This is a genomic window from Algibacter ulvanivorans (assembly GCF_048381495.1).
Taxonomy (GTDB): domain Bacteria; phylum Bacteroidota; class Bacteroidia; order Flavobacteriales; family Flavobacteriaceae; genus Algibacter_B; species Algibacter_B ulvanivorans.
On sequence record NZ_JBLWGD010000002.1, the window covers coordinates 57672 to 288357 of the forward strand.

Annotated in this window: 213 protein-coding genes, 4 tRNA genes and 1 other RNA gene (2 of these 218 only partly in view); 119 read left to right on the forward strand and 99 right to left on the reverse strand. The window is 31.6% G+C overall.

What is annotated here, in order from left to right; genetic code table 11:
- The 22 genes from ACNG5D_RS05750 to ACNG5D_RS05855 form a co-directional block, all read left to right on the forward strand.
- Positions 1-535, forward strand: the 3' portion of a protein-coding gene (locus ACNG5D_RS05750) for a glycosyltransferase family 2 protein (protein ID WP_418182545.1). 311 nt of this gene lie to the left of the window's left edge; 535 of the gene's 846 nt are visible here — the last part of the coding sequence; the start codon falls outside the window, past its left edge; the stop codon is at positions 533-535.
- Positions 528-1376 carry a glycosyltransferase family 2 protein gene (locus ACNG5D_RS05755; protein ID WP_418182546.1) on the forward strand — a complete coding sequence of 283 codons (849 nt, stop codon included), beginning with the start codon at positions 528-530 and terminating at the stop codon, positions 1374-1376. The genes ACNG5D_RS05750 and ACNG5D_RS05755 overlap by 8 nt, the downstream gene beginning before the upstream one ends.
- 11 nt (positions 1377-1387) lie before the next feature.
- The gene (locus ACNG5D_RS05760; RefSeq protein ID WP_418182547.1) at positions 1388-2167 is read left to right on the forward strand and encodes a glycosyltransferase family 2 protein; all 780 of its coding nucleotides are present in this window, start codon (positions 1388-1390) and stop codon (positions 2165-2167) included.
- A gap of 20 nt (positions 2168-2187) precedes the next feature.
- Positions 2188-3276 (forward strand): acyltransferase family protein, encoded by a 1089-nt coding sequence (locus ACNG5D_RS05765; RefSeq protein WP_418182548.1) that lies wholly within the window; start codon positions 2188-2190, stop codon positions 3274-3276.
- 15 nt (positions 3277-3291) lie between these two features.
- The gene (locus ACNG5D_RS05770) at positions 3292-4014 is read left to right on the forward strand and encodes a hypothetical protein (RefSeq protein ID WP_418182549.1); all 723 of its coding nucleotides are present in this window, start codon (positions 3292-3294) and stop codon (positions 4012-4014) included.
- Positions 4015-4016: 2 nt separating this feature from the next.
- On the forward strand, positions 4017-4970 hold the full coding sequence (locus ACNG5D_RS05775) for a glycosyltransferase family 2 protein (protein ID WP_418182550.1): 954 nt from the start codon (positions 4017-4019) through the stop codon (positions 4968-4970).
- Between the two features lie 15 nt (positions 4971-4985).
- Complete coding sequence (locus ACNG5D_RS05780) at positions 4986-6179, forward strand: glycosyltransferase family 4 protein (RefSeq protein ID WP_418182551.1); 1194 nt, start codon at positions 4986-4988, stop codon at positions 6177-6179.
- Positions 6180-6185: 6 nt separating this feature from the next.
- Positions 6186-7253, forward strand: coding sequence for a glycosyltransferase family 2 protein (locus ACNG5D_RS05785; protein WP_418182552.1), 1068 nt, complete (start codon positions 6186-6188; stop codon positions 7251-7253).
- Between the two features lie 8 nt (positions 7254-7261).
- Positions 7262-8407 (forward strand): glycosyltransferase family 4 protein, encoded by a 1146-nt coding sequence (locus ACNG5D_RS05790; protein ID WP_418182553.1) that lies wholly within the window; start codon positions 7262-7264, stop codon positions 8405-8407.
- A 61-nt stretch (positions 8408-8468) separates the two neighbouring features.
- Positions 8469-9623 (forward strand): cytidylyltransferase domain-containing protein, encoded by a 1155-nt coding sequence (locus ACNG5D_RS05795; RefSeq protein WP_418182554.1) that lies wholly within the window; start codon positions 8469-8471, stop codon positions 9621-9623.
- Between the two features lie 14 nt (positions 9624-9637).
- Complete coding sequence (locus tag ACNG5D_RS05800; RefSeq protein WP_418183059.1) at positions 9638-10513, forward strand: N-acetylneuraminate synthase family protein; 876 nt, start codon at positions 9638-9640, stop codon at positions 10511-10513.
- 1 nt (position 10514) lies between these two features.
- Positions 10515-11342 carry a polysaccharide pyruvyl transferase family protein gene (locus ACNG5D_RS05805; RefSeq protein WP_418182555.1) on the forward strand — a complete coding sequence of 276 codons (828 nt, stop codon included), beginning with the start codon at positions 10515-10517 and terminating at the stop codon, positions 11340-11342.
- A 1-nt stretch (position 11343) separates the two neighbouring features.
- The gene (locus ACNG5D_RS05810; protein ID WP_418182556.1) at positions 11344-12738 is read left to right on the forward strand and encodes a CDP-glycerol glycerophosphotransferase family protein; all 1395 of its coding nucleotides are present in this window, start codon (positions 11344-11346) and stop codon (positions 12736-12738) included.
- Positions 12735-13883: a glycosyltransferase family 4 protein gene (locus tag ACNG5D_RS05815; protein ID WP_418182557.1), complete on the forward strand. Its 1149-nt coding sequence runs from the start codon at positions 12735-12737 to the stop codon at positions 13881-13883. Before ACNG5D_RS05810 ends, ACNG5D_RS05815 begins: the two co-directional genes overlap by 4 nt.
- Positions 13880-15409 carry a glycosyltransferase family 2 protein gene (locus ACNG5D_RS05820; RefSeq protein ID WP_418182558.1) on the forward strand — a complete coding sequence of 510 codons (1530 nt, stop codon included), beginning with the start codon at positions 13880-13882 and terminating at the stop codon, positions 15407-15409. Before ACNG5D_RS05815 ends, ACNG5D_RS05820 begins: the two co-directional genes overlap by 4 nt.
- Positions 15409-16389 (forward strand): glycosyltransferase family 2 protein, encoded by a 981-nt coding sequence (locus tag ACNG5D_RS05825; RefSeq protein ID WP_418182559.1) that lies wholly within the window; start codon positions 15409-15411, stop codon positions 16387-16389. The genes ACNG5D_RS05820 and ACNG5D_RS05825 overlap by 1 nt, the downstream gene beginning before the upstream one ends.
- 6 nt (positions 16390-16395) lie before the next feature.
- Positions 16396-17328: a methyltransferase domain-containing protein gene (locus ACNG5D_RS05830; RefSeq protein WP_418182560.1), complete on the forward strand. Its 933-nt coding sequence runs from the start codon at positions 16396-16398 to the stop codon at positions 17326-17328.
- Entirely contained in the window at positions 17325-18443 is a 1119-nt protein-coding gene (locus ACNG5D_RS05835; protein ID WP_418182561.1) for a glycosyltransferase family 4 protein, read from the forward strand. The genes ACNG5D_RS05830 and ACNG5D_RS05835 overlap by 4 nt, the downstream gene beginning before the upstream one ends.
- On the forward strand, positions 18444-19520 hold the full coding sequence (locus ACNG5D_RS05840) for a glycosyltransferase (RefSeq protein WP_418182562.1): 1077 nt from the start codon (positions 18444-18446) through the stop codon (positions 19518-19520).
- Position 19521: 1 nt separating this feature from the next.
- Positions 19522-20892, forward strand: a complete 1371-nt coding sequence (locus ACNG5D_RS05845) for an O-antigen ligase family protein (RefSeq protein ID WP_418182563.1) — start codon at positions 19522-19524, stop codon at positions 20890-20892.
- A gap of 5 nt (positions 20893-20897) precedes the next feature.
- Positions 20898-21911 (forward strand): glycosyltransferase family 4 protein, encoded by a 1014-nt coding sequence (locus ACNG5D_RS05850; RefSeq protein ID WP_418182564.1) that lies wholly within the window; start codon positions 20898-20900, stop codon positions 21909-21911.
- A gap of 59 nt (positions 21912-21970) precedes the next feature.
- Complete coding sequence (locus ACNG5D_RS05855; RefSeq protein WP_418182565.1) at positions 21971-23362, forward strand: sugar transferase; 1392 nt, start codon at positions 21971-21973, stop codon at positions 23360-23362.
- Between the two features lie 22 nt (positions 23363-23384).
- Here the strand turns inward: ACNG5D_RS05855 and ACNG5D_RS05860 are convergent, their stop codons facing one another.
- A complete protein-coding gene (locus ACNG5D_RS05860; protein WP_418182566.1) occupies positions 23385-24545 on the reverse strand; it encodes a lipoprotein N-acyltransferase Lnb domain-containing protein in 1161 nt (386 codons plus the stop codon).
- A gap of 11 nt (positions 24546-24556) precedes the next feature.
- Positions 24557-25627, reverse strand: a complete 1071-nt coding sequence (locus tag ACNG5D_RS05865) for a putative type IX sorting system protein PorV2 (protein ID WP_472249517.1) — start codon at positions 25625-25627, stop codon at positions 24557-24559.
- Positions 25628-25743: 116 nt separating this feature from the next.
- On the opposite strand from ACNG5D_RS05865, the gene ACNG5D_RS05870 reads away from it, so the two are divergent.
- Both ACNG5D_RS05870 and ACNG5D_RS05875 read left to right on the forward strand, forming a co-directional pair.
- Positions 25744-26487, forward strand: a complete 744-nt coding sequence (locus ACNG5D_RS05870) for a CDP-alcohol phosphatidyltransferase family protein (RefSeq protein WP_418182567.1) — start codon at positions 25744-25746, stop codon at positions 26485-26487.
- A 10-nt stretch (positions 26488-26497) separates the two neighbouring features.
- The gene (locus tag ACNG5D_RS05875; RefSeq protein WP_418182568.1) at positions 26498-27310 is read left to right on the forward strand and encodes a TerC family protein; all 813 of its coding nucleotides are present in this window, start codon (positions 26498-26500) and stop codon (positions 27308-27310) included.
- Positions 27311-27378: 68 nt separating this feature from the next.
- Here the strand turns inward: ACNG5D_RS05875 and lptB are convergent, their stop codons facing one another.
- The 3 genes from lptB to ACNG5D_RS05890 are packed head-to-tail and all read right to left on the reverse strand — an operon-like array spanning position 27379 to position 29914.
- Complete coding sequence (gene lptB, locus ACNG5D_RS05880; protein ID WP_418182569.1) at positions 27379-28119, reverse strand: LPS export ABC transporter ATP-binding protein; 741 nt, start codon at positions 28117-28119, stop codon at positions 27379-27381.
- Between the two features lie 53 nt (positions 28120-28172).
- Entirely contained in the window at positions 28173-28997 is an 825-nt protein-coding gene (gene tatC, locus ACNG5D_RS05885) for a twin-arginine translocase subunit TatC (protein ID WP_418182570.1), read from the reverse strand.
- Positions 28997-29914, reverse strand: coding sequence for a KpsF/GutQ family sugar-phosphate isomerase (locus tag ACNG5D_RS05890; protein WP_418183061.1), 918 nt, complete (start codon positions 29912-29914; stop codon positions 28997-28999). The genes tatC and ACNG5D_RS05890 overlap by 1 nt, the downstream gene beginning before the upstream one ends.
- A 247-nt stretch (positions 29915-30161) precedes the next feature.
- Between ACNG5D_RS05890 and ACNG5D_RS05895 the strand changes: the two genes are divergently transcribed.
- Positions 30162-32366 (forward strand): RecQ family ATP-dependent DNA helicase, encoded by a 2205-nt coding sequence (locus tag ACNG5D_RS05895; RefSeq protein ID WP_418182571.1) that lies wholly within the window; start codon positions 30162-30164, stop codon positions 32364-32366.
- Positions 32367-32440: 74 nt separating this feature from the next.
- On the opposite strand, the gene arsB is transcribed toward ACNG5D_RS05895, so the two are convergent.
- Positions 32441-33478 carry an ACR3 family arsenite efflux transporter gene (gene arsB, locus ACNG5D_RS05900; RefSeq protein WP_418183062.1) on the reverse strand — a complete coding sequence of 346 codons (1038 nt, stop codon included), beginning with the start codon at positions 33476-33478 and terminating at the stop codon, positions 32441-32443.
- A 26-nt stretch (positions 33479-33504) separates the two neighbouring features.
- The gene (locus tag ACNG5D_RS05905; RefSeq protein WP_418182572.1) at positions 33505-33837 is read right to left on the reverse strand and encodes an ArsR/SmtB family transcription factor; all 333 of its coding nucleotides are present in this window, start codon (positions 33835-33837) and stop codon (positions 33505-33507) included.
- Positions 33838-33982: 145 nt separating this feature from the next.
- On the opposite strand from ACNG5D_RS05905, the gene ACNG5D_RS05910 reads away from it, so the two are divergent.
- The 4 genes from ACNG5D_RS05910 (at position 33983) to ACNG5D_RS05925 (ending at position 36565) form a co-directional block, all read left to right on the forward strand.
- Positions 33983-34915 (forward strand): peptidylprolyl isomerase, encoded by a 933-nt coding sequence (locus tag ACNG5D_RS05910; protein ID WP_418182573.1) that lies wholly within the window; start codon positions 33983-33985, stop codon positions 34913-34915.
- Between the two features lie 148 nt (positions 34916-35063).
- On the forward strand, positions 35064-35507 hold the full coding sequence (locus ACNG5D_RS05915) for a hypothetical protein (RefSeq protein ID WP_418182574.1): 444 nt from the start codon (positions 35064-35066) through the stop codon (positions 35505-35507).
- Positions 35508-35533: 26 nt separating this feature from the next.
- Positions 35534-36079: a YfiT family bacillithiol transferase gene (locus ACNG5D_RS05920; protein ID WP_418182575.1), complete on the forward strand. Its 546-nt coding sequence runs from the start codon at positions 35534-35536 to the stop codon at positions 36077-36079.
- Entirely contained in the window at positions 36080-36565 is a 486-nt protein-coding gene (locus ACNG5D_RS05925) for a GNAT family N-acetyltransferase (RefSeq protein ID WP_418182576.1), read from the forward strand.
- Here the strand turns inward: ACNG5D_RS05925 and ACNG5D_RS05930 are convergent.
- Positions 36562-37119 carry a thioredoxin family protein gene (locus ACNG5D_RS05930; protein WP_418182577.1) on the reverse strand — a complete coding sequence of 186 codons (558 nt, stop codon included), beginning with the start codon at positions 37117-37119 and terminating at the stop codon, positions 36562-36564. The genes ACNG5D_RS05925 and ACNG5D_RS05930 overlap by 4 nt on opposite strands.
- Positions 37120-37165: 46 nt before the next feature.
- Between ACNG5D_RS05930 and ACNG5D_RS05935 the strand changes: the two genes are divergently transcribed.
- Genes ACNG5D_RS05935 through ACNG5D_RS05945 form a run of 3 tightly spaced genes read left to right on the forward strand, consistent with a single transcriptional unit; the run spans position 37166 to position 39435 of the window.
- Positions 37166-37501 (forward strand): tRNA-binding protein, encoded by a 336-nt coding sequence (locus tag ACNG5D_RS05935; RefSeq protein WP_418182578.1) that lies wholly within the window; start codon positions 37166-37168, stop codon positions 37499-37501.
- A gap of 3 nt (positions 37502-37504) precedes the next feature.
- Positions 37505-38407, forward strand: a complete 903-nt coding sequence (locus ACNG5D_RS05940) for a bile acid:sodium symporter family protein (protein WP_418182579.1) — start codon at positions 37505-37507, stop codon at positions 38405-38407.
- Positions 38404-39435, forward strand: a complete 1032-nt coding sequence (locus ACNG5D_RS05945; protein ID WP_418182580.1) for a lysophospholipid acyltransferase family protein — start codon at positions 38404-38406, stop codon at positions 39433-39435. The genes ACNG5D_RS05940 and ACNG5D_RS05945 overlap by 4 nt, the downstream gene beginning before the upstream one ends.
- A 58-nt stretch (positions 39436-39493) precedes the next feature.
- Here ACNG5D_RS05945 and ACNG5D_RS05950 read toward each other — a convergent pair whose 3' ends face one another.
- A complete protein-coding gene (locus tag ACNG5D_RS05950) occupies positions 39494-39883 on the reverse strand; it encodes a PUR family DNA/RNA-binding protein (protein ID WP_418183063.1) in 390 nt (129 codons plus the stop codon).
- Positions 39884-40006: 123 nt separating this feature from the next.
- Complete coding sequence (locus ACNG5D_RS05955) at positions 40007-41770, reverse strand: ABC transporter ATP-binding protein (protein WP_418182581.1); 1764 nt, start codon at positions 41768-41770, stop codon at positions 40007-40009.
- A 206-nt stretch (positions 41771-41976) separates the two neighbouring features.
- Here ACNG5D_RS05955 and nusB point away from each other — a divergent pair, with 206 nt between their 5' ends.
- From nusB to yajC, 3 genes are all read left to right on the forward strand, one after another.
- Complete coding sequence (gene nusB, locus ACNG5D_RS05960; RefSeq protein ID WP_418182582.1) at positions 41977-42924, forward strand: transcription antitermination factor NusB; 948 nt, start codon at positions 41977-41979, stop codon at positions 42922-42924.
- 103 nt (positions 42925-43027) lie between these two features.
- The gene (locus ACNG5D_RS05965; protein WP_418182583.1) at positions 43028-43513 is read left to right on the forward strand and encodes a DUF1573 domain-containing protein; all 486 of its coding nucleotides are present in this window, start codon (positions 43028-43030) and stop codon (positions 43511-43513) included.
- A 12-nt stretch (positions 43514-43525) separates the two neighbouring features.
- Complete coding sequence (yajC, locus tag ACNG5D_RS05970; RefSeq protein WP_418182584.1) at positions 43526-43819, forward strand: preprotein translocase subunit YajC; 294 nt, start codon at positions 43526-43528, stop codon at positions 43817-43819.
- A 74-nt stretch (positions 43820-43893) separates the two neighbouring features.
- Here the strand turns inward: yajC and ACNG5D_RS05975 are convergent, their stop codons facing one another.
- The 8 genes from ACNG5D_RS05975 to ACNG5D_RS06010 all read right to left on the reverse strand — a co-directional run bounded on the left by ACNG5D_RS05975 (position 43894) and on the right by ACNG5D_RS06010 (position 49741).
- On the reverse strand, positions 43894-44493 hold the full coding sequence (locus ACNG5D_RS05975; protein ID WP_418182585.1) for a YdeI/OmpD-associated family protein: 600 nt from the start codon (positions 44491-44493) through the stop codon (positions 43894-43896).
- 4 nt (positions 44494-44497) lie between these two features.
- A complete protein-coding gene (locus tag ACNG5D_RS05980) occupies positions 44498-45070 on the reverse strand; it encodes a pentapeptide repeat-containing protein (RefSeq protein ID WP_418182586.1) in 573 nt (190 codons plus the stop codon).
- A gap of 208 nt (positions 45071-45278) precedes the next feature.
- Entirely contained in the window at positions 45279-46577 is a 1299-nt protein-coding gene (locus tag ACNG5D_RS05985) for a cryptochrome/photolyase family protein (protein WP_418182587.1), read from the reverse strand.
- A 5-nt stretch (positions 46578-46582) separates the two neighbouring features.
- Positions 46583-47041 (reverse strand): TspO/MBR family protein, encoded by a 459-nt coding sequence (locus tag ACNG5D_RS05990; RefSeq protein WP_418182588.1) that lies wholly within the window; start codon positions 47039-47041, stop codon positions 46583-46585.
- Between the two features lie 2 nt (positions 47042-47043).
- Positions 47044-48462 carry an SDR family oxidoreductase gene (locus ACNG5D_RS05995; RefSeq protein ID WP_418182589.1) on the reverse strand — a complete coding sequence of 473 codons (1419 nt, stop codon included), beginning with the start codon at positions 48460-48462 and terminating at the stop codon, positions 47044-47046.
- 21 nt (positions 48463-48483) lie between these two features.
- Positions 48484-48936: an SRPBCC family protein gene (locus ACNG5D_RS06000; protein WP_418182590.1), complete on the reverse strand. Its 453-nt coding sequence runs from the start codon at positions 48934-48936 to the stop codon at positions 48484-48486.
- Positions 48937-49152: 216 nt separating this feature from the next.
- Positions 49153-49368 carry a hypothetical protein gene (locus ACNG5D_RS06005; RefSeq protein WP_418182591.1) on the reverse strand — a complete coding sequence of 72 codons (216 nt, stop codon included), beginning with the start codon at positions 49366-49368 and terminating at the stop codon, positions 49153-49155.
- 148 nt (positions 49369-49516) lie between these two features.
- Positions 49517-49741, reverse strand: coding sequence for a hypothetical protein (locus ACNG5D_RS06010; RefSeq protein WP_418182592.1), 225 nt, complete (start codon positions 49739-49741; stop codon positions 49517-49519).
- Positions 49742-50086: 345 nt separating this feature from the next.
- Between ACNG5D_RS06010 and ACNG5D_RS06015 the strand changes: the two genes are divergently transcribed.
- Positions 50087-50938, forward strand: coding sequence for a DUF2911 domain-containing protein (locus tag ACNG5D_RS06015; RefSeq protein WP_418182593.1), 852 nt, complete (start codon positions 50087-50089; stop codon positions 50936-50938).
- Positions 50939-51014: 76 nt separating this feature from the next.
- Here ACNG5D_RS06015 and ACNG5D_RS06020 read toward each other — a convergent pair whose 3' ends face one another.
- From ACNG5D_RS06020 to ACNG5D_RS06065, 10 genes are all read right to left on the reverse strand, one after another.
- On the reverse strand, positions 51015-51986 hold the full coding sequence (locus tag ACNG5D_RS06020) for a Gfo/Idh/MocA family protein (RefSeq protein ID WP_418182594.1): 972 nt from the start codon (positions 51984-51986) through the stop codon (positions 51015-51017).
- Complete coding sequence (locus ACNG5D_RS06025; protein WP_418182595.1) at positions 51979-53691, reverse strand: sodium:solute symporter family protein; 1713 nt, start codon at positions 53689-53691, stop codon at positions 51979-51981. Before ACNG5D_RS06025 ends, ACNG5D_RS06020 begins: the two co-directional genes overlap by 8 nt.
- A 109-nt stretch (positions 53692-53800) precedes the next feature.
- On the reverse strand, positions 53801-56326 hold the full coding sequence (locus ACNG5D_RS06030) for a PIG-L family deacetylase (RefSeq protein WP_418182596.1): 2526 nt from the start codon (positions 56324-56326) through the stop codon (positions 53801-53803).
- A 140-nt stretch (positions 56327-56466) separates the two neighbouring features.
- Positions 56467-57543, reverse strand: a complete 1077-nt coding sequence (gene corA / locus ACNG5D_RS06035) for a magnesium/cobalt transporter CorA (protein WP_418182597.1) — start codon at positions 57541-57543, stop codon at positions 56467-56469.
- 20 nt (positions 57544-57563) lie between these two features.
- A complete protein-coding gene (locus tag ACNG5D_RS06040) occupies positions 57564-58121 on the reverse strand; it encodes a mechanosensitive ion channel domain-containing protein (protein ID WP_418182598.1) in 558 nt (185 codons plus the stop codon).
- Between the two features lie 52 nt (positions 58122-58173).
- On the reverse strand, positions 58174-59118 hold the full coding sequence (locus tag ACNG5D_RS06045; RefSeq protein WP_418182599.1) for a septum formation inhibitor Maf: 945 nt from the start codon (positions 59116-59118) through the stop codon (positions 58174-58176).
- A gap of 33 nt (positions 59119-59151) precedes the next feature.
- Complete coding sequence (locus tag ACNG5D_RS06050) at positions 59152-59745, reverse strand: Maf-like protein (RefSeq protein WP_418182600.1); 594 nt, start codon at positions 59743-59745, stop codon at positions 59152-59154.
- Entirely contained in the window at positions 59745-60662 is a 918-nt protein-coding gene (locus ACNG5D_RS06055) for a geranylgeranylglycerol-phosphate geranylgeranyltransferase (RefSeq protein WP_418182601.1), read from the reverse strand. Before ACNG5D_RS06055 ends, ACNG5D_RS06050 begins: the two co-directional genes overlap by 1 nt.
- Before the next feature lie 63 nt (positions 60663-60725).
- Positions 60726-61256 carry a KdsC family phosphatase gene (locus tag ACNG5D_RS06060; protein ID WP_418182602.1) on the reverse strand — a complete coding sequence of 177 codons (531 nt, stop codon included), beginning with the start codon at positions 61254-61256 and terminating at the stop codon, positions 60726-60728.
- Positions 61237-62004 carry a Rossmann-like and DUF2520 domain-containing protein gene (locus ACNG5D_RS06065; RefSeq protein ID WP_418182603.1) on the reverse strand — a complete coding sequence of 256 codons (768 nt, stop codon included), beginning with the start codon at positions 62002-62004 and terminating at the stop codon, positions 61237-61239. Before ACNG5D_RS06065 ends, ACNG5D_RS06060 begins: the two co-directional genes overlap by 20 nt.
- A 58-nt stretch (positions 62005-62062) precedes the next feature.
- Here ACNG5D_RS06065 and ACNG5D_RS06070 point away from each other — a divergent pair, with 58 nt between their 5' ends.
- From ACNG5D_RS06070 to ACNG5D_RS06080, 3 genes are all read left to right on the forward strand, one after another.
- The gene (locus tag ACNG5D_RS06070) at positions 62063-62464 is read left to right on the forward strand and encodes a group III truncated hemoglobin (RefSeq protein ID WP_418182604.1); all 402 of its coding nucleotides are present in this window, start codon (positions 62063-62065) and stop codon (positions 62462-62464) included.
- A 134-nt stretch (positions 62465-62598) separates the two neighbouring features.
- On the forward strand, positions 62599-65784 hold the full coding sequence (locus ACNG5D_RS06075) for a cytochrome c biogenesis protein CcsA (RefSeq protein WP_418182605.1): 3186 nt from the start codon (positions 62599-62601) through the stop codon (positions 65782-65784).
- A gap of 13 nt (positions 65785-65797) precedes the next feature.
- On the forward strand, positions 65798-66670 hold the full coding sequence (locus ACNG5D_RS06080; protein WP_418182606.1) for an FkbM family methyltransferase: 873 nt from the start codon (positions 65798-65800) through the stop codon (positions 66668-66670).
- Positions 66671-66790: 120 nt separating this feature from the next.
- Here ACNG5D_RS06080 and ACNG5D_RS06085 read toward each other — a convergent pair whose 3' ends face one another.
- Together ACNG5D_RS06085 and ACNG5D_RS06090 are read right to left on the reverse strand one after the other, a co-directional pair.
- A complete protein-coding gene (locus ACNG5D_RS06085) occupies positions 66791-67513 on the reverse strand; it encodes a DUF3307 domain-containing protein (protein ID WP_418182607.1) in 723 nt (240 codons plus the stop codon).
- Positions 67507-68109, reverse strand: a complete 603-nt coding sequence (locus ACNG5D_RS06090; protein ID WP_418182608.1) for a SatD family protein — start codon at positions 68107-68109, stop codon at positions 67507-67509. The genes ACNG5D_RS06085 and ACNG5D_RS06090 overlap by 7 nt, the downstream gene beginning before the upstream one ends.
- 226 nt (positions 68110-68335) lie before the next feature.
- On the opposite strand from ACNG5D_RS06090, the gene mscL reads away from it, so the two are divergent.
- Both mscL and ACNG5D_RS06100 read left to right on the forward strand, forming a co-directional pair.
- Positions 68336-68779, forward strand: coding sequence for a large conductance mechanosensitive channel protein MscL (mscL, locus tag ACNG5D_RS06095; RefSeq protein ID WP_418182609.1), 444 nt, complete (start codon positions 68336-68338; stop codon positions 68777-68779).
- 2 nt (positions 68780-68781) lie between these two features.
- Complete coding sequence (locus ACNG5D_RS06100) at positions 68782-68940, forward strand: hypothetical protein (RefSeq protein ID WP_418182610.1); 159 nt, start codon at positions 68782-68784, stop codon at positions 68938-68940.
- Here ACNG5D_RS06100 and ACNG5D_RS06105 read toward each other — a convergent pair.
- On the reverse strand, positions 68937-69593 hold the full coding sequence (locus ACNG5D_RS06105) for an HAD family hydrolase (protein ID WP_418182611.1): 657 nt from the start codon (positions 69591-69593) through the stop codon (positions 68937-68939). The two genes, ACNG5D_RS06100 and ACNG5D_RS06105, sit on opposite strands and share 4 nt — an antisense overlap.
- Positions 69594-69789: 196 nt before the next feature.
- Here ACNG5D_RS06105 and ACNG5D_RS06110 point away from each other — a divergent pair, with 196 nt between their 5' ends.
- Both ACNG5D_RS06110 and rlmF read left to right on the forward strand, forming a co-directional pair.
- Positions 69790-71178: an MATE family efflux transporter gene (locus tag ACNG5D_RS06110; protein ID WP_418182612.1), complete on the forward strand. Its 1389-nt coding sequence runs from the start codon at positions 69790-69792 to the stop codon at positions 71176-71178.
- A 37-nt stretch (positions 71179-71215) separates the two neighbouring features.
- On the forward strand, positions 71216-72094 hold the full coding sequence (rlmF, locus tag ACNG5D_RS06115) for a 23S rRNA (adenine(1618)-N(6))-methyltransferase RlmF (RefSeq protein WP_418183064.1): 879 nt from the start codon (positions 71216-71218) through the stop codon (positions 72092-72094).
- 65 nt (positions 72095-72159) lie between these two features.
- On the opposite strand, the gene ACNG5D_RS06120 is transcribed toward rlmF, so the two are convergent.
- From ACNG5D_RS06120 to ACNG5D_RS06130, 3 genes are all read right to left on the reverse strand, one after another.
- Complete coding sequence (locus ACNG5D_RS06120) at positions 72160-72822, reverse strand: DUF2490 domain-containing protein (protein ID WP_418182613.1); 663 nt, start codon at positions 72820-72822, stop codon at positions 72160-72162.
- A 123-nt stretch (positions 72823-72945) separates the two neighbouring features.
- Complete coding sequence (gene pckA, locus ACNG5D_RS06125; protein ID WP_418182614.1) at positions 72946-74571, reverse strand: phosphoenolpyruvate carboxykinase (ATP); 1626 nt, start codon at positions 74569-74571, stop codon at positions 72946-72948.
- A gap of 37 nt (positions 74572-74608) precedes the next feature.
- On the reverse strand, positions 74609-76450 hold the full coding sequence (locus tag ACNG5D_RS06130; protein WP_418182615.1) for an SLC13 family permease: 1842 nt from the start codon (positions 76448-76450) through the stop codon (positions 74609-74611).
- A gap of 270 nt (positions 76451-76720) precedes the next feature.
- On the opposite strand from ACNG5D_RS06130, the gene bshB1 reads away from it, so the two are divergent.
- Together bshB1 and ACNG5D_RS06140 are read left to right on the forward strand one after the other, a co-directional pair.
- A complete protein-coding gene (bshB1, locus tag ACNG5D_RS06135) occupies positions 76721-77437 on the forward strand; it encodes a bacillithiol biosynthesis deacetylase BshB1 (RefSeq protein WP_418182616.1) in 717 nt (238 codons plus the stop codon).
- 184 nt (positions 77438-77621) lie between these two features.
- Positions 77622-77695: transfer RNA gene (locus ACNG5D_RS06140), tRNA-His, on the forward strand.
- Positions 77696-77743: 48 nt separating this feature from the next.
- Here the strand turns inward: ACNG5D_RS06140 and ACNG5D_RS06145 are convergent.
- The 4 genes from ACNG5D_RS06145 to ACNG5D_RS06160 all read right to left on the reverse strand — a co-directional run bounded on the left by ACNG5D_RS06145 (position 77744) and on the right by ACNG5D_RS06160 (position 81126).
- Complete coding sequence (locus ACNG5D_RS06145; protein ID WP_418182617.1) at positions 77744-78766, reverse strand: M28 family metallopeptidase; 1023 nt, start codon at positions 78764-78766, stop codon at positions 77744-77746.
- Between the two features lie 66 nt (positions 78767-78832).
- Entirely contained in the window at positions 78833-79885 is a 1053-nt protein-coding gene (locus ACNG5D_RS06150) for a M28 family peptidase (protein WP_418182618.1), read from the reverse strand.
- 115 nt (positions 79886-80000) lie between these two features.
- Positions 80001-80366, reverse strand: a complete 366-nt coding sequence (locus tag ACNG5D_RS06155) for an FUSC family protein (RefSeq protein ID WP_418182619.1) — start codon at positions 80364-80366, stop codon at positions 80001-80003.
- A gap of 4 nt (positions 80367-80370) precedes the next feature.
- Entirely contained in the window at positions 80371-81126 is a 756-nt protein-coding gene (locus tag ACNG5D_RS06160) for a DUF3108 domain-containing protein (RefSeq protein ID WP_418182620.1), read from the reverse strand.
- Between the two features lie 174 nt (positions 81127-81300).
- Between ACNG5D_RS06160 and ACNG5D_RS06165 the strand changes: the two genes are divergently transcribed.
- Both ACNG5D_RS06165 and ACNG5D_RS06170 read left to right on the forward strand, forming a co-directional pair.
- Entirely contained in the window at positions 81301-82140 is an 840-nt protein-coding gene (locus ACNG5D_RS06165) for a universal stress protein (RefSeq protein WP_418182621.1), read from the forward strand.
- Between the two features lie 96 nt (positions 82141-82236).
- On the forward strand, positions 82237-82575 hold the full coding sequence (locus tag ACNG5D_RS06170) for a DUF4870 domain-containing protein (RefSeq protein WP_418182622.1): 339 nt from the start codon (positions 82237-82239) through the stop codon (positions 82573-82575).
- A gap of 337 nt (positions 82576-82912) precedes the next feature.
- On the opposite strand, the gene dnaN is transcribed toward ACNG5D_RS06170, so the two are convergent.
- The 6 genes from dnaN to ACNG5D_RS06200 all read right to left on the reverse strand — a co-directional run bounded on the left by dnaN (position 82913) and on the right by ACNG5D_RS06200 (position 88221).
- Positions 82913-84031: a DNA polymerase III subunit beta gene (gene dnaN, locus ACNG5D_RS06175; protein ID WP_418182623.1), complete on the reverse strand. Its 1119-nt coding sequence runs from the start codon at positions 84029-84031 to the stop codon at positions 82913-82915.
- Between the two features lie 86 nt (positions 84032-84117).
- A complete protein-coding gene (gene gldG, locus ACNG5D_RS06180) occupies positions 84118-85785 on the reverse strand; it encodes a gliding motility-associated ABC transporter substrate-binding protein GldG (RefSeq protein ID WP_418182624.1) in 1668 nt (555 codons plus the stop codon).
- Positions 85778-86263 carry a hypothetical protein gene (locus ACNG5D_RS06185; RefSeq protein ID WP_418182625.1) on the reverse strand — a complete coding sequence of 162 codons (486 nt, stop codon included), beginning with the start codon at positions 86261-86263 and terminating at the stop codon, positions 85778-85780. Before ACNG5D_RS06185 ends, gldG begins: the two co-directional genes overlap by 8 nt.
- Positions 86260-86976, reverse strand: coding sequence for a gliding motility-associated ABC transporter permease subunit GldF (gene gldF / locus ACNG5D_RS06190; protein WP_418182626.1), 717 nt, complete (start codon positions 86974-86976; stop codon positions 86260-86262). Before gldF ends, ACNG5D_RS06185 begins: the two co-directional genes overlap by 4 nt.
- Positions 86977-87019: 43 nt before the next feature.
- Positions 87020-87316: a putative quinol monooxygenase gene (locus ACNG5D_RS06195; protein ID WP_418182627.1), complete on the reverse strand. Its 297-nt coding sequence runs from the start codon at positions 87314-87316 to the stop codon at positions 87020-87022.
- 14 nt (positions 87317-87330) lie between these two features.
- On the reverse strand, positions 87331-88221 hold the full coding sequence (locus ACNG5D_RS06200; protein ID WP_418182628.1) for an SAM hydrolase/SAM-dependent halogenase family protein: 891 nt from the start codon (positions 88219-88221) through the stop codon (positions 87331-87333).
- Positions 88222-88399: 178 nt separating this feature from the next.
- On the opposite strand from ACNG5D_RS06200, the gene ACNG5D_RS06205 reads away from it, so the two are divergent.
- Both ACNG5D_RS06205 and ACNG5D_RS06210 read left to right on the forward strand, forming a co-directional pair.
- Complete coding sequence (locus ACNG5D_RS06205; protein ID WP_418182629.1) at positions 88400-89353, forward strand: PhoH family protein; 954 nt, start codon at positions 88400-88402, stop codon at positions 89351-89353.
- A gap of 151 nt (positions 89354-89504) precedes the next feature.
- The gene (locus ACNG5D_RS06210; RefSeq protein WP_418182630.1) at positions 89505-90452 is read left to right on the forward strand and encodes a phosphoribosylaminoimidazolesuccinocarboxamide synthase; all 948 of its coding nucleotides are present in this window, start codon (positions 89505-89507) and stop codon (positions 90450-90452) included.
- Positions 90453-90500: 48 nt separating this feature from the next.
- Here ACNG5D_RS06210 and ACNG5D_RS06215 read toward each other — a convergent pair whose 3' ends face one another.
- The 3 genes from ACNG5D_RS06215 to ACNG5D_RS06225 form a co-directional block, all read right to left on the reverse strand.
- Complete coding sequence (locus tag ACNG5D_RS06215; protein WP_418182631.1) at positions 90501-91526, reverse strand: serine hydrolase domain-containing protein; 1026 nt, start codon at positions 91524-91526, stop codon at positions 90501-90503.
- Positions 91527-91631: 105 nt separating this feature from the next.
- Complete coding sequence (locus ACNG5D_RS06220) at positions 91632-94001, reverse strand: TonB-dependent receptor (RefSeq protein ID WP_418182632.1); 2370 nt, start codon at positions 93999-94001, stop codon at positions 91632-91634.
- Between the two features lie 136 nt (positions 94002-94137).
- Complete coding sequence (locus ACNG5D_RS06225) at positions 94138-95247, reverse strand: heparan-alpha-glucosaminide N-acetyltransferase domain-containing protein (RefSeq protein ID WP_418182633.1); 1110 nt, start codon at positions 95245-95247, stop codon at positions 94138-94140.
- A gap of 82 nt (positions 95248-95329) precedes the next feature.
- On the opposite strand from ACNG5D_RS06225, the gene ACNG5D_RS06230 reads away from it, so the two are divergent.
- From ACNG5D_RS06230 to acs, 4 genes are all read left to right on the forward strand, one after another.
- Positions 95330-96688 carry an alanine/glycine:cation symporter family protein gene (locus ACNG5D_RS06230; protein WP_418182634.1) on the forward strand — a complete coding sequence of 453 codons (1359 nt, stop codon included), beginning with the start codon at positions 95330-95332 and terminating at the stop codon, positions 96686-96688.
- Positions 96689-96760: 72 nt separating this feature from the next.
- Entirely contained in the window at positions 96761-97018 is a 258-nt protein-coding gene (locus tag ACNG5D_RS06235) for a DUF4212 domain-containing protein (RefSeq protein WP_418182635.1), read from the forward strand.
- A complete protein-coding gene (locus ACNG5D_RS06240; protein WP_418182636.1) occupies positions 97008-98726 on the forward strand; it encodes a sodium:solute symporter family protein in 1719 nt (572 codons plus the stop codon). Before ACNG5D_RS06235 ends, ACNG5D_RS06240 begins: the two co-directional genes overlap by 11 nt.
- 296 nt (positions 98727-99022) lie before the next feature.
- Positions 99023-100930 (forward strand): acetate--CoA ligase, encoded by a 1908-nt coding sequence (gene acs / locus ACNG5D_RS06245; protein WP_418182637.1) that lies wholly within the window; start codon positions 99023-99025, stop codon positions 100928-100930.
- Positions 100931-101058: 128 nt separating this feature from the next.
- Here the strand turns inward: acs and ACNG5D_RS06250 are convergent, their stop codons facing one another.
- Positions 101059-101673 (reverse strand): fumarylacetoacetate hydrolase family protein, encoded by a 615-nt coding sequence (locus ACNG5D_RS06250; RefSeq protein WP_418182638.1) that lies wholly within the window; start codon positions 101671-101673, stop codon positions 101059-101061.
- Positions 101674-101818: 145 nt separating this feature from the next.
- Between ACNG5D_RS06250 and ACNG5D_RS06255 the strand changes: the two genes are divergently transcribed.
- Together ACNG5D_RS06255 and ACNG5D_RS06260 are read left to right on the forward strand one after the other, a co-directional pair.
- Entirely contained in the window at positions 101819-103591 is a 1773-nt protein-coding gene (locus tag ACNG5D_RS06255) for an ABC transporter ATP-binding protein (protein ID WP_418182639.1), read from the forward strand.
- 5 nt (positions 103592-103596) lie between these two features.
- Positions 103597-104115 carry a DinB family protein gene (locus ACNG5D_RS06260; protein WP_418182640.1) on the forward strand — a complete coding sequence of 173 codons (519 nt, stop codon included), beginning with the start codon at positions 103597-103599 and terminating at the stop codon, positions 104113-104115.
- Positions 104116-104138: 23 nt separating this feature from the next.
- Here ACNG5D_RS06260 and ACNG5D_RS06265 read toward each other — a convergent pair whose 3' ends face one another.
- Both ACNG5D_RS06265 and ACNG5D_RS06270 read right to left on the reverse strand, forming a co-directional pair.
- Positions 104139-104759, reverse strand: coding sequence for a hypothetical protein (locus tag ACNG5D_RS06265; RefSeq protein WP_418182641.1), 621 nt, complete (start codon positions 104757-104759; stop codon positions 104139-104141).
- A gap of 47 nt (positions 104760-104806) precedes the next feature.
- Positions 104807-106012 carry a multidrug effflux MFS transporter gene (locus ACNG5D_RS06270; protein ID WP_418182642.1) on the reverse strand — a complete coding sequence of 402 codons (1206 nt, stop codon included), beginning with the start codon at positions 106010-106012 and terminating at the stop codon, positions 104807-104809.
- Positions 106013-106167: 155 nt separating this feature from the next.
- On the opposite strand from ACNG5D_RS06270, the gene ACNG5D_RS06275 reads away from it, so the two are divergent.
- The 3 genes from ACNG5D_RS06275 to ACNG5D_RS06285 all read left to right on the forward strand — a co-directional run bounded on the left by ACNG5D_RS06275 (position 106168) and on the right by ACNG5D_RS06285 (position 109120).
- Positions 106168-106782, forward strand: coding sequence for a DEAD/DEAH box helicase (locus ACNG5D_RS06275; RefSeq protein ID WP_418182643.1), 615 nt, complete (start codon positions 106168-106170; stop codon positions 106780-106782).
- A gap of 5 nt (positions 106783-106787) precedes the next feature.
- Positions 106788-107429, forward strand: a complete 642-nt coding sequence (locus ACNG5D_RS06280; RefSeq protein WP_418182644.1) for an acyloxyacyl hydrolase — start codon at positions 106788-106790, stop codon at positions 107427-107429.
- A gap of 92 nt (positions 107430-107521) precedes the next feature.
- Positions 107522-109120, forward strand: a complete 1599-nt coding sequence (locus ACNG5D_RS06285; RefSeq protein WP_418182645.1) for a helix-turn-helix transcriptional regulator — start codon at positions 107522-107524, stop codon at positions 109118-109120.
- 308 nt (positions 109121-109428) lie between these two features.
- Here ACNG5D_RS06285 and ACNG5D_RS06290 read toward each other — a convergent pair whose 3' ends face one another.
- From ACNG5D_RS06290 to ACNG5D_RS06320, 7 genes are all read right to left on the reverse strand, one after another.
- Entirely contained in the window at positions 109429-110979 is a 1551-nt protein-coding gene (locus ACNG5D_RS06290) for an acyl-CoA carboxylase subunit beta (protein WP_418182646.1), read from the reverse strand.
- A gap of 2 nt (positions 110980-110981) precedes the next feature.
- A complete protein-coding gene (gene accC / locus ACNG5D_RS06295) occupies positions 110982-112424 on the reverse strand; it encodes an acetyl-CoA carboxylase biotin carboxylase subunit (protein WP_418182647.1) in 1443 nt (480 codons plus the stop codon).
- A gap of 1 nt (position 112425) precedes the next feature.
- A complete protein-coding gene (locus tag ACNG5D_RS06300; protein WP_418182648.1) occupies positions 112426-112911 on the reverse strand; it encodes an acyl-CoA carboxylase biotin carboxyl carrier protein subunit in 486 nt (161 codons plus the stop codon).
- A 114-nt stretch (positions 112912-113025) separates the two neighbouring features.
- Positions 113026-113703 carry a PrsW family intramembrane metalloprotease gene (locus ACNG5D_RS06305; protein WP_418182649.1) on the reverse strand — a complete coding sequence of 226 codons (678 nt, stop codon included), beginning with the start codon at positions 113701-113703 and terminating at the stop codon, positions 113026-113028.
- Positions 113704-114255, reverse strand: coding sequence for an NUDIX hydrolase (locus ACNG5D_RS06310; RefSeq protein WP_418182650.1), 552 nt, complete (start codon positions 114253-114255; stop codon positions 113704-113706).
- 44 nt (positions 114256-114299) lie between these two features.
- Positions 114300-115388 carry a M42 family metallopeptidase gene (locus tag ACNG5D_RS06315; RefSeq protein WP_418182651.1) on the reverse strand — a complete coding sequence of 363 codons (1089 nt, stop codon included), beginning with the start codon at positions 115386-115388 and terminating at the stop codon, positions 114300-114302.
- Positions 115389-115529: 141 nt separating this feature from the next.
- Positions 115530-115898: a nuclear transport factor 2 family protein gene (locus ACNG5D_RS06320; protein ID WP_418182652.1), complete on the reverse strand. Its 369-nt coding sequence runs from the start codon at positions 115896-115898 to the stop codon at positions 115530-115532.
- Between the two features lie 118 nt (positions 115899-116016).
- Here ACNG5D_RS06320 and ACNG5D_RS06325 point away from each other — a divergent pair, with 118 nt between their 5' ends.
- From ACNG5D_RS06325 to ACNG5D_RS06335, 3 genes are read left to right on the forward strand one after another with little or no spacing between them, the layout of a single operon-like run.
- Positions 116017-116694 carry a DUF4294 domain-containing protein gene (locus ACNG5D_RS06325; RefSeq protein WP_418182653.1) on the forward strand — a complete coding sequence of 226 codons (678 nt, stop codon included), beginning with the start codon at positions 116017-116019 and terminating at the stop codon, positions 116692-116694.
- A complete protein-coding gene (trhA, locus tag ACNG5D_RS06330) occupies positions 116695-117321 on the forward strand; it encodes a PAQR family membrane homeostasis protein TrhA (protein ID WP_418182654.1) in 627 nt (208 codons plus the stop codon).
- 9 nt (positions 117322-117330) lie between these two features.
- Positions 117331-117822: a GNAT family N-acetyltransferase gene (locus ACNG5D_RS06335; RefSeq protein WP_418182655.1), complete on the forward strand. Its 492-nt coding sequence runs from the start codon at positions 117331-117333 to the stop codon at positions 117820-117822.
- 1 nt (position 117823) lies between these two features.
- Here the strand turns inward: ACNG5D_RS06335 and ACNG5D_RS06340 are convergent, their stop codons facing one another.
- From ACNG5D_RS06340 to ACNG5D_RS06350, 3 genes are all read right to left on the reverse strand, one after another.
- Entirely contained in the window at positions 117824-118252 is a 429-nt protein-coding gene (locus tag ACNG5D_RS06340) for a DUF4268 domain-containing protein (protein ID WP_418182656.1), read from the reverse strand.
- Positions 118253-118300: 48 nt separating this feature from the next.
- Positions 118301-118975: a ZIP family metal transporter gene (locus ACNG5D_RS06345; RefSeq protein ID WP_418182657.1), complete on the reverse strand. Its 675-nt coding sequence runs from the start codon at positions 118973-118975 to the stop codon at positions 118301-118303.
- A 106-nt stretch (positions 118976-119081) separates the two neighbouring features.
- Complete coding sequence (locus tag ACNG5D_RS06350; RefSeq protein WP_418182658.1) at positions 119082-119813, reverse strand: class I SAM-dependent methyltransferase; 732 nt, start codon at positions 119811-119813, stop codon at positions 119082-119084.
- Between the two features lie 184 nt (positions 119814-119997).
- Between ACNG5D_RS06350 and ACNG5D_RS06355 the strand changes: the two genes are divergently transcribed.
- Both ACNG5D_RS06355 and ACNG5D_RS06360 read left to right on the forward strand, forming a co-directional pair.
- Positions 119998-121155, forward strand: coding sequence for a THUMP domain-containing class I SAM-dependent RNA methyltransferase (locus ACNG5D_RS06355; RefSeq protein ID WP_418182659.1), 1158 nt, complete (start codon positions 119998-120000; stop codon positions 121153-121155).
- Positions 121156-121284: 129 nt separating this feature from the next.
- Positions 121285-121758, forward strand: coding sequence for an OsmC family protein (locus tag ACNG5D_RS06360; RefSeq protein WP_418182660.1), 474 nt, complete (start codon positions 121285-121287; stop codon positions 121756-121758).
- Positions 121759-121764: 6 nt separating this feature from the next.
- Here ACNG5D_RS06360 and ACNG5D_RS06365 read toward each other — a convergent pair whose 3' ends face one another.
- The 3 genes from ACNG5D_RS06365 to rlmD are packed head-to-tail and all read right to left on the reverse strand — an operon-like array spanning position 121765 to position 124505.
- Positions 121765-122562: a DUF6048 family protein gene (locus tag ACNG5D_RS06365; RefSeq protein ID WP_418182661.1), complete on the reverse strand. Its 798-nt coding sequence runs from the start codon at positions 122560-122562 to the stop codon at positions 121765-121767.
- Entirely contained in the window at positions 122528-123064 is a 537-nt protein-coding gene (locus ACNG5D_RS06370) for a DUF6452 family protein (protein WP_418182662.1), read from the reverse strand. The genes ACNG5D_RS06365 and ACNG5D_RS06370 overlap by 35 nt, the downstream gene beginning before the upstream one ends.
- A gap of 25 nt (positions 123065-123089) precedes the next feature.
- Positions 123090-124505: a 23S rRNA (uracil(1939)-C(5))-methyltransferase RlmD gene (gene rlmD / locus ACNG5D_RS06375; protein WP_418182663.1), complete on the reverse strand. Its 1416-nt coding sequence runs from the start codon at positions 124503-124505 to the stop codon at positions 123090-123092.
- Positions 124506-124627: 122 nt separating this feature from the next.
- Between rlmD and ACNG5D_RS06380 the strand changes: the two genes are divergently transcribed.
- The 5 genes from ACNG5D_RS06380 to rocD all read left to right on the forward strand — a co-directional run bounded on the left by ACNG5D_RS06380 (position 124628) and on the right by rocD (position 127443).
- Positions 124628-124855, forward strand: coding sequence for a hypothetical protein (locus ACNG5D_RS06380; protein ID WP_418182664.1), 228 nt, complete (start codon positions 124628-124630; stop codon positions 124853-124855).
- Positions 124856-124938: 83 nt separating this feature from the next.
- A complete protein-coding gene (locus tag ACNG5D_RS06385) occupies positions 124939-125112 on the forward strand; it encodes a hypothetical protein (RefSeq protein ID WP_418182665.1) in 174 nt (57 codons plus the stop codon).
- Position 125113: 1 nt separating this feature from the next.
- Positions 125114-125662 carry an RNA polymerase sigma factor gene (locus ACNG5D_RS06390; RefSeq protein WP_418182666.1) on the forward strand — a complete coding sequence of 183 codons (549 nt, stop codon included), beginning with the start codon at positions 125114-125116 and terminating at the stop codon, positions 125660-125662.
- Positions 125652-126038, forward strand: coding sequence for a DUF6768 family protein (locus ACNG5D_RS06395; protein WP_418182667.1), 387 nt, complete (start codon positions 125652-125654; stop codon positions 126036-126038). The genes ACNG5D_RS06390 and ACNG5D_RS06395 overlap by 11 nt, the downstream gene beginning before the upstream one ends.
- 160 nt (positions 126039-126198) lie before the next feature.
- Positions 126199-127443 carry an ornithine--oxo-acid transaminase gene (rocD, locus tag ACNG5D_RS06400; RefSeq protein ID WP_418182668.1) on the forward strand — a complete coding sequence of 415 codons (1245 nt, stop codon included), beginning with the start codon at positions 126199-126201 and terminating at the stop codon, positions 127441-127443.
- Between the two features lie 60 nt (positions 127444-127503).
- On the opposite strand, the gene ACNG5D_RS06405 is transcribed toward rocD, so the two are convergent.
- The 3 genes from ACNG5D_RS06405 to ACNG5D_RS06415 form a co-directional block, all read right to left on the reverse strand.
- Entirely contained in the window at positions 127504-127830 is a 327-nt protein-coding gene (locus tag ACNG5D_RS06405; protein ID WP_418182669.1) for a CCC motif membrane protein, read from the reverse strand.
- 9 nt (positions 127831-127839) lie between these two features.
- Positions 127840-128115, reverse strand: a complete 276-nt coding sequence (locus ACNG5D_RS06410) for a DUF2752 domain-containing protein (protein WP_418182670.1) — start codon at positions 128113-128115, stop codon at positions 127840-127842.
- Positions 128116-128180: 65 nt separating this feature from the next.
- On the reverse strand, positions 128181-130073 hold the full coding sequence (locus ACNG5D_RS06415) for a T9SS type A sorting domain-containing protein (RefSeq protein ID WP_418182671.1): 1893 nt from the start codon (positions 130071-130073) through the stop codon (positions 128181-128183).
- Between the two features lie 194 nt (positions 130074-130267).
- Between ACNG5D_RS06415 and ACNG5D_RS06420 the strand changes: the two genes are divergently transcribed.
- Together ACNG5D_RS06420 and ACNG5D_RS06425 are read left to right on the forward strand one after the other, a co-directional pair.
- Positions 130268-130459, forward strand: a complete 192-nt coding sequence (locus tag ACNG5D_RS06420; protein WP_418182672.1) for a hypothetical protein — start codon at positions 130268-130270, stop codon at positions 130457-130459.
- 2 nt (positions 130460-130461) lie between these two features.
- Positions 130462-131025, forward strand: a complete 564-nt coding sequence (locus ACNG5D_RS06425; RefSeq protein WP_418182673.1) for a Smr/MutS family protein — start codon at positions 130462-130464, stop codon at positions 131023-131025.
- Here ACNG5D_RS06425 and ACNG5D_RS06430 read toward each other — a convergent pair.
- Complete coding sequence (locus ACNG5D_RS06430) at positions 131022-131957, reverse strand: hypothetical protein (RefSeq protein WP_418182674.1); 936 nt, start codon at positions 131955-131957, stop codon at positions 131022-131024. The two genes, ACNG5D_RS06425 and ACNG5D_RS06430, sit on opposite strands and share 4 nt — an antisense overlap.
- Positions 131958-132092: 135 nt before the next feature.
- Here ACNG5D_RS06430 and ACNG5D_RS06435 point away from each other — a divergent pair, with 135 nt between their 5' ends.
- On the forward strand, positions 132093-133232 hold the full coding sequence (locus tag ACNG5D_RS06435; RefSeq protein ID WP_418182675.1) for a cysteine desulfurase family protein: 1140 nt from the start codon (positions 132093-132095) through the stop codon (positions 133230-133232).
- A gap of 108 nt (positions 133233-133340) precedes the next feature.
- Positions 133341-134783: a cell wall anchor protein gene (locus ACNG5D_RS06440; protein WP_418182676.1), complete on the forward strand. Its 1443-nt coding sequence runs from the start codon at positions 133341-133343 to the stop codon at positions 134781-134783.
- 11 nt (positions 134784-134794) lie between these two features.
- On the opposite strand, the gene ACNG5D_RS06445 is transcribed toward ACNG5D_RS06440, so the two are convergent.
- Together ACNG5D_RS06445 and ACNG5D_RS06450 are read right to left on the reverse strand one after the other, a co-directional pair.
- On the reverse strand, positions 134795-137254 hold the full coding sequence (locus tag ACNG5D_RS06445) for a TonB-dependent receptor (protein ID WP_418182677.1): 2460 nt from the start codon (positions 137252-137254) through the stop codon (positions 134795-134797).
- A 12-nt stretch (positions 137255-137266) separates the two neighbouring features.
- The gene (locus tag ACNG5D_RS06450; protein ID WP_418182678.1) at positions 137267-138952 is read right to left on the reverse strand and encodes a M23 family metallopeptidase; all 1686 of its coding nucleotides are present in this window, start codon (positions 138950-138952) and stop codon (positions 137267-137269) included.
- 173 nt (positions 138953-139125) lie between these two features.
- Here ACNG5D_RS06450 and ACNG5D_RS06455 point away from each other — a divergent pair, with 173 nt between their 5' ends.
- From ACNG5D_RS06455 to rny, 4 genes are all read left to right on the forward strand, one after another.
- Positions 139126-139416, forward strand: coding sequence for a hypothetical protein (locus tag ACNG5D_RS06455; protein WP_418182679.1), 291 nt, complete (start codon positions 139126-139128; stop codon positions 139414-139416).
- 16 nt (positions 139417-139432) lie between these two features.
- Complete coding sequence (locus ACNG5D_RS06460) at positions 139433-139726, forward strand: cell division protein ZapA (protein ID WP_418182680.1); 294 nt, start codon at positions 139433-139435, stop codon at positions 139724-139726.
- Positions 139727-139782: 56 nt separating this feature from the next.
- A non-coding RNA gene (gene ssrS / locus ACNG5D_RS06465) (6S RNA) lies at positions 139783-139913 on the forward strand.
- A gap of 58 nt (positions 139914-139971) precedes the next feature.
- The gene (gene rny, locus ACNG5D_RS06470; RefSeq protein WP_418182681.1) at positions 139972-141546 is read left to right on the forward strand and encodes a ribonuclease Y; all 1575 of its coding nucleotides are present in this window, start codon (positions 139972-139974) and stop codon (positions 141544-141546) included.
- 31 nt (positions 141547-141577) lie between these two features.
- Here the strand turns inward: rny and ACNG5D_RS06475 are convergent, their stop codons facing one another.
- Together ACNG5D_RS06475 and xerD are read right to left on the reverse strand one after the other, a co-directional pair.
- On the reverse strand, positions 141578-142738 hold the full coding sequence (locus tag ACNG5D_RS06475; protein WP_418182682.1) for a PAS domain-containing sensor histidine kinase: 1161 nt from the start codon (positions 142736-142738) through the stop codon (positions 141578-141580).
- A 70-nt stretch (positions 142739-142808) separates the two neighbouring features.
- The gene (xerD, locus tag ACNG5D_RS06480; protein WP_418182683.1) at positions 142809-143705 is read right to left on the reverse strand and encodes a site-specific tyrosine recombinase XerD; all 897 of its coding nucleotides are present in this window, start codon (positions 143703-143705) and stop codon (positions 142809-142811) included.
- A gap of 222 nt (positions 143706-143927) precedes the next feature.
- On the opposite strand from xerD, the gene ACNG5D_RS06485 reads away from it, so the two are divergent.
- The 3 genes from ACNG5D_RS06485 to aroQ all read left to right on the forward strand — a co-directional run bounded on the left by ACNG5D_RS06485 (position 143928) and on the right by aroQ (position 145567).
- A complete protein-coding gene (locus ACNG5D_RS06485) occupies positions 143928-144434 on the forward strand; it encodes a porin family protein (protein WP_418182684.1) in 507 nt (168 codons plus the stop codon).
- A 78-nt stretch (positions 144435-144512) separates the two neighbouring features.
- Complete coding sequence (locus ACNG5D_RS06490; protein WP_418182685.1) at positions 144513-145073, forward strand: porin family protein; 561 nt, start codon at positions 144513-144515, stop codon at positions 145071-145073.
- 80 nt (positions 145074-145153) lie between these two features.
- Positions 145154-145567, forward strand: coding sequence for a type II 3-dehydroquinate dehydratase (gene aroQ, locus ACNG5D_RS06495; RefSeq protein ID WP_418182686.1), 414 nt, complete (start codon positions 145154-145156; stop codon positions 145565-145567).
- A gap of 110 nt (positions 145568-145677) precedes the next feature.
- Here aroQ and lpdA read toward each other — a convergent pair whose 3' ends face one another.
- Positions 145678-147054, reverse strand: coding sequence for a dihydrolipoyl dehydrogenase (gene lpdA / locus ACNG5D_RS06500; RefSeq protein WP_418182687.1), 1377 nt, complete (start codon positions 147052-147054; stop codon positions 145678-145680).
- 173 nt (positions 147055-147227) lie between these two features.
- Between lpdA and ACNG5D_RS06505 the strand changes: the two genes are divergently transcribed.
- Positions 147228-148511 (forward strand): NAD(P)/FAD-dependent oxidoreductase, encoded by a 1284-nt coding sequence (locus ACNG5D_RS06505; protein ID WP_418182688.1) that lies wholly within the window; start codon positions 147228-147230, stop codon positions 148509-148511.
- Between the two features lie 143 nt (positions 148512-148654).
- Here ACNG5D_RS06505 and ACNG5D_RS06510 read toward each other — a convergent pair whose 3' ends face one another.
- Both ACNG5D_RS06510 and msrB read right to left on the reverse strand, forming a co-directional pair.
- Entirely contained in the window at positions 148655-149206 is a 552-nt protein-coding gene (locus ACNG5D_RS06510; protein ID WP_418182689.1) for a DUF1572 family protein, read from the reverse strand.
- Between the two features lie 15 nt (positions 149207-149221).
- Complete coding sequence (gene msrB, locus ACNG5D_RS06515; RefSeq protein ID WP_418182690.1) at positions 149222-149695, reverse strand: peptide-methionine (R)-S-oxide reductase MsrB; 474 nt, start codon at positions 149693-149695, stop codon at positions 149222-149224.
- A 171-nt stretch (positions 149696-149866) separates the two neighbouring features.
- On the opposite strand from msrB, the gene ACNG5D_RS06520 reads away from it, so the two are divergent.
- Both ACNG5D_RS06520 and ACNG5D_RS06525 read left to right on the forward strand, forming a co-directional pair.
- The gene (locus ACNG5D_RS06520) at positions 149867-150685 is read left to right on the forward strand and encodes a M48 family metallopeptidase (protein WP_418182691.1); all 819 of its coding nucleotides are present in this window, start codon (positions 149867-149869) and stop codon (positions 150683-150685) included.
- A gap of 71 nt (positions 150686-150756) precedes the next feature.
- Positions 150757-152154 carry an MFS transporter gene (locus ACNG5D_RS06525; RefSeq protein WP_418182692.1) on the forward strand — a complete coding sequence of 466 codons (1398 nt, stop codon included), beginning with the start codon at positions 150757-150759 and terminating at the stop codon, positions 152152-152154.
- 70 nt (positions 152155-152224) lie between these two features.
- Here the strand turns inward: ACNG5D_RS06525 and ACNG5D_RS06530 are convergent, their stop codons facing one another.
- The 5 genes from ACNG5D_RS06530 to ACNG5D_RS06550 all read right to left on the reverse strand — a co-directional run bounded on the left by ACNG5D_RS06530 (position 152225) and on the right by ACNG5D_RS06550 (position 157693).
- Positions 152225-153307: a hypothetical protein gene (locus ACNG5D_RS06530; RefSeq protein ID WP_418182693.1), complete on the reverse strand. Its 1083-nt coding sequence runs from the start codon at positions 153305-153307 to the stop codon at positions 152225-152227.
- Between the two features lie 98 nt (positions 153308-153405).
- Positions 153406-153975, reverse strand: a complete 570-nt coding sequence (locus tag ACNG5D_RS06535; RefSeq protein WP_418182694.1) for a hypothetical protein — start codon at positions 153973-153975, stop codon at positions 153406-153408.
- A 10-nt stretch (positions 153976-153985) separates the two neighbouring features.
- Positions 153986-154558: an RNA polymerase sigma factor gene (locus ACNG5D_RS06540; protein ID WP_418182695.1), complete on the reverse strand. Its 573-nt coding sequence runs from the start codon at positions 154556-154558 to the stop codon at positions 153986-153988.
- A gap of 114 nt (positions 154559-154672) precedes the next feature.
- The gene (locus ACNG5D_RS06545; RefSeq protein WP_418182696.1) at positions 154673-155062 is read right to left on the reverse strand and encodes a hypothetical protein; all 390 of its coding nucleotides are present in this window, start codon (positions 155060-155062) and stop codon (positions 154673-154675) included.
- Positions 155063-155146: 84 nt separating this feature from the next.
- On the reverse strand, positions 155147-157693 hold the full coding sequence (locus ACNG5D_RS06550) for an ATP-dependent Clp protease ATP-binding subunit (RefSeq protein ID WP_418182697.1): 2547 nt from the start codon (positions 157691-157693) through the stop codon (positions 155147-155149).
- Between the two features lie 260 nt (positions 157694-157953).
- Here ACNG5D_RS06550 and gyrA point away from each other — a divergent pair, with 260 nt between their 5' ends.
- On the forward strand, positions 157954-160518 hold the full coding sequence (gene gyrA / locus ACNG5D_RS06555; protein WP_418182698.1) for a DNA gyrase subunit A: 2565 nt from the start codon (positions 157954-157956) through the stop codon (positions 160516-160518).
- Positions 160519-160536: 18 nt separating this feature from the next.
- The gene (locus ACNG5D_RS06560; protein ID WP_418182699.1) at positions 160537-161787 is read left to right on the forward strand and encodes a tetratricopeptide repeat protein; all 1251 of its coding nucleotides are present in this window, start codon (positions 160537-160539) and stop codon (positions 161785-161787) included.
- A 54-nt stretch (positions 161788-161841) separates the two neighbouring features.
- Here ACNG5D_RS06560 and ACNG5D_RS06565 read toward each other — a convergent pair whose 3' ends face one another.
- Positions 161842-162591, reverse strand: coding sequence for a C40 family peptidase (locus ACNG5D_RS06565; protein ID WP_418182700.1), 750 nt, complete (start codon positions 162589-162591; stop codon positions 161842-161844).
- A gap of 28 nt (positions 162592-162619) precedes the next feature.
- Positions 162620-163795, reverse strand: coding sequence for an acetyl-CoA C-acyltransferase (locus ACNG5D_RS06570; RefSeq protein WP_418182701.1), 1176 nt, complete (start codon positions 163793-163795; stop codon positions 162620-162622).
- Between the two features lie 214 nt (positions 163796-164009).
- Between ACNG5D_RS06570 and ACNG5D_RS06575 the strand changes: the two genes are divergently transcribed.
- From ACNG5D_RS06575 to ACNG5D_RS06595, 5 genes are all read left to right on the forward strand, one after another.
- Positions 164010-164477, forward strand: a complete 468-nt coding sequence (locus ACNG5D_RS06575) for an OsmC family protein (protein WP_418182702.1) — start codon at positions 164010-164012, stop codon at positions 164475-164477.
- A gap of 125 nt (positions 164478-164602) precedes the next feature.
- Positions 164603-166657, forward strand: a complete 2055-nt coding sequence (locus ACNG5D_RS06580; protein ID WP_418182703.1) for an HD family phosphohydrolase — start codon at positions 164603-164605, stop codon at positions 166655-166657.
- Positions 166658-166754: 97 nt separating this feature from the next.
- Positions 166755-166843, forward strand: a tRNA-Ser gene (locus tag ACNG5D_RS06585).
- Between the two features lie 30 nt (positions 166844-166873).
- A tRNA-Pro gene (locus ACNG5D_RS06590) sits at positions 166874-166948 on the forward strand.
- A 229-nt stretch (positions 166949-167177) separates the two neighbouring features.
- Entirely contained in the window at positions 167178-167729 is a 552-nt protein-coding gene (locus tag ACNG5D_RS06595; RefSeq protein ID WP_418182704.1) for an Arm DNA-binding domain-containing protein, read from the forward strand.
- A gap of 74 nt (positions 167730-167803) precedes the next feature.
- Here the strand turns inward: ACNG5D_RS06595 and ACNG5D_RS06600 are convergent, their stop codons facing one another.
- Complete coding sequence (locus ACNG5D_RS06600; protein ID WP_418182705.1) at positions 167804-168334, reverse strand: BfmA/BtgA family mobilization protein; 531 nt, start codon at positions 168332-168334, stop codon at positions 167804-167806.
- 400 nt (positions 168335-168734) lie between these two features.
- Between ACNG5D_RS06600 and ACNG5D_RS06605 the strand changes: the two genes are divergently transcribed.
- The 14 genes from ACNG5D_RS06605 (at position 168735) to ACNG5D_RS06670 (ending at position 195868) form a co-directional block, all read left to right on the forward strand.
- The gene (locus ACNG5D_RS06605) at positions 168735-171170 is read left to right on the forward strand and encodes a SusC/RagA family TonB-linked outer membrane protein (protein WP_418182706.1); all 2436 of its coding nucleotides are present in this window, start codon (positions 168735-168737) and stop codon (positions 171168-171170) included.
- An 18-nt stretch (positions 171171-171188) separates the two neighbouring features.
- Positions 171189-172847: a RagB/SusD family nutrient uptake outer membrane protein gene (locus ACNG5D_RS06610; RefSeq protein WP_418182707.1), complete on the forward strand. Its 1659-nt coding sequence runs from the start codon at positions 171189-171191 to the stop codon at positions 172845-172847.
- A 72-nt stretch (positions 172848-172919) separates the two neighbouring features.
- Complete coding sequence (locus tag ACNG5D_RS06615; RefSeq protein WP_418182708.1) at positions 172920-173492, forward strand: discoidin domain-containing protein; 573 nt, start codon at positions 172920-172922, stop codon at positions 173490-173492.
- Positions 173493-173611: 119 nt separating this feature from the next.
- Positions 173612-176923 (forward strand): VCBS repeat-containing protein, encoded by a 3312-nt coding sequence (locus ACNG5D_RS06620; RefSeq protein WP_418182709.1) that lies wholly within the window; start codon positions 173612-173614, stop codon positions 176921-176923.
- A gap of 33 nt (positions 176924-176956) precedes the next feature.
- On the forward strand, positions 176957-178789 hold the full coding sequence (locus tag ACNG5D_RS06625; RefSeq protein WP_418182710.1) for a DUF3472 domain-containing protein: 1833 nt from the start codon (positions 176957-176959) through the stop codon (positions 178787-178789).
- Positions 178790-179070: 281 nt separating this feature from the next.
- Complete coding sequence (locus ACNG5D_RS06630; RefSeq protein ID WP_418182711.1) at positions 179071-182385, forward strand: glycoside hydrolase family 2 TIM barrel-domain containing protein; 3315 nt, start codon at positions 179071-179073, stop codon at positions 182383-182385.
- Positions 182386-182669: 284 nt separating this feature from the next.
- Positions 182670-185183, forward strand: coding sequence for a nitrite reductase large subunit NirB (gene nirB, locus ACNG5D_RS06635; protein ID WP_418182712.1), 2514 nt, complete (start codon positions 182670-182672; stop codon positions 185181-185183).
- A gap of 87 nt (positions 185184-185270) precedes the next feature.
- On the forward strand, positions 185271-185648 hold the full coding sequence (gene nirD / locus ACNG5D_RS06640) for a nitrite reductase small subunit NirD (protein WP_418182713.1): 378 nt from the start codon (positions 185271-185273) through the stop codon (positions 185646-185648).
- A gap of 21 nt (positions 185649-185669) precedes the next feature.
- Positions 185670-186254 (forward strand): DUF4202 domain-containing protein, encoded by a 585-nt coding sequence (locus ACNG5D_RS06645; protein WP_418182714.1) that lies wholly within the window; start codon positions 185670-185672, stop codon positions 186252-186254.
- Positions 186255-186263: 9 nt separating this feature from the next.
- Complete coding sequence (locus ACNG5D_RS06650; protein ID WP_418182715.1) at positions 186264-188081, forward strand: sensor histidine kinase; 1818 nt, start codon at positions 186264-186266, stop codon at positions 188079-188081.
- Between the two features lie 147 nt (positions 188082-188228).
- Positions 188229-188894, forward strand: a complete 666-nt coding sequence (locus ACNG5D_RS06655; RefSeq protein ID WP_418182716.1) for a response regulator — start codon at positions 188229-188231, stop codon at positions 188892-188894.
- Positions 188895-189367: 473 nt separating this feature from the next.
- Complete coding sequence (locus ACNG5D_RS06660; RefSeq protein ID WP_418182717.1) at positions 189368-190786, forward strand: MFS transporter; 1419 nt, start codon at positions 189368-189370, stop codon at positions 190784-190786.
- A gap of 133 nt (positions 190787-190919) precedes the next feature.
- Complete coding sequence (locus ACNG5D_RS06665) at positions 190920-194441, forward strand: molybdopterin-dependent oxidoreductase (RefSeq protein WP_418182718.1); 3522 nt, start codon at positions 190920-190922, stop codon at positions 194439-194441.
- Entirely contained in the window at positions 194441-195868 is a 1428-nt protein-coding gene (locus ACNG5D_RS06670; protein WP_418182719.1) for a rubredoxin, read from the forward strand. The genes ACNG5D_RS06665 and ACNG5D_RS06670 overlap by 1 nt, the downstream gene beginning before the upstream one ends.
- Positions 195869-195894: 26 nt before the next feature.
- On the opposite strand, the gene ACNG5D_RS06675 is transcribed toward ACNG5D_RS06670, so the two are convergent.
- Positions 195895-196962 (reverse strand): substrate-binding domain-containing protein, encoded by a 1068-nt coding sequence (locus ACNG5D_RS06675; protein WP_418182720.1) that lies wholly within the window; start codon positions 196960-196962, stop codon positions 195895-195897.
- Between the two features lie 229 nt (positions 196963-197191).
- Between ACNG5D_RS06675 and kduI the strand changes: the two genes are divergently transcribed.
- From kduI to ACNG5D_RS06690, 3 genes are all read left to right on the forward strand, one after another.
- Positions 197192-198031, forward strand: a complete 840-nt coding sequence (kduI, locus tag ACNG5D_RS06680) for a 5-dehydro-4-deoxy-D-glucuronate isomerase (protein ID WP_418182721.1) — start codon at positions 197192-197194, stop codon at positions 198029-198031.
- A 3-nt stretch (positions 198032-198034) separates the two neighbouring features.
- Positions 198035-198829, forward strand: coding sequence for a gluconate 5-dehydrogenase (locus tag ACNG5D_RS06685; RefSeq protein WP_418182722.1), 795 nt, complete (start codon positions 198035-198037; stop codon positions 198827-198829).
- Positions 198830-199039: 210 nt separating this feature from the next.
- Positions 199040-200134 carry an adenylate/guanylate cyclase domain-containing protein gene (locus ACNG5D_RS06690; protein WP_418182723.1) on the forward strand — a complete coding sequence of 365 codons (1095 nt, stop codon included), beginning with the start codon at positions 199040-199042 and terminating at the stop codon, positions 200132-200134.
- 213 nt (positions 200135-200347) lie between these two features.
- Here ACNG5D_RS06690 and ACNG5D_RS06695 read toward each other — a convergent pair.
- A tRNA-Ser gene (locus ACNG5D_RS06695) sits at positions 200348-200432 on the reverse strand.
- 188 nt (positions 200433-200620) lie between these two features.
- Between ACNG5D_RS06695 and ACNG5D_RS06700 the strand changes: the two genes are divergently transcribed.
- Positions 200621-201250 (forward strand): NAD(P)H-dependent oxidoreductase, encoded by a 630-nt coding sequence (locus ACNG5D_RS06700; RefSeq protein ID WP_418182724.1) that lies wholly within the window; start codon positions 200621-200623, stop codon positions 201248-201250.
- A 129-nt stretch (positions 201251-201379) separates the two neighbouring features.
- Positions 201380-202573: a DegT/DnrJ/EryC1/StrS family aminotransferase gene (locus ACNG5D_RS06705; protein ID WP_418182725.1), complete on the forward strand. Its 1194-nt coding sequence runs from the start codon at positions 201380-201382 to the stop codon at positions 202571-202573.
- A 130-nt stretch (positions 202574-202703) separates the two neighbouring features.
- Here the strand turns inward: ACNG5D_RS06705 and ribB are convergent, their stop codons facing one another.
- The 6 genes from ribB to tpx all read right to left on the reverse strand — a co-directional run bounded on the left by ribB (position 202704) and on the right by tpx (position 209975).
- Positions 202704-203864 carry a 3,4-dihydroxy-2-butanone-4-phosphate synthase gene (gene ribB / locus ACNG5D_RS06710; protein WP_418182726.1) on the reverse strand — a complete coding sequence of 387 codons (1161 nt, stop codon included), beginning with the start codon at positions 203862-203864 and terminating at the stop codon, positions 202704-202706.
- Positions 203865-203880: 16 nt separating this feature from the next.
- Positions 203881-205842, reverse strand: coding sequence for an LptF/LptG family permease (locus ACNG5D_RS06715; protein ID WP_418182727.1), 1962 nt, complete (start codon positions 205840-205842; stop codon positions 203881-203883).
- A 124-nt stretch (positions 205843-205966) separates the two neighbouring features.
- Positions 205967-206608, reverse strand: a complete 642-nt coding sequence (gene lolA1, locus ACNG5D_RS06720; protein WP_418182728.1) for an outer membrane lipoprotein periplasmic chaperone LolA1 — start codon at positions 206606-206608, stop codon at positions 205967-205969.
- 22 nt (positions 206609-206630) lie between these two features.
- Positions 206631-209021 carry an FtsK/SpoIIIE family DNA translocase gene (locus tag ACNG5D_RS06725; RefSeq protein WP_418182729.1) on the reverse strand — a complete coding sequence of 797 codons (2391 nt, stop codon included), beginning with the start codon at positions 209019-209021 and terminating at the stop codon, positions 206631-206633.
- 86 nt (positions 209022-209107) lie between these two features.
- The gene (locus tag ACNG5D_RS06730; RefSeq protein WP_418182730.1) at positions 209108-209476 is read right to left on the reverse strand and encodes a diacylglycerol kinase; all 369 of its coding nucleotides are present in this window, start codon (positions 209474-209476) and stop codon (positions 209108-209110) included.
- Positions 209469-209975: a thiol peroxidase gene (tpx, locus tag ACNG5D_RS06735; RefSeq protein ID WP_418182731.1), complete on the reverse strand. Its 507-nt coding sequence runs from the start codon at positions 209973-209975 to the stop codon at positions 209469-209471. The genes ACNG5D_RS06730 and tpx overlap by 8 nt, the downstream gene beginning before the upstream one ends.
- A gap of 269 nt (positions 209976-210244) precedes the next feature.
- Here tpx and katG point away from each other — a divergent pair, with 269 nt between their 5' ends.
- Positions 210245-212455 carry a catalase/peroxidase HPI gene (katG, locus tag ACNG5D_RS06740; protein ID WP_418182732.1) on the forward strand — a complete coding sequence of 737 codons (2211 nt, stop codon included), beginning with the start codon at positions 210245-210247 and terminating at the stop codon, positions 212453-212455.
- Positions 212456-212521: 66 nt separating this feature from the next.
- Positions 212522-212992: an ankyrin repeat domain-containing protein gene (locus tag ACNG5D_RS06745; protein WP_418182733.1), complete on the forward strand. Its 471-nt coding sequence runs from the start codon at positions 212522-212524 to the stop codon at positions 212990-212992.
- Between the two features lie 91 nt (positions 212993-213083).
- Here the strand turns inward: ACNG5D_RS06745 and ACNG5D_RS06750 are convergent, their stop codons facing one another.
- From ACNG5D_RS06750 to nhaC, 4 genes are all read right to left on the reverse strand, one after another.
- Positions 213084-213341 carry a DUF6952 family protein gene (locus ACNG5D_RS06750; RefSeq protein ID WP_418182734.1) on the reverse strand — a complete coding sequence of 86 codons (258 nt, stop codon included), beginning with the start codon at positions 213339-213341 and terminating at the stop codon, positions 213084-213086.
- A 38-nt stretch (positions 213342-213379) separates the two neighbouring features.
- Entirely contained in the window at positions 213380-213688 is a 309-nt protein-coding gene (locus ACNG5D_RS06755; RefSeq protein ID WP_418182735.1) for a thioredoxin family protein, read from the reverse strand.
- A gap of 81 nt (positions 213689-213769) precedes the next feature.
- The gene (locus tag ACNG5D_RS06760; RefSeq protein ID WP_418182736.1) at positions 213770-214414 is read right to left on the reverse strand and encodes a peroxiredoxin; all 645 of its coding nucleotides are present in this window, start codon (positions 214412-214414) and stop codon (positions 213770-213772) included.
- A gap of 171 nt (positions 214415-214585) precedes the next feature.
- Positions 214586-216052, reverse strand: coding sequence for a Na+/H+ antiporter NhaC (gene nhaC / locus ACNG5D_RS06765; protein ID WP_418182737.1), 1467 nt, complete (start codon positions 216050-216052; stop codon positions 214586-214588).
- Between the two features lie 322 nt (positions 216053-216374).
- Here nhaC and ACNG5D_RS06770 point away from each other — a divergent pair, with 322 nt between their 5' ends.
- Positions 216375-217397, forward strand: a complete 1023-nt coding sequence (locus ACNG5D_RS06770; protein WP_418182738.1) for a metal-dependent hydrolase — start codon at positions 216375-216377, stop codon at positions 217395-217397.
- 174 nt (positions 217398-217571) lie between these two features.
- Here the strand turns inward: ACNG5D_RS06770 and ACNG5D_RS06775 are convergent, their stop codons facing one another.
- Positions 217572-218771, reverse strand: a complete 1200-nt coding sequence (locus tag ACNG5D_RS06775; RefSeq protein WP_418182739.1) for an aminotransferase class I/II-fold pyridoxal phosphate-dependent enzyme — start codon at positions 218769-218771, stop codon at positions 217572-217574.
- A gap of 158 nt (positions 218772-218929) precedes the next feature.
- Here ACNG5D_RS06775 and ACNG5D_RS06780 point away from each other — a divergent pair, with 158 nt between their 5' ends.
- The 5 genes from ACNG5D_RS06780 to ACNG5D_RS06800 all read left to right on the forward strand — a co-directional run bounded on the left by ACNG5D_RS06780 (position 218930) and on the right by ACNG5D_RS06800 (position 222110).
- Positions 218930-219388 (forward strand): Lrp/AsnC family transcriptional regulator, encoded by a 459-nt coding sequence (locus ACNG5D_RS06780; RefSeq protein ID WP_418182740.1) that lies wholly within the window; start codon positions 218930-218932, stop codon positions 219386-219388.
- Position 219389: 1 nt separating this feature from the next.
- Positions 219390-220016 (forward strand): CPBP family glutamic-type intramembrane protease, encoded by a 627-nt coding sequence (locus tag ACNG5D_RS06785; protein ID WP_418182741.1) that lies wholly within the window; start codon positions 219390-219392, stop codon positions 220014-220016.
- A 92-nt stretch (positions 220017-220108) separates the two neighbouring features.
- Positions 220109-220627, forward strand: coding sequence for a hypothetical protein (locus ACNG5D_RS06790; RefSeq protein WP_418182742.1), 519 nt, complete (start codon positions 220109-220111; stop codon positions 220625-220627).
- Positions 220628-220632: 5 nt separating this feature from the next.
- Entirely contained in the window at positions 220633-221334 is a 702-nt protein-coding gene (locus ACNG5D_RS06795) for a hypothetical protein (RefSeq protein WP_418182743.1), read from the forward strand.
- The gene (locus ACNG5D_RS06800; RefSeq protein WP_418182744.1) at positions 221310-222110 is read left to right on the forward strand and encodes a sensor histidine kinase; all 801 of its coding nucleotides are present in this window, start codon (positions 221310-221312) and stop codon (positions 222108-222110) included. Before ACNG5D_RS06795 ends, ACNG5D_RS06800 begins: the two co-directional genes overlap by 25 nt.
- A 38-nt stretch (positions 222111-222148) precedes the next feature.
- On the opposite strand, the gene ACNG5D_RS06805 is transcribed toward ACNG5D_RS06800, so the two are convergent.
- The 3 genes from ACNG5D_RS06805 to panB form a co-directional block, all read right to left on the reverse strand.
- The gene (locus ACNG5D_RS06805) at positions 222149-223528 is read right to left on the reverse strand and encodes an aldehyde dehydrogenase (RefSeq protein WP_418182745.1); all 1380 of its coding nucleotides are present in this window, start codon (positions 223526-223528) and stop codon (positions 222149-222151) included.
- Positions 223529-223554: 26 nt separating this feature from the next.
- Positions 223555-224250 carry an RluA family pseudouridine synthase gene (locus tag ACNG5D_RS06810; RefSeq protein WP_418182746.1) on the reverse strand — a complete coding sequence of 232 codons (696 nt, stop codon included), beginning with the start codon at positions 224248-224250 and terminating at the stop codon, positions 223555-223557.
- A gap of 107 nt (positions 224251-224357) precedes the next feature.
- Entirely contained in the window at positions 224358-225176 is an 819-nt protein-coding gene (gene panB, locus ACNG5D_RS06815; protein WP_418182747.1) for a 3-methyl-2-oxobutanoate hydroxymethyltransferase, read from the reverse strand.
- 118 nt (positions 225177-225294) lie between these two features.
- On the opposite strand from panB, the gene ACNG5D_RS06820 reads away from it, so the two are divergent.
- A complete protein-coding gene (locus tag ACNG5D_RS06820) occupies positions 225295-225759 on the forward strand; it encodes a nuclear transport factor 2 family protein (RefSeq protein WP_418182748.1) in 465 nt (154 codons plus the stop codon).
- On the opposite strand, the gene ACNG5D_RS06825 is transcribed toward ACNG5D_RS06820, so the two are convergent.
- Positions 225756-227177: an L-serine ammonia-lyase gene (locus ACNG5D_RS06825; RefSeq protein WP_418182749.1), complete on the reverse strand. Its 1422-nt coding sequence runs from the start codon at positions 227175-227177 to the stop codon at positions 225756-225758. The genes ACNG5D_RS06820 and ACNG5D_RS06825 overlap by 4 nt on opposite strands.
- A gap of 382 nt (positions 227178-227559) precedes the next feature.
- On the opposite strand from ACNG5D_RS06825, the gene dnaK reads away from it, so the two are divergent.
- Positions 227560-229467, forward strand: coding sequence for a molecular chaperone DnaK (gene dnaK / locus ACNG5D_RS06830; RefSeq protein ID WP_418182750.1), 1908 nt, complete (start codon positions 227560-227562; stop codon positions 229465-229467).
- Positions 229468-229648: 181 nt separating this feature from the next.
- Positions 229649-230686 carry the 5' portion of a class I SAM-dependent rRNA methyltransferase gene (locus ACNG5D_RS06835; protein WP_418182751.1) on the forward strand. The gene runs 192 nt beyond the window's last position, so 1038 of the gene's 1230 nt are visible here — the first part of the coding sequence; it begins with the start codon at positions 229649-229651; its stop codon lies beyond the right edge, outside the window.

The following is a 230686-nucleotide window of genomic DNA, read 5'->3' on the forward strand; positions in this document are numbered from 1 at the left end:
AGAAGTTTTAAAGAAAAACAAACAAGTTGGAGTAGTAAGCTCATACTGTAGAAGTTTTAAAGGAAAAAATACAGAAGTAGAGATAATAAAACCTTTAGGCGGAAATATTAAAGACTTTATTGTTAAAAATAATGGTAGAGCAAATTCAATATTTAGGAAACAATGTTGGATTGATGTAGGCGGATATGATGAGAAAATGCTAAAAGGTTATGAAGATTGGGAGTTTTGGATAGCTATTTTAAAACAAGGCTATTCAATGCATATCGTTAAAGAGGTATTAACTCATTACAGAATAAAAGAAACATCAAGAGATCAAACCGCTTTATCAAAACATGATTTTGAATTAAGAAAATATATGTTTAATAAACATAATGATGTGTTTAAAGATTTTTTTGACTTTTACGCCTTAGAATTGTTAAGAATAAATAGTGTTTTAAAAAACAACGTAATAAAAGTAAATAAATCGATAGATTACAAGTTAGGAGCATTAATTTTAAAACCAATAAGGTATATAAAACAAAAGTTAAATGGATAATAAAGCCAATATACTTGTTTCCATAATAGTACCTTGTTACAAGCAAGCTCATTTTTTAAATGAGTCATTACAATCTGTTTTAAATCAAATTTATACAAATTGGGAATGTATTATTGTAAACGATGGTAGCCCAGATAATACTGAAGAAATAACAAAAACTTGGCTAAATAAAGATAATAGATTTAAATATCTATACAAAGAAAACGGAGGCCTATCAAGTGCCAGAAATGCTGGAGTAAAAATTAGCAAAGGCACTTATATTTTGCCCTTAGACGCAGATGATATTTTACATGAAAGTTATTTGTTAAAATTAGTTCCAGTATTAGAAGAAGAGTCTTCTTTAGCCATAGTATCTACCTATAGTAAATTTTTTAAAAAGCATATTTCTAAAACTTTTTACGAGTTAAAACCCAATGGAAGTACACATAAAAATTTGTTGTATGCTAATCAACTATCAGCAACATCTCTTTACCGAAAAGTATGCTGGGAGCAGGTAGGAGGCTATGATGAAAGCATGAGAAAAGGCTTTGAAGATTGGGAGTTTTGGTTAGCTATTACAAAAAGAGGATGGTCATACAAAATAATTGAAGAGTTTTTGTTTTATTACAGAAAATCAAAACAATCCATGCTTGTAGATACTATAAAACATCATTCTGAAACTAACAGAGCATATATTTTTAAAAAACATAAAGAACTTTACATAGAAGATTTCGAGAATTGTATGTCGGTCATGTTTTTTGAGTTAAATAGAGCTAGAACTAAAGAAATTAAACTTAAAAACTCTTTGGAGTATAAATTAGCTAAACTTATAGCTAAACCATTTAAGGCGTTTAAAAAATAAGCAATACTTATATGATATCTGTAGTTATAAGAAATAAAAATGAAGATGAAGCTTTAGCTTTTTTACTTAAAAATTTAACAGAAAGGTATAAAGATGATATTGATGAAATAATAGTGATTGATAATTTGTCTACAGATACAAGTGAAGCTGTAACAAAAAAGTATGGAGCTAGGTTTGTAACCATTAAAAACTTTAGTTTTGGAGGTAGTGCCAATTTATGCGCAAAAGAAGCAAAACACCCAATTATAGTTATATTTAGCGCACATTCCTATCCTGTAAGTCATGATTTTTTTAAGCTAATAAAAGAAAAATTTAAAGCAAATAATAAATTAGCAGGTTTAAGATGCTTACATAATTCTAACGACTATAAAAATTACATAAACAATATTCCAGCCACTAAAGACCCTAACAAATCTGGTTTAATTTTCGCAGGATCTGCTTTTAGTAGAAATGTTTGGGAAAAGATTCCGTTTAAAGAAGATGTAGCAACTTTTGAAGATAAAGAATGGACAACAAGGGTTTTAAAAGCAGGTTATCATATCGATTTTGTAGCATCAATATTTAATTATGATATAAAAAGAACCAAAAAACAACTCTTCTTTAGGTTTAAAAACGATGTAAAAGGTAATTACCAATTATGGCATGAAGATGTTACATTTTTAAAGGCTTCAAAAGGTTTTTTAGGCTCAATAATTCAAACAGTAAAGTGTTTTTTTATCGATTTAGGATATGCTATTTCGAGATATATTTTTTTAATTAAGTTTTTGTTTAATAAACCAGATAAATTTTAGTTGTCAAAAAAGTATAGTTCATGGAGATGAATAAAAACAACAATTTTGATTTTTTAAGATTTCTCTTTGCAATTTTTGTAGTAATATCTCATGCCTATCCTTTATCTGGTGGCACAGAAAAAACACAATGGATTTATGAAATTACAAATGGGCAAGTAGTTATTGCAAGCATTGGTTTAAACGGTTTTTTTGTAATAAGTGGTTTTTTTATTTTTCAAAGTTTACAACGTAGCAAAAGTGTTATTAGCTATTTTAAGAAACGTTTTTTAAGACTTTTTCCCGGTTTATTCATGGTATTGTTATTAACTATTTTGCTTGTTCCATTTGTGTATCAAGGAAATACTTCGCTTTATAAAAACCTAGATTTTTATACATATTTACCTAATAACATGTCGCTGTATAATTTTCAATCAAGCATAAAAGGCGTGTTCTCTACACATAACTATCATTCAATTAATGGCTCTTTATGGACATTGCGTTACGAGTTTTCATTATACATAGCTTTAGTTTTTTTATGGTTTTTTAGAAAACAATTACGCACAATTAAAACCATTCTTATTTTAGCTTTTACAATTTTAATAGTAACTCATACATTTTTTTTACACCGATTCTCAGAATCTTCTATTTTAGGTATGCGAGGTTATGATATAATTAATTTTGGAGCTTTTTTTGTATTTGGTAGCCTATTAGCTAGTTTTAAATTTGATAATATTAAAGATAGGAGTCTTCGGTTTTTCATTCCAACCATGGTTTTACTTTTATTAATAATTATGGCATCAATTCATTTTAATGTTTATTTATATACTAAACATATTGCTTTTTCATTACTTATATTGGTTTTAGGTTATTTGCCATTGTCTTTTTTTAGTACATTTGGTAAAATAGGAGACATGTCTTACGGCATATATATTTATAGTTTTCCTATACAACAAACACTAAAACATTATTTTAATTTAGACCTATATTCATTTCTATTTTGGTCTATTTTTATCTCTATTGTTTTTGGTTATTTATCTTGGCATTTAATAGAAAAACAAGCTTTAATGTATAAAAACATTTCTATTTTAAGTTCTAAATATTTTATCACGAAAAATTTAGACAAGTCTTAACAACAGAATCAAAATATGATTAAACGAATAAGAAAAATTATAGAAGACAATAATAAGGCACAAAAGTTAAACTATAATCAGTTAAAAGAATTGGAATGGGCGCATATCTATCATGATAGTATTCGTGGTAAAAAATGGCTTGAAGAATTGCCTTTAAATATAGGGCGTTGGGCTGGGAATTATGCTTTTTTTTATGTTTTAAATAGAATTTTAAATGAATATAAACCAAAATCAATTGTTGAGTTTGGTTTAGGAGAATCATCAAAATTTATATCTAGCTATATCGATAATCATATTTCAGAAAGTAATCATTTAATTATAGAGCAAAGCGAAGAATGGCGTAATGTTTTTAACAATAACTATACATTGTCTGCCAATTCAAATATTAAAATTTGTAATATGGTAACTAAAAATGTAAAAGGTTTTGAAACTAATGGTTACGAGAATATTGAAAATGTATTAAATAAAAAGTTCGATTTTTATATTGTTGATGGTCCCTTTGGAAGTAAAAATTACTCAAGATACGATATTGTTGCTTGTATTAAAAATCATCAGGCTAACGATGATTTTATCATTATTATAGACGATTTTCAGCGAAAAGGAGAACAGCAAACTTTTAAGGATTTAGAAAATAAAATAAAAGAAAAAAAAATAGATATTCATACAAAACTCTATTCTGGTAATAAAGATTTTATGGTTTTAGCAACCCATAAATATAAATACGTAACAACTTTTTAACAATGAGTGCTCTGGTCTCAATAATAATACCTGTATTTAACAGATCTGGAATAATTGAAAACACTTTAAATAGTGTAATAAATCAAAATTATACTAATTGGGAATGTATTATTATTGATGACGGCTCTACAGATAATAGCATAGAAATATTAAACAACTACAAAAGTAAAGACAATCGTTTTAAAGTTGGAAAAAGACCAGAACATACCATAAAAGGCGCACCAACATGTAGAAATATAGGGCTGAGAAAAGCTGTTGGCGACTATATAATTTTTTTAGATTCTGATGATACTTTAGAACCTCATTGTTTAGAAAATAGAGTAACTAAATTTAAAGCCAATCCAGAAAATGATTTTTTGGTTTTTCCAATGGGTGTAATGCGAGATGGTTTAGTAACCAAAAAAGAAATTATTCATAAAACATCTTATTTAGAAGAGTTTTTAAATTATAGACTGCCTTGGTCCATAATGTGTCCTATCTGGAAAAGAGATTATTTAAATAAATTAAAAGGCTTTAAAGAAGGATACCCAAGACTTAATGATCCAGAATTAATGATTCGTGCTTTATTAATTAAAAACGTGAAATTTAAAGTTTTTAATAACGAAAATTATGATGCTATTTATTATCCAAGTATTTCTAACTGGACTTTAATTACAGACAAATATTATGATAGTTTAATGCTTTTTATTCCAGATATATGTAACGCTCTAGAAGCTTCAAATAAAACAAAATTAAAGAAAAATTTAAGTAACTATTTAAAGGTATGGTTTAGAGATTTTATGTTTCCTAGTAATAAAAACTTATTACAACAAAATAAAAAATTAATTGCTATGTTTTGTAAACAAGGAATTAATTCTTGGATAAAAACATGGTTTTTAAAAGCATTATTATATGCTTATTTAATAACACATTTTATAAAGCGTAAACTTGTTAAGAAAATAATTAATTTAACATAGTATTAGCATTAACCCATGATAAAAAGGATTGTAAAAAAGAGCTTGTTAACAACTAAAGCACTTTATAATTTTTATAAGTTCTCTAAGAATGATATACTAAAAATTAAAAATGCAGATATTGTTTTTGTACTTCCTTGCTTTCAAACAGGAGGTGCAGAGCGAGTACATCTAGATATTGTAAAGAGTGTTAAAGATAAATTAATCTGTATTTTATTTACACAAAATTCAGCAACAGATAATTTTAAAAAAGACTTTTTAAAATATGCAGATATTGTAGAAGTAAATACCATTTTAAATAAAAAGAATAATTTTATAAATAAAAAGCTAAAAAGTAAAATTATAAATGCAATAAACTCGAGCTTATCCATTAAAAGTATATTTAGTAGCAATACCAATTATTTTTACGAAATACTTCCTCAAATAAAAAAAAAGAGTATTGCTAAAATAGATTTAATACATGCCATTTCTGGCGAAAATCCAACTTTAGTAAATCATTATATTAAAAGTAGTGAGTTAGTAAACCATAGATTGGTAATAAATAAAAAAGCATATAACGATATTGTGTCGATATATAACAACGCACAATTAAATCCAGAATTGCAAAATAAAATAGCTGTTGTAGAAAACGCTATAACCTTTAATAAAAAAGAAAAGCTAACAAAAAGAAACAATATAAAAATAGGGTTTGTTGGTCGATGGTCTGAAGAAAAGAGGCCAAATATTTTTTTAAATATAGCATCTAAATTAAAGCAAGAAAAAATATTTGTAGAGTTTGTAATGGCTGGAATTGGTATGAAAAGTAATTTACATTTAATTAATAAAAATGGTATTAAATTTTTAGGCGAAATTACAGAAGATTCTGCTTTAAAAAACTTATATAAATCGCTTACCTTTATATTAATAACATCGAGTAGAGAAGGCTTTCCTATGGTAATTAAAGAGGCAATGGCTCATGGTGTAATTCCTATTTGTACAAATGTTGGAGGAATAAGTGAGCATATAAAAAACAATCAGAATGGTGTTTTAATAAATAATAAAGGAAATGAAAATGAAATTGCAAATCAATTTGTTATTGAAATTAAAAAACTATTGGAAAACAAACAGTTAGTTTCAGAATTGTCTTTAAATGCTTTTCAATATTCAAGAAAACATTTTAATATAAAAACGTTTAATACTAAGTATAGACAGTATTTGCTTAACGAAGCATAGTTGTAAATGATTACTATTACTTTAACATACCGCGATAGAGATTTAGGCATTGTAAAAAAATGTTTAGACTCGCTTTTGGCACAAACTTTAACAGATTTTAAAGTTATATTAGTTGATTATGGGAGTAAAACAAGTTTTGCAAAACCTTTAAAAGCCCTAGTTTCAAATTATTCATTTGTAAAACTAATTTCTTGTTCTGTAAAAGGGCAGTTATGGAATAAAAGCAGAGCCATAAATATTGCACTTAAAAAATGTTTAACACCTTATATTTTTATAGGTGATATTGATATGATATATCATCAAGACTTTATAAACGAACTTAACCATATTAAAAACGAAAAAATAGCGACATATTTTAAAGTAGGTTTTTTAAATAAAGCCGAAAGCGCAGTTTGTAAAAAATTCGAAGCTTATAATATCGCTTTTAAAAGTAATAAAGAAGCCACAGGGATGACACTTTATAGTACACATAATTTAAAGTCTATTAATGGTTTTGATGAGTTTTATAATGGTTGGGGGAGTGAAGATACAGATGTACATATACGGTTACAAAATTTAGGATTAAAAATAAATTATTATGATGAAAAAATATTAATTCTACATCAATGGCATCATAAAAATTACCGAAACAAGAACAGTAAAGCACCGTTTCATACTGGTTTAGAGCAAATAAATAATGCATATTTAGAGCTCACAAAAAAAACAGGAAAAATAAAAGCAAACCAAAACTATAACTGGGGGCAATACAATAAAATGGATTATGAGACTTTAAATAAAGTTAATCAAAGCTATCTGTTAACCAATAAAGAAGATGAAGTAAAGGCCTTTATTTACAATGTGCTAGCTACCATAACAGGAGCTGTTATAGAAGTTAAAATAACTAAACATATTGATTATAAATCTATAAAACAAAAAGCTAAATTGGTGTTTGGAAAAAAAACTATTAAGTTTTTAGAAATGGAAGTTGTAAATAATTTGTTATTAGAGTATATAATAAATAATTTAAGAAATTGTGCATATCGGTTTGAATATAATCGTAAAAACAAAACAATTAATTTAAGAATAAAACTATAATGGTTTAAATGAGAATATTATTAGTTTCCATGCCTTCAATTCATTTTTTTCGATGGACAGAACAATTAGAACATTCTGGGCACGAGGTGTATTGGTTTGATATTCTTGATGGAAACCCAGCAAAAAGACTCCCTTGGGTTAATAAAATTAATGGTTGGAGACTTAAATACCCAAATTTGAAAGGCCGATATTTTATTAAACAAAAACTTCCTTTTTTATACAAAAGCATAAAGCCTTTAATAGAAAATAGTGTCGAAAAAGCATTCGAAAAAACACTTTTAGAATTAAAACCAGATGTAGTGCATAGTTTTGTATTATATATTTCTTGCACACCAATTTTGCAAGTTATGTTAAAACATAAAAATATACCGTGGATATATTCATCGTGGGGGAGCGATTTGTTTTATTTTCAAAATAAGCCTAAATATTTAAAAGCTATTAAAAGGGTGTTACCAAGAGTTAATTATCTGTTTACAGATTGTTATAGAGACACAAGCATTGCAAAACAATATGGTTTTAAAGGCGATGTGTTAGGAGTGTTTCCTGGTGGAGGAGGTTTTCGGTTAAAAGAAATAGAAAAATTTATTAAACCAATTTCCAAAAGAGATACTATTTTAATTAAAGGATATCAAGGACGATCTGGCAGAGCACTTCAAGTCATTAAAGCATTAGAATTAATTTATAAAGATTTAAAAAAATATAAAATAGTAGTTTTTGGTGCTCATACAGACATTGCGAAATATATAAATAAACAAAGTTTAAAAACTAAATTAGCTATTAAGGTTTTACCCGCAGAAGATTTCTTGTCTCATAATGAAATTTTAAAACTTATGGGGAAATCTTTAATTTATATAGGAAATAGTAATTCTGATGGTATGCCAAATACACTTTTAGAAGCCCTTATACAAGGAGCATTTCCTATACAATCAAACCCAGGCGGCGCAACAGCCGAAGTTGTAAAACATGGCGAAAATGGTATGTTAATCGAAAATTATGAAGATTTTAATACTATTGCTTATTTAATTAAAACGGTAATAGAAAACCCCAATTTAATTAAAGAAGCTTTTAAAATTAATCAAGAAAATATTAAACCAAAATTTGATAGAGAGGTTATTAAAGCTAAGGTTATTTCAAAATATAATTCAATTTGTTAAATTAAGAGTTAACATCTTTAAAAAACAAACTGTATTTTAGCAATTATAGAAGTGTAAATAAATGAAACAAATAGGCTTTATTCCATTACGAAAAGGATCAAAAGGTATTCCTAATAAAAACAAACGAAAAATGGTTGGCAGACCATTATTTACTTGGGTTTTAGGCGAAGCCATTTTTTCTAATCTTGATGAGGTTATCGTGTATACAGATGATGAAAGTATCATTGATTTTATAGCGAAAGAATACCATTGGACAAATAAAGTTAAAGCTGTTTTAAGAAGTGCAGAAAGTGCTACCGATACAGCTTCTACAGAGTTTGCTATGTTAGAATATTGCGAGTCTATAAATTATAATTTTGATGTGTTTTGTTTACTTCAAGCAACATCACCATTTACCCGAAAAGAAGATATAAACACTTGTTTAGAAAAGCTTAATAACGAATACGACTCGGCTTTAACCGTTGTAAATACACACCGTTTTTTATGGGATAAAAATGGGAAAGCATTAAATTATAACCCAAAAGAAAGACCAAGAAGACAAGATTTTGATGGCTTATTAATAGAAAATGGAGCCGTTTATACAACAACAAAGGACAGTTTAAAAAATACTAAAAACAGGTTAGGAAGTAATGTTGCTATTGTGCAAATGGCAGAAGATTCTTTACAAGAAATAGATTCTGAAACCGACTGGACAGTTGTTGAGCAATTACTTATTGAAAGACAAAAACAAGCTAAACAATCTAAAAAAATAACGCACTTTGTTTTAGATGTCGATGGCGTTTTTACAGACGGAACAATTACTTATACAAAAGACGGAGAACATACTAAAAATTTCGATATGCGCGATGGTATGGGACTTGAAATATTAAGGCAATTTAATGTTAAAGTCATGGTAATGACTTCTGAAAACTCTGAACTTGTAGCAAAACGCATGCAAAAACTTCAAATTAAAAATGTGTTTTTAGGTGTAAAAGATAAATACACACTTTTAAATAATATTATTAAAGAAGAAGGGATTTCGCTTAGCAACGTTGCTTATATTGGAGATGATGTAAACGATTTAACTAACATTTGTAGTGTTGGTTGGTCCTTAACACCAAACAATGCCACAGATGTAGTAAAAAACAACGCAGATGTTGTACTTTCTAAAAACTCAGGCGCAGGTGCTATTAGAGAAGCTTGTCAATTTATAATGAATTATAACAAAAGGTTTTAATGCCTCAAAATTTAATGAATAATTACAAAAAACCATATATAATTGCCGAAATTGGTTGTAACCATAAAGGCGAAATAGAAATAGCAAAAGAGCTTATTAAAGTAGCTAAAATATTCTGTAATGTTGATGCTGTAAAATTTCAAAAAAGGCATAATAAAGAGTTATTAACAGAAGAGCAATACAATCAACCGCACCCTAACCCAATAAATTCTTATGGAGATACTTATGGCGCACATAGAGAGTTTTTAGAGTTTGATGTAGACCAGCATAAAGAATTAAAAGCATATTGCGAAGAAATTGGTATAACCTATTCAACCTCGGTCTGGGATTTAACTTCTGCAAAAGAAATAACAGCGTTAAATCCAGAATTTATTAAAATACCTTCGGCTTGTAATAATAATACCGAAATGCTCGAGTGGTTATGCGATAATTATAAAGGGGAGTTGCATATTTCTACAGGAATGACAACTAAATCTGAAATAGAAGATTTGGTTAATCTTTTCAAAAACAAAAACAGAAATAAAGATTTAGTGCTTTATAACTGTACTTCGGGTTACCCCGTTCCGTTTGATGATGTTTGCCTTTTAGATATCAATTTACTTAACGAAGCTTATGGTAAAGATGTAAAACATATAGGCTTTTCTGGGCATCATTTAGGTATAGCTGTAGATGTTGCTGCCTATACATTAGGAGCAAATATTATAGAAAGGCATTACACCATAGATAGAACCTGGAAAGGAACCGATCATGCAGCATCTTTAGAGCCAATGGGTTTGCGTAAGTTAGCTAGAGATGTAAATGCGGTTTATAAAGCATTACAATTTAAAAATCAAGATATTTTACCAATAGAGCAAGTACAGCGCAATAAATTAAAAAATAAAAAAGGGTAGTATGTTTTCATCAAATAAAATTAGGTTGTTTTGGTGGAACGAAATTAAACTACAGCGAAAGCCTAAAGAAAATTATGGCGACCTTCTTGGTAAATATTTAGTCGAGAAAATATCTAATAAAAAAGTAGTTTGGTGTAAGCCAGCAAACTTTCATATTCAAGATTTATTTAGTCCAATTTATGTAACTATTGGTAGTGTTTTAACGCACGTTAATAAAAAATGTATTGTTTGGGGTAGCGGTATTGTTTCTAAAGCATTTGAAATTAAAAAAGCAGAGTTTTTAGCAGTTAGAGGTCCGCAAACCAGAAAACATTTACTAGAACAAGGCTTTGAAGTTCCAGAAATTTACGGAGATCCAGCGCTTTTACTACCAAAATATTATAAACCTAAAATTAAAAAAGAGTTTAAGGTAGGCGTTATTCCGCATTATCAAGATTTTGAAAAAGTAAGTGCGTTTTATAAAAACCAAGAGTCGGTTTTATTAATAAATTTAATGACTAATAATGTTGAAGAAGTTACAGATTTGTTTTTAAAATGCGATAAAGTAGTATCCTCATCCTTACATGGAATTATTGTGGCACACGCTTATAGAATTCCGGCAATTTGGCATCAGTTTTCTAATGATGTTTTTGGCGATGGTATTAAATACCAAGATTATTTTGAATCTGTACGTATAACACCTTATGTTCCCGAAATTAAAAATGAAAAAATGAATGTAAACGAATTAGAATTGCTGTTTAATGGTAAGGAATCGTTACCAGAACAAACTGTGGTTGATGATTTATGTTCAAAATTAATGGCCGTTTGCCCTTTTAAACCAGAAGCATAACATGAAAAAAAAGATATTTGTTTTTTTTCCAGACGGTGTTGGTTTAAGAAACTTTGCCTTTACAGATTTTAAAAGTATTGGCGAAAACATGGGTTTTGATATTACGTATTGGAACAATACTATTTTTTCTTTAAAAGACAATTTGGGGTTTAATGAAGTCAAAATAGAAGACCATACGGCGCATCCATTATTGCCAATATATTCTAGAGCTAGAAAACGCGCAGAATTAAACGTTTCTAAAGATAAGTTTCAAGATAGTGTGTATCCAACTTATAAATTTCCATTCAATTACAAAGGCATAAAAAACACATTTAAAAGTCTTTATGTAAAATGGTTAATTGGGTTATATTCTTCAGAAAAAGGAATTGTAAAATTAAGAGCAAAAATTAATAAGTTAGAGCGTTCTACCTCGAAATATAAATACTGTAAAGCACAGTTAGAGCAGCATAAACCCGACATGGTGTTTTGTACAACACAACGCGCAACGCAGTCTATTAGTGCTTTGTTAGCAGCTCAAGATTTAGGAATACCAACGGTTGCATTTGTATATTCTTGGGATAACGTACCTAAAGCCATGCAAGTTGTAGAAACCGATTATTATTTTGTTTGGAGCGAGTTAATGAAACAAGAAGTATTAAAATACTATCCGTTTGTTAAAGAAAATCAAGTATTTGTAACAGGAACGCCTCAGTTTGAGCCCCATTATAATGCGTCCCTAAAACAAACCAGAGAAGCGTTTTGTAAAGAACATAATTTAGATGTATCAAAAAAATACATTTGTTATTCTGGCGACGATGAAACTACTTCTCCTTTAGATCAATATTATTTAGAGGATTTGGCAAATGCTGTAAGAAGACTGAACAGTAAAGGCGAAAATTTAGGCATTATTTACAGAAAATGCCCAGTCGATTTTACACCAAGATATAATGCTGTAATTGAAGCCAATAATGATATAATTGAAGTTCTAGACCCTATATGGAAACAAGTTGGTAGCCAATGGAATCAGGTTTTACCAACACCAGAAGATTTTAAAATGCTTTATAATGTTTGCGAACATAGCGAGTTTGTAACCAATGTATGCTCATCAACAATATTCGATTTTGTAGCACATAATAAGCCATGTATCTATTACAATTATGAGCAACCACAATTAAAAAAAGGTATTCGCGATATTGGTCAGAATTATAAATATGTTCACTTTAGAAGTATGCCTAGCGATAAAGCAGCCATTTTTTGTACAAATAAAAATAATTTAGAAGCTCAAGTAAAACAAATTCTAGATGGCAAGCTTTCAAATGTTGAAGAGTGTAAAATATGGTACAAAACAATAGTAGGTAAAGCGCCTACTGAAGCTTCAAAAACTATTTGGAATACCATTGATTCAATTTTAAAATGAAAGTAGGTTTTATAACATCAGAATATCCGCATCCTAAAGTTAATCATGCTGCAGGAATAGCAACAAGTATTAAAAACCTTGCTATAGCTTTAATTAAAAAAGGAGTTGAGGTTACTGTGTTTGTATATCATCAAAATGAATCAGAGGTTTTCTATGATCAAGGCGTAGAAATTCATAATATAAAATCGAAAAGATTTAAGTTTTCAACCTGGTATTTTTATAGAAAGCACATTCAAAACTATGTGAATAATGTAGTAAAGAATAAAGGAATTGATATTTTAGAAGCTGCAGATTGGACTGGAATTACTGCTTTTATGAGTTTTAAAACACCTTTAGTTATTAGAATGCATGGTAGCGATGCGTATTTTTGTAAACTAGATGGCCGTAAGCAAAAATTTAAAAACTTTATGTTTGAAAAATTGGCCTTAAAAGGAGCAGCAGCTTATGTTGCACCAACAACTTATGCTGGTTTTGAAACTCAAAAGATATTCGGATTAAATAAAAGTAAAATTAAAACCATTCATTATGGTTTAAAATTAGAAAATTTCGAGAATGAAAGTCCTGCAGTTTATAATAGAAACACCATTCTTTATGTAGGTACAATTATCAGAAAGAAAGGGGTTTTAGAACTTGCTGAAATTTTCAATAAAATAATTGATAATAACCCAGATGCTAAATTAATATTAATTGGAGGAGATGCTTCAGATATTAAAACTGGAGCAACTTCAACTTATGGTTTAATGACAGAAATATTTTCTGAAGAAGCAAAGAAACAAGTTAATTATTTAGGACAAATTCCATACGAAGACGTTAAAAAACACATTAAAAACGCTCATGTTTGTACATTCCCTTCATTTGCAGAAACTTTGGGTATGGTAACTATCGAATCTATGGCAATGCAAAAACCCGTTGTAAATACTAGTATTGGATGGGCGCAAGAGTTAATAGACCATGGCTTAAATGGCTTTTTAGTACATCCATCAGAAATTGAACTCTATTCAAACCAAATAACTCATTTGTTAAATGACGAAGCTTTATGTAGTAAAATAGGAAAAGAAGCTCGAGTAAAAGTTGAAACACTTTTTGATATCGATAAAAATGCAGATATTAATATAGAATATTATAAATCTATATTAAAAAAATGATTCTGCTAATTCATAAAAATAAAGTTGTTATTGAGGTTTTGGACTTAAAGACCAAAGCACAACTTGATTTTACTTTAAATAAGCCAATTGAGGTTTTATTTGAATTGGCAAATAGGTTTCCTAATCAAATATTAGTTTGGTGTGAAGCTACTTTCAAAAAAGCTTTAAATATTGATGGAATAAAGACTTCATTTTTACTTGAAAATACAATGATATCGTATAGTAAAACTAATTTTTTGCGAGATCAAATTGGTTATATAGAAGATTCACCTTTTTTAAAAGTTAATAAACATGTTAAATACCCTACATGGTTAATGAGTAGTTGTGTAGGAGCAATATATTCATCTCAATTATTAAAGTTTGAAAATAAAATTAATTATAATACCAGTTTTGATTTTGCATTAAACTCAATAGCTAAATTAGGAATGCCAAAGGGGTTGTTTTGTTATTCAGAACCCCAAATTTTAAAAGAAAAAATATCAAAAAATACAAATCAATCATCAGTAAGCGAATTGTTTAGGTTTGTAAAATTGCATTATAAAAGTGTTTGGAGTTTCCTGTTATTACTTAATTTTATTATTCATGAACGTAAGTTTCCTCTAATTTCATTTTTTAAAACACTATTCATAAAAAAGAATAATCTTAATTTAAGTTTTGATTTAAAAACTATAAATAATAATGTAATAGATAAAGATGTTTCAATAGATGTTATAATTCCAACATTAGGTAGAAAAGCTTATGTACACGATGTATTGATAGATTTATCACAACAAACAAAACTGCCTAATCAAGTTGTTATTGTTGAACAAAGCGAGCTTAAAGAAACTGAACTTGATTTTATTAAAAATAAGCCATGGCCGTTTAAAATAATTCATGAGTTTATAAATCAAACAGGGGCGTGTAATGCTAGGAATTTGGCATTACAAAAAGTAACTTCTAAGTATGTTTATTTAGCCGATGATGATAATAAATTTGGAAATTCTTTATTAGAAAATATCATTTCTAAAATGGAAGAATTCAATTTTAAAGCTATTAGTATAAGTTATTTGCAAGCTAATGAAATTGAAGAAAATAAGTATGCATTTCAATACAGTACTTTTGGAGGAGGAAGTAGTGTTATTTTATCTAAATATTTAAAGCATATTGCTTTTGATATGGCTTTGGAATTTGGATACGGAGAAGATGTAGATTTTGGTATGCAATTACGAAATTTAGGAGCAGATGTTATCTATGTTCCAGATATAAAAATATTACATTTAAAGGCTCCAATTGGCGGTTTTAGAACTAAATTTGTACATCCTTGGGAAATGGACAAAATAAAGCCTAAACCTTCGCCTACTGTGCTTTTTAATAGAATAAAAAACACAACCAATAAGCAATTATTAGGTTATAAAACAACCTTGTTTTTAAAGTTTTATAAAAACCAGAATATTAAAAATCCATTAAAATATTTGAGCAATTTTAAAAAGCAATGGAATTTAAGTGTATCATGGGCAAATCAATTAAAACATAAATCGCAGTTATAATGTTATCGGTAATTATTTGTACATATATGCGCGATCAATCTTTATTGAAATTATTACTTTCAATAAAAGGGCAAACATTTTATCCCGGTGAAATTATAATAGTTGATGGTTCGTTAAATAATAAAACAAAGCAACTTTTTGAAACCAATGCATTTCAAAATTTACGATATTTTAAAGTTGATGAGCAAGATAGAGGCTTAACCAAACAACGTAATTATGGTATTAATTTGGTTTCTAAGCGATCTGATGTTGTTTGTTTTTTAGATGACGATACGGTGTTGTTTCCAGATTGTTTAGAGCAAATAATGAAAACTTATAAAACTTACCCAAATGCACTTGGTGTTGGTGGTTATATTGCTGATGATGTTGGTTTTAAAGAAGTGGGAGTAAATTATAAACCAACAGAAAACGAGTTTTACTTTGATGGTTGGATGCGTAAAGACAGTAAACGATTTGTAATAAGAAAAAAGTTTGGGTTAGATTGTGATACGCCTCCAGGAATTTTGCCGCAATTTTCGCATGCAAGAAGCATTAGTTTTTTACCACCAAGTAATAAAGTTTACGAAGTTGAATTATTAATGGGTTGTATTGCATCGTTTAAAACTTCGGTTTTTAAAACGCACCAGTTCTCTACTTTTTTTGAAGGTTATGGCTTGTATGAAGATGCCGATTTTACAATTCGTGTAGCGCAAACAGGCAAAGTGTATGTAAACACAGCAGCTAAGTTATATCATTATCACGAAGCTTCAGGCAGACCAAATCAATACAAATATGGTAAAATGGTGGTTAGAAATGGCTACCATATTTGGCGAACTAAAAACCCTAAACCAACATTTAAAAATAAAGTGAAATGGCATGCAATTACGCTTTTATTAACTTTGGTAAGATTTAGTAATACGTTTACAAGCTCAAAAAAACGAGAAGCATTTAGCGAAACTGTTGGAAGAATGGTAGGTTGGTTTAAAGTTTTAATATCTTAACAAAATATGTTTAATACTATTATTCATCCAGATACACACTCAAAATTAATTGAGATTACGGATAGTTATTATCTTTTCGAAGACCAATCGAAACTACCCGTTTTTAATGGTACGCCTATTTTATTTGGAAAAGCATCTATTTTTGATGAAGCTGATATTACAAGCGCTAAAGCTACAACTCAAGATAAAGCGCATTTAGATAAATCAAGTCTTAAAAATTATATTAGAAGACAACTATTGCCAGCTTTAAACAAAGATTTTAATATTAATAAACGCTATCAAGATATTGCTAAAACGTTACCGGCTAAAAGTAAAATGTTAGTTGTTGGTGTAGGCGAAAAAAGTGATTATTATAAAGCGATGTTTCCAAATTGCGAAGTTGTAACATCTGATGTTCATAATCAATTTAAACCAGATTATGTGTTCGATGGGCATTTTGTGCCGTTTGCAAACAATACTTTCGATATGGTTTTGGCAGCGCAAGTTATAGAACATACTATAAATCCATGGAAATTTTGTTCAGAATTGCAACGCGTTTCAAAAGTTGGAGGAATTATTCAAATAGAAGCGCCTCATAATTTTCCTTATCATGCACAGCCTTACGATTTTTTTAGATTTACATATACAGGTATGCGTAGTTTATTTCCAAAATGTGAAGTTATAAATAGTGAAATTACCGAAGGTAGTGCTGCAATGGTGGCTGTTGCTATTTCTAATTATTTTGTAAACCTAAGCTCAATTGGAATTGTAAGAAGTAGTTTATTATTTATTACACGAATTTTATTTGGATGGCTTAAATATTTAGATAAAATAGGTGGTTTAAAACCAAATAGAAGATCGGTGTCTATGCCAGTTGGTTATGCGTTTACATTTAAAAAAGATAACGCAAAAAGGAGCTCAAAAGATTTATTAAACGTTTTCTATTCGTTAAAAAAATGAATTTTGTAATTATTACTCATGTTAAGCATATTAAGCAAAATGAAAATTTTTTTGCTTATGCACCTTATGTTCGTGAAATGAATATTTGGCTAAAACATGTTAGTAAAGTTACTATTGTGGCGCCATTAGTTAATTATGAGAAAAGTGAAATAGATATATCTTATCAGCATAATAATATCAATTTTAATAATATTCCAGAGATTGCATTTACTTCTTTTTTAGGCATTATAACATCTATATTTAAGCTTCCTAAAATTTGGTTTACAATTTTTAAAGCTTGCAGAAAAGCAGATCACATTCATTTAAGATGTCCAGGTAATATTGGTTTATTAGGTTGTTTGGTACAAGTGTTTTTTCCTAAGAAAATAAAAACAGCAAAATATGCTGGGAATTGGGATCCTAAATCTGTTCAACCTAAAAGTTATAGGTTGCAAAAATGGTTGTTGTCCAATACATTTTTAACAAAAAATATGACAGCAATTGTTTATGGAAATTGGAAAAATCAATCTAAAAATATAAAAGCATTTTTTACAGCGTCCTTTACAAATGCAGAACGAGTAATTCTTAAAAAGCGTGAGTATACTGGAGAATTAAAATTTGTTTTTTTAGGAAGTTTGGTAGAAGGAAAACGCCCATTGTTAGCACTAAAAATAGTAGAGGCTTTAATTAAACAAGGTATAAACATTTCGTTTAATCTTTATGGCGAAGGTATTTTAAAGTCAGATTTAAAGAAATATATTGTTGATAATAGTTTAGAAGCTCACATTAACTTATTAGGTAACAAGAATAAAGCTGAGGTTGTAGAAGTTTTAAAAGAAAGTCATTTTTTAATTTTACCTTCAAAATCTGAAGGATGGCCAAAAGCTGTTGCAGAAGCTATGTTTTTTGGAAGTATTCCAATTGTAACATCAATTTCATGTGTGCCTTTTATGCTAGATTTTGGAAAACGAGGCGTACTAATTGAACCTGATTTAGAAAAAGCAACGCAAAGTATAAAAGAATGTTTAGAAAATGAAGAACGTTTAAAAACCATGTCTAGTAAAGCTAGTAAATGGTCGCAACAATATACTTTAGATGTTTTTGAATCTGAAATTATTAAACTATTAAAACCATAAATGCGCGTATTACAATTAATAGATTCTTTAGATGCTGGTGGCGCAGAACGTGTTGCGGTTAATATTGCTAATGCTTTAGTTGATTATACAGATGGTTCATTTTTGTGTGCTACTAGAAAAGAAGGACTTTTAAAAGAAAGTATTTCTGATAGCGTAGAATATTTATTTTTAAATAAAACTAAAACTATTGATATCTCTGCAATTAAAAGACTAAATGGATTTGTAAAAAAGAATAAGGTCAACATAATTCATGCACACTCTAGTTCGTTTTTTTTAGCAACAATTGTAAAGTTTTTAAATAGAAATATTACAATTGTTTGGCACGACCATTATGGGAATAGTGAGTTTTTAGTATCTAGAAAATATGGCGTTTTAAAACGATGCTCAAAATATTTCTCGCATATTTTTAGTGTTAATAATCCGCTTAAAGCATGGTCAATAAACGTTTTAAAGTTCAAAAGCGTTACGTATTTACCAAATTTTGCAACTGTAAATAAATCGCTTGCTGTATCAAATTTAAAAGGTACAGAAGGAAAACGCATAGTTTGTTTAGCTAATTTAAGGCCACAGAAAGATCATCTTACTTTATTATTGGCTTTTAAAGTTGTTTTAGATGCAAATCCAGATTGGACGTTGCATTGTGTTGGTAAAAAATTTCAAGACGAATATTCTAAAAAAGTCGAAGCCAAAATAGATGAGTTAGGATTAAGAGAATCTGTATTTTTGTATGGAAGCAAACCAGATGTGTATAATCTTTTAAAACAATCTGATATTGGAGTGCTTTCATCTAAATCTGAAGGATTACCTTTAGCCTTGTTAGAATATGGGTTTGCTAATTTGCCAGTTGTAGCAACAAAAGTAGGCGAGTGCAAAACGGTTATATCTAATAATGAAAACGGATTGCTAGTAAAAGCTAATGCCCCTAAAAATTTAGGAAATGCTATAAATAATTTAATTGGTAATAAAGATTTAAGGCGAACCCTATCAAAAAATTACAATAAACATATTGAAGATAACTATTCTGAAAAAGCACAGATAGAAACTATTTTAAAAGTGTATAGCGCTAACATTAAGTAAATTGAAAAACTTTAATTACATAAAATCCATTCTTTTGCACATTCTTATTGGGCTTGGAGTTTATAGTTTTAAGTTACTTTCTAAAGTATATTTACTTGCAATTTTAATTTATTTTACAAATAAAATTTTTAAGGCAAAACCATCTCAAAAAGCAGTTAAAGTTTTAATGGCTTGTAGCTACGTTGTTGGCGCAGAGGTGTTTTTAAGAATGACTGGCGGAAGTCTGCTTTACGAAGCTTCTAAGTATTTGGTTATATTTTTTACGTTAATGGGGCTTTTTTCGTCAAGATTAACCAGCCAACCCATACCTTACATTCTATATGTTTTTTTATTAATACCTGGTATTTTGGTGGCAGGTTTTACAGCTACAGAGCAAACAACTTTACGAACAGCTATAGCATTTAATTTAAGCGGTCCAATATGTTTAGGTATCGTTGCTATATATTGTTATAAATTAAAAATTAGCTATCAAAAAATTCACGATGTTTTGTTGTATATGGCCTTACCTCTTGTAGCTACAACAACATATTTATTTCTTTATACACCAGATGTTAGAGAAACCATTACAGGTACAGGATCTAATTTTGCTGCATCAGGCGGTTTTGGTCCCAACCAAGTTTCAACAGTATTAGGGTTAGGAATGTTTATATTTTCGGCACGTTTTTTTATGCTTTCGCCTACATTATTTCTTAAATTAATAAATGGCTTTTTACTAGCCGTTATAGGCTTTAGGGGAGTAGTAACTTTTAGTCGAGGAGGTGTAATAACCGCTTTAATAATGATAGCGGCATTTATTTTCTTTTATTTTAGAAAAGTAAATGCCAAGGCTAAATTTAGAATAAGCAGATTGGTAATTATTTTTGCCAGTTTAGGCTTAGTAATATGGTTAGTGTCTTCCATACAAACTAGTGGATTAATTGAGAATAGATATGCAAATAAAGATGCATTAGGGCGCGAGAAAGCAGATATTTCTACTGGAAGAACAGATTTGATTTCTTTTGAATTGGAAGAGTTTTTTAAAAATCCAATTTTAGGAGTTGGAGTTGGTAAAATTAAAGAATTAAGGCAAATAGCCGAAGGTATTGAAGCTGCATCACATAATGAAATGAGTCGTATTTTATCCGAACATGGTTTGTTTGGCTTATTAGCGTTTTCAATTTTATTAATAGCCCCTTTACTATTTAGGCTTAAAACAAAATCGAATATCTTTTTTTACTCCTGTTATATTTTTTGGTTTCTAACAATAAATCATTCATCTATGCGAATTGCGGCACCAGCTTTTGTTTATGGTTTATGTTTGCTAGATATAAAGTATGTAACAAATAGAATAAAAAAAGTTAAACAGCTTAAAGCAAAAAGTAAACCATCATAAAAACTTTGAAAACCTTAATATACATAGGTAATAAATATGGTGTTAGTAAGCATGCTAATTTGTCTACTATAGATTTGTTGGCGCCTTTGTTAAAAAAAACGGGGTTTAAAGTTTACACAGCATCTAATAAAAGTAACATAGTTGTTAGGCTTGTAGATATGTTATGGCTTTGTTTTAAATACAGAAAACAAGCAAGCTATGTATTAATAGATACTTATAGTACGCTAAATTTCTATTACGCCTATTTTGTTAGTGGTTTGTGTAAAATACTTAACTTAAAATATATACCTATACTTCATGGCGGTAATCTTCCAGAAAGGCTTCAGTCTTCACCTAAGCTATCTAAATCTATTTTTAACAATGCATTTGTAAATATAGCACCATCATTATATATAAAATCACGATTTGAAATTGAAGGGTTTCATAATATCATTCATATTCCTAATTCTATACAATTAGAAAATTATTACTTTAAAACGCGACCTATTAAAACTATTAATATGCTTTGGGTACGTTCCTTTTCAAAAATATATAACCCTTTATTAGCTATTAAAGTTTTAAAGACTTTTAAGAATAAAAATATAGAAGCTAATCTTTGTATGGTTGGGCCAGATGCCGATGGGAGTTTAGTAGAAGCTAAAAAATATGCTAATAAATTAGGGGTAAAAGTGCATTTTACAGGAAAGTTAACAAAGCAACAATGGCTAAAACTTTCTGAAGATTATAATGTTTTTATAAATACCACAAATTTCGATAATATGCCAGTTAGCGTTATTGAAGCTATGGCATTAGGCTTGCCAGTAGTATCTACAAATGTTGGCGGAATACCGTATTTAATAGCGCATAATAAAAATGGAATAATGGTAAAACCTAATGCAGTTAACGAATTTGTTGAGGCCATACAAACATTAAGTAATTTTACAGATAAAACTAAAAAAATGGTTAATCAAGCACGATTACATATTGAAAAACTCGATTGGAAAGTTGTTGAAAACCTATGGATTAATGTTTTAGAATAATTTATCTCTATAAGAATTAACTTATTATATTTACGGTCTCTCATTTTACTCCTTAATTAATGTCTAAAAATAGTATCCATTTTAATATATCAGAACGTAAAATACTGCTGCGTATTTTCGATATTTTATCAATATTATTAGTCTTGTATTTTGTAAGTAATACTTTTTATTTTGATTACTTTACACTTACAAAAGAAAATTGGGCTTGGGTGTTTGTACTAGCTTTGTACGTTTCTGTTTTTGGTACAGTTTTCGAAATGTATGATTTACAAAAGTCGAGTAAAATTGAAAAAATATCTGTAAGTATTGTTTTTACAGGTTCAATAACAGTATTGTTTTATCTTTTAACGCCGTTTTTTACACCAGTTTTACCCGATAATAGATTGCAAATACTATTTTTTTATTTTGCTATACTCACCGCATTATTTTTATGGCGCGTGGCATATATAACTTTTATAGTATCGCCAAGGTTTTATAAAAAAGTTTTAATTATTGGCGAAACATCTAATATCGAAACTATTGTAGATGCCTTTAGAAGCTCAGACCCAAATTATAAAATAGTAGGTTTTGTTAATTGTGAAGAAAACAAAAGAACCACAGTAAAATTTAATGCTATTAAAGAGTATAAACCAAATGAAATAAGAGGTGTAATTGCTAGAGAGAATATATCGGAAATAGTTGTGGCGAGCTATAATTCTGAAAACATCACCTCAGAAATATACTATACATTAATAAAATTATTAGAAGAGGGGTTTCCTATTAACGAGTATACGCAAGTATACGAAGATATGGCACAACGTGTTCCAGTTCAATTTGTTGGAAAAGATTTTTATAAATATTTTCCTTTTAGTAGAAACAACCAAAATAAGCTGTATCAGTTTTTTAACCGTGTTTTTAATGTTGTAGTGTCTTTAATAGGTGTATTAGTAGGTATTGCTTTAGTGCCATTTATTTTAATAGGAAATCTTTTAGGTAACCGAGGGCCTCTATTTTATTCGCAAGAAAGAATTGGTAAAAACGGAAAGATTTTTAAAATTATTAAATTTCGAACAATGGTTACTAATGCCGAACAATCTGGAGCAGTTTGGGCAAAAAAAGGAGATACTAGAGTGACGCCTTTTGGTAAATTTTTAAGACATTCTAGAATAGACGAAATACCTCAATTTATTAATATTTTAAAAAGCGAAATGAGTTTAATTGGTCCTAGGCCAGAACGACCATTTTTTGTAAAAGAACTATCTAAAATGCTTCCTTTTTATGAAACAAGACATATTATAAAGCCTGGGCTTACAGGTTGGGCGCAAGTAAAAACAAGGTATGCAGGATCTATTGATGATAGTTTACTAAAATTACAATACGATTTATATTATATAAAGCACAGAGGTTTTTTTCTAGATATGAATATATTGATTAAAACAATGAGCACCGTTATTTTCTTTAGAGGTCAATAAAAGACAATGTTACTGTTTTAGCTTAAACAGTATTTAAATGTTTTATCAAGAAAACATATCTTATAAATAAAGCAATAAGTAGAGGTGTTAAACCAATAGCAAAAACTTGCACACCAACAACCCAATGGAGTGTTAGTAGGCAAAGTAAAATAATTAAAAGTTTAATGTATTTAATAAACCAAGTATTTACTTTTTGTTTAAAGAGTTGGCCAATAACTAAAATATTAAGTGCAAATGCCCAAAGTAAATTGTAGTTTTGGTGTGTTCCTGTATGGTTTGTAGCAAACCAAAGCAATAAAATAAGTATACCAATTAAACCGGTTAAGGTAAAAAGTGTAATATCAAGCCATTTGGAGTGTTTTTCTTTTTTGTAATCAATATAAGTTATATATATTATTAATATAGCTAGAATACCAAATATAAAAAGAGGGCTTGTAAAAAATGTATTAGTGCTTACGTTTTCTTTTTTTAAAAATAATGTTTTACTTGCCTTTACTAATGGTATTTCTTTATTTTTAATTGTAGCGGCTTTAAAGAATTTGTATATATTTTCGGGTAAAAACATATGATTTTCTGGGCTTGCTTTTTTGTCTATAACAGAGCCAAGGGCTAAATCTATGCCTAAACTACCCCAAGAGTTTCGGTTTAAATTGTTTTGTATTAAAGTTCTAAAGGTGGCATCTTTAAAGTCTTTTGGGGTGCTGTATATAACAGAATTATTTGTAGCTATGTTAACAACATCTTTAATTTTGGTAGCACAGTTGTCATAAAAAAACTCGTATAAATAACCTCGGTTTTCAGGCTTGTAATTGTTTACTAAGTAGTTGTAAAGCTTTTGCTTTTCGGGTGGTGTTAAATTTAAAACTTGTTCTTTTATAGTACGATTATAATAATTGTAAACTTTATAAAATCTAGAAAAAGTAGTTTTACTTATTAAATAATTAAGTTGCCCTTGTGCAAATTTTAAATAGAAATTTGGTGCATCAAAATCGTACTCGCCATAACCATAAACCAAATCAATATTGTTTTTTAGGTCTTTTATTCTAAAAGCGCTGTGTCCAAAGGCATCGTTTAAAGAAGTGCCAGGGCCTACAGTAAGTACACTAATTTCGGCATTAGAGGATAATTGATTGTGCTGCGAGAAACATATTTCAACACACAAAAAAAGAGTTAAAAAAAGCAAGAGTTTTTGCATTATCTAAAGATACTAAAATCTAGTTTTAAGGAAAAAACATTAGAGTATAAAGCTACACTTTGGTCGCCTATATCTGTAAAGGCATAATCTATTTGAATGCCATTATATTTAAAACCTAAGCCAAAGCTTGGTTGAAAGCTTAATTGCTCACTATTGTCAAGTTGTAATTCATTTTGAAAGTTCCCCATTCCGGCCCTTAAGTATACCATATCAATATACCCAAACTCGAAGCCTAAAGCAGGATTTATACTAGCAAACGAAGATGAAATAATATCGTTATTCTCTTCAAATCTAACATTTAGGTTAACCGAGGTTAATAAGGTGTAATCGTAATTAAAATCGACTAATTTTGAAACCCCTATTTGTAGTTTCGGAATTGTAATTTCTGTGCTTTCTGGTAATTCTTGATTTTGCCCTTCTATGGCATCACTAATGGTGGCAAACTCTTCTTCATCAATAGCCCAAGCATTAAATGTAGTGGTAATATCTCTTGCCATAACTCCAAATTTCCAATTGTTTTTGGTTTCAAACTGAATTCCAACATCCAAACCAAACCCCCAAGAAGATGCAAAATCGCCAATAATTCTTCTAATAACTTTAGCATTTACACCATAATTTAAACCTTGTACCGGAAGTTGTCTAGCATAAGAGAAAGTTAAGCCATAATCGGCGGTAGAAAATAAACTAATTCTGTCGTAGTTTATATTGCCTTCGGCATCAATAAGTTGTGTAGTGTTTAAAATGTCATCAACAGCAAAGCGAATAAGCGAAATACCTATAGCACTATTATTATCTAAAGGCATTCCAAAAGCGGCATAATCATAATTAGCAATATTAGCAAAATAACTAGAATGCATTAATGCTAATTGATTGTCTTCAAGTTTTAATAATCCAGCAGGATTCCAATATCCAGAGTTTACATCGGCAGTATGCGATGTTACGGCACTACTCATACCCAATGCAGCAGCATCGACTCCAATATTCATAAACTCGTTAGAGTATTTTCTAGCGGTTTGGCTAAATACTGTAGCAGATAAAACACAAAGTAATGTGGTTATGTAAGGTTTCAATTGCAATTTTTTACAAAGATGCACATAATTTACATTCTTTAAAACTTCAAATTGTAATAGATATTGTTTTAGAGTGAAATTGTTTGTTATTTTTACAAAAAAATAAATATATACAAATGAAAAAACAGATACCCAATGCACTTACACTTTTAAACTTACTGTGCGGAAGTGTTGCTGTAATTCTTGCGGTAAATAACAATTTTACGGCAGCTACTTTTTTTGTTTTTCTTGGTATATTTTTCGATTTTTTTGATGGTTTTGCAGCTAGGAAGCTTAATGTGCAAAGCGAGTTAGGTTTACAGTTAGACTCTTTAGCAGATATGGTAACAAGTGGCTTGGTTCCTGGAATAATTATGTATAAACTTTTAAGTTTAACTATTTATACCCCAGAAATAACAAGCGATTGGAATTCTGTTGTTAATTTTAAAGGGGTTAAAGTAGCAATTTTACCTTTATTAGGTTTGTTTATTACTTTAGCTTCTGCATATCGTTTAGCCAAATTTAATTTAGATCAAGACCAGCAAACTTATTTTAAGGGTTTGCCAACACCTGCAAATGCTTTACTAATTATAGCTTTACCTTTAATTGTCGAGTTTCAAAATAACGATGCCATAAATGCTATTATTTTAAATAAATGGTTTTTAATTGGTTTTACTTTTTTAAGTTGTTATTTACTTAATTCGGGTATTAAACTATTTGCATTAAAATTTAAAAATTATAGCTTTAAAGATAATATTACACGCTACATTTTTATATTATTGTGTATTGTTTTACTTATTGTTTTAAAATTTGCAGCAATACCAGTAATTATATTAGTTTATATACTTATGTCTGTTTTAGATAATTTAACTACCAAATAACTTATAACACATGTTAGAAAACATTTTTACACTATTAATGTTGGTGCTTTTACAAGCCGTTTTAGGATTTGATAATCTCTTATATATATCATTAGAAAGTAAAAAAGCACCAGTTTCTGAGCAAAAAAGAGTTAGAAAAGTAGGTATTTTAATAGCTATTGCGTTACGAATTGTGTTGCTTTTTGTTTTGGTGTCGATTATTGATTTTTTTCAAGAACCATTTTCTTTTTTAACAGGAGGTATAGAAGATGTGCTAAAATTTGCCTTTAATGGGCACAGTTTAATTGTGCTAGCTGGTGGTGGCTTTATAATTTATACAGCTATAAAAGAAATTTGGCATATGATTTCTACAAAAGATTTAAACCATGATGTTGAAGAAGGAAGTGTGAAAAAAACTAAATCTGCAAATGCAGCAATAACGAGTATTGTTATTATGAATTTAGTGTTTTCGTTTGATTCTATTTTAGCAGCAATTGGGCTTACAAGTGCTATTGAAAATGCTACAACTGCATTTATTATTATGGCTATAGCCATTGTGTGTAGTGGTTTGTTAATGTTGATATTGGCCGATAGAATTTCTGTGTTCTTAGCTAAAAACAGAATGTATGAAGTTTTAGGTTTATTTATTTTATTTATTGTTGGTATTATGTTGGTTACAGAAGGTGGGCATTTAGCGCATTTAAAAATATTTGGAAATGAAATTGTACCAATGAGTAAAACAACATTTTACTTTGTTATTGTTGTTTTAGTTATTGTTGATGTGGTTCAAGGGCGTTACCAGAAAAAACTAATACAAGAACAAGAACTTAATAGTGATAAATAAGTATTGTATTTAACCAGTTTTAAATTATGTAATAACTGTATGTTAGTTAGTTTGAATTTTTTAAGTAATTACTCTCTAACTTTCTTTTTACGCAACTCGAAGTTTTGCCCTAAATAGACTTTACGTACCATGTCGTCGTTGGCAAGATCTTCAGGAATGCCATGTTTTAAAATACCGCCTTCAAACATTAAATATGTTCTGTCTGTAATGGCTAAGGTTTCTTGTACATTGTGGTCGGTAATAAGAATACCAATATTTTTTTTGGTAAGTTGTGCTACAATACGTTGTATATCTTCAACAGCAACAGGATCTACGCCAGCAAAAGGCTCGTCTAAAAGTATAAAATTAGGATCGGTTGCTAGGGCACGAGCAATTTCGGTTCTACGTCGTTCACCACCAGATAATAAATCGCCCCTACTTTTTCTAATATGACCTAAGCTAAATTCTTCAATTAACGATTCCATTTTCATGTGTTGTTCTTTTTTACTAAGCTTAGTAAGTTGGAGTACACTTAAAATATTATCTTCAATACTTAATTTTCTAAAAACAGAGGCTTCTTGAGCTAAATACCCAATACCGTTTTGTGCACGTTTGTACATGGGATAATTAGTAATTTCTGTATTATCTAAAAAAATATGACCTCCGTTAGGCTTTATTAAACCAACAATCATGTAGAACGATGTTGTTTTTCCGGCACCATTAGGCCCAAGAAGTCCAACAATTTCACCTTGATTTACTTCAAGAGAAACATCTTTTACAACTTTTCGTCCGCTATAGGACTTCATTAAATTTTCGGCTTTTAAAATCATATTTTTATATACTAAACGCTAAAAATAGTAAAATCTATATACATTATTATTAGTTAAGCTTGTTGCTTTTCTTTTTTATTTTGGTTTCTAACTACAATTTTAGAAATAAATATACTTACTTGGTATAAAATTAAAATAGGAATTGCAACTATTACTTGGCTTGCTATATCTGGAGGTGTAATTATAGCAGAAAGTATAAGTACAACCACCAAGGCATATTTTCTGTATTTTCTTAAAATTTGTGGTGTTACCAACCCAATTTTTGTTAAAAAGTAAATGATAATTGGTAATTCAAAAATTAAACCAGATGCTAGGGCAGAAGACCTCACTAAGGCAATATAAGAGCTTATATCTATTTGGTTGTCTACTCGAGTAGAAATACTATAATTAGCTAAAAAGTTAAGCGATAGCGGTGTAACAATAAAATACCCAAACAGTACACCTATAAAAAATAACAAAGAAGAAATAATTATAAAACCACGCGAGTGTTTACGTTCATTACTATGTAAACCTGGGCTAATAAATTTCCAGAGTTGGTAAATAACATATGGGAATGAAATTATAAAACCACCTAAAATGGCTGTCCAGATATCGGCTGAAAATTGTCCAGCCATGGTTCGGTTTTGTAATATCATAGGCATTTCTTTTGCACAAAATGTAGTTTCCATACCTATAAAATTGGCTGTTTCGCATAGCATGCTATATGTAGGAAACCCCATATCTAACGGAGCAAAAATTATTTGATCAAAAACAAATCGGCTAAAAATAAAAACCAATGTAGCTACAATAATAACAGCTAAGCAAATTCTAATTAAATGCCAACGTAGGTCTTCAAGATGATCTAAAAAAGACATCTCATTAATATTTTTTTTTGCCATTATATAATACCTTCTTTTATTAAATCATGTAAATGTACAATGCCAGCATAATTACCATTTTCTTCAACTAATAATTGTGATATGCCATTGGTTTCCATAACTTCTAAAGCATCTATTGCCATAGCTTCTGATGCAATACGTTTTGGATTTTCGCTCATTATATCTTTTGCTGTTAAACCCGAAAAATCATCAACTTTAGTTAACATTCTTCGTAAATCACCATCGGTAATAATACCAATAATTTTATTGTTTTCGGTAACAGCAGTTACACCAAGCATTTTTTCAGTTATTTCAACTATTACATTTTTTATATTTGTTGATGGACTTACTTCTGGTTTTAAGTTTACAGACGAAATATCTTGAACACGTAAATATAATTTTTTTCCTAAAGCACCACCAGGATGGTATTTAGCAAAGTCGTTACTAGAAAAGCCTCGTAATTCTAATAAGCAAACAGCAAGAGCATCGCCCATTACAAGTTGTGCTGTTGTACTTGTTGTAGGAGCTAAATTATTAGGGCAAGCTTCTTTTTCAACAAATGTGTTTAAAACATAATCGGCGTGTTGCCCTAAAAAAGAATCTGTATTGCCAGTTAAGGCAATCATTTTATTTTTAGCACTTTTAATTAGTGGAATAAGCACTTTTATTTCTGGTGTATTTCCACTTTTAGAAATGCATACTACAATATCGTCTTTAAGAATTAAACCTAAGTCGCCATGAATAGCATCGGCAGCATGCATAAAAACAGCAGGAGTTCCTGTAGAATTTAATGTTGCAACTATTTTGTTTGCTATAATAGCACTTTTGCCAATTCCGGTAATAATTACACGACCTTTAGAGTTGAAAATAAGCTGTGTAGCTTGGGCAAAATCATCTGTTATTAAGCTCGACATATGCAAAATGGCTTTACTTTCCATTTCAATAGTTTGCTTAGCAATGTTAATTATAGCATTTTTGTCTTTCAAAATTTATTATTTTTTGAGTTGATATTTAAAGATTTTATTATCTTTAGTCATAATCAAATATATAACTTAGTTATAATTTGAAAATTTGTTGCAAAACTAACGAAAAAAATATGAGGGTTCTCTAAATGTATAATGAAATTAATTAACTATAATTTCAATATTTTAAAGATATAAATAATACAATAATTATAAATAATTCATGTCAATATTAAAAAGTGACTTGCATGCTGCTCTAAAAAAATATTTTGGGTTTAATAAATTCAAAGGACTTCAAGAAGACGTTATAGAAAGTTTATTATCGGGTAATCATACATTTGTTATCATGCCAACAGGTGGTGGTAAATCTTTATGCTACCAATTGCCAGCCTTAATGCAAGAAGGTACAGCTATTGTAGTATCACCTTTAATAGCTTTAATGAAAAATCAAGTCGATGCCATTAGAGGTGTTTCTAAAGAAGATGGTGTTGCACACGTACTAAACTCATCATTAAATAAAACCGAGGTAAAACAAGTTAAAGAAGATATTGTTAACGGTATTACAAAATTACTTTATGTTGCACCAGAATCGCTTACTAAAGATGAAAATGTAGAGTTTTTAAAAACTGTAAAAATATCGTTTTTAGCTATAGACGAGGCGCATTGTATAAGCGAATGGGGGCACGATTTTAGGCCAGAATACAGAAACCTTCGTCATATTATAAAACGTATTGGCGATAATATTCCTATTATAGGTTTAACAGCAACAGCAACTCCAAAAGTACAGGAAGACATTATAAAAAACTTAGGAATAGGTAACGCAAAAACCTTTAAAGCTTCGTTTAATAGACCTAATTTGTATTATGAAGTACGACCAAAAACTAAAAATGTAGATGTAGATATTATTAGATTTATAAAGCAAAACGAAGGTAAATCAGGTATTGTTTATTGCTTAAGCAGAAAACGTGTTGAAGAACTAGCACAAGTACTACAAGTAAATGGTATTAACGCAGTACCTTATCATGCAGGCTTAGATGCAAAAACCCGATCTAGCCACCAGGATAAATTCCTAATGGAAGATGTCGATGTGGTTGTGGCAACCATAGCATTTGGTATGGGAATAGATAAACCCGATGTACGTTTTGTAATACATCATGATATTCCAAAAAGTATAGAAAGTTACTACCAAGAAACAGGTAGAGCTGGGCGCGATGGAGGTGAAGGCCATTGTTTAGCCTATTATGCATATAAAGATATTGAAAAATTAGAAAAATTTATGTCAGGCAAACCTGTTGCCGAGCAAGAAATAGGACAAGCTTTACTGCAAGAAGTTGTCGCTTTTGCAGAAACATCAATATCTAGAAGAAAATTTATACTACACTATTTTGGAGAAGAATTTGATACCAAAACAGGTGAAGGCGGCGATATGGATGATAATGTAAGACATCCAAAAAAGAAAGTGGAAGCTAAAGAAGACGTGAAACTTCTATTAGAAACCATAAGTAATACCAATGAAAAATATAAATCTAAAGATTTAGTAAACGTTTTAATAGGTAAAGAAAATGCATTAATTAACTCACATAAAACCAATACACAGCCCTTTTTTGGTAGTGGTAAACATAAAGCCAATAAATATTGGATGGCCTTATTAAGGCAAGCACTAGTAGCCGCTTACCTTAAAAAAGACATAGAAACTTATGGTGTAATAAAGTTAACTAAATCTGGTGAAGATTTTATAAAAAAACCGGTGTCTTTTATGATGACCGAAGACCATATTTACGAAGGCGAACAAGAAGACGGCACCATAATTACAGCAGCTAAAGGTTCTGGAGCAGTAGCAGACGATGCTTTAATGGGTATGCTTAAAGATTTAAGAAAAAAAAATGCAAAAAAACTAGGTGTACCACCATTTGTAATTTTTCAAGATCCTTCGTTAGAAGATATGGCACTTAAATACCCAATAAATTTAACAGAGCTAGCTAATGTACACGGTGTGGGCGATGGAAAAGCAAAAAAATATGGTAAAGATTTTGTAGCACTTATTGAAAAGTATGTTGAAGAAAATGATATTGTACGTCCTGATGATTTAGTTGTAAAATCTACAGGAACAAACTCTGCCAATAAGCTTTATATTATACAAAATATAGACAGAAAATTACCTCTAGACGATATTTCTTCCTCAAAAGGAATGTCTATGCCAGACTTTATAAAAGAAATGGAAGCTATTGTATACTCTGGTACTAAACTAAATATTGATTATTGGATTAATGATATTTTAGATGAAGACCAACAGGAAGAAATTCATGAATATTTTATGGAATCTGAAACAGACAATATTGATGCGGCTATTGATGAGTTTGATGGTGATTATGATGATGAAGAGTTACGATTATACCGTATAAAATTTATTAGTGAAGTAGCAAACTAAAAATAAGTAACAAAAAAACTGAATATGAAGGTTAATTGTATAGCCTCATATTCAGTTTTTTATTTAAGCTTTAGTTAATTTTTGTAATATTTTTTGCGTAACCAAAAGGAAACTTTAACTAGTAATATTAAAGCAGGAACCTCTACTAAAGGGCCAATTACACCCGTAAATGCTTGTCCAGAATTTAGCCCAAAAACAGCAATGGCAACAGCAATAGCCAATTCAAAATTATTACCCGCAGCAGTAAAGGCAACAGCCGTTGTTTTGTCGTAATTGGCGCCAGTTGCTTTAGTAAAGAAAAAGCCTATAATAAACATTAATGTAAAGTAAATAAGTAAAGGCACGGCTATAATTAATACATCCATTGGTATTTGTACAATTAACTCGCCTTTTAACGAAAACATAATAATTATTGTAAATAGTAAAGCAATTAAAGTTAATGGAGAAATAGAAGGGATAAATGTATTAGTATACCAGCGTTCGCCCATTAGTTTTACTAATATTAAACGACTAAAAATGCCCATAGCAAACGGTATACCTAAATATATAGCCACGCTTTCTGCAATGGTAGCTATAGATATGTCTATAATTGCACCTTCAAAACCAAAATAGGGAGGCAGTACAGTAATAAAAATCCAAGCATAAAAACTATATGCGAAAACTTGAAATATACTGTTTAAAGCAACAAGTCCAGCACCATATTCGCTACTTCCTTCAGCTAAATCATTCCAAACCAAAACCATAGCAATGCAACGAGCTAAACCTATTAAAATAAGCCCAACCATATATTCAGGATAATCTTTTAAAAAAATAATAGCTAAAACAAACATTAAAACAGGGCCTATTACCCAGTTTAATAGTAAAGATATAGACAGTATTTTTGTGTTTTTAAATACTTTAGGTAATAAGGAATAATTAACTTTTGCTAAAGGCGGATACATCATTAAAATTAATCCAATAGCGATAGGAATATTTGTTGTTCCGCTATTAAATGAGTTTATAATGTTTGGAAAACTAGGAGCAAAGTAACCAATGCCAATACCAATTAGCATGGCAGTAAAAATCCAAAGGGTTAAATTTCTATCAAGAAAACTTAGTTTTTTCATGGTAATTACAGGTAAATAAAGGTTTAAATTATTTAGCAACAGCTGTTGTTAGTAGTAATATCTTGATCTAGAAACTTTATCATTACAGCTTTCATTTTTATCCAGTTTTCTGTGTTAATACAATAGCAAACACTAGTTCCCTCTACATTGCCTTTAATTAATCCGAGGTGTTTAAGCTCTTTTAAGTGCTGAGAAATAGTTGGTTGTGCAAGGCCAATTTCGTTAACTAAATCGCCACAATAACAAGTGTTAATTTTAAACAACTGTTCTAGAATGGCTACCCTAGCAGGATGACCAAATACTTTTGCAAAAAGCGCAATTTCATTTTGTGTATCTGTAAACATTTCTGTTTTTGCTAATCCCATAATTATAATATATTAGTTTATTGCAATATTACGATAAATGAATATACAAACCAAGTATTTTAATTTAAGTTTTAAAACTAATGGGGCTTAGTTATTAACTTTTAACTTACTTTCCTATCTTTGCACTTTCTTAAAAAATAGAACAATGCAAGACGGATTATACGCAAAATTTAACACAACAAAAGGAGAAATTCTTGTCGCTTTAGAGTACCAAAAAACGCCAGGAACAGTTGGGCACTTTGTAGCTTTAGCAGAAGGTAATTTAGAAAATAAAGTAAAACCCCAAGGAACTCCTTATTATGATGGATTAAAATTTCATAGAGTTATTCCAGATTTTATGATTCAAGGTGGTTGTCCACAAGGTTCAGGAGCAGGAAACCCAGGATATCAATTTGACGATGAGTTTCATCCAGACTTAAAGCATGATGGTCCAGGTGTATTATCTATGGCGAATGCAGGCCCTGGTACAAATGGAAGTCAGTTTTTTATAACACATGTAGAAACAGCTTGGTTAGATGGGAAACATACTGTTTTTGGAAAAGTTTCTACAGGTCAAGATGTTGTTAATGCTATTGCACAAGGCGATAAAATAGATAGTATAGAAATTATAAGAGAAGGAGCCGAAGCCGAAGCTTTTAATCCAGTTGAAGCTTTTAGAGTTTTTGAAGGATCTAGAGCAAAACGCGAAGCCGAAGCAAAAGCTGCTGCCGAAGCCGAACTAGATAAAATAGCTGCTGGTTTTGAGAAAACAGAAAGCGGTTTACGTTACCAAATTATACAAAAAGGTAATGGCAAAAAGGCAGAAAAAGGGCAAACAGTTTCTGTACATTATAAAGGTCAATTATCAGACGGTACTGTTTTCGATTCTTCTTATAAACGTAACCAGCCAATAGATTTTCCTTTAGGTGTAGGACAAGTAATTCCTGGTTGGGATGAGGGTATTGGCTTACTAAAAGTAGGCGATAAAGCAAGATTAGTAATACCAAGCCATTTAGGATACGGAAGCGCTGGCGCTGGAGGAGTAATACCACCAAATGCTACTTTAGTTTTCGATGTAGAATTGATGGATGTAAAATAGCCTTTTAGGTTTATTACATAATAATAACATTTATAAAACACCCATATATTTTTGGGTGTTTTTTTGTTTATGCGGTGTAATGGCGTTTTAATTAATTTATTTGTCGATTATTTTTTTCAATACGGTACTATCTATTTATTTTTAAAGTATGATAAGTGTAAAAGATGCCAATTTAAATTCAAAAATATTAAAAGAACTTAATTATTCTTTTGCAGACGTTTTTATTTTTGATGGCTTTGTAATTTCAGAAATTAAACGAGGTGTTAATTTTAACTGGAATGATCATGCAAGTAAAATTGTAGAAGATGTTGCATGTTTTTTAGGTAAGGATGGTAAAGATGTAATTTATATTTCTAACCGTATAAACTCTTATGCAGTAGTAGCAGTAGATTGGTTTAAGTTTTTTAAAAACAATTATTTTTTAAAAAACTATTTTGTGGTTTCAAATAAGTCTGGAAGTAAACTTAATTTAATGATAGAAAGTTTGTTTTTTAAAGACAAAATAAAAAGTTTTAACTCGCTTTATACCGCCGTAAATTGGGTTAAAAAAGGAGATTTGAAGTTGCCAAATAGTAAAATATCTTTATTTTAGAGGTTTACTTCTAAATTATAAAATACGTGAATTCGTTAGAATTAGACAAATTAAAATACCCAATAGGGCAATTTGAATGTCCAAAAATTATTACTAAACAACATGTTGAGGGTTGGATAACAATTTTAGAGCAATTTCCTATTCGCTTAGAAGCTCTTGTAAAGCATCTTTCTAAAAAACAATTAGATACACAGTATAGGCCAGGCGGTTGGACAATAAGGCAGTTGGTACATCATATATCAGATAGCCACCATCATAGTTATACACGTTTTAAATGGGCATTAACAGAAGATAAACCTGTAATTAAAGCCTATAATGAAAAACTTTGGGCAGAATTAAATGATAGCAAATTGGCTCCCATTCAAATGTCAATAGAACACTTGAAGGCTATTCATTACAAATTAGTAAATTTATTAAAATCGTTATCTACTGAAGATTTAAATAAGTGTTTTATACACCCTGAAACTAATAGTGAAGTTTTACTTAGTTATAATATTGGTAATTATGCTTGGCATAGTAATCATCATTATGCGCATATAGAAAACGTAATGAAACGTAAAGGTTGGCTGTAAATGATTAGGCGTTTACAAATACAAGATGCAGAGGCTTTATTAAAAATTTATAACTATTATGTTTTAAATACTACTGCTACTTTTGATATTGATCCTTTAACTATTCATATGTTTTTAGAAAAAATAAAGCGTATTTCGGCTAAATACCCATTTATAGTTTATCTTGAAAATGATGAAATATTAGGGTATGCTTATGGCAGTAGCTTTAGGCCTAAACCTGCCTATAATTACGTAGCAGAAACTACTGTTTATGTAAAACATACAGCGCACGGAAAACAAATAGGAACAAAATTATATACAGAGTTAATACGACAGTTAAAAGAAACCAATTTACATTCGGTATTAGGCGTTTTAACCATTCCTAATAATGCAAGTGTAAAATTGCATGAAAAATTAGGGTTTAAACAAGTAGCAAGTTTAAACGAAGTTGGATTTAAATTTGGTAAATGGCAAAATATTGGTATTTGGCAGTTAAAATTGGTTTAATTTTTCCATTTTATACTACAGCCTATGCTTGGTTTTTGTAATTGCGTATTTTCTTTATTTTTAATTAAACAGTCTAATGCATATCTTAAATCTTTTCCTGTTACGGGCAAATTGTTTCCTGGTCTAGAATCGTCTAACTGACCTCTGTAAGTTAGTTTTAAATGGGCATTAAAAACATAAAAATCTGGAGTACATGCGGCATTGTATGCTTTAGCTATGTCTTGAGTTTCATCATATAAATATGGAAATGGATAATTTTCATGTTTAGCATGAATTTTCATTTTCTCGGGCGAATCTTGAGGGTATTTAATAATATCGTTACTAGAAATAGCAATAAAACCAATATCTTTTTCCGCGTAAGCGTTTGCTATAGCTACAATTTCTTTGTTAATATGAATTACAAAAGGACAATGGTTGCAAATAAAAAAGATTACCGTACCTTTTTCGCCTTTTAAAGTGTTAAGGTTTAAAGTGGAATTAGAAACTGTATCTAGTAGAGAAAAGTCTGGGGCTTTAGTTCCTAACGGAAGCATATTTGAAGGCGTATCTGCCATAATTTAAGTTTTTACCAAAGTTCGTAAATATTTGTATTTTTAAAAAATGGATAACACAATTACTTTTGATGACTTTACTAAAGTCGATTTGCGCATAGGAACTATTATAGAAGTTAACGATTTTCCTGAAGCAAGAAACCCTGCTTACCAACTTACAATAGACTTTGGCGATTTGGGAATTAAAAAATCTTCAGCTCAAATAACAACATTATATAAAAAAAGCGATTTGTTAAACCATCAAATTGTTGCTGTTGTTAATTTTCCTAGAAAACAGATAGCTAAATTTATGAGCGATTGTTTGGTGTTAGGCGCAGTAAACGGAAAAGATGTTGTGCTTTTAAACCCCGAAATGAAAGTAAAAAATGGATCGTCTGTAAACTAACTTATGCAAGATTTAGATAAGGTTCAAATACATTTTGATAGTCAAGGATTGTGGGTTTTAAACATAGCACTTGCTGTTGTTATGTTTGGTGTAGCGCTTCATATTACACTTCATGATTTTAAAGCATTAATAAAGCAACCTAAATTGGTTTTAGTGGGTATTTTGGCTCAGTTTATTCTGTTGCCTTTAGTAACTTATATATTGGTAAGTATAATAAAACCACAGCCTAGTATTGCATTGGGTATGTTTGTTGTTGCTGCTTGTCCTGGTGGTAATATTTCAAATTTTATGACGCACTTGGCAAAAGGAAATACAGCGCTATCGGTTAGTCTTACTGCATTTGCAACTTTTTTAGCAATGTTTATGACACCTTTTAACTTTAAGTTTTATAGTACTTTGTACGAGCCCACGGCTCAAATTTTAAAAACAGTCCAACTAGATTCTTATCAATTAATAAAGCTGGTTATTTTAATTCTTGGTGCGCCTTTGTTATTAGGAATGTTGTTAAGGTATAAAACACCTAATTTAGCCTTAAAACTTTCTAAAATATTAAAACCTTTATCTATAGCTGTTTTTGCTGCCATTGTAATTATTGCTTTTTCTAACAATATAGATGTGTTTAATAATTATATTCAACATGTTTTAATGATAGGAATTATGCATAATATATTGGCCTTATTATTAGGTTTTATAGTTGCAAAATTATTTTGTTTGTCATTTAAAAATCAAAAAACATTAGCGATAGAAACTGGTATACAAAATTCTGGATTGGGGTTGTTATTAATTTTTTCCTTTTTTAATGGGTTAGGAGGTATGGCTATTTTGGCTGCTTTTTGGGGAATTTGGCATATTATATCTGGGTTGTTATTAGCCTTTTTTTGGTCTAGAAAACAAGAAAACGTTTGAAATATATTTGGTTAACATTTGTAAGAGGGTATTTAAAAGTTGGCATGTATTTTTATTTTAAAAATATAAAAATACATGGTATAAAAAATGTACCTAAAAATAAGCCAGTTTTATTATTAAGCAATCATCAAAACGCACTTTTAGATGCTTTGTTGATTGCTACAAAATGCGGACGATTTTCGTATTTTCTAACAAGAGCTTCTGTGTTTAATAAGCCTATTATAGCTAGAGTTTTAAAAAGTTTGCAAATGCTTCCTGTGTATAGAGTTAGAGATGGTTGGGGTAATTTAGCAAATAATAATGCTGTTTTTAAATCTTGTTCTAAACTTCTAGATAATAGCGCGTGTATTGTTATTTTTCCTGAAGGCAACCATAATTTAAACAGAACGGTTAGGCCTTTAAGTAAAGGATTTACAAGGATTGTATTTAACACTTTAGAGAACAACCCTAGTTTAGATTTGCAATTACTTCCTGTTGGATTAAATTATTTGCATGCTGCTAAATTTCCCGATAGCACATCTATATATTTTGGGAATCCAATAGAAGCTAAAACCTATATTTCGGATAATATAAATGAATCTGTTTTAAAATTAAAAACAAAAATACAGTCTGAAATAGGGTTGTTAACAACGCATATTCCAAAGGATAATTATAAAGTTACTTTAAAAAAATTAGAAGATTTAAATGTTAATTTTTTAGATGCTAAAATGGTAAATGCTTGTATAGATTCGGGGGTTAAGAGCAGTAAATTTAAAAGCCCCAAAAAAAATACTTTTTTAAAGGCAATAATGAGAACTTTATTAATAATAGCATTTATATTACCTTATTTAGTTTGGGTATATATAGCAAAACCAAAAATTAAGGAGGCAGAGTTTATATCTACATTTAGGTTTGTTGTAGTTATTACATTAGCTCCAATTTGGCTAATTAGCTTATTTGTATTAATTGGTTTTATACTTGGTTGGAAACTAGCTATTTCCTATATACTTGCTAGTGTATTTATTGCTTTAGCTGCTGTTAAATTATAAAAAAAACCGCAATAATTAATTGCGGTTTAAATGTTATGAATTTGTGGGTTTTTGATAATTAAATATCATCAAAATCAATATCTGTAAATGTTTCTGTTGATTGAGTTTTTAAATCTGCTTCGGTAACTCTAGAGCCATCATCATATTCTTTTTTAAAATCTTTTTGGTGGCGCTCACTTATTACTTCATCGCCCTTTTCTTTAATAATATAATCGGTCATTTCTGCTAGAATATCTTTAAACTCAGCAAAATCTTCTTTGTAAATGTAAATTTTATGTTTTTTGTAATGAAACGATCCGTCGTCATTAGTGAATTTTTTACTCTCAGTAATTGTTAAGTAATAATCTTCTGCTTTGGTTGCTCTTACATCAAAAAAATAAGTTCGTCTTCCTGCTCTTAATACTTTTGAAAAAATTTCCTCTTTCTCCATCATACCGTTATTCATAATTTAATTGTCTAATTAATAGTTTCAAAAATCTAAAAAAAAACTATACTAACCAATAAAATTTAATTTTTCTTTTTTAAATCTAGATTTTTAATGCATTTAATTTAAGAAAAGCAAAGCTTTATGTTATAATTTATTAGTTGGAGTTTCGCTTAATTGTTTTAAATATAGGTGCTTATAGTAACCATCTATATTTATAAGGTTTTCGTGTGTGCCTTCTTGAACAATTTCTCCGCTGTCTAAAACAATTATTTTATTAGCGTTTTTAGCCGATGATACTCTATGACTTACTATTATTGCTGTTTTTCCTTTTGAAATTTTGTTTAAATTTTTTAAAATTTTCTCTTCAGTTTCTGTATCTACAGCAGATAAACAATCGTCTAGAAGTAATATTTTTGGCGATTTAATAATGGCTCTTGCTATAGATACGCGTTGTTTTTGTCCTCCAGAAAGTGTAATGCCACGTTCGCCTAAAACAGTATTGTAGCCTTTAGTAAATTTGGTAATGTTTTTGTGTACTTGTGCGTTTTTAGCAGCTTGTATAACATCATTATCGGTAGCATCTTGTTTACCAAATTTAATATTGGTTTTTATAGTATCGGAAAACAAAAAGGCATCTTGAGGCACATAACCAATGTTATCGCGTAAATCATTTAGATTTAAGTTGGTAATTTCTGTGTTATTAATGGTTATGTGGCCTTGGTTAATATCGTAAAGACGTCCTATTAAATCTAGTATAGTAGATTTACCAGATCCTGTTTTACCTAAAATGGCTAAAGTTTCTCCTTCTTTAATTTTAAAACTAACGTTTTTAAGGGCTTGTATGTTGGTATCATTATAAGTGAATGATACGTTTTTAAACTCAATATCGCCAGTAATTTTAGAGGGTGTACAAACCAAGTTTTTAATTTCTGGTTCAAATTTTAAAAACTCATTAATTCTTTTTTGAGAAGCTTCAGCTTGTTGAACAATAGAGGTTACCCAACCTACAGTTGCAACAGGCCAAGTAAGCATGTTTACATATATAATAAACTCTGCAATAGTACCAATACTTTCAATTTCACCATTAATGTATTGCATGCCACCAATGTATATAACTAGTAGGTTACTTGCCCCAATTAGAAGTATCATCATAGGAAAAAACCAAGCCTGTACTTTTGCTAAGTTTATTTGTTTTTCTTTACTTTCTGTAGCAAGTGTTTTAAAATTAACCGATGTTTGCGGCTCTATATTATAGGCTTTAATTACAGAAATACCACTAAACGACTCTTGAGTAAATGTAGAGAGTTTAGATAGGTATTCTTGAACAATTGTGCTTCGTCTATGAATTTCTTTACTTAGTTTATAAATTATAACAGATAAAATAGGAAGCGGCACAACAGTATACAAAGTAAGCTTTGGCGATGCGTTAACCATATAAATAATAACAATAACAAAAAGGGCAAGTGTATTAATACTGTACATTAAAGCTGGACCGGCATACATACGAACACGAGAAACATCTTCGGTAATACGATTCATTAAATCGCCAGTACGGTTATTTTTATAAAAATTTAACGATAACTTTTGGTAATGCGCATAAATCTCATTTTTTAAATCGAACTCTATATACCTAGAAACATTTATTATGGTTTGTCTCATAAAAAAAGTAAGAATAGCAGCAATAAGAGCGGCTCCAATTATATATAGAATAGCTTCTAGTAAATTGGCTCTAAAAGCAGTTTCGTTAATAGAGTGGTCATAATAATTTTCAATGGCTATAAATATTTTTTTTACGTAACGCGGTGTATAAAGTAAAAACAAACGGGCTACAATAGTTATAATAGAGCCAATTATAAGGTGCGTTCTGTATTTAAAAAAGTATTTATTTAAGTGTTTTAATGCTTTCATTTACCTAGTTAGGAATAGGATAGCAAATATAACGTATAAAAGCTAGAATAGTTAATTTAAAAGATAAGCTATTTGTTAAATATAGCTTAAAATATAAGCTCTCAATTTTTAAAAATAAGTACTGTTTATTTTAAATTTAGTATTATTTTTGCAGCTCTAAAAAAACAATGAATAAAGTTTCATATTTTTAATTAAAGTTCTTTGTAATGATGCTAAATAGAAGACATATACGTGTAAAAGTTATGCAAACCATGTATGCCTTTAAAGGTAGTGAAAGTGATGATTTTAGTAAAGATCAAAAATTTTTACTTTACAGTATAGATAATATGTACAATTTGTATTTACTATTAATTTCTCTACTAATAGAAGTTCAAAAAAGAGCTGAGAACGATTTACAAAAAAAGCAAAACAAGCATCTTGCCACCAAAGAAGACAAAGACCCTAACAGAAAGTTTGTTAATAACCAAGTATTAAGGTTTTTAAAAGAAAACCTTCCTTTACAAGACCAATTTAAGTCTCATAACATTAATAATTGGGAGTTAGATGGAGAGTATGTCGATATAATTTTTAAAGATATTATTGCTAGTGATTTGTATAAAGAATATATGAAAACTAGAGTATCTGATTTTAAGGAAGATAAAGTATTTATTGTCGATGTTTTTAAAGATATTGTAGCACCAAACGAAAAGCTTTACGAATATATGGAAGATAAAAACTTAACTTGGTTAGACGATCTTCCAACGGTAAATACAACCATTTTAAAGTTATTAAGAAAGGTTAAAGAAGCATCGCCCGAGAACTATTTTACCCCAAAACTTTATAAAGATATTGAAGACAAGCAGTTTGCTATAAATTTGTTTAAAAAAACATTATTAAATGCATCTACTATAAATACCGAGATTGATAAAAAAACCAAAAATTGGGATACAGAACGTATAGCAACCGTTGATTATGTATTGCTGCAAATGGCCATTTGCGAGTTAAATAATTTTCCTTCAATACCAGTAAAAGTAACAATAAATGAGTACTTAGAAATATCTAAAGAGTATTCTACACCAAAAAGTAGCATTTTTATAAACGGTATTTTAGATAAACTTGTAAAAGAGTATGAAGCTTCTGGCGAGCTTAAAAAAGTAGGCCGTGGTTTAATGTAAGTAAAATAAGGCTATTGTTAATTATTGTTAAGAAGAATACAAAAATTTTTAATCGACTAAATAATTACTATTTTTGTTCATCTAAAAATAAAATAAATCTATCATGAAAAAAGTAATATTAGGACTTAGCGCAATGTGTTTAATCGCATTTACTTCTTGTAAAGAGAATGCTGCCGAAAAAATTAACGAAACTAATATAGCAGCAGCAGCCGAAAGAGATGCTGTAGCCACTAAGTTTCCAGTAATAGAGTTCGATAAAAAAGAACACGATTTTGGCGAAATTGAAGCTAAAACTGCTGTAGAAACTACTTTTAAGTACACAAATAAAGGCGAAGCTCCTCTAGTAATTACAGATATAAAAAGCTCTTGTGGTTGTACAGTACCACAAAACTGGAGTAGAGAGCCTTTATTACCTGGAGATTCTGGAGAGTTTTCTGTGAAATTTAACGGAAGCGGCTCTAATAAAGTAACAAAAACAATAACAGTAACAGCAAATACCGAAGCAGGAGCAGAAACTGTAAAAATTACAGCATTTGTAAAACCAGATCCTACTAAAGTTAACAAGCAAGCAGTACAAGCAAAAAGCTAAATAAATTAAATAATGGGAGAAGGTATAGGTAGTTTATTACCATTTGTATTAATGTTTGTTGTAGTGTATTTTTTTATGATTGCACCGCAAATGAAACGAGCAAAAAAAGAAAAGCAATTTGCAGCCAATTTAAAACGTGGCGATAAAGTAATTACTAAAAGTGGGTTACACGGAAAAGTTGTAGATTTAAACGACAAAGATAATAGCTGTGTAATAGAAACTATGGCAGGAAAACTAAAGTTCGATAAGTCTGCAATTTCTATGGAAATGAGCTCTAAGCTTAATACAACTGCAACGGCTAAATAATTTAATTTGCCAATATAGCAACATAAAAAAAGCTTCCGTAAAGGAAGCTTTTTTTATATTTAAAATAAAAGTAACTAGCAGTTTTTATACTTATCATGCAATCCAACACCTTTAAGAATCATAGGAATAATTTTATCCAGTCTAGATTTTTTAGTAGCCTCTCGTTTGGCTGTAGCTATATGCTCGCAGTATTCATGTTGTTTGTATGGCGACAGAGTTTTAAAAGCTAATTTTAACTCCTTGTTGGTATTTAAAATAGTTTTTAACTCAACAGGAATAATAACCTCCTTTTTTGACCTATTAGGTTTAATTTCTTTTCCTAACTTTTGGTTTTCAATAGCCTCAATAATATAAGCTAAAACTACTTTTTTATCAATATCATTAATTGTTGTAAAGCGCATTTGCCTTAGGGCTTTAGTCTTGTTTTCTTGAGCATTAATCAATACATTATGTTCATCTTTCAAAAAAACACCGTTAAAAAACCAAATGCAAAAATGGTTTTTAAAAGCGCCAAACCCTAAAACATTTTTACCATTAAAGGTGTACACAGGCGCATTCCATTTAACCGTTTCAATAACTTCGGTAGTAAGAATAATAGCTCTTAGAAGTATTAAAGCATCACTAAAATGGTTGTGTTCTTCAATGTATTCTTCTACCGAATAAATTTTTTTCATAACACTAATCTATTAATATTTTGTATTTACTTAACAACCCTACAACCGAAGGTAAAGAAAATCGAGCACCTTGCATACGGTTGTTTTCGGGGTCTATACTAAAGTTTTTGGCAGTTCTAAAATCTGTTTTTTCTAAATTAGAATTAAAAAAAATAGCGTTTAACAAATCGCAATAATCAAAAACAGCAGCATTTAAATTACAATTTGTAAAATCGGTGCCTTCCATTTTACAATTTTTAAAAACAGTTTTAGATAAATTGGTATTATAAAACGAGGCATGATTTAATTGGCAATTATCAACTTTAATATTAAAAGCAAAATCGCTACATTTTTCAAAATCTAACCCCAAAAGTTTACAATCTTTAAAAATAATATCTTGAAATCCTGTTTGAAAAACATTAGCAGAACTTAAATTACAATCGTAAAATTCACATTCTATAAACCTTACGCTAGATAGGTCGGCATCTAAAAAACTACAATTAATAAACGTACATAATTCATAATCGCCCTTTTTAAATTCGTATTTAGCAAAGGTTAAATTTTCAAAAGTTTGTTCGTCTATAAAGTGTTGTTCCATCAAGTAATTATTAATAAACATGATTAACTGTAAATATAATTAATATACATTAAAACTATATTTAAATAGTAAGTATTTGGGCGTTACCACAAGGGTCGCGCTTTACATTACTAGTTTTGGCTCGATGCTCGCCTCGCCAAAAGCTAACCATTACAATCGCTAACGCAAAGTAATAATCTTAGTAATCAATGTTTAAAAAAAATTAAGTTTAATTTAAAGCCGCTTTATAAGTTTTTAAACAGCGTTCTCTAGCAAATTTATGGTCTACAATAGGTTGCGGGTATGTAAGTTCTTTAAAATCGGGCACCCATTTTTTTATATAACTTAAGTTTTTATCGAATTTTTGTATTTGAGTTGTAGGATTAAAAATTCTAAAATACGGTGCCGCATCTACACCACAACCAGCAACCCATTGCCAGTTACCAACATTACTAGCCATATCATAATCGTGTAGTTTTTCGGCAAAATAGGCTTCGCCCCAGCGCCAATCAATTAGTAAATGCTTGCATAAAAAACTACCAACCAACATGCGTACACGATTGTGCATAAAGCCTGTTTTGTTTAATTGTCGCATGCCAGCATCAACTAAAGGGTAACCAGTTTTTCCTTCGCACCATGCTTTAAATTCTATTTCGTTATTTCGCCATTCAATACGATCGTATTTAGGTTTAAAACTAGAGTTTTTGGTATGCGGAAAATGCCAAAGAATTTGCATAAAAAACTCGCGCCAAATAAGTTCTTGTAAAAATATTTCGTTGTTTTGGGCAATAGCCTTTATTGCCATTTTACGTATGCTTACAGTTCCAAACCGTAAATGCGGGCCAAGTTTAGAAGTACTATCTTTAGCAGGGAAATTTCTGGTTTCTTCGTAGTGCTTAATTAATGTTGGAGTAACCGTATAAGGCTCTATTTTTTGGTTAGATTTAATAAATTCTAAATCTGATAGGCTTAAATCTGGTAAGTTTGTATTTGATACTAAATTTTGTAATAAACTTTCTGATGGATACGAAACCAAATTAGAAGTTTTAAATAATGCTTTCCAACGTTTCATATACGGTGTATATACCATATAAGGCTTGCCATCACTTTTTGTTATATCGTCTTTTTCAAAAATAACTTGATCTTTGTAAGTTTTAAACTCTATATTGTTTTTACTTAAAAAAATATTTATTTGAGTATCGCGTGTATTGGCATAAGGCTCGTAATCATGATTTGTATAAACAGCATTAATAGTATAAAGTTTAATTAACTCTTTAAAAACCTCAATAGGTTTGCCATAATATAAAGCTATACTTGAGTTAAAATTAGCGCTTAATTTTTTGTTTATAGTTTTAATTTTTTCATGAATAAATGTAACTCTAGCATCATCTTTTGGGAGTTTTTTTAATATTTCAGAATCAAATATAAAAATAGGTAATACAGGTGGTTTGCTTTGTAGAGCTTTGTATAGAGCAGTATTATCATGAAGTCTTAAGTCGCGTCGAAACCAAAATATTGAAATTTTCATAGAAATTAATTATAAAATAAAATATATAGATTTAATGATGAAGCTATAACCAACCAAACTAAATAAGGTACTAAAAATAAAGTTTTAAGCTTAAGAATTGCTCGATAATTAAAAAACAAAAACGCAATTAATAACGTTAGTAGCCAAATACAAATCATGCCAAAAGTTATAGATTGGAAGTAGAAGAATATAGGATTCCAAGCTATATTTAATATCAATTGAATTAAAAAAATAAAGATGACAGATTGTTTATTAACTCTCGATTCTAATAGATAAGCCATATAAATAGCGAAGCAAATCATTATAAAAGTCCAAGCACTTCCAAACACCCATCCTGGTGGTGTCCATGGGGCTTTGTTTAGCGTTTGGTACCAAGACGATGCAACTCCATTTTTAGTAAAAAGACTACCAATGTACAGAGCTGAAAAATTAGCTGCTAGAAATAAAATTGTTTTTTTTAGCACAGTTAATTGCAGGTTATTTTTTTTAGCATTCCATTAAAAATATAGCCATGAAATGGAAGTACAGCATACCAATATAATCTGCCCATTAAGCCTAATGGCCTAAAGGTAGCAGTTTGTATTAGGGTGTTAGATTCTATTTTAAATTCAAGCCAAGCTTCGCCAGGTAATTTCATTTCGGCGAGTAAAAGTAAGCGTCCTTCGTTTTTGTTTGCATAAAGTACTCTCCAAAAATCTAGCGCATCTCCAACTTGCAACCGGTTTGGGTTTGTGCGCCCGCGTCTTAGCCCAACACCGCCCATTAATTTATCTATAAAACCTCTTAACTTCCATAAAAAATTTCCGAAATACCATCCGTTTTTACCGCCAATTTTCCATATTTTATCAATGCAGTCGGTTCTATTTTTAAATGTTAAATTTCTTTTATCAATATAACACCCAAAGGTTGGTACTTGGATGAAATCTGAAATATTACTGTTAATGCCGCTACTTGCATAAGCATCTTTCCAACTCGATGTAATTTGGTTGTTTTCTATTTTAGTAAAAGCATTGGTTAACGCATTATGATAGTTTATAGGGCTAATATTTAGTATTTTATTTAGTTTATTAGGTCTGCAAATAACTTCAACCTTCATACTGTTTACCAAGGCCACAGCAAGTTTGTATGATGTTGATGTTACAAAGTATAGCCAATAAGACGAGAGTCTAGGCGTCATAACAGGAACCGTATAAATTTTGCGTTTTAAATTTCTAACCTTGGCAAATTTTAAAAGCATTTCTTTATAAGTTAGTATGTCTGGCCCTCCAATATCAAAAGCTTGATTGTAGGTAGCTTGGTTTAATACCACTTTGGATAAATATTTTATAACATCAGATATACCTATAGGCTGGCATTTTGTATTTAGCCATTTTGGTGTTATCATAATTGGTAGTTTTTCAACCAAATCTCTAATAATTTCGAAAGATGCACTTCCAGAGCCAATAATAATTCCTGCTCTTAATGTTGTTAATTTGTAATTTCCTGTTCCTAGTTCTTGCTCTACAATTTTTCTAGAAGTAAGGTGTTCAGATAATTCACTATCGTTAGTTATACCACTTAAATAAACAACATGTTTTGCGTTAGTTGCATTTAAGGCATTTTTAAAATTTATTGCCGATTGCTGTTCTAGTGTTTTGTAATTTGAAGAAACAGACATTGAGTGTACTAAATAAAAGGCTGCATCAATTTTAGTTGGAATTTTTGTTAATGAGGCTTTATTTAATAAATCTATTTGTATGGTGCTAATTTTAGATTTTAAATAGGCTGGTGGTGTAAATCGATTTATATCGCGTACACAACAAATTACTTCATGCCCATTTTCTACTAATACAGGAAGTAGTCTTTTTCCAATATAGCCTGTTGCACCTGTTAGTAGAATTTTCATGTATAATGCTTAAAATTTAATTTAAAAAATTTCTGCTAATGCTTTAAATCTGTAATCGAATATATCTTTTAGTTTTTTCTTAATTATAGGGTTGGTTAAGCTACCAATTATACCAAAAGGCGGTTTGTAGCTAACAATATCGGTCATTATTGTGCCTTTTTTAGATGCTTGAAGTATATGCTCGTGATGCCATATTTTATAAGGACCAACACGTTGTTCGTCAACAAAATACTTACCCTCTTTTACATGTGTAATTTCCGTAACCCAATTCATTTTAATTCCTAATAGAGGCGAAACTTTGTAGCAAATTATCATACCAGCATACATATTTGAGGGTAGATAACTTGAAGTTATATTAAAACCCATATAGTCTGGCGTTATTAATTTTAAATTGCATGGGTTAGATATAAAATGCCATACATCTTGTATGGGTTTATTAATTTCTTGTGTTTTTTTAAACTGATATATTCCCATAACTTTATATTAAATGTTATTTCTGTAAAAATTTGTTTAATTATTTTTTCGTAAAGTTAAACAAAAATATTGGTGCAGTAAAATTTAGCAATAAATATTAGTTATAGTGTAATAAACTAAAAAGTAAGCACAAAAAAAGAGCTACATAATTATAGCTCTTTTTTTGTGCTTACTATATTGTAAAAAATTGTAGTTAAACCACTACAAATGTATTTATTAAGGCCTTCCTTTAAGCCTTTTTTCAATTTTTTGTTTAATAACAGTTAGCCGTTTCATTAAGTCCATTATTTCAGGATCTTTTTTTGCTTTATAAATGTCATTTAAACTTAATATTAAATTTTTAACCTCTCTAGACGATTCGATACGTTCGCTTGTAGTTTTAAAAGTGTGTTTACGTTGTTCGAATTCTAAAGCTTTATCAATAATCTCCATAATACTTATTTAATCTTTAATCCAATATCTTAAATTGATAATATACCAATTTTGACAATATAATAAAATATACCAGATTAACTATTTTAATGTATAATTATTAGGAAAAATTTAGTATTAATGCTAAATTATTATTTGTTTAATTGTTTTAGCTAGTTAAAGGAGCACCTTTTAAGCGTTTTTCTATTTTTTGTTTTATAGCGGTTAAGCGTTTCATGATGTCCATGATTTTTTCGTCTTTTTCAACCTTATATACTTGATTTAAGTCTAAAATTAATGCTTTAGCTTCTCTTGAAAGCTTTACACGATCACTAGTTGATAAAGATCTCATTTTTCTTTGTTCAAATTCTAACGCTTTGTCTATTAACTCCATAAATGTAATATTTGTTGCAAAGATAAAATACCATATAATAATAATTATATAAAATTAAGCAGAATAATTAATAATACTATAACAATAATTTATTGTTGCATATACATTTACTTGGGTATAACCTTAATTTATTAAAAAGATAACTATATAAACTAAGCTGCTTTTTAGTTGTTTAACACGATAATTTTGCTTTTTTAGCATAAAAAAACTGATAAGGTATCTTTTAAATTAAAATGTGTTATTATAATTCTGTTAGAGCTTTTTTTAAGCTTTTGTTAACAATAACCGATTATATAATGGTTAATTTTATAATGTTTTAAACCTTAATTATTAATAACTACTAACATGAAAAAATTACTATTATTATTTACAATGTGTACGACTTTATATGCAGTACAAGCACAAGTAAAAACACCGCAACCAAGTCCACTAGCTAAGTTAGAGCAAAAAGTAGGACTTACTGATGTAACTATTGAATATTCTAGACCAGGCGTTAAAGGAAGAACTATTTTTGGTGGTTTAGAGCCTTATGGAAGTATTTGGCGAACAGGAGCAAACAAAAATACAGTTATTACTTTTAGCGACGATGTAACTATAGCAGGACAAGAAGTAAAAGCTGGAGCTTATGCTATTTTTACACGATTAAACTCTGCTAAATCTTGGGATGTTATGTTTTATAACGATACAAATAATTGGGGAACACCTCAAAAATGGGACGATAGCAAGGTTGTTGCTACGGCTAAAGTAGAGGTTATGGAAGTGCCTTTTAACGTAGAAACTTTAGCAATTGATATTAATAGTATAAAAAATGATAGTGCACTTTTAGAGATAATTTGGGAAAAATCTTATGTGGCTGTGCCTTTTACAGTACCAACAGACGCTAAGGTTACTAAAAACATAAAGGATGTAATGAATGGACCTGCGGCTGCCGATTATTATGCGTCTGCTGTTTATCATTTAGAAGCTGGGCATGACATAAATCAGGCGGTTACGTGGATTGATAAAGCTGTTGAAATGAGTAAGAATGAGCCTAAGTTTTGGTGGATTCATCAACAAGCTTTAATTCATGCTAAAGCAGGAAATAAAAAGGCTGCTATTGCTGCGGCTAAGTCATCTTTGGCGTTAGCTAAAGAAGCTAAATATGATGCTTATATTAGAAAAAATGAAGCAGTATTAAAAGAATGGGGTGCTATGTAATATGCATTTTATGATAGAAAAAAGCGCAACTTTAAAAAAGGTTGCGCTTTTTTTATTATTTCATATTTGCTATAAATTAATAGTTTAAGTTTATTAGCTTTCTTACTGCATCTAAAGTATTAATAAGTTGCTTACTAAATGCAAAAGACATTATGTTACTTTCTGTTTTTCCTTGTCTAAGTAATTCGTTAAAATGAATTATCTCGTAGTTGTATCCAATAGTCTTGTAATTAAAATCTATAGTTTTTTTATTGCCATTATTAGGTATTAAAGTTACAGTAGATGGCGCATGAAACTGTGTATTAATTTTAATGGTACCAGTTTCGCAATAAAAAATGGCTTGAGTTAGTGTGTCTTCAATAAGTGTGCTTTTTAAAATAGCATTTGCGTTTTCGTAATTAAAATTCATAGTACAAGACGAGTCGGCTCCATTATCAAAATAAGTAGCTTGTGCTTTAATATGTTTAGGAATCCCTAAAGTAGAAAGTGCTGCAAAAATAGGGTATATACCAATGTCTAATAAACTTCCACCTCCAAGAGATTTATTAAAAAGCCTTGATGAATCATCAAACGTTCTGTAGAAACCAAAATCGGCTTCAAGTGTAATAATATTTCCGTATAATTTGTTTTCTAAAGCTTTTAATACGTAATTGTAATGTGGTAAAAAATAAGCCCAAAGCGCTTCCATAAGTAGCACATTTTTTTCTTTAGCTTTAGCAATCATTTTATCAACCTCAAGACTATTCATAGCAAAAGGTTTTTCGCATAACACCGCTATGTTGTTTTCTAAACATAATAAAGTGTTTTCTTTATGTAATGCATGTGGTGTTGCTATGTATATGGCATTTATATTAGGATCTTTAACTAAGGCTTCATAATTATCGTACGCTTTTGTAGCATTGTATTTTAATGCAAAAGTATTGGCTTTGTCTTGATTTCTTGAAGCTACAGCATAAAGTTTTGCGCCTTTAACTGTTTGTAAATCTGTAGCAAATTTATGGGCTATATTGCCTAAGCCTATAATGCCCCAATTAATTGTTTTAAGCATGTGTTGTTTTGGTTTTAGGTGAAATAAATTGAAGTATACAAGCTATGATAATAACTATTATACAACCAACAAAATTTAACCATAAAAATGGAAGGTTTATAAATTCGTATAAATCTAAAAGGTATAAAGCAATTACTAAAACTTGAGTAATTAAAGCAGCAACAAAAACAGCATTGCTTTTTACAAATTTAAAGAAAAAGGCAAGTAGAAAAATACCCAAAACATTACCATAAAATATAGAACCTATAATGTTTACAAGCTGAATTAAATTTTCTGCTAGGTTAGCCACACAGGCTACACCAATGGCTATAATGCCCCAAGCAAAAGTAAACCAACGCGATGCTTTTACTTTTTCTTCTTCTGTTTTATTGCTAGAGTTTCTTATATATAAATCTATAGTTGTTGTAGACCCTAAAGCATTAAGCTCGCTAGCGGTGCTTGACATGGCAGCACTTAAAATTACGGCTAATAATAAACCAATTAATCCGCGAGGTAAATTGTTTAGTATAAAATGAATAAAAACATAATCTTTATCGTTACTTTCAACTTTAATATCTTGACTTACTGAAGCTTTATCTATTAATAGTCTTGCTTCCTCTCTTAATTCATCATGTGCAAGGTTAGCTGCTGCGATATAATTCGCAATTTTCGGGTCTTGAGATGTTGTATAAGCTTCAATAATTTTTTGCTTGTCGCTAAAAATTTGTTGTTGTTCTTTTTGAAGTGCTTTATATGCCTCGGCATATTCAGAATTTAAAACCACTTCGGTAGCTGTTGGATTAAAATTTACAGGCGCTTGATTAAATTGGTAAAATACAAATACCATAACACCAACTAATAAAATGAAAAATTGCATGGGGATTTTTAAAAGCCCATTAAATATTAAGCCTAATTGCATTTCTTTTACCGATTTTCCAGATAAGTAGCGTTGTACTTGACTTTGGTCTGTACCAAAATAAGATAGCATTAAAAATGTACCACCAATTATTCCGCTCCAAAATGTGTAGCGGTTATTTAAGTTAAAAGAAAAATCTAATACTTCCATTTTGCCACTAGCTCCAGCAATATCTAGCGCTTTACTAAAGGTAATGTCTTGAGGTAATTTATCTACAATTAGAAAAAATGCCACTAGCATACCAATAAAAATAACAACCATTTGGTGTTTTTGGGTTACGTTTACAGCTCGAGTACCACCAGAAACGGTGTATATAATTACTAAGCAACCAATTATTATGTTAAGTGTAAGTAAGTCCCAACCTAAAACTACAGATAAAATTATGGCTGGGGCAAATATGGTAATTCCTGCAGCCAAACCACGCTGAATTAAAAACAGAATAGCAGCTAAGGTTCTGGTTTTTAAATCGAAACGGTTTTCTAAAAATTCGTAAGCGGTATATACTTTTAATCGATGGTATAGCGGAATAAAAACCATACAAATAACAACCATGGCTATGGGTAAACCAAAATAAAATTGTACAAAGCCCATGCCGTCGTTAAATGCTTGTCCTGGAGTTGATAAAAACGTAATGGCGCTGGCTTGTGTTGCCATAACTGATAAACCAATAGTCCACCATTTTGATGTGTTGCCTCCTCTTAAATAATCTTTTACATTTTTGCTACCTCGTGTTTGTAGTGTGCCATAAGTTACTATAGCAATAAGTGTTACACAAAGTACTGTCCAGTCTATCCAGCTTAAAGTTTGCATATTTAAAAGGATTTAGTAATAATATAAAACAGAATAAAGTAAAAGGCATTGGCAATTAATACAGCAGAATATAATTTTAGCCATTTAGGTTTTGGTTGCTTTTCCATAGTTAATCGTTTAGTTTTTGGTTCTGATTAATATTATCTTTTCCTATAGATAGCATATTAGCAAATAATTTGTATGCACCAGAAACACCGGCAGGAAACTCTCTAAAAAAGCTTAATCCTGTATAAATGTAATGTCCTTTACCGTGTTTGGCAACAAGTAAGCTTCCGTGTTTGGCTGTTTCTCCTTTGTCGTGCATAGATAGAATAGGAGTAAACTCTTTACCCCAACTGTTAGGGAAGTATAATCCACGCTCTTGAGTCCAGCCATTAAAGTCGGTTTTGGTAATTTTATTTGGGAAGTTTAATACCTCGTGGTCTGGATTTAAAAAATGAACTTCGGCATTTTCATTGGTTACCCGATCTCTTGATAGACTTAGGTTATACGGTGCTAATTTTTCTACTTTTAAGCGGTGGCTGGTGTTGTATTGCACAATCATATTTCCGCCTTGAGCTACAAAATTGAATAATTGTTGTTGTTTAAAATTTAATTCTTCAATGGTGTTGTAAGCTCTTATACCAACCACTACAGCATCAAAATTATTAAGGGTTTCTGCTGTTATTTCATCAGGTTTAATAATACGCACATGATAACCAATTTGCTCTAAACTTTCTGGAACCACATCACCAGCACCTTGAATATATGCAATATTCTTGCCTCGTTTTTTAATATCTAAACGTACAATTTTACTTTCGCTTGGTAATAATACGGTTTGAAAAGGAATATGTTCATAATCAATACTAACAAGTTCTTTGGAATAACTGTTATCTCCAACATGAACAATTGGACTAATTAAACCTTCGCTTTGCTCTTTGGGAGGAATTACTGTAAAGACTAGTGTTTGTTCTTCGCCTTTATGAGTTATAGATACTTTTTGTGTTTTAGGGAATATGTTCCAGTTTTTAGGATGGCAAATTTCTACATGGCCCTCAAGGTTGTCTTTACCCGCTTTTACAACAACTGTTATATCTCGTTGTTTATTGGTGTTTAAAATGATAACTTTTTCGGTAATTTTTGCTGAAACTTCTGGAATGATTTCAAACGGGCGATACAGTTCGCCTTTATCGGGTTTAGAAAACCGTTGAATAATGGGTTTTGTAAATGTAAATGGGGTGTGGTTAATTAAAACATTAAAATCGATATTGAATATTCTTGGCGTTTCTGGTTTGCCAATAAGATTTGCATCATTAACTTGATACATACCTAACGATCCTTTTTCATTTAACCAATATGGTGTTGTGGGTTGTGTATTGCTAGCAACCTTAATAACTTCTTTAAAATTGTACTTAACATTGTTTTTTAGCGTTATGTTTTTTGCAATGTTTAAATTGCTAGTATTGTTTATGCTTTGTAAAATAATTGGTACATGACTTCTGTTAAGAGCTTCGATATTTAAGTTGATGGTTTCGTTTTGTGTAGCCCAATTTGTTTCGGCAGAAGCTTCTAAATATAGGCCAGCACACATTTCTATGATGGCTTTAAGCTCTTTGGTTTTTATGGTTTTCCAATGTTGATCTTCAATTTTTTGTAATAATTGATATGCTTTTACCAATTGCGCAACATGAGTTGAAGGATTTTTAAAATTAAAGTTATTTTCAATAGTATTCAAAATATCGCCAACAGCTTTTCCGCCTTTAACACGATTCCATGAGGTGTCGATACCTGCAAAAATATTATCACTTCCATTTAGTGGGGCGCCTTTTAAAAATTCTATAAACTCTTCCTGTGTGCCTCGTTGAGCTAAACGCCCAAAACCTTGGCACAAATGTTGGCTGCTAGCTAAAGCTGCTAGTTCGTTATTGCTCATGCCTTTTAAAGGGTAGTAAGTGCCAATATCAAAACTAAGCATGTTTGTTTTGTCTATTTTATCAAAAGCTTCTTTACTGCCATAGCGCCACCAGCTAGTATTGTAAAAAAGGCGTTTAGGTTGCCATAAGCTAGTTTGTTTTAATTGTTCTGGGTAGGCTGTAGCATTATTAGTTAAATTAAACGCTTCCATGCTTAATAGGGCAGATGTGGTGTGGTGCCCATGGGTTTGTCCTGCTCTTCGATGATCAAACCTATTAATAATTACGTCGGGTTTAAATTGTCTAATGGCAAGAACTACATCGCTTAAAACTTGGTCTTTGTTCCATATTTCTAAAGTTTCGTCGGGGTGTTTAGAGTAGCCAAAATCGTTAGCGCGAGTAAACAATTGTTCGCCACCATCTACACGTCTTGCAGCTAATAACTCTTGAGTTCTAATAACTCCTAATAGCTCTCTTATTTCTGGGCCAATAAGGTTTTGTCCGCCATCGCCTCGTGTTAACGATAAATATGCTGTTCTGGCTTTTACTTGATTAGCCATGTATGCAATTAAGCGAGTGTTTTCGTCGTCGGGGTGTGCCGCTACATACAAAACAGAACCTAATACATTTAGTTTTTGAATAGATTCGTATATGTAAGATGATGAAGGTGTTTTGGGCTTTTGGGCTTGTGTAATTGATAAGTAAAAAACACTAAGTAATAAAGTAAGTAAATGTTTCTGCATGATTTTTATTTAGCTAAAATCAAATATAAAAAAGAAACCAGCGCTAGGGCTGGTTTTAATGTTTCTTTAACGGTTTGTTATGATTAAGTAATAGTTTGTTTTTTTATAATCTAACAATTAAATATATTTTTAAATTGTTTTTATAACCACTTTTTACGTTTAAAATAAATAAGCATACCTATAAACATAACAATCATGACACCCCAAAGAATAAAATAAGAGTATTTGTATTTTAGTTCTGGTATGTACTCGAAATTCATACCGTAAATGCCAGCTATAAAGGTAAGAGGTATAAAAATGGACGCCATTATGGTAAGTACTTTCATAACTTCGTTCATTTTATTGCTTATCGTGGTCATGTACATATCCATTAAACTCCAAATCATTTCGCGGTAAATGTCTATGTTTTCAGATACTTGTATAAGGTGGTCGTAAACGTCTCTAAAATAGGTTAATGTTTTTTGTTGAATTAGCGTACTTTCATTTTTTTCTATACGGTTTGTAATTTCGCGAAGTGGAAAAATGGCACGACGTACTCTTAGAATTTCACGTTTTAGGTTTTGTATGTCTTGGCTAATATCATCAGATACGTTTCCTGTAAATATTTGCGACTCAAAATCTTCTATTTTATTGCCTAAAATTTCAATAACACTAAAGTAATGATCTACTACAGCATCAATAAGTGCGTAAAGTAAATAATCGGCAGGCATGTTTCTTACACGACCTTTAGCTTGTTTTATACGTTCGCGAACCTCGTCGAAAACATCGCCTTCGGCTTCTTGAAAAGACAGCACGTAATCTTCGCCAAGAATAAAGCTTACTTGTTCTGATACTATTTTCTCGTTAGCATCATAATAAAGCATTTTTAATACTATAAAAATATAATTTTCGTATTCGTCTATCTTGGGGCGTTGCGATATGTTTACAATATCTTCAAGTACTAATGGGTGTAGCTCGTAATGTTCGCCAATTTTTTCTATGGCATTAACGTGGTTTAAACCGTTAATGTTTATCCAAGTAATGGTGCCTTCTTCGTATGTAAAACATTCTTCAACATCAAGCAGTTCTTTTACATCGCATTTGGTTTTATTATAATCAAAAGCTTCAATAAATAATTTCTGATTGGATTTTTCGCCAGTATAAATTACGCTTCCTGGAACTTGTCCAACTTTTTTCTTAGAAAATTGGGTTCTTAATTTTTTAGCTACTTTTTTCATAATCTTATAAAGATAATTATTTAAACAGCATCAGAGCCATCATCATCGTTTGTAAAATCTTCAATAGCATCTTTTTCAACAAGGGTTACAGCTTTTTGTAATATAAGGTTGTTTGGGTAGGTTACAAGGTCTCCATTTTCTACACGTAAATGTAATTGAAAGGCACGAATGTCTTCAATAATTGCGGTAATAGGGAAGTCTTTATCGTGTATTGATATTTTATCGCCTACTTTATAAGGAAAGTTAAAAAACATTATAATTCCTGATGTTATGTTGCTTAAAATAGACCAAATAGCAAATAGCGCAATGCCAATTACGGCAAAAATAGAAGAGAATATAACAGCTATTTCTTTAAATTCTGTACCAAATACAAAAGATTCTATTAATAATGCAATAACTAATATGGTAACGGTAATATAGCGTCTAATAAGCCTAATTCTGGCATCGTTAATTTCGTTTTTTCGAGCTACTTTGGTTATAGTAAAATGAATAATATACCTAATAATAAATAATGAAATAAGTATTATGGTAGATATTATTAATTCATCACGATAGTCTTTAAAGAAATTTATAAGCATAATTTTAAATTGAAACTTTATATAAAATAAACACGCGTAATTAAGTACAAATTTAGTTTAATTTTAATGTATCTCTTAAAGATTCGTCTTCTAGATTTTTCTTTTCCCAATAGGCCAATTTTATGGTTTTTAGTTTGGTGGCTTTTGTGGTTAAAACTTTGGCATTGGTACCAAAGCCACTTTTATATGTGTCTTCCCAACTTAAAATATCAAAAGGGAATTTAGGATTGAATGTTATTGATAATGTTCGGTTTAATTCGGGGTAGTTTATGCTATAAGTATTAGCGTTTAGTGTAGCATGCGCATTATAAGCTTTTATATTTAAGTGCTGAAGTCTTGAATGCTCTAACGAAGGAATAATTTGTAATTGACCCGTTGGTAATGATTGTGGATTTATGCGAAGTTTTGTCCATAATTCGTTTTCTAAAATGGTTTTATTTATTTTAAAAGCCGCATCGGCTTCGCCTTCAAAGTAAGAGTGCGAATTTATTTCGAATTGTTCACGGTTGTTAAGCTGAACATATACATGCCCGCACCATTCTTGAACTGAAGCAGATACTTTTAAAGCATGTTTAGTATTTACAACAGGGTAAAACGTACTTTGCATGATAGAGTAAGGATAAATTCCGGTTACAAAGTTTTTAGTAGCATTTAATTTTAATATAGGAATGTTGGTTGGGTTTTGGTTATCTGCTTTTACTTGGGGTTTTGGTAAAAAATCTTCGGTAACAAAAACAAGTACTGCATGACCTTCGCGAATTTTGCCATAACGAGCTTGCTCAAGTTTATAGGATGAAATTTCGGCCTTTCCGGTATACCAATAGTTTTTAAATTCTGGCGAATTGTTTTTTTTACTAAAGTCTTTATGAACTATAAATTTTGTGTCGAAATTTGTAGCTGTACTTTTAATTACGCTTTCCTTTTTACAAGAAAAAAACAAGCAAAAAGATGTTGCAATAAAAAAAACAGATAATTGTTTTATTATGTGTGGTTTCATAATTACTTTTATTTAACCTGTGAAATTACAACGCTAAGTAGTTTCAACAATGGTATTTAACGTTTTGTAAACAAGGTGTACAGGTAAGCCCATAACATTAAAATACGAACCATCTATTTTAGTAACACCAATTTGCCCAATCCATTCTTGTATACCATAAGCACCAGCTTTATCAAATGGTTTGTATGTGTCTATATAGTATAAAATTTCTTCATCTGTTAAAGCTTTAAAAGAAACTTTTGTGATGTTATGTAATGTTTTTTCGAAAGTTTTAGTAGTGAAGCATACCGATGTAATGACTTCGTGTGTTTGGTTGCTTAAGGATTTTAACATGCTAAAGGCTTCGTTTTTATCGCGAGGTTTACCCAAAGCAGTATTATTGTGCCAGACTATAGTGTCGCTAGTAATTAAAATATCGTTTTCTTGTAATTCTGTTTTAAAAGGAAGCGCTTTTAATTGAGCAAGGTAATTTGAAATTTCAAAATGCGTTAATCTTGGCGGATATTCTTCTTTAACAGGTTTTAATTGTATTTTAAAATCTAGACCTAAATTTTTAAAAAAATCTTGTCTTCTAGGAGATCCAGAAGCTAGAATTACATTGTAGTTTTTAAGTTTATTGTTTAGCATTAATTAAGTATAACATACTTGTATAAAAGTAAGGAAAGCATACCAGAAAGCATAATAAATTTATACATATTACTTATATGGTGCATGTCTTTTTTTGTTGATGCATTAAATGTTTTAATTGTTGTGTAAATAAGTGGTCCTAATATAAAAAGTAAAAAATAACTAACAGCAATGGGCTGCTTGTATAAACTAGAAATAATATAATGTATAATTCCAGCTATAGGAAAAAAGTTTAAAATTGTAAGTGTATTTTTAGCACGTACTCTTCCTATGGCAATAGGTAAAGTGTTCATGCCAACTTTGTAATCGCCATTAATATCTTCAATATCTTTAGCTATTTCTCTTAATAAATTAATAGAAAAAGCAAATGTAGAGTAATCTAAAATTATTTTAAAAAACACAATTTGAGTGCTTTGGTTTGTTGGTGTTATGGCAGGAATTAACTCGAAAACACCAACAATAATTAAGCTTAAAGCAACAAGTATAGAAATAATAATATTGCCAATTAATAGAGTGCGTTTTAAATACGTAGCATACACATAAAGTAGTACAGATATTATTACAAATATTGAAAAAAATGGGGCTTTACCAACTAAGTGTGATAAATAAAAACCAATGCCAACACCAATAAAATTAAAAGCTATAAATAAATTGTATGCTGCTTTTTCAGGTATAAATTTGTTGATGTAAACTTTGTTGGGTTTGTTTATTAAATCGGTTTCAATATCGTAAATGTCGTTAATAATGTTTCCGGCTGCAGCAATAAAAATGGTAGCTAAAACTAAAAGGAAAATACCAAACCCGTTTAAAGTAGTTTGCACCCCAAAAGGCTCTAAAAGGGCGTATTTTATTAATAGTTGCACTAAGGCAATCATTAACATGTTTTTCCAACGAATTAGGTTTAAAAAGCTACGCATTTAGGTATAAGTTAAGGTATGTTTAATTAAACATTTTTGTAAACTGTTGCTAACTTAAAAATGCTAGTCGTATTTAGCACCAAAGTTATCATTCCATTTGCCTTGTACTTTTAAGACTTGTTCAATCACATCACGAACAGCTCCTTTACCGCCTTTTTTATGTGAAATATATTTAGAAATTCCTTTAATTTCTGGAACAGCATCTTGAGGGCAACATGGTAAACCTATAATTTTCATTACAGGGAAATCTGGAATGTCGTCGCCCATATATAATACGTTTTCAGGCTTTATGTTCTTTTTTCCAAAGTAGTCGTTTAGCTGTTCAATTTTGTTATGTGCACCTAAATATATATCTGTAATACCTAATCCAGATAATCTAACGCGAACACCTTCGTTAGAGCCTCCAGAAATTATGCAAACATTAAAGCCTTTGTCTACAGCAGTTTTTAAAGCATAGCCATCTTTTATATTCATAGTTCGTAGCATTTCGCCAGTAGTTGTAACTGTTACCAAGCCATCGGTTAGTACGCCATCAACATCAAAAATAAATGTTGTTATGTGTTCTAAATATTCTTTATAACTTTTTTCTTCCATGTGTGCGTTTAATAGAGTCGGTAAGCAATTCGTAAACCGCTTTATGATGCTCGTTTTCTAAGGTTTTTAAATGTTTTTTTATGGTTTTTTTATCGTTTCGTTTTGCAGGGCCAGTTTGTGCTTTAAAAGGTGATATATCCTGAATTTTATTTGCAGTTTCTAAAATTAATGGCTTTAATAAATCGAATTCTGCACCTTCGCTTTCTGTTATTTCGTGCCCAATTCTATATAGCTGATTGGTAAAGTTATTTACAAAAACAGCTGCTAAATGTAAAACACGTCTTTGTTCGCTATTAATACGTTTTGTTGGGCTGCCTAAACTTACAGCAAGTTTTTTTAGTAAAGGATAACTTTTTTTATCAATCGTTTCAATGCAAATTGGTACGTTGGCAAAATTTAAGTTAGCCGTTTTACTAAAGCTTTGCAAAGGGTATAAAACACCACGTTTTAGTTTTTTGTCTAGATCGTAAACACTAGCGCTACCAGATGTATGTACAACTAACCTGTCTTTAAAAGGAAGTTTACTAGAAAGCTCAGAAATAACATCGTCGCTAACCGCAATTATATAAATATCTGCTTCTTTTAGATTGTTTAAATTATCTGTGACATTAACTAAATGACTATAAGGTTTTATAGCTGATATACTTCTATTATACCATTGTACAACAGAAACCTCGTTGGTATTTTCAAAACCTTTAAATAAATGTGTGGCAACATTACCTGCGCCTAAAATAACTACTGAAATCATGTTACAAAAGTAGGTAATAAAAGGGTATTTAAAAACCTAATGTTTTATCTTTGTAGGTATGAAGAAAAAAGATATTGAAACCAGAGAAGATGTATATCTATTAGTGTCTTCATTTTATAAAAAAGTTAGAGCACATGAGATTTTGGGCCCATTTTTTAATACCACTATAAAAGATTGGGATGCACATTTACATAGGTTAACAACCTTTTGGGAAAGTAGCTTGTTTATGACACGAAAACTCGAGCATAAATATTTAGGTAATCCTTTAGAAGCACATGTAAAAGTAGATAGAGAAAACCATAATAGTATAACAGAAATGCATTTTGGTTTATGGTTAAATCTTTGGTTTGAAACTATAGAAACTCTTTTTGAAGGTGAGGTTGCAGAAAATGCAAAACGTCGTGCCAGAAAAATGGGAACGTTCTTATATCTTAAAATATTTGAAGCTAGAAATATATGATTTTAAATAAAAAAAGAGCCTCCTTTATTTATGTTTTAATTTACGTATTTTAATGTTTAACTTTTGCAAGACTTTAACACTTTCAAATAAACATTAATCCTTAAATTTGCAGAACCTTAAAAAAGGGTCGTATTATGCAAAAAAAGCTCGCCAATATTTTCTTTTCAACAAAACTTACTGCTGTTTTATTTATTGTTTTTGCTGTAGCTATGGCAACAGGAACTATTTTAGATGCAGGACAAGACATGTCGCCAACACCTTACACCAGGAATTTAATTTATAATGCTTGGTGGTTTGAAGCTATTATGGTGTTTTTTATTATAAATTTTATAGGAAATGTATTTAGATATAGGTTATATAAAAAAGAAAAGTGGGCAACATTTATTTTGCATTTAGCCTTTATTTTTATCTTGTTTGGTGCTTTTATAACGCGTTATGCTAGTTTTGAAGGTATGATGGCTATTAGAGAGGGCGCTACAGAAAACTCTTTTCTATCGCAAAAAACATATATAACAACCTATATTGATGGCGATTATAAAATAAATGGTGTACCGCAACGCTTGCCAATAGAAAGCGAAGTAGATTTTTCGGGTCGATTAGAAAACGATTTTAATATTAATACGAAGTATGGCGAACAACCAGTAAGTATTCAATTAGAAAAATTTATAGTAGGCGCCGAAGAAGATGTTATTCCTAATGAAAATGGCGAAGCGTATTTAAAAATTGTAGAATCTGGCGGAAATGGCCCTCACAATCACTTTTTAAAAGTAGGCGAGCAAGCTAGTATACACAATGTTATTTTTACATTAAACAATCCGGCAAAAGGCGCTATAAATATTGCATACCATAATGGCAATTTAACTATAGATTCGCCTTTTGAGGGTACATACATGACTATGGCTACAAAAGCCCAAGGTGTATTAGTGCAAGATAGCATACAACCATTAGTTTTACGGTCGCTATATAAAATAGGAAATATGCAAATGGTGTTTCCAAAACCAATTATAAAAGGCGTTTTTGATGTGGTTAAGAAATCTCAATTGCTTAAAAATGATGAAGATGGTGTTGTGTTAAATGTAACCACTAACGGAGAAACTAAACGCATAGGCTTAATAGGTGGTAAAGGCACGAATAGTAATTTTAAACAAATAAAAGTAGGCGGTTTAGACTTTGCTTTTAAATATGGCTCTAAAGTTTTAGAATTGCCTTTTTCGGTAAAATTAAACGATTTTGAAGCCGAACGTTATCCAGGAACAGAACGTGGTTATTCTGCTTACTCTAGCCAAATAACCGTTTTAGATGAAAGAACCGAAAATTTTGATTATAAAATTTACATGAATAATATTCTAGATCATGATGGTTATCGCTTTTTTCAATCGGGGTTTGATCCAGATGAAAAGGGTACAATTCTATCAGTAAATCATGATTATTGGGGAACTTTAATAACTTACATTGGCTATTTTATGCTGTATTTAGGCTTAATGGCTATTCTGTTTTCTAAACATTCTAGATTTGGCGATTTAAAACGCTACTTAGATAAAATTAAAGCTAAAAAAGCAAAAACACTTACTATTTTAGTATTCTGTTTTGGTTTTAATGCCATAGCACAAGAACATTTTGAAGGCGATGGGCATAACCACACACAACCAACTAAGGCGCAAATAGATTCTATACTTAAAGCCAATGTAGCACCCAAAGCACATGCCAATAAGTTTGGGCATTTGGTTATTCAAGATTTAAGTGGCCGAATGATGCCTGTTAATACTTATGCATCAGAAATGCTTCGAAAATTAAGTAAACACGATACTTATGAAGATATGGATGCAAACCAAGTGTTTTTATCTATTCAAGAAAGCCCAATGCTTTGGTATAATGTTCCTGTAATATACTTAAAACCTAGAAAAGCCGATTCTATTAGAAAACTTATTGGAGCCCAAAAAGAAACAGAATATGTACCACTAGCCGATTTTTTTACAAATAAAGGCGAGTACAAATTGGCACCGTATCTAGATGAAGCTTATAAGGCGCAAATACCAAACGGTTTTCAAAAAGAGTTTAAAGAAACCGATCAGCGTGTAAATTTATTATATAACACCATTGAAGGTATGTCGTTAAAGGTTTTTCCTATACCTAATGACGAGAATAATAAATGGATATCTAATTTTGATTATAGAAAAGATAGAACAGTAATTAAAGACTCGTTGTATGCCAATTTTGTTAGTAACGGGCTTAGAGCATATTTGTTTACATTAAACCAAGCTAAGCAAACAGGTAATTTTACAGAAGCTAATAAGTTACTTGAAGCTTTTAAGAAAACCCAACACCGTTATGGTGGAGAGGTTATGCTAAGCGACGATAAAATAAATACCGAAATTCTTTATAATAAATACGATATTTTTAAGAAGCTATTTAGTTGGTATATGTATGCGGGTAGCCTACTATTTGTGTTATTAATTGTACAAATATTTAATGGTAACCGTAAGTTTGTAAATGTTTCAGTTACTGTTTTAAAGGTTGTTATACTTGCTTTGTTTGTATTGCATACTGCAGGTTTAATTGCACGTTGGTATATTTCTGGGCATGCGCCTTGGAGTGATGCTTACGAGTCTATGATTTATGTGGCTTGGGCAACTATGTTTTTTGGTTTAGCCTTTGGAAGAAAAAGCGACTTAACCATTGCATCGACTGCTTTTGTAACTTCAATGATTTTAATGATAGCACATTGGAACTGGATGGATCCTGCCATAGCCAATTTACAACCTGTTTTAAATAGTTATTGGCTTATGATTCATGTAGCTGTAATTGTAGCAAGCTACGGACCTTTTGCTTTGGGAATGATTTTAGGAGTTGTATCATTATTTCTTATGATTTTTACCACAAAAGATAATAAAGCTAAAATGGATTTAAACATTAAAGAGCTTACAACCATTAACGAAATGGCTTTAACAGTTGGTCTAGTTATGCTTACTATAGGTAACTTTTTAGGAGGTATGTGGGCTAACGAAAGTTGGGGACGCTATTGGGGCTGGGACCCTAAAGAAACATGGGCGCTTATTAGTATTATGGTTTATGCTTTTGTAATACACATGCGTTTGGTGCCTGGTTTAAGAGGTCGTTTTATATTTAATTTATTATCAATTGTAGGTTTTGCTAGTATTATGATGACTTATTTTGGAGTAAACTTCTATCTTGCTGGTTTGCATAGTTATGCTAGTGGCGATCAAATTGTAAGTGTTAAATTTATTGGTATTGCTTGTGCTTTAGTGGCTATTTTAGGTGTCTTTGCTTATAGAGGGTATGCAAGATATTACAAGAAGTAATATTTAAATTATAATGAATAATTTCCTAATTAAAGTTTTAAAAAAAGTAAATGCTTTTAAATTTTTCAATTTTAGCATTTCTAGAAAATTTGGTGGTAAAAAGTTTGTTATTCCTGTTAGTGATAATATTGGCTATTCTAATTTATCTACTTCTGAGCCTTGGATGCTTGATGTTTTAAAAGTTGTTTTACCAATTAAAAATGGCCATTTTATAGATGTTGGTGTTAATACAGGTCAAACTTTACTTAAACTTAAAAGCGTTGCTCCTAAAGTAAATTATATAGGTTTTGAGCCTAATCCTTTTTGTGTTAATTATGTTGGTAATTTAATAGCGCTTAATGGTTTTAAAAATACGATTATTGTACCTGTTGGCATTTCTGATAAAACTGAAATAGGAGAACTTAACTTTATTGATGATTCTAAGGCAGATAGTTCGGCATCAATGATAGCCGAGTTTAGAAAAAACAGTATAATTAAAAGGCATGAATATATTCCGCTTTTTAAAGTTGAAGATTTAAATGCTAGCATTAATCTTGATAATATTTCTGTTTTAAAAATAGATGTTGAAGGCGCAGAGTTAGAGGTTCTTACTAGTTTCAAAAAGCATATTTTAAATTGTAAACCTATTATTCTTCTTGAAATTTTACCTGTGTATCCTGATAATTATAGTTTTATGTTTGATAGGCAAAGTAACGTTTTAAAATTACTTTCAGAATTGGATTACTCTATGTTTAGGGTTGTTAAGAAAAAGGACATGTTTGCTGGTTTTGAAGCTATATTTGAAATTGAAAACCATACCGATTTGAGTAAGTGTGATTATGTTATGGTACATAAAAGTAAGGTTGCTGATTTTAAAGCCTTATCTACACAGGTTTTTAATGTTTAGTTGTTTTATAAATTGATTGTCTAGAGTTCGCGTTAGGGATTGCAAAGGAAAGCCCACAGCCCGACGTAGGAGGTGCGAGGACTTGTATTGTAAAGCCCGACCCTTGTGGTAACGCCCAAATTATTTTTTTAATAGTGTTAAAATGTACTCGTAGCTTATACCAAAAGCAATAGCCAAACCAAAGCTTAATAGCGTGCCTATTAGTATGTATTCTGTGAGTTTGCGGTCTTGGGCTCTTGATAAATCGCTAAAACGAAATACCGATTTGGCTGCTATAAGAAAACCAACACCCTCCCAATGGTTTGTTATTATAAACATAAATACAAATAAACGCTCTAAAATACCTATGTAGGCACCTGCGTTTTTTAGTGTAGATTCTTTATTGTATTCTGATAAGTCCCATTTTGAAATTATAGTTTTCATGATGATTGATGAAACTTTAGTTATACACAATAAACAGGCTATAAATAATAGTATTTGTGGGGTAAAAAAGGTGTTTATATCGATATTGTATGGGTGGTAAATTTTAACTACCAAAGCTATTATTAGTAAGTGTGCTATTTGGTCTAGGCCAAATAGTAAACGGTTATTAATTTTGGGGTTAAGGTGTAATTTTATTACATCTATGATATAATGCGAAACACTTATTATAACGATACCTAACCAGTATTTTAACTGAAATTGTAATAGGATTGTTAATGTGCTAAAGTGTACTAAAATGTGCCAATATAAGTATTTCGATTTATGTTTGTGTGTTTCTTTGTGCTTTACCCATTTATAAGGTTGTAGTAAAAAATCGCCAATTAAATGTGCAAGTATAAGTTTTATGGCTAGTATTAGCATAGGTCTTGTATTTGGGTTTTATAGTAGTGTAGTAGCTTAGAAATTTCGTCGTAACCAGCTCTTTTAAGGCCTTGGCTAATATTACCTTGGGTTTTGTTTAAAACTTTGGCTAATTGGCTTTGGTTTAAATTGGGTTTTTTTAATGTTGTTTTTACTAAGTTAGCCGAGGTGCTAGACCAGTTGTTTATGGTTAATTGTGCTAGGTTTAGCATTATGTTTATTGCTGTATCAAACTGTTTATAAGGCGATTTTATTGCTAATGTTGTTTTTTTAAGATTTTCAAAACACTCGCCCGAGTTTATAAAAGCACTTCCGTTAGATTCGGTTATGTTTTTAGATATATAAGTTTTTTTTCCTATACCAATGGCTAGCCTTACATCTATATTTTCAAATTGCTTTATTGTGGCTTTAATTAAAATACAGGCTTCTAGTGCGTGTTCTGGTAAAACTTCTAATTGAAAACTGTCGCCTCGATATATCTCCCAAATTTTAGGCGATTTACCATAGCTATTTAAAATGGTTTTTAGTGCTTCTAGCCAATTTTCTGGTGCACTTTTTTTAGAGTTTATTATATCGCCCGTAATTATACTTGTCATGTAAAATGATTAATAATGTAAATCAAAAATATAGATTTTTATTCAAGAAAACAAAATATTAGTTTTTTAACTAATAATATTAATTATTAGCTTATTTGCTAATATTTTAAAATATTAGCTTTAAGGTAAATAAATGCGGTTCGTGTAAATAATGATATTTAGGTAATTACTTTAAAAGAAAATACAATCTGAATATCTTTGCATTTGAAAAAGTAAAATACATGTAATGAAGTTATTTAAAGAGTTTAAGGAGTTTGCTGTTAAAGGAAATATGATGGATATGGCAATAGGAATTATAATTGGCGCATCGTTTAATAAAGTTATTGATGTGTTGGTTAAACAAGTGTTTTTGCCACCATTATCTTTATTGACTGATGGAGTAAATATGGAAGATAAACGAATTATTTTAAGAGAAGCTGTGGTTAACACAAAAGGCAAAACCATTACAGATGAAACGGCCATTGGTTATGGTGCTTTAGCTGAAGCTTTTTTAGATTTTTTAATTATAGGCTTTACAGTTTTTATTGTTGTAAAGTTTATGAATAGGCTACGAAATAAAGCGCAAGACACTAAAGATAAAACGGTAGCTACACCAAAAGATATAGAATTGTTATCGCACCTTACAGCGCTTATGGAAGAGCAAAATGCATTATTAAAAGCAAAGCAATAGTTATGGCAAAAACAGGCAGAGAAAAAAACACTAAAAATAAGGCCAAACATGCTAAGTTAATGGCAAGGAAAAAAAATAAAAAAAAATCTGAAACTTTATTGCGCAAAGAACGCTTAAAAGCCATTATATCTAGAGCAAAAGCTAAAAAAAATAATGATTAAAAACGGTTGGATATTTTACTAAAAGCAATGTCTTTAAAATTTTTAATAACCATATTGGCTGTAGAGTAATCTTGGTTTTTAGAATGAAAACTATCAAAACCAATACAAAAAATACCAGCAGCATTAGCGGCTTTTATTCCATTGGTAGAATCTTCAATAACCATACATTCTTCTTTTGAAAAACCTGTAGCTTTTGCAGCTTTAATAAAAATTTCTGGATGAGGTTTAGATTGTTTTAAATCGCCACCACTAAACTTAGCAACAAAATACTGGTTTAAATCAAAACGATCAAAAATTTGATTAATACTGGTCATAGCTGCCGATGATGCAAGCACTAATGTAAGTCCGTTTTTATGGTAATCTTTAATTAAATCTAGAACACCATCAATAAGGCTCAAGCTAGAGTTACTATAAAAAAAGTGTTTGTAATATTTACGTTTAAGCGCAACTAGTGTTTCTGGGGTTTCTTTTAAGTTAAAATAATCTACAAGACGTTTGCAAATGTTAATTGTAGATTGCCCAGTAAAGGATTCGTAAAGTTCTGGCGAAACCTCAATACCAACTTCTTTAAACATATCGTGGTAGGCTTTATTATGCATGGGTTCGCTATCAATAATAACCCCATCCATATCGAAAATAACTGCTTTTAACATCTGTAATTTTTTTGCGAATATATAAGAAATGATGGCAATGCCCTAAAAATCTATTTTGATGTTATAAATATTTTTTCAATATTTGTTACTTATGATTGTTTAATTTGACTTCCGAATAGTGTCGAGATTCTCTCGAGCAAAACAAAAGCTAAGTGTTATATACATTTAGCCATGTTATATATTTAATTATTTCAAGATGCAATCAAATAAAATTTCTTTAAAACAATTTATTCAATATTTTAAAATTGCTGTAACAGGCAAAGCGCAAGATTTTACTTCGGGTAGTATTCGTAAAGCAGTTTTTATGCTTTCTATTCCTATGATTTTAGAAATGCTCATGGAATCTATATTTGCTTTGGTAGATATCATGTATGTCTCGCAAGTTAGTGTAAACGCAGTAGCAACTATAGGTTTAACAGAGTCTGTAATTACTTTAGTATATGCTGTGGCTATAGGTTTAAGCATGGCAGCTACTGCAATTGTAGCAAGGCGAGTGGGCGAAAAAGATATAAAAGGCGCATCAAATACAGCGGTTCAAGTTATTTTTCTGGGTGTGTTTGTTGCTATAATAATAAGTGTAATTGGCATTTTATACCCTAAAGAAATATTAAGTTTAATGGGAGGCGAACCCGATTTAATAGCAGAGGGATATGGTTACACACAAGTACTTTTAGGTGGCAACGTAACAATTATGTTGTTATTTTTAATTAATGCTATTTTTAGAGGCGCTGGAGATGCATCGGTTGCCATGTGGGCTTTGGTACTATCAAATGGTTTAAATATTATTTTAGACCCGATGTTTATTTTTGGTTTTGGGCCTATTCCTGCTTATGGTGTTAAAGGGGCTGCTATAGCAACAACTATAGGTAGAGGCACAGCGGTATTGTTTCAGTTAAGCATATTGTTTTTTGGCTTTAGTAAAATTAAAATAGCAGTTAAAGATTTGGTGCTTCAAGTTGGTGTTATGTTTAATTTAATAAAAGTTTCCTTAGGTGGTATTGGACAGTTTTTAATAGGAACATCGTCTTGGGTATTTTTAATGCGAATAATGAGTGAGTTTGGTAGCGAAGTTCTTGCTGGTTATACTATAGCTATTCGTGTTATGATGTTTACTTTAATGCCCGCTTGGGGTATGAGTAATGCTGCAGCAACTTTAGTTGGACAGAATTTGGGTGCTAAAAAATCTAATAGGGCAGAGCAATCTGTTTGGAAAACCGGAAAGTATTGTGCCATATTTATGGGACTTGTTTCTATAATATATTTAGTGTTTGCTCCGCAAATTATTATATTGTTTAATAGCACTCCAGATGTTGTAAAATATGGTAGTTTGTGTTTGCGTATTATGGCGGCTGGTTACATTTTTTATGGTTATGGTATGGTTGTTATTAATGCGTTTAATGGTTCTGGCGACACTAAAACACCAACATATATTAATTTTGTGTGTTTTTGGTTATTGCAATTGCCATTTGCTTATTTAATGGCTATTACACTAGATTTTGGACCAATTGGTGTCTTTTGGGCTATAACCTTGGCAGAAGTTTTAATTGCTATAATTGGCATTATTTGGTTTAAAAAAGGACATTGAAAAAAAATAGAAGTTTAATATTTATAAACTAAAAATTATCAAAACTAACCCAAATTTTCATTTAAAAAATAAGCATAAATCTGGATATAATTTAGAAGCATTATGTAAAGTGTATCCAGATTTGTTGCCTTTTGTATTTGAAAATAAATACCAAAATAAAACTATAAATTTTGCAAACCCTAAAGCTGTTAAAGCATTAAATACAGCTTTATTATTTAAGCATTATAATATAAAGTTTTGGCAGTTTCCAGATACTAATTTATGCCCGCCAATTCCTGGGCGAGTAGATTATATACACCATGTTGCCGATTTATTAAAATTATCTGAAATATCTGAAATAGTAAATGTTTTAGATGTAGGAACAGGAGCAAGTTGTATTTATCCACTTTTAGGATATGCCGAGTATAAATGGAATTTTGTTGCCACCGATATTGATAAAAACTCGTTAAAAGCGGCACAACATATTATTAATAAAAATAAGTTTAATGATGCGATAGAGTTAAGACTGCAGAACGATAAAACTCAAATTTTTAAAGGGGTTTTAAAAGAAGAAGATAAGTTTGCAGTATCTATTTGCAACCCTCCATTTTATAAATCTGAAGCTGATGCCTTAGAAGCTTCATCAAGAAAATTAAAAGGATTAAGTATTGAAAACAATAAGGTTATAAGAAATTTTTCAGGAACGCAAAATGAACTCTGGTATGCGGGTGGCGAAAAAGCATTTATTCATAACTACTTATATGAAAGTTCTTTGTTTAAAAATTACTGCGCTTGGTTTACAACTTTAGTTTCTAAAAAAGATTTGGTAAAAGGTATGTATAGCTCATTAAGAAAATTAGGAGCTACAGATATTAAAACTATAAATATGGGGCAAGGCAATAAAATTTCAAGAATTGTAGCTTGGACTTTTAATTAATAAGTATAAAAAATACGTTTAATATGTAATTTTTTTGTTTAGTATTAGTAACTAATATTACGATTTTAATTTTTACCTGTTTTTAAATATATTCCAGCTTGTAAACGGTGTAAGTTTAAACCATTTATTTTTCGGTTTAAATAACCAAATTGTAAATTACAAGATTTTGAAATGTTTATACCTAAGGCTATATATAACCTATTTTCTGTTATAATATGATATTTTAAAGTACTAAGAAATTCATTATTTAACTTAATAAATAAGCTTTTGTTTAGCATGAATTTTGTACCAAACCTATAACGTAAGCGGTGGGATGTAGATTTAAAATCGTGTTTATGGAAAAACCGTTGCTCTACTCTAATGCGGTGATCTATTGGAAGATTAAAAGTTTTGTGTTTAAAACTTAATTGCTCGAAAATTCGGTTTTCGTAAGTGTGAGGTTTATTTGTGTAAAATCCGCCATCAATATCACCATAACCATAACCAAATGTTGTAGTAAGTTTAGGTGAAATATTATAATTTATACTACCATAAAGTAGTATAAAGTTAAAATTCTCGGCCAATTCAAAAAACCAAATTTGAGAAAGAGCGCTTACACTAAACTTATTAGATATTTTATGAGTTCCTGCATAAGTAAACCAAGTGCCAGTTTTTTCTTCTTGATTTGATTGTGAGTAACCGTTTGATATATATAAAACGATTAGTAATATGGTAGTTAAGTGCTTCATACATATACTATGTAAATATAGATTTAGACTAAGTTTTAATGCTGTTATAAGAGTAAATGTGCACGTTTTAAATATAAAAGGAGCTCAATAATAGAGCTCCTTTTAAGTAAAAATAAGAACCTATTAAAAGTGTTCGTGTAAGTGATGGTGCTCATCAATTAATGGGCCGCCTTCAATAATTTGGTCTGATGCTTGTTGAGCAAATTTCTCAAAGTTTAAGTGAAAAGCGTGTGCTAATTGAATAGCTTTACCAACATACGCGCCTTTTTGCAACCATGTATTCATAGGGTCTAAAATTTCAGACGGTACACCAGGACAGTATTTAGGCATAAATAACCCAAAAATGAAGTTTTGTTCGTAGTCTACATTATCTAACTCTCCGTTAAGAATTGCAGTAATCATAGCTCTTGTGTATTTTAATTTTATACGAGAACCTACACCGTATGGGCCTGCACTCCAACCCGTATTAATTAGCCATACATTTACACCAGCTTCAGTCATTTTTTTGCTTAGCATTTCGCCATATACAGTAGGGTGTAAAGGCATAAATGGCTCGCCAAAACAAGCGGAGAATGATGGTACGGGTTCTGTAATACCTGCTTCTGTTCCAGCTACTTTAGCAGTATAACCAGAAATAAAGTGGTAAGCAGCTTGCCCAGGTGTTAATTTTGATACAGGCGGTAATACGCCAAAAGCATCACAGGTTAAAAAGAAAATGTTTTTTGGGTTATTGGCATAAAGTGTTTCTTGAATATTATCGATATGATGAATTGGATAACTTACACGTGTGTTTTGTGTTATACTGCTATCCATATAGTCTGGCTCGCTATTGGCTTTAAAAACTATATTTTCAAGTATTGCACCTGGTTTTACTGCTCTAAAAATATCTGGTTCTTTTTCTTCGGTTAAATCGATTACTTTGGCATAACAACCGCCTTCAAAGTTAAAAATGTTATTGTCTGCGGTCCAACCATGTTCATCATCTCCAATAAGCTTACGTTCTGGGTCTGCAGATAGTGTTGTTTTTCCAGTTCCAGATAGCCCGAAAAATATAGCTGTATCGCCAAACTTACCTACATTAGCAGAGCAATGCATTGGTAAAACATTTTTTTCGATTGGTAAAATCATATTTAAAGCAGAGAAAATACCTTTTTTCATTTCTCCTGTGTAGGCAGACCCTCCAACTAAAGCTATTTTTTGAGTGAAATTAAGTATGGAAAAGTTACCTTGACGTATACCATAAGATTTTGGGTCTGGACATTCGTAACCAGGCGCGCAAAGTATTAACCAATCTTCTTTAAAGTGTTCTAATTCTTTTTCGCTAGGTCTTAAAAACATATTGTAAACAAACATGTTTGACCAAGGAAGCTCGGTAACTGTTCTAATATTAGTTCTAAATTCGGGGTCGGCGCAAACGTATCCGTCTCTAGCATAAATTTCCTTTCCAGAAAGATATTTAGTAATTTCATTTTTTAATTTATCAAAATTTTCTGGAGAAACAGGTTTGTTTGTTTTTCCCCACCATACTTTATCGGTAGTATAATCATCTTTTACAAGAAATCTATCTTGTGGAGAGCGTCCAGTAAATTTACCTGTATTTATAGCAAGGGTACCGTTAGCGGTTTCTTTACCCATACCTTTTTCAACTGTAATTTTTTGTAATGCTTTAGGTGATAAATTCCAGTTAACTGTCACATTTTTTAATCCATATTGCTCTAAATCTGGATGTTTTGTTATTGTTGCTTTCATTTTAATTGAATTTAAAGGTTCCTATTAATATTTTATTTTAAAATGGCCATATTAGTGGCACTAGTATTAATGTTGTAATGAAAAACAGAAGTAGGAGTGGAGCACCTACTTTTAAATAGTTTATAAATTTATAGCCGCCAGCAGTCATTACCATTGCATTTGTAGTTGTTCCTATTGGGGTTAAAAATGCTGTTGATGCGCTAATAGCAACCACAATCATAAAAGGTTCTGGCGATAAGTTTAAAGTACTTGCTGCAAGTATGGCTATTGGCGCCATTAAGACAGCTGTAGCCGAATTATTAATAACTTGACTAAAAGTTGTGGTTAATAAAAACACGCCGCCTAGTAGTAATAATGGATGTATAGCACCTAAATAATTTACAAGCGTATTAGCAATTAATTGAGCTGTTCCTGTTTTTTGAAGCGCTATACCCATGGGTATCATTGCAGCTATCATAACAACACTTGTCCAGCTAATGCCTTTATATGCTTTTGATATGGGTACGCAACCTGTAAGCAATACAATACCAGCAGAAATTAGTGCAGCTATAGCACCTGGAACAATTTTAAAAACCATAAACACAATCATTAGCAATAAAGCACCTAAAGCAATAAATGATTTAAAACTTAGGCTTTCTACATTTTTAGCCATGCCTTCTGGACTGCCAATAATTACTAGGTTTTCGTGCTGTTTTTTTAAATCTTCAATATGTTCCCATGTGCCTCTAATTAAAAAAGCATCTCCAGGTTTTATAGTTATTTCAGAATCTAAAACGGGTTGCCTGTTTCTAGATATGGCTAGTAGTTGTAAGTTAAAACGTTTTAAATAGTTAGCTAGGTTATATTTTCTACCTACAAGCATAGAGTTTGGGTTTACAATAACCTCTGTCATTCCAACCTCTTGGTTTATTAGGTTGTTTTTAAGCTCATCTGTTATAGGTTCTAGAGGAAGAAGCCCTAACCTGAAAGTAATCATTAGTTTATTTATAGCCTCGGTTTCTCCTTTTACAGTAATAATATCATGGTACATAAATACCGTGTTTGGGTTTGGAAACTCAATAAACTGAGGTATTTTTTTTAATACATTAGGATGCCTTCTTTTTAATCGTATTATGGAAACATTATAATTTTTTTCAAATTGCCAAGTTTCTATTTTTGTATTTAATAAAGGCGATATAGATCTTACACGTAAGCGGTAATAACCAGTATCTACTTTATAAGACTCTATCCAATTGTGTAGGGTAGACTCTATGTTTACAGGCTTATTGTTTGTCTTGTTTTTTGGTAAAAGTTTATAGCCTACATATCTAAAATAAATTAAAGCTATTATAAGTAAAGGCAGGCCAATAAGAGCAAACTCAAAGAAAGAGAAGCTTTCAAAACCAGCTTCTATTAAAGCATTACTTGTAATAATATTAGGAGGTGTGCCCGTTAAAGTTAATAAACCACCAGTATTAGACCCAAAGGCTACAGGCATTAACATTTTTGAAGGTAAAGTACCAATGCTCCAAGCCGACGATATGGTTAAAGGCATTAAGGTTGCTACGGTACCAGTATTACTAACAAAACCAGATAAAGCGCCAGCTCCAAGAGTTATGATAACCAATAGTTTAGGAACACTTTTTCCTGCCCATTCAACAAATTTTTTACCCGCTAGAGCTGTCCATCCGGTTTGGGCAATACCTTCGCCAATTATAAATAAAGCGGCAATCATTATAACTGTTGGGTTGCTAAAACCGCTTAATGTTTCTGTAGCGTTTAAGATGCCAGTTAAGAATAAACTTAACATTGATATTAATGCAACAATATCTGGTGTAAACTTTCCCCAAACAAAGAGACCAATAGTGATAATTAAAATGGTAAGCATTAAATAGATCATATTCTGTAATTGTTTATTAGCTTTGGCTACAATTAGATTCTTATTAATTATAGTGTAAAATTACAGTAGATACCTTGGTATAATTATGACTAATGTCATGCTTTAAACACAAGCATAACTTTTTAATTATTATTATCTTTATAGATTAAAAATTGAAAAAAATGGTTGCGAATACGTTTTCGTAGTAAGGACTTTTACGATATTTTGTGTTTATGATGAATAATTAGATAAATAGCGTTATAAAATCATCAAAAAAAATAAAAATTAGAAATGAAGTTAGATATTTTGGCATTTGGTGCGCATCCAGATGATGTTGAATTAGGTTGTGGCGGAACCATAGCAAAAGAAGTAGCCAATGGTAAAAAAGTTGGTATTGTAGATTTAACAAGAGGCGAGCTAGGAACTAGAGGTACGGCCGAAACTAGAGACGAAGAAGCTTTTAATGCCGCCAAGATTTTAGGCGTAAGTATGCGTAATAACTTAGGGTTTTCTGATGGCTTTTTTGTAAATGATAAAGCGCATCAATTAGAAATTATTAAAATGGTACGGAAATATAGGCCAGAAATAATACTTTGTAATGCTATAGATGACAGGCATATTGATCATGGAAAAGGAAGTAAGTTGGTTAGCGATGCTTGTTTTTTAAGTGGACTTATAAAAATTGAAACTTTTGATGAAGGACAATTGCAAAAACCTTGGAGACCCAAACAAGTATACCATTACATACAATGGAAAAATATAGAACCAGATTTAGCGGTTGATGTTTCTGGGTTTATTGATAAAAAAATGGAATCTGTTTTAGCTTATAAAACTCAGTTTTTTGATGCTAATAGTAAAGAACCAGAAACGCCCATTTCAAGTAAGAACTTTACAGATAGTATTATTTATAGATCTAGAGATTTAGGACGTTTAATAGGTGTAGAGCATGCCGAAGGCTTTACTGTAGAGCGTTATGTGGCTGTTGATAGTTTGTTCGATTTAAGGTAGTTAGGCGTTTTATTAATTTTATTTTTATTTTTAATAAAAAATTTTAAAAAAAGTCTTTGTTATAAAGACTTAAATCAATTACATTTGCACACGCATTACAAAAATGCCATTTAAAGGTTGTTTTTTATTTTATGTTAAAAGCATTCCTTTTTAAAGCACTAGGTGTTTTAAATTAAATAACATGGTGGTTGTAGCTCAGTTGGTTAGAGCATTGGTTTGTGGTACCAAGGGTCGTGGGTTCGAATCCCATCATCCACCCAAAAAGAAAAAGCCTTTCAAATTATTGAAAGGCTTTTTTTGTGAACATTATTTTGTTTTATTTAGTTTTATACGTTCTTCTCTATTAGCTAATTCCCAAGCAGTATGAAAAATAAGTTTGGTACGTGTTTCTAAAAAGGCATAATTAATTTTATCAGGCGTATCAGAAGGTCTGTGGTAATCTGCATGCGTTCCGTTAAAATAGAAAATTACAGGAATGTTATTTTTTGCAAAGTTATAGTGGTCCGAACGGTAGTAGAAACGGTTTGGGTCATTATCAGCATTATAAGTGTAATCAAAATCTAATTTAAAATACTGTTTATTTATATCTTCAGAAATATTGTGTAATTCTTTGCTTAATTTATCAGATCCTATAAGATATAAGTAGTTTTTTCCACTTTCTTCATGTTTAGAATCAACACGTCCTATCATGTCAATATTTAAATTTGCTACGGTATTAGCTAACGGAAAAATAGGGTCTTCATCGGTATAATATCTAGAACCATAAAGCCCAATTTCTTCGCCAGTAACATGTAAAAATGCAATTGTTCTTTTAGGGCCTTTACCTGCATTTTGAGCAGCTTTAAAAGCTTCAGCAATTTCAAGTATGGCTACAGTTCCAGATCCATCATCATCAGCACCATTATTAATATCACCATTTTTGGATATGCCTATATGGTCTAGATGTGCAGAAATAATAATTACTTCGTCTGGTTTTTCGCTACCTTTAATGTATGCTATAACATTTTCAGAATCCTTTATACCATCTCCAAAATAACTTGCAGGTATGTCTTGAAAATAATCATTTTCGGCAATTGGCGACGGTATATTATTGGCTTGGTAATTACTTTTTATAAATTCGATGGCTTTTTTTTGGCCAGGTTCTCCTGTTTTTCTTCCTTCAAAATCGTCTGAAGCGTAAGTGTAAAGCATATCCTTTAATTCGCTAGCAGTTATAGTTGCTGCAAAAGTTTCAGGGTTTACTGTTTTTTCGGTTTTTGTTTTGTTTTGTGATGAACTACACGAGCTTAAAAGTACACTAGCACAAAGTAGTATTGCAAAATTTTTCATAAATCTATACATTTTTATAATATGCTATATTACAAAAATGTAATAATAGATTTAGATGTTTTGAGGCTAATTTAACAATTCATTATGTTTATCTATAACAATTCGGTGTTCTTGATTTGCAATTTGCCAAGCCGTTGCAAAAATTAGTTTGGTACGTTTTTCTAATAAAGGGTAATCAATTTTATCTGGTGTGTCTGTTGGCCTGTGATAATCTTTATGTTCGCCATTAAAGTAAAAAATAACTGGAATATTATGCAAGGCAAAGTTATAATGATCGGATCTTGAGTAATAATCGTTTGCTTCTCCAATAATGTTAAACCTATAATCTATATTGATGTTAAAAAAAGCATTATTTATTTTTTCTGATGTGTAATGTAGCTCTTTACTAAGTCTGTCAGAGCCTATTAAGTATATATAGTCTTTATTGTTTTTATGTGCATCATCAACACGGCCAATCATGTCTATATTTAAATTGGTTACTGTATTTTCTAATTTAAATATTGGATGTTTGGTATAAAATTCGGATCCTCTTTTACCTATTTCTTCGGCTGTTAAATGTAAAAATAATATACTGCGTTTAGGCCCATAGCCGTCTTGTTTTGCTATTTTAAAGGCTTGTGCCATTTCCATTATGGCTACAGTACCAGAACCATCATCATCGGCACCGTTGTTTATTTGTCCATCTGGAGACACACCAAGGTGGTCAAGATGGGCAGATATTATAATAACTTCTTCTGGTTTATCAGAGCCTTCAATGTAAGCTAGTACATTTTCTGAACTTTTAAACTTATTAAAAAAAAACTTTGATGGTATGGTTTGGTAATAAATATCTTTACCTAGTGGCGATTTTATACCTTCTCTTACATAATAGTTTTTTAAAAAGTTAGCAGCTTGCTTTTGGCCTGGACTTCCAACTCGCCTACCTAAAAACTCATTTGCAGAAAACTGGTATAAATGTGTTTTTAACTCTTTTGATGTAATAGAGCTAGCATACTTCATTATTAAAGTACTATCTGCTAATTTTATGTTGTTTTTTAGGTTTTGTATTTTTGTTTCATACTTTGGTTTTGCACAAGTGCCAACCAGAATGACTATTGAGAGAATACAAAAAAATTTCATGTATATTAAGCAATTATTAATTACATGTAACTTACAATTAAATTGTTTAGTTAAATGAGGGAATTTATTTTAATTTTTAACTACTGCAAATATACAAAACCTCACAGGAAATTACTTACTCATCAAACGAAATATCTTCAATTTCAGAGTCATCTATTTCTATATCAAGTTCTTCTAATTCTTCAATAGACGCTTCATTAAGTTTAACCTCTGTAGCTTCTATAGTTTCTGTATTAGCAACTTCGGTAGTAGAAAATAAGTATTTATAAGTTGTAACTGCTAGTGCTACGCCTGTTAAAATAAAAGTGAATTGTATAATTTTTTTTACTTCTCCTGTTTTTTTTGACAAATAAAAGGCAATTAAACCGAAAATTAAAGCTGCTAAAGCAGGAAAAATAGCTAAATTCGAGATAGGTAAAACAGAAAATAAAATAGCAAAAATAGCTGCTATTAGTGCTAAAATTGTAAATAGTTTTTTCATTTTTTTAATTTTTTAAGCCAGAAGCCGATTTTATTCTTAATTCTCCAGAACCCACAGGAATTTTAAATTTACCATAAACAGGAATTTTATTTTCATCGGCAGTAAACCATAACGTTCCATTAACGGTGTTTGATGTTACCGAGCCCAATGCTATTTTATAGCAAAGCTTACTGCCTAATGCTGTAGAAATAGTTTCTTTGCCTAAATAAGTAACTTTAGCCTTTACCTCTTCACGATCAAATAAAATAGTAAAGGTTTTATTGGTGCCTGGGCTTAAGTTCGTTAAATCGAATGTGCGTATGCTGTATAAAGTAGAAATTATATCCTTTGTGCCTGCGCCAATACTTACTGTTTTATTTTGTACCCAATTATTTTTCTTTTTTAATACACTTTTAACCGTTTTGGTTTTATGGCTAAAAGTATATTTCATGTTTTTATAGTAACCGCCTTCATTAATATCTCTATTGTGTAAGTATGGTGTTAATGTTTTAGGGTTTACATAAGTTTCGTATAAATCTCTAATTTTAAAAAAATTATCCCATTTGCTATAAGTAAATGCGGTACATTTTAAGCGTAAAAGTGTTGCCTTAGATGTTTTAACAGCATCGGTCTCCATGGTAACTTGAGCCAAATCGGTTAAAATGCCAGACATGTTGTAAGAGGCTGTGTATGTGAGTTTTTCATTAAGGCCAATAGCGTTATTTTGAGCATTAATGGTTACCGAAAGTAAAAATATTATTATATAAGTAATACGAATCATAAATATTGTTTTGGTTATAACGTACTAATAATCATTTATTGTGCCGAAAATACAATCCTTAAAATTATTATGCTAATTATTAATAAAAATTACTAATTGTAGTTTAGCTGATTTATGTCATAGTATTTAATTGAAGCTAAGTGTAAGTTTACTAGGTTATTAATTTATTTTATTATGAAAAATATTCTATTACCTACAGACTTTTCAAAAAACTCAATTAATGCCATTTATTATGCTATCGAGTTTTTAAAAGATGTAAAATGTCAGTTTTATATTTTAAACGTACAAAAAGCATCGGCTTTTATTACAGACGATATGTTGGTTGTAAACTCTTCTACAACTATTTATAAAACACTAATAAACGCAGCTAAAAAATCAATAAACAATATTATAACAACTGTTACAGATGAGTTTTACAACAAAAACCATACTTTTCATGCTATAGTAGATTACGATAATTTTATTGACTCTATAAACCAAGTTACCGCCAAGCATCAAATAGATTTAATTATAATGGGTACCAAAGGCGCTTCTGGTATAGCAAAAGTACTTTTTGGTAGTAATACTGTACGAGTTATGCAACGTTGTAATATACCAGTATTAGCTATACCTAATGGATGTAAATTTAAAGCTCTAAAACAAATGGCTTTTGCAACAACTAACTCTAAATGTTTTAAAATAGAACATTTAGCTATGTTTAGTAGTATTAAAAAACGTTTTAATGCTATAGTACAAATACTTCATTTAGCAGACGAAAACCATTTGGCTTATAGCGCATGCGATAATATAGATTTTTTTAATACACATTTTAAAAACTCTACCCAAAAATTTATAAGTGCACCAAGTCAAGATATTTATAATGTAGTCCATACCTTTTTACAAAAAAATAATATTAGTATGCTTGCTATAATGAATAAAAAGCACTCTTTTTTACAACGCTTATTTAATACACACGCTGTAGAAAGGTTTGCTTTTAAAATAGATATTCCGCTGTTGGTAATGCAGTACCAGTAATATTATATTTTTAGCAATTGTTTTTTTATGGTATACTGTAACAATTTTTATAATTGTACGTCAAATAAGTATCAATCAAAAAAATCAATTATAATCATGAAACAAGACAGGCAACTTATAGTCATTACACATTTAAGCCAGTTAATAACTTTAGTAACAGGTTTTGGCAGTTTATTGTTGCCATTAGTATTGTGGCTAACACAAAAAGAAAAAGTGTATCAAATGGATGCGCACGGTAAAAATATTATAAATTTTCAATTAAGCTTAATAGTATATTGTATAGTTTGTATACCATTAATATTATTATTTGGTTTGGGGCTTTTAGGTTTTGCAATTTTAGGAGTAATATCCATATTATTTCCAATAATAAATGCTATAAAAGCTAGCCGAGGCGAAACAGCAACATACCCATTGTCTCTTAATTTTATTAGTTAGTGAATTTCTGTTTTAAACAGGAATCTTTTGAGGTGTTACCTTATTAGATTTACGAGATAATGTAAAGCGCTCACTTAGTTAGTGGGCGTTTTTTTATGCTTTTTATTTGGGCGTTACCACAAGGGTCAGGCTTTTGGCAGTCGCTTTTTTGTGTTGCATAGGTGCAACAACACAAAAAGAGCTCCAACAATGCCGCAATCCTTAACGCGGGTGCAATTTTAACTAAAATTTGTAATAACATTAATAGCTTGCAGATACAAGAGCAAAAAAAAGCAGCAATTTTTTAAAATTGCTGCTTAAATATTTAGAAATTTCTGTGTGTTTAGGAATTTGTTTATTAGCTGTTTAGCATTACAGGCATAACAAGCATGGTAATATGCTCGCCATCATCAAGCCCATCAACAGGTGTTAAAATACCAGCTCTATTAGGCATACTCATTTCAAGTTGCACATTATCTGCATTCAAGTTGTTTAACATTTCTGTTAAAAAACGAGAGTTAAAACCAATTTGCATATCGTCACCTTGATAATCGCAAGTTAATCGCTCTTCGGCTTTGTTGCTATAATCAATATCTTCGGCCGAGATATTAAGCTCTGCACCAGCAATTTTTAAACGTATTTGGTGTGTGGTTTTGTTAGAGAAAATACTAACACGACGTACCGAGTTTAAAAACTGGTTTCTATCAATAACTAATTTATTTGGGTTTTCTTTAGGTATTACCGCTTCGTAATTAGGGTACTTCCCATCAATTAAACGGCAAATTAATTCAGAATTTTCAAAAGTAAACTTGGCGTTACTTTCGTTATATTCAATAATAACATCATCTTCACTAGCAGCCAAAATACCTTTTAAAAGGTTTAAAGGTTTTTTAGGCATAATAAATTCTGCCACTTGGTTAGCTTTAATATCTTCTCTAGTATATTTTACTAGTTTGTGCGCATCGGTAGCCACAAAGGTTAAACCTTCTGTAGAGAATTGGAAAAATACACCACTCATAACAGGACGTAAATCGTCGTTTCCTGCAGCAAAAATAGTTTTACTAATTGCAGTTGCTAAAACATCGCCAGTTATAACGGTTTTACTAGGGTCTTCTAGTGCAACAGCTTTAGGAAATTCGTTTCCATCGGCATAAGCTAATGCATATTTACCGTGGTTAGAGCTAATTTCTACGGTGTTATTGTCTTCAACAACAAACGTTAAGGGTTGCTCTGGGAAAGTTTTTAAAGTATCTAATAACAAGCGTGCCGGAATAGCAACACTACCTTCGCTATCGCTTTCAACATCTAAGGTTGATGCCATAGTGGTTTCTAAATCGCTTGCAGAAACGGTTAATTTATTATTATCTAATTCAAATAAAAAATTATCTAAAATTGGTAAAGTGTTCGAGCTATTAATTACGCCGCCTAAAACCTGTAATTGTTTTAATAAATATGTACTTGATACTATAAATTTCATGTAAATAACTGAGTTTAGTTTTTCCAAAATCGCTACTTACAAATATATTCCAAACCTAGTATATTTGGAAACAAACTTATTAACATTTAAGAAGCGTATTTTTTCTTTCTAAGGTAGTTAAAAGTAAAACCAAATATAGCTAGTAAAACTAGTGGTAGTAAGATGTTTATAAGTTGCCACTTGGTTTTTTGTGCTGCAATTTTTTGTTGATTTAAGAAGGCTACAGCAATTTCTTTGGTACGAATGTTTATAAGTCCGTTGTCGTCTAGTAAGTAATTTACAGCATTAAGCAAAAATTCTTTGTTGCCATAGGTTTGTCCTGTCCATCTATCAAAACCTAATTCTTGAGGTTTGTTTCTAACAACATCATTTTTAATAACATCGCCATCGGCAATTACAATCATTTTTGTTTCTACGCTTTTGTTTTTTACTTCGGTAAGGTTAAATGGTTTAATGCGATTACTGTAAACCGAATTAAATTTACCTTCCAATAAAACCGCAAGTGTTTGTTTGCCTTTGTTAAAGCTTTGCGGATTTTGCTCTTTAGTTACGAGTTCTAAACTTACTGCTCTTGGTGTGCCTTCAAGCTTTGTAAGCGGTGCCGTTTCTAATAGTATGGTTTTTTTAAGGCTATTTTTTAACGTATCTATTTGGTTTGCAAAATTAAACCGTACCAAGTTTAAATTGTTTACAATTGGGTGTTTACTGCTAGATCCTGCTAATGGCGAATAGGGCCATTTTAAATGCTGAAATTGCGATTGGCTACCTTCGCCCATAGCTAAAGTAATAGGAGCAGAGTATAGCGTGCTTACCATGTATGGGTTAATACGAACACCGTATTTAAAGAAGAAATCGGTTAAATTTAAATCTCTAGTAATCGCGTAATTGGTGCCAGAGGCATTGTATAAGCTATCTTTTTCCATAGCTACGGCATCAATTAACCATAGACTTTTTCCGCCATTCATGGTATATTGGTCGAGTACTAGTTTTTCTGCTTCGCTAAATGCTTCGGTTGGTTTTGCAGATATTATTAAATCGAAATTGTTAATAGCTTTTAGTGTTTTTTGGGGGCTTGTAGTAACACTATCTAAAGTAAAAGGCGCTATATAATAATATGTGCCAAGTTTTTGTACAAAATTAGCAATGTATTTGTCTTCTAGTTGCTTGTTGCCTTTTAAAATAGCAATTTTACGGCGTTTTGGTTGGGTTAGTTTACTAAATCCATCTGCAAAAGCATACTCTAAATGTTGTACCGAGTTGCTTACTAGTTCTTGTTGCGAAGCTCCAATTTTGTTTTTTACTAAAGGAATAGTAACTGTTTGCGAGTTGTAACTAGCCAAAGCCCAAGGAAAAATTACAGCTTGTGTAGATTTTCCGCTTTCTTGTACGCTTAACTGCATAGGTGTTAGCCCTCGTTGTGTAAGTTGTTGTATATTACGTTCTCGTGTTAATTCGTCTTCTAAAGGGTTTATAAAGTTAAAAACAATGTTGTTATTTATGGCTGCAAACTCTTCTAATAATTGTTTAGTTTCATTTTTAAGACGTCTAAATTCCGAAGGAAAATCATCACCTTCTAAAAACACATCAATAATAATTGGCGATTCAATATCTTCAATAATTTGTATGGCAGATTGGCTTAATGTATAGCGTTTATCTGTAGTTAAATCAAAACGTTTATATACTTTACTACTTATAAAATTAATAGCTAATATGGCTATAATTAAAATGGCTATGTGTTTTATGGTTTTATTCAAAAGTTTTTTCTAGTTGATATGGGTTAACCGATTTTACTTTATTGTTTTCAAACTCTAATTCTATACACTCTTGCATGGTATTAAATGCACCAGGAACAAATCCCATATTGTAATTCCATTTTTCTTGAGAATTTGCTTTTATGGCATCATCCCAGCCAAACCATTCGGGCTTTCCTAAAAGGGTTTTAACATCATTTTTATTTTTGCCTATTAATAAGCTGTCTGTTATTAGTTGGTTAGCCATTTCGTAACGTAAAGCAGGTTTTTCTTCCCAGGCTTGAGCGTTAAAATACTTTTTATGATGGTAGCTACTAAAAATATTTAGCATGGGATAAAATAAATAAAAGTACACAATAGGTGTTAATGCTATACTTATTAATAGTGTGAGCCATTTACGTTTATCTATGGTATTTACAAACAGCCAAACTAGTATAAATACAAGAATAATAAAAACAACAAATAAGGGTGTTATAATCATTTATTTCGGTTAATATTTAGTTTGGTTAGAAAAAGAAAGAAAAGTGTTATGCTTAAAAAATAAATAATATCTCGAGTATCTAAAACACCGCGACTTATACTTTTATAATGAAAACTCATGCCTATTTGTTCTATTAATTGGCTGGATATAAAATCGGCTACACCTTCAAAACCAATATAGAAAATAAAACAGATAAATACGGCTGTAATAAAGGCTACAATTTGATTGTCTGATAAAGTTGATGAAAAAACGCCAATAGCTGTATAAGAAGCTACTAAAAATAATAACCCAAAGTACGAACCTAAAGTGCTACCTAAATCTAAATTACCAATTGGGTTGCCTAATTGGTAAACGGTATAAACGTATAATAATGTTGGTAATAAAGCAATTAATATTAAAATAAGCGCGCCAAAATACTTACCTAATACAATATTAAAATGCGATATGGGTTTTGTTAAAAGAAGTTCTAGTGTGCCTTGTTTTTTCTCGTCAGAGAAGCTACGCATAGTTACCGCAGGAATTAAGAAAATTAAAATCCATGGTGCTAATAAAAAAAAGGACGATAGGTCTGCAAAGCCATAGTTTAAAATATTAAACTCGCCTTTAAAAAGCCAAAGAAATAGCCCATTTAAAACTAAAAAAATGGCAATAACCAAATACCCAATTGGCGAGGCAAAAAACGAGTTTATTTCTTTTTTTAAAATGGCTAACATTTGTTTTCGTTACTGGTTAAATATTGTTGGTTTTTATTATTAACTATTTAAGCGTTTCTACTTTATTTACACTCCAAGCTTCTGGTCTAATACTAAAAAGTGGTTTTACTTTGCTCCAAACGCCTTCAAATAATTCCGATTTTCTATAGTTTTCTAGCGCTTCTTCGCTTTCCCAGTAGCTATAAGTAAAAAAAATGCTAGAATCACTTTTATCTCTATACAATTCTAAAAAATGACAACCATTAAAAGCTCTAATTTTAGCTTTAGAATTATTGAAATTTTCAAGAAAAACTTCAATATTCTGTTTGTAAAATCCCATTTTTACAATTCTAACTAGCATATGTAATTTTTAAATTAATAATCTGCGGCTTTTATGTTTTGTGGTATTTCTGTTCCTTTAGGAATTACAGGGTTTGGTATAAATTTTATACTAACTGCATCCATTACACCTAAGCCTAAGAGTGTAGACGCGCTACCAACAGTATTGCTATTACTTTTGTAAACTGCAATTTCTAAAAAATTACCAGAATTAAAAACCACAAGTTTTCTGCCTTCGTCGTTTCGTTTATTTTCGGCAATATCAAAATTTACAATATCGCTATATTTTGTGTATATTTTTTTAAAGGTATAATGCCTAGCCGAAATTTCAAAATTACGTCCCTTTTGTATCGTTTCAAAAAAGTTACGTTTAATATTTGTAACCACATTGCCATAATTATCAATATAAATAACACTACCAATAATTTGGGTTTTGTCGTCATTTACATAAGGTACAATATTTTTAATAGGTTTAATAGTATTTATAGGTTTGCCAATAACCTCTAAAGTACCTCCACGAGCAATATGGCAAGCTACTTGTACAAAAACATCTAAAACCGGAAAACTACTTTGTATTTTATCATGAATGTTAATTTCTACAATTTTTTCTGGAGCAATTTCAGAGCAAATCATACTCATAATACCATTATTAGCACAAATAAAATAATGGTCGTCTAGTTTAATTGCAATATGTTTGTTTTCTGGATTTATTTCAGAATCAATACCTATAATATGTATCGTGCCTTTAGGAAAACTATTGTAAGCATTTTGAATAATATATGCAGCTTCAGGAATATTAAAAGGCGAAATGCTATGCGAGATATCAACAATTTTAACATCGGGCAACTCGCTATAAATAGCGCCTTTAGTAGCGCCAGCAAAGTAATCCTTTTCACCAAAATCGGTTGTTAATGTTATAATTGCCATGGGCAAAATTGTTAATATGTTTTTAATGTTAACTTACTCAAAATTATGTATTTTTGAGTTTCACTTGTATGTGATACAAACCTACATAATTTTTTGTTTTTGTTTTTATAATTTAAATGAAAATCTAAGTAAGTTTTTAACTATAACACATGTAAATCTTTAAACTAATAACACGCTTTTGAACGAAATTATTATCGAACTCGAAGAAATAACTCCAAAAGAATTTTTTGGAGCTCAAAATGCTAATATTGAACTTCTTAAAAAATATTTCCCAAAATTAAAAATTGTAGCCCGCGGAAACAAAATAAAAGCCTTTGGCGATGAGGAATTACTTGAAGAGTTTGATAGGCGCATAACCATGCTATTAAAACACTTTGCAAAATATAATAAGCTAGACGAAAATGCTATTGAGCGTGTGTTAACAAGCCAAACTAGCGACGATTATACAACCTCAAAACAAAGTGGCGAAGTAATCGTGCATGGTGTAGGCGGTAAATTAATAAAAGCCCAAACCGCTAACCAACGCAAAATGGTTGAGCTAATGCGCAAAAACGATATGGTATTTGCCATAGGGCCAGCCGGAACAGGAAAAACATATACTGGAGTAGCATTAGCAGTACAAGCACTAAAAAATAAAGAAGTAAAGCGTATTATTTTAACACGCCCAGCAGTAGAAGCAGGAGAAAATTTAGGTTTTTTACCAGGCGATTTAAAAGAAAAATTAGATCCATATATGCAACCATTATACGATGCATTACGCGATATGATTGCGCCAGAAAAACTAGCAAGCTATATAGAAAAAGGCACCATACAAATAGCACCATTAGCCTTTATGCGGGGTAGAACACTAGACAATGCCTTTGTAATACTAGACGAAGGGCAAAACACAACACATGCCCAAATGAAAATGTTTTTAACACGAATGGGTAAAAACGCCAAGTTTTTATTAACAGGCGATCCCGGACAAATAGATTTACCACGTCGAACCATTTCTGGATTAAAAGAAGCCTTACTTATATTAAAAAATGTAGAAGGTGTTGGCATGATATTTTTAGACGATAAAGACGTAATTCGCCATAAACTTGTTAAAAAAGTAATAGAAGCCTATAAAAGTATAGAAAATAACGCATAATTTTTTTTAGAAGCTATTTCCCGCTTTACACTATATCTTTTTGCTTTTAATGGCAAAAAGGATGCCGTTTCAATCGGGGCTAGGGCATAGAAACTAAACATCAAAATAACTATTCAAAAGCAAAAGGCTAACAGCTAAAAGCACAATACAAATGAGTAATACAATAACAGATACCAATTTTAATTTTCCTGGACAAAAAAGTCTTTACAAAGGTAAAGTAAGAGCCGTATACAATATAAACGATGAAGAACTAGTCATGGTAGCTACCGATAGGCTATCTGCATTCGATGTTGTAATGCCAAAAGGAATTCCATACAAAGGGCAAATACTAAACCAAATAGCCACAAAAATGATGGCTGCTACAGAAGATTTAGTACCAAATTGGTTAACAGCAACACCAGATCCAAATGTAGCCGTAGGCCATTTATGCGAGCCTTTTAAAGTAGAAATGGTAATTCGAGGATACATGTCGGGGCATGCAGCACGCGAGTATAAAGCAGGAAAACGTATGCTTTGCGGAGTACCAATGCCAGAAGGAATGAAGGAAAATGATGCTTTTCCAGAACCTATAATAACACCAGCAACTAAGGCCGAAATGGGCGACCATGATGAAGATATTTCGCGAGACGATATTTTGGCAAAAGGCATAGTATCTGAAGCTGATTATGTTATACTTGAAGATTATACCCGAAAACTATTTAAACGTGGCTCTGAAATTGCAGCATCTAGAGGTTTAATTTTAGTAGATACCAAATATGAATTTGGAAAAACCAAAGACGGAAAAATTGTTTTAATTGACGAAATACATACACCAGATTCTTCTCGTTATTTCTATGCAGAAGGTTATCAAGAACGACAAGATAAAGGCGAAGCCCAAAAGCAACTAAGTAAAGAGTTTGTACGCCAATGGTTAATAGCTAATAATTTTCAAGGTTTAGAAGGACAAACCGTACCGTTTATGAGCGACGAATATATAGAGTCGGTTTCCGAACGTTATATCGAGCTTTACAAAAATATTACAGGAGAAACCTTTATTAAGGCCGATGTGTCTAATATCGAGCAGCGCATAGAAACTAATGTACTAGCTTATTTAAAGTAAAAAATATTTCTATTTGTTAAAAAAAGACCTTGATACCAAGGTTTTTTTTTATCGATTATCCTTTATTATTTTTACAATTCTATTAATACTAATTTCAGATAAATTCCACTCGTAACCATCAAAATTGGTAGTGTTTAAAAACTGAACAACTACAGTATCAATATCTTCATGATATTCGGCAAGACTTTGGTAGCCAGGAACCAAACCGCCATGATTATATACATATATTGAAGAATAAATATCTTGTTCTCCTTCATTAAATACAGAGCCATCGTTTAAGGCTCTTAAAAATGTACCAACATCTTTTGCTGTAGCTAACATACCGTATTCGTTGGTTTTAAAATCGTCTTCTAATCCAACATAATAGCCACTCATAACATCGTTAATATTTACTTCATTAAGCGAAAAAAATGTATGGTTTAGCTTTAGAGGAAGCAAAATGTTTTCTTTTATATAATCATTATGGTTATACCCCAAAACTTTATCAATAATTTTGCGTAGTAATAAGTAGTTTGTGTTAGAATATTCGTAACCTTTATCTGGTTGAAAACTAGCAGGTAAATCAAGTGCAAACTCAAGGGCTTTTTTACCGTTTTCTTGTTCGTTTTCCCAAAAACTAGGGTTGTCTGTAAAATTTGGAATACCACTTCGGTGTTGTACCATTAATTTTAAAGTAATTTTTTCTGCATTTTCAATTCGTCCAACCAGCTCTGGAAAGTAGTAAGATAGCGTGTGGTTTAATTCTAAACGGTTTTCTTTTACTAATTTAGTAATGGCTACAGCGGTATATAGTTTGCTAATACTTGCAATTTTAAATAAGGCCTCTGGATTGGCCGGTACTTTGGCATTTTTGTCTTTCCATCCTCCTGTATAAAAAGCGGGTTCCTTTCCAGCTTTATCAACATAAACTATCATGCCATCAAACCCATGACTAAGAGTTTCATCAACTTGTTCTTGTACGGTGTTTGGAAGTGGTAATATCCATGCCCAAACTAAAATCCAAGGGACATAAAATAAAGAGATTATAGTGCCAGTAAGTAATATTATCCTGAATATGTTTTTATAGTTTTTCATGCCTTATTAATTTACAATTCAAATTTCGTGTAATACATTTAATTATAGAATTTTATGGTGTTGAATTGTTTGTTTTAAAGGATGAATTGTTAGGTAAATTACTGGCTAACGTCTTTGTCCAGAAAACTGCATAGCTTCGCCTTTACCAAATGCATAGCTAATACCAAAGGTTACAAACCTACCTCGTTGTCTGCTGTTAAACAAGTAAAAATGGGGTTGTTGTGTTGTTGTTTTATTAATTCTAGAAGCAAATACATCGCGAATACTTAAGTTTAATATAACTTTACCTTTTAGTATTTTTTTTCTTAAACCAAGATCTGCAAAAAGGATATCTTCTATTTCGCTTTGTACGGTTTTGTATTTAGATCTATAATCACCAGATATTTCTAAATCGAATTGAGCAGGAAGTTTAAATTTTGTTGTTAAACTTGTAGCCCATCTGTGGCCTTTAAAATTGAAGTTTGTACTTTCAAAAGAGCCTTTTCTGCTAAAAAAGTTAATGTTAAAATCGCCATTAAAAGAAAACCAATTTGTTGGTGCATATTTTCCGTTAGCTTCAATACCTGTGGTGGTATTGGTTCCTATATTTTCTGGGGTAGAGATGCTTATGTTATCGTTAAAGGTGGTAATACGCTCTACAACATCAATAGTATACCTATTATACAAACTAAAATTTAGTGAGGCTTTCCCTAGCTTATGAATACTTGTAATCTCGTAAGAGTCTGTAAATTCTGGCTGTAAATCTGGGTTTCCGGTAGAAATACTAAAATTATTTCGAATGTTTGAAAACGGATTTAATGATCTTAATCTAGGTCTGTTAATACGTTTAGAATAACCAGCTTGTATAGAAAAAACATCGTTTACTTTATAAGATGTGTGTATACTTGGAAATATGTTTGTGTAGCTATTTGTGTTACTTACATTGGTTGTTCTAAGTAAAGTGTTTAGGTTTGTGTTTTCAAGTCTAGCACCTATTTTAACACCCCATATATCACCTTCGTATGCTGCAGTTGTATAAATACCTAAAACTTTTTGGTCAAAATCAAAAACATTAGTTAAATCGGGATTGTTTACCCAAACTCCATTTTCTAAGTCGCTTACCGCAAAATCGTTAGATACGCTATTTATAACATATTGCGAACCTGTTTCTAGCATATATTTTTCTAAAAATGGATGGGTATAATCTAACTTAAAGGTGTAATCTTCTAGCGAATAATCGGTACGTGTTTTTTGTTGGTAATCGTCATTGTTTCCTATTATAATAGTATTTTTAAAATCTGAAAACTGATCTTTTCTAAAAGAATTTCCTAAGGCGCTAAAAAGTAAACTTTGGTCTTCATGGCGTTTAAAATTCTTTTTGTATTGTAACTCATATCTTAGTTTAGGGTTATCGGCTTCTGTAAACTCATTTCGTAACCAACTATCGGTGGTTGTGTCCGAAGCATTGGTTTGATTGAAGTTTGTTATAAAATTTTGATCTTCAATTTCATAAGCATAAGATCCAGAAAGCGTGATAATGTTAAGGCTGTTTATATGATAATCTGCACCAATAAGAATATTGCCAAACTTCTCATTAAATTCTCCATCGCCAATACTATTAATAGTCGTATTATTTATTAAATCTTGATTTATAGATTTGCGTTCGTCAGGATACGTTCTAATGCCAAAACCTAATTGGCTAAAAAGGTTAAATTTTTCGGTACGTTTGTTAACGCTTAGCCCAAAACTATTACTATTAGGAACACCAAAATTTAAAGTAGCCGACCCGTTTACACCTCGTTTTTCAGATTTTTTAATAATTATATTTATAATGCCTGAAGTACCTTCGGCATCGTATTTAGCAGAAGGATTAGTAATTACTTCAACTTTTTCAATCATATCGGCTGTTATGCTTCCTAGGGCGTTACCATCGGCACTAGCTAGAACTGAGGGTTTACCATTTATAAGTATTTGTACACCTTGACTGCCCCTTAGGCTAATTTCGCCTTCAATATTAACATTTACAGATGGTATGTTGTTTAGTACTTCCAAAGAGCTTGCTCCTGTAGAACTTAAATCTAACCCTACATTAAATACACGTTTGTCTAGTTTAAATTCGGTTTGAGATTTTTCAGCTCGAACAACAATTTCATCTAAAGCTTGGTTGTCTTCTGTTAAGATTATAGTTTGTAAATTAATTGTGTTATTAATAATATTTAAATCTGTAATTTTTTTTGTTTTAAAGCCCATAAAACTAACCTCAATGAAGAAATTTGTTTCATTAGTTTTTAAGTTAAAAGTGCCATCTGGCAATGTAATAGTACCTGTAATTGGTTTTTTTAATGTGTTGTCTAGTAGCGATATTGTAGCATATTCTATAGGAAGTTGGCTATGGCTTTCTAATACTTTACCTGTTATAATAACTTGCGCGTTTTGCGAATAGACTAAATGGATGTTTAGGTATATTAGTGCAAAAATGATGAATTGTTTAAGCATGATTTAATAAATAATTAATCAAATTTAAAAGGGAGCTTAAACTTAAGGGTTATTAATATTAAAGATGTAATTTAAAAAATTAAAATTTAGTTAAAATTTACGATTTTTCCTGCTTAATAAATTTGTTTTTAATTTTTTATTGTAAACCGTTATATAGAGTTTTTATTTTATTGGTTGTTTTTCTAATTAAATTATAAACAAAAGCATTCGTTTTTGCATAATGAAACGATATAAAACATACCACAACCATAAATAAAATAGCTCCAAAAATAGCTGTTGATGGCTCTAAAGATTTGTTTAAAAAACGTTTTAAGCCATAACCCGTAAAACTTCCGTAAAGTAAAATAAAATGAATAACATAAATAGATAATGTTTTTTCTCCTATTCTAGCTATAATTGATTGTTTTAAAAATTGCTCTAGGGTATAGAATATACCAAATAAAATAAGCACATTGCCAAGCCTTGTAAAAAGATAATTGTAGTCTGCACTCATTTTAAATAGCTCGATATGTGTTACGTAGCTTAATTTAGTAAGTAAGTAAGACGAGAAGTAAATTAAAAGTAAACCAACAGTAAAAAAAGTAATTATAGTAATAAGTTTAAATTTATTACGATGTATATGCCTGAAAAATATTGTAGAAATAAAAGCACCAAATGCCGAATAACCAAACCAAGGCAAAATGGTAAAAATAGAACCGTTTGATTTAGTTATATAATTAGCAATAAACTTTGGTATATGCTCTAAAGTAATAGTTCTGTATAGAGGTTCGGTTACAAAACAAATGCAACCTATTGTAAATAAAATAATAGAAAATATATAGCTGTGTTTTTTAAAAAGACTATGTAGCCCGACTAAAAATATTAAAGAAAGGCCTATACACTGCAAAACATCAATTACAAAAAAGTAAGAACTAAAATATCCAGATAACCAATTAAACACATTAATACGTAAACTATAGCCAATAACTAATAATAGCAAACCTCTAAAAAGCCCTTTTTTTATTCTTGGTTTATCATCGCCTTTTGCAAAAGCACGAAGTAATAAATAAGCAAAAACTAAGCCCGATATAGTGAAAAAAGTAGGTGCAGTAATACCTCGAAAATACGACCAAATATTATAAACAGCATTACTGGTATCTCTATAAATAGGACTTAACAAGGTGTCTATAAAATGGCCTTGAAGCATCATTAATATAGCAAATGCCCTTACGGCATCTATAAAATATAAGCGATTAGATTGCAACATAAGTTGGTTAACTTCTATAAATATACTTTTAAATAATTTAATATAAAGTTTGTAAAGTATATATTTATAAAATCTTTTAGGTATGGAACAGCTTATAAAATCATTTTCAGATTATGCTTGGGGGCTACCCTTGGTGTTATTACTTATAGGAGGTGGGCTGTATTTATTGGTTTTATCTAAGTTTTTACCATTTCGGTTTTTTGGTCATGCCATTCAAGTATTAAGAGGTAAATATGATGATGAAAATGATTATGGACAGATTTCGCATTTTAAGGCTTTAACAACAGCACTATCATCAACCATAGGTATGGGAAATATAGCAGGAGTAGCAGTAGCAATTTCGGTTGGCGGACCAGGGGCTATGTTTTGGATGTGGGTAAGTGCCATTGTAGGAATGTCTACAAAGTTTTTTACATCGACGTTGGCTATTATGTATCGTGGTAAAGATAGTACAGGCCAACTACAAGGAGGTCCTATGTATTTTATTGTTGAAGGTTTAGGAAAACCTTGGAAGCCTTTAGCTATAATGTTTAGCCTTTTTGCAATGATTGGGGCTTTACCTGTTGTAAACGTAAACCAATTAACTCAAGCTATTAACGATATTGTTTTAACTCCCAATGGCGTAGAAGTTGGTTTAAAATCTAATCTTATACTAGCGCTTGTATTAGTAGCTATAACGTCTGTAATTATTCTTGGTGGCTTAAAACGTATAAGTAATGCCGCCTCTAAAATGGTACCTTCTATGGTGCTTTTATATTTTGTATTAATACTATTTATACTAATTTCTAACTATAACGTAGTTCCTAAATATTTTGTAATGATTTTTACTGATGCGTTTTCAGCAAATTTTTATCAAGGCAATACATTTATGGGCGGTGTTTTAGGAGGTTTAATACTGTTAGGAATACGTCGTGGTGCTTTTTCAAATGAAGCAGGGATTGGAACGGCGCCCATGGCTCACGGAGCAGCAAAAACAAATGAGCCTGTGCGCGAAGGTTTAGTTGCTATGCTTGGTCCAGCAATAGATACATTAGTAGTTTGTACATTAACAGCATTGGCTATATTAGTAACAGGTGTATGGGAAACTACTTCGAATAATGGTGTAAGTTTAACAGCTTCTGCATTTAGTACTACTATGCCTGTTTATGGTAAATATTTGCTTATGGTTTGTGTGGTTATTTTTAGTATTTCATCATTATTTTCGTATGCTTATTATGGTACAAAATGTTTGTCGTTTTTAATAGGCGCAGATAAAAAACATTATTATAATTACATTTATATTCTTAGTATTATACTAGCGGCTACAACACCATTTAGCGTTATGTTAAATTTAATAGATGGTGTTTTTGCTCTTATGGCAATACCAACCATGCTAGCAACTATATTGTTAGCCCCTAAAGTAATTAATGAAGCTAAAAAATATTTTAAAAGCATTAAATAAGAATTAAACCAAAGATACTAGTAAGCAAGCTTTTTTACTTAACTAGTATACAATAATAAACGAACTAAGGTTATGGCAAATAAAGACAAGGCAAAAGCCTATTGGAAAGAAAATATTAGGTATGTACTTATATTAATGTTCATATGGTTTATAGTGTCCTTCGGTGCAGGGATTCTTTTTAAAGATGCTCTTAATACTATTAAAATTGGTGGGTTTAAGCTAGGTTTTTGGTTTGCTCAACAAGGCTCAATGTATGTTTTTGTAGTGCTTATTTTTGTGTATGTACGTTTAATGAATAAATTAGATAAAAAATACGGTTATGATGCATAGTTTGTTTGTTGAAGGCTTAGGAGTTCAAAACTGGACATATATTCTAGTAGGGCTTACATTTACCTTGTACATTGGTATAGCAATATGGTCTAGAGCTGGTTCTACAAAAGAGTTTTATGTAGCAGGAGGTGGAGTGTCGCCGCTGGCTAATGGTATGGCAACAGCAGCCGATTGGATGAGTGCTGCCTCATTTATATCTATGGCAGGAATTATTTCTTTTGCTGGGTACGATGGCGCTGTTTATTTAATGGGATGGACAGGCGGTTATGTGTTATTAGCCTTACTACTAGCTCCTTATTTAAGAAAATTCGGAAAATTTACTGTACCCGATTTTATTGGCGACCGTTACTATTCCAATACCGCACGATTAGTAGGCGTAATTTGTGCACTTTTAGTATCGTTTACCTATGTTGCCGGACAAATGCGAGGTGTAGGTTTAGTGTTTTCTCGTTTTTTAGAAGTAGACATTAATACAGGCGTAATTATAGGTATGATAATTGTTCTGTTTTATGCCGTTTTAGGCGGTATGAAAGGTATTACATATACACAAGTGGCACAGTATTGTGTACTTATTTTTGCCTTTATGGTACCGGCGATTTTTATATCAATTCAAATGACAGGTAATCCCATTCCTCAATTAGGTTTTGGAAGCACACTATCCGATGGTTCAGGAACTTACTTATTAGATAAATTAGATGGTTTAAGCACAGATTTAGGCTTTGCTCAATATACCGAAGGCTCAAAATCGATAATCGATATATTCGCTATAACTCTAGCCTTAATGGTTGGTACAGCAGGTTTACCACATGTAATAGTACGCTTTTTTACAGTAAAACGTGTAAAAGATGCTCGTAAATCGGCAGGAATAGCATTATTACTTATAGTAATTTTATATACAACAGCCCCAGCTGTATCTGTATTTGCAAGAACAAACATGATCGAAACCGTTTCTAACAAACCGTATGCAAACGTTCCAGAATGGTTTAAAAAATGGGAAACAACAGGCTTAATAACATTTACAGACAAAAATAAAGATGGCTTAATTAATTATGTTGCAAATAAAAATCAAAACGAATTAGTTGTAGATAATGATATTATGGTATTAGCAAATCCAGAGATAGCTCAATTACCAAATTGGGTTATAGCCTTAGTGGCAGCTGGAGCGTTAGCGGCCGCATTATCAACAGCAGCAGGGTTGTTATTAGTTATTTCGGCATCGGTTTCTCACGACTTAATTAAGAAAATGATAAACCCTAAAATCTCAGAAAAAGGCGAATTAATAGCAGCTCGTTTATCAGCAGTTGTAGCAGTATGTGTTGCAGGGTATTTTGGTATTAACCCACCAGGTTTTGTAGCAGCAACCGTAGCCTTGGCTTTTGGTTTAGCAGCAGCATCTTTTTTTCCAGCTATAATATTAGGTATATTTTATAAAAAAATGAATAAAGAAGGTGCTATAGCTGGTATGGTTGTAGGTATATTAACCATGCTTTTTTATATGACTAAATTCAAGTTTGGTTGGTTTGGTGGCGGCGAAAAAACCGATTGGTGGTTTGGTATATCACCAGAAGGTTTTGGCACAGTAGCCATGGCTTTAAACTTTATTGTTTCTATTGTAATAATGAAATTTACTCCACAACCACCACAAAACGTTCAAGAAATAGTCGAAAATATTAGAATTCCAAGCGGCGCAGGAACAGCAACCCATTAATTTAAGAATAATTTGGGCGTTACCCCGCCAAAAAGCGGGGTCAGGCTATCCGTTACAAGTCCTCGCTTCGTACCTCAGCTGTGGGCTTTTCACTACTATCCTTAACGCAGTAATCAACACTCAATTTTTGTTATTAAAGAATAAATACTTTTTTAACATAAAATTAAAATCATCTATCGATAATTAAATGCTATTCGCAGAAAAAAGGGGTAATTAATCTAATATTTTGTTATTTTAGAAGCTTAATTATTTTTCACCACAACTATTAACAAAAAAATAAATTTTAAGACTAAACTATGAGTAATTATCACATAAAACATCTAGAAGAATACTATCAAGTCTATAGGAAATCGGTACGAGAGCCTGAAAATTTTTGGGAAGAAATAGCCGAAGAACATTTTATGTGGCAAAAAAAATGGGATAATGTATTAAGTTGGGATTTTTCAAAGCCCGAAGTAAAATGGTTTGAAGGCGCACAATTAAATATTACCCAAAATTGTATAGATAGGCATTTAGCAACACGAGGTAATAAAACAGCCATTTTATTCGAGCCTAACAATCCATCAGAGCCAGCAGAGCATATAACTTATAATCAATTACACGAACGCGTAAATAAATTTGCCAACGTTTTAAAAAGCCAAGGAATACAAAAAGGCGACCGTGTTTGTATTTACCTACCAATGATACCAGAACTAGCCATTTCTGTATTGGCATGTGCCAGAATAGGAGCTATACATTCTGTAGTATTTGCAGGGTTTTCATCAACAGCATTATCAACTAGAATAAATGATTCAGATTGTAAAATACTATTAACAAGCGATGGGTCATACCGTGGTTCAAAAACCATCGATTTAAAAGGTATTGTTGATGAAGCCTTAGAAAATTGCCCAGGTATAAAAACAGTATTAGTAGCAAAGCGTATCCATACAGATATTAATATGAAAGCTGGTCGAGACCAATGGTTGCAACCACTTTTAGATGCCGCATCAAACCAATGTGAAGCAGAAATTATGAATGCCGAAGATCCCTTATTTATTCTATACACATCGGGCTCTACAGGAAAACCAAAAGGTATGGTACACACAACCGCGGGTTATATGGTTTATACCGCTTATACGTTTAAAAACGTGTTTCAATATCGAGAAAACGACATATATTGGTGTACCGCAGATATTGGTTGGATAACAGGGCATAGCTATATAGTTTATGGCCCATTAGCCAATGGAGCAACTACCGTTATGTTTGAAGGAGTACCAAGCTATCCTGATTTTGGGCGTTTTTGGGAAATTATCCAAAAACATAAAATTAATCAGTTTTATACAGCACCAACAGCAATTCGAGCATTAGCAAAACAAGGCACAGAACTTGTAGAAAAGTATGATTTATCATCTATAAAAGTTTTAGGATCTGTAGGAGAACCAATAAACGAAGAAGCATGGCATTGGTATAACGATAACGTAGGGAAAAAGCAAAGCCCAATAGTAGATACTTGGTGGCAAACCGAAACAGGAGGCATCATGATAAGTCCAATACCATTTGTAACACCAACAAAACCAACTTACGCCACTTTGCCATTTATAGGCATACAGCCTGCATTAATGGATGAAGATGGTGTAGAGCTTAAAGGCAACCAAGTAGATGGTCGTTTGTGTGTAAAATTCCCATGGCCAAGTATGGCAAGAACCATTTGGGGAAACCACCAACGTTATAAAGACACCTATTTTTCGGCCTACGAAAACAAATATTTTACAGGAGATGGAGCTCTTAGAGACGAAGTAGGCTATTATAGAATTACAGGTCGTGTAGACGATGTAATTATTGTTTCAGGGCATAATTTAGGAACCGCTCCAATAGAAGATGCTGTTAACGAACACCCCGCAGTAGCCGAATCTGCTATTGTAGGATTTCCTCACGATGTAAAAGGAAATGCACTTTACGGCTATGTTATTTTAAAAGACACAGGCGAGAGTAGAAACCACGATAATTTAAGAAAAGAAATTAATCAAATAATAACCGAGCATATTGGGCCAATAGCAAAATTAGATAAAATACAATTTACAATAGGCTTACCAAAAACACGTTCAGGAAAAATTATGCGTCGTATTTTACGTAAAATAGCCTGTAAAGACACCAGTAATTTAGGCGATACCAGTACATTGCTAAACCCAGAAGTGGTTCAAGAAATTATAGATAACGTGCTGTAAATTTTAAAGGGCATTACCGCAAGGGTCGGGCTATCGCGAGTCGCTCTCTTCGAGGAGCTCCAACAAACGCTCTATCCCTAATGCAAAATTAAAAGGCAACCTTTTTTTAGGTTGCCTTTTAATTTTAATTATAAAAGTTTAAAATCTAGTAACAATTCCCCCTCAATAAAAGCCTGTAAATGGTCGCCCTTAATGTTTTCACCAGCACCAGATGCAGGTGTACCAGTAAATATAATATCGCCAGGCTCTAAAGTCATAAAAGAAGATACATAAGCAATAATTTCGGCAAAATTATAAATCATAAAATTGGTATTACCTACTTGTTTTTGTTCTCCATTAATAACTAAATTAAAATTAATATTATTTATATCGTTAAAGCTAGAAATAGGTTTAAAGTTAGAAACAGGAGAAGCACCATCAAAACCTTTAGCTAATGCCCAAGGCCCTTTACTATCTCGACTTTTTGTTAAAACGTCTTTAGCAGTAAAATCTATACCTATAGCTATTTCAGAAATATACGATATCGCATTATCAACAGAAATATCTTTGCCTTTTTTACCAATTTTAACCACAATCTCAACCTCATAAAGAAGTTGGTTTGTAATTTTAGGAAAAACAATGTTTTTATTATCTGTAACAAGTGTAGATTCAGCTTTTAAAAAAATAGTTTGAAACCCTGTTTTAATAGCATTAATGTCCGATTTATCATTTACGTAATTTTTTCCGATGCCAATTATTTTCATCTAAATATCAGTTTTTAATATGTTAATTTTTAAAAAATTAAAAGTAATAAATAAAGCAAATAATGTTTTCCTTTATATAATAATAATGGCCATTTTAAAATAATATTTAAATAATACCTTACCTTTAAAAATTGAAAAAATAACCATGCAACACTTAAATAAAACTCAAAAAAATAAAGATAGATTAAAGTCAAAAGTAACCATAGCACAAGCCTTTAAAACCATTATTTGGCCAAGAAGAGGTTTGGTGTTTGTTGGGTTAATATTAATTGTTATACGTAGTCTTGCAGGTTTAATTTTACCGTGGCAAAGTAAAGTTTTACTTGATGAGGTTGTACCAAGTAAAAACATTTCGCAAATTTATACATTAGTTAGTATTGTTTTGGCGGCTATTTTGGTTCAAGCAGCAACATCGTTTGCTTTAACCAGAATATTAAGTGTACAAGCTCAATATTTAATAAGCGAATTGCGAGCTCAAGTTCAGAAAAAAGTATTATCGTTACCCATTAGTTTTTTCGATAATACAAAATCTGGCGCTCTAGTATCTCGTATTATGAGCGATGTAGAAGGTGTTCGTAACCTTATAGGAACAGGTTTAGTACAATTAGTAGGCGGTTCGTTTACAGCAATAATATCATTAATAATTTTAATAAAACTAAACCCGTGGATGACTCTTTTTGTATTCATTCCGCTTTCTATTTTTGGTTACATTGCCTTAAGAGCCTTTAAATATATTCGTCCCATTTTTAGAAAACGTGGTAAAATTAATGCCGAAGTAAAAGGAAGGCTTACCGAAACTATAGCGGGTGTTAGAGTTATAAAAGCTTTTAATGCCGAAGAACAAGAAAATATAGTATTCGAAAAAGGTGTAGATAAACTATACCAAAATGTGAAAAAGAGCTTAACGGCAACGGCTTTAATGACAAGCTCTTCAACCTTTTTAATAGGCGTAGCCACTACAGGAATTATGGCTATTGGTGGCTATTACATGATTGAAAGTGAAATGACTACCGGAGAGTTTTTGTTTTTCACCCTAATTTTAGGATTCATGATTGCTCCAATTGTGCAAATGAGTAATATTGGTAGCCAATTAACAGAAGCTTTGGCGGGTTTAGATAGAACCGAAGAGCTTATGAATATGACCGCCGAAGCCGATAATGTAAATAGAAACATTCAGTTAGAAACCATACATGGAGATATCGAATTTAATAATGTTTCATTTTCTTATGAAGCAGATAAAGAAGTATTGCATAATATAAGTTTTAAAGCCCCAGCAGGATCTGTTACAGCATTGGTAGGGAGTTCTGGATCAGGAAAATCCACTATAGCCGGGTTATCGGCTACATTTTTAAACCCCAAGTCTGGTATAGTTAGTATAGATAATCAAGACCTATCAAAAGTCAAATTAAGTAGTTATCGACAATATTTGGGCGTTGTTTTACAAGATGAGTTTCTATTTGAAGGCACCATAAAAGAAAATATCTTGTTTCCAAGGCCAAACGCTACGGCAAAAGAATTACAAAACGCTGTAAAGGCGGCTTATGTAAACGAGTTTACAGATAGGTTTGATGATGGTTTAGATACCTTAATAGGAGAACGAGGGGTGAAGCTTTCTGGTGGCCAGCGCCAACGATTAGCCATAGCGAGAGCTATTTTAGCAAACCCTAAAATTATTATTTTAGATGAAGCTACTTCAAATTTAGATACCGAAAGCGAAGCCTTAATTCAAAAAAGTTTAAACGAATTGGTAAAAGATAGAACAACCATTGTTATAGCACACCGGTTAAGTACCATTAGAAAAGCAGACCAAATTTTAGTTATAGAAGATGGACATATTGTTGAACGTGGTACACACGACGAATTAATTGCTTTAAATGGCAGATATTTTGATTTATACACCTATCAAGCTAAAATATAATTATTATGAATGTTACAGACTTAAATGATTTAGAGTACAACCCATATTATAAAACCTATATAGGTAAAGTTGCTACACACAATACTTTAATTAAAGGGTTTATAGATGGCGAAATAGACGTTGTGAAATTTTTTAAATCTATACCAAAAGAAAAACTAGAATACCGTTATGCTCCAGATAAATGGACTATAAAAGAGGTATTGCAGCATATTATAGATACCGAGCGTGTTTTTATGTATCGTTGCTTCAGAATAGCAAGACATGATGTAACACCTCTTGTAGGTTTTGAACAGGATGATTATATACAACCCTCGCACGCAAATAAAAAATCTTTAAATGATTTGCTCGAAGCTTATCAAGTTACAAGGCGTAGTTTTATTGTGCTTTTAAAAAATTTAAGTGATAACGATTTAAATGTAGTAGGTAATGCCAATGGAAGTGCATTGTCTGCTAGAGCTGCTGCTTTTATTATATTAGGTCATGAAATACATCATATAGAAGTTATAAAAAATCGCTATTTATAACTCTAGTTTGCTATTTAAATACGCTAATAAGTAGGAGTATTTAAGATTTCTGTAATATAGCCTCGTTTATTAATACGTTGTTGTTTAGTACATAAACCTTTATAATCTGTTTCTAAGCATTTAATTATAATTTCATCTATTAGTAGGTCGTCTTTATTTTTAATCGTAATTTTTGAAAGATTTCCTTTGGCATTATAATAATAAAAATGTGTGTAAAATGTTGTAAAATTATCTTCTATTTTACTAATACTACCGTTTGTATTATAGTGGTAAATAGCTTCGTTTTGTTTATGTCTTTTTTGGCTGTAACAACTAATACGCTCTCTATAATTGGGTTTCCATCGTGTTTTACAATAGTGTGCTTCTCTGTCAGGAAACCATTCTTTTGTAAACCATAGTTTCTTTTCTTTTTTTAAAATTAACTTGCCTTCTTTGTTATAAGTTTCTGCTAATTTTATACGTCCGTTTTTTGTGAAGGTGTAGATTGTTTTTTCTTTTAGAGTTTTTTCACCTAGGCTAATACTATAAGTTTTAGTGGTTAATTCTTTTATTTTACTAATATTAAAATTATGCTTTTTAACAAAAGGGACAGATGCGCAAGATTGCAAAATAATAAGGCTAATAAAGTAAAAATACCATTTCATAGTAGTAATAAAAAGATGTTAACCTAAAGATACTACATTTTAAAAAATTATGCTTTTACAAGTGAAGCGTTTTTTTTAATGAATAAAAACACCAGTACCGATAAGACACCAAAAATAGAAAACCCAATAAATAAAGGTAGTACAGAGTGGGTTACATAGGTGCCAATATAATTAGCAATAGGAACAGCCATTACTGTAGATATAAAACCATTAATAGCAGCGCCTATACCAGCAATATGGCCTAAAGGTTGCATGGCAATGGCTCTTAAATTTCCAAATAAAAACCCAACAGCAAAAAATTGTAAAGCAAAAAAGCTTAATAAAATATAAATACTCGGGTTGTTTCCAGACCAAAATAAAATAACGTATAAAACCGATACTAAAACGTAAGCTATACTAGCAATATAGGCAATTTTTATCATACCATACTTAACTACAAATCTGCTGTTTAAATAAGTAGCTAAGCCTATAGAAATAGCTAAACTAGCAAAAATGTAAGGAAACATTTCTGCTAAATTATACTGTTCTTGAAAAATTTGTTGCGATGTACTTAAATATACCATAAACGAACCCGTAATAAACCCAGACACAAGTGTAAATGCTACAGCTTGTTTGTGTTTAAAAAACTCTTTTGTACCATCAATAAATAAAGTTGGAGTAAACTTTATACGTTTTTCTTTGGCTAAAGTTTCTGGTTGTCTTTTCCAAAACCAAAACATAATTATAATACCAAAAAGTAAATTGAAATAAAAAATTGATTTCCAATCGAAAAAACTAATTAATACCTGCCCTAGAGTTGGTGCTATTACAGGAACTAAAATAAAAAACATAACCACTATCGAAATTATTTTAGCCATATAATCGCCATGATAAGAATCTCTTATCATGGATAAAGCTAAACTTCTAGGAGAAGATAAACCAATGCCTTGAAATATTCTACCAATAATCATGATTTCAAAATTTTTGGTAGTTACACATACAATACTAGCAATAATAAACACTAGAAAACCAATAAAAACTATAGGTTTTCTGCCAAAACTATCAGATAGTGGTCCAAATATCAATTGGCCAAAACCAAGGCCAAGAAAAATCATGGTAATTAATAATTGATTGTCGTTAGCGTTTGTTGCATTAAGTGTTAAGCCAATATCTGGCAATGCAGGAAGCAAAGCATCAATAGATAATGCTACTATAGACATTAAAGAGGCCATTAAAGCTACAAATTCTAACTTAAGTTCTTGGGGTTTTTTCATAAGGTAAAAGTAGTAGAATTATAATTCTTATCTTATTAATAAGTATCTATTAATACAATATTAACATTGGTAAACTTGATATAAGCTCAGAATTTTAACAAGGGTTTTGGGTAGCGGTATTAAACACTATATTTGCAAACGGTTAACCTTATTTTATGTCGTTTAAAAAACTTATTCTGCCTTTAAAAGAATCTTTAAAAGAAAAAGGGTTTGTCGAGCCATTGGCTTTTCAAAAACTAGTTTTATCAAAAATAAAAGGAGGCGCTAGTATGTTTTGTATTGCGCCAAAACTAGCAGGAAAAACAACTAGTATTGTAATTAGTGTAATTCAAAAATTAAATGGTAAGGCTTTTGAAGATGCACCTAGAGCTTTAATTTTTGTAAAAGATAAAGCTGCTGCTTTGCAATTAGAATTAGAGTTTAATGCATTTTTAAAGGGTACAGATTTACGAGTGTATTGCGCTTATGATGAAAAAAATATAGAAGACCAACGCAACGAAATTTATGATGGTGTAGATGTTGTAATAGCAACACCAAAACGCTTAAATAAGTTATATTATCTTAATGGAATAAACTTAAATAAGTTACAAATGTTTATTGTAGAAGATGCCGAGTTTTTGTTTAAAAATAATAATCTTTCAGAAATAACAAGAACCCCAGAAAGTATAAGTAAATGCCAATATTTAGTGTTCTCAACCGTATTCGATAAAAGATTTGAACGCTGGCAAGATACCTTTATGTTTAATGCACAAATTATAAATTCTAAGTAGTTTTAATGAATAAAAGATTAGCAATTTCGGTTTTTATAATTTTACTATGTTTAAGTAATACTTTTAAAGGAGAAGCTCAAATAAAAAAAGAAAATTTAAAATTAGGGTTTTCTTATGGCACAGGCTCTCAAAATAAATTTCCTTTTAATTTAGATGATTATACGCATGAAGTAACATTTTATAAGGCTCAGATAAATTACTTAATTAAAGAAAAAAGAAAATGGGATTTTGAGCTTAATTTAGAGCCAAGTTATAACGAAGCTAAGCATCAACTTTTAAATAGATACTATGTTAAACCAACCGATGCAGAAAACTACCAAGAGTTAACTGAATTATACATGCAAAAACGTACCATAAAAGAATATGTTTTAAATATAGGTTTTATTGCCAGATACAAAATATATAATGGTATTAGCACTTATGCTATTGGTAGTTTAGGGCCTATGATTTCTGATAAAGCAACCGAAAGGTTAGCAAAAGGTTTTGCGTTTTCAGATATTTTTGGTTTGGGACTATCTTATGGTTTTAATAAACTACAATTAGACTTTAGGTATTCGGTTAGGCATACATCAAATCTAGAATTGAAAAAGCCTAACGGAGGGCATAATACTACAAATGCAGAATTATCTGTGTTATTTAAGTTGTAGTGTAAATAACTTTATGTTGTAATCCTTTACGTATTTTGTCGTAATTTTGATTATATTTACTTTGCTTTTAATTAATTAGTACGAAAGTAAATATGCCCAAATTTAATTTTCATCAAATTGCCATAAACTTATGCTTAAGTGTATTTGTATTTTGTCTACCTCTTTTTGGCCAGAGTACCGAAGAATATTATAAACTTTTAGATTCTGCCGATTTTTACATTGATACCAACACAGAAAAGGCTCAGGCTTTCCTTAATGCTATACCAAAGCCTATAGAACAAAGTATTTCAGGCAGATTAGCAACGTATTACGGTTTACAAACAATTATCTATGATGAGTTTAATGCATACGCTAAATACCACCAAAGCGCTATTTTAGCAATAAAATATGCCGAAAAGGAAAATAATTTTTGTGTGGCTGGCGATGCCTGTATAGGTTTGTTTTCAAATTTATACTTCATAGAAAAAGATACAACAGCTGTAAGTTATCTTGAAAAAGCTAGAAATTACTACAAAAAATGCGATTATGAGCATGGCTTGTTAGATGTAGAACAAGTAGAAGCTTATGCTAAATTTTTAGATAGAGATTATGAAGCTTGTAATAACTTTTTATTACAAAGGCTTAAAACTTACGAAACGATTAAAGACGACCCTTATTATTATATGTTTGCATTATATATGCTAACATTAAACTACATTAATTTAAATGATTTTAATAATGGGCATAAGTATTTTAATAAGTTTAAAACTATAAAAGAAAACCCTAATACTATTAAATTTAACTATCTTTCTTTTGAAAGCGCTATTAATAGTAGTTTTGCCGATGCTTTTTTTAATAAAAAACAAATAGATTCTACACGTTATTATTTACAAAAAAGCTCGAAAGGAACTAAATATATGGCAGTAGGAGCCTTAAAAGACTATTATAGATTATATGCCGATATGTATAAGCAAGAAGGAAACATTAATGCATCAAAGAAATATATAGATTCTTTGATGTTGTTACAAAACCAATTGTTTGATAATACTGTTGAAGCCAGCTTAGAAGTTAATGACTCTTTGGCTAAAGCAGAAAATGAATTATTGACAGAGAACAGACAAAAGAGGTTTAATAGTGTTTTAGCAGGTTTTCTTGTTATTATACTTTTACTGCTTAGTTTGTTTGTCTTTATTTATTATAAGAAGCAAAAAGAAGAGTTAGCGTTTCAGGCAAAAAATAATTTAAAATATTTAAAATCTAATAACGAGCAACTGGCAATAAAAGTTTATGGTTTAGAAGAATATATAAAAAATTTAAAAATAGAGGTAAAGCATATATCCAGAACCGATTCTATCGAGCAACAAAAAGAGAAAATTAAAGATTTATATAAAAATTTACACATAAACTCCTCTACGTTATTGGATAAAAGTGAAAATCATTCAGATTTAGTAAACGAGTTAAACCTTCAGTTTTTTAAAAAAATTAAAGAAGATTATCCGCAATTAAACAAGTCTGAAATAATAATATGCTATTATTTATTTATGGGTTTTACAAATAAAGAAATAGCAGTATTTTTAAATGTAACTATTAGGTCTGTTGAAAGTAGACGCTATAGAATATCTAAAAAAATAAATCTTGATAAAGAGAATACAACACTTCTTGAATATTTACAAAGTAATTATTACAACACTTTAGATAATAATTTACTTTAATAACAATTTTTTTAAGCTGTTTTTAATGTTGCGTAATAAATGCGTAGTAGTTTTTTGTGCTATTTTGTTGAATATTGTGATATTTGAAGTGCTATTATCAATGCCTTTAATTTAAAATAATTACATGCTTATTTTAAGGGTTAATTTAAAATATTGTTTGATTTGCGTAGGTTGGTTGTATAATCAAATTAGTTTTAGTTTTTTAATTAAGTTTAAGTAATTATTGAGAGCTTTTTTAAGTTCAAAAAAATTGAAGAGAAAAAAGTAGGAGTCTAGAAATAGACTCCTTTTTTTATGAAAATATTTTTTTATAGAGGAATATTACCATGTTTACGTTTAGGCATTTCTACTTTTTTGTGTTCAAGCATATCGAAGGCCTTCAATAGTTTTCGTCTGGTGTTTTTTGGTAGTATAATTTCATCAATAAAACCTCTACTGGCGGCTTTGTATGGGTTTGCAAATTTTTCGGCGTATTCGGTTTCTTTTTCAGCAAGTTTTTTTTCAGGATTATTGGAAGCAGAAATTTCTTTTCTAAAAATAATTTCGCTAGCTCCTTTTGCACCCATAACAGCAATTTCTGCACCTGGCCAAGCAAAGTTAAAATCGGCACCAATGTGTTTAGAGTTCATAACATCATAGGCGCCTCCATAAGCTTTTCTGGTAATAACTGTAACTCTAGGAACCGTTGCTTCACTTAGGGCATATAAAAGCTTTGCGCCATGAACTATAATGCCGTTCCATTCTTGATCGGTTCCTGGTAAAAAGCCTGGTACATCAACCAAAACTAATAACGGAATATTAAAACAATCGCAAGTTCGTGTAAAACGAGCAGCTTTTCTAGAGCTATTTACCCCTAACACTCCTGCAAAAGCCATGGGTTGGTTAGCAATTATACCAATGCTTCTGCCTCCTAATCTTGCAAATCCTACTATAATACTTTCAGCATAGTCTTTGTGTATTTCATAAAACGAATCTTCATCAATAATTCCAGAGATTACTTGATGCATATCATAAGGTTTGTTTGAGTTGTCTGGAACAATATCAGATAAAACATCTCTTACTTCATCATTAATTTTAAAATTAAGTTTTTTGGTGGTTTCTGTGTTGTTTTGAGGGAGATAGCTTAATAACTTTTTTACGTCTTCCAAGCAGGCTATATCGTTTTCTGAAGTTTTATGCGCTACGCCAGATTTTGTTGCATGGGTTACCGCACCTCCAAGTTCTTCGCTTGTAACTTCTTCATTAGTAACTGTTTTTACTACATTTGGTCCAGTTACAAACATATAGCTTGTGTTTTCTACCATAATGGTAAAATCTGTCATAGCAGGAGAGTAAACGGCACCGCCAGCACAAGGTCCCATAATTGCCGATATTTGTGGAATAACGCCTGAAGCTTGAACGTTTCTATAAAATATATCGGCATATCCGCCTAATGATCTGACACCTTCTTGTATTCTTGCTCCTCCAGAATCGTTAAGACCTATAATTGGTGCTCCCACTTTAACGGCCATATCCATAATTTTACATATTTTTTCGGCATGAGTTTCGGAAAGAGATCCTCCAAAAACAGTAAAATCTTGTGCATAAGTATAAATTAATCTGCCATTAATGGTACCATAACCAGTTACTACACCATCTCCGTAAAATATTTGGTCTTGCATACCAAAATCTGTAGTTCTGTGTGTAACTAAGGCTCCAATTTCTTCAAAAGAGCCTTCGTCAAGTAAGTATTCAATACGTTCTCTAGCGGTTAGTTTTTTGTTTGCATGTTGTTTATCAATGCGTTTTTGTCCGCCTCCTAATTTAGAAAGCGCAATATTTTTATTGAGTTTTTCTATTTTATTTTGTTTAGAATCCATAATTAATAGTTAGGTAAGCGAAGTTGTTTTTGGTCCTCTGTATATTGTTTTAAAGCTATTAAAGCTGCTACTTTAGCTTCGTTTTCGGTTTCAATCTTTAATGTTTCAGGTGTGAAATATTTTTTTACAAAATGAGTATCAAAATTACCAGAACGAAAAGCTTCATGTTCGCATACATATTTGCCAAAGGGTAGTGTTGTTTCTATACCTTTTATCTGGTAGTTTTCTATAGCTTTTATCATGAGCTGTATGGCTTCTTCTCGCGTTTTAGCGTATGTTATTAGTTTTGATAGCATAGGGTCGTAATAAATAGGTACTTCCATACCTTCTTCAAAACCATTATCTACACGAATGCCTTTACCTTTGGGTAATTTATAGATATCTAGAAGCCCTACACTTGGTAAAAAATCGTTAAGAGGATCTTCGGCATAAACACGTAATTCTAGGGCATGCCCATTAATTTTTAAATGGTTTTGTTTTATTTCTAGTTTTTCGCCACGAGCTATTTTAATTTGCATTTCTACTAAATCGATACCAGATATTAACTCGGTTACAGGGTGTTCTACTTGTAAACGGGTATTCATTTCAAGGAAATAGAAATTATGGTTTTCGTCTAATAAAAACTCGACAGTTCCTGCACCTAAATAGTCGCATGCTTTAGCCACTTTTATGGCCGCTTCTCCCATTTTATTTCGCAATTCGGTAGTTAATATACACGAAGGTGCTTCTTCTACTACTTTTTGGTGGCGTCGTTGTATACTACATTCGCGTTCAAAAAGATGTATAATGTTTCCGTGGCTATCTGCCATTACTTGAATTTCGATATGTCTTGGCGATGCTACATATTTTTCTATAAAAACCGAGCCATCTCCAAAAGCCGATGTAGCTTCGCTAATAGCACGATTCATCTGCGACTCTAAGTCGCTTTCTTTTTCAACAACACGCATACCTTTTCCGCCGCCTCCAGCCGATGCTTTTATTAATATAGGAAAGCCAATTTGAGTTGCAATTTCTTTAGCTTTATTTACATCTGTTATGGCTTTGTCTATTCCAGGAACCATAGGGATATTGTACGCTTTAACAGCTTCTTTGGCGGCAAGTTTGCTTCCCATTATTTTTATGGCTTTTGATTTGGGACCAATAAAAATGATGTTATTAGCTTCGCACAATTCTGCAAAAGCTGCATTTTCACTTAAAAAACCATATCCAGGGTGTATGGCATCTACATTTAATTGTTTAGCAACCTCAATAATTTTATCTGCTTTTAAGTACGATTGGTTTGATGGAGGTTCGCCTATACAAACAGCTTCATTAGCAAATTTAACATGTGGCGCATTACGATCTGCGGTTGAAAAAATAGCTACCGTTTTTAGGCCCATTTTTTTTGCAGTTTTCATTACTCTTATGGCTATTTCACCACGGTTTGCAACTAGTATTTTTTTCATATTATTCAAACTCTATTAAAAGTTGATTTTTTTCTACAGCTTCGCCATTTTTAGCTGAAATAGATTTTATAACACCTGCTCTAGGAGACATGATGCTGTTTTCCATTTTCATGGCTTCAAGTATAAACAACGTGTCGTTTTCGTTAACTTCTTGTCCAACCTTAACATGCATTTCTAGTATTAAGCCAGGCATTGGCGCTTTTATAGAATTAATTTGTTTTGTTGTACTTGTAGAAAGCCCCATGGCTTTTATTAACATGTCTAAATGGTTTGAAATATTAACATGATAAATAGAGTTGTTTACTTTTACTTGATATGTTTTTTTATTGAAATTGGCTTCAATAATCTCGGCTTTAAAGGATTTATTGTTTTGAAGGATATGATATTTGTCTTTAGAAGTTTGTAGTGCATCGAGTGCCAAAATTTCTTCTTGATTGATATCTAAATCGATAGTGTTATTTACCTTAACTTTAAAATTTTTACTCATAGTTTAAAAATTACTAGAAGTAAATATAAGAATTTTATTAAGGTAATTTAATAGCTTTTAAAAACCATGTATACAAATAGCGTAGAGCTCGTTTTTTTAATTAACAAAGGGCTTTTATTTTACTTTAAATCTAGAGATTTTTTGATGTTTTTTTATTGCTGTTCTAGATAGTATTATACCTATAATTAACGATACAAATGCGCCTACCCAAATGCCAGGAATAAAATCTATAAACAGAAAAAAATCATAAGCTCCGTGAAATAAAATGGCTAGAAATAGCCCAAATAGGTTTAAACCCACACGATTATTTGAAAATTTAGCTTTACCCATATAATATCCCATTAAAATGCCAAACGTAGCATGTGCGGGTACGGCTGTAAATGCTCTTGCTAATGCAGTTGCATAGCCGCCTTCTATAACATAAAATATGTTTTCGGTAGCTGCAAAGCCCATAGAAACCATAACTGCGTAAACAATACCATCAAAACGTTCATTAAAAGCTTTGTTGGGTTGCGCGAAATATCTAATAATTACGTATTTGCTAAATTCTTCAATTAGGCCTACAACAAAGAAGGCCTTTATAAATTGCTCGAGTATGCTGGTTTTGATTGTTAGTGGCAACACAATATCAAAAACATAGTATAGTATTGATGTTATAATTATACTTACAATAGCTCCTAGCAGAAAATTGTAAAGTAGCAAGCGTCTAGGTTCTTTTTCATATTTATCTTTAAAATAAATATATAGAATAATAACGCAAACTGGAGCAAGGGCTAAAAAAAATAAATTCATTTATATATGCTTCTTTATAGATTCTGCAACAAGTTTATAGTAAGGCTTGTTAGATGCAACAAAATGGTTGCCATTGTTACCTATTGTATTAAAAAGTTGTTTTAATTTATCTAGAGTTACTAATTTAATGGCTTCAACTTCTTCTTTTTGTATTTTTAGTTTTGAAATAGGTGTTTTTAATTCTGCTATAAAAGTATGGTGGAATTCATTATCAAAAATGGTGTTATTGTATGATTTAAAGCATTCGAACACTCCAATTTTCTTTAACTCTTTTTCGGTAATTGTTAATCCTATTTCTTCTTTAGTTTCTCTAATGGCAGCTTTTTCGATAGTTTCACCGGCATCAATATGGCCGGCAACCGATACATCCCACATTAAAGGGCATATTGATTTACTTGCCGAACGTTGAGATAGTAAAACCTCGCCATTAGTAGTAAAAAGCCAAATGTGAGCGGTATTGTGATAATAACCTTTTTGGTGAATAACAGATTTTAATTCAGATTTTCCTGTTGGCTTGCCATATTTATCAACAATATCAATATATTCGTCCATAGTAATTTAAAAAGAAATTCCCGCTTTTTGCGGGAATTGTTTTTTTATTTAAAATAGCTAAACGTTTCGCCGTCTTCTATTTTAAGTAAGGTTTCATAAATTAATTTAATTACGTTTTCTACATCTTCTTTATGGACCATTTCAACTGTTGTATGCATATATCGAAGTGGTAAAGATATTAAAGCAGAAGCTACACCACCATTGCTATAGGCAAAGGCATCGGTATCGGTTCCTGTAGCACGAGATAATGCCGAGCGTTGAAAAGGTATTTTTTTAGCTTCGGCAGTATCTGTAATTAAATCACGTAACTTTTGCTGTACTGCTGGCGCATAAGCTACAACAGGACCTTTACCTATTTCTAATAACCCTGCTTTTTTAGGCTCAATCATTGGGGTTGTAGTATCGTGAGTTACATCGGTAACTATGGCAACGTTAGGTTTAATGGTTTGCGTTATCATTTCGGCACCACGTAAACCAATTTCTTCTTGTACCGCATTGGTTACGTATAGACCAAATGGTAATTCTTTTTTGTTTTCTTTAAGTAATCTTGCTACTTCGGCAATCATAAAACCGCCCATGCGGTTATCTATGGCTCTACAAACAAATTTATCATCATTTAAAATATGAAACTCGTCTGGATACGTAATAACACAGCCAACATGAACACCTAGTTTTTCAACCTCGTCTTTTGTTGCGCAACCACAATCTATAAAAATGTTATCTGGTTTTGGAGGTTCTTCTTTAGCTCTATTACGCGTATGTATTGCAGGCCAACCAAAAACACCTTTAACAATACCTTTTTTAGTGTGTATATTAACAACTTTACTAGGGGCAATTTGGTGATCGCTTCCTCCATTTCTAATAACATAGATTAGTCCATTATCAGAAATATAATTAACATACCACGAAATCTCGTCGGCATGCCCTTCAATCACTACTTTATATTTTGCTTTTGGGTTTATAACACCTACAGCGGTACCATAAGTGTCTGTAATAAATTCATCAACATAAGGTTTTAAATAATCCATCCATAGTTTTTGGCCATCCCATTCGTAGCCGGTTGGTGCTGCATTATTTAAATATTTTTCTAAAAAGTCCATAGACTTTTTGTTTAGTATGCTCTTCTTTGCCATTTATAAAAGTTTTGCACTAAAATAATAATATATTAGCTATTAAGGTTTCTTAATTTAAAGTTTTAATGGTTAATTAAACTAGAGAGAGGGTTTAAATTTTTAATTGATGTTTTGTTTAAATATACAGGCGTTAAAATTATTTTAATGCTCTAATAATTTTCGAGCATTAACGGTATCGTAAATAATTTTTAGCTTGCTTATTTTATTGTGTGCATCAAATTCAATAATATCAACAACATCAAACGCTACTTTTTTATTCGTTTTTAAGGTCCATTTGTATGTAAAGTACAAGGCTATATTGTTAGTATCGTTATCTTCAAAAATGCCTAAAAGCTTAAGTTTAGAGTTTGTAGTATCGTTACTTAATTCATAATAAAAATCTTTAGCTTTTTTAGTGCCGTAAAGTGGCGAATAAACCATACCATTAGTATTAAATAAATTAATTATACTATCAATAGCACCATTTTCAAGGTAGTCTATGTATTTTTTAGCAACTTCTTTTTTTGTCATGAGTTTTATTTTGTAAGGCTAATTTAGTTATAAGTGTTTTTATAAATCTAATTTTTAGATAATTAGTTTTTATAATTTCTGTATTTTTGGCATAATAAATGTCCCAATGGTTTATTAAATGAACTACTTAAAATATATACTTATAATTTTTCCGTTTTTGCTTTTTGGTCAAATAGAGGAAGTTAAGCAAGATTCTATCGCCGAAAAGTATTTAATAATTGAAGGCGATTCTGTACCAAGAACATCTATAGATTTAGATGAAGTGATGCTGCTTCATAAACTAAAATTTGATAGCAAAAAGGATAGAATTCGTTATTTAATTTTAAGACGAAAAACGATAAAAGTATATCCTTATGCTAAATTAGCTGCCGAGCGTTTAGACTCTATGAATGCTCGTATGATGACACTTACCAAAAACAGAGATAAAAAACGTTATACTAAACGAGTACAAAAATATATAGAAGGCGAATTTTCTGAAGAACTAAAAAAACTAACCAGAACCGAAGGACAAATTTTAGTAAAACTAATACACAGACAAACAGGTAGTACTGCCTTTAATTTAATAAAAGAATTGCGTAGTGGTTGGCGTGCCTTTTGGTATAATACAACAGCGAGTATGTTCGATATTTCTCTAAAGCGTGAATTTGACCCAAAAAACGAAAAAGAAGATTATTTAATTGAAGATATTTTACAGCGTAACTTTCAAAGTGGCCGATTAGATCGCCAAAAACCTGCTATAGATTTTGATTTTTACGATTTAACCAATAAATGGGTGCACCAAAAAACCGCAGAGTAAATGCGTACTCAAACACCACTTGAAGAAAAATTAAATACCCTAACACATGCATTAGGTGCTTTACTTGGGGTCGTTGCTTTGGTATTGTTAATTACTAATAATACTAACAAAACACCATGGAGTTTATTTAGTGTTATAGTTTACGGTATTACAATTATTATACTGTTTAGCGCATCTACATTTTACCATGCCGCAAAAAATAAAAAACGTAAACATTATTTTAGAATTTTAGATCATATAAGTATATACTTTTTAATAGCAGGTACATATACGCCAGTTTGTTTAATTTCTTTAGAGCCAACTTTAGGTAGTACACTTTTTTTTGTAGTTTGGGGTATAGCTGCTTTTGGTATTGTTTTAAAATTATTTTTTACTGGTAAATTCGAGACGTTTTCAACTTTACTTTATTTGGTAATGGGGTGGTTAATTGTGTTCGATTTTTCTAACTTATCAAACGTAGTAGGCCATAAAGCTGTATTGCTATTATTTGCAGGTGGTTTGTTTTACACCGTTGGTATTGTATTTTATGCCATTCAAAAAATACCATACAATCATGTTATTTGGCATTTATTTGTGTTATCTGGTGCTATTTGTCACTTTTTTATGATATTTGATTATGTTATTTAATAATTTACTATGATTGATATTATAGCAGCAAACAGTACGCCACAATATTTACAAATAGAAAATTTAGCCAATATTATTTGGAGAGCGCATTATATACCAATAGTAGGAAAGCCACAAATAGATTATATGCTAGATAAATTTCAATCGGCAAAAGCTATTAAGCAGCAAGTAAAACATGGTTTCGAGTATTTTATATTAAATTATAATGGCGTAGCGGTTGGCTATATAGCTATAAAGCAAGAACAAAATGCATTGTTTTTAAGTAAAATATATGTGTTAAGCGATTATAGAGGAAAAAAAATAGGAAAAAATGCTATGCAATTTGTAGAGGAAAAAGCAAAATCTTATAAGTTAAAGCAAATTAGATTAACGGTTAATATTTATAATGCAAACTCTATAAAAGCTTACGAGACATTAGGGTTTAAAAATATGGGGTCTTTAGTTACAGATATAGGAAACGGGTTTGTTATGGACGATTTCGAGATGGTTAAGTTCGTATAAATTAACCTTCAATAACATCTTTATACTCTTCAAAAAAAGCTTCAAACAAGCTCATTTTTTCATTAAAAAACACCATAACATCGCGCCAAGAGTTTTTGTTATGGATAGAAACTTTTTGTTCTAAAGGCACATAAATTCTAGAAATTTCTTTAGAGTTGTCAAGAAAATATGCTTCATTAAATATAGCATCAGGAAGATAATCGTCTAAAAGAATAGATTTTAAAGCTTCTAATTTTTCCCAGTATTTAATACGGTACTCTAAATCGTCTTCTAAATCTAAAGCAATTAAGGCTGTTTTGTTATCAAAATGAAATTTAAAACTTAAACCTTTTAGTTTAGTATCGTACAAAATCCATTTTCTAGGAAACGATTTCCCAAAACTAGTCCAAAATTCTTGTCTTAAGCGTCTAGATTCTTCTTTGCTAAACATTAGTTTTTTGTTTTTTTTCTTTTATAAAATAACGATGTTTTTTTACAATTAAATTAAGTAAGCTATACCAACGCCTAGTATAATAGAAATAAATTTAGATAAATTAAACTTATGCCCATCGCCGCTTTCAAACAATATAGTAGTAGAAATATGAAAAAAGATACCAATAACAAAAGCGTTAATCATGTGTACATAATCTGCTATAAAGGTCGAATTATGAGAAATCCACGTGCCCAAGGGAGTCATAAAAGCAAAAGCTAATAAAAAACAACCAATTTGTATTTTCGAGTAGTTAGATTGTAGTAAAAACATTGTAATTAAAGTTGCTATTGGAATTTTATGTACCAAAACACCATAAACCATATCGTTATGATGATGGATAGAAAAACCCTCTAAAAAACTATGAATACACAAACTAATAAATAATAACCAAGGAAAAGAGGTTTCGTTTTTATGTATATGCACATGCCCATGTTCTGCGCCTTTAGAAAAAAGCTCTAAAACAATTTGTAGCATAATACCGCACATAATAAATAAACCAGTAAGCTTAGTTTCTAAATGGTTATACACTTCCGGAAGCAGCTCAAAAAGTGTTAAAGCTAATAAAAAAGCACCACTAAAGGAGAGTAGGAGTTTGGTGTTCCAAGATTTTTGTTTTTTAGTTACAAAAGCTAAAACAAAACCTAAAACAACAGCTAATAAGGGTAAAATATAATTATTCATTAAAAAATAATAAGTTCAAATTTTTAAATTATTTAATTTTTTTTAGAGTTGTAAAGTAAAATATTGTAATAATGAGGGGTATAGTAACTCAATAACAATTTATTATTTATTTAAAAATCATAATCAAACGCTCAGACAACTTGGTACTAAATTTTCGTAATTTATAATCTCCAAAAACATCTAATAAGTGTACACCAGCCTGCTCGAAAAGTAATTCAAAATCTGCTAAGGTAAAGGCACGAACACGCTCCTGGAAATTATATAATTTTTCATCAACCGTAAAAGTAATATCTTTAATAATATACCCATTTTCCACAAAACGTTTTAAATGAAAATCTATACCATTAACCGTTTTTACCTCTTCGGGCACTAAATTATTAATAACAAATTCGCTATTCATAAAATCAATAACACCAAAACCAAACTCGTTTAATTCGGCCTTAATAGCTTTAATGGTTTTTAAATTATCGGTATCATCATCAAAATAGCCAAAACTGGTAAACAAATTAAAAACAGCATCAAACTGTTTATGGTAAGGTTTACACATGTTATGAACCTCAAATTTTAACCTATGGTTTTCAAACTGTTTGGCGTATTTAATGCTGTTTTCGCTTAAATCTACACCAGTAACATCGTACCCAATTTTATTAAGGTAAAGCGAGTGCCTACCTTTTCCGCAAGCCAAATCTAAAATGGTACCGTGTTCCGGAATATTTAAATAATCGGTAAGTGTATCCATAAAAGCATGAGCTTCGGTATCATTACGGTCTTTATATAAAATATGATAAAATGGCGTATCAAACCACGAAGTAAACCATTTTTTTGTGTTCTTAGTCATAGTATTATTTGGGGGTTACCGCGCCCAAAAGCGCGGTCAGGCTTTCCGTTACAAGTCCTCGCACCAAAAAAGGTGCTGTGGGCTATCCACTTCAATCCTTAACCCGGATTTATCAATAAACTTTACGTTTGCCGCAAAATTACGTTATTTTTGCAATCTATTATTAGTAGAGTAGACGAAAAAGATGGCAGAAAATTTCAATATGGTAGCCAAAACCTTATTTGGCTTTGAAGATTTATTAGAAAAAGAGCTTACACAACTAGGCGCAATGTATATAAAAAAAGGTGTGCGTAACGTAGCTTTTTCTGGAGATAAAGGCTTTATGTACAAGTGTAACTTGGCATTACGTACAGCAATTAAAATTTTAAAACCCATCCATGCATTTAATGTAAAAAACGAGCAAGATTTATACAAAAAAATCTATGCTATGGATTGGTCTAAGTATTTAAAACCAACAGGAACATTAGCTGTAGATGCTACAATACATTCCGATTTGTTTTCACACTCCCTTTATATAGCCCAAAAAACAAAAGATGCCATAGTCGATAAATTTAGAGATACCGATGGGCAACGACCAAATGTCGATTTAAAATTTCCAGACCTAAAAATAAATGTGCATATAGACAGAAACCGGTGTACCATTTCTTTAGATTCCTCTGGCGATTCCTTACATAAGCGTGGTTATAAAACGGCAACAAACATAGCGCCAATAAACGAAGTTTTAGCCGCTGGTTTAATTATGCTTTCTGGTTGGGACGGCCAGTCCGACTTCATGGATCCCATGTGTGGTTCTGGTACCATGCTTATAGAAGCCGCAATGATAGCCTGTAATATACCGCCAAATCTAATGAGAAAAGAATTTGCCTTTGAGCGTTGGCCAGATTGGGATGTCGATTTGTTCGAAAAAATAGAAGAATCACTTCTTGGTAAAACTCGCGATTTTCATCATAAAATAACCGGTTACGACAAAGCACCAAGTGCCGTATCTAAAGCCATAGAAAACGTAAAAAATGCTCAATTAGAAGATTTTATAGAAGTTAAGCACGAAGATTTCTTTAAAACCCAAAAAGGGGGCGATAACAAGTTGCATATGGTTTTTAATCCGCCGTATGGAGAGCGTTTAAATATCGATATGGAGCAGTTTTATGCCAATATTGGCGATACCTTGAAACAAAACTATCCAGGTACAGACGCTTGGTTTATTACCAGTAATTTAGACGCTTTAAAGCATGTTGGCCTACGTCCATCAAGAAAAATACAACTTTACAATGCCAAATTAGAGTCGCGTTTGGTTAAATATGTTATGTACGAAGGCAGTAAGAAAGGCAAGTACATGAAGTAAATTTAGGAGAAGTGTTATTTAGGGCAATCGTTTTTTAATTATTAATAATAACATGAGTAATCTATTAACGGATAACATTATTATTTTATGTAAGTGTTTAATTATTACTCTATTGTAAAAAAACTATAAATGGCATTTAATCATACTTTTAAAGCTACAGTAAACTGGCAAATAGGAGTTAACGAAACAACACAACACCTAAAAGGCTTTAGCAGAAACCATAAAGTAACTATTGCTAATAAAAAAGCACCTTTAGAAGTGTCGGCCGCAAAGCCATTTAGAGGTGACGATACATGTTATAATCCAGAAGATTTGTTGTTATCTGCCATAGCCTCATGCCATATGATGTCGTATTTATATGTTTGTACTCAAAACAATATTGAAGTTTTAAGCTATACAGATACTGCACAGGCTATTTTAAATGTAGAAGCATCGGGTAGCGGGCGTTTTACAAAAGTAATTTTAAAGCCTTTAGTTATTGTAAAAGATGCATTGCAAATAGAATTGGCTATAGCATTACATGCAAAGGCAAATAGTTTATGTTTTATTGCTAATTCTTGTAATTTTACTGTAGAGCATTACCCAGAGGTAAAAACAAAATAAATATTTTTAAGACCTGTTTCTTGGTATAGATCCAGACGGTCTGTCTGGTTTAGTAAACTCTACTGGTTTAGATGTTTTAGCCTTTTTAAAAAGCGGGATTCTATAGGCTAAAAAGTAACTATAACCAACACCAATACTACTGCTGTCGTAAGTTTTTCCAAAGCCAGGAATATAAACGTTATCAAAATTATTAGGAATTGTTTGCCTAACAGACATTTTTAATTGTACGTTTAAGCCTAGGTATAAGTTGTTTACTAATTCGGCTTTCATACCTAAAATAACCTCGGCCCAAAAAGCAGTTAAACCTTTTATTTCTTGTTTGTTGTTTGATGTTAATTGAGGGTGCCAATATTGGTCTATGCTATATACTGTAAAACTATTTAAGTCGTGGCTAAAGGAACTGGCACCAACTCTAAAACCAGCATAAATCATGTTGTCCATGTTTAACCAGTTTTGGTACATATTAAAATCTATACCTCCTTTAATATAGCTTCCTTTTGTGGTGATGTTTAAATAATCGTTAATGGTGTTTTTTTCTTCAAAACCAATTTCGCCAGCTATGTATAGTTTTTCTTTTAAACGATAATCTGCCATAATTTCAAAACCAGAATAATCATCATCTAAAAAAGTACGAGCTAGCTTACCAATATCGCCTCCAACTCGAAGTCCGTATTTAAGTTTAATAGTTTTAGCGTTGTTTGTTGCATCTGTAATACTATCATTTTGTGCATTTATAAACCCACAAAACAAAAGCATACTTATTATGTTACTAATGCGATATATTAAAGTGTGTTGTGGTTTCATCTTCTACAGATTGGTTATCGGTTAATGGTGTTCTAGAAAGCATCCAGTTATCAGGGTCATCAACAATAGTTAGTGTTACATTTTTAAAAACAGTTTTAAAGCCACAGGCACGAGAAACAAAAACTTGCTCTCTACTGTAATTAATTTCTATTAAATCTTGGTTGCCTTCAATAAAATCATCAGAGCTGTCATCTGGCGTTCCATTATCATTAATAGAGGCTTCTTTAATTAAAAAATACCGGGTGGTGTTATCTGTTGTTTTTAGAGGTAAAACAACATTGTTGGTGTCTGTAAAGTAATATTCAGTTAAAAACTCGTCATTATCAACGCCAATAACAACTAAATCAAATACATTTTTTTTAATGTCATTGTCTTCAGAATCTAAAAAATCGATAATTAATCGGGGTGTTGTAGATGTTGAACCTGGACAAATATCATCGCGTTCGCAACTATAGTTTCCAACTATAATAAGAATAATAACAAGTAGGCTTATTTTTTTCATCAATATTTTAATATTGTTTATGTGTTTAGCGCTTTTCCAAAAGTACAACATTTTCTACATGAAATGTTTGCGGAAACATATCGACGGCTTGGGTTTTTATTACTTTATATTGGGCATCCATTAAAGCTAAATCTCTTGCTTGTGTTGCGCTATTACAACTAACATATACCACTCGTTTTGGGGCAATGTTAAGTATTTGTTGTACAACATCTTTATGCATGCCATCTCTTGGAGGGTCTGTTATTATTACATCGGGTTGCCCGTGGGTTTCAATAAATGTGTTGTTAAAAACCTGTTTCATGTCTCCAACAAAGAATTGAACGTTATTAATGTTATTTAATTGTGCATTTTCTTTGGCAGCAGTTATGGCATCTGGTACAGACTCGACACCAATAACTTTTTTTGCTTGTTTAGCAACAAACTGGGCAATGGTTCCTGTGCCAGTATATAAATCGTACACTAATTCGTTGCCAGATAAGCCAGCAAAATCTCTTGTAATTTTATAAAGCTCGAATGCTTGGTTGGAGTTGGTTTGGTAAAACGATTTGGCATTAATTTTAAATTTTAAGCCTTCCATTTCTTCAAAAATATGGTCGTTACCTTTGTAACATATAACGTCTTGATCGTAAATGGTATCGTTTGCTTTTCCGTTAATAACGTATTGTAAAGAGGTTACTTGAGGAAAGGTGTTGGCTATAAAGTCAAGTATTAATTCGCGTTTGGTTTTGTCTTCTTTAAAAAATTGTATTAAAACCATAACATCTCCAGTTGTAGATGTTCTAATCATCATGGTTCTTAACAACCCTGTTTGATTTCGTGTATTAAAAAACGCTAAATTATTTTTAATAGCAAATTCCTTTACAGCGTTTCTTATAGCGTTTGAAGGATCGGCCTGTAAATGACATTTTTTTACGTCAAGAATTTTGTCCCACATGCCTGGAATATGAAATCCTAGAGCATTTCTGTCGCCTAAATCTTTATCAGATTGTATTTCTTCAAGTGTTAACCATCGGCTATCGCTAAACGAAAACTCCATTTTGTTTCTATAAAAATATTGCTCTTTAGATCCTAAAATAGGAGTTACCTCAGGTAATTCAATATGCCCAATACGGGTTAAGTTATTAGTAACTTCTTTTTGCTTGTAAAACAATTGGTGTTTATAAGCCATATGTTGCCATTTACAACCACCACAAGTGCCAAAATGTTGGCAAGCAGCTTCAGTTCTTTTATCAGAAAGTTTATGGAATACGGTTGCTTTGCCCTCGTAATACGCTTTTCGTTTTTTAAAAGTTTGCACATCAACTACATCGCCAGGTACAGCATTGGGCAGAAAAATAACTTTTCCGTCTGGTGCTTTTGCTACTGTTTTTCCTTTAGCGCCAGCATCAACAACTTCTACGCTTTCAAAAACCTGTTTTCTTTGTTTACTTCTTCTTGACATGCTGCAAAAATAATAATAGCCAGAAATAAAAGTCTATTTATTTCTATTAACTTTAAAAGGAATTTTAAAATTAATTAAAAAAAAAGTGAACCTTTTAGCTTTTTTACAGTCTTTAAAGTAAAATGGAAGTTGTAAACGTACATAAAAGAACAATTAATTTACCTAAGACCGAAGTTGCTAAATTGTTAAAAACCATAGCTACCAAAAACGATAAAGTTTGGCCAAAAAATAATTGGCCGCCAATACGCTTTAAAAATGGTTTTAAAGAGGGCGAAAAAGGAGGGCATGGTATAATTCGTTATACTTTAGAAGTGTTAGATCCAGATAAAATAATAATATTTAGATTTTAAAACCCGAAGGATTTAATGGTATTCATAAATTTGAAATCAAATCAGTTAATAAAAAAAATACCGAAATAAAGCATAGTATTATTATGAAAACAGGACCAATAGCAACTATAAAATGGATACTTGCAATTAAATGGTTACATGATGCTTTAATAGAAAATGCTTTCGATACTATTGAAAATAATTACTTAAAAAATAAAAAACATACTAAATGGAGTTTTTGGGTAAAATTATGGCGATTTATATTAAGTAGAACTTAAAGTGAAAAATAGAAAAGCTAATAACGGGGTGTTGGTGCGACAGTTTCAGTCGGGAAACAAAAATGCATTAGCAAAATTGGTAAAGTTATGGCACAAAACGTTTTGCGAAAAAGCGTACTGGATAGTTAAAGATGCCGACGTAGCTAAAGATATAGCTCAAGATACTTGGAGTGTTGTTATTAATAAAGTAAACCAATTAAAAACACCCGAAAACTTTGGAAATTGGGCTTTACGAATAGTTTATACCAAATCTTTAAATTGGATTAAGGCTAATAAGCAATTGCAAAATAATATAAATTATAATAGTTGTGAGCAGGAAGTTTTTTATGATGATGATAATGAAGCATCAAAAAAAACAGAACTTTTAAAAACTATAAAAACATTACCAGAGCAGCAACAAGCTGTAATTCACTTGTTTTATTTGCAAGATTATTCGTTAAAAGAAATTAGTGTTTTATTGAATATTTCTGAAGGTACCGTTAAATCTAGATTATTTCATGCTAGAGAAAAGTTAAAACAAATTTTAAAAACTAAAAGTTATGAAAAGTGATAAAGAAAGTATTGATAAACTAATAAAAGAAACACTTACAGAAGAAGAAGCTAAATTTTATGAAAGTTTAGACGAACAAAATGTTCTTGAAATGATTTTTGGATTATTTAAAGGCAAAAATAAATGGATACTAGTAATAATGAATGTAATGACCTTAGTGTTTTTTGCGCTATTTATTTATTGTTTAATACAATTTTTTAACGTAGAAACCACAAAAGAATTACTAAAATGGGGCTTAGGCAGCATTGTATTTTTGCTAGGTGTAAGTATGTTAAAAGTGTTTGCTTGGATGCAAATGGATAAAAATGCTATTATGAGAGAACTTAAAAGGCTAGAGTTGCAAGTATCATCGTTGTCTGGTAGAATGTCAGAATAAGGTTTTAAGAAGTAATTATATTTTATTAATTTCGCAATTCCTAGGGATGATTTCTCTCCCACGCTGCTTTTTCGACTCTTCGAAAGAATAAAGGTACAGAAGGAATGGTTATTTTTTAAATATCCATTTGTTTGGATATAAACTTTTAAAATTTTTTAAAATGGCTGTTTTAAACCAATTAACTTCGCAACAAGCGATAGATTTAGAAAACAAGTATGGTGCACACAATTACCATCCGTTACCTGTAGTTTTAAACAGGGGAGAAGGTGTGTATGTATGGGATGTTGAAGGTAAAAAGTATTACGATTTTTTATCGGCTTATTCTGCTGTAAACCAAGGGCATTGCCACCCTAAAATTGTTAATGCCATGACGCAACAAGCCCAAACACTAACATTAACCTCTAGAGCATTTCATAATGATATATTAGGGAAATACGAGAAATTTGCTTGCGAGTTTTTTGGATTTGACAAACTTTTGCCAATGAATACTGGTGCCGAAGCTGTAGAAACAGCCTTGAAACTTTGTAGAAAATGGGCTTACGAAGTAAAAGGTATTGATGAAAATAAAGCCGAAATTATAGTTTGCGAAAATAACTTTCATGGTAGAACAACAACTATAATCTCATTTTCAAACGATCCTGTTGCTCGTAAAAATTTTGGGCCTTATACCAACGGATTTATAAAAATAGAATATAATAACCTTGAAGCCTTAGAAAATGCTTTAAAAAATAATGCTAATGTAGGTGGTTTTCTAGTAGAGCCTATTCAAGGCGAGGCTGGTGTTTATGTGCCAAGCGAAAATTATTTGCAAAAAGCAAAAGCACTTTGCGAAAAATATAATGTATTATTTATTGCAGATGAAGTACAAACAGGAATTGCACGTACTGGAAAATTATTGGCTGTAGATCATGAAAATGTAAAACCAGATGTATTAATTCTTGGTAAAGCTATAAGTGGTGGTGTATACCCGGTATCTGCAGTTTTAGCAAATAATAATGTAATGAATGTTATTAAACCTGGAAACCACGGTAGTACATTTGGCGGCAACCCTGTTGCTGCAGCTGTTGCCATTGCAGCTTTAGAGGTTGTAAAAGATGAAAATCTTGCCGAAAACGCATCAAAGTTAGGAGATTTGTTTAGAAGTGAATTAAATACATATATACAAACAAGTAAAATTGTAAACTTAGTAAGAGGTAAAGGCTTGCTTAATGCTATTGTAATTAATGATGATGAAGAAAGTGATACCGCTTGGAATATATGCTTGGCATTACGCGATAATGGCTTATTAGCTAAGCCAACGCATGGTAATATAATTCGTTTTGCACCACCTTTAGTAATGAATGAAGAACAATTGTTAGATTGTGTATCTATAATTGTAAAAACTTTAAAGCAATTTGAAAAGTAATTATTTATCAGGTATAAAATAAAAAAGGCGACCATTTGGTCGCCTTTTTTATTAATTCTGTTATTGATTTTGCATTTGCTCCATCATTTCTTGCGATTGTATCATTAACTCATCCCAACCAACAGTAGAAATTCTATAAATTGTCATGACCAAGTATAGTAAGTTTACTATTAAAATAACCATGGCAACAGTTTTTGCTGTATTCATAGCCTTTATACTAGAAGCATCAAAGTTTTCTGGGTTTAATTTTACTTCTTTTAACTTATTGTGTGCTATAAATAAAGCAACACCAGCTAGAATAAAGCCTAAACCACCAAAGCAGCAGCATAAAAGACCTAGTATTGCTAAAACGTAAACAAGAGTTGGATTGAGTTTTTGTTGTTCCATGTGTAATTTTTAATTGATTATTTTAATAATATAACTTGTTATAATTGTAACCACAGTTAAAATAGCTAAAGTGCCAATTATTTTATTTGAATGTTTAAATTTAAAGAAAAAATTTATTCCTATAAATAAAAATAAAGTAATTAAACTATAAATAGCTGGATACATTTTAAAAGCAGCAATAAACTCGCCTTTAAAAATTAATGCTAGTGCTCGTTGTATGCCACACCCCATGCAATCAACTCCAAGAAGCTTTTTGTTTAGGCAAGGTAGCATGTATTCTTCCATAATTTATTAACGCAAAATGATATAGCTAAAATACTAAAAGGAGGATTAAGAAATGTAAAAGTATTTTAATTTTTGTTTGAAATGATAACTTTTTTGCTGAAAACCTGGTTGTTGCCTAAGTTAATTTTTACAATATAAACACCATCACTAAACAATTTTGTGGAATAAGAATGTTTATTTGCATTAGAAGATAAATGGTCTGTTAAAATTTCTTTTCCAGAAGCATCAAACAAGCTTAACGATTCAATATTTAAACGGTTGTGGTTAAATATATTTAATTGAGAAATGGAGTTGTTTTGAAACACTTTAAAGTTTTTCGTGATGTTTTCGGTTGTATTTAAAGTGCTATTCTGCTTGAATGTTACCTCAAAACGGTTATTGTAAATACCTTTATTTAACGTTATATTAAAGGCGCCATGTTTTATGTTTGTATAAGTCTGGTTTTCGTTATCGTAAATGTAAACTTCTACCAGTTCTGGCACATCTTTTAATTTGTGTATTTTAATATTAAATTGGGTGTTATCAGCAGATACCTTTAAGCCTAATGGTAATCTTGTGTCTTCATTATAGTTAATAGATTTAATAACTAGCTCTTTATTGTTAGATATTAAATATGCATCGTTACTTAGCTCGTTAATATTAGCGCCATCAAAAAAACGATTAAACGTATTATTATTGGGTGTGTTTTTTCTAAAAGCTATTACGTTTTCTTTATAAAATGTATTATTTATATGCGTGTGTATTTTTATTTCTGGAATTATAGTTGGTTGCTCTAAAATAGATTTATAATCAATTCCATTATGAGACATAGCAACAGTTTTTTTATTGGTTTTTCCTGTTTTAGCTTGTTTAGTTTTGCTAAAAACAGAACCGTCGCCTGAAGGTGTAGAATCTTCTGGTAAATACAGTCGCATAGCATTGTTAAAAGTTACATTACCACCTAAACCATTGCTTTGTATTAAAAAGCCTTGCCCAACAGCAGCAAAGCGTCTTGAGTTGTTAGTACTAAAATCGGTTGTATTTCCTGTAGTGTTGGTGTTTCCGCTTCCGTCAGCATTATAATTTTGAAAAGGAGCTATTGTATAGGTGCCGTTATCAGATAAATTACTTAAATCTCCTGGCGTATATACCCCATAACCGCCTTCGTAATATTCTAAATAATGAGTGTTAGTTTGTTTTTGTTCCCAAAAAAATATATCTCCACTAATAACGGTATTTGTACCAGTTCCGCCATCAAGTACACTAGTATTTTCAATAATAAACTTCTTTAAATCTAAAGCAGATGGGTAAGGGTTTCCTGTTAAAGTAACAACAGTATTAGGTGTGCCAGAAGGTTGATTGTCTATACCATCAAAAGTACAGCTAATTGTAATTGTACCATTATTTGGTCTACCTCTAAAATCTAATACATTGTTAGGGTTTGGGCTTCCTTTTAGTGTAAAACCGTAACCAGTTTCAGTATCTCCAGTATCAAAAATTTGTTTCCAACTGTAATAACCTTCACCATCTTTTAAAGAGTATAACCAGTAGTTTGATAGCTGTGTGGTTGTGCCTTCGTATGCTGTTGTATATAAATAAGGAGTAGAAGAGACATTGGCTAAATCTGTATCGTCTGCAGGATCGTGTATGGTAGAACCGTTAAAATTTACATTAGTATTTAGCGAAGTATCTGAAACTCCAACAGGAGAACAAAAATAGTTGTATTCGTATACACCAGTTGTTTGGTTTTGATATATGGATAATTCTCCCGAATCAGAATTTTTTATATCTGCTTCTTGAACAAGTTGCGCATTTCCTCTAAAATAAAGATTAGAAGTAGGGGTTTCAAGCCTTATATCGTTATTTACATATAATACCACGTCTTGTGCATATAAATAACTATTGTCATCAACATATAAATCTTGACTAAAAGCTAAGTTGAAGCTTAGAATAAAGAAAAGTATTGTTTTTTTTAGCATAAATTTAAAAGAAGCGATATTTTAATTAATACAAATATAAGTAAATATTTTCAAATGTTACAATTTGTCGATTATATGTGAATTTTGTCGGTGTTTTATTGGCGTGATATTTATTGATATAACTATTTAAAGATATATTTTTTAATGATATTTGCAAAGACTATTACATTGTTATTTTAGATAATTTTTTTTGTATGAAATACTTAAATTATATTTTTATTATTATTGGTGCTTTTGTTGCTATGTATGCTAAAATAGGTACTAACCAAAACCAATATATACTTATTGGAGGTATTGTTTTACTTATGGTTGGTGTTTATAGGGTTTCTAAAAGTATACCAAGTAAAAATGTAGAAGATAATGAGGATAATCCTGAGCATAAATAGTTATGGCGTTTAAAGAGGGCGATTATGTTTTGGTTTTAGATGAAGACTTGTCTGGTGTTATTATTAAAATTACAAATAATGTTATTTCTATAGAAACTGATGATGGCTTTTTGTTAGATTTTGATGCCAAAGAGTTAGTTTTGAAGGGTAATAAGGCGTCGATAGCTTCTCAAATATTTTCGAATTCTAGTTTAGATGCTGTAGTGTCTGAAAAAGAAATTCCTAAACGAAAAAATAAGCCTAAAACTAGAGCTAAAGATAGGTATGAGCCTACTATGGAGGTAGATTTGCATATTCATCAGTTAGTAAAATCTTATAAAGGTATGTCTAATCACGACATGTTAACATTACAATTAGATACCGCTAAGCATAAGCTAGAATACGCAATACAAAAACGCATACAAAAAATTGTGTTTATCCACGGTGTAGGCGAGGGTGTTTTAAAAATGGAGTTAGAGTATTTGTTTGGCAGATATAGTAATGTTAAATATTACGATGCTAATTACCAAAAATATGGTTTAGGGGCAACCGAGGTTTATATTTACCAAAATGCCAACAAAAATTAAGGAAAGTCTGGTGTTACTTTTCTTGAGCTTGTGGTATTACTATCACTTAATACTCCAAAATTAAAAACATCAAGAGAAATTATTTCCAAATCAAAATTAGAAATTTCTAGCGTTACTAAATAGCTTTGTGTAATGGTGTGTTCTCTGTAGGCTGTGGCTACTGGAGTCTCTTCATTAGCTACATCTTTGTTTAGGTAATCTGGACCAAATTCGCTTACAGAAATATCGTTAGCAGGGTTTTGGTCTTGGCTATCATTTTCTTCATTTCTAGTATCAATACCATCGCCATCATCATCGGTGTCTAAATAATCTGGAGTTCCATCATTATCAGTATCTAAGGCATCACTTAAATCGCCATCGCCATTTGGGTCTGGGTCTTCGTTTTTAGTTAAAACATTGTCGCCATCATCATCGGCATCAATATAATCTGGTAAGCCATCGCCATCGGTATCTTGGGCATCATCATAGTTGCCATCGCCATTAGGGTCGCGGTTTTCTAATTCGGCAGGAATACCATCATTATCATCTTCAGTTAGTACAGTTTTTAATATTGCATTACCACTAGTACTTTCTATATCTTGTGTAATTTTAATTTCAGAATTGGGTATTACGCTGCAAAATAAATTATTGGGTAAAGAGGTATTGCTGTAGGTGCGGTAATTAAAAGGGTTTGTTGTGCTTATGGTATAAGTTTCTTCAAAAACACCAAATTCGTCAACATTAAAAATATCTTCTAGGTTAACATTATCTAATTTTAATGATAAAGATTCAGAAGGATCTTCTTTAGTTTTATAAAAAACCAAAGCATCTCCACCATCACAAGCTTCAAAACTGTTATCAAAATCTAGATCGACAGTAATAACATCTCCATCATCGCAAGAACTAAGAAAAAAAATATTTAATAAAATAAATACAGAAAATAATTTACGCATTGCATTTGGGTTTTAGGCAAAAGTAATAGAATTGTTATTTATAACGTTGGTTATTGCTAATAATTTTATTTCAAGTATTTTTGATGTATAAAAGCGGTTAAAGTTTATATGGCTTTACGTTAAAAAAGAAATATAATGAAATCTGTTTATTTTGATAATGCAGCAACTACTCCAATGCGAGAAGAAGTTATAAATGCTATAACAGAGATTATGAGGAGTAATTATGGTAACCCCTCGTCTTCGCACAGTATTGGAAGGGCTTCTAAGGCTTTAATAGAAAAATCTAGAAAAGTAATTGCTAGTTGTTTAAACGTTTCGGCAAGCGAAATTATTTTTACTTCTGGAGGTACAGAGGCAGATAATTTAATTTTATGTAGTGCTGTAAAAGATTTGGGAGTAAAGCATATTATTACTTCTAAAATAGAGCATCATGCTGTTTTGCATACTGTAGAAAACTTAAAAGCAAACTTTAATATTCAAGTGAGTTATGTAAACATAAATCCAAACGGCGAAATAGATTATACACATTTGGAGTTGTTACTTAAAAATGATGCTAAAACATTAGTAAGTTTAATGCATATTAATAACGAAATAGGCACTATTTTAAATGTTAAGCAAGTTGCTGGGTTGTGTAAAACGCATAATGCTTTATTTCATAGCGATGCCGTACAATCTGTTGGGCATTATAAAGTAGATTTACAAGATGTACAAATAGATTTTTTAGCAGCATCGGCACATAAATTTCATGGCCCAAAAGGTGTTGGGTTTGCTTTTGTTAGAAAAAACTCGGGTTTAAAAGCTTTAATTGTTGGTGGCGAGCAGGAACGTGGTTTACGTGCTGGTACAGAGAGTGTTCATAATATAGTAGGTGCCGAAAAAGCTTTGAAAATAGCTAATGATAATTTGGAAAGCGAAATGACTTATACCAAAACTATAAAACAATATTTTATAAATAAAATAAACGCCGAAATTCCAGAAGCTAAGTTTAACGGTTGTTCGGGTAATTTAAAAAACAGCACTTATACGCTTGTTAATGTTTGTTTGCCTATAGAGCCTAAACAAGCAGCCATGTTGTTATTTCAGTTAGATTTAAAAGGAATTGCTTGTTCTAAAGGAAGTGCTTGCCAAAGTGGAAGCTCATTAAAATCGCATGTTTTGGCCGAAATTTTAAATAATGAAGATTTAGAAAAGCCATCTATTCGTTTTTCATTTAGTAAATATAATACTACTGAAGAAGTCGATTATGTGATAAATGTTTTAAAAGAATTTCTTTAAAGGTTTTAACTAGAATAATATAGAAAAAGAAATAATGCAATAAATATATTACTTTTTTAGTATATTTGTAATAAGTCTCACACATTTTAACCTCAAATTTATAATGTTATGAGATATAGGTATGCCCTTTTTTTATTTATAGTTCTTATTATTTTACCTTTAAATATTTATGCCCAAATTGGTATGGGCAATACTAATCCGCATGCTTCTTCTATTTTAGATATAACCTCTACTACAAAAGGTGTTTTAACTCCAAGAATGACTTCATTGCAACGTGTTGCAATAACATCTCCAGCAGATGGTTTGTTGGTTTATGATACAGATGAAGGTGCGTTTTATTATTTTGAAAACACTATTTGGAATAAGATGGAAGGTAAAACTAGAGATAATTATAAACTAGTTAAAAATGTTTCCGATTTAGCAGACGAGCTTGCTGCAGGAGGAGGTACCTCTTATTTGTTAACTTCAAATACTTATTATGAAATTAATGGAAATATAACCTTAGCTTTCCCTATAACCCTTAACGATGCATATATATCTGGTTTAGATGCAGGAGAAGATAAATTGATTAGATCGGGAGGTGATATATTTTCAGGTTCAAGCGGCGGATTTGTAAGAAACCTAACTCTAGAAGCTAGTGGTATGGGCTCGGCCGTTTTTAATTTAACAGGCACAGGTGTAGAGGCCTTAATTTTTCAAAACTGTATAGTAAGCGACTCTGGTAGCGTTGGAAGTATTTCAAATTTCGGACTTGCATTTTTTAATATAGTCCAGTTTATAAATAATTCCGATGGTATTTCATTCACAAACATTTATAGTTTACTTTTAAGTAATTTAGGGTGGTTTGGAAATAATGCGGGCACATACGAAACTTATACAGGAAACTTTAATTTAATAGAGAAAGTTAGTGGGTTTTCAATTGTTCCTCCAGGAGCAGTTGGTTTAGATGTAAGTGCTAATCCTACAGTTGGCGCAGGAGTAATTTCTGGCACACCATTTACCGGACCTGGCACACACGTTATTGGTTATACTGCTGGCTCTTATACTAATTATTTTTTTAGTAATAATTGGAATGTAAATTGCCCTGGCTTAAAAGTTGAAAACGATGTAAGCGCTGCAGCAAATTTTTATTTTAATGGTACAATAACAACAGGTTTTGTACAAAGTATAACTAATGGTACAGCGGTTCCTATACAAGGTAATGGAACTTTTACAGCAACTAATTTATTTAGATTTACCGATGTTGGAGGAAATCGTTTAGTATATGATGGTATTGAAGATAGATCGTTTCAAGTTAATGCTTCATTGTCAGTTCGAGTTACAGGGGCAGCTGGTAATTTTTATGCTATTGTTTTTTATAAAAATGGCACCCAAATTACAGAATCTAATGCTGTGGTTTATGTAGATAGTGATACACAAATTCAAAACGTTGCTATTACAGCCGAAGTAAATTTATCTAATGGAGATTATATTGAGGTATACACACAACGCTTAACAGGATCTGGAACAGATTCTTTTATCGTTTTTTCTGAAAATGTAAGTATTAATTAAGGTTTAGAAAATTAAAATTTCATTGTTGTTCTTACATTAAAAACACGAGGTGTTAAGTAATTTGGAATAGCAATTTGGCGTTTACTACTTACATCTCTTACCCATGTATTGGTTATGGAGTTTTGTACATCGAAAATATTAAATATTTCAAACCCAAAAGAGAGTTCTTTAAAAGGTTTTTTCCAGCCGTTATTAAATTGTTTTTTAGCGTCTACTAGTACATACTGTAAACCAAAATCGGCTCGTTTGTATGATGGTAGCCTATTTTGAAATTCGTAAGGATTGGCATAACTAGGCGAGCCACCAGGTAATCCTGTATTAAAAACCATGTTTAAATACATTTTTACATTAGGCATGTTTGGTACATAATCTTGAAAAAGGGCAGCAAACTTTAAGCGTTGGTCTGTAGGTCTAGATATGTAGCCATTATCATCAATATTTTCTTCAGTTTTTAAATAACCAAAACTTAACCACGATTCAGTTCCAGGAACAAACTCGCCATTTAATCGCATGTCTAATCCGTAGGCATAAGCTTTAGCATTATTGTTTGCGGCATACCTAATTCTAACATTTTCTAGGGTATAAGGGTTAACATCGGTTAAGTTTTTATAATACGCTTCCGATGTTAGTTTAAAAGGTCTACCCCACATTTTAAAACTATAATCGTTACCTAATACTAAATGAAAAGATTTTTGAGCTTTTACTTTGGGTTGAATTATACCATTGGCATTACGAAGTTCTCTATAAAAAGGTGGTTGGTAGTATAAACCAGCGGCAACTCTAAAAAGCATATCTTTTTTCCAGTATGGTTTTATGGCAAACTGTGCACGAGGGCTAAAAACTGTTTGATTTGAAGAAGAAATATTTTGACCGCTTACAGACCAACTATGGGCACGTACACCTGCATTATACCAAACATCGCTACTTCCTAAAGTACTGCGTTTACTCCATTGAGCGTAAGCTTGAAAACGATTAATTTGTGTGTTATTTGTAGCTCTTACGTTTTGAAAAGGTACTAATGGCCCTGTAAAAGCTTCGTAGGGTTGCTCGTTTGTAGTTGTTTTTGGAGGTCTTACAGAAAACCCTGCCGAGTCTATAGTTTCCCATTCTACTAAACGGTCTCTAATATCTTCGTTGGTATATTTTATGGACCACTCAAACCTATTGTCGTTAACTTTAAAATCGCCTTTGTGCTCAATATTTGTAATAAGGGCATCTAAATCATTTCTTCCATGGTTAAGTTGGCTACCAATACCTTGGCTAAATTCTACTTCACCTAAGTTTTCATCACCAATATTACTATTAACTTCTCCTAGTCTGTATTGTGCTAAAATGTCAAAATATTCTTCTTCAGTAGTGTGATATGTCGAGGCAATGAAGTGTAATGTTAAGTCGTTATTTACAAAATAAGAGCCTTTAAAAGCACCAAAAAGAGTTTCGTATCTATCTTTTTCTTGCCCATCATAAAACACTAATAATGCTACAGGGTCGCTTAAAGTACCAAAATTAGTTTGGCGTGTTTGTGGTTTAAAATTGTATTTGTTTATTGAGGCACTACCTAAAAAACTTAAATGAAATTTGTTAGAAAATTTATATTTAAAGTAACCTTGGGCATCGGCAAAGGTGGGTTTAAAATTGGTTTCGGTTTCTTTAGCATTTACCAGTAAGCTATTATCTCTATATCTAAGCCCAACAATACTTGTAAATTTTGAATCTTTACTAATGTTTTCAACAGAAAGGCTTCCGCCAAGTAAGCTTAAATCGGCATTAATTTCAAACTGGTAAGGTGTTTTATAGGTAATATCTAAAACAGATGATAATTTGTCGCCATATTTTGCTTGAAAGCCACCAGCCGAAAAATCTACATTTTGTACTAAGTTTGTATTTACAAAACTTAAACCTTCTTGTTGCCCAGATCGAACTAAAAAAGGACGATAAACTTCTATGCCGTTTACATAAACTAAATTCTCGTCGTAATTACCACCACGAACCGAGTATTGAGTACTTAACTCATTATTGTTGCTAACGCCAGGAAGTGTTAATAATAGGTTTTCTACTCCAGCATTGGCTCCGGGTATTTTTCTTAAAACAGCAGGTTTTATAGTTATAATACCTTCAACATCTTTTTTTCTGTTGCTAGTTACAATTACGGTTGCAATTTGCTCTATAGATGTGCTCATTACAGGGTTAAACTCTAATTCTTCACCGTTTTTTAAGTTAAATGTGCTTACTATTTTTTTGTGAGACAGATGTGTAAACTCTAAAGTAATATTCTTGTTTGAAGGCACAGAAATGCTATAAAAACCATTAACATTGGTTGTTGTTCCAGAATTATTGATTTTAATGCTTACTTTTTCAATAGGAGCATTGTTTTCGTTTAAAATAATACCTTTAATAGTTGCATTTTGAGCAAAACTTAGTGGAAATATTGCAAAAAGCAGGATGGTTGTTAATAGTTGGTTAGCCTTCAATAGAGTAAAAGTTTATTTTCTGTAAAATAACGTTTCAAATGTAGAATTATTTCCAACATTATCGGTAACAATTACTTTTAAATTGTTTTTTGTGTCCGTTATTATACGGTCATTAAAATCGTAAGTTAAGGTATTCTTTTTATAATCGTATTCCATTAAAATCCATTTTCCGTTTATAGTTGCTCTGTAATTAGCTATTCCAGAACCCTCGTCGTTAATTTTAATTTTTAAATATCTATACTTACTTAGCCATTGTTTGTTTTTAAAGTTAATGGCTTTTATGGTAGGTTTTATAGTATCCATTACTAAAGTAAAAGTGCCTAACTTTTTTGTTTTACCTATTAGTAGGTTGTTTTTTCTTTTAGTTGAAATGTATGAAGGGTAATTGTTGTAACCTATAAGTTTAGCAATGTAAAGTTTGTTTTTATCTTCATTGGAATATTTGCTAATATTAAAAGAGATGTTAAAGTTCTTTTTGGCAGCTTTAATATCTTTATGAAGTTTAAGTGTATCGTTATTAACTTCAAAATCTATATAAAAATCTTCATAAAAAGTATCTTTATAAAAATCGACAGTTACATTTTTGGCTTTTAGGTTTGTAGTTTGGTTTGCTTTAATAAAATAAGGCGTTATTTTTGCTTTTTCGGGTTTAGATATACTGTTTTTTGTGCCTTTAATGTGTACCGTTACCCACGATTCGTTGTTTTTAAAATCTGCAACTCTTATTTTATAAACAGAATATGTGCTATCTTCAACTTTAATAATACCTTCATTTATAACCGATTTAAAAAGGCTTAAAGGATTGTTTTTTCTATATAGCTTTTGAAGCCTTTGTTTTTTTGTGGAATAATGTTCGTAATCAATAAGTTGGTTTATGTGTTTTGTTTCGTCAAAAGAAAAACGTTTAAAATCTATTTCAAAATTTCTACTTCCATTAATAAAGGTTTGAATGTTATATACACCATTTGAATTTGCAGCCAAATCTTGCCTGTCTATTGTACTAACGGCAAATCCAATATTACCAATGGCATTTATGCTTTCGGTTGTGTAATCGCCATTTTTTAAAGGTGTTAATCGTAGCTTGTATTTGTTGTTAGAGTTATTAATAAAAGCGTTTTCTTCTAAAGGATAGGCGTAAACATGTTTTATAATAGGGTAGGTTGTATCTTTAATATCAATTCCAAAAAGCATAGGGTTCATGGGGCGCTCTTGCTTGTCTCTAATTTCAAAATGTAAATGCGGGCCACCAGAACCACCGGTGTTTCCGCTGTAAGCAACAAGGCTATCTTTTAAAATAGGTAAATCTTCTGCTTTTGGAAACAATTCAATTTGATAAGTCTCTTTTTGGTATTGTTGTTTTTTTATATATGTTTCGATTTCTGGCGAAAATTTTTGCAGATGCGCATAAACCGTAGTGTAACCATTTGGGTGAGTAATATAAAGAGCCTTCCCGTAGCCATAATGAGAAATTTTAATTCTGCTAACAAACCCATTAGCCGAAGCTTTAACTCTTAAGCCAGTACGTTGTTGCGTTTTTATATCCATTCCAGAATGAAAATGATTAGAACGTAACTCGGCAAAAGTGCCAGATAAAATTAATGGAATTTCTAAAGGACTACTAAAATAATCTTGAGGGTAATTATTTTGAGCATTACAGTATAATGAAAAAACAAGAAAGAGGGACAGAATAAATTTCATAAATATGTATTAGGCTAAAATATTAATTTGATGTGAAAACGCAAAGTATAAAACAAAAATCGCGCCATGTTGTTTTGTTGTTGTAATAACTAGACTAAGAAAATTTATGATAAAACAATTGTGATTTATGGCTAGGAATGTTAACTTTGTGATATAAGTATTGAATTTTGTAAATGAGTAATATTGAGGATATTGTCGATTCGTTAGAAAACAAGATTAGTAAAGTATTACACAAACTAGAGCTTTTAAAACTTGCTAATTTGAAATTAAATGAAGAATTAGAGGTTTCAAGGCAAGAAAATCTAGCCCAAAAAAAGCATATTGCTAATTGGGAAGAAAAATATGAAGCCCTTAAAATGGCAAATACAATACTTGGTAGTGACGATAATAAAAGAGAAACTAAGCTTAAAATAAATGCATTAATTAGAGATATTGACCATTGTATTGCTCAACTCGCTGATTAAAGTTAATTAAAAGTCAATGTCAGAAAAGCTTAAAATAAAGCTATCTATAGCAAATAGAGTATACCCTTTAACAATTGAGCCAAGCCAAGAAGAAGGATTACGTAAAGCAGCTAAAAACATTGAAGCCATGATTAAGCAATTTGAGCAAAGTTATTCTGTTCGAGATAAACAAGATGTATTGGCTATGTGTGCCTTACAATTTGCATCTCAGGTAGAGCAGAAGTCTATTGATAAAGAAAATGTAAACGAGCATGTAGAAGATAAATTAAATGCTTTAAATGATTTGTTACATTCTTATTTAGCCTCTTAAACGTTCTTTAAAATAAATTAAAAGTTACTGCCTACATTGGTTATTTTTTTTGATAAACTCAACGTTAATTCTTTAAAAAGGGTGAGTTTAAGTTGTAAAAGCATGCTGCTAGTATTGAATTTGTTTTCGATATCTCGAGCAGATCCTTGATCAGCTTGTTAGCCCTAAACTTGTTTTTAAGGAGTTTATACAAAACTTTATACTGGTGTAGGCTTTTTTATATATTATAATCAACTAAATTAACGATGGATAACTCAATTATATTTGCAGTAGGCGGTGTAATATTAGGCCTTGTAATAGGCTTTATAATAGCAAAAACACTAGAAAAAAATAATGCTTCTAAGCTTGTAAAAGAAGCCAAGAAAAATGCAACTTTAATACTTAAAGAAGCAAAAAGTGAAGGAGAAACACTTAAAAAAGACAAAATTCTTCAGGCTAAAGAAAAGTTTATAGAGCTTAAGTCTGAACACGAAAAGGTTATTCTTGCTCGTGATAAAAAAATGGCCGAAGCCGAAAAACGAACTCGTGATAAAGAATCTCAAGTGTCTAACGAGCTTTCTAAAGGAAAGAAACTTAACGAAAGTCTTGAAAGTAAAATTAAAAATTACGATCACAGATTAGATTTACTAGAAAAGAAACAAGAAGAAGTAGATAAATTGCACAAAAGTCAAGTGCAACAATTAGAGGTTATTTCTAGTCTTTCTGCAGAAGAAGCTAAAGAGCAATTGGTAGAATCTTTAAAAGGAGAAGCGCAAAATGATGCGATGGCTTATATTCAAAGCTCTTTAGAAGAAGCTAAGCTTACAGCAGAACAAGATGCAAAGAAAATTATTATTAATACCATACAGCGTATAGGAACTGAAGAAGCTGTAGATAATTGCGTATCTGTTTTTAATATTGAGTCTGATGATGTTAAAGGCCGTATTATTGGTCGTGAAGGGCGTAATATTAGAGCTATTGAGGCCGCCACAGGAGTTGAAATTATTGTTGACGATACTCCTGAAGCTATAATCTTATCGTGTTTTGATTCTGTACGACGCGAAGTAGCACGTTTATCGTTGCATAAATTGGTTACAGATGGTAGAATTCATCCAGCGCGAATAGAGGAAGTTGTAAAGAAAACCCAAAAACAAATAGAACAAGAAATAATAGAAGTTGGTAAACGAACGGTTATTGATTTAGGGATACACAATTTAAACCCAGAGTTAATAAAAATGGTTGGTAGAATGAAATACCGCTCTTCTTACGGACAAAACTTATTGCAACACTCGCGAGAAGTTGCTAAGCTTTGCGGAGTTATGGCTGCAGAATTAGGGTTAAACCCTAAACTAGCTAAACGAGCTGGATTATTACATGATATAGGTAAGGTGCCTGATGCAGAAGCAGATATGGAGACGCCTCACGCAATATTAGGTATGCAATGGGCCGAAAAATTTGGAGAAAAACCAGATGTTTGTAATGCCATTGGCGCACACCATGACGAAGTAGAAATGAAATCGTTATTGGCACCAATTATACAAGTATGCGATGCTATTTCTGGAGCAAGACCAGGAGCAAGACGTCAAGTATTAGATAGTTATATACAGCGTTTAAAAGATTTAGAAGATATTGCGTTTGGGTTTAATGGCGTTAAGAAAGCTTACGCTATTCAAGCAGGTAGAGAGCTTCGTGTAATTGTTGAAAGTGAAAAAGTAGACGACCAAAAAGCAGCAGATTTGTCCTTTAATATATCGCAAAAAGTACAAACCGATATGACATATCCGGGACAAGTTAAAGTAACTGTTATTAGAGAAACAAGAGCGGTTAATATTGCAAAATAATAAATAACAATTGTTAGAAAAAAAATCCAGCTTATGCTGGATTTTTTTTTGTATTCATTGTAATAGTAAATGTGGTGCCTACATCTACTTTACTGCTAATTTCTATTTTTCCACCAAGTGTTTCAACTTGGCTTTTTGTTAAATATAAGCCAACGCCTTCTGCATTTTCATTACCATGAAATGTTCGATATAATCCAAAAACATCATCTCCGTATTTGTTCAAATCTATACCAATACCATTATCGGCTACAGTTATAGTTAAAACATCTTCATCTGATAAATGAGAGTTAATGTTTAGTGTAGGAATTCTGTTTGGGTGTGCATATTTAAGTGCATTTGATGCTAGGTTTTGAATTATGCTTTCTAAATAAGTACGATTTGCATAAATACAAATATTGGGGTCTATATTATTGTTTATTATCGCTTTTTTACTAACTATTTCTAGCTCTAGTATTTTAAAAGTGTCCTCAATGCAATTATAAATATTTAAGTTTTCGCGTTCTATTTTTTTTACAAACTGTTTACTTACAATTTCATTTAAATTACCAATGGTTTTACTTAACGAATCTGAAACTGTTTTTAGGTGTGTAATTAGTTCTGTTTTCTCTTCGTTAGTTTTAGCATCATTGTAAAACCCAAGTAAACTTTCAAAATTGCCCGCATACTCTTTTAAGTTATGAGTTACAATATGAGCAAAGTTTTGCAGTCTATTATTTTGGTTTGTAATTATATTTAGATTTCTAGCAATACTATCTTCTTTTTCTTTCCTAGAGGTAATGTCGGATATGGTACCAATAATACGAATAGGGTTATTAAATTTATCTCTTTTTACAACTCTGCCAATATCTTTAACCCATTTATATTTTCCTTCACCACATAATATTCTGTGTTCACTTGTATAGTAAGGAGTCTCATTGTTATAATGTTTGTTTAGGGTTTTTATTAAAGTATCAAGATCGTTAGGATGAATCGTTTTTTTCCAGTTATATTGATGAGAGCGACAATCTTTAATGCATAATATGGCTTTAGCTTCTTTAGAGTATTTAACTATATTGGTGTTTATATGAAAATCCCAAACACCAATGTTTGAGTTTTCTAGTGCAAATTGAGATATTAATTTATCATAGTTTAAATTTTCATTTACATCTATAATATCGTTTGCAATAAATGTGTTTTCTAAAATATTAGTCATGAGTAGGGGGAATGAGACAGCAAAATTAAATTAAAAATCGATAAAATGCAAATAACAACGATTAAAAACACTATTTTCTTGGATGATATTTTTCTACTACTTTGGTTAAATGGCTTTTATCTAGATGTACATAAATTTCGGTTGTAGTAATACTTTCATGCCCAAGCATAAGTTGAATGGAGCGTAAATCGGCATTGTTTTGTAGTAAATGGGTAGCAAACGAATGTCTAAGTGTATGTGGCGATATGTTTTTTTTTAAATTAATTTTTACTGCAAGCTGTTTTATAATTGTAAAAATCATAGCACGAGTAAGTTGTTTTCCTCTTCTGTTTAGAAATAAAGTGTCTTCATGTCCAGGCTTTATATTTAAATGAATTCTAATTTCATTTCTATATATGTTAATATATTTCTGTGTTATTTCAATAATAGGAACAAAACGTTGTTTGTTTCCTTTTCCGGTTACTTTTATAAAACCTTCATCAAAAAATAAATCAGATATTTTTAAGTTAATAAGCTCACTTACACGCAAACCGCAACCATACAATGTTTCTAAAATAGCTCTGTTGCGTTCGCCTTCTGGTTTGCTTAAATCTATAGCGTTTATAATTTTATCAATTTCTTCTTCAGATAAAGTATCTGGTAATTTTCGTCCTATTTTAGGCGACTCAATTAACTCTAGAGGGTTGTCTTTTCTATAGTCTTCAAACACTAAATAATTAAAAAAACTACGTAAACCAGATATTAATCTAGATTGCGATCTGGCATTAACGTTTTTTGCAACGTTATAAATGAATTGTTGAATAATTTCTGGAGTGATATTAACAGGCGAATAGCTAATATTATTAGTTTCAATAAATTTTATTAGCTTTTTTACATCTAAAGCATAATTATCTATAGAGTTTAAAGATAACCCACGTTCTATTTTTAAGTATAATTGGTAATCTTTTAAAGCATTTTGCCATTTCATAGGTGTAAAAGTAACCAAATATCAAGATATAAATGAATTATTTATATACGTAATTCTACGTATTTTTTATAAAAAATGTTAATAACATATTGTTTAACATGTTGAAAATAAGCAGTTTAGTTTATTTTGTTGATTGAAATGTTAATAACTTGGTTTATTGTGTAGTATTTTTCGAAAAAATGCCTTTTATTTGTTGTTATCAAACTAAAAACATTTAAAATTATGAAAAAATTATTTTTATTAGCTGCAATTGCAGTATTAGGTTTAACTAGTGTAAATGCGCAAAACTTTGGATTAAAAGCAGGTGCTGATTTTGCTTCTATGAAATTTAAAGCAGATGGGGAAAATATTTCTACTTCTGAAACGGGTTTTTATATAGGAGCATTTGCTGACATTGATGTATCAGAATCATTTGTATTTCAGCCTAGCGTTATGTATGTTTCAGTAGAAGAGTTAGATCAAATTGCAATTCCTCTTATGGCTAAATTTCCTGTTTCAGAAGAATTTAGTGTGTTAGCAGGACCTAGTCTAGGTATTTTATTAGATACTGGAGACGGTGTTAAATCATTTAATTTCGGTATCGAGGCAGGAGCAGCTTATGATGTTTCTGAAGACTTTTTTGTTGAAGCTAGATACAGTTTAGGTTTAGCAAATTTAATTGAAGACGCTCCAGATGATACTTCTATTAAACTAAGTGGTTTCTTTGTTGGTGTGGGTTACAAGCTATAATGTTTTAATAAATAGTAAAAAAGAGAGGCAATTAATTGTCTCTCTTTTTTATTAGCAAAATTTAATGAATTATACATTATGAAAAAAAAGTCAATTTTAGCAATACTTTTTGTTACTGTAGTAATGAGTTTACATGCACAAGACACTAAGTTTGGAGTAACAGCGGGTTATAACTCATTAATTGCATCAGTAAAATTTGATGGTATATCAGCTTCAGATAATGTCTCTGGGTTTTATGTTGGTGTATTTGCAGATATAAAAACTTCTGAAAAAATCCATATTCAACCAGAAGTTCAGTATGTTAACTCAAGGCAGGATGGAGAATCTGGTAATTCTTTAGTAATTCCATTAATGGGAAAGTTTAATGTTTCTGAGCAATTTAGCTTACTATTAGGACCTCAATTGGATTTTATTTTAGAGGAATCCGATGGGATTAAAAAAACAGGTATAGGTTTGTCTGCAGGAATGAGTTATGATATTACTGATAAGATTTTTGCTTCTACAAGGTATTCTTTAGGCTTAAATAATAGACTAGATGATGATGCGTTTGTTTTTCCTGATGAAGACCCCGGAATTGATTCTGGTGATATTAAGACGAAGTTTAACTTTTTTCAAATAGGTTTAGGATTTCGATTTTAAGTAGAAAAAAATATGTAAATTAAGCCGAAGTATCCTGTATTTCGGCTTTTTTATGCCTAATTTTTAAATATCTTTACAACATGAAAAAACTAATAATTATTAACGGGCCAAACTTAAATTTATTAGGCAAAAGAGAGCCTAATATTTATGGGAGCTTAACATTTACAGAGTTTTTAGAGGAAGTAAAAGATAAGTATCCAGAAATTTCTATAGATTATTTCCAGTCTAATATAGAAGGCGAGCTTATAGATAAGTTACATGAAGTTGGCTTTAGTTATGATGGTATAATTTTAAATGCTGCGGCATACACGCATACTTCTGTAGGTATTGGCGATGCTATAAAAGCAATTGAAACGCCTGTTGTAGAGGTTCATATTTCAAATACATTTAATAGGGAAGAGTTTAGGCATCAATCTTTTATATCTCCAAATGCTAGAGGCGTTATTTTGGGGTTTGGCTTACAAAGTTACGAGTTGGCCATACAAAGTTTTTAGGTTAGTTTATTAAATAACTTAATACATATCATAAAAAAAGCGATTCTTAAATTTAAGAATCGCTTTTTTTATGTTAACCTGTATTTTAAAAGTAAGCTACTTTGTAACTCTTATAAATGTATTACTTCATCGTAAGCTGCGGCAACAGCTTCCATAACAGCTTCACTCATGGTTGGGTGTGGGTGAATGGCTTTTAAAACTTCATGCCCAGTAGTTTCAAGTTTTCTACCTAAAACAGCTTCGGCAATCATATCTGTTACGCCAGCACCAATCATGTGGCAACCTAACCATTCGCCATATTTAGCATCAAAAATAACTTTTACAAAGCCATCTTTATTTCCGCCTGCGCTTGCTTTTCCAGATGCCGAAAATGGAAACTTACCAACTTTAATATCTAAACCTTGTTCTTTGGCTTGTTTTTCTGTTAAACCAACCGAAGCAATTTCTGGCGAGCAATATGTACAACCAGGAATGTTACCATAATCGATAGCTTCAACATGGTGTCCAGCAATTTTTTCTACACATAAAATACCTTCGGCCGATGCTACGTGAGCTAAAGCTTGCCCAGGTGTTACATCTCCAATGGCATAATACCCAGGGATATTAGTTTGGTAAAAATCGTTTACAATAATTTTATCTCTATCTACAACAATACCAACATCTTCTAAACCTATGTTTTCAATGTTCGATTTAATTCCAACAGCACTTAAAATAATATCAGCTTCAAGAACTTCCTCGCCTTTTTTAGTTTTTACAGTTGCCTTAACGCCTTTTCCAGAAGTATCAACAGATGTAACCTCGGCAGAAGTCATAATATTAATTCCAGATTTTTTGAAAGAACGTTCTAGTTGTTTCGATACTTCTTCATCTTCAACAGGAACAATGTTTGGTAAATATTCTACAATAGTAACCTCTGTTCCTATAGAGTTGTAAAAATAAGCAAACTCAACACCAATAGCACCAGATCCAACAACAATCATTTTCTTTGGTTGTTTTTTTAGTGTCATGGCTTGTCTGTAACCAATTACTTTTTCGCCATCTTGTGGTAAGCTTGGTAACTCTCTAGAGCGTGCTCCAGTAGCAATAATTATGTTGTTTGCACTATATTCTGTACCATCAACTTCAACCTTTTTACCTGGTTTAATTTTACCGTATCCTTCAATAACGTCAATTTTGTTTTTCTTCATTAAAAACTGAACGCCTTTGCTCATTCCATCTGCAACACCACGGCTACGTTTAACAACAGCATCAAAATCATGGTCTGCATCTTTAACCTTTAGGCCATAGTCTTCAGCATGTTTTAGATATTCAAAAACTTGAGCAGATTTTAATAATGCTTTTGTTGGAATACACCCCCAATTTAAGCATACACCTCCAAGATTTTCTTTTTCAACAATTGCGGTTTTAAAACCTAATTGAGACGCTCTAATAGCTGTTACATAACCACCTGGACCACTTCCAAGAACAATAATATCGTATTTACTCATATGTTAAAGTTTAAGGCGCTAATTTACAAAATCGATTTTTAAAAAAAGACTTTAAAGCCTTATAAAATCTAAAAAAATATAAGTAAAATTTTACGAATTTGTTTAATTTGTCTTATGCTATATCAATATAGTTTATACTTGTTTTAGTACCTTTGTGTTGCAAGTTTTTTTATATGAACATACCTAGAACGAGTTTTCCTCGAATTGTAATTATTGGTGGTGGTTTTGCTGGTGTAGCTTTAGCAAAAAAATTATCAAACTGCGATGTGCAAGTCGTACTTTTAGATAAACATAACTATCACACTTTTCAGCCTTTATTATATCAAGTATCAACAGGTGGTCTAGAGCCCGATTCTATAGCTTACCCTATTAGAAAAATATTAAAAGATTTTCCAAATTTTTATTTTAGGTTGGCTAATGTAGAAGAGATAGATACCAAAAAAAATAAAGTAAAAACCAATATTGGCGATTTAAAATTCGATTATTTGGTGGTAGCATCAGGCTCTACAACAAACTATTTTGGTAACACCCAAGTAGAAAAATATAGTATGGCCATGAAAACTGTACCACAATCTTTAAATTTAAGAAGTTTAATACTTGAAAATTTTGAAGAAGCACTTTTAACATCAGATTTAAACGAGCGTAATGCTTTAATGAATTTTGTAATAGTTGGTGGCGGACCAACAGGTGTTGAACTTGCAGGAGCTTTGGCCGAAATTAAAAAAGGAATCTTACCAAAAGACTACCCAGATTTAGATACTCGATTAGCACAAATTCATATTATCCAATCTAGCGATTGTATTTTAAAAGGCATGAGCGAAAAAGCATCAGCCAAAGCCGAAGATTTTCTAGAAAAATTAGGCGTAAACATCTGGAAAAATGTACGAGTAACAAACTACGATGGCAAAACAGTAACCACAAATACCGATTTAACCTTTCAGGCCGCTACAGTAGTTTGGGCTGCTGGCGTTAAAGGAGCCACGATAAAAGGGCTCGATGCTCAAGATTATGTAACCCGAGGAAATAGAATACTTGTAAACCAATATAATCAAGTAAAAGGGTTTAACCATATATTTGCTATAGGAGATATTGCTTGTTTGGTAAACGACGATTTTCCTAGAGGTTTCCCAATGATGGCACAGCCAGCCATACAACAAGGCGATCAATTAGGAGTTAATATTTTAAAACTAATTGATGGTAAACCAATGAAACCCTTTAGTTACAAAGACAAAGGAGCCATGGCAACCATTGGAAGAAATAAAGCCGTTGTAGATTTAAAAAACTATAAATTTCAAGGTGTTTTTGCATGGTTTGTATGGATGTTTGTGCACCTGTTTTTTTTAATAGGATTTAGAAACCGAATGGTTGTATTTGTAAACTGGGTGTATAATTATATACGTTTTGATAGGGAAGCTCGCCTAATTATAAGGCCATTTAAAAACCAAATAAAAGAATAATAATTTTTAGGGCGAATTGCAGAAAAAGCAACCAGGCTTTCGGCAGTCGCTTTTTTGTGTTGCATAGGTGCAACAACACAAAAAGAGCTTCAACAAATGCCTCAATCCTTTTCGCGGGTTAACAATAAAGCTATATTATACCATTAAAGATCGTCTGTAAAATGCCTACGTTCTTTATTATTGCTAAATTTATTTTTGTTGTAACTTAAAGAATCTCCTTTAGGAATAGATAACGATGCCCAATCACGACCTTTTAATAATTTTCCTAAAAAAACAAGTTGTCCAATATGGTACGAGTAATGCGCCAATTGCCTGTTAATAGCTTCGGTAACAGTATGGCCTCCATTTCTAATGTAAATAATGGTTTCTAAATCTTCAGCTTTAAGCGGTTTAATAGCCTTAAACAAGCATAACCAACCACTTTCCCAGGCCGCAATAATAGCTTCTTTAGAGCTAAAGTTATTTATAAATTCACGATCTCTATGTCTCCAATCCTTTTCGCCATCTTCAGTTAAAAAATTGGTCCATCGGCTTAGCATATTGCCAACCATGTGTTTAACTATTATGGCAATGCTATTGGCATCTTCATTGCTTTGCCAAACCATTTCATCAAAATTAAGTTGGTTAAAGGTTTTGTCGCCTAAGCTTTTGTAATATTCAAACTGTTTAATTACACTTGTTAAATAACTGTCCATTTTATAAATATAAAATTATTTATTTGGAATAAAGGTTAAAGAAACCCCATTTATGCAATGCCTTTTACCGGTTGTTTTTCTAGGACCGTCGTTAAAAACATGTCCTAAATGCCCACCACAAGTTGCGCAATGCTCCTCGGTTCTTGCATAACCTAAATTATAATCTGTAGAAAATTCAACATGACCTTTAATCTCTCTATCAAAGCTAGGCCAACCAGTTCCAGAGTCAAATTTATGCTCACTTTTAAATAAGGGCGTATTGCAGGCTTTACAGGCATAAATACCAGCTTTATTGTTTTTGTTTAATGGGCTACTAAAAGCACGCTCGGTTCCAGCCTGTCTTAATACATAAAACTCTTTGTCTGTTAATTGGTTTTTCCATTGGGCTTCGGTTTTAGTAATTTTATATGTTTTTTTTTCTTTTTTTTGAGCTGTAGAATTACAGCTAAAAACTAAAATTAAACTAAAAGCAATTAATATGTTTTTCATTTTGTATAAATTTACTATGGATTAAGTCGGTTTAATTAGGATAACATAACGAGTTGCACTATTAATTTAATAAACTTAATATTTAAAAAGTGTGACAAAAAAATAATATCTGTGTCTAAAAATTAAAGATACAATTTTTGTATTTTTAAGAATTGAAAATTAAACTCTAGAATGATGAAGGTAAAACATACATTTTTAATAATAGCGGTGTTAACTTTAGTTTTAGCATGCGCAACAAATCCATTTACAGGAAAAAAAACAATGGCGTTAGTGCCTAACTCTCAGTTGTTTCCAACGGCATTTGCACAATATAGCCAATTTTTAAATGAGAATAAGGTAATTACAGGAACCAAAGATTCTGAAATGATAGTAAGAGTAGGGCAGCGTATTGCTGTAGCTGCAGAGCGTTGGTTAAATGCTAATGGTAACCAAGGATATTTAAATGATTATAAGTGGGAATATAATTTGGTTGACGATAAAACGGTTAATGCATGGTGTATGCCAGGAGGAAAAATTGTATTCTATACAGGTATTTTACCAATAGCAGAAAACGAAGCAGGAGTTGCAGCAATTATGGGGCATGAAGTAGCGCATGCATTAGCAAACCATGGGCAGCAACGTATGAGTGCAGGGTATTTGCAACAAGGTTTAGCAGTAGCAGGAAACATAGCGATTAAAGACGAAAAATCAAGAAATGCATTTAATCAATATTATGGTATTGGTTCTCAATTAGGAGTTATGCTACCTTTTAGTAGAAGTCATGAAACAGAATCTGACCAAATAGGTATTCATTTAATGGCTATTGCTGGGTATAACCCAGACGAAGCAGCTAAATTATGGAAACGAATGAAAGCGAATAGCGGAGGCCAGGCGCCACCAGAATTTATGAGTACGCATCCATCAAACGATACAAGAATTTCAAACCTTACTAAATGGGCACCGCAAGCTAAAGCAGAAGCTAAAAAATTTGGGGTAACATCGTTTAGATAAAATTTAAGTATTTTTAAATAAAAATATTTGTTTACTTTAGAAGCTGCTCATAAAAGGGCAGCTTTTTTATTATGACAGTATTGAAAAAAGGGAGTAAAAAACTTTTAAATGCTTGGGCATTTTACGATTGGGCTAATTCGGTTTATACACTTACCATTGCTTCATCTATATTTCCTATATTTTATTCGGCTTTATTTCTTAAAACGGCATCAAATGTAAAAACCGTTTGGGCTTTTGGTTTTGAGTTTAAAAGTACAGCGCTAATAACATTTGTAACAGCTTTTACCTTTTTAGTTGTTGCGTTAACATCGCCAATAATGTCTGGTATTGCAGATTATGTAGGTAATAAAAAGAATTTTTTAAAGTTTTTTTGTTACGTTGGTAGCGCGGGTTGTATAGGATTGTATTGGTTTGATATTACACCAGATAAAATACATTTAAGTTTACTTTTTTATTTTATGGGGTTAATAGGCTATTGGGGAAGTTTGGTGTTTTATAACTCTTATTTACCCGATATTGCTTTTCCAGAACAACAAGACAGTATTAGTGCAAAAGGTTTTTCGTTAGGGTATTTTGGTAGTGTGCTTTTACTTATTTTTAATTTGGTTATGGTTATGTATCCAGGATTGTTTGGATTCGATGTTAGTATATCGAAAGCATTATTAGAAACTGGTACAGAAGTAGAGATAAATCAAGCCTTGTCTGCAGCAAAAGATTTGGCTTCGTTTAAGGCGATGAAAATTTCTTTTATTACAGTTGGTGTTTGGTGGGCGTTATTTAGTCAATATTCGTTTTACTATTTACCTATTGGAGTATCTTCTGGGCATAAAGTAACTAGGGCAATTGTTTTTAATGGTATTAAAGAGTTACAGCAGGTTTGGAAACAATTAACACAAAACCTTAGGCTTAAACGCTATTTGCAAGCTTTTTTTGTGTTTAGCATGGCGGTGCAAACTATTATGTTAGTGGCTGTGTATTTTGGTGAAGAAGAAATATCTTGGGGAGGCGATAGCGAAAAAACAATGGGGTTAATAGTTAGTATATTGGTTATACAATTGGTGGCTATTTTGGGTGCTTATTTAACATCAAAGGCATCATCGAAATTTGGAAATATTAAGACGTTAATTGTGGTGAATTTTATTTGGATGGCACTATGTTTTTATGCTTATTTCATGAAAACGCCTTTTCAGTTTTACATTGCAGCAAGCATTGTTGGTTTGGTTATGGGTGGAGTGCAGTCGTTAGCACGATCTACATATTCTAAGTTTTTGCCAGAGACTGAAGATACCACTTCGTATTTTAGTTTTTACGATGTGGCAGAAAAAATAGGAATTGTAATTGGTATGGTGATTTTTGCATTTATCGATCAGTTAACTGGAAGTATGCGAAACGGAATTTTGTTTTTATTTACTTTCTTTTTAGCAGGAATAGTTTTGTTATTTAGAGTTTTAAAAACATCAAATAAATAATAAAACCACTCTATATGAGTGGTTTTAAACTGTTGTTTTTTGATTTGATTGTTTTTTTCTGGTATTATACCTAGTTTTTGTATAATGTAACGCTTCCGTAATCAGAATCGATTGTTAAATTATGGTTTGATGATTGATTTTTGTGGTATCCTTTATAACGTTTGCTTGTTCCATCTTTAATTTCTTTTGTAATAATTAGGTTGTCGCTATCTCTTAACGAAGCGTAATCTAAATTGATATTAAAGTTAAAGTCGTAATTATAATCATATCCAACTTTAATGCCTGTGTAATCAGATTTAATAGTTACGTTGTTAGCGTTTTCAGTTATACGGTTTATCTTAATAGAACCATAATCGGCATTAAGAGTTGCACTAGCATGAATATCTCCAATAATGGTAGTTAGGTAGTCGCCATTTCCAACAATGTTATTTGTTCTATCTATTTTTATGCTACCATAGTTACATTTAAATGTTACATCTTCGGCCGATTCTATTTTAGAGCTCGTGTAGTCGGCATTAATATGTATTTCTTTAGTTTTATTAATAGTAAACTCGCTATAATCTGCATTAATATTTCCGCTTTTTATATACTCGAAATAACAGCCTTTAGTGTAATCAAAATTAATTGTGTTATTGTTAGCCATTAATTCTTTAGTGGTTATTTTTCCGTAATCACAATTTATATTGGCATGCCCTTCCAGTCTGTCTAAATTTATATTTCCGTAATTATTTTTTAAATCTACCTTCCCGGTTATAGGCATTTTAATAATGTAGTTAATTTTTACTTTAATTTTTTTGTTGCTGCCCCAATTCCACCAAGAGTTTGAGCTTTTTTTGCCAAATTTGGTTTCGGCAGAAACTAAATCGTGTGTCGAAGAAAAATTCACATCAATTTCATTTAATTTTTTTTGAATATACTCTTGGTTATTTCCAGATGCAGTAATTTTAATTTCAAAAACTATTTTGTTTTCATTCCATGTAATTACATTAATATTACCGTAGCTATTGTTTACTTTTAAAGTTGCATTTGGGTTTACTGTAAACGTTTTGTTTATGGTTTTTGTTTGCTCATTTTTAATTTCTGTAGTTGCAGAAATAAATAGAGGAAGTATTAATAACGCAATTAATAATTTAATGTGTAGTGCTGGTTTCATGTGTTCGCTTTTTTTGATTGTTATGTGATTGATGTACTTTAAAGTTTATGAAGTTATTTGAGTTCTCTTTTTTTTTTTTTGATAGTTAATTTTTAGAATTACATATTTAATTCTGATATTTCTTGATTTAATGATGATTTTAATTGTTTTATGTTTTCAATTTGGGTTAATGTATCTTTTAAAATATCTATTCTATTTTGAAAGTTAGAAATCATGGCATAAATAACGCGGTTATCTTCGCCGCTTTCGTTTAAATCAATTTTTAAAGATTGGTAATTAGTTTCTAGTATTTGTATTTGTTTTAGGGCGTCTTGTATTAAATTTTTAGCTTCTGGTAACGACTCTTTTTTTAGTTTCTGTAATTCTTCGTTAATAGCAGCTGTAAAAAAATCTTGAGTTTCTGCCATTTTGGGTGAAACATTAGCTAAGTCGTATTGGTTATTAGTTTGCGGAGTAATTGTAAAAAGTGTTATTAAAATAGCTACAGAAGCAGCAATGGCTATAAAAGGTTTCCAGAAATTGTTGTTGTTTTTTTTACTTTTTAAAGCGATGTTGTTTTGGTTGTTTAATTTATTTAAAAACCGTGTTTTGTGCCCTGTATTTGGTGTTTCTGTATCGAAATTGTGTTCTAAGTTTTTAAATATATTGTCTAGTGTGTGTTTTTCCATGGTAAATGTTTTAAGCAAATTCTTTTTCTAACTTTTTTCTTAGGCTATCTTTAGCTCTTGATATTGTTGTTCTGCAATTAGCGTTAGTTATATTCATTATTTCGCTAATTTCTTCGCTATCATAACCTTCTATAAGGTTAAGGGTTAAAGCAATTCTGTAATTATCTTTTAAGGTTTTAATGGTCTTTAAAATTTGTTGAGCTTTTAGGCTTAGTAAATCGTAACTGTTATTAATTCCGTTTGTTTCGTTGTTTGTTTCATCTTCAACTTTGTATAAAACACTATCAAAAGACACTTCGTTTTTTTTATTGTTTTTGTTGAAGTGATAAATACTGTTGTTAATAACAATTCGTTTTAACCATGGGCCAAAAGTAGATGTGTCTTTTAGGGTTTCTAGTTTTGTAAATGCCTTTAAAAATGAATCTTGCATAATATCTTCAGCTTCAAAACTATTTTTTACAATTCTTAACGAAGTGTTGTACATAGCTTTATAGTATCTGTTATAAATTTCCATTTGCGCAGATTGGTTACCAGTTGCACAAAGGGCAACAAGTTGTTCGGTATTTTGTTTGGTTAGTGTCACAAAAAATTGATTGATATAGTATAGATGGTTTAATTTTTTATTTGTTACAGTTTTCAAAAAAAAATCCTACTTTCTTAAAGAATGTAGGATTTGGTTTGTTTTCTTTTACAGGTTTTAAGTGTAAATATTTGTGTTGTCTTGCCTAATTATTTTTTTTGCCCATTTAATGGCTTCGTCAAGTTCTGTAAAAGACTCAAAGGGTTTGTTTAAAAATATTTTTTCAATTTCGGCATTTCTTAAGGCTATGTAATTAGAGGCTACTACAGCAAAGCCTATTAGATTTTTAATTTTAGACGTTTTTGTATACACAGCAGGATCTACAGCGTAAGAGTTTTTACGGTGTGTTATGTAAACAAAATTTTTGGTTAAAAAATGAGTGTTGGCAACATCTTCAAGAGTTTGATTGTCTTTAAGAGTTATTGTTTTACCTTCATTGATTTCTGCAACCAAGTAGTTGTTGTAAATATAAAAAGTACCTATGGGTAATGTTAAGGTTTTTTTCATAAGCCTAAATGTAGTAATTTTAAAACAAAAAAACTCGAAAAATAAATTTCGAGTTTTTTTATTTAATTAAATAAATATTGGTTTTTACGATTCTGTAGGCTTTTCTGCTTTATCTATTGTAATGCTAAGCTCTTCGGTTTTGGTATCTAAATCAATATTAATATTGTCGCCTTCTTCTAGGTGCGAAGCTACAATTTCTTCGGCTAAAGCATCTTCAACATATTTCTGGATGGCTCTTTTTAATGGGCGCGCTCCGTATTGTTTGTCGAAACCTTTTTCGGCTATATAGTCTTTTGCGCTTTCAGTAAGGGTTAAATTGTAACCTAATCCTTTTATGCGTACTAAAAGTTTTTGCAGTTCTATGTCAATAATTTTATTGATATCTTCTTTTTCAAGGGCATTGAATACAACCACATCGTCAATTCTGTTTAAAAATTCTGGGGCGAACGATTTTTTAAGTGCGTTTTCAATTACGCTTCTTGCGTTAGCATCTTCTTGTGCTTTCTGTGAGGCTGTACCAAAACCAATTCCTGTACCAAAATCTTTAAGTTTACGAGCTCCAATGTTGGATGTCATGATGATAATGGTATTTCTAAAATCAATTTTTCGTCCTAGACTATCGGTTAAGTAGCCATCGTCAAGTACTTGAAGTAACATATTAAATACATCTGGATGCGCTTTTTCTATTTCGTCTAATAGAATAACAGCATAAGGTTTTCTTCTTACTTTTTCGGTTAGTTGTCCGCCTTCTTCGTAGCCAACATAACCTGGAGGTGCTCCTATTAATCTAGATATGGCAAATTTTTCCATGTATTCGCTCATGTCTATTCTTACTAGCGAATCTTCACTATCAAAAAGTTCTCTAGATAATACTTTTGCTAATTGAGTTTTTCCAACGCCAGTTTGACCTAAAAATATAAACGAACCTATTGGCTTGTTAGGGTCTTTAAGTCCTGCTCTGTTACGTTGAATGGCTTTTACAACTTTTGCAACGGCATCGTCTTGGCCTATTACTTTGCCTTTTATACGATTAGGTAGCTCTGCGAGTTTATTAATTTCGGTTTGCGCTATTCGGTTTACGGGAACGCCTGTCATCATAGATACAACATCTGCTACATTATCTTCGGTAACAATTTCTCGGTGTTGCTTGGTATCTTCTTCCCATTTTTCTTGAGCAATGGCTAATTCTTTTTCAATGCGCTTTTCGTCATCTCTAAGTTTTGCGGCTTCTTCATATTTTTGCTTTCTAACAACGGCGTTTTTAGTTTCTTTAATCGCTTCAAGTTGCTTTTCAAGTTCAATAATTTGTTTAGGAACGTCAATATTTGTTATATGAACTCGAGATCCAGCTTCATCTAAAGCATCAATGGCTTTGTCTGGTAAAAAGCGCTCGGTCATGTATCTGTTTGTTAATTTTACACAGGCTTCAATAGCTTCTGGTGTGTAATCTACATTATGGTGTTCTTCGTATTTACCTTTAATATTGTTAAGAATTTCTATGGTTTCTTCAACGCTAGTAGGTTCTACTATAACTTTTTGGAAACGACGTTCTAAAGCACCATCTTTCTCAATATACTGTCTGTACTCATCTAAAGTTGTGGCACCAATGCATTGTATTTCGCCTCTAGCTAAAGCGGGTTTAAACATATTAGATGCATCAAGGCTTCCGGTTGCTCCTCCGGCGCCAACAATGGTATGAATTTCGTCTATAAATAAAATAACATCGTCGTTTTTTTCTAGCTCGTTCATAACGGCTTTCATGCGCTCTTCAAATTGGCCACGGTATTTAGTGCCAGCAACTAGGCTTGCCAAATCTAAAGTAACTACGCGTTTATTAAATAAAATACGCGATACTTTTCGTTTAACAATTCTAAGGGCTAAGCCTTCTGCAATAGCAGATTTACCAACACCAGGTTCGCCTATTAAAAGTGGGTTGTTTTTCTTTCGTCTGCTTAAAACTTGAGAAACACGCTGAATTTCCTTTTCTCTACCCACAACAGGGTCTAACTTACCTTCTTCGGCTAAAGCCGTTAAATCGCGCCCAAAATTATCTAAAACAGGGGTTTTAGACTTCTTGTTAGATTTGCCAGATGGAGCGTTAAAAATGTTGTCTTTTGCAGATTCTCCTTCAGGAGTAGTGTCGTCGTCTTGAAATTCAGACTTAGGTTCTATATAATCGTTATCGTTTGTAATCATAGATTTAAATTGTTCTTTAACATTATCGTAATCAACTTTAAGCTTATTTAAAAGCTTGGTAGTGGGGTCGTTTTCATTTCTTAAAATACAAAGCAATAAATGCGCTGTATTTATAGATGTGCTTTGAAATAGTTTGGCTTCTAAAAAAGTGGTTTTTAAAGCGCGTTCTGCTTGTCTTGTAAGATGTAGGTTCTTTTTTTGATTAGAAGCTACAGTAATATTAGGATTAGCAGGACTTAAAATTTCAACTTTACGCCTTAAATGGTTTAAATCAATATCTAAGGCGTTAAGAATGTTTATTGCTTTTCCGTTACCGTCACGCAAAAGTCCAAGCATTAAGTGTTCTGTGCCAATAAAATCATGGCCTAACCGTAGTGCTTCTTCTTTGCTATAAGCAATAACATCTTTTACTCTTGGGGAAAAATTATCATCCATAAATCGTGTCCTTTCTGCATTAAAAATAGTAAAACATTTTAACTAAAGTCAAAAACTATACCTAAAAATGTATGTATTGTGCTAATTGACGAAAAAATCTTTATAAAATCAAAATTTTAGTAGGTATACTTATTAACCAAATAAGTCGTTAAAATTGTTAATAAATTACATGAAAAATGAAGTTTGTTTGTCTTACTATAACTAATGGAATTCTTATATTAGCATGTTTTGAAAATTACATAAACTAAATTAAATAATATATGGCAGAAGGAGAGAAATTGATCCCTATTAATATTGAGGATGAGATGAAATCGGCATACATCGATTATTCGATGTCGGTCATTGTGTCACGTGCTTTACCAGATGTAAGAGATGGGTTAAAACCAGTTCATAGACGTGTACTTTACGGTATGCACGAATTAGGTGTTAGAGCAAATTCGGCACATAAAAAATCCGCAAGAATAGTTGGAGAGGTTTTAGGTAAGTATCATCCTCATGGAGATACCTCGGTTTATGATGCTATGGTGCGTATGGCACAAGAGTGGAGTTTGCGTTATATGCTTGTAGATGGACAAGGAAACTTTGGTTCTATTGATGGAGATAGTCCTGCGGCAATGCGTTATACAGAAGCGCGTATGCGTAAAATATCTGAAGACATGTTGGCAGATATTGATAAGGAAACCGTAGATCATAAATTAAATTTTGATGATACACTACAAGAACCAACCGTTTTACCAACTCGTATTCCAGGACTTTTAGTAAATGGAGCGTCTGGTATTGCCGTTGGTATGGCTACCAATATGCCTCCTCATAATTTAACCGAAGTGGTTAATGGTACAATAGCTTACATAGATAATAATAATATTGAAGTAGACGAGCTTATACAGCATGTTAAAGCACCCGATTTTCCAACAGGAGGAACCATTTATGGGTATGATGGTGTAAAGGAAGCATTTCAAACAGGACGAGGCCGAATTGTTATACGAGGAAAAGCAAATATAGAAGAGGTTAATGGTCGAGAATGTATTGTTGTAGACGAAATTCCTTACCAAGTGAATAAAGCAGATATGATAAAGAAAACTGCTGATTTGGTAAACGATAAAAAGCTAGAAGGTATTTCTACTATTCGTGATGAATCCGATAGGAACGGTATGCGTATTGTTTATGTGCTTAAACGAGATGCTATTCCTAATATTGTGTTGAATAAATTGTTTAAGTATACAGCGCTACAGTCTTCATTTAGTGTAAATAACATTGCGTTGGTAAATGGAAGACCGCAATTGTTAAACCTAAAAGATTTGATTCATTACTTTGTCGAGCATAGACACGAGGTTGTAGTAAGACGTACTCAGTATGAACTACGAAAAGCCGAGGAAAGAGCCCATATACTTGAAGGTTTAATAATTGCGTCTGATAATATTGATGAAGTAATAGCTCTAATTAGAGCATCGGCAAACGCAGATGAAGCCAGAGAAAAGTTAATTGAACGCTTTAAGCTTTCTGAAATTCAAGCTAAAGCGATAGTTGAAATGAGGTTGCGTCAATTAACTGGTTTAGAGCAAGATAAGCTTAGGTTGGAGTATGAAGAATTAATGAAAACCATTGAAGATTTAAAGGACATTCTTGATAAAAAAGAACGTCGTATGGATATCATTAAAGCAGAGTTAGAAGTTGTTAGAGATAAATATGGAGATGAGCGCCGATCTACTATCGAGTACGCAGGAGGCGATTTAAGTATTGAAGATATGATTCCTAACGAAAAAGTAGTAATTACTATTTCTCATGCTGGATACATTAAACGTACATCGTTAACAGAATATAAAACACAAAACCGAGGAGGTGTTGGTCAAAAAGCATCCACAACCAGAAATGAAGATTTCTTAGAACACTTATTTGTAGGAACAAACCATCAATATATGTTGTTCTTTACTCAAAAAGGAAAATGTTTCTGGATGCGTGTTTATGAAATTCCAGAAGGTACAAAAACATCAAAAGGTCGCGCTATACAAAACTTAATAAATATAGAGCAAGATGATAAAGTTATGGCTTTTATTTGTACTCAAGATTTAAAAGATGAAGATTACATAAATAGTCATTACGTGATAATGGCTACTAAAAAGGGACAAGTAAAAAAGACATCATTAGAGCAGTACTCAAGACCAAGAACAAACGGTATTAATGCCATAACAATAAAAGATGATGATGTATTATTAGAAGCTAAATTAACAACAGGCGAAAGTCAAGTTATGCTGGCCTTAAAATCTGGTAAGGCTATTCGTTTTGAAGAAGCTAAAACAAGACCAATGGGACGTGGAGCTTCTGGAGTTAGAGGTATTAGGTTACAAGACGAAAAAACAGATGAAGTTGTTGGAATGATAGCTGTTGATGATATGGAAAGTAACGTACTTGTTGTGTCTGAAAATGGTTATGGTAAACGATCTAGTTTAGAAGATTATAGAATCACTAATCGAGGTGGAAAAGGTGTAAAAACCATATCTATAACCGAAAAAACGGGTAATTTAGTGTCTATTAAAAATGTAACTGATGATGATGATTTAATGATCATTAATAAATCGGGTATAGCTATTAGAATGGCTGTTAAAGATTTAAGAGTTATGGGGCGTGCTACACAAGGCGTTAAATTAATAAACCTTAAAGGTAAAGACTCTATAGCAGCAGTAGCTAAAGTAATGCATGACGAAGATGAAGTAGAATTGGATGAAGATGGACAGGTTATAAGTTCTGAAAGTGCCGAAAACACTAATGCTTCAGAAGATGGCACAACTCTTGATAATAATTTAAACGATAATAACACTGAAAATTAAACTTAATATTTTTTAAAAATGAAAAAACAATTAATCATAGCTTTAGCATTTTCAATAAGTGCCTTTTCTTTTGCTCAAAAAAAAGAATTAAAAGCCATAGAAAAAGCTATTAAAAATAACAATTTTGCTGAAGCCAAATCTGGTATTAATCAAGCAGAAGGCTTGCTATCTGCAATGGACGAAAAGTCTAAAGCAAAATTTTACTTTTTAAAAGCTAAGGCTTTGTATGCAAACGGTAAAGGAGCTATAAACGATATTGATACGGCAATTAAAAGCTTAGGTAATGCCAAAGGTTACGGTTCTGAAATTAAAGAATTAAAACAGACTATGACTAATGGTTTGTTAACTACTGGTAATTCAGCTTACGAAAAACAAGATTACTCGGTAGCATCAAAGTATTTTGAAAAAGCCTACAGAGTAACAGAAGTAGACACTATGTTTCTTTATTACGCAGCTGCTACAGCAGTAAACGTAAAAGAATACGATAGAGCTTTAGGGCTTTACGAAGAGTTAAAGAATATAGGGTATACAGGTATTACTAAAGAATATTTTGCTACAGATAAAGAGTCTGGAAAAGAAGTGGTTCTTGATAAAGGAACACGCGATTTATACGTTAAAGGAGGAAGCCATATAAAACCAGGTGAGCGTTTAACAGAATCTAAAAAACCAGAAATAGTTAAAAATATTGCACTTATTTATATATCTAAAGGAGATAACGAAAAAGCACTAACAGCCATTAAAGATGCTAGAGTAGAAAACCCAGAAAATGTAGATTTAATAATAAACGAAGCTAATATTTATTTGCAGTTAAAAGATGAAGATAAGTTTAAAACACTTATTGAAGAAGCAATTACTAAAGAGCCAAACAATGCTGCATTACACTATAATGTAGGTGTTGTTAATATGAATAAGGGAGCGGTTGAAGATGCTCAAAAATCATTTGAAAAAGTTTTAAGCTTAGACCCAGCATACTCTGATGCAGCACTAAACCTTTCTAATTTATACATAGAAAAAGGAAATGTAATTATAGAACAAATGGGTAAATTAGGTATGAGTAAAGCCGATGATGCTAAGTATGAAAAATTAAAAGAAGAAAAGAATACTTTATTTAATGAAGGCGCTAATGTTTTACTTGATTTTATTAGTAAAAACCCTTCTCCTGGTACAGGTATATTAACCCAGTTAAAAAATATATATCAAGCTTTAGGGGAAACGCAAAAAGCTAAAGATATTACAGCAAAGATTGATGCAATTCCTGCTGGAGAGTAAGTTGTAAATACTCTTTTAAAATATATAAAAAATGCCGCTTTATAGCGGCATTTTTTATATAATTTTTTTTATAACACGAAGTTTGTGCGTGTGTGTGTTTCTATCAACGTTATAAATACCAGAATGGTCAAGCCTGTCTATTCTAACTTTTCCATGAGCATGAATAATGTAGTTGTCTTTCATAATAATACCTACATGAATTATAGCGCCTTCATTATTATCAAAAAAAGCTAAATCGCCAGGCTCACTTTCTTCAATAAAGCTTAAAGCTTCGCCTTGAGTGGCTTGTTGTGAAGCATCGCGTAATAATTTATAACCGTTTAGTTTGTAAACCATTTGGGTAAAACCAGAGCAATCAATTCCAAAAGGTGTTTTGCCACCCCATAAATAAGGCGTGTTTAAAAACGTAAAAGCGGTTTTTATTAGGTTAGATTTGTCAACCTTTTCGTTAATAAAATTGCCATCGTACTGGTGGTTTAAAATAGAAAGCCCGTTTAAGCTAGAGCCTATAGTAATAGGTGATAATTGGTTGTTTTTATCTTCAATAAACTCTACTAAATCGGTAGATAGTTTAGGTGTTTCGCTATTTAATGTTTTGTATTGGTCTTCAGATATTTCAAAGTACTGTTTGTTGTCTATCCAGCCTTCATACTTATCAAAAGCTAATCTAATTTTACTCCATTGTTTTCGTTGTTCTAAAACCTTAAAAAAATCGCCATAAAGTACTTGCGAGACTAGTTCGCTAGTGTCGCTTGGTTCATTTCTAAGCGGAACAATGCTTAAATTACAAATACCGTATTGCATTAAATACTTCTTTCTTCTATTTTACTTATTAACGTTCAATAATCATTGCAGAAGCACCGCCGCCGCCATTACAAATTGCTGCAGCTCCAATTTTAGCATTATTTTGTTCTAAAACATTTAATAAAGTAATAAGAATTCTAACACCAGAACAACCAAGCGGATGTCCTAGAGAAACAGCGCCACCATTTACATTAACATTTTTATCGGTAAGGCCCAAAATTTTCATATTAGCTAAACCAACAACCGAGAATGCTTCGTTAAACTCGAAAAAATCAACGTCGTTTAGTGTAATTCCTGCTTTATCAAGTGCTTTTGGTAAGGCTTTAGCAGGTGCCGTTGTAAACCACTCTGGTTCGTGGGCAGCATCGGCATAGCTTTTTATTGTAGCTAAGGGTGTTAAGCCTAACTCTTCAGCCTTTTCTTTGCTCATTAAAACCATAGCTCCAGCACCATCATTTATAGTCGAAGCATTTGCGGCAGTTACAGTACCATCTTTAGAAAAAGCAGGGCGTAAATTAGGTATTTTGTCTAATTTTACGTTGGTATATTCTTCATCTTTATTAACTATTATAGGTTCGCCACGACGTTGAGGAACTTCTACAGGAACAATTTCATTATTAAATTTACCTGCTTCCCAAGCATCAGAAGAGCGTTTGTATGATTGTATGGCATAAGCATCTTGATCTTCTCTAGAAAACTCATATTTATTAGCGCAAGCATCAGCACATACGCCCATAGCATTTTGGTTGTAGGCATCAACTAAACCATCTTTTTGCATGCCATCTACTAGTGTTGTAGGGCCAAACTTAGTAGCAGTTCTAGCGTGTAAGTAATGAGGTATAAGGCTCATGTTTTCCATACCTCCTGCAACAACTATATTAGCATCGCCTAAAGCAATAGATTGCGCTGCTTGCATAACGGTTTTCATACCAGATGCACAAACTTTGTTTATTGTAGTACATGGTACGGTGTTAGGTATACCTGCATAAATTGCGGCTTGTCTAGCTGGAGCTTGCCCAGTACCAGCTTGCACCACATTACCCATTAAAACTTCTTCAACCAATTTAGGGTTTAAATTTATTTTATTTAAAGCACCTTTTATTGCAATAGCGCCTAGTTTAGGAGCTGGTATAGTTGATAAAGCACCCAAAAAGCTTCCAATTGGAGTTCTTGCTGCAGATACTATTACTACTTCTTTGTTCATTAATCTATTGTTTTAATTTAGTCTATGCGAAAATAACGATTTTTTAGTAGAAATTTGAAAGATTAGATTATTATAAAAAAGCTTAAAAGCTTATAATTTTATTACATTTGGTTTCTAGAAGACACATTCGTTATTAATATTTGATATTTAGGGGATTAATTATGATGAAATCTATATAAATTATTTAAAATAGCTTATGGTGTTTTGAAAAATAATGAAAAAACACAGTTACAAAATAAAAGTAGAATGGACAGGAAATGAAGGTGATGGAACGTTAAATTATAAATCTTATAGTAGAAATCATGACATTATATCAGACAAAAAATATGATGTAATTAAAGGTTCGTCAGACCCTTCGTTTTTGGGAGACAATACAAAGTATAATCCCGAAGATCTTTTTTTGTCATCCTTGTCAGCCTGCCATATGCTTTGGTACTTGCATTTATGTTCAGTACATAAAATTATAGTAATCGAGTATTTAGATGTTGCTGTGGGAGTTATGGAAGAATTTGAAAATGGTAGTGGTAAATTTACAAAGGTTACTCTTAATCCAAAAGTGAAAATAACTGATAAAAATATGATTGAAAAAGCAAATAAACTACACATAGAAGCTAATAAAATGTGTTTTATTGCAAATTCTTGTAACTTTAAAGTAGAACATAACCCAAGTATAACAACCTAATTATAAAGATATAATTAAATGCTTATGTTAATTATTAATAATTAGCTTGTAAATTATTAAAAATAGTACTCTTAATCGAGCTCGATATTTTTGTTAAATAAAGAAAAGGGAATGAATTTAAACCAATGAAAGACTTTATAAATAAACTTTACAAAAATCATTCTTTGATTTATAAGGTGCTATTATTTATATGCACAACTTTTTTAATTGTATATCTATTTCCTAAAAGCGGAAAATTTAAATATAATTTTGAAAAAGGTAAACCTTGGCAATCTGAAAGTTTACAAGCCCCTTTTGATTTTGCTATAAAAAAAACAGACCAAGAAATAGCTCTAGAAAAGAAAAATATTGTTGAGAATGCAGTATTGTATTTTAATTTAGATAATACTATAGAAACCAAAGTTAGAAATGCTTATAAAAGCCAGTTTACAAGTGCTTTTTCAGATACACTATCAACTTACTTACATAGCAATTTATTTAAAACCGGAGAACATATTATTTCAGAATTATATAATTACGGTGTATTAAGTGATGATTACGATTTTTCTGAAGACCGTTCTATTGTTATTCTAGACGGAAGAGAAAAAATACACGATGGTTTTTACGCTAATTTAATTAAGCAAAAAAATGTAAGTACGGTAATAGAAAAAGTTTTAATAAAAAACAATTTGTTAAACTTTAAAACTGGCTACGTTTCATTGTTTTTCGATTTGGTAGAGCCTAATATTACGTTAAACAAAACGTTAACCGATAAGATAATTAAGGATGAGATTAGTAGAATTTCGTATACTAGAGGTAGCATTGCAAAAGAAACCTTAATAGTATCTAAAGGCGAAGTTATAGAAGGCGATAAGTATCAAGTTTTAAAATCATTACAATCTGAATACGAATCTCAAGTGTGGAATGAGGCTAATTATAATTGGGTATTATTTGCTTATACCTTGTTGGTGTCTTTAGCCTTATTAATGCTGTTATTATTTTTAAGAAAATATAGAGTTTCAGTTTTTGAAAATAACACTAAAGTAACTTTTATATTTTTTAATATCTCGTTAATGATTTTTATAACAACCTTAGTGGTTAGTTATGATTCTAAATACATTTATATAGTTCCAATTTGTATTCTTCCATTAGTTTTTAAAGCCTTTTTTGATGCGCGACTCGGGTTGTTTGCTCACGTACTTACAGTACTTTTACTAGGTTTTATTGTGCCTAATAGTTATGAATATATGTTTTTGCAAATTATAGCAGGAATAGTAACTATTTTAACGGTTTCAGAATTATATAAACGAGCTAATTTATTTATTTCGGTAGGGCAAATAACACTAATTTACATCGTAGCTTACTTTGCATTTTTTGTAATACATGAAGGTAGTGTAGAAACACTTAAGTGGGAAACCTTTATTTGGTTTGTTTTATGCGGGTTAGCTACTTTATTTGTGCAACCTTTAATTTATGCATACGAAAAGCTTTTTGGGTTAGTTTCAGATGTTTCACTTTTAGAATTGTCCGATACTAATACAAAACTATTAAAAGAACTATCAAATAAAGCGCCAGGTACGTTTCATCACTCATTAAATGTAGCAAATTTAGCTGAAGCTTCTGCAAACGAAATAGGAGCAAATGCTATGCTAGCTAGAGTGGGAGCGTTATATCATGATATAGGTAAAATGAAAAATCCAACGTATTATACCGAAAATCAATCAACCGGAATAAACCCTCATGACGAGTTATCTTCTAAAGAAAGTGCAAGAATAATTACAGACCATGTTATAAATGGAATAGAAATAGCAAGAAAAAATAATTTGCCAGATCGTGTTATTGATTTTATAAGAACGCATCATGGAACAAGTGTAGTCTATTATTTTTATATGAAAGAAAAGAAAGATTACCCAGAAACCGAGGTTGATAAATTAGATTTTAGCTATCCTGGGCCTAAACCATTTAGTAAAGAAACAGCTATTTTAATGATGTGCGATAGCATTGAGGCAGCTTCTAAAAGTTTAAAAGAGCCAACATCAACAAAAATAGAAACTTTTGTAGAAAATATTATAAATAAGCAGATAGAAGAAGGACAATTTTTAAATGCTAACATAACTTTTAAAGAAATTCAGTCAATAAAAAAAGTGCTAAAGTACAAACTAGCAAATATTTACCATTTACGAATTGAATACCCAGAATAAAAACTGAAAAAAAATAAAAAAAATGTTTGTGTTGTTTAAGATAAAAACTAAATTTGCATCCGCATTTAAATTTAATGTGTAGTTCATAAAAAATATTGGAGAGGTGCCTGAGTGGCCGAAAGGAGCGGTTTGCTAAATCGTCGTACCTAGAAATAGGTACCCAGGGTTCGAATCCCTGTCTCTCCGCAATTTTCTAATCTATATTTAGATAACCTTCGGGGTGTAGCGTAGCCCGGTTATCGCGCCGCGTTTGGGACGCGGAGGTCGCAGGTTCGAATCCTGCCACCCCGACTAACCTAGAAATAGGAAACATCAAAACATTGTTAATCGTATGATTATCAATGTTTTTTTTGTTTTTTACACATTTTATTTGTCATCAAATGAAAGCATCTAAACCCAATAAAAAAGTGTGCAAATCGGTGTACAATTGTTCACTGGAAATGTAGTAACTTTAAAGAGCTTTAAGACATAATTTGACTTTCGTCTTTACAAATTATTGTTTAACATAAAGTCATTTAAAATGAAAACAAAAAGCACTTTTACGGTTATTTTCTTTACAAGAAAATCAAGAAGCAACCCCAATCAAATTTCCATCTATGTCCGTATTACTGTAAACGGTAAACGCTCAGAAATGAGTTTAAAGCGAAGTATTGAACAAAACCAGTGGGACAATACTAAAAATAGAAGGCGAGGTAATTCAGAAACTGCCAGAATTCTAAACGCTTATTTAGATGGGGTTTATAACAAACTGCTTCAATGTCATAAAGAGCTTATAGAAGAAGATAACGTGTTATCCTCTGATGCCGTCAAATCTCGATATTTGGGAGAAGATGATAATAGTAGAACCTTAAAAGAGTTAATCGTTTACCATAATGGCAATATGATTCACGTTCTCAAATCAGGAACGATGAAGAATTATTACACAACAGAACGCTACTTACTGAAGTTTTTGAAAAAGAAAAAAAGACTAAAAGACATTTATTTAAAACAGTTAAGTTTTAGGTTCTTTAATGATTTTGAACACTATCTAAGAACATATGAAAACTCCAAAAGGAAATTTATCGATAAATAATAATAATAATAATAATAATAATAATCTACCCAAATGTAAAGTTCAAAAATACTAAGTCATTTCAATTAGGATCATTAAGATAAATTTTTTTTTAGGGCTTTGTATTCTTCCATATTTAATTTTAAGACATATTGATTAGAATTAAAAGTATGCTTGATAATCACAAATTTATCAAAGGCTTCTTTAATCTTATTTTTTAACTCAATAAGTTCTGATTGTTTTTGAAAACATGCTTTTCTGTAATATGCTAATTCCTCATTCTCGGTTATTAAAATTGGTTCTTTGAATTCTGATTTTTCGACGAATTTTTGTTGTTTTTCTCCTATTTCTTCAAATAGCGATTCCAACATTTTTTTAGTTGGCTTAAGTTGTGTTTCTTCAACGTTTTTTAAAACTGAAATTAAGGCATCCAAGCGTTTATTAAAAACATTTTGAAGAGAGGTTCCATTGATTCCTAAAGTATCATAAGGGAAAAGATTATTATCTTCAAAAAAAGCAATCATAAAGTCTAAAGTTTCAGAATAACTTGGACCGATCTTTTTTGAATATTTCTTAAATTTATCTAAGGTTTTCTTCTTTAATCGAATGGTATTAAAATCATCCATAATTTATGAGATTGTAACAATAAAACATTGGTTTCATTGGCCTGAAAACGGATTTTACGCAAAAATTTGAAACTGATAACAATTCTTAAGTGGTTATGTTGTTTAAAATCAACAATTACAAATTATTAACATCGCGCAGCGTGTTACCCTCTTGCTATTCCCTCTTAGTTTTACAAACACGCTTTATTTAGGGATTATTTATATGTTAGTGAGTTTCTGTAATTGTTAACTTTCTATCGGGGAATACTCTCATTAGTTATATTCTGAAATCAAACAGACTAGAGTATATTTATGCCTCCTTTAATATGTAAATATATTTTTTGTTCATTCTTTTTTTCAATCCTCCTCTTAAAGTTTGGTGGTACCTTTTATTTTTTTATTACTATTTTTTTTTATCACTATGGTATTTGGGTCTTCATACCCAGAACCTTCAAATTCACCTTTATGGGTAGTAGATGGTGTAATTGTTGGTAACAGCGACCCAAAATTAAACCCTAACGATGTAGCAAGTATTTCGGTATTAAAAGATGCTTCTGCAACAGCTTTATATGGAAATAGAGGTGCTAATGGTGTTATTATTGTAACTACTAAAAGAGGTGTAGTTGGCGGTAAGCCACAAGTTAAAGTATCTGTAAAAACGGCAGTAAACCAATTTAACCCAGGTAAGTTCGAGATAATGAATTCTCAGCAATTATACGATTACCATACAGAACTAGGTAATACTAACCCTTGGTTTACTGAAGATTTACTTGATAGGGATTATGATTGGATTGATGGAGCAACTCAAGATGCTTTTGTAAAAGATGCTTCGATAACTTTTACATCGGCAACAGAAACACATAACTTATTTTTATCTACAGGATATTACAACGAAAAAGGAACTGTTATTGGTAACGAACTAGATAGATACACATTTCGTACTAATTTAGATTATAACATATCAGACAGGTTAACTATTAAACCTAAACTTAACTTTGTTTTCGATAGAAGAGATAATACAAGAAATGCTTCATTATACGAAGCTTATACTAATATGCCATGGGATTTACCTTTTGCAGAAGATGGATCAGTAGTAAACGCTACCTTATCTCAAGGCGATGATTGGCTTGGTAGAGATAAAAGAAACTTTTTCTATGACAGACAATGGAATTATTCAGACTCTAGATCGTTCGATTTATTTGGTAGCTTCGATTTTGAGTATAAATTACTACCTAACTTAACTTTCATATCTACCAATAACTTTAGGTATGGAACATACGAGTCGTTTTCTTATACAGATCCAAGGTCTAACGGTGGTACAACAACAAATGGTTCGGTAAGCGATTATACGTATAGAAACTTAACAAGATTTACCAACCAAATGTTAAGATACTCGAATACGTTTAACGAAAATCATACCGTAAACGTTTTAGCGGCATACGAGTATAATGACGGAAGCTCTAAAAACGTATCAACAAGATCAGAAAATGTAGTCGTAAATGGAGAAGTACAAAGTGTTGGTTTAAAACCTGCTGCGACCGATGGTAATGCTGGCGAGTTTGCACAACAGTCATTCTTATTCTCTGCAGATTACGATTATAATGGTAAATACTTTGTAAAAGGTTCTATAAGAGTCGATGGGGCTTCTGCCTTTGCTAAAGACTATCGTTATGGCGAGTTTTACTCGGTAGCTGCAGGATGGAACATTCATAAAGAAAATTTCTTTAACGTTAACCAAATAAATGCGTTAAAATTAAGAGCCAGTCACGGTGCTGTAGGTAACCAACCAGGTGGATTTGGGTATTTAAGTACTTACGATGTTAAGTTTCAGTACGCTGGGATTATTGCAGCAAAGCCAAACCGTTTAGGAACAGAAAACTTAACTTGGGAAAAAGCTATCGAAACCAACGCAGGTATTGATGCTACATTGTTTAACGCAGTAAACTTAACGGTAGATTATTATAACAAAGAAAACTCTGGTTTACTTTATTTTAGAGCCTTATCAGACCAAACAGGGTTTAGTGGAAGATATGAAAATATTGGGTCTATAACGAATAAAGGTTTAGAGTTTGCGGTATCTGCAGATATTATTAATAAAGACGATTTTGGTATTAATGTAGGTGCTAATATTAGTTTTAATAAAAATGAAGTTAAAGAACTTGCCGATGGTACCGATATTATTAGCGGATCTACTATTCTTAGAGAAGGCGAAGAGTTTGGTACATTTTACATGAGAAAATGGTTAGGTGTTAACCCTGGCGACGGAACACCAGTTTACGAAGTTGTAGACGAAACAACAGGAGAAGTTAGTACAACCAACGTATATAACGATGCTACAGTACAAATTGCAGGAACTTCAAACCCAGATTTTACTGGAGGCTTTAATACTAATTTTAGATATAAAAGCTTTACATTAAGTTCTAACTGGAGTTTTTCTTACGGAGCAGAATTATACAACTCTTCTCGTAATTTATTCGATTCTGATGGATTCTATTTACAATTTAACCAAATGGTATTACCAGAAGGTTGGAGCAGATGGCAACAACCAGGCGATATTGCTACACACCCTAAACCAAGACCAGGAGGTTATGCAGGAAGTAACCAAACCTCTACACGTTATTTAGAAGATGGTAGCTACTTAAGATTAAATAATATTAGATTATCTTATGATATTCCTAACACTATATTAGATCGTTTAGGTATGGCAGGAGCAAATATTTATGTAACAGGAGATAACCTTGCAACCTTTACTAAGTTTACAGGTGTAGATCCAACAATTGGAGGTGCAGGTGGTTCTGTATCATTAGGTTATCCTATTCCAAGACGTTATGCATTAGGTCTTAATATTACGTTTTAATTAAATAAAAATTTAAGCATGAAAAAAATAATATATACATCACTATTAGCAATCACCGCTGTATTTACATCGTGTGATTTAGATAGAAGCCCCTTTACAGAAATTGCAGCAGAAGATTTGTTTCAAGATCCTGGAGCGGCTCAAGCAGCAACACTTGGTAATTATCTGTTTTTAAAAGGAGATAAAGGTTACGACGGATGGTCTGACGATTTACATAGAATGTCTGAATATTCGGGAGATAACGTTATGATAAGTGGAGGAACAACAGATCCGTTATTCTTCTTTTACAACTACCAAAGAAACCCTAATAACTCAAGAAATAATAGGTTTTGGAGTAACTCTTTTAAAGCTATTGTAGGTACAAATAGAGTTATAGAAAGTTTAACCGAAGGTGTTTCTGAAGAAGAAGATCAAGTAATTGGAGAAAACTATTACATAAGAGCACTTGTGTTTTTTCAAATGGGAAATGTTTTTGGAAAACCTTATAATCAAGGTACAGAAAACCTTTCAATTCCATTAAAGTTAACTTCAGATATTACAGATTTACCAGATAGAAATACGGTAGGCGAAGTTTACGATCAAGTTATTGCAGATTTATTAAAAGCAGAAGCTTTAATGACTATTAACAAAGGTGCATCCTTTGCATCAAAAGAGGCAGCACAAGCTTTATTATCTCGTGTGTATTTATACATGGGCGATAATGTTAAAGCTATAGAATATGCAGATAAAGTAACAGGTTCTGGTACATATACACTTTTACCATCTAACCGTTTCGAGGTTATGAATACTTTAGCACCTGCAGAAAACGAAGAGGCCATATTCTCTATTACATTAACAAAAGATATTGATATTCCTGGAACAGAAGATTGGTACACCATTGGCTCTTTCTATGCTAATATAGATGGTGTAGGCTGGGGCGAAATGTATGCATCGCAAACGTACCTTGAATTAATAAACCAAAATGAAGGCGATTTAAGAAAAAGTTTTATAGAGCCTCAGTATTTACTTGATGGAAGCGGGCAAAGAATTCCTGCTGTTTATTGGGTAGACGATAGTGACTACACTTATGTGTTTGCAAGAACAACAGAAAGTGCAGGTACAGTTACTTTTGATTACGATGGTAATAATTATACTTTAGAATCTGAAGACGTAGGTGGTAAAACACAATATTACTTTAACGGACCAAGCGGAAGACAGGATGTTACTTTCGATTTTGATATGGATAAACGTAATGGATACCCTAAATTCTTCATTCTTAAAGCATCTCAACAAGAAAACGATTTACACCTGTGGTCGCCAACCGTATCGCGTTTAGCCGAAATGTATTTAAACAAAGCAGAAGCTTTAGCTAAACAAGGTGCAGACCAATTGGCTTTAGATGAAATTAATGTGCTAAGAAACAGAGCTAATGTGCCAGAGTATACTTTAACAACACTACCAGCAGGCAAAACGGTACTAGATGTCGTATTAGACGAGCGTCGTTTAGAGTTGGCTTTTGAGGGGCATAGAAAGTTTGACGTGTATAGAAACAGCAGAACAATGAATAGAAGATACCCAGGAACACATCTAAATAATTCAAGCCCGTTCTATGAAATAGAATCTACTAATAATGTTATTATAGAGTTTATTCCAGAACAGCAAATATTAATTCAACCAACTTTAATTCAAAACGATTAATTATAAATATTAAAAATGTGCATTAGGTTAAACTAATGCACATGTTTTGATAAACATAAAACAAATAGAATTATGAAAACATTAATTATAAAGAAAAAGAAAGCTTCAGCGTTAGTTGCCTGTTTTGTAATGGCTTTGTTAGCAATTACTTACTCTTGTACGCCAGATGCTGTACATATAGATACAAGCCTTAAATTGCCATTAGTGCCTTTAAATACAGATGGATGGGTAGTAACAGACTATACTAGTCAAGAAGATAACGATGGCGAAGGTGCAGGAAACGGAAGAGTATTTAACACGTTTGATGGAAACCCAGATACTTTTTGGCATACTTGCTGGAATGGTTGTACTGCCGTGCCTCCACACTATTTTGTGGTAGATATGTTAGAGTCTAAAACAATAACTGGTTTTCTTTTTACACAAAGGCAATCGCTTTCTAGAAACATAGAAGTATGCTCTATAGATATTAGCGACGATGGCACAAATTGGACATCGGTAGGCGAATTTAACCTAGAAAAAGTAGCATCGCCACAAGACCGACCTTTAGATGCAGAGGTGTCTGGACGCTATTTTAGATTTAATGTAGTAAAAGTTTACGATGGTACAAACAATGCTGCTTTAGCTGAAATTGCACCTTATTTTTAAACCTTACCAAATACAAAGCCCTAAACAAAAATGGTTTAGGGCTTATATTAATACAGCTTCACTATCATAATAATGTCTATATTTTAAATAATAAAAAGTAATTATTTAATACAGAACAAATGAAAAAATATACTCTATTTCTAATATTAATTGGTTTATTGTCATGCAGTAATGGCGTTGATAATTTAAAAGCAGAAAAACTGTTTACAAGTGTACCTTCAGAAATATCTGGAGTAACATTTAAAAACAATATATTAGAATCAGAGCAATTACACTACTACAAATACCAATACATATATATAGGCGGCGGTGTTGCCGCAGCCGATTTTAATAATGATGGCTTAGAAGATTTATTCTTCACATCAAACATTTATCACAATAAATTATTTTTAAATAAAGGTAATTTTAAATTTGAAGACATTACCCTAAAAGCAGGTATTGAAAAGCGCGTAGGTTTTGATGTTGGCACATCGGTTGCCGATGTAAATAACGATGGTTTTCTAGATATTTATATTAATCGAGCTGGCTGGTACAACGGTGACGAGCGCTTGTCTAATATGCTTTATATTAATAACGGCGATTTAACTTTTACAGAAAAAGCAGCCGAGTACGGATTAGATGATCCTAATAGATCTATTGCTTCTACTTTTTTTGATTATGATAAAGATGGAGACCTAGATCTTTACATAACAAACGCACCTTCAGATTTTGGTTTAACAGGCGCATTGTTAGACTTAAACGAAATTAAAAAACAAAGAACTAAAATTGATGCATCAAAAAGCTCCGATAAACTTTATAGAAACAATGGCGATGGAACTTTTGAAGATGTTTCTGAAGCCGCAGGCATTCTTCCCGATTTAGGTTTCGGACTTAATGCACAAGTTGGCGACCTTAATAATGATGGTTGGCAAGATATTTATGTATCAAACGATTTTATTTATCCAGATTTTGCCTATATAAATAATGGCGATGGTACTTTTACCGAAAGCAGAAACGCCCTTTTTAAACACATATCGTATTACAGTATGGGTAGCGATATTGCCGATGTAAATAACGATGGCTTATCAGATTTGTTTGTGTTGGATATGAGTCCAGAAGACTATGTGCGCTCTAAAACCACTATGTCTATGATGTCTATAGACCGTTTTAACGAAATGGTTCAAAAAGATTATCACCATCAATATATGCATAATGTTATGCAAGTAAATAACGGAAACGGTACATTTAGCGAAATAGCAAACATGTCGGGGCTTGCAAAAACAGATTGGAGTTGGTCTTCCTTAATTGCCGATTTCGATTTGGATGGTTTAAACGATATTTATGTTACTAATGGCATTTATAGAGATGTTGTAGATAGGGATACCAATAATGAGATTAACGATTACATTAAAAAAAACAAAGCCAACTTAAAGGAAAAAGATTTCTACGAGTTTACACAAAAACTACCACAACAAAAACTTACTAATTACTTCTTTAAAAACGAAGGCAACACTTTATTTTCAAACGCATCAAAAAATTGGGCTAACGAGACACCAACTTTTTCTAACGGTGCTGTGTATGTAGATTTAGATAACGATGGCGATTTAGATATAGTAACCAATAATTTAGACGAAAACGCTACTATTCTTAGAAACAATGCCAGAGAATTAAACAACAACAATTATATACAGTTTAAATTTAAAGGCTCTAATAAAAATAAATTTGGTGTAGGTACAACAGTAAATGTGCACCAAAATAATAGGCAAATACTTAGTAAAACCCTTGTAAATGCAAGAGGTTATTTATCATCTACACCTAATACTTTAAACTTTGGTTTAGGCAAAAACTCTAAAATTAGCAAAATAGAAGTTGTTTGGAACGACGGAAAAAGACAAACCTTAAATAACATCACGCCAAATCAAACAGTAATACTTAACTATTCAGAAAGTACAGAAAGCATTAAAAAAGATAACCAAAATTTAGCATCTACATTATTTAAAGAACAAGATTTTAACTTTTCGCATAAAGAAATAGCTTATAAAGATTACGATAAACAATTATTATTACCACATAAATTATCGCAAACAGGGCCAGCCGTAGCAAAAACAGATCTAAATAATGATGGTTTAGACGATGTGTTTATAGGTGGCGCCCACAAGCAACCGGCACAACTATTAATAGCTACCAAAACAGGCGCATATCAATCTGTTATTGTTAATAATTTTATTAACGATAGTGAATATGAAGATGTAGCCGCCTGTTTTTTTGATGCCGATAACGATGGCGATGCCGATTTATATGTGTCTAGCGGAAGTTATGAGTTTTCTGAAAATTCAAAACTATTACAAGACAGACTTTATATAAATAACGGAAACTTTAGGTTTAAACGCTCCAATAATAGAATACCAAATGTAAAAGCCGCTGGAGCTGTTGTAAAAGCATCAGATTTTGATAACGATGGCGATTTAGATTTATTTGTTGGTAGCCGTGTTATTCCTGGTAAATACCCGTATGCACCAACCAATATATTACTTGTTAACGAGAAAGGTGTTTTTAAAAATAAGATTACAGAAATTGCTCCACAAGCCGAAAATGCGGGTTTAATTACCGATGCTCAATGGGTTGATATTGACAATGATGCTGATGCCGATTTAATACTTACTGGCGAGTGGATGGGGATTGAAGTTTTTATAAATGAAAACGGAAAACTCTCTAAAACCAACGCTTACAATAGTTTGTCTTCTGTAAAAGGGTGGTGGAATTCAATTTTAGTTGAAGATATTGATAATGATGGCGATAAAGATATTATTGCAGGAAACCTTGGGTTAAATTACAAGCATCATGCTTCAAAAGAAAAACCATTCCATGTCTATACTAACGATTTTGATAATAATGGTATAGAAGATATTGTATTGGCAAAATACTATAAATCTAAACAAGTACCAGTTAGAGGTAAATCTTGCACATCGCAACAAATGCCTTTTTTAAAAGAAAAAATAGCCACTTATAACGAGTTTGCAAACTCAGATTTACAAGGTATTCTTGGCGAAGGTATACAATCATCATTGCATTACGAGGTTACAGAGTTTCGTTCAGGAACTTTTATAAATAACGGAGGCGGAAACTTTAGTTTTAACCCTTTTACAATCGAAGCTCAAAAATCGCCAATTAACAGTATAATTTATCAAGATTTTGATGGCGATACGATTAAAGATCTTCTTATGGTAGGAAATAACTATATGTCTGAAGTAGAAACAACTCGAGCCGATGCTGGCATAGGAACCTTTTTAAAAGGTAATAAAAAAGGAACATTTAACTATACAGTAAACCATCAAACTGGCTTTTTTGCCAACCAAGATGCTAGAGCTATGCTACACTTAAAAACGGCAAATGGCAAATCGGTATTAGTAGCTAATAACAATAACAAACATCAAATTTTTAAAAATAATTAATAAATACTAAAATCTTATAATCCAAAACCAAAAATGAAAGCACCTAAATTAAGTGTAAAAAGCACGATTTTATTTTTAGCAATTTCTATAAATATGCTACTTTCTTGTTCATCGTGTTCAAAAAGTGATGATACATCATCAGAGAATCAAGGCGAAGAGCAGGAAGAAGAAACAGAAACTTTAAACTTAACTAAAACAGTACCAATGGGCCATAATAGCTGGGTTATTGGAAGCGTATCTCAAGATATTAGTGTAGTTACAAATTCGGGAATCCAAAATTGGACCTCTTTAAACGATGTAATTCGTACTTATGTTAAAACAGGTGCAGGAGAGTTACAGGTGGGTTTAAAAATGAAATCGACAGACGGAAAATCAAAAATAAAAGTTACCGTTGGTGGTGTTTCTAAAGAGGTTGTAGCATCTAGTACAACTTTTAAAACCGAAGAAGTAGGAGCATTTACTGTGCCAGCGGGATATAATTATGTTGAAATTCAAGGTATAGAAAAAACAGCTACTTACATTGCAGATATTACAGAGATTTTATTTGGTGGTTCTGCAGTAGCATCAGGAATTAATTTTGTGCCAACAAGCAATTTTCATTTTGGTAGAAGAGGCCCATCAGTTCATATGAGCTATAAGCAACCAGAAGGTAAAGATGTACAATGGTTTTATAACGAAGTTACAGTTCCAGAAGGCGAAGATCAATTAGGAACGTTTTTTATGACAGCAGGTCATGCTCAAGGTTATTTTGGTATGCAAGTAAACTCGGCTACAGAAAGGCGTGTGTTATTTTCTATTTGGAGTGCATTTAGTACCGACGACCCTAGCCAAATTCCAGAAGATTATAAAGTTACTAATTTAGGAAACGGAGCAGGAGTAACTGTTCAAGATTTTGGTAACGAAGGGTCTGGAATACAATCTTTTATTGATGTCGATTGGAAAGCTGGCGTTACTTATAAGTTTTTATTAAAAGGAGAGCCTGCAAGTGTAGCCGGATCTACAGATTATACAGGATACTTTTTCGATCCAGAAGTAGGAGACTGGAAACTAATTGCTAGTCTAAGAAGACCAAAAACAAGTACTTATTTAACTAGAGTACATTCGTTTTTAGAAAATTTTAACCCAAGTACAGGACATCTTTCAAGAAAGGTAAACTACGGAAACCAATGGGCATATACTACCGATAATACTTGGACAGAAATGACTGATGGGACATTTACAGCCGATGCTACAGCAGCAAATGGAGACAGATTTGATTTTGAAGGTGGTACAAGTGGAAATACATTCTTTCTAAAAAATTGTGGTTTTTTTAATGCTAATGTGCAGCCTAATACAGCTTTTACTAGAACAGCTTCTGGTGCAGCACCAAATATAGATTTTTCGGCCTTAGAAGAGCCAACACTTCCAGATCCTCCAGCACCAGTAACTTTAATAGATAGAAGCGCATGGACTATAGCAGATTATAGCACTCAAGAAGATAATGGAGGAGAAGGCGATACAGGGCGCGCAGCCGATGTATTAGACGGAAACCTAGATTCGTACTGGCACTCTTGCTGGAGTGGTTGTACAGCAACACCACCGCATCATATTACTATAGATTTAGGAGCCGAAACGAATGCCGATGGTGTGCGTTTCAATCAAAGGCAATCATTGTCTAGAGCTGTTAAAAATATCGAAATTCAAATAAGTACAGATAATACAAATTGGACCTCGGTTGGTAATTTTGAGTTACAAAACAGTAAAGACGTTCAAGATGCAGATTTTTCAGCAACAAAAACATTTAGATATTTAAAATTTATATCAACAACAGCACACGACGGTAGCGATAATGCTGCAATGGCAGAAATTATGGCTTATACTAAATAAAATTATTGTTTGAGTTAGTTTAGTTTGTTTTTTTTTAAGACCCTTAGTGTTATAGCTAAGGGTTTTATTATAATATATAAGCTTGTAAAATATGTAGCATAAATAAGAATAATTTATAACTCGAAAATATAGAATTAATAAACAAAGTAAGCGTGCTAAAGTATTAAATTTAGTAATTATTAAATTTAATGCTTTATCTAGAAAAGTTAAATAAGTACAAGAATATACAGATACATTTTATGATTTATTTTAAAGCCATAATAAGAGCATTTTTTAAATTAATGCTTTTCCTTTTTATTACTAATTATGCAAATTCGCAAACGTATAGTCCAATTAAAGATTACAAGTATTATATTGAAAACGAGCAAGTAATTGAAGAGAATAAAATGGAAGCCCATGCTTCATTCACTTCGTTTACATCGGTAAATAATGCTTTGCAAAACAATGTGTATTACTATCAATTGCTAGATGGTTTATGGAAATTTAATTGGGTTAAAAACCCAAAAGATAGGCCTGTTACATTTATGAATGTAACTGAAAATGTATCGCATTGGGATGATATTAAAGTGCCAGCAAATTGGGAAGTAGAAGGTTATGGTGTGCCAATTTACGTAAATCATCAATATGAATTTGCAGACTATAAAGCACCTGTAGTTGATGATATGGAGCTTGTTGATGGTGTTTACCCTAAAAATCCTGGTAATGTTCCAGATAATTATAACCCTGTTGGTTCGTATAGAAGAGACTTTACTATAAATTCTGATTGGAAAGATAAAGAACTATTTTTGCATATTGGCGCTATGAAATCGGGAGGTTTTGTTTGGTTAAATGGTAAGTATATTGGGTACTCGCAAGGCAGTAAATTACCAGCAGAATTTAATATTACCAAGGCAGCCAAAGTAGGAAAAAATACGATTGCTATTCAAATTTTTCGATGGACAGATGGTTCTTATTTAGAGTGTCAAGATTTTTGGAGAATAAGCGGTATAGAGCGTAGTGTGTATATTTATGCGCAACCCAAATTACGAATTCAAGACTTTAAAACGGTTTCAGTATTAGATAAAGCTTATAATAATGGTAAGTTGGACTTAGCTGTAACATTAAAAAATCATTTAAATAAAAATACTAAAGGATTACTTTCTTATAAAGTTTTAGATGCAAATTTATTAGAGCTAAAATCTGGAAGTAAGCAATTTTCAGTTCAAAAAAATAAAAGCGTCACACTTTCATTTTCAGAAGAAATTAAAAACGTAAACCCATGGAGTGCAGAACATCCAAATTTGTATACTTTAGTTTTAGAACTTAAAGATAATAAAGGCAAAACCTTAGAAGCAACAAGTATTAAAATTGGTTTTAGAACAGTTGAAATTAAAAATGGATTACTTCTAGTAAACGGTAAACGTATTACATTAAAAGGTGTAAATGCTCAAGAGGCAGATCCAGAAACGGGACATGTAATGTCTGAAGCCTTGATGCTTAAAGATATTAAAATGTGGAAAGAAAATAATATAAACGCAGTTCGTTTAAGCCATTACCCACGAGGGAAACGTTTTTACGAATTATGCGATTTATATGGTATTTACGTTGTAGACGAAGCCAATATAGAATCGCATGGTATGTATTACGGAAAGCATTCATTGGCTAAAAAAGCAAGTTGGGAAAAGGCGCATGTAGATAGAATGGTACGTATGGTAAAACGCGATAAAAATTATCCTTCGGTAATTATTTGGTCTATGGGTAACGAAGCCGGAAATGGTATTAATTTTTTTAAAGGTTATAATGCTATAAAGCAAAACGATAAGGCCAAACGCCCAGTACAATACGAACGCCCTTATAAAGATAAAGATGGTACATTGTATGATATGGATACCAATACCGATATTATAGTACCACAATACCCATCTCCAGCACGTTTTGAAGCTATTGGTAAATCTAAAACAGATAGGCCGTTTATACCTAGCGAATATGCACATGCAATGGGAAATAGCACAGGTAATTTTCAAGATTATTGGGATATTATTGAGCAATACGATAATTTACAAGGCGGATTTATTTGGGATTGGGTAGACCAATCGATATGGAAAACCAATAAAAAAGGAGAACGTTTTTATGCTTACGGTGGCGATTATGGTAAAAACATGCCAACCGATAATTCGTTTTTAAACAATGGTATTGTTTTTCCAGATAGAACACCACAACCTGCTTTATACGAAGTAAAAAAAGCACACGAGTATATTAATTTTAAAAATAAAGGCATAAATAAATATAACGAGTTAAGAGTATTAGTTGAAAACTTATACGATTTTACAAATCTTGATAGCTTTAATATTACAGCAAAAGTAAAAGCTGATGGCAAAACGTTAAAAACTATATCTGTAGAAAATATTAATGTAGAACCTAACACCGGAAAACTTATTCGGTTAAATTTTGATGGTATTAACTTTATTAAAAACACAGAATATTTTGTACACATATCGGCAAAAACCAAAAATCAATGGGGCATTTTACCTAAAGATTTTGAAGTAGCCCACGAGCAAATACCATTACATCAAAAATATAAAAAAGAAGTACTTGGCGTAGCATTTAAAAACCCAGCAATACAAGTAGAAAGTAATGATACTAATATTTTGGTTTTAAACACCAATTTTAAAGTAGTTTTTAATAAAAGCGAAGGCAAAATTATAAGTTATAATTATAAAGGAAACACACTTTTAAAAAACAAAAAAGGACCAAAACCAAATTTTTGGCGCCCTATGACAGATAATGATTTTGGTAACCAAATGCACATTAAAAATATTGAATGGAAAAAAGCATCATTATTTTTAACCGTTACTAATATTAATATTGATAATACAAATAAAAACAATGTACAAATAAAAATAGATTACACTTTGCCAGGTGTAAATACGAAATACCATAGTGTATATACTATTTATGGTAATGGGGTAATTAAAATAGATAATACTTTAAATAAAACGACCTATCAAGGCGATATACCACGAATTGGTATGCGTATGCAATTACCAAAACAATATAATAATATGAGCTATTTTGGTAGAGGTCCTTGGGAAAATTATAAAGATCGTAATAGCTCGGCATTTATTGATTTGTATACCTCTAAAGTAAAAGACCAATATGTGCCGTATATAAGACCACAAGAAAACGGATATAAAACCAATGTGCGTTGGGTTGCACTTTCAGATAAAAATAAAAATGGTCTTTTAATAACGGCATCAGATATAAAAAAAGGGTTAGGCGTTAGTGCTTTGCACATGCCTAATGAAGATTTTGATACTACAGTAGGCTTATCCTATCAAGCTAATGCTACAGTTAATGAGACTTATAAAATAGACGGAATTCCTGAAGTAAACTCTAGTAAACACACTACAGATATTAAGGAGCAAGATTTAGTTCAGTTAAATATAGATTTAGAACAACGCGGATTGGCTGGAGACGATAGTTGGTACTCCAAACCTCAAGATAAGTATCTTATTAAAGGTAAATCCAAACATAATTATAGCTTTTATTTAATTCCTTTTGAAGATAAAACGACTAAAGATTTTATTGAGTTAAGTAAGCAGTATACTAATTTGTAACTGTATCTGTTGATTAATTTATAAAAGTGATAAGCCACATTTTTAATGGGTTTGTCACTTTTATTTGTAATTATTGTAAGCTTAAAAAGTTTTAAAGGCGTTAAACGCTTTTTATAGATAAAGTTTAGGGTTTCGATAAAACTTAACTTGTTATTTTTCTATTTCTTAAATTGTAATATTAAAATTTAAGAAATTAATAATAATTTCTTTTCTACGTAAGTTTACGAAGTTTAAATAACAATAATTACGTATAAATACTTAGTTTTGTATTTAAATACGTAATTATGAAACATGTTATTGTTGTTGGAAATGGTATGGTTGGTTATAAATTTTGCGAAAAGTTTGTAGAAAATCCAGAATATAAAGCATTTAAAATTACTGTCTTTGGAGAAGAGCCAAGACCTGCTTATGATAGAGTTCATCTAAGTGAATTTTTTGAGAATCAAGATGCTAAAGCCTTAGAAATGGCTCCCGTAGAATGGTATAAAGAAAATAATATTGAATTAATTACAGGTGAGCGTGTTGCAGATATTAACCGAGCGTCTAAAGTAATTACTACAGCAAAGGACCGAGAGTTTTCTTATGATTATTTAGTTTTAGCTACAGGTTCTGCACCTTTTGTACCACCAATTAAAGGGGTAGAAAAAGAAGGTGTTTTTGTATATAGAACAATTGAAGATTTAGAAGGTATGCTGGCTTATGCAGCTAAATTAAAGGCTGAAAAACCAAATGCTAAAGCCGCTGTTCTTGGAGGTGGTTTATTAGGTTTAGAAGCAGGAAAAGCGGTTATGGACATGGGTTTAGAGCCTCATATCGTAGAGTTTGCTTCAAAATTAATGCCAAGGCAATTAGATTTAAGAAGTAGTCAAGTTCTTCAATTAAAATTAGAGTCTATAGGTTTAAATATTCATTTAAGTAAAGCAACAAATCAAATTCTTGGTAATGGATCTATAGTAGGAATGGAGTTTGGTGAAGATGATTTGTTAGATGTTGATATGCTTATAGTTTCTGCAGGTATAAGACCAAGAGATGAGTTAGGAAAAAATTGCGGACTAGAAGTTGGTGTTCGTGGTGGTATTGTGGTTGATAATAAAATGCAAACATCAGACAAAAACATTTATGCCATTGGCGAAATAGCTTTATATAATCAAATGATTTATGGCTTAGTTGCTCCAGGATACGATATGGCTGCTATTGCTGTAAATCAAATTATAGGAAAAACAGATGCTGTTATGCCTAATGATATAGATATGTCTACCAAGCTAAAATTAATAGGGGTAGATGTAGCAAGTTTTGGCGAACCTTTTATGCCAGCTTCAAAAGGACATTCTATAATATTCGAAAATAAAACGCAGCATTTGTATAAGCGCATTAACGTAAGCCATGATGGTAAAAAACTTCTTGGAGGAATATTGGTTGGCGATGCTACAGATTATAATATGCTACACCAAATATATTTAAATGGTATGCCAATTCCAGAAGATCCATCGCAATTAATATTACCCGCAAGCGAAGGTGGTTCGTCTTTTGGTAGTGTTTTAGATTTGCCAGATACGGCTCAAGTATGCTCTTGCGAAAGTGTTTCAAAAGGCGATATTTGTTGTTCTATTATAGAAGGCGATTGCGAGAATTTTAGCGATGTAGTTAATAAAACCAAAGCCACTTCAGGATGCGGTGGTTGCAAGCCAATGGTTACCGATTTGGTTAACGAAACATTAAAATCGCAGGGTAAAGAAATTAAAGAAACCATTTGTGAACACTTTAATTTTAGCAGGCAAGAACTGTACGATCTTATTAAAATTAACAAAGTGCCAGATTATCAAGAAGCACTTAATTTATTTGGCGATGGCCATGGTTGCGAAATCTGTAAACCTTTAGTGGCATCTATTTTTGCAACAATTACAATGGAAACAGCCAACAAGCAGCCAGGTATACAAGACACTAATGATAGATTTTTAGCAAACATCCAACGTAACGGAACCTATTCTGTAGTGCCAAGAGTTGCCGGAGGAGAAATAACCCCACAACAATTAATTGTAATTGGAGAAGTAGCTAAAAAATACGATTTATATACAAAAATAACAGGTGGGCAACGTATCGATTTGTTTGGCGCACAAATTCATCAGTTGCCTATGATTTGGAAAGAATTAATTGATGCTGGCTTTGAAAGCGGTCATGCTTACGGAAAATCATTAAGAACCGTAAAAAGTTGTGTTGGGTCTACATGGTGCAGATACGGTATGCACGAAAGTGTAACCTTTGCTATAGATATAGAAAACCGATACCGTGGTTTGCGCTCGCCACATAAATTAAAAGGCGGTGTTTCTGGTTGTATTCGTGAATGTGCCGAAGCCAGAGGAAAAGATTTTGGATTAATAGCTGTTGATGGTGGTTGGAATCTTTACGTTTGTGGAAATGGTGGTGCAACACCTAAACACGCTGTGCTATTAGCAGAACAATTAGATGATAAAACAGTTGTGAAATACTTAGATAGGTTTTTAATGTATTATATAAGAACAGCTGGGCCTTTAGTAAGAACAGCACCTTGGTTGGATAAATTAGAAGGTGGGATAGATTATTTAAAGCAAGTAGTTATAGAAGATTCTTTAGGTATAGCTGAAGATTTAGAAAAAGAAATGCAAGGTTTAGTAAATAAGTACCAATGCGAATGGAAAGAGGCTATAGAAAATCCAGAAATGATGAAACGCTTTAAGCATTTTGTAAATTCTGATGATACCGATGATAATTTAGAATTTGTACCAATGCGTGGGCAAAAAATGCCTAAAGCTTGGATATAAAAGTAAAAGCAATCGAATAATAGCTTTTAGGTTTACATGTAGTAAGTAGCTATAAAATTCAATAAATAAAAATTAATAAATTAAGCTATGCAAGATATATTAAGTCAATATCAAACAGTTACTAAAGAAACTGTAAAAGAGTGGTTTAAAGTAGGGCAAACTACAGATTTTCCAGAAAATAGTGGAGCTTGTATAAAATATAAAGCCAAACAAATAGCGGTTTACAATTTTACCAGAACAGGTAAATGGTATGCCACACAAAACTTATGCCCACATAAAATGGAAATGGTACTTTCGTTAGGAATGATTGGCGATAAAAACGATATCCCTAAAGTAGCATGCCCAATGCATAAAAAAAATTTTTCGTTAGAGGATGGAAGTAATTTAGCAGGCGAAGATTTAAAAATAGCTACATATCCTGTTAAAATTGAAAACGGAATTGTGTATATTGGCTTTTCGGATTAATAAAGAACCAAAACGCAAAATATGAAACCTACCAGATTTGAAGCAGCAATAGCATTAATTGATAAAGCAAACTCTGAAGATGTAAACACATACGAGGTTGCAGGGCTAAAATATCCAAAGGAATTGTTGTATTCGCAGCGTATGACAAGGAAATTGTTACAATTTAACCCAAACGCATCTAAGGCCTTACAAATTGCTGCTCGTGCTCAACATATTTGTAGATGGAAAATTGGTAGAAAAGAATATCCAATGGATCGGGTTGGGTATTTAAAATGGCGTGAAACATTAAAAAAAATGCACGCCAATATAACTACCGATATTTTAGATCAAGTAGGCTTCGACGAGCCATTTAAAAATAGAGTAAAATCTATTATTCTAAAAAAACTAATTAAAAAAAATGAAGAATCTCAAACACTAGAAGATACTATATGTTTGGTGTTTTTAGATTACTATTTTGAAGAATTTGCCGAGAAACACAGTAACGAGAAAGTTATAGATATTCTTAAAAAAACTTGGGTAAAAATGTCCGATAAAGGCCATGAAGCAGCATTAAAACTACCATTTTCAGATACAAGTTTGGCTTTAGTAAAACAGGCTATTTCATAAATGTAAAAAATGACAAAATCGAGTAATTCATTAGACCAAAGTACGTTTGATAAATTACGTCGTTTATATATTATTGCTTTAAGCACCATTGCTGTTTCAGTAATTGTTAGTCAAATATTAATTCGTAAACACCTTAGTGGTCAAGAAAGCGATTCTACGGTTATAAATGTAGCTGGTAGGCAACGTATGTTAAGCCAAAAGTTAACAAAAGACGTCGTGTCTTTGTCTGCAGAAACCAATCAAGAAAACAGGGTTTTATTAAAAAACAAAATAAAGGAAACACTTAAGCTTTGGGAGTTATCTCATTACGCACTTCAACATGGCAACGATAGTTTAGGCTTACCCAAAAAAAACAGCAAAAAAGTAACCAGAAAATTTAAACAATTAAATCCAGTTTTCGATACAATAAGCAAAGCATCACATGCAATTATTAACGTAATAGACTTGTTTCCAGAATTATCTCATAAAAGTTATAAGATAGATATTGATAAAGTAAAGGCTAACGAAAGTAACTTTTTAAACCTTATGGACAATATTGTAAATCAATACGATATTGAAGCTAATGAAAAGGTTGAATGGTTGCGTAAGTTAGAGTTATGGTTAACAGCATTAACATTATTAATATTATTAGGCGAGTTTTTATTCATTTTTTGGCCAGCAGCAAAATCGGTAAAAGCTGTTTTAGCAGATTTGTTAAAAGCCGAAAAACAAGCCAAAAAAATGGCCTTTGATGCCGATGAGTTAAGTATAGCTAAAGAAAAATCAATTAAAGAGTTGCGCGCATTAAGTAGAGTTATGGATGAAACGTTACTGTTCGCAAGAATATCGCCAAACGGAAATGTTATACATTTTGGCGATAAATTTTCGCGCTTATTTAAGTGCTCTAAGTTTAAAGAAACTACACTATTCTGGAATGTACTGTCTGTAGTAGAAAATGAGCAATTAGTTCTAGAAGATATTATAGTTAAACATAAAAAAACGGGTTGGCAAGGCGAAGTAAAATCAACCACTAAAGATGGTCATAATGTTTGGTTGGAAATGTCTATAATTCCATACAATCCAATCGAAGACAAATCAGAATTATTAATTATAGCATCTAATGTTACTGCACGTAAAATAGCCCAATTAGAAATTGATAGATTGACTGAAAAAAGCTTTGAAGAAAAGATGAATCAGCAAAAAATTATTTCAAGTAAAATTATAGAAAACCAAGAAAAAGAACAAAATCGCATTGCTAAAGATGTACACGATGGCATAGGGCAAATGCTTACAGGATTAAAATATAATTTAGAAAGTATAGATACTAACGATTTAGCTAAAACAAACTCTAAAATAGAACATTTAAAAAACCTTACATCTAATATTATTAAAGGTGTAAGAACTGCAACTTTTAATTTAACACCCCCAGAATTAACCGATCATGGTATTGTGCCTGCAATAACAAAATTAACGCTAGAATTAGGAAAACTAACAGGAAAAGAAATCGTATTTTTTAATAAAACCGATTTTAATCAACGGTTAAATTCACTTTCCGAAATTAATGTTTACCGTATAACGCAAGAAGCAATAAATAATGCTATTAAATATGCCGAATCTACACATATTATAGTTTCTCTATCTCATAGTAAAAACATATTAAGTATTGTTATTGATGATAATGGAAAAGGATTTAATCCAGATAAAGTAAAACATGTAAAAACAGGAGATGGAGGTATGGGAATGACTTTTATGAAAGAGCGTATAAAGTATATTAATGGTCGCTTATTTTTAACCTCAAAAGAAGGACAAGGAACACGAGTTACATTAAATATTCCTTTAGAAAATTAAAAATTAAAGACATTTAATTAATTTAGCATGCATAGAAAACTAATTTTGTAGTTAAACTTAAAGGAAGTAAAAATAAAGTTGAAGTATAATCCACAGCTTTAAAGAGTTAATTACGTACAATTACGTAATTTTATTACATTTGTATTTATGGATATAATTAATGTTGTACTAGCCGACGATCATGTTTTAGTAAGAGATGGTATAAAAGCACTTTTAGAAGATCAAACAGGCATTGTAGTAATTGACGAGGCATCAAACGGAAAAGAAGCTCTAGATGTAATTAATAAAAATAAGCCACATGTTTTAATTGTAGATATTAGAATGCCCGAAATGAATGGTATAGAAGTTGTACAAGCAATTGCAAAGTTACAAATAGGTGTTAAAACATTAGTGTTGTCTATGCACGATTCAGAAGAATATGTAGTGCAAGCTATTCAAGCAGGCGCAGATGGATATTTATTAAAAGGCGCGAGTAAAGAAGAGTTTTTAAAAGCCTTAAATAGTGTAGCTGCTGGTGGTAAGTATTTTACAGGAGATGTATCTACAATTATTATGAATAATTTTGTAAATGGTAATGTAAATACTAATGCTACGCCTAAAATAGAAATTAAAGAAGACCCTTTTAAGTTAACTAAACGTGAAAAGCAAATTTTAGGTTTAGTTTTGCAATTAAAAAATAACAAAGACATTGCAGAAGAGCTTAATATTAGTAAGCGTACAGCCGAAGTACACCGTTTTAATCTCATGAAAAAACTAAAGGTTAAAAACTTAATGGAGTTAAGTAATAAGGCTAAAGAGTATGGTTTAGTTTAATTAACAATTAACAATTAACAATTAACAATTAACAATTAGCAATTAGCAATTAGCAATTAACAATTGACAATTATCAATGTTTTGTTGATACTATACTAAAAAAATCTTATTTTTTATTAGGTATTTATCTCATTATGAGTGGGTTTGTATTTTTAATTTTTACTGTTTGTTTTTAAAGTTTGCCTAAATAATCACGTTGCTTTTGCCAATACTAGCACAGTCCCTTGGTTAGCTCATATTAGTTCTTCAACTATAGTTGTTATTATTCATGTAATCAATGTTTTTACTTTTTCAATAGGGGTTCTCTTTTATATTTAATTCTTAAAATTCTTCTAAATTAATACTTCATTTTGCTAAATAATTAAAAACAGCAACCCTTATTTGCTAACTTCATATTTCTTAATTATTACGTATCTTTATTGTTTGTAATTAAGTATAAATACGTAGTTTTGTACGTATAAAAGTACTTAATTATGAATGATGCAACACCAGTAAAGTCAACAACATTAAATTTATTTAACCTTAAAAGTGTATCTATACGTACATTTTGGATTACAGCAATATCTTTTTTCTTATGCTTTTTTGCATGGTTTGGTATTGTACCTTTTATGCCAGATGTGGTTAAAGATTTGGGGTTAACACCAGACCAAAAATGGAATTCTATAATATTAGCAGTTTCAGGAACCGTATTTGCGCGTTTATTAATTGGAAAATTATGCGATAAGTATGGACCTCGTTTATGTTATACATGGTTACTAACGTTGGGAGCTATTCCAGTTATATTGTGTGGGTTGGTGCAAACACCAACACAGTTTTTAGTTTGTAGGTTATTTATTGGGTTTATAGGCGCATCATTTGTAATAACACAAGTGCATACATCTTTAATGTTTGCCCCCAATATAGTAGGTACAGCAAATGCAACTTCTGCTGGATGGGGAAACCTTGGAGGCGGTGCTAATAGATTAGGTATGCCATTAATTGCTGCAGCTGTAATAGGTTTTGGTGTAGCCGAAGCAGAAGCTTGGAGATACTCTATGGTAATTGCTGGGGTTGTTTGTTTTATAATGGGAATTGTGTATTTCTTTTTTACACAAGATACGCCACAGGGTAATTTTAAAACTTTAAGAGCATCCGGGATTAAAATAGATAAAAAGAAAGATCAAGTAGGGTTTGCATCTGTATTAAAAGATTATAGAACATGGATTTTGTTTTTGGTTTACGCGGCTTGCTTTGGTATAGAATTAACCGTTTATGGCACTATGGATGATTACTTGCAAAATACCTTTCAATTAGAAAGAGTTACAGCAGGAAACATTGTGTTATCATTTGCATTAATGAATATTTTTGCAAGAACACTAGGCGGATTTTTTGGCGATAAATTTGGTAAACTTAAAGGATTAAGAGGTCGTGTATTATTTTTAGCAGCAATTTTAACTGTGCAAGGTACCATGTTAATTACATTTTCTACAGCAACAAGTATCGCCGTAGGTATAGTGTTTTTAATATTATTTAGTTTGTCGGTTCAAATGGCCGAAGGCGCCACGTTTTCTGTAGTACCGTTTATTAATAAAAAAGCAATAGGGTCTGTTTCTGGTATTGTAGGCGCAGGCGGTAATGTTGGTGCGTTTTTAGCAGCTATGTTACTAAAATCGCAATCTGCTGTTGCCGAAAAAGCAGCCATTGCAACAAATCAGGGTATGGGAGAATATGTAATAAATGCAGCTCAATCTGCAGCATCGTCATCAGCTGTATCTAACGGTTATTTTATAATAGGTATTGTAGTTTTAATAACAGCGTTTATCTCGTTAGCTATTCGTTTTTCTGCAGAAGATGAAAAAGTAGCCAGAGTAGATTCTCGTATAGCTTCTAATAGAGCTATTACTATTCGATAAAAAACTGATTTTTAGTAGGTTTATTTAGTGAATTTAAAATATATAAGCCCTTTTTTGTTGTATTCAGAATAATAAGTTTAGCATTTGTTTTCTGAAATAAAAATGTATTATTTAGTGTAAAATGTAAGTTTTCATGATTAAAAACGAAGTAAAAACTACCTGTTCTTATTGCGGTGTTGGCTGTGGTATTATTGTTAAAAAAAATAGCAATAATAAAGTTTGGGTTGAAGGCGATAAAGACCACCCTGTAAACAAAGGCATGTTATGCTCTAAAGGCATGAATCTGCATTATGTAGTAAATGATACTTCCGATAGAATTTTATACCCAGAAATGCGATGGAGTAGATCGCACCCAAGAGAGCGCGTAAGTTGGGATGATGCTTTAAATAGAGCAGCAAGTGTATTTAAATCAATAATTAAAAAACACGGTCCAGATAGTGTAGGGTTTTATGTTTCTGGGCAGAGTTTAACCGAAGAATATTATATAGCTAATAAACTTACAAAAGGTTTTATTGGAACAAATAATATCGATACAAACTCACGCCTATGTATGAGTTCTGCTGTCGTTGGATATAAAAAAACTTTTGGAGAAGATAGTGTGCCAATATCGTATGAAGATATTGAATTGGCAGACACATTTTTAATTACAGGAGCAAACCCAGCATGGTGTCATCCTATTTTGTTTAGACGAATAGAAAAACGAAAAGAAGATAACCCCAATGTAAAAATTATAGTAGTAGATCCCAGAAAAACAGATACAGCAAATTTTGCAGATTTACATTTGCAATTACTCCCAGGAACAGATATTATTTTGTACAATGCCATTGCAAGATGTTTGTATAAACGCGGATTAATTGATGAAGATTTTATAAAAAATCATACCGAAGGTTTTGATGATTATAAGGCATTAATATTCAAAACGTCATTAAAACAGGCGTCAAAATTATGTGGTGTTGAAGAAAAAGATATAAGAAAAGCTGCCGATATTATTGGTCTTTCAAAAGGCTTTATAAGCATGTGGGCTATGGGGCTTAACCAAAGCGTTATAGGAACAGATAAAAATGTATCGTTATTAAATTTATCATTAATAACTGGGCAAGTAGGAAAACCTGGTTCAGGACCATTTTCACTAACAGGACAGCCTAACGCTATGGGTGGGCGAGAAGTTGGAGGAATGGCAAACCTTTTAGCTGTTCATAAAGATTTAATGAATGAAGAACATCGTCGTGAGGTAGCTCAATTTTGGGGCGTCGATAAAATTAACCCTAAGCCTGGGCTAACAGCAACACAAATGTTTGATGCGCTAGAAAGCGGAAAATTAAAAGCCGTATGGATAGCTTGTACAAACCCATTGGTAAGCTTGCCAAACTTAAATCGTGTTGAAAAGGCCATGAAAAATGCCAAATTTGTTGTGGTTCAAGAAATATCACATAAATCTGATACGGTTGGTTTCGCAGATTTGGTGTTGCCCGCTGCAGGTTGGTTAGAAAAGGAAGGAACCATGACTAATTCTGAAAGAAGAATTTCTTATTTACCTAAAGAAATACAAGCCCCAGGAGAAGCTAGACCAGATGTTGAAATATTTTGCGATTTTGCACAACGTATGGGGTTTAGAGGGTTTAACTTTACTAACGCTAGCGAAATTTATGATGAGTATGCAGCTATGACAAAAGGCACGAATATTGATGTGTCTTTTCTAAATTACGACAGGTTAAAAACCGAAGGCACCTTTCAATGGCCAGTTCCAGAGCATAGACATCAAGGTACTTCAAGATTGTTTGAAGATAAAATATTTTATACACCATCAACAAAAGCTAGATTTAATTTACCAAAATCTATTATAAATACTTCTGTTTTACCAAATAATGAGTATCCGTTAGTTTTAACAACAGGTCGTGTACGAGACCAATGGCATACCATGACTAAAACAGGTAAAGTTTCGCGCTTAAAAACACATTATCCAACGCCGGTATTAGAAATTAATCCTGTAGATGCTTTTTTATATAAAATTAAAAATGGAGATATTACAGAAATAAAAGGAGAAAATGGCGTGGTAAGAGTTCGTGCTAAAGTTACAGATACTATAAAAAAAGGCGTGGTATTCTTACCAATGCATTGGGGAAAACAATTACAAAGCAATTTAAATAGAGCTAATAACTTAACCAATACACATATAGATCCTGTTTCTAAAGAACCAGATTTTAAATTTACTCGTGTATCTGTTTCAAAATACAAAAAAACACCAGAAAAAATTATTGTTGTTGGAGCTGGAGCCGCCGCTTTCAGGTTTATACAAAATTATAGAGAAAATAATGATACAGATCAAATTCATGTATTTTCTAAAGAACCTAATTTGTTTTACAACAGAGTGTTATTGCCAGAATATGTTACAGAAGAGTTATCGTGGGAGCAGCTATTAAAAATTAAAAATAAAGAACTAGATAAGCTAAATATACATTTACACCCAGAAACTTCAATTTTAAAAATTGATAAAACAGGAAAAACAGTAACCGATAATAATAACATAGTACATAGTTATAATAAATTAATACTAGCCACAGGCAGCAGAGCTTTTGTTCCTAAAGATGTTCAAATAGATTTACCTGGACGTTTTACCATGCGAAATAAAAGAGATGCCGATAGTTTTAAAGCCTATTTAGATGCTACAGGTTTACCTCCAGAAGAGCAACATGTAGTTATAGTTGGTGGTGGTTTGTTAGGGTTAGAACTCGCAGCTGCAATGAAACATAAAAATGCTAAAATTACAATAGTGCAACGTGGTTCACGCTTAATGGAACGACAATTAGATAAAGTTTCTAGTAAGCTATTAGCATTAGATGTTCAAGAACGTGGTATACAAATTTATTTTGATAATGAAGTAAGCACCGTGTTTGATGACGAAGATACAGGAGAATTAAACATAACGCTTAAAAGTGGAAAGTACATCACAGCCAATGCTATTGTTTATGCTATTGGAACTATTCCTAATATTGAAATGGCTAGAGCTAATGGTATAATTTGTGGCCGAGGTGTAAAGGTAAACCAGCATTTACAATCATCGGAACCCGATATTTTTGCTATTGGAGAAATAGCCGAGTATAATAACCAATTATTTGGAATAACATCAGCAGCAGAAGAGCAAGCTAATATATTAGCCAATTTTATTGCAGGCGATATAAGCTGTGTTTATAATGGTTCGGTTTTAATGAATATTTTAAAATTTAATGATTTAAGTCTTTGTAGTATTGGAGATATAAGCGTACCTGATAACGATGATAGTTATGAGGAAATTATCTTTACAGATATTAAAAAACGATATTATAAAAAGTGTATTGTAAAAGATGATTTGTTAATTGGAGCTGTTTTAATGGGAGATAAAAATGAGTTTGCCGAATTTAAAACCATGATTGAAAGTAAAATTGAAATGGCAGATAAACGCGATACATTACTTCGAGGGGCTTCAAACGATGTGCCAGTATTAGGAGAGTTAGTATGTTCTTGTAGTCAAGTAGGTGTTGGAAATATAGAAGAAGCTATTTCAAAAGGATGTACAGATTTTACAGAATTGTGTAATAAAACAGGAGCAGGTTTAGGGTGTGGTAGTTGTAAAACAGAAGTAAGAGAAATTCTTCAAAAATCTAAAGTATTAGTGTAATGATAGAGCCATATAGATTAATGATTAATGGGGGAGTGTTATCGCCATCAGAACTTAAATATATTTGTGAGGCTGCAGAAAATCTAGGTTTAAATGCTATTTCTTTTGGCTCTAGACAAGATATTATTTTTCCAGAAGAAATTGATGAGACTAAATTTAAACAGTTTGATAAAATTAAGTTTGTAAAACCAAAACGAGATGGAATTGAAAATATAGCATCTTCTTATGTGTCTGCCGAAATTTTGCAAAGCACTTCGTGGTTAACCAGCGATAGGTATTTATATGTTTTAGAACAATTTAAACACAACCCTAAACTCAGGATAAATGTAATAGATCCTAAACAACGTTTAGTACCATTGTTTACAGGAAACGTAAACTTTATAGCATCAGAGTATGAAGATTATTGGTACTTATATTTAAGGCTTCCAGATTGGGAAAAAACATTAATGTACCCAGCGCTTATTTATAGTTGGGATATGGATAAAATAGAATTTGCTATAGAAAACATTTTAATAGAAGAGCCAGAAACTATTGAAACTGTTTTCGATTTAGTAAATGATGCTGTTGATACTAATAATAGAACTGTTGATAAACCATTGGAAGTCCCATTTTACCCTTTCCCGTATTACGAAGGCATGAATCGTATTGGTACAGATCGCTATTGGTTAGGTTTGTATTGGAGAAATAATAGATATGATATCCCTTTTTTAAAAGCTATGTGCGACTTATGCTCAGAAAATAAAATAGGTAAAATATCTATTACACCATGGAAATCTTTTATAGTTAAAGGAATTCCGTTACATTCTAAACTAAAATGGGAAAAGTTTTTAGGAAAATATGGAATAAACGTGCGACACTCCATGTTGGAAATGAATTGGCATTTACCAGTAAATGATCAGGACGCATTAAATTTAAAAAAGTATTTGGTTACTAATTTTGATCAAAACGATATTAGTACCTATGGTTTAACTTTCGGTATTACAAAATATAATAGCGATACATATAATTTTACATCTATTGTAATTGAAAAAAATAAGCAGCCCGAAATTGTTGGTAATTTTAAAACAAGAGATACCTATAATTTATTATATGCTAAGAATTTCGATCCTAATACTAGGGAGTATATAATGCATGTACAAGATGTTGATAAGGTGGAGTTACCTGGGTTATTAATGGAGTTAAGTCAGTTGTATTTTGAGCAATTAGGAACCGAAAGGGAAGAAGATAAACAAGTTATTGTAAAAGAAACCAAAGAGGAAGAGGTGTATCAATGCAAAGATTGTATGACCATCTATAACGAGATTTATGGAGATATTACACAAAATATTAAGCCTCATACCTCTTTTTTAAAGCTTCCAGATACATACCAATGCTCATTATGCGAAGCGCCTAAAAGTAATTTTGAGAAAAAGATTTTAATTAAATAGTAAGATTTAAAATTAGAGTAAAAAAACTAATCTGTATTAGTAGAGTCGTATTGCTCTGTATATTTTACATTTTCTTTAGTAAGTATTTCTATAGGTAAATAAACTTTGTTTTTTGGGGTATTGTTTTTAAGTAAATAATCCGACATTAACCTTATAGATTCGTAACCTTGATTAAAAGCTTTTTGCGATATTAAAAAAGAAACAGAGTCATTAAGCAAACAAGCAATATTTTGTGGTGTATTATCAAACCCAATAAACTTTATTTTTTTTAAAAAAGTGTCTTTTATGCAATCTATAGCAATGTAAATTCTACTTGAAGGTACAAACACACCCGAAATTTCTGGGTTGGCTTTTAAATATGAATTTATTTTTTCTTTGGTATCATTACTGCTGTTTAAGTTTTCAATTTTTAATGTTAATACTTTTACGTTAATATTATTCTTTATAAAATAATCGTTAAAGCCTTCAATTCTTTTCGAAACAGCATTGTTTTTTGTAATGTTATGGCGGGCTTGAATAATTAAAAAAGTAGACGAAGTAGGAAGGCTTAATCGCATAAACTTACCAGCTACATAACCCGCCATATACGAGTCCTGCCCAACAAACGATATGTTGTTAAAACCTTTAATATCAATGTTTAAAAACAAGTAAGGAATGTTTAACGCTTCTAATTTTTGTACTATTATTTTAGTTTCTTTCGAGAAATTAGGAACCATTATTACACTTGTAGGATTAGATTCTATTAAAACATTAAAAGAATTCATGTAAGCGTCTGCATCATATTGATTAAAAGTGTATGTTTTTACTTGAATTCCAGAAGTTTTAACATCGTTTGCAGCTTTTGTCATACCAATATGAGGTAATTCCCAAAATAAATCTAAATCATTATGTTCTGGTATTAATGCAGCAATAGTATACTTGTTTTTCATGGCAAGAGCACTAGCAACAGGGTTTACACTAAAATTATAATGGTCAAGAATTTTTTTAACTTTAGCTTCTGTTTTTTTTGATACACCGCCACGGTTGTGTATTACTCTATCAACTGTGCCCTCAGATACATTGGCTTCTTTAGCAATATCCTTTATTGTAATCATGCTTGTAATTTTAAGCAATTTAGTAATTAATTTTCATTTTTGTGTGCGCACACTATTTTTTTGTTATATTTGTGTGTGCGCACACGAAATATAAATTGTTAGAAGCAAATAATATAATAAATAGGAGAAAGTATTCTTGTGCACAAAAGGTCCAATTTATTTAGGTTAAAAAATATAAAGCCTCAAAAAAATAATGAGGTTTAAATTATAATAATTATAAAATTTAGTTATGAGCACACATTATGAAACGCGTTATGCCTCAAGCCCACAAGCAGTAAAAGCTTACGATACGGCGCAACTTAGAGAAGAGTTTTTAATAGAAAATTTAATGCAACCCGACCAATTGGTTTTGGTATATACGCATTACGATAGGTATATGGCAGGTTCAGCAGTACCACTATCACCAATAAAATTAGAGACTATCGATCCTTTAAAATCTAGTTATTTTTTAGAGCGCAGAGAGTTAGGAATAATAAATGTAGGAGGCGATGGAACGGTTGAAGTAGATGGCGAAATTTACGCCCTAACATTAAAAGATGCATTGTATATTGGTAGCGGTGTAAAAGATGTTGTTTTTAAAAGTAACGATAAAAATAATCCGGCAAAATTTTATTTAAATTCAGCCCCAGCGCACCAAACATTTCCAACCAAAAAAGTAAGCAAATCCGAGGCAAATAAATTAGAATTAGGTTCTTTAGAAACGGCAAACCATCGCACAGTTAATCAAATGATAATAGGCGGTATTGTAGAGACATGCCAGCTTCAAATGGGGATGACAGAGTTAAAAACCGGTAGTGTATGGAATACAATGCCAGCACATGTACACGACCGTAGAATGGAAATATATTATTATTTAGACATTCCTCAAGACCAAGCCGTATGTCATTTTATGGGTCAACCGCAAGAAACCCGTCATATTTGGATGCAAAACCATCAAGCAGTAATATCGCCACCGTGGTCAATTCATTCAGGCTCAGGAACATCAAATTATACCTTTATTTGGGGTATGGCAGGCGAGAATTTAGATTATGGCGATATGGATGTCGCAAAAATAACAGATTTACGATAGTTTATGAGCATATCATTATTCAACATAAAAGGAAAAGTAGCTTTAGTAACTGGAAGCACACATGGATTAGGAATGTCTATGGCCAGAGGTTTGGGGCTAGCAGGCGCGACCATAATTGTTAATGGTAATTCTTCACAAGAAAAAATAGATACAGCTGTAACCGCCTATAAAAAAGAAGGTATACATGCCGTTGGCTATAAGTTTAATGTAGCCAAAGAAGAAGAAGTTATTTCTGCTATTGCCAAAATAGAAAAAGAAGTAGGCCCGATAGATATTCTTATAAATAATGCCGGTATAATAAAACGTACACCTTTAATAGATATGGATGTTACCGATTTTAAACAAGTTATAGACATCGATTTGGTAAGTCCGTTTATTGTATCAAAACATGTTGTAAAAGGGATGATTTCAAGGCAAGAAGGCAAGGTAATAAACATATGTTCAATGATGAGCGAGTTAGGCCGTAATAGCGTAGGCGCTTATGCAGCAGCCAAAGGCGGTTTAAAAATGTTAACCCAAAATATGGCAACCGAATGGGCGAAGCATAATATACAAGTAAATGGCATAGGACCAGGGTATTTTGCAACCTCCCAAACGGCTCCAATCCGTGTAGATGGTCATCCGTTTAACGATTTTATAATTAATAGAACCCCTGCTGCAAAATGGGGTAATCCAGACGACTTGGCAGGGGCGGCTATATTTTTATCATCAAAGGCTAGCGATTTTGTAAACGGGCATATTTTATATGTTGATGGCGGAATTCTAGCAACCATAGGTAAACCAACAAACGAAGATTAAATATAAATATTTAGGCAAACAGTTCGTTTTTACTAACATTCTTAAATATTAAAAGATTAGTATATAACAACAGGTATTTATAAGTTAAAAACGTTTGTTAGTCAGTTTGTAAACTTAATAATAAACCAAAATAGTGCCAAATGGAATGGTTTGTATAATCCTTTTTGTAAAGTTATTTAAATTATAAAAATTAACTATTAACTTGCAAAAATGTTATCGGCTTTTACAAAACGTAAAATTTTAAAAACCATTCCATTTGGAGTTATTTGGTTGGTTTTTGGTGTTTTATTTCTTTGGGTAGAGTATGCTGCTTTAGAAAACATAGAAAACACCTCGAAAACCGCTATACAAATGCAGGTAGATGTGGTAGCATTTGCACTAACGGGCATAACTTGTATAGGTTTAATAATAGGTTTTATTGAAGCAAATTATTTAAATCGTTTATTTGAAAATAAAAGTTTTTTAATAAAAATTATTTCAAAATTTTTAATCTACGCCATATTTTTTATGGTCGTTATTTTTATTACTTTTCCTATAGCAGCAAGTTTAGAGTTAGATGTTTCTGTTTTAGATACGCGTGTATGGGATAAATATTTTGATTTCTTTTATAGTATTACCCATATAAGTGCTGCATCTCAGTTATCTTTTATGTTAATGGTATCGTTACTTTACGCCGAAATAAACGATAATTTAGGACAAAATGTTTTACTAAATTTCTTTACAGGAAAGTACCATAAACCTAAATCCGAAAATCGTATTTTTATGTTTGTAGACATGAAAAACTCTACAACTATAGCCGAAAAAATAGGGCATAAAAAGTATTTTGAATTATTACGCGCTTATTATTCGGGCTTTTCTAAGGCAATTATTAAAAATTATGGCGAAGTTTATCAATATGTAGGTGATGAGATTGTAGTAACATGGAAACTTGAAAAAGGCATTAATAAAAATTATTGTGTAGCATGTTTTTTCGATATGAAAAAAGATTTATTTAAAGAAAAAGATGTTTACCTTAAAAACTATGGTGTTATACCCGATTTTAAAGCTGCCATTCACTTTGGAAATGTAACAACAGGTGAAATTGGCGCACTTAAAAAAGATATTTTTTTTACTGGCGATGTGTTAAATACCACAGCACGTATTTTAAGTGTTGCAGCTAATTTTAATGAAGATTTATTAATTTCTGGAGCGCTTTCTAAAAAATTAAATTTACCTAAAAACTATAAATTGATAAAAAAAGGAGAAACCTTATTAAAAGGGAAGTTAGATAATGTAGAAATAGTGGCAGTAAAAAAAGTAAATTAAATAGTTTAAGTCATTTACAATAGCTAATAAAAGACTATAGCATTTAAATGGTGCATCCTAATTTATAAGGTTAACGAAACGAAACATCAACCAACTAATCTCAATCGCATAACTAAATGATACTATTTATGTTCAAAGTAACCTTTAAAAAATAAACTTTGACCTATTTGTAAAAAAAGAAAAACCCATAACTTTCGCTACGGGTTTCATTTGCGGAGAAAGAGGGATTCGAACCCCCGGAGGTGTGACCCTCAACAGTTTTCAAGACTGCCGCATTCGACCACTCTGCCATTTCTCCTTGAGTGCCTCATCAAGCTATTTGCCTGAATGCGGGTGCAAATATAAAATCCTTTTTCGTTCTATTCAAATAAAAAATCATTTTTTTCAAAATAAATTTAAAGAAACAGCTAAACCCCATATTTTATGCACCAAAAACCCAAAAAGAAAATAGCAAACCTTATTTTTGCATAAATATATTTACCCTTTATGGATACAATAAAACAGCTTAACTGGCGGTATGCAACAAAAAAGTTTGATGCAAACAAAAGCCTAACAAAAGCAAAATTAAATATCATAACAGAAGCCTTTAACCTTACAGCAACCTCGTTTGGGCTACAAACCATTAAAATGGTAGTTGTAGAAAATAAAGAAATCAGGCAATCGCTTGTAGAGCACTCATACCATCAAAAACAAGTGCTAGACGCCTCACACTTACTAGTAATATGCATACAAGGCAATATTGCCAAAACCGATGTAACAAGCTATTACCAAAACATAAAAAACATACGCAACACGCCAGAAAGCATATTAAAACCGTATCAAGACGATTTAATTAACATGATGCAAGGCAAATCCATACAAGAGCGTCAACAATGGTCCACCAACCAAGCCTACATAGCGCTAGGAAATTTAATGACGGTTTGCGCCATAGAAGGCATAGACGCCTGCCCAATGGAAGGCTTTATACCATCAAAATACGACCAAATACTAAACCTAACCCAAAAAGGACTAAAGTCGGTATTGCTTCTACCCATAGGATATCGCGCACACGACGATATGTTTTCAACCCTAAAAAAAGTAAGAAAACCCATAGAAGAAGCCGTAATAACAATATAACAAAGGGCGTTACCACAAGGGTCGGGCTTTCGGTAGTCGCTTTTTTGTATTGCATAGGTGCAACAACACAAAAAGAGCTTCAACAAAACCTCAATCCCTAACGCAACAAAACAACATAAAATAAACAATATGCCAGGATTTGAATTATTTGGAGATTTAGAAAAAGAACAAGTAAACGACGTACTAGACAACGGCGTACTTATGCGCTACGGTTTCGACGCAATGCGTAAAGGCCATTGGAAAGCCAAACAACTAGAAACCGAACTAGAAAACACATTTCAATCTAAACACGTACAATTAGTATCCAGCGGCACAGCAGCTGTAACAGTAGCATTAGCAAGTGCAGGTGTAGGAGCCGGCGACGAGGTTATCATGCCAACCTTTACCTTTGTAGCCAGTTTCGAAGCTATTATGATGTTAGGCGCCATTCCCGTTTTAGTAGACATAGACGATACTTTAGGCCTAAACCCACAAGCTGTACAAAACGCCATAACACCCAAAACAAAAGCCATAATGGTAGTGCAAATGTGCGGAAGCATGGCAAACATGGAAGCCTTACAAAATATAGCAAACAAAAATAACCTATTATTAGTAGAAGATGCCTGCCAAGCCATTGGCGGAACATATAAAAACAAACCACTAGGAAGCATAGGTCATTTAGGGTGCTTCTCGTTCGATTTTGTAAAAACCATTACCTGTGGCGAGGGCGGAGCCGTAATAACAAATAACGACACCTATTACACAAACGCCGATCATTATAGCGACCATGGTCACGACCATGTTGGAAATGATAGGGGAGCAGAAACACACCCGTTTTTAGGTTATAATTTCCGTATATCAGAATTGCATGCAGCCGTAGGTTTAGCACAAGTAAAACGCTTACCAGAGTTTTTAAACATTCAAAAACGTCATTTCAATATCCTAAAAGAAGCGCTATCGCAAATACCCGAAGTTACATTTAGAACCGTGCCAGAAGGCGGAGTAGAAAGCTGTGCATTTTTAAACTTCTTTTTACCAGATTTAGAAACCTCAAGAAAAGTAATACAAGGCTTTAAAGATGGTGGTATAGATGCTTGCTGGAATTATTTCGATAATAATTGGCATTACATACGTAAGTGGGAGCATTTAAAAAGCTTAAAATCATTATTTCCAATATCAAAAGAAGTAAAAGACGGGTTAGCGTATCTTAAAACAAAAGACTTCTCGAAGTCAGACCATTATATAGGCCGAAATATATCGTGTTTAATAAAACTTTCATGGACCGAGCAAGAAGTTAAACAACGCGCCAATAAAATGGCAGCCATTATAAAATCGGTATTGTAAATTAACAAAAAGTTATAAAAACAGTATTTAAAAGGAAATTTGTTAAACTTACTGTAGTATTTCTAAAAGTTCTTTTAAATACTGTTTTTATGTTTATATATTACTATTAAAATTGTATTTACTCTTTGTTTTAATAGTTTACATAATCTACAATTTCTAAACCATAACCAATTAAACCAACACGCTTAGTTTGTTGGGTATTAGAAATTAAACGAAGCTTATGTATGTTTAGGTCGTGTAAAATTTGAGCGCCAATACCAAAATCTCTATTATCCATATTAATTCTTGGAGCTTTAGCAATGTTATTTGCAGTTTGGTGCTCCTTTAAAAAAGCCAATCTATTTAAAATATTCATAGATTGAGATTCTTGATTAATAAAAATTATAGCACCTTTGCCAGCATCATTTATAACCTTAAACATATTGTCTAACTGCTGGTCGGCATTATTGGTAAGAGTGCCTAAAATATCGTTATTAATTAATGTAGAGTTTATTCTGGTTAGCACCTCTTCGTTATCGCTCCATTGTCCTTTTGTAAGTGCTATGTGTACTTGTTTGTTAGTCGTTTGTTTGTATGCTCTTAGCCTAAAACTACCAAAACGAGTTTCAATTTGAAAATCTTCTTTTTTCTCAATTAAAGAGTCGTGTTGCATTCTATAAGCTACTAAATCTTCAATAGAAACTATTTTTAAATCTAACTTTTTGGCTACTTCAATAAGTTGTGGTAAACGTGCCATAGAGCCATCTTCGTTCATGATTTCAACAATAACTCCAGCGGGTTTTAAACCAGCTAGTCTTGCAAAATCTATAGCGGCTTCGGTATGTCCAGTTCTTCGTAATACACCGCCTTCTTTGGCTACTAAAGGAAAAATATGCCCAGGTCTTGCTAGCTCAAAAGGTTTTGTGTCGTTATTTATTAGGGCTTGTATGGTTTTTGCCCTGTCGCTAGCCGATATGCCTGTTGTTACACCACCGCCTCTTAAATCTACAGATACAGTAAAGGCTGTTTCCATAGGGTCGGTATTGTTTCTAACCATCATATCTAGCTCTAACTCTTTACATCTGTTTTCTGTTAAGGGAGCACAAATAAGACCTCTACCATGCGTGGCCATAAAGTTTATCATTTCTGGTGTTACTTTATCGGCAGCAGCTAAAAAATCGCCTTCATTTTCACGGTTTTCATCATCAACAACTATAATAACTTTTCCGTTTCTTATATCGTCAATTGCTTCGTGTATTGTATTGAGTTTAAACTCTTTTTTTTCTTTTTGTGTCATAGTGCTTACCATCATGGTGCAAAGATATGGCTTATTTTAAGGATTCTAAACAATTTACTTTTAAGTCGCCTTTAATTTTTTCATTTAAATACAGGTAAGTAACAAAGTAAATTGGTAAACTAAGTATTAACAAGAACATATTAGGGCGTTTTTGTTTTCTTTTTATATGATTATAAAATTGAAACGCGTTAATAATAGATTTTATAAAATAAACTACATATAGTAATAACGAAATTATGCTTAACTGTATGGATGCTGTAGCTAAAGGTAATAGTTTGTTGTTTTTAAATACAAAAAATAAAATGAATAATATTACGCCAATAATGTACAGCGTTATTGCAAATTTAGAGTGTTCGGTATAGTGTTTTTTTGTGATTTCGGCTGTATCGTAACTAGTGTTAATATGTAAACCAATGGATCGTAAATCTGTAGTTGATAATCCTCTAGATTTTAAAATATCAAAGGCTTTGTACCTGGTGTTCTTATGGTGGTCTTGATTTTCGTGATTAGTAATAATATCTACAAGTTGCTGGTTGTTGTATGCTGTTAAAAACTTATAATCAAAACTATCTTTTTCTTTAATTTTAAAAATCTTTTTAAAAGGCTCTAAAACGTTTCCAAACTCAAATAGACCCCTATCTGCGGTAGCTCTTTTTGTTAGAAAAATACCTAATGGGAGCATGACTAAAGTAGAAAACCAAGGTGCTATAATAGGGTTAAAGTCGCCTGTTTTTGCACTATTTGTAGCAAATATGCCAATAAAATGATAGGTTAAAAACAACAAAATAGCAATAACCATAGGTAAGCCAATACCGCCTTTTCTAATTAAAGCACCTAAGGGTGCGCCAACAAAAAACAAGATAACACAGGCAAAGCCTAAAGCAAATTTTTCGTGTAATGATATTACGTGTCTGTTAAGCCAAGCTTTAGAGTTTTTTGTTGTAGCATCTTTAGATACTATAAGCTGTTTAGAGCTTATCATAGATTTTAATGAAATATCTACAATATCTAGTTTTTGTTTGGTTTTAAAAATATCTAGAATTGGCCCTAAATAGACAGAGTCTTTTGTTTTTTTTTGGTTTGGGAAATTTCTGTTTAACCCCGATCTTAAATATAAATTTTTTGAAAACGTAGCATGCTCATCATTATATTTTACAACAAGAGAGTCTATGGTTTTGTTTAGCCCGCTTACGTTAAGCATATTGTATTTGTCGGTTTGCGATTGCTCATTAAAATCTACTTTATTAATCTCAGACAAATCAATATTTATAACTTTAGTTTCGAATACGCTTTTAGCAAATGGTTTTCTAAGTCTGGCTTTTCTTTCTTTTGGTTTTACATCGCTATAGTAATGCCCATCGGTTAAAATAAGTTTTAAAACATTGGAATCTTCTTTACTAGCAAGTTCACCAATTTTAGATTTTATAACGGTAGCATTGGTTCTGCCATCGCTGCCTTTAACGTGTATGGTTACGTCTTTTAAAAATTGGTCGCGATCGCCATATTTATCAACAAATTTTATATTGTAGTTACCAACAGGGTTAAACTGGCCTTCGGCAAGTAGCATGGCTGGTTTTAATTTAGCGATGTTTCTTCTTAAATTATAAGAGTTTAACTCGGCCCAAGGAATCACATTATTGGAAAAGAAAAAGGTTACTATGCCCAAACCTACAATAAAAACACTAAGGCCAGACATGGCACGTTGTAGTGATATGCCTGTAGATTTCATGGCGGCAAACTCGTAATTTTCGGCAAAGCTTCCAAAAACCATTATAGAGGCTAAAAGTATGGTAAGTGGTAATACTAAAGGTATAAGTTTAGGCATAAAGTAGCCTAAAAACTTAACAATTACTATAATATCTAAATCTTTACCGGCTAATTCTTTTATGTATAGCCAGATGGTTTGTAAAACAAAAATTAGCATGAGTATTATAAACACGCTAAGAAAAGTTTTAAGGTAAGTGGTTAGTATGTAACGGTCTAATATTTTCACACGAATGAATATTCTAATTATTTAAAATAGAATGAATTAAAAATAAGAACGCGTGTAGTCCACTTCGTTCTTATATTAAAGATCTTTAAATTAAAATTTGTTAATACTTTTTTCAAAAGAATACCTAATCTAGTTTATTGATGTAATAGTCTTTATACTTATTTGCATCAAAGGTAAATAAGGTTTTTGATAAAGGCTCGTTTGTTTTAAAAGAATTTACAGTAAGTGTGGTTTTTGTATCGTTTTTACCTATTTGAATTAAGTTGTATATGTGTTTTGTTTGTGCATCTATGCCTAAAAGAATGTTTTTTATTTCGGAATTAGAATCAATGGGTGTAAGTTTTACATATTGAATTTTTCTTCCTTTTATATTCTGCTCAATATCCATGTTGTAAGTATATCCATCTTCATAAAATGATAACATTTTACTTGGTGTTATGGCATCGTTTTCATCATCAATATTAGATGTTATAGTTACTTCTTCATCTTCATTACTTATGCTATATAGCGTTTTACCATCAAAAAGTCTTGTAACACCAAGAATATTTAATCTGTAATTTTCGCCTTGCATTATAACATCGCCTTTGGTTTCTTGCTTTATGTTTTCAGATAAATTTTCTAATGTGTATTTAAAATCTAACGAAATATTTTTATAGCTTTTAACTTTTATAGATACTTCGTTTAATAAGGCTTTTGCTTTATCTTGATTTTGTGCAAATACAGAGCAAGAAACTGTAATTATTAATAGGATTAAGTATTTTTTCATTAAAAATATAGTTTTCATTGTATTATAATTCGTTTTCTAAGTGTTGGTCTAGAGCTATTAAGTCTGGGACAAGTACTTGTCTGGCTTTACTACCTTCAAAAGGACCAACTATGCCTGCAGCTTCTAATTGGTCTATTATTCTACCTGCTCTGTTATAACCTAATTTTAATTTACGTTGTAATAACGAAGCAGATCCTTGTTGGGCGGTTACAATAACTATGGCTGCATCTTTAAATAGTTTGTCTCTGTCCGATATATCTATATCAAGACTTGTGCCACTTTCTTCGCCAACATATTCTGGTAGCATATAAGCATCAGGATAGGCTTTTTGAGCGCCAATAAAATCGGTTATTTTTTCAACTTCAGGTGTGTCAACAAAAGCACATTGCACACGAATTAAATCGTTGCCTTGTGTGTAAAGCATATCGCCACGCCCAATAAGTTGGTCGGCTCCAGAGCCATCTAAAATAGTTCGCGAGTCTATTTTAGAGGTTACTCTAAATGCTATACGAGCAGGGAAATTGGCTTTTATAATACCAGTAATTACATTTACAGATGGACGTTGCGTTGCAATAATTAAATGAATACCAATGGCACGTGCTAATTGTGCTAAACGTGCTATGGGAGTTTCTACTTCTTTGCCGGCTGTCATTATTAAATCGGCAAACTCATCAACTACTAAAACGATATATGGTAAAAATTGATGTCCATCATTAGGGTTTAATTTCCTAGCTTTAAATTTTGCATTGTATTCGGCTAAATTTCTACAAAAAGCATTTTTAAGTAGTTCGTAACGGTTATCCATTTCAATACATAATGAGTTTAATGTGTTGATAACCTTTGTGTTGTCTGTTATTATGGCATCTTCGCTATCTGGAAGTTTAGCTAAATAATGACGTTCAATTTTATTAAAAAGTGTGAGCTCTACTTTTTTAGGGTCTACTAAAACAAATTTAACTTCGGCTGGGTGCTTTTTATAAAGTAATGATGTTAAAACGGCATTTAGTCCAACCGATTTTCCTTGACCTGTAGCTCCGGCCATTAATAGGTGAGGCATTTTTGCTAAATCGACAACAAAAGTTTCATTGCTAATTGTTTTTCCTAAAGCAATAGGTAATTGCATTTCGGAGGTTTGAAATTTCTTTGAAGCAATTACAGATCGCATTGAAACTATGGTAGAACTTTTGTTTGGTACCTCTATACCAATAGTGCCTTTTCCTGGTATTGGAGCAATAATACGAATACCAAGTGCAGAGAGAGAGAGGGCTATATCGTCTTCTAAATTTTTAATTTTTGAAATACGAATTCCAGCCTCTGGAACAATTTCGTAGAGCGTAACAGTAGGACCAATGGTGGCTTTTATGCTAGATATACCAATTTTGTAGTTGTTTAGAGTTTCAACAATTCGGTTTTTGTTTTCTTCTAATTCTTCTTGGTTTATTGTAATACCTTCGGTATTGTATTTTTTTAATAAGTCTAGTGTTGGAAATTGGTATTTTGCTAATTCTAGAGTAGGGTCAAACTGTCCGAAATCTTCAACCAATTTGTTGGCAAGGTTATCGGTTTCAGAACCTTCTTCTTTAATATTTTCAACTTTTATTTCTAATTCGGGTTCTTCTTCTTCAACTTCTGGCTCAGGAATTTTAACTTCTAAGGGCGCCGTTTCTATTTTTGGTTTTATTTCTTGTATAGGTTCGGTTTTTTTATTTTCTAAAGCTACTTCATGAGCAGATTTTATAGCTTCAGCCTCTTCAGATAAGTTGTTGTCTATTGGAACTATAACATCTTCTTTCATGCTAGAAAGTTCTTCTTTAATATCTTTACTTGCAGATTTAAAGAGTTTTGTTATACTTTCAAAAGTAACCTTAAATCGTATGGCTAAATATGTTATTAACCCAAAGAGAAGTAATAGTATAGTGCCTATTTTTCCAATATAGTCTTGAAGAAAATGATTAAGCTCGAAACCAATTGTACCGCCTAAAATATCATTTTTATTTCCAAAAAAACCTAGAAGAATTGACAACCAAATTATTATAAGTATACCCCAAAACCAATGTTTTCTTAGTTTAGTTTTGTTAATATTCATTAAAACATAAACGCCAGATAAAAAGGTTAGCCCAGAAAAAATAAATGATGCTACACCAAAACCACGCTGAATAAAAAAATCGCTTAACCAAGCACCAGATTTGCTTAACCAGTTTTTTGGTTTTACTTCGCGCGAAGTAAAATTAGATAATGTACTTTGGTCTGCTTCACCTGTAAATAAATAAGAAACAAAAGCTATAAATAATAAAAGCCCTGTAATGGCTAGAAAGCTTCCTAGTACTAATTTTTGCTGACTAGACAGCTTAAAGCTTGGTGCTTTTATTTTTTTTCTAGGTGCTTTTTTAGCTTTGGTTTTGCTTTTAGCCATTAACGATTTATTGTTTAAAAATAGAGTTGTTTATACAACTCAACAAAAATACAAATTACTAACGTTTATCCTAGAGGAATAGTATTTTAAAAAATTTTTGGAAGATATATAATTAAACCTATTATACTTGCAAATACAGAGGCTATAAATACAGCCCCTGCAGCAATATCTTTTATTAAACCAATTTTGTTATGATGCTCTGGGTGAATAAAATTAGCAATTTCTTCAATAGCAGTATTCATGCCTTCGGCACTCATAACTAAGCCAATAGCTAGTATTTGCATCATCCATTCGAGGGCAGAAATATTAAAATAAACTCCAGCTAATGTAACCGCTATGGCTATAAAAAATTGAATTTTTATGCTAGCTTCTGTTTTTAAGAGTAAAAAGGCACCTTTAAACGCATACCCAACACTTTTTAAACGGTTTACTAAAAACGATTCTTTTTTAGGCATCTTGCAATGCTTCAAGAGCAGCTTTATAGTTTGGTTCGTCTACAATTTCATTAACTTGTTCTGTGTACTTAACAATGCCATTTTCATCTAAAACAATTACGCAGCGCGAGTGTAAGCCTTCTAAAGGCCCATCAATAATATTTAAGCCATAATCTTTGCCAAAACTTCCATCTTTAAAATCGGATAGGTTTATAACATTATCTAAGCCTTCAGCACCACAAAAACGCCCTTGCGCAAATGGTAAATCGCGAGAAATGCAAAGTACTTTTGTGTTATCCAATTCGCTTGCTTCTGTGTTAAATGTTCTAACAGATTGCGCACAAGTACCTGTATCTATACTAGGAAATATGTTTAAAACTAATTTGCTACCCGCATAATTGGTTAAACTGTGTACTGCTAAATCTGTAGTAGTAAGTAAGAAGTCTGGTGCTTTTGTTCCAACTTCTGGTAATTTATTTGATGTATGTATTGCGTTTCCTTTTAATGTAATTGAAGCCATTTGTATATATTTTTATTTGAACAACTAAAATATGAATATTAAATAATTTAATCTTACTATTTAATAACTTTATTTATGTGTTTTAAGTGTTTTGCTGATATTGGTGCATATGTAAAAACTATAGTTTTTGGCGTTTTTAATAAATTTTATCAATTATTGTATAATTTATTAAAATATGAATATACTTTTTTTAAGATATATAATTAGTAATTTTAGTACATCTTATTTAAAATGAGGAAATTAAATAGCTTAACATAAAAACTTTAGCAATGAATAACAATGAACAACATTTTAAGGGCGGAGACGCTAGTCAATGTCCTTTTTTAAGTGGAGACCAAAAGCAAACAGCAGGACGCGGAACTAGTAATAGAGACTGGTGGCCAAACGAATTAAAATTAAATATTTTAAGACAAAATGCACCAAAGTCTAATCCATTAGGAGAAGATTTCGATTATGCTAAAGCCTTTAATAGTATAGATTTTAATGCTTTAAAAAAGGATGTAATTGATTTAATGACAAACTCTCAAGATTGGTGGCCTGCAGATTATGGGCATTACGGAGGTTTTATGATTCGTATGGCATGGCATAGTGCTGGTACATATCGTGTTGGTGATGGTAGAGGCGGTGCTGCTTCTGGAAATCAGCGTTTTGCGCCTTTAAATAGTTGGCCGGATAATGGAAATTTAGATAAAGCCAGATTGCTTTTATGGCCTATAAAAAAGAAATATGGTAATAAAATATCATGGGCAGATTTAATGATTCTTGCTGGGAATTGTGCTTTGGAGTCTATGGGATTTCCAACTTTTGGTTTTGCAGGCGGTCGTGAAGATGTTTGGGAGCCAGAACAAGACATTTACTGGGGAAGCGAAACAGGTTGGCTAGATAATGATGAACGATATGATACAAGCGATGGTGATTTAGAAGGTCATCTTGGAGCGGCACATATGGGATTAATTTATGTAAACCCTGAAGGACCTAACGGAAATCCAGACCCTTTAAAATCGGCTCACGATATTAAAATAACATTTGGTCGTATGGCAATGAATGATGAAGAAACGGTAGCTTTAGTTGCTGGAGGACACACTTTTGGGAAAGCGCATGGCGCTGCAGATCCAGATAAGTATGTTGGTAAGGAACCACACGGAGCACCCATTGAAGAAATGAGTACAGGTTGGAAAAACACATATAAAACTGGTGTTTTAGATGATACTATTACAAGCGGTATAGAAGGGGCGTGGACACCAAATCCTACCCGTTGGGATGCCGATTATTTTGATGTGCTTTTAAATTATGATTGGGAGTTAACAAAAAGCCCTGCTGGAGCACACCAATGGACACCAACAGCGGCATCAAACGCACGAATGGCGCCTAAGGCTGGAGATGCAAATGGTAAACAAGCCTTAATGATGACAACCGCAGATATGGCGTTAAAAGTAGATCCAACCTATTTAGAAATTTCAAAACGTTTCCATAACGATCATAAAGCTTTTGAAAATGCTTTTGCAAGAGCATGGTACAAATTAACACATAGAGATATGGGGCCAATTAGTCGTTATTTGGGGCCAGAAATACCTAAAGAAGAATTATTATGGCAAGATCCAATACCTAAAGTAAATTATAATTTAAGCGATGATGATATTAATTTATTAAAACATAAGATTATAGCTTCTGGGCTAAGTGTATCGCAATTAGTTACTACAGCTTGGGCGTCGGCTTCAACATACCGAGATTCCGATAAGCGTGGTGGTGCCAACGGTGGGCGTATTCGTCTAGAGCCACAACGTAGTTGGGAAGTTAACAATCCAACGCAATTAAGCAAAGTGTTACATGCGCTTGAAGATATTAAAAATCAGTTTACAGGCTCAATTTCTATGGCCGATTTAATTGTGCTTGCTGGCACAGTTGGAGTTGAAGAAGCTGCTAAAAAAGCTGGACATAATATTAAGGTACCTTTTACACAGGGTAGAGGTGATGCTACACAAGAGCAAACCGACATAGAGTCTTTTGGGTATTTAGAGCCATTGGCAGATGGTTTTAGAAACTATATAACCCCTAAAGTAAAAGTTGCTGCAGAAGATTTATTGGTAGATAAGGCTAACTTATTAGCACTTTCTATTCCAGAAATGACTGTTCTTGTTGGTGGTTTACGAGTTTTAGGAGCAAATTTTGATGGTTCTAAATATGGTGTTTTTACTGAAAATGTTGGGCGATTAACTAACGACTTTTTTACAAATATTCTTGATTTCACATATACATGGAGTGCAACATCTAATGATGATACTATTTTTGAAGGTAAAAATAGAAAAACAGGTGAGGTTACATTTAAAGGTACACGTGCCGATTTAATTTTTGGTTCTAATACCGAATTAAGAGCTGTAGCCGAAGTTTATGGAGCAAATGATGGACAAGATAGGTTTGTAAAAGATTTTGTTGCAGCTTGGACTAAAGTAATGAATTTAGATAGGTTTGATTTAAAATAATAATTATTAATAATAGCGCGAAAGGAATGGTTTTTATCATTCCTTTTTTATTGAAACATAAAAACAATGAAAGCTACAAATAAAGTGTTTGAAAGCATAAAAAATAAAGATAACAACAGTTTAAAAGCATTGTTGCAAAATAACCCAAAATTAGCCGAAACTAAAGACGAACGAGGTTTTACACCATTAATTTTAGCAACGTATTTTGATAACCAGTTTGCTACAAAAATTTTAGTAGAACATAAAGCGCCTATAAACGATAAGGATGCTTCTGGAAATACCGCTTTAATTGGTGTGAGTTTTAAGGGAAACGTAAGTTTTGTTACTTATTTAATTGAAAATGGGGCAAATTTAAATGAAGTGAATAATAATGGAACCACAGCCTTATCGTTTGCTACACAATATAATAAGGTAGATGTTGTAAAATTGTTGTTAGAGCATAATGCAGATAAGAGTATTAAAGATAGTAATGGAAAAACAGCATTGGATTACGCAATCGATAAAAATTTTGAAACTATTACAAAACTTTTAAAATAAGGGGTTTGTAATTTATATTGTTTTATAAAAATAAAAAAACCATCTTGCCTTGGCAAGATGGTTTTTTATGCATTTTTCTTTTTCTTGTTTTCTATTTATCAATAGAGCCTAATACGCGTTTCATAAAGTTATTAACGGCATCTTTTTTAGTTGCTCCATCTTTAATCATTTTGTTTACTTCAATAGCGCCGTACATATTAGATATTAATTCACCAATTACATCTAGCTCTTCATCTTTAAGCGAAGGTACTTCTGTTAAAGCTTCTAGAGTTTCAATGGTTTCAATTACAAAATCTTCGTCGTTATCTTCAATAAACTGTGTTAAGTGTTTAATTACTGGTAGTTTCATAAATAAACTATTTTTAGGCTTCCGCGAAAGCGAAAATGTTAAACAACTTCGTTAACTAGTTCTTTTAAAACATCAAACTTATTGGTTTGTACTTGGTTTACAAAGGCACCATTTTTAAAGGTTGCAAATGTTGGTAGGTTATCAACAGTAGCTAATTTTCTACTTTCAGGAAATTTTTCAGCGTCAGCTATAACAAATGTTACGCCTTCTATTTCTGAAGCTAATTTTTTAACCTTTGGTTTCATTATACGACAGTTTCCGCACCATGTTGCAGAATATTGAACCACAACGGTATTGTTTTCTGCTATTAGTGTTTGTAAATTGTCTTCGTTTAATTCTTTTAACATAGCATTTGTTTTTATAGTCTTTACGAATTAAAAAGTTAGATAAATTACTTTTTAATTCGTAAAAACATTTTAATTTTATTATTAGTTAGCGTGTGCAGCTAAATACTCGGCAGTTGCTTTTGCATTGGCATTCATGGCTTCTTTACCTTCTTCCCAGTTTGCAGGGCAAACTTCTCCTTTTTCTTGTACGTGTGTTAAGGCGTCAACTAAACGAATATATTCGCCAACGTTTCTACCTAATGGCATGTTGTTTATGCTTTCGTGTTGTACGGTTCCTTCTTCATCAATAATGTAAGTTGCTCTATAAGTTACGTTATCGCCTTCTACTTGAACGGTTCCTGTTTCTTCGTCGTAAGTTTCGTTAGTAATATCTAGAATTCCTAAAATGCTAGATAAGTTTCTGTTACTATCGGCCAAAATTGGGTAAGTTACACCTTCAATACCTCCGTTATCTTTTGCTGTGTTTAACCAAGCAAAGTGTACTTCTGGAGTATCGCATGAAGCACCAATTACAATAGTGTTTCTTTTTTCGAATTCGCCTAAAGCAGCTTGAAATGCGTGTAATTCTGTTGGGCATACAAAAGTAAAATCTTTTGGATACCAAAATAATACTACTTTTTTCTTGTTGTTTACTGCTTCTTCAAGAACATTAACTTTAAAAGTATCTCCCATTTCATTCATGGCGTCTACGTTTAAGCTTGGAAATTTTTTACCTACTAATGACATTTGTATTCGATTTTTTTAATTATTGTTAATTATTTTAATGCAAAAGTACTTCGCAACTAAAGAAAATAAAACAACATAAAATTTTAAATACTTATTGATTAATAGTAATTATTTATAGGTCTTGATATTGAGTTGTTTAGGTTGGTTTTTTTATATAAATGTATTTCTTATTTATGCTTTTGTTAGCTGTCTTATTTTAATTGAAAAAGCAGCAAATAATAATGTAGTAAATGGGCTTAACCAATTAAAAATAGCATAGAAAAAATACTCGGCAACACCAACGCCTAAAACACCAGATTGGTAAGCGCCACAAGTATTCCAAGGTATTAAAACGGAAGTTACAGTACCAGAATCTTCAAGAGTTCTACTTAAATTTTCTGGAGCTAATCCTTTGTCTTTAAAAGCTTTTTTAAACATTTTTCCAGGAATTACAATAGCTAAATATTGATCTGAAGCTATTGTATTTAAACCTAAGCAGCTTATAACAGTACTAGCAAATAACCCGAAAACACTTGTTGCTATTGATAGTAAGGCACTTGTTATTCTTGAAAGTGCTCCAATGCCATCCATAATACCTCCAAAAACCATGGCACAGATAATAAGAAAAATAGTCCAAAGCATACCTTTCATTCCGCCAGAAGAGAACAAATCGTTTAATTTTTCGTTTGGCGTAGTTATTTGTGTATCTGTTAAAATAGATGTTATTATTGATGATAACTTAGAATCGCTTAAACTATCTAATATATTAGGCTGAAAAATAAATGCAAAAATGGCAGCTAATATAACACCTGCACTTAATGCTATTAATGGTTTGGTTTTTAGTAATATTAAACCAATAACAGATAATGGTACAAAAAACAGCCAAGGTGTTATGTTAAAATGGTTATTAATGGTGTTTAATAAGTTACTTACATCTGCGTTTCCAGAAGTTGTAATACTAAAACTTAAAACGCTAAAAACAATTAATGTTATTATTATTGTAGGAACAGTAGTAAAGCTCATGTATTTTATGTGAGTAAATAAGTCTGTTCCGGCCATGGCAGGAGCTAAGTTTGTGGTATCGCTAAGCGGAGACATTTTATCTCCAAAATAAGCCCCAGAAATAACGGCTCCGGCAATTATTCCAGAACTTATGCCTAAAGCGTTTCCAATACCAATTAAAGCTATGCCTACGGTAGCAGAGGTGGTCCATGAGCTTCCGGTTGCAATAGATATTACAGCAGCAATAATTACAGATGCTGGTAAAAATATTTCTGGGCTTAATACTTGCAAGCCATAATACACCATAGCGGGTATAACACCACTAACCAACCATGTACCGGCTAATGCACCTACTAAAAATAAAATCATAATAGGTATAAAAACGCTTTTTAAATTTTCCCATATTTCGGTAAGCATTCTTTTTAACGATACTTTATTAAAAAAACCAACTATTGCTGCAATGGCTCCTCCAATAAGTAGAATGAATTGATTTGAGTATTCGCCTAAAAGTTCGCCATTTGCAAACATAATATTGTAAAAAAGCAAAGCCATTAATAATATTACTGGTATAAGAGCTTCAATAAAATTAAGCGCTTTATTTTCTATGATGTTCTCATTATTGGCTTTAAATTCAGAAATATTATTTTGTTCTTGCATAAGGGAAATTTTAGTTATGTAATGTTACGATTTTATTATTTTTTATCAAAATGCATTTAACAGAGTGTTTATTAGGTGTTTATTGGTAAAAGTACTTGGTGTTTGTGTGTTGTTTTTAATTTTATTAATCGTTTTTATGTTTATTAGAAGTTATATTTATTGTGTTGTTTAATGTTATATTCATAAAGTTTTAATACTAGTTTTACTAAAGTTCTAGACTATTTCAGGAGTGTGTTTGTAATTAAAAAAGTTTGTATTAAAATTAAGTGTTTTTTCACGTGCATTATATTTTAAAATTGTTGCTTAACTTAGCCTGTTTTATATGGACTCATTAACTCAAATTGTTTTAGGTGCGGCTTGTGGCGAAGCTGTTTTAGGTAAAAAAATAGGTAACAAAGCATTGTTGTTTGGAGCTATTGGAGGTACAATTCCAGATTTAGATGTTTTAATTGGCAGTTGGTTATATGGTAATGAAATTGATGCTATGTTGTTTCATAGAGGTTTTATGCACTCCATTTTGTTTTCTATACTGGCAGCTTTCTTTTTTGGCTGGCTATTTTATAAACTATATAATACCAGAAAACGATTAAACACAACCACATTAACAGATTGGATAAGTTTATCTTTCTGGTCGTTATTTACACACCCCTTATTAGACTGTTTTACACCTTATGGTACACAGTTATTTGCGCCATTTAGTAATTACAGAGTAGCCTTAAATAATATTGCGGTTGCAGATCCTGCCTATACATTACCTTTTTTAGTAGGTATAATAACTTTAATGTTTTTTAAACGCGCATCAAAAAAAAGAAATGTATGTTTAAAGCTAAGTATAGGTATTAGTTCGGTTTATATGCTATTTACATTAGCAAACAAGCTGTATGTTGATGCTATTTTTAAAAAATCATTACACGATAATAATATAAGTTATATTAGGTTTAGCACACAACCAGCCATTTTTAATAACATTTTATGGTATGGCATTGTAGAAACCAAAACGTCATATTTTGTGTCAAGTTATTCGTTGTTAGACACTCAAAATCGTTTTTTAAATTTTCGAGAGTTACCCAAACAGCGCGATTTAAGTCCATTAGAGTATCAAGACATAAAAAGCTTAGCATGGTTTAGCAATCAATATTATAGTATTTATAAATTAAAAGAAAACGAATACCAGTATAACGATTTGCGTTATCCGCTTTTAGATGCAAACAACCCTAACACGTCTGTTTTTAGCCTATTACTATATAAAGAAAAAAACAGGTTAAACATGAAGCCATTTAAAGCGAAACTAAATAATTTTGAAAACGTTATGGCTAGTTTATGGTTAAGAATTAAAGGTATTTAACACAGTATTGTTTTGGGCGCAACCACAAGGGTCGGGCTATACGTTACAAGTCCTCGCTCGTACCTCGCTGTGGGCTATCCACTTCTATCCCTTGCGCGAAATTTGCCAATTAAGTTAATAATCTCTAAGGTAATTACAGCTTTAATTAATTTAGTTGAAATAAAAAATATAATATTACAATACCCCAATTTCTAGCATACAAGCTTTCATCATCTTGTAAGTGCGCTCAATATCGGCATCCAAACCAATAGAAAACCTAATTAAACCATCACTTAAACCCATGTCTTTTTGTTCGTTTTCAGGTATTTCAGACGATGTAGAGCTTCCTGGAGCACTAAATAGCGTCTTGTAAAACCCTAAGCTAACAGCCAAATACCCTAAGTTTTTATGCTGCATAAGTTCCATAAGTTGGTTTGCTTTTTCTAACGAACCAACATCAATTGTAAGCATGCCTCCAAAACCATAAGTTTCATTCATCATACTTTTAAACAAACTATGAGACGGATGCGACTTTAAACCAGGATAAACAGTTTTTAAGCCATCGGCTTCAAATTTTTCAGCTAAAAACAAACCATTTTTACTATGCTGTTGCATTCTTATGTGTAATGTTCTTAAGTTTTTTAAAATTGAAGCTGCACGTAAACTATCCATAGTCGACCCTAAAAGCATACAAGCACCATCATTAACATTTCTTAAGTCATTAATAAACTCTTGAGTACCACAAATAACACCGCCAACAGTATCACTAGAGCCATTTATAAACTTAGTTAAGCTATGAATTACAACATCTGCACCTAGTATTGCAGGAGAAATTGATAGTGGCGAAAACGTATTATCAACCACTAATTTCAAATTATGTCTTTTAGCAATTTCTGCTAAGCCTTTAATATCGGCAACTTCTAAAAGCGGATTGCTTACAGATTCGCAGTATATAACTTTTGTGTTTTTAGTTATAGCAGCCTCAACACGATCAAGCTTTGTAATATCAACAAAAGAGGTGTCAATATTAAATTTAGGCGCAAAGTTTTTCAAAAACGCATACGTACCTCCATAAATAGTTCTGCTAGAAACAATATGATTGCCAGCACTACATAATTGCATGATAACAGGCGTAATAGCGCCCATTCCAGATGCCGATACATTAGCCGTTTCTGTCCCTTCCATGGCAGCCAAAGCTTCACCTAAATATAAATTAGAAGGCGTAGAGTGGCGCGAATATAAATAACAACCATCTGCATTACCTTCAAATGTATCAAACATGGTTTTAGCAGATAAAAAAGTGTAAGTTGACGAATCTGATATAGAAGGGTTAACACCTCCAAATTCTCCAAAGTACTGTAAGTCTTGTATATTGTTAGCAGGTTTAAATGGCATAATAAGTTATATTTGTTTAATACAAAGTTTAAGTTTTTTAGAATTAAAAACAATACTTTGTTGTTGTAGTAGAAAATAAAACTATTTAAACGTATATTTATAGAATAATTAATTATAAGTAGGCTTGTGTTTGGTCTATTAATGAAATATTTTCAAGTATGACATTTGACGCAACCGATAAAAAACTTCTTGAATACCTACAGCAAGATTGTAAACAAACCAATAAAGAACTTTCTAATAAACTTGGTTTGTCTGTTACTGCTGTGTACGAACGCATTAAAAAGCTAGAAAAGACAGGTTTTATAGATGGATATATAGCTGTTGTTAATAAACAAAAGATAGACAGAAGTTTTGTTGTATTTTGTCATATTAAACTCCTTCAGCATACTCAAGAGTTTGTAGTTAGTTTCGAAAAAGAAGTAAAGCGTATTAATGAAGTTCTAGAATGTTATCATTTAAGTGGCGATTACGATTATTTACTTAAAGTAATTGTAAAAGATATGGCAGCTTTTAGGGAGTTTATGGTTAAGAAATTAACTAATATTAACCATATTGGTAGCACACATAGCATGTTTGTAATAAATGAAGTTAAACACAGTACAACAATAAATTTTTAAAATGAGTTCTAGGGTATATAAATTTATTGAGCTTATTACTATTTTCGTTCTAGTACCATTTAGTTTCTCATTAAATTACTCGCCGTGGATTAAATTAAGCATCGGTGTTTTAGGTTTTGCTTATGTAATTTATATACTCTTAGCTGTTGAAAACTTAAAATTTAAAATATCTAAAGAGATAAAATGGAAGCTGTTTTTTAAAATAACAATAATAAAATTGTTATTTATAGCATTTTTTACTACCCTTTTTGTATGGTTAACAGATGCAGAATCTTTATTTATAGTGGTGTTAAATAATCCTTTAAAGTGGTGTGTAATTTTATGTGTTTATAGTTTGTTTTCGGTATATCCGCAAGAGCTTATATATAGAACTTTTTTCTTTATTCGTTATTTTAGTTTATTTAAAAATGAAAAAGTATTTGTTTTTTTTAATGCAATTTTATTTGCTTTGGCGCATTTGTTTTTTGGTAGTATCTTGGTTTTAGTTTTAACTTTTATAGGAGGTTTAATGTTCGCGTATACTTATAAAAACACAGAATCTACACTTTTAGTGTCTATTGAGCATGCTATATATGGTTGTTGGTTATTTACCGTAGGTATGGGAGCTATGCTTGGGTTTCCCTCTTAACAAAATATCGACGAAATGCACTTTTTGTGCTATGTAATCAAATCTTTTTATTATTTTTAAACCTGCTATTAACAACAAAACTATTTTGAAATATGAAAAAATTAGGACTAATTATTCTAGGAGGTATTATAGGGGCATTATTAACATATTACTTTTGTCCGCAATCTGTTGCAGATAAACCCAATATGCATGCCGAAGCTACTGCCCCAAGAGATACTATAACAGTAGCTCAAGCAAAAATATTAAGTAATAATTGGGAAAAAAATAACCAAACAGAAGTAGATTCGTTAATAGATGTTGAAGGGCCTAGAAAAAAAATGCGATCAGTTTGGTGGTCGTTAAAAGAAATTAATGAGTATTTATCTTATGCCCAAGCTAAATCTGATACTTTAGGTTATAAAATGACAGGAGTTAGAGTATACTTAGGTAATTATGGTAAAAATGGAAAACCAGGAAAAAAGAATAGAAATACTATGTTTATAGTGCCAACAGGCCCTAAAAACACATCAAAAGCAAGTAGTTTGAATGTGCTCTTACCACCTGGCGATCCAGACATACCAGTACCACCTTTAAACGATGCTAGTGGAGGAGATACCGGTTACCCACAGTAATATAAATGAATGATTTTCTTTTAGAATATAAAAATACCTTATCGTTTGGTATTGAAGTTTTAGCAGCTGTTACTGGTTTAGTATTTTATAAAAAATATAAATTAACAGCTGCTAAATATTTTATATGGTTTTTAGTCTATTTATCCGTATGCGATTCTACTGGAGGATATGTAAAATATGTAAATAATGGGTTTTTGTCCTTTTTACAAGGTACGGTTTTTAGTAAAAATTTTTGGTGGTCTACTTTATATTGGAAAGTAGGAGCTATTGTGTTTTTTTCGTTTTATTACTATAATATTTTAAATAAATTATTGTTTAAAAAAATTATAAAATATAGTTGTATTAGCTTTTTATTGTTTTCCGTTATTTATATAATAATTAATTGGAATGATTATTTTATTCGATTTTTTCCTATAATTAGTATTCTAGGTGCTCTTATTATATTTGTTAGTACTGTTTTTTATTTTATAGAAGTATTGCTAAGCGATAAAATATTAACGTTCTATAAATCATTAAATTTTTATATTAGTGCAGCTATTTTTATTTGGTGGCTTATAATAACACCTTTAGTGTTTTATGATATTTATAATGTACAAGGAGACTGGAATTTTATATTCTTAAAGTGGCAAATTTATTTATTTGCCAATATTACTATGTACACAACTTTTATATTTGCTTTAATATGGTGCAAACCACAGAACGACTAGCAACTAGCGCTTCAGAGCGGTATTTATTAGTATACATGATTGCTGTTTTGGTAATTGTTACATCTTTAGTTATAATATTTTTTGTTGTTTTTTTAAAACGAAAAAATAAATTGCTTCAAGATAAAATTAGGCAACAGCAAGCTTTTGAGGCCGAAATAATTCAGGCGCAAACCGAAGCGCAAGAACAAACACTTAAAAATATAGGCTGGGAACTGCATGATAATGTTGGGCAATTATTGTCTTTTGCAAGCATGCAATTAAGTATTTTAAAAATGCAGGTTACAGATGATGTTAAAGAGAAGTTTAAAGACACTACCGAAGCTTTAAGTAATGGATTAAAAGAAGTTCGTGCACTATCAAAAACATTAAACAACGACGTTATTTTAAACATTGGCTTTGAAAAATCTATAACCAATGAGTTGGATAGAATGAGAAAAATGAAATTTAAAACGGCAAAGCTTGAAACTATAGGTAATAAAGTAGAATTTAAAGATAGAAAGCATGAAATAATTATTTTTAGAATTCTTCAAGAATTTTTATCAAATTCAGTTAAATATTCCGAAGCTAAAAACATTACTGTAGTTTTAAATTATAAGCCCCAACGCATATTAATTACTGCTACAGATGATGGTAAAGGGTTTGATGTTAAAGCCATAGAAAAAGGTTCGGGCTTAATAAATATGAAAAGTAGGGCTGCTTTAATTAATGCAGGTTTTGAGCTAAAGTCTAAAATAGGTGAAGGTGTTAAGTTATTTTTAAGTTACCCTTTAGCCTAAATTTTATTTTACATAAAGCTATTTTAGTTAAAAAAAACTCATCCAAAATACTTAAAAGCTTTTTTTATTAATTTTAATTTTCCTTTGTAAGGGGCATATCTAAAAGGAGGATCTATCCAGTTACCACGTTTTATAATAGGTTTACTATTCGAAAAAGTATTAAACCCATGTTTGCCATGATATTTTCCTATACCGCTAGCTCCTATACCGCCAAAGGGAAGTCTATGGTTTCCAAAATGAATGAGCAAATCATTAATAACACCGCCACCAAAACTATATTTGTTAATCATTTTTTCAACAAATTGTTTGTTTTTAGAAAAAACATAAAGCGATAAGGGTTTATTTAACTGCCAAATAATGTTTTCAATATCTTTATCTGTTTTGTAGGTTAATATTGGTAAAATAGGTCCAAATATTTCTTCTTGCATAATTTGGCTATTTAGGGTAGGAGTATCTACTAATGTAGGCGAAATGTAACATTCATTTTCATCTACCGTACCGCCAAATACAATATTACATTCTTTTAATAATCTAGAAAGTCTTTGTGTGTTTTTGGTGTTTATAATTCTTGGGAAATCTTCAGATGTTTTAGGGTTTTCGCCATACCTTTTAATGATTTCGATTTTTAAAGCTTCAATTAATTGCTTTTTAATATTTGATTTAGCAATAACATAATCTGGAGCAATACAGGTTTGTCCGCCGTTTAATAATTTTCCCCAAACTAGTCTTTTAGCTACAAGGTTTAAGTTAATAGTGGCATCTATAATACAAGGCGATTTGCCTCCTAACTCTAAGGTTACAGGTGTTAAATGTTTGGCTGCTGCTTTGGCAACAATTTTTCCAACTTTTGTACTGCCTGTAAAGAATATATAATCCCATTTTTGGTTTAATAATTCAGTAGAGGTTTCAATACCACCTTCAACAGATGTTGCAACATCTTTAGGAAAAACATTTTCAATTAATTGCGTAATTATTTTTGACGTGTTTAATGTAAGTTCGCTTGGTTTTAAAACAACCGTATTACCAGCAGCAATGGCCATAATTAAAGGCTCTATAGCTAAAAGGAAAGGATAGTTCCATGGTGCAATTACTAACACCGTTCCATATGGTTCTTTATAAATATAATCTTTTGAAGGAAATGTTAATAAAGACGATTTTATGCGTTTAGGTTTTGCCCAGCGTTTTAAGTTTTTTATAGCTAAATTTAGCTCTGAAATAACAATGCCTATTTCACTTAAATAAGTTTCAAATTCAGATTTTTTAAAATCATTTTTCAACGCATTTAAAATAGCTTGTTCGTTGGCTAAAATTTCGGTTTTCAATAATTTTAAAAGAGATAACCTATAATTTACGTCTTTAGTTTTTTGTGTTTTAAAAAAATCGTTTTGAAGGGTAATAAGTTTTGAGATTGATTTCAATTTTTTTCTTTTAAAGATATAAAAAATTAAAGACAAGCATTCCAAACAGTATCATCGGGTAATGGGGCATTAATAGAAATAGGTTCTTGTTTTACAGGATGCGTAAATTCTATATGCTTAGCATGTAAATTTATGCTAGCATCTTTATTGCTTCTGTCGAAACCATATTTTAAATCGCCTTTTATAGGACAACCTATACTAGATAGTTGTACTCGTATTTGATGGTGTCTGCCTGTTTCTAAACGTACTTCTAATAAAAAGTAATTGTCTAGTGTTTTTAACAGTTTATAATGTAGAATTGCTTTTTTGCTACCCGAAACTTCTTTTATATGCGCTTTAGATTTGTTGTTTTTAGGATTTTTTTTTAGCCAATGGGTAAGTGTATCTTGTTGTTTTGGTGGTTGGTTTTTTACTAATGCCCAATAGGTTTTACTAATATCTTTAGAAACAAATAATTTGTTTAATCGAGGTAAGGCTTTACTAGTTTTTGCAAAAATAACAAGCCCTGTGGTTGGTCTATCTAATCTATGTACGGTTCCTAAATATACATTGCCAGGTTTGTTGTACTTAATTTTAATATACTCTTTTATAACATCGCTAAGGGGTTTGTCTCCAGTTTTATCGCCTTGTACAATATCTCCAGCACGTTTGTTTATTGCTATAATATGGTTGTCTTCATATAAAACTTGAAGGTTGTTTTTATTTGATAGGGTTTTAGGCATATTTGGTGTTTCGATTTCTCGATTTGTTGGAAGCTTAGATGTTAAATAGGGGTATTATTATTTTTAATCTTAAAGGGCCAACTTTTTACTTAGGCATATTAATAAGATTAATATTTTTCGCTTTCATTAGGGAAATCAACACTTTTTACATCATCAACATATTGCGAAATAGCATTAGTCATATCTTCATATAAATGTAAATATCGACGTAAAAACCTTGGATTAAATTCGTGTGTCATGCCAAGCATATCGTGTAAAACTAAAACTTGCCCGTCTACATCTGGACCAGCTCCAATGCCAATTATGGGAATACTAACACTATCGGCTACTTGCTTAGCTAGTTTTGCAGGAATTTTTTCTAAAACTATGGCAAAACAGCCTAAACGTTCAAGTAGTTTGGCGTCTTCAATTAAATTTTCGGCTTCTTGTTCTTCTTTTGCACGAACGGTATAAGTTCCAAATTTATAAATAGATTGAGGTGTTAATCCTAAATGGCCCATTACAGGAATTCCGGCATTTAAAATACGTTTAATAGAGTCCTTAATTTCACGACCACCTTCTACCTTTACAGAGTGAGCACCGCTTTCTTTCATAATTCTAATGGCAGATCGTAAAGCTTCTTTAGGGTCGCTTTGGTAGCTACCAAAAGGTAAGTCTACAACTACTAAACATCTATCTATAGCTCTAATTACAGAAGAGGCATGGTAAATCATTTGGTCTAGTGTAATTGGTAATGTTGTTTCGTGGCCCGCCATAACATTACTAGCAGAATCGCCAACAAGTATAACATCTATACCAGCGCCATCAACAATTTTTGCCATGGTATAATCATAGGCGGTAAGCATAGATATTTTTTCGCCATTGGCTTTCATATCTACTAATGTTTTTACAGTAACGCGTTTATATTCTTTTTTAGCTACAGACATGTATTTTTTAGTTTAGATTGCATGTAAAAATACTAAATTAAGCAGATACTGTTAAACTTTTCTTTAAAGCATGTCTTGATTGCTGGTTATCAGTTATTTTAGTGGAAAACTAAATATTATGGCACGATTTATATTCTATTTAGCCCTATTAATTTCTTCTGTTTTGTTTGGTCAAACTGATGAAAACGCACATGTTAAAGCAACTGTTGATACTTTTTTTGATGGTTTTCATAAGGGTGATACCACTATAATGAAATCTGTAATGGCAGATAAAGTTCTTATGCAAACGGCCTATAAGAACAAAGAAGGTAAAGATGTTTTAGTTACCGACAAGCCTAACAAATTGCTAGAGGCTATAGCCAATAGACCCGATGACCAGAAATGGGATGAACGCTTATTGGATTATAACATTCAAGTAGATGGCAATATGGCTAATGCTTGGACACCTTATGAGTTTTGGTACAATGGTAAGTTTAGCCATTGTGGTGTTAATTCCTTTCAGTTATTTAAAGATGGTAGCCAATGGAAAATTATTTACTTAATTGATACGCGTAGACGCTCTTCTTGTAACCAAGCCGATTAACAATCTGAAAGATATACACCTACAGCCAAACCACCTTCAGATGTTTCTTTGTATTTAGAATGCATGTCTTTTGCAGTTTCCCACATGGTGTTTACAACTTTATCTAAAGGTACTTTTACGTTTTTAGGGTCGGTGTCTAAAGCAAGTTCGGCAGCATTTATGGCTTTTATAGCGCCCATAGCATTGCGTTCTATACACGGTATTTGTACTAAACCACCAATAGGATCGCAGGTTAATCCTAAATGATGCTCCATAGCAATTTCGGCAGCTACCAAAACTTGTTCTGGAGTGCCGCCAAGTAGCTCGGTTAATGCGCCAGCTGCCATGGCAGACGAAACGCCTATTTCTGCTTGGCAACCACCCATTGCGGCACTAATTGTGGCTCCTTTTTTAAATATGCTTCCTATTTCTCCGGCAACTAGTAAAAAGCGTTTAATATCATTAAAATCGCCATCGTGGTTTTCAATAACTAAATAATACATTAAAACAGCTGGTATAACACCTGCACTACCGTTGGTAGGAGCTGTTACTACACGCCCTAAAGATGCATTAACTTCGTTAACAGCTAAAGCAAAACAGCTTACCCATTTTAGTATTTGACGAAATTTTACTTCGGTATCTCGAATAGCATAAATCCATTCTACTGGTGTGTTGTATGGTGCGTTACCTTTTAAGTTTTTATGCATATCGAATGCGCGGCGCCTTACGTTTAAACCTCCAGGCAGGTTGCCTTCAGTATGGCAACCCGTATACATAGAGTCTAACATGGTATCCCATACACGCTTTAACTCGGTATTTATTTCTGTTTCTGTTCGTATAGATTTTTCGTTTTCTAAAACAACTTCAGAAATCGATTTGTTAAGGGTAGAACAAAATTTAAGAAGTTCTGTACCTTTATCTATAGGGTATGGGAAAGCGCATTTTATCTCGAAATTTCGCTTCGAGTTTTTACGTTCTTCTTTAACAACAAATCCGCCACCAATAGAATAAAAGGTTGAACTTGTTTTTTTTCCGTTACAAATGGCCGTGAATTTTAATCCGTTAGAGTGAAATGGTAAAAACTTTCTATTAAATATAATATCTGTTTTCGGGTTAAATGCTATATTAAGTTCGTTGTTTAAGTGTATTTTGTTTTCTGCTTTTATGCGATCTATTGTTGCATTTATAGAGTCTGCAGGAATGGTTTCGGGGTCTGCACCACTTAGCCCTAACATAATAGCAAAATCGGTAGCATGCCCTTTTCCTGTTAATGATAGCGAGCCATATAAATCGATTGAAATGGACTCTATGTTATTAAATTTTTTTGTCTTTTTTAATTCTTTTATCCAACGCTCGGCAGCACGCCAAGGCCCTAGGGTGTGTGAGCTTGATGGACCAATGCCAATTTTAAGCATATCGAAAACAGAAATACATTCCATAGAATTAATAGTTAAATTTTAAGCAAATATATATTGTTTTTTATTTGATTACTATGCTTTTTAGTTTAATAAATAGTTGTTAAATATATAGGCAGTTGTTTTGCGCAAGGGATAGAAGTGAATAGCCCACAGCGAGGTACGAGCGAGGACTTGTAACGTATAGCCCGACCCTTGTGGTTGCGCCCAAAAGATGAAATTGACAAAAGGTAAATGACAGATGATTGAAGGCAAATGGTTTACTGTGACTGTAAACTTAAATAAATCTGACACTATGACATATTTTTTTTGTTGGCATAATGATTGACTTATACAAATCGAAATTAAAAATAAATACAACATTTCTGTGAAAGCGGAAATTTATAAACCATAAATAAAATATATTATGAGTAAAATTATTGGAATCGATTTAGGAACAACAAACTCTTGCGTTTCGGTAATGGAAGGTAACGAGCCTGTTGTAATCCCAAACGCGGAAGGTAAACGTACTACGCCATCTGTTATTGCCTTTGTTGAAGGCGGTGAGATTAAAGTTGGCGACCCAGCAAAAAGACAAGCAGTAACAAACCCTACTAAAACAGTTTATTCTATTAAACGTTTTATGGGTAATAAATATTCTGAGTCTAAAAACGAAGCAGAACGTGTACCATATAAAGTGGTAAAAGGCGATAACGATACGCCAAGAGTTGATATTGATGGTCGTTTATATACACCACAAGAGTTAAGTGCTATGATTCTTCAAAAAATGAAGAAAACAGCCGAAGATTACTTAGGTGCAGATGTAAGTAGAGCTGTAATTACTGTACCTGCTTATTTTAACGATAGCCAACGTCAAGCTACTAAAGAAGCTGGTGAAATTGCTGGTTTAAAAGTAGAACGTATTATTAATGAGCCTACTGCTGCTGCTTTAGCTTACGGTATGGACAAAAAAGGTACCGACCAAAAAATAGTGGTATTTGATTTTGGTGGAGGAACACATGATGTATCTATCCTTGAATTAGGTGATGGCGTATTTGAAGTACTTTCTACAGACGGTGATACACACTTAGGTGGTGATGATGTTGATGAGAAAATTATTAACTGGTTAGCCGATGAGTTTAAGGCTGAAGAGTCTATGGATTTACGTGAGGATCCTATGTCACTTCAACGTTTAAAAGAAGCAGCAGAGAAGGCTAAGATCGAGTTATCATCTTCTGCACAAACAGAAATTAATTTACCTTATATTACAGCTACTGCTAGCGGACCAAAGCACTTAGTACGTACTTTAACACGTTCTAAATTCGAACAATTAATTGACGATTTAGTAAAACGTACTATCGAGCCATGTGAGTCTGCTTTAAAAGCTGCTGGATTAAGTAAAAATGATATTGACGAGGTTATTTTAGTAGGTGGTTCTACACGTATTCCTGCTGTACAAGCAGCCGTAGAGAAATTCTTTGGAAAAGCACCAAGTAAAGGTGTAAACCCTGATGAAGTAGTTTCTTTAGGAGCTGGTATTCAAGGTGGTGTATTAACTGGCGATGTTAAAGATGTATTACTTTTAGATGTAACACCTTTATCTCTTGGTATTGAAACAATGGGGAATGTATTTACTAAGCTTATTGAGGCTAATACTACAATTCCTACTAAAAAATCGCAAATATTCTCTACAGCAGCAGATAATCAACCATCAGTAGAAATTCACGTATTACAAGGTGAAAGAGCCATGGCTGCCGATAATAAAACAATTGGGCGTTTCCATTTAAGTGATATTCCACCAGCAAGACGTGGAACTCCGCAAATTGAAGTTACGTTCGATATTGATGCCAATGGTATTATTAAAGTATCGGCTGAAGATAAAGCAACCGGTAAGAAACAAGATATTCGTATTGAAGCTTCTTCTGGATTAAGTGAAGAAGAAATCGAGAAAATGAAAGCAGATGCTGAAGCAAATGCAGAAGCAGATAAAGCTGCAGCAGAAAATGCTCAGAAATTAAACGAAGCAGATTCTATGATTTTCCAAACAGAAAAGCAATTAGAAGAGTTTGGCGATAAATTATCTGAAGATAAAAAACAACCTATTGTTGATGCTTTAGAAGAATTGAAAAAAGCTTACGAATCTAAAGATATAGCTGTTATTACACCAGCTTTAGATAAAATTAACGAAGCTTGGAAAGTAGCTTCTGAAGAAATGTACAAAGCACAAGCCGAAGCTCAAGGTGGTGCACAACCAGGACCAGATGCTGGTGCAGGAGAACAAGCACAATCTGAAGGAAGTGATGTTGAAGATGTTGATTTTGAAGAGGTAAAGTAAGTTTTTAAAAACTTAATTAGATAATAAAAACGCAACCAGAAATGGTTGCGTTTTTTGTGCATTAATGCGAGCACGTAGTATGGTAATCTGTTAAAAGGGACTTTATATTTTGAAGAGATTACCACACTACGCTCGTAATTGACGTTTCAAATTTTGTACTTTCGAATTCTAAAATAAAACTATGGCTTTTTCGCAAAAAATAAAACCAAGCTATACTCCAAAACGTTTAGCCGTAAAACTCAATTCTAAAGGTGAGCAATTTGTTGTTCAAGGGCATCCGTGGGTATTTTCAAATAATATCACCAAAATAAATAACGATGCTAAATCTGGCGATTTGGCTATCGTTTTCAGTAAAAACAAAAACAAAGTAATTGGTTTAGGTTTGTATGATGCTAATTCGCCTATTAGAATAAAAATGCTTCATAGTAGCCATGAAAAAGTAGAAATAGGAGCAGCTTTTTTTAAAAATAAAATAGAAGAAGCCTACAAAAAGCGACAACCACTATTAAAAACAAATACAAACAGTTATCGCTTATTGTTTGGCGAAAATGATGGTTTCCCAGGCTTAATAGCAGATGTTTATGCATCGATTTTAGTGGTTAAGATATATTCTGAAATTTGGCTACCATATTTAGAAACTATAATGCCAAGTTTGCAAAAAAAGTGTGAAGCAGAAACAGTTGTAGTACGTTTAAGCCGTAGTTTAGAAACTTCAAAACAGCATAAACTAGATAATGGCGAAGTTGTTTATGGTGTTTTGGAAAATGAAGTTGTAGAATTTGTAGAGCATGGTGTAAATTTTTCGGCAAATGTTATAAAAGGACATAAAACGGGTTATTTTTTAGATCATCGTGCAAATAGAAAACAAGTGGGAGAGTGGAGTAAAGGTAAAACCGTTTTAGATGTGTTTAGTTATGCGGGTGGTTTTTCTGTGCACGCTTTAGCCAATGGAGCCAAAGAAGTAACAAGTCTTGATATTAGTAAACAAGCACTAGAAATAGCCATAGAAAACGGAAAACTAAATCATTACACAGGCAAACATAAAATAATTGCTGGCGATGCTTTTGCCGAATTAAAACAGTTAATAAAAAACAACATAACGTTTGATGTCGTTGTTATTGATCCTCCTAGTTTTGCAAAGCAAGCATCAGAAATCGAATTAGCGAAAAAAAAATATGCACAACTTGCAGAATTAGGCGAAAAATTAACTGCTAAAAAA

Bases quoted from the DNA above. Each gene is read 5' to 3' on its own strand.
- ACNG5D_RS05755 (WP_418182546.1), top strand. From the start codon at position 528: ATGGATAATAAAGCCAATATACTTGTTTCCATAATAGTACCTTGTTAC.
- ACNG5D_RS05760 (WP_418182547.1), top strand. From the start codon at position 1,388: ATGATATCTGTAGTTATAAGAAATAAAAATGAAGATGAAGCTTTAGCT.
- ACNG5D_RS05765 (WP_418182548.1), top strand. From the start codon at position 2,188: ATGGAGATGAATAAAAACAACAATTTTGATTTTTTAAGATTTCTCTTT.
- ACNG5D_RS05770 (WP_418182549.1), top strand. From the start codon at position 3,292: ATGATTAAACGAATAAGAAAAATTATAGAAGACAATAATAAGGCACAA.
- ACNG5D_RS05775 (WP_418182550.1), top strand. From the start codon at position 4,017: ATGAGTGCTCTGGTCTCAATAATAATACCTGTATTTAACAGATCTGGA.
- ACNG5D_RS05780 (WP_418182551.1), top strand. From the start codon at position 4,986: ATGATAAAAAGGATTGTAAAAAAGAGCTTGTTAACAACTAAAGCACTT.
- ACNG5D_RS05785 (WP_418182552.1), top strand. From the start codon at position 6,186: ATGATTACTATTACTTTAACATACCGCGATAGAGATTTAGGCATTGTA.
- ACNG5D_RS05790 (WP_418182553.1), top strand. From the start codon at position 7,262: ATGAGAATATTATTAGTTTCCATGCCTTCAATTCATTTTTTTCGATGG.
- ACNG5D_RS05795 (WP_418182554.1), top strand. From the start codon at position 8,469: ATGAAACAAATAGGCTTTATTCCATTACGAAAAGGATCAAAAGGTATT.
- ACNG5D_RS05800 (WP_418183059.1), top strand. From the start codon at position 9,638: ATGAATAATTACAAAAAACCATATATAATTGCCGAAATTGGTTGTAAC.
- ACNG5D_RS05805 (WP_418182555.1), top strand. From the start codon at position 10,515: ATGTTTTCATCAAATAAAATTAGGTTGTTTTGGTGGAACGAAATTAAA.
- ACNG5D_RS05810 (WP_418182556.1), top strand. From the start codon at position 11,344: ATGAAAAAAAAGATATTTGTTTTTTTTCCAGACGGTGTTGGTTTAAGA.
- ACNG5D_RS05815 (WP_418182557.1), top strand. From the start codon at position 12,735: ATGAAAGTAGGTTTTATAACATCAGAATATCCGCATCCTAAAGTTAAT.
- ACNG5D_RS05820 (WP_418182558.1), top strand. From the start codon at position 13,880: ATGATTCTGCTAATTCATAAAAATAAAGTTGTTATTGAGGTTTTGGAC.
- ACNG5D_RS05825 (WP_418182559.1), top strand. From the start codon at position 15,409: ATGTTATCGGTAATTATTTGTACATATATGCGCGATCAATCTTTATTG.
- ACNG5D_RS05830 (WP_418182560.1), top strand. From the start codon at position 16,396: ATGTTTAATACTATTATTCATCCAGATACACACTCAAAATTAATTGAG.
- ACNG5D_RS05835 (WP_418182561.1), top strand. From the start codon at position 17,325: ATGAATTTTGTAATTATTACTCATGTTAAGCATATTAAGCAAAATGAA.
- ACNG5D_RS05840 (WP_418182562.1), top strand. From the start codon at position 18,444: ATGCGCGTATTACAATTAATAGATTCTTTAGATGCTGGTGGCGCAGAA.
- ACNG5D_RS05855 (WP_418182565.1), top strand. From the start codon at position 21,971: ATGTCTAAAAATAGTATCCATTTTAATATATCAGAACGTAAAATACTG.
- ACNG5D_RS05870 (WP_418182567.1), top strand. From the start codon at position 25,744: ATGAAAAAACAGATACCCAATGCACTTACACTTTTAAACTTACTGTGC.
- ACNG5D_RS05875 (WP_418182568.1), top strand. From the start codon at position 26,498: ATGTTAGAAAACATTTTTACACTATTAATGTTGGTGCTTTTACAAGCC.
- lptB (WP_418182569.1), bottom strand. From the start codon at position 28,119: ATGATTTTAAAAGCCGAAAATTTAATGAAGTCCTATAGCGGACGAAAA.
- tatC (WP_418182570.1), bottom strand. From the start codon at position 28,997: ATGGCAAAAAAAAATATTAATGAGATGTCTTTTTTAGATCATCTTGAA.
- ACNG5D_RS05890 (WP_418183061.1), bottom strand. From the start codon at position 29,914: ATGGAAAGTAAAGCCATTTTGCATATGTCGAGCTTAATAACAGATGAT.
- ACNG5D_RS05895 (WP_418182571.1), top strand. From the start codon at position 30,162: ATGTCAATATTAAAAAGTGACTTGCATGCTGCTCTAAAAAAATATTTT.
- ACNG5D_RS05905 (WP_418182572.1), bottom strand. From the start codon at position 33,837: ATGGGATTAGCAAAAACAGAAATGTTTACAGATACACAAAATGAAATT.
- ACNG5D_RS05910 (WP_418182573.1), top strand. From the start codon at position 33,983: ATGCAAGACGGATTATACGCAAAATTTAACACAACAAAAGGAGAAATT.
- ACNG5D_RS05915 (WP_418182574.1), top strand. From the start codon at position 35,064: ATGATAAGTGTAAAAGATGCCAATTTAAATTCAAAAATATTAAAAGAA.
- ACNG5D_RS05925 (WP_418182576.1), top strand. From the start codon at position 36,080: ATGATTAGGCGTTTACAAATACAAGATGCAGAGGCTTTATTAAAAATT.
- ACNG5D_RS05930 (WP_418182577.1), bottom strand. From the start codon at position 37,119: ATGGCAGATACGCCTTCAAATATGCTTCCGTTAGGAACTAAAGCCCCA.
- ACNG5D_RS05935 (WP_418182578.1), top strand. From the start codon at position 37,166: ATGGATAACACAATTACTTTTGATGACTTTACTAAAGTCGATTTGCGC.
- ACNG5D_RS05940 (WP_418182579.1), top strand. From the start codon at position 37,505: ATGCAAGATTTAGATAAGGTTCAAATACATTTTGATAGTCAAGGATTG.
- ACNG5D_RS05955 (WP_418182581.1), bottom strand. From the start codon at position 41,770: ATGAAAGCATTAAAACACTTAAATAAATACTTTTTTAAATACAGAACG.
- nusB (WP_418182582.1), top strand. From the start codon at position 41,977: ATGATGCTAAATAGAAGACATATACGTGTAAAAGTTATGCAAACCATG.
- ACNG5D_RS05965 (WP_418182583.1), top strand. From the start codon at position 43,028: ATGAAAAAAGTAATATTAGGACTTAGCGCAATGTGTTTAATCGCATTT.
- yajC (WP_418182584.1), top strand. From the start codon at position 43,526: ATGGGAGAAGGTATAGGTAGTTTATTACCATTTGTATTAATGTTTGTT.
- ACNG5D_RS05975 (WP_418182585.1), bottom strand. From the start codon at position 44,493: ATGAAAAAAATTTATTCGGTAGAAGAATACATTGAAGAACACAACCAT.
- ACNG5D_RS05980 (WP_418182586.1), bottom strand. From the start codon at position 45,070: ATGGAACAACACTTTATAGACGAACAAACTTTTGAAAATTTAACCTTT.
- ACNG5D_RS05985 (WP_418182587.1), bottom strand. From the start codon at position 46,577: ATGAAAATTTCAATATTTTGGTTTCGACGCGACTTAAGACTTCATGAT.
- ACNG5D_RS05995 (WP_418182589.1), bottom strand. From the start codon at position 48,462: ATGAAAATTCTACTAACAGGTGCAACAGGCTATATTGGAAAAAGACTA.
- ACNG5D_RS06000 (WP_418182590.1), bottom strand. From the start codon at position 48,936: ATGGGAATATATCAGTTTAAAAAAACACAAGAAATTAATAAACCCATA.
- ACNG5D_RS06005 (WP_418182591.1), bottom strand. From the start codon at position 49,368: ATGGAGATTATTGATAAAGCTTTAGAATTCGAACAACGTAAACACACT.
- ACNG5D_RS06010 (WP_418182592.1), bottom strand. From the start codon at position 49,741: ATGGAGTTAATAGACAAAGCGTTAGAATTTGAACAAAGAAAAATGAGA.
- ACNG5D_RS06015 (WP_418182593.1), top strand. From the start codon at position 50,087: ATGAAAAAATTACTATTATTATTTACAATGTGTACGACTTTATATGCA.
- ACNG5D_RS06020 (WP_418182594.1), bottom strand. From the start codon at position 51,986: ATGCTTAAAACAATTAATTGGGGCATTATAGGCTTAGGCAATATAGCC.
- ACNG5D_RS06025 (WP_418182595.1), bottom strand. From the start codon at position 53,691: ATGCAAACTTTAAGCTGGATAGACTGGACAGTACTTTGTGTAACACTT.
- ACNG5D_RS06030 (WP_418182596.1), bottom strand. From the start codon at position 56,326: ATGCAGAAACATTTACTTACTTTATTACTTAGTGTTTTTTACTTATCA.
- corA (WP_418182597.1), bottom strand. From the start codon at position 57,543: ATGAAAAAAGTAGCTAAAAAATTAAGAACCCAATTTTCTAAGAAAAAA.
- ACNG5D_RS06040 (WP_418182598.1), bottom strand. From the start codon at position 58,121: ATGCTTATAAATTTCTTTAAAGACTATCGTGATGAATTAATAATATCT.
- ACNG5D_RS06045 (WP_418182599.1), bottom strand. From the start codon at position 59,118: ATGAAACCACACATAATAAAACAATTATCTGTTTTTTTTATTGCAACA.
- ACNG5D_RS06050 (WP_418182600.1), bottom strand. From the start codon at position 59,745: ATGCTAAACAATAAACTTAAAAACTACAATGTAATTCTAGCTTCTGGA.
- ACNG5D_RS06055 (WP_418182601.1), bottom strand. From the start codon at position 60,662: ATGCGTAGCTTTTTAAACCTAATTCGTTGGAAAAACATGTTAATGATT.
- ACNG5D_RS06060 (WP_418182602.1), bottom strand. From the start codon at position 61,256: ATGGAAGAAAAAAGTTATAAAGAATATTTAGAACACATAACAACATTT.
- ACNG5D_RS06065 (WP_418182603.1), bottom strand. From the start codon at position 62,004: ATGATTTCAGTAGTTATTTTAGGCGCAGGTAATGTTGCCACACATTTA.
- ACNG5D_RS06070 (WP_418182604.1), top strand. From the start codon at position 62,063: ATGAAGAAAAAAGATATTGAAACCAGAGAAGATGTATATCTATTAGTG.
- ACNG5D_RS06075 (WP_418182605.1), top strand. From the start codon at position 62,599: ATGCAAAAAAAGCTCGCCAATATTTTCTTTTCAACAAAACTTACTGCT.
- ACNG5D_RS06080 (WP_418182606.1), top strand. From the start codon at position 65,798: ATGAATAATTTCCTAATTAAAGTTTTAAAAAAAGTAAATGCTTTTAAA.
- ACNG5D_RS06085 (WP_418182607.1), bottom strand. From the start codon at position 67,513: ATGCTAATACTAGCCATAAAACTTATACTTGCACATTTAATTGGCGAT.
- ACNG5D_RS06090 (WP_418182608.1), bottom strand. From the start codon at position 68,109: ATGACAAGTATAATTACGGGCGATATAATAAACTCTAAAAAAAGTGCA.
- mscL (WP_418182609.1), top strand. From the start codon at position 68,336: ATGAAGTTATTTAAAGAGTTTAAGGAGTTTGCTGTTAAAGGAAATATG.
- ACNG5D_RS06100 (WP_418182610.1), top strand. From the start codon at position 68,782: ATGGCAAAAACAGGCAGAGAAAAAAACACTAAAAATAAGGCCAAACAT.
- ACNG5D_RS06105 (WP_418182611.1), bottom strand. From the start codon at position 69,593: ATGTTAAAAGCAGTTATTTTCGATATGGATGGGGTTATTATTGATAGC.
- ACNG5D_RS06110 (WP_418182612.1), top strand. From the start codon at position 69,790: ATGCAATCAAATAAAATTTCTTTAAAACAATTTATTCAATATTTTAAA.
- ACNG5D_RS06120 (WP_418182613.1), bottom strand. From the start codon at position 72,822: ATGAAGCACTTAACTACCATATTACTAATCGTTTTATATATATCAAAC.
- pckA (WP_418182614.1), bottom strand. From the start codon at position 74,571: ATGAAAGCAACAATAACAAAACATCCAGATTTAGAGCAATATGGATTA.
- ACNG5D_RS06130 (WP_418182615.1), bottom strand. From the start codon at position 76,450: ATGATCTATTTAATGCTTACCATTTTAATTATCACTATTGGTCTCTTT.
- bshB1 (WP_418182616.1), top strand. From the start codon at position 76,721: ATGAAGTTAGATATTTTGGCATTTGGTGCGCATCCAGATGATGTTGAA.
- ACNG5D_RS06145 (WP_418182617.1), bottom strand. From the start codon at position 78,766: ATGAAAAATTTTGCAATACTACTTTGTGCTAGTGTACTTTTAAGCTCG.
- ACNG5D_RS06150 (WP_418182618.1), bottom strand. From the start codon at position 79,885: ATGAAATTTTTTTGTATTCTCTCAATAGTCATTCTGGTTGGCACTTGT.
- ACNG5D_RS06155 (WP_418182619.1), bottom strand. From the start codon at position 80,366: ATGAAAAAACTATTTACAATTTTAGCACTAATAGCAGCTATTTTTGCT.
- ACNG5D_RS06160 (WP_418182620.1), bottom strand. From the start codon at position 81,126: ATGATTCGTATTACTTATATAATAATATTTTTACTTTCGGTAACCATT.
- ACNG5D_RS06165 (WP_418182621.1), top strand. From the start codon at position 81,301: ATGAAAAATATTCTATTACCTACAGACTTTTCAAAAAACTCAATTAAT.
- ACNG5D_RS06170 (WP_418182622.1), top strand. From the start codon at position 82,237: ATGAAACAAGACAGGCAACTTATAGTCATTACACATTTAAGCCAGTTA.
- dnaN (WP_418182623.1), bottom strand. From the start codon at position 84,031: ATGAAATTTATAGTATCAAGTACATATTTATTAAAACAATTACAGGTT.
- ACNG5D_RS06185 (WP_418182625.1), bottom strand. From the start codon at position 86,263: ATGATTATAACACCCTTATTTGTTGTTTTTATTATTCTTGTATTTATA.
- gldF (WP_418182626.1), bottom strand. From the start codon at position 86,976: ATGTTAGCCATTTTAAAAAAAGAAATAAACTCGTTTTTTGCCTCGCCA.
- ACNG5D_RS06195 (WP_418182627.1), bottom strand. From the start codon at position 87,316: ATGCTAGTTAGAATTGTAAAAATGGGATTTTACAAACAGAATATTGAA.
- ACNG5D_RS06200 (WP_418182628.1), bottom strand. From the start codon at position 88,221: ATGGCAATTATAACATTAACAACCGATTTTGGTGAAAAGGATTACTTT.
- ACNG5D_RS06210 (WP_418182630.1), top strand. From the start codon at position 89,505: ATGAGTAATACAATAACAGATACCAATTTTAATTTTCCTGGACAAAAA.
- ACNG5D_RS06215 (WP_418182631.1), bottom strand. From the start codon at position 91,526: ATGAAAAACTATAAAAACATATTCAGGATAATATTACTTACTGGCACT.
- ACNG5D_RS06220 (WP_418182632.1), bottom strand. From the start codon at position 94,001: ATGCTTAAACAATTCATCATTTTTGCACTAATATACCTAAACATCCAT.
- ACNG5D_RS06225 (WP_418182633.1), bottom strand. From the start codon at position 95,247: ATGTTGCAATCTAATCGCTTATATTTTATAGATGCCGTAAGGGCATTT.
- ACNG5D_RS06230 (WP_418182634.1), top strand. From the start codon at position 95,330: ATGGAACAGCTTATAAAATCATTTTCAGATTATGCTTGGGGGCTACCC.
- ACNG5D_RS06235 (WP_418182635.1), top strand. From the start codon at position 96,761: ATGGCAAATAAAGACAAGGCAAAAGCCTATTGGAAAGAAAATATTAGG.
- ACNG5D_RS06240 (WP_418182636.1), top strand. From the start codon at position 97,008: ATGATGCATAGTTTGTTTGTTGAAGGCTTAGGAGTTCAAAACTGGACA.
- acs (WP_418182637.1), top strand. From the start codon at position 99,023: ATGAGTAATTATCACATAAAACATCTAGAAGAATACTATCAAGTCTAT.
- ACNG5D_RS06250 (WP_418182638.1), bottom strand. From the start codon at position 101,673: ATGAAAATAATTGGCATCGGAAAAAATTACGTAAATGATAAATCGGAC.
- ACNG5D_RS06255 (WP_418182639.1), top strand. From the start codon at position 101,819: ATGCAACACTTAAATAAAACTCAAAAAAATAAAGATAGATTAAAGTCA.
- ACNG5D_RS06260 (WP_418182640.1), top strand. From the start codon at position 103,597: ATGAATGTTACAGACTTAAATGATTTAGAGTACAACCCATATTATAAA.
- ACNG5D_RS06265 (WP_418182641.1), bottom strand. From the start codon at position 104,759: ATGAAATGGTATTTTTACTTTATTAGCCTTATTATTTTGCAATCTTGC.
- ACNG5D_RS06270 (WP_418182642.1), bottom strand. From the start codon at position 106,012: ATGAAAAAACCCCAAGAACTTAAGTTAGAATTTGTAGCTTTAATGGCC.
- ACNG5D_RS06275 (WP_418182643.1), top strand. From the start codon at position 106,168: ATGTCGTTTAAAAAACTTATTCTGCCTTTAAAAGAATCTTTAAAAGAA.
- ACNG5D_RS06280 (WP_418182644.1), top strand. From the start codon at position 106,788: ATGAATAAAAGATTAGCAATTTCGGTTTTTATAATTTTACTATGTTTA.
- ACNG5D_RS06285 (WP_418182645.1), top strand. From the start codon at position 107,522: ATGCCCAAATTTAATTTTCATCAAATTGCCATAAACTTATGCTTAAGT.
- ACNG5D_RS06290 (WP_418182646.1), bottom strand. From the start codon at position 110,979: ATGGATTCTAAACAAAATAAAATAGAAAAACTCAATAAAAATATTGCG.
- accC (WP_418182647.1), bottom strand. From the start codon at position 112,424: ATGAAAAAAATACTAGTTGCAAACCGTGGTGAAATAGCCATAAGAGTA.
- ACNG5D_RS06300 (WP_418182648.1), bottom strand. From the start codon at position 112,911: ATGAGTAAAAATTTTAAAGTTAAGGTAAATAACACTATCGATTTAGAT.
- ACNG5D_RS06305 (WP_418182649.1), bottom strand. From the start codon at position 113,703: ATGAATTTATTTTTTTTAGCCCTTGCTCCAGTTTGCGTTATTATTCTA.
- ACNG5D_RS06310 (WP_418182650.1), bottom strand. From the start codon at position 114,255: ATGGACGAATATATTGATATTGTTGATAAATATGGCAAGCCAACAGGA.
- ACNG5D_RS06315 (WP_418182651.1), bottom strand. From the start codon at position 115,388: ATGGCAAAGAAGAGCATACTAAACAAAAAGTCTATGGACTTTTTAGAA.
- ACNG5D_RS06320 (WP_418182652.1), bottom strand. From the start codon at position 115,898: ATGACAAAAAAAGAAGTTGCTAAAAAATACATAGACTACCTTGAAAAT.
- ACNG5D_RS06325 (WP_418182653.1), top strand. From the start codon at position 116,017: ATGAACTACTTAAAATATATACTTATAATTTTTCCGTTTTTGCTTTTT.
- trhA (WP_418182654.1), top strand. From the start codon at position 116,695: ATGCGTACTCAAACACCACTTGAAGAAAAATTAAATACCCTAACACAT.
- ACNG5D_RS06335 (WP_418182655.1), top strand. From the start codon at position 117,331: ATGATTGATATTATAGCAGCAAACAGTACGCCACAATATTTACAAATA.
- ACNG5D_RS06340 (WP_418182656.1), bottom strand. From the start codon at position 118,252: ATGTTTAGCAAAGAAGAATCTAGACGCTTAAGACAAGAATTTTGGACT.
- ACNG5D_RS06345 (WP_418182657.1), bottom strand. From the start codon at position 118,975: ATGAATAATTATATTTTACCCTTATTAGCTGTTGTTTTAGGTTTTGTT.
- ACNG5D_RS06350 (WP_418182658.1), bottom strand. From the start codon at position 119,813: ATGACTAAGAACACAAAAAAATGGTTTACTTCGTGGTTTGATACGCCA.
- ACNG5D_RS06355 (WP_418182659.1), top strand. From the start codon at position 119,998: ATGGCAGAAAATTTCAATATGGTAGCCAAAACCTTATTTGGCTTTGAA.
- ACNG5D_RS06360 (WP_418182660.1), top strand. From the start codon at position 121,285: ATGGCATTTAATCATACTTTTAAAGCTACAGTAAACTGGCAAATAGGA.
- ACNG5D_RS06365 (WP_418182661.1), bottom strand. From the start codon at position 122,562: ATGAAACCACAACACACTTTAATATATCGCATTAGTAACATAATAAGT.
- ACNG5D_RS06370 (WP_418182662.1), bottom strand. From the start codon at position 123,064: ATGAAAAAAATAAGCCTACTTGTTATTATTCTTATTATAGTTGGAAAC.
- rlmD (WP_418182663.1), bottom strand. From the start codon at position 124,505: ATGTCAAGAAGAAGTAAACAAAGAAAACAGGTTTTTGAAAGCGTAGAA.
- ACNG5D_RS06380 (WP_418182664.1), top strand. From the start codon at position 124,628: ATGGAAGTTGTAAACGTACATAAAAGAACAATTAATTTACCTAAGACC.
- ACNG5D_RS06385 (WP_418182665.1), top strand. From the start codon at position 124,939: ATGAAAACAGGACCAATAGCAACTATAAAATGGATACTTGCAATTAAA.
- ACNG5D_RS06395 (WP_418182667.1), top strand. From the start codon at position 125,652: ATGAAAAGTGATAAAGAAAGTATTGATAAACTAATAAAAGAAACACTT.
- rocD (WP_418182668.1), top strand. From the start codon at position 126,199: ATGGCTGTTTTAAACCAATTAACTTCGCAACAAGCGATAGATTTAGAA.
- ACNG5D_RS06405 (WP_418182669.1), bottom strand. From the start codon at position 127,830: ATGGAACAACAAAAACTCAATCCAACTCTTGTTTACGTTTTAGCAATA.
- ACNG5D_RS06410 (WP_418182670.1), bottom strand. From the start codon at position 128,115: ATGGAAGAATACATGCTACCTTGCCTAAACAAAAAGCTTCTTGGAGTT.
- ACNG5D_RS06415 (WP_418182671.1), bottom strand. From the start codon at position 130,073: ATGCTAAAAAAAACAATACTTTTCTTTATTCTAAGCTTCAACTTAGCT.
- ACNG5D_RS06420 (WP_418182672.1), top strand. From the start codon at position 130,268: ATGAAATACTTAAATTATATTTTTATTATTATTGGTGCTTTTGTTGCT.
- ACNG5D_RS06425 (WP_418182673.1), top strand. From the start codon at position 130,462: ATGGCGTTTAAAGAGGGCGATTATGTTTTGGTTTTAGATGAAGACTTG.
- ACNG5D_RS06430 (WP_418182674.1), bottom strand. From the start codon at position 131,957: ATGCGTAAATTATTTTCTGTATTTATTTTATTAAATATTTTTTTTCTT.
- ACNG5D_RS06435 (WP_418182675.1), top strand. From the start codon at position 132,093: ATGAAATCTGTTTATTTTGATAATGCAGCAACTACTCCAATGCGAGAA.
- ACNG5D_RS06440 (WP_418182676.1), top strand. From the start codon at position 133,341: ATGAGATATAGGTATGCCCTTTTTTTATTTATAGTTCTTATTATTTTA.
- ACNG5D_RS06450 (WP_418182678.1), bottom strand. From the start codon at position 138,952: ATGAAATTTATTCTGTCCCTCTTTCTTGTTTTTTCATTATACTGTAAT.
- ACNG5D_RS06455 (WP_418182679.1), top strand. From the start codon at position 139,126: ATGAGTAATATTGAGGATATTGTCGATTCGTTAGAAAACAAGATTAGT.
- ACNG5D_RS06460 (WP_418182680.1), top strand. From the start codon at position 139,433: ATGTCAGAAAAGCTTAAAATAAAGCTATCTATAGCAAATAGAGTATAC.
- rny (WP_418182681.1), top strand. From the start codon at position 139,972: ATGGATAACTCAATTATATTTGCAGTAGGCGGTGTAATATTAGGCCTT.
- ACNG5D_RS06475 (WP_418182682.1), bottom strand. From the start codon at position 142,738: ATGACTAATATTTTAGAAAACACATTTATTGCAAACGATATTATAGAT.
- xerD (WP_418182683.1), bottom strand. From the start codon at position 143,705: ATGAAATGGCAAAATGCTTTAAAAGATTACCAATTATACTTAAAAATA.
- ACNG5D_RS06485 (WP_418182684.1), top strand. From the start codon at position 143,928: ATGAAAAAATTATTTTTATTAGCTGCAATTGCAGTATTAGGTTTAACT.
- ACNG5D_RS06490 (WP_418182685.1), top strand. From the start codon at position 144,513: ATGAAAAAAAAGTCAATTTTAGCAATACTTTTTGTTACTGTAGTAATG.
- aroQ (WP_418182686.1), top strand. From the start codon at position 145,154: ATGAAAAAACTAATAATTATTAACGGGCCAAACTTAAATTTATTAGGC.
- lpdA (WP_418182687.1), bottom strand. From the start codon at position 147,054: ATGAGTAAATACGATATTATTGTTCTTGGAAGTGGTCCAGGTGGTTAT.
- ACNG5D_RS06505 (WP_418182688.1), top strand. From the start codon at position 147,228: ATGAACATACCTAGAACGAGTTTTCCTCGAATTGTAATTATTGGTGGT.
- ACNG5D_RS06510 (WP_418182689.1), bottom strand. From the start codon at position 149,206: ATGGACAGTTATTTAACAAGTGTAATTAAACAGTTTGAATATTACAAA.
- msrB (WP_418182690.1), bottom strand. From the start codon at position 149,695: ATGAAAAACATATTAATTGCTTTTAGTTTAATTTTAGTTTTTAGCTGT.
- ACNG5D_RS06520 (WP_418182691.1), top strand. From the start codon at position 149,867: ATGATGAAGGTAAAACATACATTTTTAATAATAGCGGTGTTAACTTTA.
- ACNG5D_RS06525 (WP_418182692.1), top strand. From the start codon at position 150,757: ATGACAGTATTGAAAAAAGGGAGTAAAAAACTTTTAAATGCTTGGGCA.
- ACNG5D_RS06530 (WP_418182693.1), bottom strand. From the start codon at position 153,307: ATGAAACCAGCACTACACATTAAATTATTAATTGCGTTATTAATACTT.
- ACNG5D_RS06535 (WP_418182694.1), bottom strand. From the start codon at position 153,975: ATGGAAAAACACACACTAGACAATATATTTAAAAACTTAGAACACAAT.
- ACNG5D_RS06545 (WP_418182696.1), bottom strand. From the start codon at position 155,062: ATGAAAAAAACCTTAACATTACCCATAGGTACTTTTTATATTTACAAC.
- ACNG5D_RS06550 (WP_418182697.1), bottom strand. From the start codon at position 157,693: ATGGATGATAATTTTTCCCCAAGAGTAAAAGATGTTATTGCTTATAGC.
- gyrA (WP_418182698.1), top strand. From the start codon at position 157,954: ATGGCAGAAGGAGAGAAATTGATCCCTATTAATATTGAGGATGAGATG.
- ACNG5D_RS06560 (WP_418182699.1), top strand. From the start codon at position 160,537: ATGAAAAAACAATTAATCATAGCTTTAGCATTTTCAATAAGTGCCTTT.
- ACNG5D_RS06565 (WP_418182700.1), bottom strand. From the start codon at position 162,591: ATGCAATACGGTATTTGTAATTTAAGCATTGTTCCGCTTAGAAATGAA.
- ACNG5D_RS06570 (WP_418182701.1), bottom strand. From the start codon at position 163,795: ATGAACAAAGAAGTAGTAATAGTATCTGCAGCAAGAACTCCAATTGGA.
- ACNG5D_RS06575 (WP_418182702.1), top strand. From the start codon at position 164,010: ATGAAAAAACACAGTTACAAAATAAAAGTAGAATGGACAGGAAATGAA.
- ACNG5D_RS06580 (WP_418182703.1), top strand. From the start codon at position 164,603: ATGAAAGACTTTATAAATAAACTTTACAAAAATCATTCTTTGATTTAT.
- ACNG5D_RS06595 (WP_418182704.1), top strand. From the start codon at position 167,178: ATGAAAACAAAAAGCACTTTTACGGTTATTTTCTTTACAAGAAAATCA.
- ACNG5D_RS06600 (WP_418182705.1), bottom strand. From the start codon at position 168,334: ATGGATGATTTTAATACCATTCGATTAAAGAAGAAAACCTTAGATAAA.
- ACNG5D_RS06605 (WP_418182706.1), top strand. From the start codon at position 168,735: ATGGTATTTGGGTCTTCATACCCAGAACCTTCAAATTCACCTTTATGG.
- ACNG5D_RS06610 (WP_418182707.1), top strand. From the start codon at position 171,189: ATGAAAAAAATAATATATACATCACTATTAGCAATCACCGCTGTATTT.
- ACNG5D_RS06615 (WP_418182708.1), top strand. From the start codon at position 172,920: ATGAAAACATTAATTATAAAGAAAAAGAAAGCTTCAGCGTTAGTTGCC.
- ACNG5D_RS06620 (WP_418182709.1), top strand. From the start codon at position 173,612: ATGAAAAAATATACTCTATTTCTAATATTAATTGGTTTATTGTCATGC.
- ACNG5D_RS06625 (WP_418182710.1), top strand. From the start codon at position 176,957: ATGAAAGCACCTAAATTAAGTGTAAAAAGCACGATTTTATTTTTAGCA.
- ACNG5D_RS06630 (WP_418182711.1), top strand. From the start codon at position 179,071: ATGCTTTTCCTTTTTATTACTAATTATGCAAATTCGCAAACGTATAGT.
- nirB (WP_418182712.1), top strand. From the start codon at position 182,670: ATGAAACATGTTATTGTTGTTGGAAATGGTATGGTTGGTTATAAATTT.
- nirD (WP_418182713.1), top strand. From the start codon at position 185,271: ATGCAAGATATATTAAGTCAATATCAAACAGTTACTAAAGAAACTGTA.
- ACNG5D_RS06645 (WP_418182714.1), top strand. From the start codon at position 185,670: ATGAAACCTACCAGATTTGAAGCAGCAATAGCATTAATTGATAAAGCA.
- ACNG5D_RS06650 (WP_418182715.1), top strand. From the start codon at position 186,264: ATGACAAAATCGAGTAATTCATTAGACCAAAGTACGTTTGATAAATTA.
- ACNG5D_RS06655 (WP_418182716.1), top strand. From the start codon at position 188,229: ATGGATATAATTAATGTTGTACTAGCCGACGATCATGTTTTAGTAAGA.
- ACNG5D_RS06660 (WP_418182717.1), top strand. From the start codon at position 189,368: ATGAATGATGCAACACCAGTAAAGTCAACAACATTAAATTTATTTAAC.
- ACNG5D_RS06665 (WP_418182718.1), top strand. From the start codon at position 190,920: ATGATTAAAAACGAAGTAAAAACTACCTGTTCTTATTGCGGTGTTGGC.
- ACNG5D_RS06670 (WP_418182719.1), top strand. From the start codon at position 194,441: ATGATAGAGCCATATAGATTAATGATTAATGGGGGAGTGTTATCGCCA.
- ACNG5D_RS06675 (WP_418182720.1), bottom strand. From the start codon at position 196,962: ATGATTACAATAAAGGATATTGCTAAAGAAGCCAATGTATCTGAGGGC.
- kduI (WP_418182721.1), top strand. From the start codon at position 197,192: ATGAGCACACATTATGAAACGCGTTATGCCTCAAGCCCACAAGCAGTA.
- ACNG5D_RS06685 (WP_418182722.1), top strand. From the start codon at position 198,035: ATGAGCATATCATTATTCAACATAAAAGGAAAAGTAGCTTTAGTAACT.
- ACNG5D_RS06690 (WP_418182723.1), top strand. From the start codon at position 199,040: ATGTTATCGGCTTTTACAAAACGTAAAATTTTAAAAACCATTCCATTT.
- ACNG5D_RS06700 (WP_418182724.1), top strand. From the start codon at position 200,621: ATGGATACAATAAAACAGCTTAACTGGCGGTATGCAACAAAAAAGTTT.
- ACNG5D_RS06705 (WP_418182725.1), top strand. From the start codon at position 201,380: ATGCCAGGATTTGAATTATTTGGAGATTTAGAAAAAGAACAAGTAAAC.
- ribB (WP_418182726.1), bottom strand. From the start codon at position 203,864: ATGATGGTAAGCACTATGACACAAAAAGAAAAAAAAGAGTTTAAACTC.
- lolA1 (WP_418182728.1), bottom strand. From the start codon at position 206,608: ATGAAAAAATACTTAATCCTATTAATAATTACAGTTTCTTGCTCTGTA.
- ACNG5D_RS06725 (WP_418182729.1), bottom strand. From the start codon at position 209,021: ATGGCTAAAAGCAAAACCAAAGCTAAAAAAGCACCTAGAAAAAAAATA.
- ACNG5D_RS06730 (WP_418182730.1), bottom strand. From the start codon at position 209,476: ATGCCTAAAAAAGAATCGTTTTTAGTAAACCGTTTAAAAAGTGTTGGG.
- tpx (WP_418182731.1), bottom strand. From the start codon at position 209,975: ATGGCTTCAATTACATTAAAAGGAAACGCAATACATACATCAAATAAA.
- katG (WP_418182732.1), top strand. From the start codon at position 210,245: ATGAATAACAATGAACAACATTTTAAGGGCGGAGACGCTAGTCAATGT.
- ACNG5D_RS06745 (WP_418182733.1), top strand. From the start codon at position 212,522: ATGAAAGCTACAAATAAAGTGTTTGAAAGCATAAAAAATAAAGATAAC.
- ACNG5D_RS06750 (WP_418182734.1), bottom strand. From the start codon at position 213,341: ATGAAACTACCAGTAATTAAACACTTAACACAGTTTATTGAAGATAAC.
- ACNG5D_RS06755 (WP_418182735.1), bottom strand. From the start codon at position 213,688: ATGTTAAAAGAATTAAACGAAGACAATTTACAAACACTAATAGCAGAA.
- ACNG5D_RS06760 (WP_418182736.1), bottom strand. From the start codon at position 214,414: ATGTCATTAGTAGGTAAAAAATTTCCAAGCTTAAACGTAGACGCCATG.
- nhaC (WP_418182737.1), bottom strand. From the start codon at position 216,052: ATGCAAGAACAAAATAATATTTCTGAATTTAAAGCCAATAATGAGAAC.
- ACNG5D_RS06770 (WP_418182738.1), top strand. From the start codon at position 216,375: ATGGACTCATTAACTCAAATTGTTTTAGGTGCGGCTTGTGGCGAAGCT.
- ACNG5D_RS06775 (WP_418182739.1), bottom strand. From the start codon at position 218,771: ATGCCATTTAAACCTGCTAACAATATACAAGACTTACAGTACTTTGGA.
- ACNG5D_RS06780 (WP_418182740.1), top strand. From the start codon at position 218,930: ATGACATTTGACGCAACCGATAAAAAACTTCTTGAATACCTACAGCAA.
- ACNG5D_RS06785 (WP_418182741.1), top strand. From the start codon at position 219,390: ATGAGTTCTAGGGTATATAAATTTATTGAGCTTATTACTATTTTCGTT.
- ACNG5D_RS06790 (WP_418182742.1), top strand. From the start codon at position 220,109: ATGAAAAAATTAGGACTAATTATTCTAGGAGGTATTATAGGGGCATTA.
- ACNG5D_RS06795 (WP_418182743.1), top strand. From the start codon at position 220,633: ATGAATGATTTTCTTTTAGAATATAAAAATACCTTATCGTTTGGTATT.
- ACNG5D_RS06800 (WP_418182744.1), top strand. From the start codon at position 221,310: ATGGTGCAAACCACAGAACGACTAGCAACTAGCGCTTCAGAGCGGTAT.
- ACNG5D_RS06810 (WP_418182746.1), bottom strand. From the start codon at position 224,250: ATGCCTAAAACCCTATCAAATAAAAACAACCTTCAAGTTTTATATGAA.
- panB (WP_418182747.1), bottom strand. From the start codon at position 225,176: ATGTCTGTAGCTAAAAAAGAATATAAACGCGTTACTGTAAAAACATTA.
- ACNG5D_RS06820 (WP_418182748.1), top strand. From the start codon at position 225,295: ATGGCACGATTTATATTCTATTTAGCCCTATTAATTTCTTCTGTTTTG.
- ACNG5D_RS06825 (WP_418182749.1), bottom strand. From the start codon at position 227,177: ATGGAATGTATTTCTGTTTTCGATATGCTTAAAATTGGCATTGGTCCA.
- dnaK (WP_418182750.1), top strand. From the start codon at position 227,560: ATGAGTAAAATTATTGGAATCGATTTAGGAACAACAAACTCTTGCGTT.